The sequence below is a fragment of the Peribacillus sp. Bi96 genome (assembly GCF_918698115.1).
Lineage (GTDB): Bacteria > Bacillota > Bacilli > Bacillales > DSM-1321 > Peribacillus.
Map to the genome: position 1 here is coordinate 1 of NZ_CAKKLV010000007.1, position 229,601 is coordinate 229,601.

Genomic DNA, 229,601 nt, shown 5'->3' on the forward strand with positions numbered 1-229,601 from the left:
TTGAATTCTTGACAGGCCTTCCTGTAACGGGTGTTAAAGGAAATCAAATCGAATTGAAAGATGGACAAACGATCACAGCCAATACGCTTGTTTGGACAGGCGGAGTTGCAGCCCTTCCTATCGTTGGTGAATCCGGGCTTGAAGTCGATCGCGGCAAAGCAGCCGTTAATGAGTACCTGCAATCGAAATCTCATAATGACGTATTCGTCGTCGGTGATAGTGCCCTTGCTTTCCCTCCAGAAGGCGGCCGTCCATACGCACCAACTGCCCAAAACGCATGGCAAATGGGTGAGCTTGTTGGATACAACCTATATGCAGCCTTTGAAGGCAAGAAACTTGAAGAATTTTCACCTGTAAACTCAGGTACACTTGCAAGCCTTGGCCGTAAGGATGCAGTGGCAACCGTTGGGGCTAATGACATTTCCCTTAAAGGTCTGCCTGCTACATTGATGAAAGAAGCAAGTAATGTTCGCTATTTATCACACATCAAAGCCCTATTCAGCTTAGCTTATTAATTTGAGATAAAGCAATCATTGAATTAGAAAGGACCATTCATCTTAATGATGAATGGTCCCCTTTTTGGTAGTAGGATTACCCTTTTTAAAATCAAATCTTAACTTGGTTGATGCTATATCTAAGGAAAAATCCTTCTGGCAATTTTGCATCTGTCAAAATCCGCGTTTCCTTTAAGCGTTTATCATTATAAGAAGAAACTTGCATCAATTCTTCATCCATATAAGCTGGATGAGTCATTATTTCCACGCTTGCCCCGTCCATTAACCTCCCCTTTAAGTTTTGAAAGTAATCTTCAACCACCATTTCTCCATAAAAGTCATCCAGGAATACATCTGTTATGGTTTGGACCCCAACAAGATGTTCTCCAGCATTACGTACTGGCAATCGGTATTTCTCTGACAGCTTTTGAATAACAGGGAGAAACGCTGTTATCCCGTGTACATGATGATGGCTGTCTAAATGCGTCGGAAACAGACCAAACTCCAAGAATCTTTCGATCTGTGCTGACCACTCCCTCTCCAATTCGCTCAAGGAAATATCGTTAGTGTCTCCATATACCACCCCTTGCTTCTTGAAGAATCCAGATTCGTCAACTAAACTCGGCACGTCGCTCAACAAAGGTTTCCCCCATGTCAGCACTAAGTGTATCCCTACTTTCAACGAAGGCGTTTTCTTTGCGATTTCAATCGCATGCTCCGTTGCTTTTGCATTCATCATGATCGTTGCCGAATTGACAATTCCATATTTATGACAATCCAAAATTCCGTAATTCACCGCTTTAGTTAACCCAAAATCATCTGCGTTTATAAGAACTTCAATCATGAGAAGTTATCCTGCAACTCTTTTTTTTCAAAAAACTGGGGCAAATATTCTTTATGTGCCTCGAGCATTTCGTCTAAGATTAGTTTTGCAACCCGATCGCTTGGAACGAGTGGATTAATCGTCATGGCAAGCAACGCAGTATCATAATCACCTGAGATTGCAGCTTCGATGGCTACTCGTTCAAAGGATTTAATTTGCTGAATTAATCCGCGGACAGCGACAGGAAGCTCTCCTACATTGATTGGCTTAGGACCATCCTTAGTTATCACGCAACTGGTTTCAATCGCCGAGCCGTAAGGGATGCCTTCAATCGCACCATGGTTGACGGTATTTACCGCTTGAATATCTCGCTTATCCGTATGCATCGAGCAAATCAACCGGACAGCCGCATCACTGTAGTATGCGCCTCCGCGCTCTTCTAGTTGCGGCGGCTTGATAGCCAGATCCTGATCTTTGTAAAGCTCGAATAATTCTTCTTCAAGTCTTTGAACGACCTCAGCACGTGTTTCCCCGTTTTCAGCATCCTTCAATTCTTGAGCCAATACATCTCCCGTTTTATAATAGTAATTGTGGTATGGGCATGGAAACAGATTCAACGCTCTAAGGAATTCCGGTTCCCAGCCCATTGCATGGATATTCTTCATCGTGACAGCTTTCGCTGGATCTGTAATCAGATTGATGATTTGATCTTTGACGCTCTCCCCATCAACGAATACATCCAATCCGTAAACCATATGGTTCAAACCAGCAAAGTCGATCCTGACTCTTGATGGCTCGACGCCCATCAAATCCGCAACACCTCGTTCCATACCAATCGGCACATTGCAAAGGCCGATGATCTTGGAAATATTGCTGTGACGCAGAACTGCTTCCGTTACCATTCCAGCCGGATTCGTGAAGTTAATCAACCATGCATTTGGACATAATTCCTCCATCTCACGAGCTATATCGAGAATGACGGGAATCGTCCTAAAAGCCTTGAAAAGACCGCCTGGCCCGTTCGTCTCCTGTCCAATGACACCGTGTTTCAAGGGGATTTTTTCATCAAGAGCCCTTGCAGCGAGCTGGCCAACACGCAGCTGGGTTGTTACATAATCCGCACCTTTAAGCGCTTTCTTTCTGTCTAGCGTCAGATGGACATCTATATCCACACCAGCCTTTTCGATCATCCTTTTTGCCAAATCCCCAACAATTTCAAGCTTTTCCTTTCCCGCTTCGATATCCACGAGCCAAATCTCACTCACAGGCAGTTCCCCATGATATTTAATGAAACCTTCGATCAGTTCTGGCGTGTAGCTCGATCCTCCGCCAATCGTGACAATCTTCAACCCCTTGCTCATTCAGCAGTTCCCTCCTTAACAGCATTTGCATGCAAGAATTCTTCGCGTAGATCGATCATTTCAATTGCAAGATCCTTTAAAGTCATCGCTGTCATTAAATGATCTTGTGCATGCACCAGGATAATGGGAAGTTCAAAATGGTCCCCGCCTGCCTCAGCATGGATTAATTGAGTTTGGTATTTATGGGCTTGCAGCAATTCCGTTTCAGCCTCTGCAATTTTCAAACGGGCAGAATCGAAATCCTTTTTCTTCGCTTCCTGCATCGCTTCCATTGCAAAGCTTCTTGCATTCCCACTATATAAAATCAATTGAAAGGATAGCTGGTATAATTCTTCTTTTTCCATTATTATCACTTCTTTCTTAAACGCTTAACGTTTCTGAATCTTTCGTAAGCTCTGTTTTATTTTTTGTATCTATCTTCACTTGAGCATATACGAACGGTAAATAAATCGCTGTTGAAATGAATAGGTTGATCGCAGCCAATACCGCTCCAGATACATGCCCGCCGGTAGCCAGGAATCCTCCCACAATCGGAGGGGTTACCCATGGAATTTTAGCAACGATCGGGAAAACCATTCCACTACTTACCGCTATATATGAGATCACCGTTGTAATAACCGGACCGAGAACAAAGGGGATGAACCACATTGGATTCAGAACGATAGGCAATCCGAAAAGGATCGGTTCGTTAATTTGGAACACCCCTGGTGCCCCTCCAAGTGCAATCATCTGTTTATATCGTTTCCGTCCGGCAATGATCATAGCGATGATCAGGCCTAATGTTGCACCAGATCCGCCTAAATAAACAAATGCATCGAGGAATGAACCTGCCAATACCCCATATTGGTCCATGTCTTTGACACCTTGTGCATATAAATCAATATTTTTCACGCCCGAACTTTCAAAAAGCGGTGTCGTTATCCCGCCAAGGATATTCGGTCCGTGCAAACCGATCATCCATAATAAATGAACAAGAAATACTAGTAAAATAGCGAATGGCAATGAATCTACAGCACTTTGTAAAGGAGATACAATCACTTTACTCAGCCAGTCATTTAATACCTGCCCATCCGTAGCTTTACGAAATAGCAGTCCAAACACGCCAGCGGCAAAAATTGTTGCCATACCGGGCACTAACTTTGCAAATGAACGGGCTACCGCTGGAGGTACTCCATCAGGTAACTTAATGACTAAATATTTGACTCTTGAAAGTCTCACGAATATTTCCGTTGCTATTAAGGCAACGACTATTCCTGTAAATAGGGCCGTAGCATTAAAATAGTTCACACTTACGAATCCCCATGCCCCCCCTGTAACCGCTTTATCATCGATCGTTAACGTGACATTACCGATTTGGGGCAATAATAAGAAGAAACAGGCCGCGGAAACCAGCATGGCCTCAAAACCATCATCACCGTAAGATCTTGCTAGTTTATAAGAAATGCCGAACACAGCGAATACCGTCATGAACGCAAAGGTACCAAACCAAATATCCCCTCCAAGCGTATTCCACGCAGGACCGAAAATGGCCTCCATCATTCTTCCGTACGGCTTGATGACTTGCCCAAGATTATTAAACAGGACGGCAAATGAACCGATCATTGTAATCGCTATCATTCCAATCAATGCGTCACGAATGGCGAGCAGATGCCTGTTATTTCCTACCTTTACAGCTCCGGGCATAATATACTTATCAATAAAAGTCATCATATCCTTATTCTCCTTTTATTAAAGTAGTGGCTTGTTTTAGCACTTCTTCACCATTACATAATCCATAGAACATTGGATCGATGGTTGCGACCGGAATCCCCTTCTCTTTTCCCGCTTCCTGTAACTTGGAAAGCAGATATCGCACCTGTGGACCTAATAAAATGACATCAGCCTTATCCATTTCATTGTTCACTTCTGTCGATCCAACCGCCCATATTTTACAATTCACACCTTGGACCTTTGCACTTTCCTCCATTTTGGTAACTAATAAACTAGTAGACATACCCGCTGAACAACATAATAAGATATTCATTGAAATTACCCCCCTTTTTTAATAATTGATTATTCAGTATTTTAAAGCGAAATGAAGCCCATTATTAAAATAAGCGCTGTTCCTGTGTACTATCACTCCCTTAAAATGGGTATTATTACCTCCATACTTATATTGTAGTTACAAATTAATAAAATATCAACACAAATTTTAAATTGTTACTACAAATTTTCGATTTAAAGTTGATTATTGCACTTATCCGAGATAATGTATATGTATATATTGGAATGAGTATAGGAGGAATCACTGTGGAGACCATAAATAAAGAAGCGGCATTGCATTCCATAGTCAAGGAATCGATTATCGATCTCATAAAAAATGGCGAGTATCAACCGAATACAAAACTACCGACTGAAGCAGAATTTTGTAAAATATATGGTGTAAGCAGGACAACAGTTCGCACCGCCTTACAGCAATTGACCGTCGAAGGCTACATCTATCGTGTCCAGGGGAAAGGGACTTTTGTTTCGGAAAATAAAGTGCAGCAATTTCTTACAAGCACGGTTGAAAAATTCTCTGAGCAAATAACGATGCAAGGAAAAAATCCTTCCACTAAGGTCATTAGCTTAAAGGTCATTGAAGCTAATGCAACCCTTGCCAAACTCTTCAAGCAAAATATTGGAGATCCAGTCAACAAACTGGAGCGTGTACGTTACGTAAACGATATCCCTCTTCAATACGAAATTGCCTATCTTCCTTGGTATAAGACTCCCGGTCTGAATATTGAGGCATGTGAAAAGTCGCTCTTTGACGTACTTGAAACACAATTCAATTTAAAAGTAAAAAAAACAGTCGAACACTTGGAGTTTTCACTAGCCGACGATTCCATTTCTGACAAGTTAGAAGTACCTAACGGTTCACCTTGTTTTTCATTGGAAACTTACACTCATGAGAGTGATGGCTCGGTCATTGAATTCTCTAAAACTCTCTTCAGAGGCGATCGCGCACACTTTATCATCGAACGGAACTATTAAAATATAGATAAAAGAAAACGGATGCCAGTTTCATTAAAGCATCCGTTTTTTGTTTTGCGGCAACAGCTTCTGATTTTCCAACTTTCTCAATCACCCAGTCAACCCGACACACTAAGATATGACTATCATGCGTATTTCTGGGAGAACTATCATCCCCAACACAAATCCATTGAGGTCTGCTGCCGCATGAAACGAATTGGTCTACACTTATCCGTTTTCTTTCGGAAGCCATCCTTTTTAAAACTAAAAGACTATAGGTAAAAGGAGATCTATCTAATTGTTAAAACAAAGTTGATTGGAACGGGTGTGCGAGACTCCCGCTTAGGAAAAGCGCGTCCAAGGGAGACCCCGCAGGCGCAAATGAGCCGAGGTCCTGGAGGGGAAATCAACGGTCATATTTTACAAACCATAACTGTAGGTAAAATGTATTATTATCGAATTTGTTTACAGTCTTGTAGAGGCAATCGAGCAATTGCCTCTTTTTTTACGTGTTGATTATCCATGAGCTCACTATTTTAAATAACATTAAATTGAATTATTCCAATTCAATTCATTTTATGAGTAAAATTGACAAATATTTAATAATAATCTAACCTAGAAGACTAGAGATATTCTATACATTAGATGGATATTAACGTTGCACCATTTATTTGCTTGTAGTCTAAAGTAACTAGAAATCTCTTAATAAATAAATAAATAAATAAATAGGCAGGTGAATTTTATGTGCGGTTTTGTTGGATGTATTCAAAAATATCCGAAAGCCATAAATTCAAAGATGAAAGACACGATCAAAAAAATGAACACCATCATTACCCATAGGGGTCCGGATGATGAAGGCTATTTTTTTGACGATTTTGTAAATTTTGGATTTAGGAGATTAAGTATAATTGATATAGATAATGGTAACCAACCTCTTTCATATGAAAACGAAAGATATTGGATCATATTTAATGGCGAAATCTATAATCATATTGAACTCAGAAAAGAGCTTATTGATAAGGGATATGAGTTCACGACTCATTCTGATACGGAAGTAATACTGGCACTCTATAGTAGCCAAAAAGAGCAAACCGTTCAAAAGCTGCGCGGCATGTTCGCTTTTGTCATTTGGGATAAAATTGAGAAAAAACTGTTTGGAGCAAGGGACCACTTTGGAATCAAGCCTTTTTTCTACTGTGAACAAGATGATGTTACTTATTTTGCTTCAGAGAAAAAGAGTATCTTGACGACAATGAATGAAGAGCTAGATGTGAATTCACTACAGCATTTTCTCAGTTTTCAATATGTTCCGGAACCCTCCACCCTGACCAAAAACATTCAAAAGCTATTACCTGGGCATTATTTCACTAAAGAACCAGGAAAGAAAATGGATATAATTAAGTTTTGGAAGCCTACCTTTCATCCTTCCAATATTGAAGATTCAAAAATCATAAAGGAAATACAGGAAACTTTAATAGACTCTGTGAACGTACATATGAGAAGTGATGTTCCGGTTGGTTCTTTTCTATCAGGAGGAATTGATTCATCATTTATCTGCTCCATCGCGAAGCAAATTAACCCTAAGATCAAAACTTTTTCTGTAGGGTTTGAAAGAGATGGATATAGTGAAATAAACGTTGCACAGGAAACCGCTGCCGCTTTAAATGTTGAAAATATAAGTTATATTATAAGCCCTGAAGAATTCTTGGCAGAACTCCCAAAGATTATATGGCATATGGATGACCCTTTAGCAGACCCCGCTGCCGTTCCACTATACTTTGTCGCACGGGAAGCTAAAAAGCACGTCAAAGTCGCCTTGTCCGGTGAAGGTGCAGATGAGTTATTCGGCGGATATAATATATATCGGGAGCCCCATTCCCTGCGCATGTTTTCCTATATACCAGCACCGGTGAACAATGTGCTGAAGGCCCTTTCCTCTGTTCTGCCAGAAGGGGTTAAAGGAAAGAGTTTCATAGAGCGGGGGGTTACATCTTTGGAAGATCGATATATCGGAAATGCAAATATTTTCGATGAGAAAGAGAAAAAAATATTACTAGTGAATTATCTAAACGGGTTGGAAAATGAAAAAGTGACCGGTCCCATCTATTCAAGTTCTTTAGGCTATGATCCGATAACCCAAATGCAAAACATTGATATTCAAACATGGTTAAAAGGTGATATTTTATTGAAAGCAGATAAAATGTCCATGGCGAATTCTTTAGAGGTGAGAGTTCCATTTCTGGACAAATGCGTATTCAATACAGCCTCAAAACTAAGTACGGATCAAAAGGTAAGAAATGGAACGACCAAATATATTCTTCGTAAAGCAGCCCGAGGGATAGTACCGGAACATGTATGGAGCAGAAAGAAGCTTGGCTTTCCCGTTCCTATACGCCATTGGTTAAAGGATGAATTATACGATTGGGCAGTAAAGTTAATCCAGGAGAGCCCCACTGATTATCTTTTTAACAAACCACAAATTATGAAATTGCTTGAAAACCATATAAATAATAAAATGGACAACAGCCGTAAGCTCTGGACCATTTTAACTTTTATGATTTGGCATCAAATTTATATAGAACAACAATATGAGCCTCAACCTCAAAAGATTTTACAATATGCTGTAAATTAGGCATCATTAAACGAGTGGCTTGTTTCCTCATTTGCACCCCGCAATCAATGAATATTGCGGGGTGCTTTTAATACTTAATTACTTGATTAGTATTCGTTTAATTCGGTAATTGATATATGACGAATTTCTCAAAAGGATTCGATTCAGTCAAGCCGGGTAACAACACTTCTTCTTTCAGCTCGAAGACTGTTTGATTTTCGAGAAAAAAAATATAATCCTGTGACCCATAATATAAAATCAGTTCGATCTGGCGCGGTTCTTTTTCAGTGGATACCAATATGTTATTGATGACCTTCATGAAGATCTGTACAGAAAACGGATTAAAGAAATAAAACCGATTGTCCTTCACATCAATATCATATTCCTCTGCCAAACAACAGTGAAATTCTATTTTGCCATTGTCAGTTTTCCTTTTCTTCCCATAGCTTTTCAGATTCTCTATCGCTTCTTTATAGAAATTTTCATTCATCTCCACTCCAACTGCAGATGATTGATATAGGTGATGGATAAAAAAATTCAATCGTCCTTTACCACATCCAAAATCGACTATGCGATCATTTCTTTTCAGTGGATATTTTTCGAATAAATACTCCAATGCATTATAGGGTGTAGGCTCGTATCGGTGATAATGCAAAGAATCATTGAATTTTTTTTGTTCACCTTCCGTTTTGATGTTCAGCATGTCATCATAATTCGTTACTTCCATTGTTATATGCACCTGCTTCATGGTTATTTCAATAAGACATTCCTAACGAAAAACCCCGAATAAGGTTGATCTTATCCAGGGTAAAGTTTTGTTTTATAAATGTCCAGACAATTAATTGGATTTTGCTTTAGTTAAATAATCATTAAAATCAGAGATGCTTGGATTGGCGATGTAATGACCGCCTTCCACTTGGATCGTCTGACCTGTAATGAATTTGGACTCATCAGAGGCAAGGAATAGAACGGTATATCCGATATCATCCGCTTCACCATGATATGGTAATGCATTAAATTTGGCAAAAATGTCGAGTACTGCCGGAGGCATATTTTTTTTCGCTGCAGGAGTTAAAATAAGGCCTGGTGCCACACCATTACAACGAATATGTTCTTTCCCATACTGTGCAGCGATATAGCGGGTCAAATTCACTACACCCGCTTTGGATGCACCAGATGCAGACCGTACGGAGTCACCTGTAAATCCAGCCATGGAGGCCGTATTGATAATCGAGCCTCCTCCCGCTTTAATCATGTGGGGAATCGCAAACCTGCTTCCCAAGAGCACACTTTTTAAATTCACATCCATAAGTCTGTCCCATTCTTCCAAATCTACATTCAAAACATCCAGATCTTTATTTAAGTTAGTCAAACCTACATTATTAACGAGTACCGTAACCGTTCCATATTGTTCAATTGTAAAGTCGACTGCTGCCTGGATTGAATCTGCTTCTCCAGCATCCAAGAATACTCCAGCTGCTTCCCCACCTTGTTTTTTAATGTTTTCGGCCACTTCTTTTGCTCCTGATTCGTTAAAATCAGCAATCACTACTTTTGCGCCTTCTTTAGCCATTAGGGTGGAAATGGATAAGCCTATACCTGAAGCTCCACCTGTCACTAATGCTACTTTACCTTGTACTCTTCCCATAATAACCCACCTGTTCTACAAAATATGAATAATACTGCTTTATGAATCATGACTAACAGTATGTATAAAGATATTACATTTTTTTATACCCATAGTTCATTTATCCAAAAAGTACATGAATAGTAATTACCAATATCCAAAACAAAAAAACAAGCTGAAGCATCAAAAAGAGCTTCAGCTTGTTTTTCATTTTTCTTCTTCATCATCCCATATGATCCAATCGTGGACCTCAAGAATTTCCAAAAATTTCATCAACCTTGGTAAGGCTGGTTCTGCTTCCTCACCAAAATGTTCACTCATCGCTTCGGAAATTTGATTGACATTGCATTTGTACTCCATTTGTTTAATGGCAAATGCCCCAAACTTATCAAGCTTAATTTTACGAAAGGACGGCTGCTTGAAGAAACGGATCGTAATTCGTTCGACAAAATTGGTCCGTTGAATGATTAAAAAAGTTGCTTCCGAAGATTGTTGTTCCAAAGTGACGCGTCTTTCCAAAAGGGGAACCATAGTTAACAGGTTCCTCTTTTTTGATTGGCGTTTACGAAGCATCTTCTTTTTTCCCTTTGCTGGATACGTACCAAAGCAATCCAGCTAGAGCAAGGAACAGTAAGAATGGTAGCAAATTGCTGGCTAATTTAGCCGCAGCCGGAACTTGGACACCTGCTGCAATCAATATGGCAATAAGTACACCAATCAATGATTCACCTGCTATTAAACCAGATGCGAATAATACACCTCTATCAACACGAGCTTTAAGCGCTTCTTTCGTTTTCGCGAAGAATTCAACGAAGAAACGTATAAATCCACCAATCATGATTGGGGCACTAGTGTGAACAGGCAAGTAAATGCCGACTGCAACTACAAGTGAATTCAAACCGAAAAACTCTAATGTAATGGCAATGGCCGCACCGATAAAGATAAGGGTCCAAGGTAAATCTCCTCCAAGAACTCCTTCAGCAAGAATTTTCATTAGAGCCGCTTTAGGTGCTGGAAGTTCTGCAGATCCCATTGTATAAGCATTGTCCATTAGTATTAGGATAAAACCGATGACAGAAGCGGACGCGACGACACCAATCATCATGGCAACTTGCTGTTTCCATGGTGTTCCGCCCACGATATATCCTGTTTTTAGATCTTGAGATACATCACCTGAAACAGCAAGAGCTGTACAAATGATTGCGGCAACGGTTAAAGCCGCTACCATTCCAGTCGTTCCGGTAAAACCAGTAGCTTTATAGACAATCGCTACAATCAAAAGTGTGGCTATGGTCATTCCAGAAACAGGGGAAGAAGAACTTCCAACGATTCCAACAACCCTTGAAGCCACAGTCACGAATAAAAATCCAAAAATCGCAATCGCAATCGCACCGATGATTCCTACATCTGTTATAGGTGTGAAAGCGATGATTAAAATAACAATGATCGTTCCCAACCAAACGTATTTAGCCGGTATGTCTTTTTCAGTACGGATTGAACCTGACTTAAGTTGTCCTTTATTAGCTTTTACGCCTTTAAGAGTATCAATAACTGAACTGAAAAGGATAGGCAACGTTTTAATCAAGGTGATCAATCCGCCAGTTGCAACTGCACCGGCTCCAATATAACGTATATAATTATCCCAAATTCCCCATGCATCCAATTCACCAATCGGTACATCAGAAGGGAAAATGGCTGTTCCATTACTGCTGCCAAAGAAGCTGATCGCCGGTATAAGAACGACCCAGGCTAATAACCCTCCACCTAGCATTTGACCTGAAACACGCGGACCAATAATATACCCTACTCCCAAAAGGGAAGGAAAGGCATCAAGACCAACCACTGCGTTTTTAAAATTTGTGATTCCTGTTTCAACTTCTGTTTTGAAAAGCTTAAATCCATCACCAAGCGCTTTAACCACACCACCGATTACCAAACCGGCCCCGATTAGTTTGGCGCTTGTACCGCCTTTTTCTCCGGACTTTAGTACCTCGGCACATGCCGTACCTTCAGGGTAAGGCAATGTTTCATGTTCCCTAACAATTAATAGCTGTCGAAGGGGCACCATCATGAAGACACCTAAAAATCCCCCGGTTAAAACAATGAAAATGATCAATGCTTGACTCACTTCAATGTCCCACATGAATAATGCTGGGATGGTAAATACAGCACCGGCACCAATAGCCTCCCCTGCCGTGGTCATCGTTTGCACAATATTGTTTTCTAATATAGAATCCCTGCGAAAAATCCCTCTTAAAATAGCCATTGAAATTACCGCGGCGGGTATTGAAGCAGAGACAGTTAATCCAATAAGCAGGCCTAAGTATGCATTTGCTGCCCCGAAGACAATTGCAAGAATGATGCCTAGAATTATTGCAGTTACTGTTAATTCCGGTAAAGATTTAGATGCAGAGACGTACGGGACGAATTTACTCTCTTTCGAATTGTTCGACAATTTAGCCACTTCCTATGTTAAACTTTAAAATCACAGAAATCATTATATCACTGTAATTTCAAAACACGAAATGAGAAGACTCTGTATATTAAAAGTTTGATTATACAAAAAAATCAGATTAGCAGTTTCCGTTAAGAATGATACGTACCTGTATCTATCAACCTCCACCTAATCCACTGCATTATTATTATTAAAGGTAAGTGATCTAGAGGAAACAAAAGATTCCCACAAAATTATCAATATCCAGCACATGATTCGGACCTATAAAAATCCATTACAACTTGGATACAATTATTATACTAGGATTTATCTTATCCAGTTTTATATTCCACCGAGTTTCTTCAATAATATTAGAGCATCTCAAAACTCACACATAGCCCATTTTGGTATATAGTTAAGTTCCATTTTCATCCATTTCAAAATTACCCCTTTTTTCTCCCAGCGATCTGGAATAGGTAAGTTTTTAGGTTTAGCCACAAGTTGTTCTCTAGTACCCTTATAAATCATTACCCTTACGTTTACCACTTAGGTCATTGTGCCATGGAAAATTCTTTTAATCCATTACCATTACCCGAATTATATGGGACTTCCTCTGCCCAAAACAGTTTGGTTGTATGGCAATCAGGTTAGGAAAGGAGGACATTCCTTATTATTTAGAAGCACATTTGACTGCAGCGGCTTTTTTATTCGCTACTCCTGTCTTCGATACAGCACCCGCTCCTTTTGTCCCTATTGCAGATGTGGCGACTGTTCCAAAGGCATAGAATATCCGGAAAAGGAAGAAACTAGAGAAAAGAAAACTAAAGAAGCGGCTGAATGAGCAGCACAACAACAAGTAAAACAGAAATCACAGGAATATAAAAAACAAACTCACTCCAATGATTTGAATGGTGATGGTTTTGTTTGTCAATATGAAGAACGAATATTGACAATGGCTAGATTCAGGCAATGATGATTGTGAAAGGGAATAAGATTACTTGATTTCAATAAATAAACTGAGAAGGTTAACAAAAGTATGTACATTACGATAAAGGTATACTTACATTCGAGGGAAACTAAATTTTTACAAACCGGAAGTTTCCCTGTCATACATTCAGACTTTAAGAAAGACCCAGATTGGACAGCTGCGGTTGCAGCTTACAAATGGATCCAGCAGATAAAAAGTAACTATGCAGCTAGTGAGGATTTTCGGATCGATCAAGTCGTATATAACGCTGATAACGATATTACGGAGTTAGTTAAAAATGTTAGACCCCCATTTTGATTCATTTTTATAAAACAATAATTAGCCCTCCATTTTTTAGAGTGGCTTTAAAATTTAGGGTAGCTTTACAATTTCATATTCACTCTTGTTCTTAGTCACTAAATCTCTTTTCTCAATAAGGGTAGTATGAATAAAATTCTTGATATGGGGCATATCCTGGATATACATATGCATCGAATCCATCGTATCCTTCGTATCCATAATACCCCCCATATCCACCATAAAAAGGTACAGAAAGCAATGCTCCCGCAGCAAGAGCCCCTAAAAAAGGAAACCCAAAACCAAATTGTCTCCTTAAATCATTTGAATGAAGATATTCATTTGTTAATAAATCATACATTTTTAGTGAGTCCTCCTCAAATCTTTATTTGATTTAGATTATGTCAAGATAAGGAGGATGTTCAGGTTCATTACCTAGGAGTATGTACATTCTGAGAACTTTTTTGCTTGTTGATACGAACGATTTTTTTCGCCATGATAATAACCCCTCTTCAATAAAGAGAAGAGCTTTTTTAATACACTACGATCACACCAATATCTCATCAAACTGAATATGCTCAAACATAAATTGCCCTTCTCGATCAGACAAGGCTTTTTATTTTTCTCCAAGGGCAGCGAAACAATATTGCATTCATCCAATTTGCATCATTATTAAGCATTAATTACGTGGTAAGTAAGATGAGATTTTTTAATTTTTATTCGAACAATTTTTTTGGATTGCATACATTATCTAAGAAAAATGCCCAAGAGTTTTGTTAAACAGGAGGGATTACATGAGAGCAAATTTTAAAAAATATGGTCAAACTATTCATTTAATTGGAGGACATTTAGTTTATATTTCTAATATGTTACATCCTAATTATATTGATGGGATAGTTTCCGATTACGACCAATACTGTATTGATTTAAAAAATGCCATTAGTGTAGGGCAGACTAGCGTACAATCTTTAGTGACGATTACTCCACCGGAATTTTTGGATAAGGAACATAACTTGTTAATAAAATCATACAAAGATATTATAAATTGCTTAGAGGATTTATTATATATGATTGATAAGAATATTCTCAAAGTTTTGAGAGTAGAGGATATTGATAAGGTAATTTGCAAATTAAAAGGCATCGAACAAGCGCTGAATTTTACCACAATTAGCTTAATTAATAAAATCAAATTACAGCCAAGAAGGTGAGAAGTTATGAGAGTACCTGAAGAAGAGCATTTTTTAACTTCCTTACCTCCGCATATTGGGGATAAGATTGATTTATTTGGTTCGATGATTACTAACATAGGAAACCTCCTTACTATTCTAGGGATTGCAGCAGAAGCTCAAGAAGTAGAACAAGTTGAAGTAGAAGAGGTTTCAGCAAACTCGGATACTTCAGCATCAGGGTCGGAATCAAATTCAGGGTTTATATTATCTTTATTTGGTGCTATCTTAGGTGCACTTGGAGACTTAATTTCATCAAGTGGTACCGCCATTGCAATTGAAGAAACCATTATTTTAGATAAAAAAGCGGAACAAGAAACACAAGAACTAAATGATAAAATAAAGAAAATGGAAAATCAAATCGCCTTGTTACAGAAAGATCGGAATTCATTAATCACAGTTACAGAAGCCTTAAAGAGAGAAGTGATTTTCTTACAAAACGTTATCTATCCTAACCTTTATCAAAAATAATATAAGTTCACAACAAGTAGTTTAAATAATCAAACCTAGGCGGCAGGAGGCAAAATTAAATGGACAACAACTAAAATAATTGTTCTCAACTTGAAGAAGCAAAGAACATTTTAATCGGCAGAATACTCACATTGGGAGGCTTCTTCTCGGTTCATTTATCGCTGATGTTGTAGCCTATCAATCTAATGTTAACCCTTCAAAAGACTAAACATTCCAAAAACTCCGGAATATCGCAATTATTTATTTCATCATAAATTCTTATATAATGATGCTCCTTTTCAAAAGGAGTTTTTGCAATTACAGACTATGGTTCCTACAGTGGATACTACACCTAAATTCTCGCATTCCCCCCTTCTATACTTTAGTTAAATTCATCAAATACACACTTATACTAATTAATTGCGTTTATCAAAAAGGAATTATTATTTTCACCTCTTTAAAACAAGCGATTCCAATTTTTGATTCGAATTGCCCCTACCCATAAACCTGTGCATTTTCCGATAGGTATGTCCGGAAATCACAATCCACGTCCTCTTTAGCCATGCCCAACACTCGTGAATGTGTTTTTTTTATCGATCACTTTCATCATGGGATTACCGTAGTAAAACAACGTAATTTTTTGACCCTATACGATTTCAACTCTTTTAGGATACTACTGCGCAGGCATCCCTTCCCTTGATGAGATTAAGTGAATATCATGGTTATAATTAACAGCATATCTCCTAATCCCCCTTTATCTTATGTTCACCAGTAATAGGCAGTACGGCAAACAAATTTGCCGCAGAAACGGTTGAGGTGATTCCCACCTTTTCAATCATATTGCTTTTTACGTTTCCCATGTTTCACTTCCCCTTTTTAAAGAGGCTTTGATAAACATTAATGTAGTGAACAAATAAAAAAGAGACCACTTTATTTGGTCTCCTTAGTGCACCCTTCCGTATTTCTGTCCTCTGCGAAAAGGAATCCGTTGCATACATTCCCATTTTAATGTTGGTCATAGGCAAATCCGCAGGAGCAACGATTTTTCCCAAATAACAGGTGATACGATGCGGGGAATTCTTGATTGACTCGTTGAACTTCATGTGCAAATTCCTTACTATCCTTTGGTACTGGCGAAAGTGCATCCGCTTTTTCTTGAGAATCTATATTAGCTCCAGGTGGTACGAACCTTTTAGGTGGAATTCGAACGCCATTTGTAACCACGGCATTATAAGAAATAAATGCCCCTCTCCCTACAATTGCGGTATAAACAATGGCATTAAAACCAACAAATACTTTGTCTGCGATATAACAAGGACCATGAACAAGTGCTCCATGAGCAATGGTCACTTCATCTCCAATGAATATAGAATACCTTTTTGCTCCAGCTGAAATCTTTTTATTTAATAAACCATGTAAAATTACCCCGTCCTGGATATTTGTATTAGAACCTATATAAAAAGGGGTTCCTTCATCCGCACGTATACTTACATTAGGGGCTACATAAACATTGTTTCTAATGGTAACATCACCTATGACACTGGAAAACTGACTTACAAATGCTGTTTTATCAATTTTAGGAAAGCGTTGAACAGGATTAAATGAAGTTATAGGGTTGGGACTTATGAATGGTTCAAAACAATGAGAATGGTTATTAGAAACGGAGTTTGAGCCTTTTTTCTCTCCCAAGTAATCACCTCCTTCACAATCTATTGGCGCGTATAATCATATTATGCAAGAAGGTTGGGTGAGGAATGGGCTATCAAAAATTCAGTCCCAGTGTTCTTTGTTCATCCACTATCCTGCCCAGTATTTTCTATTAGAAAAGCGATCATTGTTATATTCGATTTATATAACGTTTAAAGAGTTTAAAAAAAGTCCACTAACTCTCTTCGTTAATTTTCTTTAGGGTTCGATTCTTAGATTTCCTGTTATGATGAGGCTTTGAAAAATCGTAAAAACCGTTCACTTGTTAATCATCCATAATATAGAAAAAAACTATAAAAGATATGGATTATTTTTGTGATCCATAAACAACTAACTCATCCGTTAGTTGTTTAGGTTAAGTAAAATCTTTTAAAAAAACAGTTAAACCACAATTATTATTCTTGGTCCTTTCCCAAACCAAAACTACCAGCAACTAGCTCAATAAGAAGGAAACATTCACTTACTTATTAACCAGCTAAATTGGCAAACAAAAATAGCGTTAACCCTTTTGGTTAACGCTCTAAAATCGGTGTACATGAACCCATTCGACTATTCCAGGCGTAAATTTCAATATCAATCCTCATTCTCTTCTTCTTCAAATAAATCGTGTTCACCAATATAAATAGGGCCGTTTGCATGATCAATTCTAATTGGCCATTCATACGGAACGGATAAACGGCTGGATATATCTCTCCAAAATTTACTCGAATCGGTTTCAAAATCTTGAAATTCTTTTAATAGTTCTTTATAAGACGCACCGTCAAATTGTATATTCATTTCCTGCAACCTCATGAAAGCCATATGTCTAATTTCTAACTCTGCTGCCTTTTCCATTTCTTCTTCTGTTGCCTCTCCGATAATGGTTCCTGGCGGGGGCAAGATAGCGTAGATATTTTCTACTTCTTCTCCCATTCCCTGTGAGGGAATCAATTTATTCCTGATCCGATTAATCATAAAGTCAACTCCTAATGGTTTTAATCTATTATATATAAGTCTACCGAGCTCCGTAAACTAAAAACCCTTCATGTTCCACTAAAGCAACTGAGAGCTTAAGTTGAAACCTTCACAAGTCGATATCTATCCTTGGAATTTAATACAACATAAAGGTTCTAGAATCATACCATTCTGGATGAATAATCCGACCTGTAATCCAATCTGCTTCATTACAAAAATGGCTAAATCAGCAACACATCAAATGACAATTGATGTCGATAATGAAACTTTCGTTAAACTAGTCATGTTACATAGAATATACAGGACTCCTCTGCAGAAAACTTTTCAAAATCTCTAGGAAAAAAGAGCATGGACCGATAAATGTGGTCATTTTGTGGTCAATTAACTGAAAAAGCAATGGAGAGCCCTATCAAATATAGGGTTCTCCATTGCTTTTAATTACATGACCCGCTTGAACATTTTCTCCATTTCATAAATGGAATAAGAGATGATGATCGGTCTTCCGTGAGGACATGTGAAGGGATCTGTTGTTCGTCTTAGTTCATCCAATAGTGCTTGTATTTCATCACTGCGCAGATGACGGTTTGCCTTTATGGAGGCTTTACAGCTCATCATGATGGCTGCTTCTTCGCGCAGTTTTTTGATATCGACCTTTTTCATCAATAATAATTGTTCTATCATTTCTTCAAGGATTTCCTGTTCAATCCCTTTAGGGAACCATTGTGGGTGTGATCGTACAATATAGGCATTATAGCCAAACTCCTCTAAATAGACGCCAACTTTTTCCAGCTCATGCTGATATTCATTTATCCGAATACATTGGTCTGTCGAAAATTCAAGCGTGATTGGAACCAGCATATCTTGTAGTTCGTTCTCGACTTGTCCGACTTTTTCTTTAAAATACTCGTATTTGATCCGTTCCTGTGCCGCATGTTGGTCGATTATATACAAGCCCTTTTCGTTTTGGGCGAAAATATACGTACCATGCATTTGCCCAATTGGGTACATCGGAGGGATTCGACTTTCCGATTCATTTCCCTCGATTTCTTCCTCTTGTTCGACCGTATAGGTTGTATACTTTTCTGCCGATTCGAAGTATGGTTTTCTTTCATCCTCTGGTAAAACCGGGATATAAGCATCTGTATTTTGATGCTGCTCTTCATTGCTGTAGATTAATTCCTTTGGTTCGAAATTAAAATCTTCGACATGATCCTCAGCATGCTTTTGTTCCTGCTTTTCCCGAATCAAGGTATCCTTCAATAGTGAAGCTTCCTTCTTGGCTTCTTCAAGGACTCGCTTCCCTCTTTCCACAACATGGTCCAAATCAAGCGTAGTTTGCTCACTTTTCACCTGTTCCGGCTTTGGTGCAGGTGTATATCCACTTGGAATGAGAGATAACTTATTAAACGCAGATTTGATTGTTTCTGATACGAGGCTGTACAATTCATGTTCCTTGCTGAGCCTAACCTCCATTTTGGATGGATGGACGTTGACATCGACAAGAATTGGATCCATTTCAATATTCAACAAAGCAATTGGAAACCGGCCAATCGGAAGAAGGGTATGGTACCCATCCAAAATCGCTTTCACTAGTGCATAGTTTTTAATGAAACGGCCGTTTATCATCGTTGATATATAATTCCTTGAAGCCCGGGTGACCTCAGGCATAACGATATAACCTGATAAAGTGAAGTCCAAAGAGCTTGCCTGAATGGGAATCATCTTTTTGGCGATATTCGTCCCATAGATTGCAGCTAGCACCTGCCTGACATCACCGTTACCATTCGTATGCAGGATACGCTTCTCATTGTGTGATAATCGTATAGAAACATCCGGGTGTGAAAGTGCGAGCCTGTTAGCGACATCTGTAATATTTCCAAGCTCGGTATGAACGGTTTTCATATATTTCAACCTTGCAGGTGTATTGTAAAATAAGTCGGTAACAAGGATATCCGTTCCTTTACGGCTGGATGAAGCCTCAAGTTCCTTCACCATCCCGCCTTCAAGAAGAATGCGCGTCCCTACGCCTTCACCTGTGCTGCTTTTCAATTCAAAACGGGAAACTGAGGCAATACTTGGCATAGCTTCCCCGCGGAAACCAAGTGTTCGAATTCGGAATAGATCGTTTTCATCTTTTATTTTACTTGTAGCATGTCGTTTAAATGCTTGCTCTATATCATCAGCCAAAATCCCATCGCCATTGTCCACGATTCGAATGGAACCAAGTCCAGCCTCCACCAATTCAATCTCAATGATGGTACTGTTTGCATCTATGGCGTTTTCCACAAGTTCCTTTACGACTGAGGCTGGGCGTTCAACAACTTCGCCAGCTGCGATTTTATTCGATAAAGCCTCGTCCAGCTGTATGATTTTTCCCATTTTTATCGCCTCGCTTTATTTACTCATTTAAGTTTCTTTTGCAATTTATAAAGGGTGTTCATCGCCTCGAGTGGCGTCATTTCAAGGATATCCAGCGATTTTATGTCATCCAGCACCTTTTTTTCCTTAGGAGAAGAATTCACTCTTCCTTTAGGTGCCTCTTCGCCAAAGAAGGACAGCTGTGCCTCATTGTCAGGTATTTCTGGAGCAGCTGCAGCAATCGGTGCTTTTATAGCATCAACTGGCTCTGCAGGTAGCGCCTTTGCTTGTCCATTTTCATTCTCTAAATGTGCTAAGATAGCTGCTGCCCGGTCAATCAACTGCGTTGGTAGATCAGCAAGTTTGGCCACATGAATTCCATAACTTTTATCTGCTGGTCCTTCTTTAATTTTATGAAGGAAAACGACGTTACCATTTTGCTCAATTGCACTGACATGAATATTTTTCAATTTGGGCAGTTCCGATGCTAATACCGTCAATTCGTGATAATGAGTGGAAAAAAGGGTCTTCGCACCAATTTCCTCATGGATATATTCAATTATGGCTTGGGCAAGTGCCATCCCATCGTATGTTGATGTTCCCCGCCCGATCTCATCAAATAAAATTAAACTGTTTTCCGTCGCATTCATGATGGCATTCCTTGCTTCAAGCATCTCAACCATGAAAGTACTTTGGCCAGAAATCAAATCATCGGCCGCGCCAATCCTAGTGAATACCTTATCAAAAATAGGCAATTCAGCTATACTTGCAGAAACGAAGCATCCAATTTGCGCTAGAATCGAGGTTAGCGCAATCTGACGCATATACGTACTTTTACCCGACATATTGGGCCCTGTGATCAAGAGTAACTCCCTGTCTCCGTCCATGAAGCAGTCATTGGGGACATACTCCTGTGATTGAAGGACTTTTTCGACTACTGGATGCCGCCCTTCCTTCAAGACGATTCTTCGATTATCAGTAAAGACAGGCTTCACATAATGGCGTTCTTCGCTAATCGTAGCAAAGCACTGCAGGACATCTAGTTCACTGACGCCCTTTGCTAAATCCTGTAAGCGTGGGATATAACTTTTAACCTCTTCACGCAGATTGAGGAACAGGTCATATTCCAAACCGATGCTTTTTTCTTCGGCTTGTAAAATCAAAGCTTCCTTTTCTTTCAATTCTGGTGTGATATAACGCTCGGCATTCGTTAACGTTTGCTTCCGTTCATAGCGCCCTTCTTCAAGCAGATGCAGATTGGCACGTGTGACTTCAATATAATAGCCAAACACACGATTATAACCGATTTTCAATGATCTGATCCCTGTCCGTTCCCGTTCTTCGCGTTCCAGCTGAGCAATCCAAGTTTTTCCGTTTCTGCTGGCATACCTGTATGTATCCAGCTCATCATGGAAACCGTCCTGAATGATATTTCCTTCCTTGACGGACAATGGTGGGTTTTCAACTAGCGCGGTTTCAAGCAAATCCGTGACTTCTTCACAAGGATCCAATTTATCGGCAAGAATTGAAATCTCCTGATTGGAAGCCATTGACTTCACGATTTCACGGATGATGGGAACCTGTTGCAACGAACGTTTCAACTGAATCAAGTCCCTGGCATTAACATTCCCAAAGGCGACCCTTCCGGCAAGCCGCTCCAAATCGTATACTTCCTTAAGGCGTTCGCGTAAGTCTTGCCGTTCGAAGTATTGATTTTTCAGGGTTTCAACAAGATTTTGCCTTCGCTCGATCTGTTTTTTACTTATGAGCGGTCTATCAATCCATTGCTTCAACATTCTTCCGCCCATGGCTGTTTTCGTTTCATCAAGCAGCCATAATAATGAGCCTTTTTTACCTTTGGAACGGATGGTTTCAGTCAACTCCAAATTGCGTTTGCTATAATAATCAATTTTCATATATTGTGACGTTTCATATGCAAGTACTGGCTGTAAATGATCCAGACTGCGCTTTTGTGTGCGGTATAGATAATTCAATAAACGTGTGGTGGTTGTCTTCTGCTTTTCGGCCTTTAAAAGATGCAATAAAGGAACGAACGACTCACTTTGTTCCAAATTATCTTCTAGGGATAGAGCTGCGGCGCCCCGTTCTTGCAGCCTTTTTTTCCATTCTTCATTGAAATCCTCAGAAATGACCACTTCACTCGCACCAAGGATAGCAAATTCATTGAGAACTTCTTCGAAACTCTCAATCAACGTGACCTTATTTTCCCCTGTAGATAAATCATTGTACCCAAAACCAAACTGACCATCATGAAAAGAAGTGATGGTGGCGATGTAATTATTTTCCTTTTCTCGAAGACCTTTACTATCCATTTTCGTACCCGGCGTAATCAGCTGGACAACTTCCCTGCGCACTACGCCTTTGGCTTGTTTGGGATCTTCCGTCTGTTCACAAATAGCTACTTTAAATCCTTTTTCTATTAATATATCAATATAATTAGCAGCCGAATGATACGGAATGCCGCACATCGGAATTCGATCTTCGCTTCCACCTTCTCGGCTCGTTAATGTAATTTCGAGCTCCTGTGATGCATTCAGTGCATCATCAAAAAACATTTCATAAAAATCGCCTAAACGAAAAAATAAAAAGGCATCCTGATACTCTGCCTTAATTTTTAAATATTGCTGTATCATCGGAGTATATCCAGCCATTCCTTCAAAACCTTTCCAAACTAAAATCTATTATTCATTTATGTCCTACATTATAACATACGGGAATGCTACATTGCCTGCATTCGGATATTCATCGTAAATCAATTTTTTCCTATGAAGGGACTGTATATTGCTAGAAATCCGTACAATCATACAAAACATTATTTACCCATTCCCTAAAAACTGCAAAGGACCTATCCCGTTTCAAAATAAATAAAACCGGATGAAGGGAATGTCATCCGGTAGTTACTTTCCATATTCTATTCTATTCGTCTTCGAATTCATCAAGGAAATCCGGATCTAAATCTTCAAATTCCTCATCATCGAAATCAGAGCCCCAGTCATCCTCACAGCGGCCATCTGGATTAACAGCGACACAAATTTTCGTTTCGCCGACGACTTCCACAAAGAATTCTCTTTCCACATGGACGATGATTTTTTGCCCACATGGGGAGATGCAAGCTTCTAAACAATTCGGCTGTTGGACAGATTTTGCAACGATTTCATGGTCATCAAGACAATCGGGATCACGGTATTTCAACGAAATCACGTCGGTATATTGCACTTTTTCAGTAACAACTTCCGTTTTTGAATTATGGTTATAAGAATACCAAACGTTGATTTCGTAGCTGCCGTGGATTTCTACCTTTTTGCCGACTTTCTTTGCATCGTATTTATGGTTGATGATCCAACAACCTAGAATGCTAGAAGGATGATGAGCCGGGCAAATGGTGTGAGAGGACTTTGTAAATTTACGTCCTTTTGCCACCACCGCTTTAGTAATTATCTCTCTATATTGTGACATGCTAGCGAACCCTCCTCATACAGTTTCCATTCATCCTATGCGTGGTAAAAGTCTAGTGTGCGTAGAATTTTTTTTATTTGAAAACTGCTGTAATGTTTTAAACCTAGGTTATTTTATGCGCATGTTTTGGGATATGTGTCACGAATGGGCGCCGTATAAGGATTTCCGAATATAAAAAAGCCCTTCTGAAATCAGAAGGGCTTTTTTATATTCATGAACAGCTTCCGCCGCCAGCTTGTACCTGTGAACCTGTCTCGCCGCGAAGGACATCGCCTTGGGTTGATTCAATAATCAGGTCAGTCACCTTATTCGATACTTGTGATGAGACCATTTGTAAAAGATCATTTACGTCAACTTGGGATTGTTTGAATTCTTGGACGATCGGTAGTTCGTCCAATTGTTTTTCCAATGCATCAATTTTCTCCTGAACTTGGCTGTATGCTTTCTCTTTGCCGTAATGCTGGAAGTTGACCGCCTGTTTTTGCAAACTTTTGATACTTGCAATCATTTCCCGGATTTTTTGGTTTTCATTGATGTGAGCTTCAGCCCTTTTAAAGAAATCGACTTCTTCCGTGCTGGCAATCATCTCAGCGAGCTCGGCTGCTTTTGTCAGAATGTCATCTTTAGTATATTTCGTCATATTACTCCACCTCAATCGCCGTTGCTTCTTCAACCATATCCCCATTTAATGACCATGTTTTCGTTCCAGTGATTTTCACTTTTACGATTTGGCCAATGGCAGATTTTGGTCCTTTGAAGTTGACGAGCTTATTTTTGGTTGTATAGCCTGCTAATACTTCCGCATTCTTCTTGCTTTCACCTTCTACAAGCACTTCAACAATCTGTCCATCATACTCTTTCATTTTCAACGCACACGTATCATTTACAAGTGCATTCAAGCGCTGAAGACGTTCCTTTTTCACTTCCATCGGTACATTATCCTGCATTTTCGCAGCAGGAGTTCCCTCACGTGGTGAATAAATGTAAGTATATGCTGCATCAAAACCAACTTCGCGGTATAAAGACATCGTTTCTTCAAAGTGCTCTTCCGTTTCATTCGGATAGCCGACAATGATGTCAGTCGTTAGTGATGCACTTGGGATAGCTTCCTTAATCTTTTTTACTAACTCTAAATATTGTTCACGTGTATATTTACGAGCCATGATTTTAAGAGTGTCCGTACTTCCCGATTGAACAGGAAGATGGATATGGTCAACAAGATTGCCGCCTTTAGCCAGAACTTCAATCAAGTGATCATCAAAGTCACGGGGGTGACTTGTCGTAAATCGAATACGAGGAATATCGATTTTGCGGATTTCATCCATCAAATCACCGAAACGATATTCAATATCCGTAAAATCTTTACCATAAGCATTAACATTCTGTCCAAGAAGGGTTATTTCTTTGTAGCCCTGGGCAGCCAAATGACGCACTTCTTGTATAATATCTTCAGGTCTGCGACTTCTTTCTTTTCCCCTTGTATATGGTACGATGCAGTATGTACAAAACTTATCGCAGCCATACATGATATTAACCCATGCTTTCGTTTTGCCTTTACGCACTTTCGGAAGGTTCTCGATTACATCACCTTCTTTTGACCAAACCTCAATGACCATTTCCTTTGAAAGATAAGCTTCATTAAGAATTTGGGGCAAACGGTGGATATTATGCGTTCCGAAAATCATGTCAACAAAATGGTGCTTCTCAAGAATTCGCTTTACAACTGACTCTTCTTGGGACATGCAGCCGCAAACCCCAAGCAATAAATCCGGCTTTTCCAATTTCAATGATTTTAAATGACCCAATTCACCAAACACTTTATTCTCAGCGTTTTCCCGAATCGCACATGTGTTAAGTAAAATGACGTTCGCATCATCAACCGTGTTTGTAGGCTGATAACCAAGTGCCGTAAAAATACCCGCCATTACCTCTGTGTCATGTTCATTCATTTGACAGCCATATGTACGAATGTAAAACTTTTTGCCTTCTCCCATACCACGGAAACCTTCAGGAATCGCAAAATCATCATGATATTCTACTTCTTCTTTTCCTCGCTTTTTCGCATCTTTTAAGGAAGGCGGAATATAAACGGCTTGAAAGTACTTACTGTAGTCCTTATCGGATTTTTTGTCCGCTGGATTCTCAGCCTGTACTTGTTGTGATTCTAATCGTTGTTTCTCGTTCATAGTTAATCTCCTTTCAAAATAGTTAGTTTATTTCTTTCACCAACTATTCCAAGACCTATCTAGTTTCTAATGTTTTTATACGTCATTCCTTTTAAAAATCACCAGTAAATATTAGCTTTTAAGTGTGATATATCCACATTAACATAGTATAAAGCTTTTAACAGCAAGAAACAATCATTCTGTCGTGCCTTCTTCAATTGTAAGAAATTATTCACAGATACGGTAATTGAGAACATTAAAGAAGGGGCCTGATTCGCATATTCTAACGAACTTAGCCCCTTCTTATTAAATGATAGGATGATAGGATGATACTATTCCTTCACAGCTATTTCAAATGCAGACCATGCAATTTACTCGTAAGTTTGGTCGATTTACTCGTGAATTTGGGCGTTTTACTCGTGAGTTTGACCGCTTTACGTGAATTTCGGCACTTTACTCGTGAGTTTGACCGCTTTACTCGTGAATTCGAGCGCTTTACTCGTGAGTTTGGACGCTTTACTCGTGAATTTGCGCTTTACTCGTGAGTTTGCGCTTTACGTGAATTTCGGCACTTTACTCGTGAGTTTGACCGCTTTACTCGTGAGTTTGGACGCTTTACTCGTGAGTTTGACCGCTTTACTCGTGAATTTCGGCACTTTACTCGTGAGTTTGACCGCTTTACTCGTGAACCTTATCACTCTTTAAGGTATCAGGAGTACCTTACCACACTGACCTTTGATCATTAGATCAAATCCTTTCTCAAAATCGCTTAGCGAAAAACGGTGCGTAATCATTGGTTTTACATCAACCTTCCCACTTCCAAGCAGACTTGAAACTTGTTGCCAGGTTGAAAACATTTTCCTTCCGGTTATCCCTTGTACAGTAAGTCCCTTGAAAACGATATCCTCCGTTATATTCAGTGTGACGGGCTGAGCCGGCAGACTCAGGATTGATATCCTTCCACCATTTGTCGCCATCTTAAACCCTTGTTCGATAGCAGCAGGATTTCCGCTCATTTCACAAACTACATCCACCCCATCCGTATCTGTGAGGCCTTTCGTGATTTCCAGTGGATTTTGTTTAAGTGAATGGATTAGGTGTGTAGCCCCCATCTTTTTTGCAAGCTGAAGTCGATAATCATTAATATCAAGAGCGATTACTTTATCAGCACCTGCAGCCTTTGCAACAGCCACTGCCATAAGTCCAATTGGTCCACAGCCAATGATTGCCACCGTTTTACCAAGCACATCGCCTGCAAGGACAGAATGGACGGCATTACCCATCGGTTCTTGGATGGTAGCTATATCGGGCGGCATGTCAATTGGATTTATCCATAGATTCTTGGCGGGCAGAGCTACATACTCAGCAAAGCACCCCTGTATATCGAGACCAACAATACTCGTATTTTTACAAATATGAAACTGTCCCGTTAAACACTGACGGCATGCACCGCAAACGATATGTGTTTCGGCAGATACATAATCCCCAACTGAAACATTATTCACTATTGCTCCTATCTCCACTACTTCCCCTGCGAACTCGTGCCCAAATACGTATGGTGGATTCACTCTTCCCTGTGACCATTTATCCCAAGTGAAAATATGAATATCAGTTCCGCAAATCGAGGTCATGTTGACTCGAATCAATACCTCGTCCTCTCGAATATCCGGAATATCGACAACCTGCATTTGTGCTCCATAACCTCGGTGATGTTTGACAACTGCTTTCATTTTCCCTCTCAACATGTACACTCCCCCTGAAATAGGGCTGCTCATTCATCTACCTTAATATGTAAAGATATGAAAAACTAATCTAAAAAATACCATAATCGCTTTTGTACCGGCCTCTTCACATTAATAATGATGATTTTTAGTGCATTCGTACATTTTTATTAAATGGGTCATGTTTCTATAGCATCTCGTCCGCTCTCGAATAAGATATCTTGTACAATAAAATAATTGAAGGAGTGACTTATATGTCATGTAACAATAATCACCATCATCATAATAACAACAACGATAACGACAGAATTGCAGACGATTTTTGTCGTGCTGTGAGAGGCTGTCAAAGACGTGACCGTGACCGTGACCATGATCGGGATCGGGATCGGGATCGGGATCGGGATCGCGACCGCGATCGGGACCGCGATCGGGACCGCCATCACCATTGTTGTTGCAGAAGGAATCGTTGCAATTTCTTCTCATTCGGCTGTAACCGTGGATGCAATAACGGTTGGTGGTAAGCTAATCCAAAGAGTTTAGTAATTCTCTCCACTTGAGATTTCCAATTAATCTCAAAAAAGGTTCACCCCATTTTAAGGGGTGAACCTTTTAACTTTTACATAAATTCAGCAACAAGCTTATCAAAATGTGCTTGATCAAGTGTCAGATCTGATTTATTTAACCCTGCTTCAGCATACCCTGGTATTAATTCCTGGTACGAAGGGCGTGAAGAGTCTTGATAAATAATCCCTGTCACAAGGCTGTCATGTTTCATCAAAGTCTGCATGGCCTGTTCTTTATTTGAAGAATCATAGCCTTCAATCGTGTTCAATTTAGTTAAGTTTTGTTTAAACCAATCATACGTATTGATCTTATTATAAGTTACGCAAGGAGAGAAAACATTGATGAATGAGAACCCTTTATGATTAATCCCTGCTTCAATGATTGCTGTAAGGTCTTTCAAGTCAGTGGAAAAGCTTTGGGCGACAAAGGTAGCGCCAGCTGATAATGCTAATTCCATAGGTGAAACAGCCTGTTCAATCGATCCTTCTGGAGTGGATTTTGTTTTAAATCCAGCAGCTGACCGTGGAGAAGTCTGGCCTTTTGTCAACCCATAAATTTGATTATCCATGACGATATACGTAATGTCGATATTACGACGGATCGCATGAATCGTATGTCCCATCCCGATTGCAAAACCATCACCGTCTCCGCCTGAAGCTATTACGGTCAATTCACGGTTGGCCATTTTCACTCCTTGAGCAATTGGCAGTGAGCGGCCATGGATTCCATGAAAACCATATGACTTGATGTAACCGGATATACGGCCTGAGCAGCCGATACCGGAAACAACAGCCAAGTTCTCCGGCTCCAATCCTACATTGGCTGCTGCACGCTGCATGGCAGCCTGAACGGAGAAATCTCCGCAGCCAGGACACCAGTTAGGTTTTACATCATTACGAAACTCTTTAAACGTTGCCATATTCGAACATCTCCTTGCATTGTGTGTGAATTTCATGCGGGAGGAATGGGTTGCCATCATATTTTAGGATGCTTTTAATTTTATTAACATGTCCGACATTCATCTTGATAATATTAGCCAATTGTCCAGTCGCATTATTTTCGATAACTACTACTTTCTTAGCCGCTTGCACTAATGAAAGGACTTCATCAGCAGGGAAAGGATGAATCAAACGGATTTGCGCATGATTCACTTTCATTCCATCCGTTTCTAACCGGCCAATCGCTTCATCAATCGTCCCGCGTGTCGAGTTAAAACCAAGTATTAATAAATCCGCTTCTTCATGCGGGGTATTTTTGTATACTGGTGTTTGGAATGTGTTAGTTAAATTATTCAACTTCCGCATCCGTTTATCCATTTGGGCTTTACGATTTAATGCAGTCTCAGAAGGTCTGCCCGTTTCATCATGTTCAACACCTGTAACATGGTGAATTCCATTTTTCATACCAGGTACAACTCGAGGTGAGACCCCGTCTTCCGTTACTTCATAACGCTTGAAGTATGAATTGTTTTCAGCCTCTTCAATTTCAAAGTCCACCAATTTACCGCGTCTTACCTCCACTTTGCTGTAATCAAGCGGCTGAACCGTTTGTTTACCTAAAGAAAGCTGTAAGTCGGATAAAATGATAACTGGACATTGATATTCTTCCGCAAGGTTGAATGCTTCAGCCGTATCATAAAAAGCTTCCTCAACAGTACTTGGAGCCATGACGATTTTAGGAATTTCACCGTGTGTACCATAAATCATTGCCATTAAGTCCGATTGCTCTTGCTTAGTTGGAAGTCCCGTAGATGGACCACCACGTTGTGTATCGACTATGACAATTGGTGTCTCGGTAATGCCCGCTAAACCAATCGCTTCCATTTTCAAGGAAAGTCCAGGTCCAGCTGAAGCCGTGATGGCACGGACACCACCATAGTTCGCACCGATCGCCATTGTAGCAGCGGCGATTTCATCTTCAGTCTGAATGACCGTCCCGCCCAATTGAGGAAGTTTTTTAATTAGGTATTCCATAATTTCCGATGCTGGGGTAATTGGGTAAGCTGCCATAAAACGACAGCCGCCTGCAACTGCGCCTAAAGCGATGGCATCATTTCCGATCATGAACAATCGTTTTTGACCGTCTGCCTTCTCCAGCTCCATTGCACCTAGTTTTTCACCAAGCATCACTTCCATTGCCTTGTATCCTGCAGTAATGGCATCCATATTCTTCTTAACGATTTCTTCTCCTTTACGGCCGAAGATTTCATCAACTACATCGTTGAATACGGAGATTTCCATTCCTAGAACAGCACATGTCGCACCGATAGCGACCATGTTTTTCATTAATGACGTTCCTAATTCTGCTGCTATTTCTGTAAATGGAACAATATATAATTCTGCCTTTGTATCTTCTGGAGAGACAGGTTTGAATTTTGCATCTGCGATTATGATGCCACCCTCATGTAATTCTTTATAATTGACGTCAATTGTTTCTTGGTCAAAAGCAACTAAGATGTCTAAATCATCAGAGATAGCACGTGTTTCCGTAGTACTTACACGAATTTTGTTATTCGTGTGTCCACCCTTGATTCGGGATGAGAAATGACGGTAGCCATACAAGTAGTAACCTAAGCGATTGAGGGCAATACAGAATATTTCTCCTGTACTTTCAATACCTTCACCTTGTTGTCCGCCAACTTTCCATGAAAGTTGATTGATCATGTCTTACACTCCTTTAGAACGTTCGTATATAAATGCATTTAACCGCACCTCTCTTCAGAACATTCGACTATGTATAATTAATCGTCCTTAGTTAGAAAAGGTGTACTAAACGCTTTCAATTCTATCGGTTAAACCATCAAATTGCAACCTTTTTGCTTCTATTTTTTATATTTTCAGAATATTTATTCATATCTATATAGTGAGAATTGAAACACTCTTAAGATCTTTCCTTTTTAACAGGGAAATTACGAGTGAAATTCCCAAAAAGAAGTCCGTTTACAAACTCACTCGAATAAAGTCTGTTCAGCTCATTGATAAAGTTGTGATAATCCTTATATGATGTTAAATTCTCTACCATATGTTCGATTCCATCGAAGTCAGACCCTAATCCAATTTGCCTCTCACCACCCAAACTACAGATATGATCTATATGTTTCAAGATATCCTTTATCGAAGATGAATCACGCTTAGAAAGAAATTGAGGGACAAAGGTTACTCCGATCACCCCATTTTTCTGCAAAAGGACCTTTATCTGGCTGTCCTTTAAATTTCGCGGATGCGGACAAAGATGATGGGCATTCGAATGGGAAGCAATGGGAAATTCCGCCCTTTTTAAGGTGTCCCAAAATCCAGCTTCAGATAAATGCGATAAATCACACCAAATTGACTTCTCATTTAATAGGTTCACCACCTCGATTCCAAATTCTGTCAACCCACCCCCTCTTGATTCTAATGCCCCATCAGCTACCAAGTTGGCGTAATTCCATGTTAGTCCTACAGAGGACACTCCAAGATGAAGAAGGGTTTTCAGTTTCAACAAATCATTGCCGATGCAATCGCACCCCTCCAAAGTTAACAACGCACCTATTTCTCTTTCTTTTAGGGAATCGATGTCTGCCTTGGTCTTTATAAATTTCATTTCCGGCTCTGACAAAATCTTTTCATGAAAAATATCAACCATTGCCAAAGCCGCCTGAAATCTCATATCAGGGTGGACCTTTTCAGGAATATATATTGCAAAACACTGTACTTTTCCCCCTTCCTCCAATAGTCCCCGCTTTGTTATATGTAATTTATCACTATCCAAAAAAGAAATATCCGGATCGATGAACATCTTCATTAACACATCACAATGTGCGTCAAAAATATTCAATGTAATCCCCCTTCCTGTTCCTTACCTTTTTAAAAATCATATATTTCATTATAAAGAGACCCGTGTTTTTCGTCATTTAGTTTTTTCACAAAAAAGAGCCTGCTCGCCGTCAGACAAACAGGACACCCACTCATGAAATTATCTTGGTTCAATAATTAACTTTATAGCCGTTCTCTCTTCGCCATCAATAAGTATATCTGTAAAGGCAGGAATACAAATCAAGTCAACTCCACTAGGTGCGACAAACCCTCTTGCGATTGCTACTGCCTTGACGGCTTGATTTAACGCACCTGCACCGATTGCTTGAATCTCGGCTGCTCCTCTTTCTCTGAGCACTCCCGCTAGTGCGCCTGCTACAGAATTAGGATTAGATTTTGCTGAAACCTTTAATATTTCCATTCCTAGTCCTCCTTGTCTTCCCTGCCGATTATAATCTTTGGCTCAATAGTTATAACACTTTCCACTGCTACTATATTCAACAAGTAAAACTTGTATGACAAAGAAAACCAGGATTGTCCACCAAAGGTTTTATTAATGAAAAAATGGATGGACAGCTTTTGACTGTCCATCCATTCAAATCAATGATAAAAGGGATGATCTTCGTTAATGAGTATTCTTTCTATTTTTTTAGCCTTGCCAGTCTTATCGTCAATTTCCAGTATAATCCCACTTAATAGGGTCCGTCCCTCTTTAGGCACTTCAAAACGTACAGGCAGACTTGTAAGGAACCGATGGATGACCGCCCCTCTTTCCATGCCAAGGATCCCATCATACGGTCCTGTCATGCCTACATCTGATATATAAGCGGTGCCCGCAGGTAAGATACGGTTATCAGCTGTCTGGACGTGTGTGTGTGTACCCACAACGGCTGTAACCTTTCCATCCAGGAACCACCCCATTGCTTGTTTTTCACTTGTAGCCTCACCATGAAAATCGACAAAGATGATTGGTGTTCTTTTTTGTGCCTTTGCCACGAGTTCTTCCGCCTTTTTGAATGGACAATCCAAGTCCGGCATGAATGTTCTGGCTTGCAAATTGATGACCGCAATTTCCTGCTGATTCAATTTTAAAAACTTCATTCCTTCTCCAGGTGCACCGTCTGGAAAGTTTGCTGGGCGGATGAGATATTTCGCATCATCAATAAAATTGAAAATATCTCGATTATCCCATGTATGGTTTCCCATGGTCACCGCCTGCGCTCCCCACTCTAAAAAACTCCTGTAAATCTTTTCTGTAATTCCCCTGCCGCTGGCAGCATTTTCTCCATTGATGACCGTGATATGCGGCCGATACTTTTCTTTTAACTTTGGAAGGTATTCTTGAATCATATCACGACCTGGAGACCCTACGACATCTCCAATAAATAGCAATTTCATTGTAAAACCCTTTCTATATTCACATTTCTAATGATAAGAATATTCAAGTATGTATTGTAACATAATATGAGGTAATCATAGGAATCACGCTTAACGATAAATAGTAGAAAAATAAAAACGAAGTGGTTTGCACCACTTCGTTTTTATTTAACAATTTATTTGGCGTATTCGACTGCCCTTGTTTCACGGATGACCGTGACTTTTATATGACCTGGATAATCGAGCTCTTCTTCAATCCTTTTCCGGATATCACGTGCGAGTCGATGGGCCGAAAGATCATCTATTTGCTCTGGTTTCACTAGAATCCGCACTTCTCGTCCGGCTTGAATCGCAAATGACTTTTCCACTCCATCATAGGATTCGGAAATCTCTTCGAGTTTTTCAAGTCTTCTAATGTAATTTTCAAGCGTTTCACTTCTAGCACCTGGTCTTGCAGCAGATAATGCATCAGCGGCTGCTACAAGCACTGAAATTATGGAAGTTGGTTCCGTATCGCCATGATGTGAAGCGATGCTGTTAATGACAGTTGGATGCTCTTTATACTTGGTGGCTAATTCGACGCCAATTTCAACGTGACTGCCTTCCACTTCATGATCAATTGCTTTCCCAATATCATGCAATAAACCTGCACGGCGGGCAAGAACTTCATCCTCACCAACCTCTGCGGCCAGTAAACCTGAAAGCTGGGCCACTTCAATTGAATGCTTAAGCACGTTTTGCCCATAACTGGTACGGAACTTCAAACGGCCAAGTATTTTGATTAGGTCTGGATGGAGACCGTGAACTCCAACATCAAAAGTTGTTTGTTCACCAATTTCACGAATATGTTCATCTACCTCACGTCTTGCTTTGTCAACCATTTCTTCGATTCGAGCCGGATGGATCCGTCCGTCCTGAACAAGTTTTTCAAGAGCCAAGCGTGCCGTTTCCCGTCTAATTGGATCAAATCCAGATAAAATGACAGCTTCAGGAGTATCATCAATAATAAGGTCAATACCTGTTAGCGTTTCTAATGTCCGGATATTTCGTCCTTCACGTCCGATTATCCGTCCTTTCATTTCATCATTTGGAAGATTTACTACAGAAACGGTGGTTTCTGCAACATGATCAGCCGCACAACGCTGAATGGCAAGAGAAAGAATTTCTTTTGCTTTTTTATCAGCTTCTTCTTTGGCACGGGTATCACTTTCTTTAATCATAAGCGCTACATCGTGAGCCAGTTCGTTTTCCATTCGGTCTATAATGATTGCTTTTGCTTCTTCACGAGTTAAACCGGAAACACGTTCAAGCTCTGTTTGCTGCTTACGAACCGTCTCGTCCACTTTGCTTTCCATCACTTCAATATGCTGTTGTCTTTGGTTTAGAGAATCTTCTTTTTTCTCCATAAGGCTTTCACGTTTGTCTAACGTTTCATCCTTACGGTCCAAATTCTCTTCTCTTTGCAATAACCGATTTTCTTGTTTTTGTAATTCGTTCCTTCTTTCACGGGATTCCCGATCAGAATCAGAACGAACTTTATGAATTTCATCTTTTGCTTCCAACAAGGCTTCTTTCTTAAGAGCATCCGCTTCACGTTTTGCATCCTCAAGGATTTGTTCTGCAGAGCCCTTTGCCCCTGTTATTTTACTCTCAAACTTTGATTTGTGAATAAAATAACCAACAACTGCACCGACGATTAGGCCAAGCAAAGTGAAGATGATTGTCATGGGTTCCATCGTTTCACCTCCCCTTGCTATGAACTTTTTACATAAAATGTTGAACTGTCGGCAAGTACATTGCACATAAATTCAATATACAGCACTTAATTTTCAAAATTTTAGTTTGAAAAATTGTAAAATATACATATTAATTGTATAGTTGAGAATTTTTATTGTCAAGCGTTTGTCCCTTATGTATCAATGATTATTCAAGTTTTCTTAATACCAACCGACATTACGTGCAACATTCATTATGGAAGTAGACTGTAAATCTGTATTCCCCAGCCACTTAATTCGCTGAAAATTGCGCACTTTTTCAATTTCACTCTAATTCATAATATATAGAAAGAGGCCTAAGCGAACAAGCTTAGGCCTTTTCCTTCTGTTAATCAAGCAATTCAAAATGTTCTTCTTCTTTTTCTTCTGGTGGTAATTCATGCTCTCCATCAAGATTATAGTGATCTCTGATTTTCTGAGAAATCTCCTGGGCGATATCCTGGTTTTCTTTCAAGAACATCTTCGCATTTTCCCGTCCTTGTCCGACACGCTCTTCATTGTAAGAGTACCACGAGCCGCTTTTAAGGACGATATCCAAATCTGCACCCATATCGATGATTTCACCTTCCTGGGAAATCCCTTGACCATACATGATGTCAACTTCTGCTTGACGGAATGGGGGAGCAACCTTGTTTTTTACAACTTTGATTTTCGTTTTATTACCGACGATTTCATTACCTTGTTTTAATTGTTCCGCACGACGCACTTCCAGACGAACAGTTGAATAGAACTTCAATGCCCGGCCTCCTGGAGTGGTTTCTGGATTTCCAAACATAACACCGATTTTTTCACGGACTTGGTTAATGAAAATGGCAATGGTATTTGATTTATTAATGGCACCAGACAGTTTTCTAAGTGCCTGAGACATCATCCGGGCTTGAAGACCCATATGGGAATCTCCCATTTCTCCTTCGATTTCAGCTTTAGGAACAAGGGCTGCCACCGAGTCAATGACAATGATATCTACCGCTCCGCTACGCACTAATGCTTCAGCGATTTCCAGGGCTTGTTCACCCGTATCAGGCTGTGAAAGCAATAACTCATCGATATTCACACCAAGTTTTTCTGAATATGCTGGATCTAAAGCATGCTCTGCATCAATGAACGCAGCCGTGCCACCAGTCTTTTGTACTTCTGCAATGGCATGTAATGCAACAGTCGTTTTACCGGAGCTTTCAGGTCCATATATCTCAATGACCCGGCCTCTTGGATATCCGCCCACTCCCAATGCTACGTCCAATGCTAAAGAACCGCTTGAAATGGTTGAAATCCTTCGATCACTCTGTTCTCCAAGTTTCATAATAGAACCTTTACCAAATTGTTTTTCTATTTGTTTTAACGCCATATCTAAAGCCGCTTGACGATCACTCACTCAATTTCCTCCTCTATATTCAAATAATCGGCTGTCCGATTAAAGGTGTTCTTACGTTAGCAATTATTTGAGATCAATGTTTATATCTTGTCTCAAAACCTATCTTTACTATATACTCTTTTTACTATTTTGCCAAGCAAAAAGTCGAACATTCATTCGTTTTTTTCTTTCGGGATATTCTTTGTAAAAAAGCGTTTTATCATAAGGAATCCCTCATTTTCTTTCAATTACTAACTTAAAAAAGCATCTTCATGGAATTAACTTTTTTCTTTTTTTTCTTTTTTTTACAGAAACAAACTTCTCAAACAAATAAAAACAGGGCTTTAAAAAGCCCTGCTTTGACGTTTATAAATCCCTTAATAGGTAATGACAGCCGTACTTCACACTTCGAATCCGGTTCTGCGCCCTGCTTCCGGAAAGATTTAGCTCTTTGAAATGAGTGTTCCCATCCCGATATGAAATACCAATAAATACTGTACCGACAGGTTTGCCTTCTTGTTCATCAGGCCCTGCGACACCTGTAAGGCTGATGCCTACATCCGCATCGAGCTTTTTCCGGACATTAGAGGCCATTTCCATTGCACACTCACCGCTGACCACACCATGCTCAGAGATGGTACCCTCGCTGACGTCTAGAGCATTCGACTTAGCATCATTCGTATAACTGACAATACCACCTTTGAAGACTTTACCGGCGCCCGGGATGGTTGTCAGCTGCTCTTGGAACATCCCTCCGGTCAAGCTTTCCGCTGCCGCAATCGAAAGTTTGCGGACCGTTAATTCTTTTACAAGCTCCTTTATGAGCGAAGTATTATCACTTCCATAATAGAACTTTCCAACCCGGCTAAGAATTTCTTTTTCCGCTTCTAAAATAAGCTCTTCGCATTTGTCTTTAGATGAGTCTTTAGCGGTAATCCTTAACGTCACTTCCCCTTCGGAAGCAAGGGGAGCAATTGTCGGATTGGTTTGATTGACAAGAAGATCTTCAATCACCGTTTCCAGTTCAGCTTCACCTATCCCGTAGAACCGAAGAACCTTCGAATCGATCCGTTCATGCTTGTCCAGTTTATTCATGATCGCTTCATACCCGTAACTTAAAAACATCGGTTCCATTTCACTTGGGGGACCTGGGAGAAGCATGTATGTAATCCCAGATTTGGATAAGACCATTCCCGGGGCCATCCCATGATCGTTTGCCAACACTTCACAGCCTTCCAGAACAAGCGCTTGCTTTTTGTTGTTTTCCGTCATCGGCCGTTCCCGTTTTTGAAAGTAAGCTTCAATGGATTGCAAAGCTTCGTCATTAAAAACGAGCTTTTTCCCTATATGGCGAGCAATCGTTTCCTTCGTTAAATCATCTTTGGTAGGACCGAGTCCACCGGTAAAGACAATCAAGTTCGCCCTTGATTCAGCGATTTCTATAGCTTGTTGTAAACGACGGTCGTTATCCCCTACCACAGTATGGTAAAAAACATTGATACCCATTTCCGCGAATTGTTGTGATAGGAATCTTCCATTAGTGTTATTTATTTGTCCTAAAAGAAGCTCAGAGCCCACTGCAATGATTTCTGCATCCATCTTTTCAAAACCACCATTCGTTTTACTTTGAATTAACAAATACATCTCTGTTTTTTATAAAATAATCCAAACCTGACCAGATTGTAAAGATTAATGCAATCCATAATGTGATATTAGCAAACGGAAGTGAAATGAGGGCGAATGGAAGGTTATGCAGCAATAATGCCGAAATAGCAACAATTTGCGCCCATGTTTTAATTTTACCAAGCTGGTTAGCTGCAACCACTTCCCCTGTCCCTGCTAGCACTAAACGCAATCCGGTTACGGCAAATTCACGACTTATGATCACGATCGCAATCCACGACTGACCGTACATTAAATCTAGGTCAACCAAAACAATTAGGGCAGCTGAAACCAGAAGTTTATCAGCCAATGGGTCTAAAAATTTCCCTAAATCCGTAATTAAATTATATTTTCTGGCAAAATGGCCATCGATCCAATCCGTGGTAGAAGCGATAATGAAGAGGATCGCTCCAGCTAAGTGCGCAACTGGCAAGCTGTATTCTCCCCAAGTAAGTGTGCCCCATGAAAAAGGTGCGAGCATGATGATTAAAAAAACTGGAATTAAACAGATTCTTGCTACTGTAATCTTATTAGGCAGATTCAAAACTTTTACCTCCAAAATTTACGCCGGCCGTTTGGCAAAGCGTTATAGATCTAAAATAATTATGGCGCTTGGCCAACTCATGCTTATATGTATAATTTAACTCAAAATCCAATCTTATATGCCGGGTAAACCAATCCCGCATTAATATAGAGAAAAAATAGTCATCTATAAGATGACTATTCGGCTTTCGTAAATTGTATCGTTACCAATTGCGTATTCACTTCAGTCGGTGAAATGGAATACTCCAGCTTCTCATCGTTCACAAAAATATCCGTTTCATACGCTCTGCCTACATTGATGACAGCTTCTTTTTCATTGGTGAAATCAATTTCCTCGCTATCGTCCTTGCTGATAGTCCCTTGGAATAGTAATTTACCTTCACCATTTTTAATGCCAACCCATGGTGAGCCTTTTGAAGTCACTTTTAACTTAAATGTATCCGTATTTTTCAATTCATACGTACTATTTTTACCGTTTGTACTGCTAACGGTAAGTTTTTGCTTGGTCTTTTCATCTACAGCGTCATCTGCATCATCTTTCTTGTCAGATGTATCTTCGTTTTTTACCTCTTGCTTTTTATCCGCTTTCTCTTGTTCCTTTTTGTTTAATTCATCACTTTTGTTGTATCCGACCACTTCGTTCTGTTTTTCACTCTTTTTATCAGCAGTATCTGGCTTGCTCATATAATTGGATACTAACACCCAAATTAATATAGCAACACCAATAACTAAAACTGAAACTAGGATTTTAGGCAACATTTCTACAACCTTGGAGTCCCCAGCCGGAATCGTTTTCCGGGATTGGACCCTTGAAAGTTGTTCAGGCAATTCCTCACTATAGACTGAAGGCACTTCACTCTTATATTGTTCAAAAATCTCTTCGGAATCCAGCCCGACCGCTTCACAATATTGCTTTATGAAAGCCCGTACATAGAACTTTCCAGGCATCATACTGTAATTTCCCTCTTCAATGCCAATGAGGTAGCGCTTTTGAATCTTCGTTAATTCCTGTAAGTCTTCGAGGCTAAGGCCTTTTGCTTCCCTAGCTTCCTTTAATCGATTACCTAACTCAGTCAAATAAAAACACCTGCCATTTTAAAAGTCAAAGGAACCAAAATCAGATCCAGAAAACTGGTCTTTTTGGTCGACAACTTCATATGTTATTTCTTCATCTGGATTGTTTCGCAATTCAATAATATAATCAAAGTCTTCGAGAGTATACTCGGTATTTTGGACAAAAACATCCGGATGCTCGATGACTTTGACCGCATCAAGCCTCATGATTTCGCGAATCAACTGCCAATGTCGCTCATTTGCACGGCGAGTCGAAACAATTCCATCTAAAATGAATAAATTATCATTGTTATATTCATCCTCAATAAGCTGACTGCGGATAGTCTGCTTTAAAAGGGTTGATGACACAAACAACCATCTTTTATTAGCACATACACTCGAGGCTACGATAGATTCCGTTTTCCCTACACGTGGCATGCCTCGGATGCCGATTAATTTATGACCTTCCTGTTTAAATAGCTCGGCCAGGAAATCGACAAGCAAGCCAAGTTCATCACGGACAAACCTAAAGGTGTTTTTCTCATCAGCATCGCGCTGAATATAACGTCCATGCCTGACAGCAAGACGATCACGCAATTTAGGTTCCCTAAGCTTAATGACCTTTATCGTATCCATCGTACGGAGGATTGATTCGAATCTTTCTATATTACGGCTATCTTTCGCCAACAAAAGTAAGCCACGCCTGCCTTGATCAACCCCGTTAATAGTGATGATATTGATCGACAGCATACCCAGCAGGGATGAAATATCCCCTAATAAACCTGGGCGGTTGACTTGAATTTCATATTCAAAATACCATTCTTTATTCTCCACGATAACACTCCTTAAGCCTAAAAGCATTTACCCAACATCCGGGCAAAACTTAACCATCGTTATTTTCAAGGCCTGTACCCATTAATTATTATTGTCTAGATTCTATAATATAGCATTTCCTGTTAAGTTAAAAGGAAAAACCCTATAAAAGTCTTCATTTTTATCGAAGAGGATAAATAGTTGTCAACTTCAAGCCAAAGGCCCTGTTAATTAATAACAGGGCCTTTGGCTTGATAGTTTACTTTGATCCATTGTTCTCGACTAACTTGACCATAACGCTTGCCATTGCATGTTTTTCATCATCGCTTGCGACCGACCAAAGATCAGCAAGAACTTTCTCTTGATCATTCTGGGGCTCAACCTGCTTAGCAAGGTAATCGCCGATTTCAAAAGCCAAGTTGGTAACAGCCCCTCCTGATAAACCTTGTTGTTCACCTTGATTTAATCTGTCGCCTAAGAAATTTTTCCATTGATCCCAATTGTCTAGTACAGACATGAATGGTCACCCTTTCCTTCAAAATAGTACATAGATATTTTGTGAAGGAACCGAGGAAATTATACATGTCATACAAAAATCATGTGTACCATCCACCATTTACGCCTAAGATTTGTCCGGTGATATATGATGACTTGTCAGAAAGCAGAAAGAAAACGGCCTCGGCGACTTCTTTCGAATTGCCCATCCTGCCCATCGGGATATCGCCTTTGATGATTTCCAAATCTTCAGCACTGAAGGTTTCGAGCATCGACGTTGAAATCGCACCGGGGGCAACGGCATTCACTCGGATCCCATTCAGCGATACTTCTTTGCTCAGTGCCTTGATAAATGCATTTTGGCTGCCCTTGACCATTGAATATAGGACCTCACAAGATGCACCCGTCTGTCCCCAAATCGATGTGACTGCAACAATTGCAGTCTGTTCCTGGTACATCAACTTGGGAAGCAGTTCCTTTGTTAATTGGAAAGGGCTCGTTACATGTAACTGGACCATTTCATTCACGATTTTCTCATCCATATCGGAGATGAGCCCATAATAGCTATTACCGCTATTAAGGACGATGGCATGAAGGGCAAAAATATTATCCGCCAATTTCTTGTATCCGTCCGGTGTAGCTAAATCAGCTTGAACCGGAATAAGTTCAACTTGATGAGGTTTCAGTTCCTCAATTAATTCCAGGATTGCTTCTTCGTTGTTGTTATAATGTAAGTAAAGTGAATAATTCTCTTCGGCGAGCTTTATAGCGATTTCCCTGCCGATTCCTCCACTGGCACCAGTAATAAGGGCAAAACGTTTCCCCACATTCCCGCCCCCTTTTTTATTTTATTTAGGAAGTACCTGACAGACGGTCATCCGTTCATCGGATATTAAGTCCTTGGCGATGTTCCTGATATCTTCAATCGTTAGTTTTTCTAATACCGATACCACATCAAACAAGTTCATATCGTTGAATGCATATCGGGTGAATTGATTCGCGATATATTCCGGGGAATTCAGAGAACGAAGGAAAGAACCGATTCTTTTCTTGATCGTCCTTTGCAGGCTTTCTTCATTCAACCCGGTTCCTGCTTTGGATTTTTGCAATATCCCGAATAAAGCCTCTGTCAATTCTTCAGGTTTTGAACTGTCCCCGCCAATTAACGCAAAGCCAAAACCCTGCTCCTGTGTATAATCATAGGAGAAGCTTTGATCGATCAGCCCTTTCTCGTACAGTTCCTCATGCAAAGGTGAACTCTTGCCAAACAGCATTTCCAAATAAATATTGGTCGCCAATTCCCTTTTCAAAAGCTGTGAACCTGATTGATGAACATTGGTGGCCTTGATCCCCAGCATCACTTTCGGTGTCTGGACATTCATCTTCAAGATTTCCCTATCCTTTGCAACGGTTTCCGGCTCTTCAGCGAATTTACGTTCCACCTCGGCCTGTTCTTTGTACCCTTTATTGTTTTGATTATCCCTGATCAACTTCATTGTACTCTCGACATCTACCGGTCCTACAACGAATAACAGCATGTTACTAGGATGATAAAACGTATTATAGCATTCGTAAAGCATATCTTTCGTAATATCGGCAATGGATTCCACAGTACCGGCAATATCAATTTTCACCGGATGTTGATGATACATGTTGGCTATCGTACCGAAGTATAACCGCCAGTCTGAATTATCATCATACATATTAATTTCCTGGCCAATGATTCCTTTTTCCTTCTCTACCGTTTTTTCCGAAAAGTAAGGATCCTGGACAAAGTCGATTAAGGTCGTTAGATTTCTATTGAAATCGGACGTGCTTGAAAATAAGTAGGCTGTACGGGTAAAAGAAGTAAAAGCATTTGCAGATGCTCCCTGCTTTGAGAATTGCTGAAAAACATCACCATCTTCCTTTTCAAAAAGCTTATGTTCAAGAAAATGGGCAATTCCATCAGGCACTTTAGAGAATTCCTTTTGATTCAATGGTTTAAAATGGTTATCGATTGAACCATATTTTGTCGTAAACGTCGCAAATGATTTATTGAACCCTTTTTTCGGAAGAATATATACTTCTAGGCCATTCTCCATTTTTTCATGGAAAAGTTCTTCTTTTAATTGAGTGAATGCTATTTTCTCCATTACCCTTGCACCTCCGCTTCTGTTAGGAAATAAATCGTATCAAGCTGAATCTTTTGACCAATGGCAACGATTTCTTCCTTTGTCGTCCGCTCTGTTTTTGCAAACCAGTCGTCTAGTGTAATATCCAAGCCGGAAATCACATTATGATATAAAATTTCCACTAGTCCTCTCGACACGTCAATGGTTTCCAGGAGCTGGTTCTTTACGACCGCTTTCGTTTGGTCCAGTTCTTCTTCGGAAAAGTTCCCTTGCTTCATTTCATTCATTTGTGCGTGAATGATCTCCAGTGCCTGCTTGTAGTTTGCATTTTCAATGCCCGCCATGACCATTAACAGACCTTTATGACTTTCGAGCCTCGAAGCTGCGTAATAAGCAAGACTGGCTTTCTCCCTAACATTAATGAAAAGTTTTGAATGTGAAAAACCACCAAAGATCCCATTAAAGAGCTGAAGTGCATAATATTCCTGGTCACCATATGCAACATTGGTTCGATAACCAATATTCAATTTCCCTTGTTTCACATCTGAATTTTCAATGATTTCTTTTTCCTTATCCACGTCTTTATCCGTATTCCTTGGCGGGCTCACCGGCACCCGTTCTTTTAGTGACACATACTTGTCAGCTAGAGCTTCCACTTCTTTTTCATCGATGTCGCCGATCACATATAAATCGATTTCATCTTCATTCAGCATTTTTTTATAATAGGTGAAAAGTGACTCGGGCGTTATCGTTTCCAAGTCTTGCAGATTACCGCTCGCCTCAAGAGCATATGGTTCGTTTTTGCACATTTCCTCGACAAGCCTTGTAGCTGAATATCTCATTTTATCATCGGAAATGGATTGTATCCGCTGCCTTAATGAACGGATTTCATTGGAAACCGTCTTAGCGTCAAAAGCTTCTCCATTCTTCTTCGGGTGAAAGATTACCTCGGATAATAATCCAAAAGCCTTTTCGAGAAGGGGGGTTGAATCACTAAGGAACTTTTCATTGACGATATCGATTGTAAAACTTATGATTTGATATTCACCTTTTTTAGCTACATCGACATAAAACCCTGCCCCATACAAATCATCTAGATAAGATCGAAGCTCGGGTGTTGTAGGGTATTTACTTGTATTGCTTTGTAATACATATGGCAGCAATGCACGATATGTAACGTCCTCTTTTGTCAACGGTGCTTTCATCTTCAGAACGAGAGTATTCGTTTTATATTTATCCGTACGGACCACATGAAGCTTGTAGCCGCTTTTTTCCGTAATAGTATCGGAAGCAATTGACATGAATAATCCTCCTCATTATATAAATAACCTTTATTTGCTTATTGTTTGTAGATCGGAACCCTTTTAAACATCTACTTAAAATATACATGTGAAAGGAAAAATCATGCAAGTTACAGCTACTTTTTTTGGGTTTTCACAAGGACTTCTCAATTGTGGCCCCAATCTTAAGCTTTCACATAAGGAAAAACCGGTCAGCACAATTTGCTGACCGGTCAAATTACTTATCTTTTCCCTTTGATGTAAGGCTGTCCAGATGCTTTTGGAGCATCTGCACGTCCAATGAAACCAGTTAGTGCAATGATCGTCAGAACATAAGGAGCGATCAAGAGGTAAACAGATGGAATATCCTTGAAGAAAGGAAGGCTCGAGCCAACGATGCTTAAACTTTGAGCCAAACCAAAGAATAGTGCTGCACCCATTGCCCCAATTGGGTGCCATTTACCAAAAATCATAGCGGCAATGGCCATGAACCCTTGACCATTGATCGTCGCATGATTGAATTCATTCGAAAAGATGGTCGCATAAATCGCTCCGCCGATACCGCCAAAAGCACCTGATAATAAAACGGCGGCATATCTGATTTTCGTAACATTGACACCCATCGTGTCAGCAGCCATCGGATGCTCCCCCACTGCACGGATCCTTAATCCAAATGGTGTTTTATAAAGTACATACCAAACGACAAACGATATTAGGATCGCTATATAGACGATATAATACCCATTTGCGAAAAAGATAGGTCCTATAAATGGAATATCACTTAGTAGCGGAACATCAATCCTTGGGAATGTTTCTGTAATCCTATCAGTTTGACCTTTGTCATAAATCAGCTTCACCAAAAACATGGTTAGACCAACTGCCAACAAGTTGATGGCGACCCCACTAACCGTTTGGTCTGCCCTGAACGTAATGCATGCGACAGCGTGTAGAATGGAAAACAGCAATCCGGCAATCATTGCCGCTAAGACGGCCAGCCACGGAGTCCATGCGCCAAAGACATCAGCAAACATTAAGTTAAAAACGATCCCTGTAAAGGCACCAATGACCATCAATCCTTCTAAACCGATGTTTATGACACCTGCCCGTTCAGAAAACACCCCTCCGAGTGAAGTAAAAATAAGTGGAGCAGCTAGAGCAATCATGGATGGAATAATTATTTGCAGTACTTGGTAAAAATCCACTTATTTCACCCCTTTCTTAAATCGAGCGGCAATCCAACGAATAAAATAACTGGATGCGACGAAGAAAATTATCAATGCTATGACAATATCTACAATTTCACTTGGTATGCCGGTTTCTAGCGGCATATTTAAGGCACCTGCTTTCAGTCCCCCAAATAATAAGGCGGCCAGAACGACACCAATAGCCGTATTCGCCCCTAGTAAGGCTACTGCAATCCCGTCAAAGCCCATACCTGTGAACCCGCCTTTGACCGCAGCATAACCGAAAGTTCCAAGGCCTTCCATCGCACCCGCAAGCCCTGCAAAAGCACCAGAAATAACCATGGAAAGGATGATGTTCTTATTTACACTCATCCCTGCATATTCGGACGCGTGCTGATTGAAACCTACCGCTTTCAGTTCAAAGCCCGTTTTTGTTCTTTCAAGAATGAACCACATGATGATTACGCATATAATTGCTACGACTATTCCCCAATGCATCCGGGAAAAATCCGTAATGCTTTCAAAAAAAGGAGAACGCAGTGATGCTGTATCTGCAATTCTTTCTGTTTTATCCAGCTTGTCAGTCATTACATTCCGAATTAAATAATTCGTTACATATAAAGCTGTATAATTCAACATGATAGAAACGATTACTTCATGTACACGAAACTTCGCTTTTAAATATCCAGGGATAAATGCCCACAAGGCGCCCGCAGCTGCACCAGCTAAGATCGCCAACGGCAAATGGATGATCCTTGGAAGCTCAAAAGCGATTCCGACCCAAACCGCCGCCAGCCAGCCAACTATTAATTGCCCTTCTACCCCGATATTGAATAGGCCCGTACGAAAAGCAAAAGCCACTGCTAAACCAGCAAGGATATAAGGGATGATTGTCCTGACGGATTCCCCTACATAATAAGAATCCCCAATAATTCCATTTACCATGGAGCCATAGCCGGCAACTGGGTCATAGCCGCTTACCAACATGATTATGGCCCCAACGACTAAGCCGAGGATAACTGCTATTAACGGACTCGTTAATTTAGATAAATACTTAGACATGTTGTTTTCCACCTGCTTCCGTCCGTTTACTGCCGGCCATAAGAAGGCCAAGCTCCTGTTCAGTCGTTTCTTTCGGATCGACGATTGCGACGATTTCCCCTTCGTATATAACGGCAATTTTATCGCTCACATTCATGATTTCTTCCAATTCAAATGATATGAGGAGTACCGCTTTTCCTGCATCCCGCTGTTCAATCAGGCGTTTATGGATAAACTCAATCGCACCCACATCAAGCCCGCGTGTAGGCTGTGCGGCAATCAATAAATCCGGGTTCCTATCAACTTCACGGCCGATGATTGCCTTTTGCTGATTTCCGCCAGAAAGCGCCCTTGCCGGGGTATATTCACTCGGAGTACGAACATCGTAACTTTTGATCAATGAACGGGCTTTTTCAAATATTTTCTTTGAGTTCAAGATACCAGCTTTCGAGAAAGGCTGTTGATAGTAGGTTTGCAAGACAATATTTTCCCCAATGCTGTAATCAAGAACCAAACCATGCTTATGTCTGTCTTCTGGAATATGACCAACGCCCGCTTCCGTGATTTTACGCGGCTTCAGATTACTGATTTCTTTTCCATTTAACTTTATGGAACCTGCTGTTGTCTTCCTTAGACCAGCTAATGCTTCAATTAATTCGGATTGACCATTTCCATCCACTCCAGCGATTCCGACAATTTCTCCTGCACGGACAGTTAAATCCAAGTTCCGAACAGCTGAAACGCCACGGGGATCCTTGACTTCCAGTTCCCGAACCTCGAGAACGACATCAGAAGGAGCAGCTGCCGTTTTTTCCGTCTTAAATAAAACTTCCCTACCGACCATTAAGCTGGCCAATTCGTTAGGGTTCGTTTCGCTGACATTCACAGTTCCGATTCCTTGCCCTTTGCGTATTACCGTTACCCTGTCACAAACCTCCATGATTTCTTTAAGTTTGTGTGTAATTAAAATGATAGATTTCCCCTCTTTGATAAGAGCTTTCATTATAAAAATCAGTTCCTTGATTTCTTGAGGAGTCAGAACAGCGGTTGGTTCATCAAAAATCAATATCTCCGCACCACGGTAGAGTGTCTTTAGGATTTCAACACGTTGCTGCATCCCAATTGAAATATCGGCTATCTTTGCATAGGGGTCGACACGAAGCTGATATTGTTCTGATAGTTTCCTAACTTCCTCACTCGCTTCTTTTAAATCGATCTTACCAGCCTTTGATGGTTCTTTTCCTAATATGATATTTTCTGTTACAGTAAAAGGGTCAACGAGCATAAAATGCTGATGGACCATTCCAATCCCTAAATCATTGGCAATGTTTGGACTGGTAATCTTGACTGGCTCACCATTCACACGAATTTCTCCCTGCTCTGGCTGGTATAAGCCGAATAAAACATTCATCAAAGTGGATTTTCCCGCGCCGTTCTCACCTAATAATGCGTGAATTTCCCCTTTTTTAACCTGAAGGGTAACGTTATCATTTGCGATGATGCCTGGGAATTCCTTACGGATATTGAGCATCTCAATTACATATTCCACGTATTATCAACTCCTAAAATGAGTGTAAATATTCTTAATTATTAAATTGATGATCTTACCTTATTGATTTTTTTGAAAAAAACCAAATGAAAAACTACGAATCTATCATAGTTTTTCATTCGATATTTTACAGTACCTAGAGCGTTTTTTAGGAAAAGAAAGAATAGAGGGCAATTCTGCCTCCCTATTCTCTCTTCTATTACAGCTTATAAATCAAGTTTTTTGAATTCTTCATCCGTACCTGGAACTACGAAATCACCAGATTTAATTTTTTCAGTCCACTCTTCGACCGCTTTTAAAGATTCTTCTGTTACGTTATCTTTTGTATCAGAAATGCCTACACCATTTTCTTCGATACCATACTCAATTACTTTTCCACCTGGGAAGTTTCCTTCTTTCGCTTTCACAGAAAGGTCTTTAACTGCTACGTCAACACGTTTTAGCATGGAAGTCAGTGTAATGTTGTCGTCAGTTCCTGGGACTGCTCCTAATTTAGCTTGGTCGCTATCTACACCGATAACATAGATTTCTCTCTTAGGATCTTTTTGTTTTTGCTCGACAGCTTCTGTAAATACACCTTTTCCAGTTCCGCCAGCAGCATGATAAATGATATCGATACCTGAAGCATACATGGAACCTGCAGTGGATTTACCGATGTCTGCTTTATTGAAATCTCCGGCATATTTAACTTCCACTTTCGCATCCGGATTTACAGATAAAACCCCAGCCTTAAAGCCAATTTCGAATTTCTTGATTAATTCAGATTCAACTCCGCCGATAAAACCGACCTTGTTTGTTTTCGTTTGCAATCCGGCAATTACACCTACAAGGAATGATCCTTGTTGCTCTTTAAAATTAATGCTGGCAACATTCTTTTTATCTACAACTGTATCCACGATGGCAAAGTTAGAATCAGGACGTTGGTCAGCCACTTCACCAACGGCTTCAGCTAAAAGAAAACCAATACCGTAAATAAGTTTGTAATCTTCACGTACAAGTGTATTCAGGTTTTTAGCATAGTCAGCATCAGATTTAGATTGCAGGTAGTTAAAGCCATCTTTACCTTTTTCCAAACCATTGTCCTTACCGAATTCCTGAATACCTTTCCAAGCCGATTGGTTGAACGACTCGTCATCCACTCCGCCAGTATCCGTTACCATGGCAACTGTGAAGTTATCTTTGTTGCCTTTACCATTTGAGGATTCTTTATCGTCATTCTCTGAATTACCACATGCTCCCAATAGCGTACCGGCTGCAAGAACAAGTGAAAGAGCTAGACCTAATTTGCGCTTTTTCAAATTTTTTCCCCCTAAAATGCATAGTTTTTTGAGCAGGAATGTTCTGAAAAGTCATTTATGTTTGCGTTTTCACTTCTCGTTAATTTTTTTTACATACGTATGAATTTGGAACAAACGCTTGCATTCACCCGTATGCAAGAGTTAAGGATTACACTCGTTTGCGGAGAACATGGAAACTGAACATATTGGCTTTAAAGTAGTTAACAGAATACAGGATAGGCTGGTCCCAATCATCCAGATGCATCTGCTTTAGAACGAGTAGTGCGGCTTCCGGTGAACATTTAAGGATAGGAGAAACTTTTTCATGATATCCAATAGGTTCAATCTCTGCTACGGCATGCGTAATTTTCCGATGTGCATCTCTTTCCAAAATATCAAAAAGAGACTCATCATTACGGTCAAAATTTTCTGATAGTATTGATTCAGGAATTTTGTCGACACAGTAGACAACCGGCTCGCCATTCGCTGTCCTTACACGTTCGATAATGACGATGCGTTCTTCTGGTGAACAGGTAAACCTGCGTAAATCCTCATCTGTTGGTTCTTGAGCCGTCGAGCTTAAGAAAATCGTACCCGGCTTCATCCCTGCCTCTTCAATCATGTTCGTGACACTTTTTAATTGCTCGATACCTGATGAGAACCGAGGTTTTGGATTGACAAAAGTCCCAACTCCATGGCGGCGAATGATGATGTTTTCTTCCTCTAAAATTCGCAGCGCTTCTCGAAGTGTTGCCCTACTCACTCCCAGTTTTTTTGCAAGATCGAATTCAGAAGGGAATTTTTCATTTTCCTGATAGACCCCTGCTTCAATATCCTGCTTCAGGTAATCAATGACCTGCAAATATAAATGTCGACTATCTGATTTTATTGACATACAGTTTCCCCCAGCTAGTTTCTTAAGACATCAGACCTCTGATGTTGAATCATTCCTACTAATCGAAAATAATATAACATTTTTTTTGATATAAATAAATAGTGTTTTACTATTTACTTAAAAAGAATTTAGGAGAAATTACCCTCATCTATGTCTTTCAATCTAGACAAGGCTTGATTAATTGTACGATTATTCTCCTAAATCAGATAAAAATCAAAAAAAATGCAAACGGATTGCGGCCAGCTTTCTGTTCAATATACCGATTTCCTGTATAATAGGATTATCTTCTTTGAAGGGATGTACACATGATGTTAAACATTACAGAATACAGTATTGAAAAATTGAATGATCCATTTGGTATTTTAACCGGGGAGCGTTACGAGTTGTTCTTGGATATTGAAGTGCCGGAAGAGGATGAGCTCTTTTCAGAAAATGGTTTATATATCCGGGTACTATTTGTAGTTGAAGAACAAATAGGCAAACTGATTAAATATGATATATTTGAAAAAGGGAATGAAGGTGCGCTCGAATTCGATTTAGAGGAAGATGAAAAAGCGATGATTACCGACTTTTGCCTTAAACATTTTGACGAAGCGATGAATAATTAAAAACCGGGCCATGGCCCGGTTTTTTTTTACCTATGATAAATGCGCTTCGTCTTGTTCATCTTTAGCCACCAATACATTTCGTGGCTTACTGCCTTCATATGGACCGACAATTCCCCTTGCTTCCATTTCATCAATAAGTCTTGCCGCCCGCGTATAACCGATTCGGAAACGACGCTGCAGCATGGAAACTGATGCCGTCTGCATTTCTAAAATCAAGGATACCGCATCACCGTATAAACTATCTTCGACTTCACCATTTGAAGTTTCTGCAATTTCATCCGGTATCATCTCTTCGTTATATTGTGCTTTTTGCTGTGAAATTACATATGTGACAACTTCCTCAACTTCATTGTCTGATAAAAAGGCCCCTTGGACCCGGACCGGTTTTGAAGCTCCAGCAGGCAAGAAAAGCATGTCACCCCGACCCAACAGTTTTTCGGCTCCGCCCATATCCAGAATCGTTCTCGAATCGGTCATTGATGAGACACTAAAAGCAATTCGAGATGGGATGTTCGCTTTAATGACCCCTGTTATGACATCGACAGAAGGCCGCTGAGTGGCTATTATCAAATGGATGCCTGCAGCCCGCGCCATTTGTGCAAGACGTGTGATGGCATCCTCTACATCATTTGAGGCGACCATCATCAAATCAGCCAGCTCATCGACAATGACTACGATATAAGGTAAAAGTGGTTGTTTGGCATCTTCTTCAATATTATACCGGTTGATATAATCGTTGTATCCTTCAATATTACGCGTACCTGTATGAGAAAATAGTTCGTATCGGCGTTCCATTTCACTGACCACTTTTTGCAAAGCCTGTGCAGCTTTCTTTGGATTCGTCACGACAGGTGCGAGTAAATGCGGAATTCCATTATAGACATTTAGCTCCACCATCTTTGGGTCGATCATCATCATTTTCACTTCATGCGGTTTTGCCCGCATCAAGATACTCGTGATAATGCCATTGATACAAACGGATTTCCCACTTCCTGTTGCTCCAGCCACTAGTAAATGGGGCATTTTATTGAGCTCCGCCTTAACCGCTTCACCAGAAATATTTCGCCCTAAACCTATTTGTAGTTTTGCGTCAGGCTTGTCAACTTCTTTCGCTTCTAAAACTTCCCTTAATGACACCATCGCCACTTCGGAGTTAGGTACCTCTATGCCAATAGCTGATTTACCAGGAATCGGAGCTTCGATACGAATATCCTTCGCGGCAAGCGCTAAGGCTAAGTCATCGGATAGGCTGACAATTTTACTTACCTTCACCCCTACATCCGGATGCACTTCATATTTCGTTACGGCAGGGCCTAAATGAACTTGCGTGACCCTCGCTTTCACTCCAAAGCTATGGAAGGTGCGTTCAAGTTTTGCCGCATTTTCATGAATTAATTGATACTCACCGCTTTGGTCCGTTTTTTGGGGCTGCAATAATAAAGAGAGCGGCGGTAATAGATATTCTTTATTTTCCACTTCCGTAAAATTCATAGGCGGTACGGCATCATCCTGGTCCTCTGTACTTACAGCTGCAGGTTCTGCTGCAACCGGAATTATTTCCGCTTCATCGCTATAGGCTTTATCAGCAAAACTAGAAATGATCCGTTCCGTTGCCATTTGCTGTGTTTCCTCTTCTTGATGAAGGGTCTGATCCGTTTCTTCAACCGGATCTTTTTCTCGTTTTTTCTTTTTCACGGGACTTTTTTTCTTTTCTTTTTTGTCTTCATTCCACGTTTTCACATCATCTCTGAACGCTGACCATTGAGTTTTGAAAAAACCTCCAAGACCCATGAAAAACTTTCCTAGGGTTTCACCTAATGTTTTCCCTGTCAATAGCACGGCCCCTACAATGATAAAAAGGACTGAAACGATTTTCGAACCAGCTTCGTCGAATAAAAAGTAAGAAGCAGCAAATAATATCGCTCCAATCATTCCGCCTCCAAGATCCTTCGTGCTGGCCTTGCCTGTCACTTCCATCCAGAATAATTCCCACGTATTCGAAATGACGCTCGGCTTCGTGAACGGACCTCCATCTGCAAGCATATTAAACAGTGTTACATGACTTAGCAAGAGCATGCTCGCAACAAGGAAGTATGTACCGATCAACTGCCGTTTTAACAGGTATGGGACCTCTCTCTTAATCATCAAATAGAAACCGGCAGCAATCGCACCCAACAAAAAGAGGATATACCATTCCCCCATAAAGAAGCGGATTAAAAGGACCGACCCGTTTCCCACTGCTCCAAGCTTGGCAATGGCAATGATAGCCAACCCTATCAAGGTCAAGCCAATCAATTCATATTTAAGCGTTATTTTTAATTTCTCTGTACTTTTCTTTTTTCTGTATTTCTTCTTTGCCATAATATCACCTGATTCTTCATGAAACTATTCTAACATTCCTATTCAACATTACATCGTGATTTCCCTTCACAAAACAAACGTTCGCTCCTTGATTATACCAAATAAAAATGACCTTGTCCTTGATATATATACCATTTCTATAATAGAAGGACAATTTGCCCACATAATGAATAAAGCAGCCAAGCGGCTGCTGATTTTCACTCCAGTATATCATAATTTTCCTTAGTTAGTCGTTACTACCTGCTATTCATCTGTTCGAACATATTGATGACAGCCCCTGGCTGAATGTGAACATTCATATAATCTTCAGGATCCGTGCTCACTATTCGATCTATGCGAAACGTACGTCCCCCATCATGTTCTACCATGACATGTACACCATTATAGATCATTTCTATCAAGTTCGCCGTCTTCTCGTGGTGATGAGGGAAAATAATTTCATCAGGAACGATCGTATAGAGCGTCATTGAAGAAGCCCCTCCTCTTCGCTTGCTATTTTTGGCCTTCTTTCTTCCATGAAGCTATTTAGTTTTCTCATGGCTTGGCCCACTCCTCCAACATCATCGATCATACCGATTTCAACTGCCTCCGACCCGATTACATTCGTGCCAATATCACGGGTTAGATTTCCTTTAGCAAACATTAAATCCTTAAAACTTTCTTCCGTGACATTGGAGTGTCGTGTAACAAATTTAATGACTCTTTCCTGCATTTTATCGAGGTATTCAAAGGTTTGAGGCACCCCAATAACCAGACCTGTCAAACGAATGGGATGAATCGTCATCGTCGCCGTTTCAGCTATAAAGGAATGGTCACACGAAACCGCAATAGGCACACCTATCGAATGTCCGCCCCCTAGTACAATCGACACTGTAGGCTTTGATAGGGAAGCCAGCATCTCTGCAATGGCTAGTCCTGCTTCAACATCTCCTCCCACTGTATTTAAAATGACCAGTAGCCCCTCAATATTGGGATTTTGCTCAATTGCCACAATTTGTGGAATAACATGTTCATATTTGGTCGTTTTATTTTGAGGTGGCAGCTGCATATGTCCTTCAATTTGTCCAATGATCGTCAAACAATGGATTTTTGAGTCCTGAGATAGTTGCGGGACATTTGTAGACCCCAGCTGCTGGATCTTTTCGATTAAAGTAGAATTCTTACCTTCCTGCCTGCCTTCATTTTCATTTGGTAATGGTGCATTATCCACTATGCCAACCCCTTTCACTTAAATCCTATAGCTTTATTATGTCACGAGTCTTGGACTTCATTCTTAAAGATATAAGTGGTTTGACACAGAGAGAAAAAAACCCCTGATAATGCTTATCAGGGGTTTTTACTTAATATTCCATGATGATTGGTAAAATCATCGGACGGCGTTTCGTTTTTTCATAGAAGAATTGGTTTAAGGCATCACGCATTTCCTGCTTCAGCGTAGACCAATCGAAAGGTTGGCGTGATCCATTTTTCTTTACGATTTCACTTACTATTTCAGTTGCTTCGGCGATCATTTTTTCTGATTCACGAACATAAACGAATCCACGGGAAATGATTTCAGGTCCTGCAGCAATACTTTTATCCTGACGGTTCAGAGTGACGACGACAATCAAAATGCCATCCTGAGACAACAAGCGACGATCACGGAGAACGATATTGCCCACATCGCCAACACCACTGCCATCTATCAAGATATTTCCTGCAGAAACTTTGCCGGATAGGCTCATTTTATCGCCTTTTAGTTCGATGACATCACCTTTTTCGGCAATTACGATATTTTCCTTCTTTATACCCGCTGCGACCCCAACTTTTTGATGGGCATATAAATGGCGGTATTCTCCATGTACCGGGATAAAGAATTTAGGGTTCATCAGATTGATCATCATTTTCAATTCTTCTTGGCTGCCATGCCCCGTTACGTGCACTTTATATTTGTTGGCAGATACTACTTCAGCACCTACCCTGTAAAGCAAATCGACCGTTTTTGATAAAATTAGTTCGCCGCCCTGCAGGGGTGATGCACTGATCAAAACGGTATCACCTTTTTTTATCGTTACCTGTTTATGCGTCTGTTTCGCCATTTTTTGAAGCGCCGCAATGGGCTCCCCTTGGTGACCTGTCGATAATACGACGATTTCACGGTCGTCATACTGGCTAATTTCATTAATTGGGATTATTAGCTCATCCTCGACCTTTAAATACCCAAGGTTCAGGGCTGTTTCATAAACACGTTGAAGACTTTTTCCTACAACTGCCACTTTCCTGCGACTTGCTGCTGCCGCATTGAAGACATGTTGGATCCGGTTGATGTTTGATGCGAAGCACGCAACGATGATCCTTCCCGAGGCAGCATGGAATGCTTCTGTAATATCCCTGGCAACAACGGCTTCTGATGTCGTATAACCTGGCCTCTCAGCACCCGTGCTATCCGATAGCAAACATAGGACACCTTCTTCACCGATACTAGCCATTTTACCGATTTCCGGCTTATATAAATCGGTTGCCGCTTGGTCGAATTTGAAATCCCCTGTGTATACGATCGCACCATCACGGGTATGGATCACGACTCCGACAGAATCGGGAATACTATGGTTAGTCCGGAAAAAAGACACGGCTGCTTGTGGGAAACTTAAAAGAGAATCTGAATCGATCTCCGTAAATGTTGCCCGTCCATTAAAGCCATCTTCCTTTAATTTCGTTTTGATTAAAGCAAGTGTAAGCTTCGTTCCATAAACAGGAACTGGTAAGTATTTCAAAACATAAGCGAGCGCTCCCATATGGTCTTCATGACCATGGGAAATGAATATCCCCTGTACACGTTCTTTATTATCCATTAAATAAGAAATATCAGGGATAACCGCATCGATTCCAAGCATTTCTTCTCCTGGCAGCATCAAACCTGCATCAAGAAGATAAATGTCTTCGTTCACCTCAACGACGTACATATTTTTACCAAGTTCCCCTTGTCCTCCAAGAGAAATGACTTTTATGCCATTATTTTTATCTTTACCCAATCGAATATCCTCCTTAAAAAATCCCGTTCATAATTTCCCAATGATTTCATTATAACCGATATTCAAAAAACATGACAACACTTACCAATTTCAGAGGGGTTTTTTCACTTAATTTCTTTTTAAATTCATTTCACTTATGTATGAGACATTCATCCCTTTTATTTCACGTGTTTTTATCCGATTTTCGCTGTTAAGACTTATGAAAATCTCATTGTTTTAACCCAAACCCCAAACTGGATATGAACCCACTTTCAAATACATCTTTATGTAAAAACAAGCCAATCTTCAACGATCAGCTTGTTCCGTGACTTTTTATTTTTTTAATACCTTAGTTAATGCAAGGCGCTCCTGCTCCGTCAATGGCACGATTGGAAGTCTCACCGATCCAACGTCAATTCCAAATAACTGAAGCGCTGTTTTCACAGGTGCAGGGCTTGGCGCTGCAAACAAACCCTTTATAAGCGGTAAAAGTTCCTGATGCAGCCGGGCTGCCTCTTTCAAGTTCCCACTGATGAAGGCTTCCACTATTTTCTGTAACTCATTACCAGCAATATGGGAAGCAACTGAAACTACCCCCACACCGCCTATCGCTAAAACAGGGAGTGTTAAAGCGTCGTCCCCACTGTATAATGCAAATTCATCATCCGTTCCGGCAATGATTTGAGTCATCGCGTTTAAATCACCGCTCGCTTCCTTCACGGCTACGATATTAGGAATTTTTGAAAGACGGATGATCGTTTCCGGTTCAATATTGACCGAAGCACGCCCAGGGATATTATAAATCATTACAGGCAGAGTCGTGCTAGCTGCAATCGCTTTGAAATGTTGGTATAACCCCTCTTGATTCGTTTTACTATAATACGGGGCCACCAGCATGATCGCATCTGCACCGTTTTGTTCTGCTTTTTTTGTCAATTCAATGGAAGCATACGTATTATAGCTTCCTGTACCCATGATGATGGGCACTCGTTTATGAACAACCTTCGAAACATGACGCAATAAGGCAATTTTCTCCTCCGAAGATAAAGTTGGAGATTCCCCTGTCGTACCCGAAATCACAAGTGAATCCGTTCCATTCGATAATAAATAATTGACCAATGTTGTCGTTTTTTGAAAATCAACATTTCCCTTGCTATCGAAAGGGGTGACCATTGCGGTTGATACTCTACCAAATATCATCTTTTAACACCTCTTTAATTAATAAAACCTTATGATTATTGGACTTCATTTTCATGCAATTGAAACGCATAGTGAAGTGAATTAACAGCTTCAATTAAATCTTCCTCTTTTACGAGGACCCAAATAGTCGTATGGCTGTCCGCTGACTGGAGAATGGCAATTTCCTTCTCTGAAAGCGCTGTGACAATCTTCGCTGCAACGCCTGGCACTCCGTTGATGCCTGCACCTACAACGGAAACTTTGGCACAATTTCGTTCAATGACCGGTTCATGACCAAGCTCGGCCAAAATGGAAAGGGCCAGTTCTGTCATCTCTTCCGAAACGGTATAAACTACGCCACTCGGATAAATATTTATAAAGTCCACTGAAATGGAGGCATTGGCCATTGCTTTGAAAACTTCTGCCTGTAAATTGTATTGATCTTTTTTTGCGCGCACCTTGATTTGTGTGATTTTTGGAACATGGGCAATCCCGGTTACGAGCCTTTCACGAATGTCACTGCCCTGGCTGCCTTTGTTCACACCTGTAACTAGTGTTCCCAAACCTTCGCTATATGTTGACCTAATCCGAATCGGAACTTTGGCCTGCATGGCAATTTCAACAGCTCGTGGATGAATGACTTTCGCCCCTTGATATGCCATGTTGCAAACTTCCGTATATGAAACGATGGATAATGGACGTGCTTGCTCCGCAATACGTGGATCTGCAGTCATGATACCTTCCACATCCGTAAAAATGTCGACCCTTTCAGCTTGCAATGCCGCCCCTAATGCTGCCGCTGAAGTATCGCTACCTCCCCGGCCGATGGTCGTGATGTCCCCATTTTTAGCCGCTCCCTGGAATCCTGACACAACGACTACATCCTTCAATTCCAGTTCTTTCATGAGACGGTCACATTTCATTTCTACAATTTTCGCACTTGAATAGTCGGTATTAGTCAAGAATCCCGCTTGTGCTCCAGTATATGCAACGGCTCCTATACCGTTTTCTAACAGCATGTTCGTAAATACAACAGAAGAAATTGTTTCTCCTACTGACATAAGTAAATCCTGTTCTCGCTTTGAAAGGCTGGTTTTTGCCCCATTTATTAGTGAAAGCAAGGTATCCGTTGCATAGGGATCTCCTTTTCTTCCCATAGCTGAAACGACTACCACCACTTTATAGCCTTCGTTGATCGCCTTTTCAATATGGCCTTTCGCAAATGTACGGCTTTTCTCATCACGAACGGATGTCCCACCGAATTTTTGGACGATAATTTTCATAATATGCACCCCAAATATAAGCCAGCTTCCCGATTCGGGAAGCTGACAAAAACTCTCTATCCTGTTAGAATTTAATTTTCTATTGTAATTATTACTTAACGGTCACCAAACCTAATTTTAAAAGGCTTTCCGCAATTTGAACAGAATTCCAAGCTGCTCCTTTTAATAGATTATCGGAAACCACCCATAAATGGAAGCCTTTATCCTCATCCAAATCTTTGCGAATCCGACCGACAAATACATCATTCTTGCCGACGGACGATGCAGGTGTTGGGTAAAGTTGTTGTTCCGGTTCATCTTCTAACACTATTCCAGGTGCCGTTCTCATCAAATCTTTAATTTGAGAAGCCGCTACGCCTTCTTTTTCAACTTCAATATAAACGGATTCTGAATGACCTGTAACAACAGGAAGCCTTACGCATGTAGCTGCTACCGGTAGGTCATCCATATGCATGATTTTCTTTGTTTCATTAATCATTTTCATCTCTTCAAATGTGAACCCATTATCTTGGAATTTATCGATTTGGGGAATGACGTTAAATGCGATTTGATAATGCTTTTCGTCCCCTTTTACCGGTAAAATTTTTGGAGTTATTTCTTTTTCATCAAGCAAGTCGCGAGCTTGTTCTTTTAATTCATTTATCGCTGCGACTCCTGCGCCTGAAACAGCCTGATAAGTAGAAACAACAATTTTGGATAAGCCGTAAGTCTGGCGGATAGGTTCTAATGCCACTACCATTTGGATAGTTGAACAATTCGGGTTGGCAATGATCCCATTATGCTGTTTCAAATCTTCTTCATTTACTTCAGGCACAACCAGCGGCACATTTTCATCCATGCGGAATGCGCTCGTATTATCCACGACTATCGCGCCGCGTTTCACTGCTTCTGGAGCCAATTCCTTAGACACGTTTCCTCCAGCACTGAATAAAGCGATATCGATGCCTTCAAAGCTTTCAGGTTTTGCTTCCTGCACTTCGATTTCTTCGCCCTTAAATGTAAGTTTGCTTCCTGCGGAACGAGCCGATGATAAAAAGATGATTTTCTTTATCGGTAAGTCCCGTTGTTCGAGTGTTGAAATCATTTGTTGTCCTACTGCTCCAGTTGCTCCCACAACTGCAATATGCAATCCCTGTGTCTCAGTCATTTGTCCATACTCCTTTTCTATCTCTTAAATTAGTTATTTGTTGGATTTACTTCTACTTGTTCAGAATATCATTTATTTTATCATATTAACATTCCAAAGGGTCGCACTATAACAAAATATTCTGGTAGTGGAGTGGTTTTTTATAACTTCAACCTACAAATTCATGCATAATATGTCAGTAATCAGAAAGCGGGAGCGTGTCAGAACACTTGATCAGTTTAAATCATCCTTGAACCTTTCTACGATTACCGGTTGAATTTGTTCACTCTCCAGAGCCGCAATGATCGTATCCCTTATCATGCTCATTCTGGCAACCATGGAACTCGGTTTCCCTACTGGATTATCCTGGCCATACGGTACAAAATAAATATCTTTTGCTGCCATCAGCCTCATTAGATTGACACCATTTAACCCAAGTGCATCGTTGGTTGATATTGCGACCACAACCGGACGGTGATTTCTCATCGTCGCTTTTGCAGCCATAAGTACAGGCGAATCGGTAAGAGCATTTGCCATTTTACTCATGGAGTTGCCCGTTAAAGGGGCAATCACCATACAATCAAGCGGCAATTTAGGTCCTAATGGTTCTGCTTTGACGATTGTATCAACGACGTGATTCCCCGTCAATTTTTCTATCCTTTCAACCCAATCCTCGCCCTTTCCAAAACGGGTTTCCGTGTTCTGTACGGTCGATGTTACGATTGGAATGACTTCCGCCCCTTCATTTACAAGTTTTTCTATTTCAGGAAACACTTCATCATATGTGCAATGTGACCCTGTTAATCCGAAACCGATACGTTTCCCTTGAAGACTCATAGTTTTTTCCCCTTCCTTTTCGTGAACTCACCTTGAATCAATAGTCCCAGTGCGTTCGCTAATATCTGACCAGCTGTTTTCGGGGCAACTATACCCGGTAAGCTCGGTGCCAACAGCGCTTTAATTCCCCTTTTTTCAGCGTAACGAAAATCCGTTCCCCCCGGTTTTGAAGCAAGGTCGATAATTAATGTATGAACGGGCATATTCGCAATGACTTTTGCGGTAATTATCGGAAAAGGAATCGTATTGATACATATATCAACATTTTTCATTTCTACAGCAAGATCATTTAAATGAAAAGGGGCTAGAGCCATTTCACTGATCCTCGCAATATCTTCACTTTTTCTTGCCCCCACCTTAACCTTTGCTCCAAGAGCCTGGAATGACCGGGCTACACTCATACCAACCCTTCCAAGTCCTAGAACGGCCACATTTGATCCATGGATAGTGAAATCCGTATGTTGAATGGCCATCATGATCGCGCCCTCCACAGTAGGTATAGAATTATAAATAGCCACATCATCACGTTCGAACAATAGAACGAGTTTGCGATCCGCTTTCTTAAATATTCCATTGAGGTAATCATTGCTGATTCCTGCATAAAAAACGCAATGTGCCGGGGTGTTTTTTATCATTTCTTCAGTCAAGACAACATCTTCGCTGGAAAAGATCGTTTCCACTTTTCCATCTGAATCTGTGCCCCGGACAGGTAGAATAACTGAATCAATTTCCTTGAAATTTATATCTTCCATTTTCTCCTTAACCGCTCCGGTAAAAGCATGGTCGAGCTGTTCAAAACCTACTAATAATAGCTTCGCATCGAGCTCCGTCAGTTTACGGACAACTTCAAGCTGACGCGCATCTCCACCAATTACAGCGATTTGCATGCCTGTGAGCATTAAAACCGTCACCTTCTTTATATAAAAGATCCTAAACATTACTAGCCTCATGATACATTTCCTCAAGAAGCACTTTGCTGCATTCTCTAGTTACCCTGCATCTTATGTTTTCACTTAAAAAACGGTGATAAGAAAAGAAAAAACGCCTTAGCTATTGCCAGCTGAGGCGTTTTTTTAACATATGTTTGCTTTCTGCTGTCTTTATCCGTCCATATGCTCTCCATTCTCATGTGAAAGCCCTTCCTGAAAATCAATGATGACCATGTCCGTTCCGATTTTTTTTATATGTTCCCACGGCACCCGTATTTCACTGCCATTCCTTAAGAGGCCGAACCATTTGACCGAAGGGATGATCAACGTGGTAATTTGTCCGGTTTCATCTATTTCCAAATCCGTCTGACCGAGGATTCCTAATCTTTCCGCCCTGTTCACATCGACTATTTCCTTCCCGCTCAGTTCACTCAATCTCAATTATAGCTCCCCCTTTTTCACCTTCTATTCAATCTATATCCGAAAAAGATAAACTTAGAAGGCATTTATCCAAATATTGTCCATAACTTTGAAGCCTTCTATTCCAAGGATTTTTATATAAAAAAAAGCCTGACCTCCCATTAATAAAAGGAAGGTACAGACTTATTCATTTTATTTGTCCCAGTTTTCCAGCGGACTCACTAATGACAAGGAATGTTCCGTGAAGATTTGGTTTGCCAGTTCATTCACGGTATTCTCCGTCACCTCGTCAATTTTGATGATGATATCATCAAGGGAACGGTGCTCACCCAGCATTAGCTCATTTTTTCCGTTTCGGCTCATGCGGCTATTCGTGCTTTCAAGACTGAGCATCAAGCTTCCTTTAAGTTGCTCTTTACTATTGCGCAACTCCTTTTCCGTTATACCATCCCTTTTTAATGTATCCAGCGTTTCCTGAATGGTATCATACAGGCTATCAAGTTGATTTGTGCCTGTCCCCCCATAGACTGTCACCAAACCGCTATCTTGGTAGCTGGAATGATAGGAGTAAACGGAATAGGCAAGGCCGCGTTGTTCCCTGACGTCCTGGAATAGGCGGCTACTCATGCTTCCTCCAAGAATATTATTCAAGGTAATCAAGCTGTATGTTTTGTCATTGCCGATTTCCAACCCTTTGTAACCAAGGCATAAGTGGGCTTGCTCTGTTTCTTTTTTACGAGTGATCCTATTTTCATGGAAAGATGGCTTGAGCAATTCTAGACGTTCTTTCCCGCCTTCATACGAACCAAAGTAGTTTTCGACTTCTTGAATCAACTTTTCATCCACATTCCCAGCAATGGATACCACTACTTTATCAGGTGTATACATATCATGGACGTATTTCTTTAAAGTATCACTATTGAATGTTTCAAGTGTGTTTTCCGTACCCAATATAGGATAGGCAAGAGGATGATTTTCATAGACCGCCTTACTTAAGAGGTCATGGACAATATCATCCGGTGTGTCTTCGTACATTTTGATTTCTTCGTAGACTACATTTTTTTCTTTTTTCAGTTCCTCTTCATCAAATGTTGAATGGAAGAACATATCAGAAAGGATTTCAAGCGCATAGCTAGCATGGTTATCCATTACTTTTGCATAATAGCATGTATACTCTTTTGAAGTGAATGCATTCACTTGTCCGCCAATACTATCGAACGACTCGGCAATTTCACGCGCATTTCTCGTAGTGGTCCCTTTGAACAACATATGCTCCAGGAAATGTGAAACTCCATTCAACTCAGGTGTTTCATTTCGGGAACCTGTTTTGATCCATACTCCAATTGCTGCTGAACGTACTGTTGGAATATTTTCCAATACAATTCTTACTCCATTTTGACACGTGTATTTCTTAATCAACTAACATTCCTCCCAATCATTCTATGCTGCTATCGTAACCAAAACATCATGGATTCAATCGCTCTTCGTCTACTGCCTCTGAAACGGTAACAACATCCAAGTCTTTCTTTTTTATTTCAACAATTAATGTTTCCAATGATTTTGCGGTGGATTCCGTAGGATGCATTAAAATGAATGCTCCTGGGTGAACCTTGGAGAGCACGCGCTGTTGAAGGACCTCAGGGCTTGGTTTTTGCCAGTCGATCGTATCCACACTCCACATAACGGTTTCCAAACCGAAAGAATCCGCAATTTTCACCGTTTCGTCCCGGTAGCTGCCACTTGGGGGTGCAAACCATTTCATTTTCACACCTGTCACCGCTTCAATGACTTCGTTCGTTTTTCGAATTTCCTCACGTGTAGCCTGTGCGGATATGTTTTGCATATTTGGATGCGAATAAGAGTGATTTCCAATTTCATGCCCGCCAGCCATAATCATCTTGGCCAAATCCGGATTCTTTTTCGTCCAATTACCCTCAAGAAAAAAAGTAGCCTTGACATTATTCTTTTTTAAAACAGCCAACATATCTTGTAAGTATTCATTTCCCCAAGCCACATTGATTAAAAATGAAACCACCGGCTTTTCGGGATGGGCCCGGTAAATCGGAGCCGGATCAAGATCCTCTATATGTATCTTTGCAGGAACCTGCTGAAATACCAGCTTATCCTTATCGAATACGCCCTCCTTCTTCATGACTTTATACGAATCGTCAATTTTTACCTTAAGGCCATTATACGCAGGAACGGTTTTCCAAACCGAATCTATTCGTGCATCCTGTGGTGCAATCTCATATTTTTTTGATGAGTCTTTTATTTGTAAAAGAAGGTCATCTTCTTGCTTCATTGAAGCAACTGAATGATCTGTTAATTGGGTCAAATAAATTTGTGTATATGGATTTTGCACTAATAACCATGATATACCTGCAATGGCACTTATCGCAACTATCTGCTTCCATTTATTATTCATTTTTTACGCCCCCTTCATACCAAAATGTATGAAGAAAACGGACAAGGTAGAACATGACATGCTTTTAATACTGTTTCCCCTTTATATCGCCCCATTACTTTCAAATAAAAAAAGCATGCAGATTCACAAGGAATCGCATGCCGTATTTTCATTTCTATTACGATTGAGAAGGATTAGCTGCCTCTTTTTGCTCTTTTAGGACCGCTTTGCGTGAAAGGTTTACCCTTCCTTGCTTATCAATCTCAGTAACTTTTACTAATAACTCATCGCCAAGTGAAACGACATCTTCCACTTTTCCGACTCTTTCTTCAGCCAGTTCAGAAATATGTACCAAACCGTCTTTACCATTGAAGATTTCAACGAAGGCACCGAACTTTTCAATACGTTTAACTTTACCTAAGTATAGTTCGCCCACGACGACTTCACGTACGATATCTTCGATGATTTTCTTCGCTTTTTGAATCATTGGTTCATCTGTAGATGATATGAATACCGTACCATCTTGTTCGATGTCGATTTTCACGCCAGTTTCTTCAATGATTTTATTGATATGTTTTCCGCTCGGTCCAATGACATCACGGATTTTATCCGGATTTATAGACATTGTAACGATTTTTGGAGCATATTTGGATAACTGCTCACGCGGTTGATTGATTGTTGATATCATTGATTCCAAAATATGCATCCGGCCATGTTTGGCTTGAAGTAAAGCTTCTTCAAGGATTTCTCTTGAAAGACCCGCAATCTTTATATCCATTTGCAGGGCAGTAACACCTTTTGAGGTACCAGCGACTTTAAAGTCCATGTCCCCTAGATGATCTTCCATACCTTGAATATCAGTTAAGATTGTATAGTGCTCACCTGTTTTAACAAGACCCATTGCAATTCCTGCAACTGGAGCTTTCAATGGTACACCAGCATCCATCATTGCCAGAGTGCTTGCACAGATGCTTGCTTGTGATGTTGACCCGTTTGATTCAAGTACTTCAGAAACAAGTCTAATTGTATAAGGGAAATCTTTATCATTTGGAATGACCGGTTCCAATGCTCTTTCACCAAGTGCACCATGACCAATTTCACGACGGCCTGCCCCACGGATAGGACCAGTTTCACCAACACTGAAATGTGGGAAGTTATAGTGGTGCATGAAGCGTTTTGACTCCTCGGTTCCAAGCCCGTCCAAAATCTGTACATCACCTAGTGCACCTAATGTACAAATGGATAGCGCTTGGGTTTGTCCGCGTGTGAACAATCCAGATCCATGAGTACGAGGCAGAATGGTAACTTCTGATGATAATGGTCTGATTTCGTCAGGATTACGTCCATCTGGACGCACTTTTTCTTCCGTAATTAAACGGCGGACTTCGGATTTAACCAATATATTCAGAATTTCTTTGATTTGTTTTAATTTAGCTTCATCAGTTTCTTCTTCATAATGAGCCAACACACGATCTTTTACTTCTTTAATCGCGTCTTCACGAGCATGTTTTTCCTGAACTTGTACTGCTTTGTTCAAGTCTGCTTCACAAAGGCCTTTCACTTCTGCTTCTAGTTCTGCATCCACTTGATATAATGCGATCTGCATTTTAGCCTTGCCGATTTCAGCAACGATTTTTTCTTGGAATGCAATGACCTTCTTGATTTCGTCATGTCCGAACATGATTGCTTCAAGCATAGTTTCTTCTGGTACTTCATTTGCTCCTGCTTCAACCATGTTGATCGCATCTTTAGTACCTGCAACCGTCAAATTGATGTCACTTTTTGCAAGTTGGTCAACAGTAGGGTTAATTATGAATTCATTATTGATTCTTCCTACTACAACTCCAGCAATTGGACCTTCGAACGGAATATCGGAAACTGAAAGTGCAAGAGATGAACCAAGCATCGCTGCCATTTCTGTGGAGCAATCTTGATCGACACTCATGACCATGCTGATGATCTGAACATCGTTCCTGAAGCCATCAGCGAATAACGGGCGGATTGGACGATCTATTAACCGGCTTGCAAGAATTGCTCTTTCACTCGGCCGGCCTTCACGCTTGATGAAGCCGCCTGGAATTTTACCGACTGCATAAAGTCTTTCTTCGTAGTTGACTGTTAAAGGGAAAAAGTCGACATTTCTAGGTTCCTTCGAAGTTGTTGCTGTACTTAACACAGCAGTTTCTCCATAACGGACTAAAACTGCTCCGTTCGCTTGTTTGGCCAATTGCCCTATTTCTACCGTTACATTACGGCCGGCCCAGTCAAATGAATACGTATGTTTTTCCTGTCCCATTTATTAAACCCCTCTCTGAATCTTCACTTAGAGGCTTAGTTTACCTAAACCTGTATTGGATTAAATCATTTATGTGAAAGTAACTGAACTCGAGTTAAAACCAAACTATTCCTATTATGCACGAAAAAAACAAGCATTAACAGTAAAATGAATAAAAATTTCATTCATTTGATTATGTATATCCTGATCATTTATAAACGGAAAAGGACCCGGCTCCTGCCGAGTCCCAAGGACGAAGGCTCAGCCTTAAAATAGAACACGTCCTAATCATTTGATTAACATCAAAAAAGCGGGAAATTTCCCGCCTTCCTGAAAAAATTATCTACGTAGACCTAATTTGTTAATTAGTGTACGGTAACGAGTAACGTCTTTGTTACGTAGGTAAGTTAAAAGATTACGACGTTTACCTACCATTTTAAGAAGACCGCGACGTGAATGGTGGTCTTTTTTATGTGTGCGTAAGTGTCCGTTCAAGTTGTTGATTTCTTCTGTTAATACTGCGATTTGAACCTCTGGAGACCCAGTGTCAGTATCGTGAGTTCTGAACTCAGTGATAAGTTCGTTTTTGCGTACTTGTGTAATAGCCATGTTATTATTCCTCCTAAAATTCTGTAAAATCACCGATTACCGAGCCAGCGTCGGAGTCTCGACTAGCCAAGCAATGGTTATTTCCATACATATAATAGAATACATGTATTTCATTAAAATTGCAAGTCTTGTCTCTAACTAACCTTTTTTAGCTTCAAGCTTTGAAAAATATTCTATCGTATCTTGTTTATCCTTTTCTATCTGAGCGACCAATGCTTCAAGTCCGGAAAATTTCTGCTCACTTCGCAGTCTTATATGCCATTCAACAGAAACCTGGTTGCCATAAATATCTCCCGAGAACTCCAGGACATGAACCTCCACAGTAGGATATTTAGGCTTTTCTTCGTGGAACGTAGGTTTGTAACCGACATTGCAAACTCCATTATACCATTTACCGCTGATTTTAATCCTGACAGCATATACGCCGGCAGCAGGGAAGATATAATCGTTGCTCACTTCAATATTAGCAGTGGGGAATCCTAACTTCCTGCCCCGTTTTTCACCGTGAATGACATGACCTTTCGTTAAATAGCGTCGGCCAGCCAAATGATGAAAGTCGGAAAAGTCACCATTTCCGAGAGTCTCCCTGATTCTTGTCGAGCTAACCTTTTCATCCTCAAGGGTTTGTTTTGCAACGACCGTCTGCGAAAACCTTCCTTGTGCATAAACAGGCAAATCTTCCATCGACCCTTGACCATAGCGACCGTATGAATAATCAAAGCCTGCAACTACGTGTCGGACATTCAGCCCGGCAATGTATTCGTCAACGAAGCGTTCCGGCAATACCGAAGCAAATTCCTCGCTGAAATGGACGATGAATAAATAATCTATCTCCATCGATTCTATGATATCCACCTTATCTTCAAGTGGTGTAATATAACGGATATTCTCCGTTTTCCTCCCTAATACTGCAGAAGGATGCGGATCAAATGTCATGACTGCTGACTTAAGATTCATTTCCTTGGCTTTTTTCTTGGCAGTTTGAATAACGATTTGATGTCCTTTATGAATACCATCAAAAAATCCAAGCGCCATTACAAGCTCAGGAAAATCATCCGAATTAAATTGATGAGGATGCTCTATTGCGATCACTTTCACCTTTCAATCTCCTCTTTCCGACGGCAAAACGGTCTATAATTCTTGTGCCAATACTTTTACAGGTTTAATTAGCCCCTCTTTTGTCGGATGTATTTGATAAATGGCAATGGCCTTATCAGATGGGTCAACCATCACAAAAGGCTTCCCTTTTTCAACAACAACATCCTCTGTTTGTTCCAATACCGCACCGTTAAGTACTTTCTTTGCTACTTTATCACTAATCTTAAATTTGGGCAAATGAAATAATCCCCGCTCCAAAGGCAACAGAAAATCATCCGTTCTTCCGGTTTCCATGAATGCTTCCACCTCATCGAATGTCAAACAGTCCTCTAGCTTAAAACCAGCCGATTCAATCCGGATTAAATCTGACATATGTGCAGGATAGCCCAGTTTTTCCCCCATCATGACTGCAAGCGTTCGAATATACGTTCCTTTACTGCACTTGACACGAAAACGAAAAGAAATGGTTTCTCCCACGAATTCAGAACGATCATCCAGAAGGGTAATTTCGTAGATGGTGACCTCTCTAGTCGGCCTCTCCACTTCGATTCCTGCACGAGCATATTCATATAACTTCTTGCCGTTTACCTTAACGGCTGAAAACATCGGCGGCGTCTGATCAATTTTCCCTGTCAATGATTCCAACACTTCTAGTATCCGTTCACGCTGAATCACTTCGGCAACCTTTTTCTCTTCTACTTTTTCACCGCTTGCGTCTTCGGTTACCGTTGAAAAACCGAGGGTCACTTCCCCTTCATACGATTTACCAGCTTCTGTCAAATATTCAGCTATTTTCGTTGCCCTTCCGATACAAATCGGTAATACCCCTGTGACATCAGGATCTAAAGTACCTGTATGCCCAACCTTTTTTGTTTTTAAAATCTTTCTTAACTTAAAAACACAATCATGGGATGTCAATCCCTTTGGTTTCATTAATGGTAGAATACCATTCACTTTTATCACCTCATCATTTAAAAGAAAAAACACCTCAAACGGGAAACACAAAGAAAATAATCCAATTTTAATAGGTGTTTATTGCTTTTTTACATATTCCATATTCAAAAAAAAGAGACCGACTTCAAGAAGTGCAAAGCACTTATTGAGTCGGCCTCCTTTTGCTTGCTTATTCTTCGTCTTTTTCAGCCGGTTTTTCCTCTGAATTGATTTGGGAAATCAACGACTCAATACGATTACCATAATCGACCGATTCATCAAATTCAAAAAACAATTCAGGGGTTTTGCGCAGGCGAATTCTTTGCCCAATTTCAGATCGCATGAATCCTTTGGCCTTTGCTAGGCCTTGCAAGGTTTTCTCCCGTTGTTCCTGGTCACCCAAAACGGAAATAAAAACTGTTGCCTGTTGAAGGTCGCCTGTAACCTCGACATCCGTTACTGTTACGAATCCAATTCTTGGATCTTTAATTTTCCGGCCAATAATTTCACTCAGCTCTTTTTTCATTTGTTCGCCAACACGATTTGAACGAAGGCTCATAATATCACCTCGATAGCCTAAAGCCAGTCTATATCTGTTATTGTTCTCTCTAGTTCAGGAAAAGAATCTAGAAATTTCAGGGCATTTTGAAGTTCCCTCTCAGTAGCCTTCCTTGAGGAAGTTACGGTTACGATAGTAATCTTTGTTCGTTGCCATAAATCCTGAAAATCAGTTTCGGCTACCGAAATATTGAACTTTTGTTTAAGGCGTGTCATGACACGCTGCAACACGGCCCGTTTTTCTTTCAAAGAATGGGTATCATGGATAATGCATTCACATTGGACAGAGCCAACGATCATTTACGTTCAATCTCTTCCATTACATATGCTTCGATTACATCGCCTTCTTTAAGGTCGTTGTAATTTTTAATGGTAATACCGCACTCATAGTTGGTTGCCACTTCTTTAACGTCATCCTTAAACCGTTTCAATGCATCGATTTCACCTTCGTAAATGACGACACCTTCACGAATTAAGCGAATTCCGCTATCACGTGTAAGTTTTCCTTCAGTAACATATGAACCGGCAATCGTGCCGACTTTAGATACTTTGAAAGTCGTACGAACTTCAGCCTGACCGATAATTTTTTCTTCGAATTCAGGGTCCAGCATCCCTTTCATAGCCGACTCGATCTCTTCAATCGCTTTGTAGATGATGCGGTGAAGACGGACATCAACATTTTCTGATTCAGCTGCACGCTTCGCATTCACATCAGGACGGACATTAAATCCGATGACGATAGCATTGGAAGCCGTAGCAAGGATGATGTCAGACTCTGTAATAGCCCCGACGCCAGTGTGAATGATTTTCACTTTAGCGCCTTCCACTTCTATTTTATTCAGGGAAGCGGCAACTGCTTCCGCAGAACCTTGAACATCAGCTTTTAGAATGATGTTCAATTCTTTTATTTCCCCTTCTTTCATTTGCTCGAACAATGTATCAAGCGTTACACGGGATTTTTCATTACGTTGTGAAGCAAGTTGTCTCTGTGCACGAACTTCACCAACTTGACGTGCCGTTTTCTCATCTTCAAAGACGATGAAACGATCGCCAGCCTGTGGTACTTCATTCAATCCAGTGATTTCAACCGGTGTTGACGGACCAGCATCCTTAACACGACGACCAAGATCATTAACCAATGCACGAACACGCCCGAAAGTATTACCGATAACAATCGGATCTCCAACTTTCAACGTTCCGTTTTGAACAAGCAATGTCGCAACGGAACCGCGTCCTTTATCCAAACGAGCTTCGATAACCGTTCCATTTGCTTTACGAGACGGATTCGCTTTATACTCCTCCACTTCACTAACAAGCAGAATCATTTCAAGCAAGCTATCGATACCCTCACCTTGTTTAGCTGAGATTGGTACGAAAATTGTATCCCCGCCCCATGCTTCAGAAACTAAACCATGCTCTGTCAATTCTTGCATGACGCGGTCTGGATTAGCTGCTTCTTTATCCATCTTATTAACAGCGACGATAATTGGAACTTCTGCTGCTTTAGCATGGTTAATCGCTTCAACCGTTTGAGGCATTACACCATCATCCGCTGCTACGACCAGGATTGTGATATCCGTAACCTGAGCTCCACGAGCACGCATCGTTGTAAACGCAGCATGTCCTGGTGTATCAAGGAAAGTGATTTTTTTGTCGTTAACTTTAACTTGGTAGGCACCGATATGCTGAGTGATTCCGCCAGCTTCGCCTTCTGTTACTTTCGTATGGCGAATAGAATCAAGCAACGTTGTTTTACCATGGTCAACGTGGCCCATGATTGTTACTACGGCCGGACGCTCAATCAAATCTTCTGAAGCATCTTCAGTGACTAGTGACTCAAGGTCAGTAAGGTCAACACGAATCTCTTCTTCAGCCAATACACCATATTCCGTACAAATCAATTCAATAGCATCTTTATCCAAAGTTTGGTTAATTGTAGCCATCACACCAAGCATAAAGAGCTTTTTAATAATTTCAGACGGTTCACGGTGAAGTTTTTTACCAAGCTCCATAACAGTCAAAGACTCATAAAACGTAATTTTCTCTGGTAGTTCTCTTTCTTTACGTTTTGTAACAGGAGCCGCTGGCGCTTGTTGTCTTTGTTTATTATTTTTATTCTTATTATTGCGACCGCGGTTAAACTGCCCAGTCGGTTTTTTTGTACCTACAGGTTTAACTGGTGGTTTTTTCTTAAGCTTTTCTTTATTGACCGTACTCTTCTCATCTGCTTCTGCTTCGTATTTTGCAACCGTAGCGTTAGCTTTTGGTTCAGCAGCTTGACTTTTATCTTCGTTTTTAGGTTTAATTGAATCGTTTAATTTATTTACAGTTGAATCGTCTAATGCTGTCATATGATTTGTTACCTCTATATTCATTTCTTTAAGTTTATTTATTACATCCTTGCTTGAAACGTTCTTTTGTTTTGCATATTCATATACACGCAATTTTGTCATACATTCACCCCCGTAAAATTTAATCGAGCAGCGTTCGGAGTTTTTGTGCAAAACCTTCATCCAGAACTGCGACGGCGACTCTAGCATCCTTGCCTATCGCATGGCCGAGCATTGACCTGCTTTCGACTCTTTTTAAAGGAACCTGATAAAATGCGCACTTATCAGATATTTTTTTTTCAGTGTTTTTTGAAGCGTCCGCGGATAAAATAACAACTTTGGCATTACCGCTTCTAATCTCTTTAACCACTAATTCTTCACCCGAAATTAGCTTGCGTGCTCGATTGGCCAAACCTAATAGAGACATCCATTGTTGTTGTTGGGTCATGGTGTTAGTTTTTCTCCTTATTCACTAATTCAAGCAATTGTTCATAAAGGGAAGAATCGATTTGGGTACTAAGGTGATTAGCCAGCACGTTTTTCTTTTTGGCCAGCTCGATAATATCCCGATCAAGAGTTAAATAAGCTCCCCTTCCCGATTTCTTTCCGGTCGGATCAAGGCTGACTTCCCCTTCTTTAGATCGAACGATGCGAATGAGTTCTTTCTTCGGCTTCATTTCGCCTGTGGCTACACATTTACGCATCGGGATTTTTTTTCGGCTATTCATCTTTTTTCACCTCTGGATTACTCGTTATCCTCTTCGAATTCATTTTCCTCTTCATTAACATAACTATCTCTGCTTAAAAGGAATTCCTGTTCTTCCACTGGATAAATACCAGCTTCGCGGGCTTCCGTTTCACTCTTGATATCAATTTTCCAGCCAGTAAGTTTGGCAGCTAAGCGGGCATTTTGCCCCCGCTTACCAATTGCTAGTGATAGTTGATAATCAGGGACGATAACAGTCGTCGCTTTTTCTTCTTCTTTTACGATAACTTCAAGGACTTTTGAAGGGCTTAAAGCATTCGCAACGAAAATGACCGGATTCTCAGACCATTTAACGATATCGATTTTTTCCCCTTTTAATTCATTGACGATGGCCTGAACACGTTGTCCTTTTTGACCTACACAGGAACCGACAGGATCGACTTCTTCGTTATCGGAGTGAACGGAGATTTTTGAACGGTCACCTGCTTCGCGGGCAACTGACTTGATTTCAACCGTTCCATCAAAAATTTCAGGCACTTCGATTTCGAATAAACGTTTTAAAAGTCCAGGATGTGATCGGGATACAAAAATTTGCGGGCCCTTCGACGTCTTTTCAACTTTCGTGATGAAAACTTTAATGCGATCATGAGGTTTATACTGTTCATTCGGCATTTGCTCATTCACGGGCAGCAAAGCTTCAATTTTACCTAAGCTTACATATATGAAGCGAGAATCCTGGCGTTGAACGATTCCAGTCATGATATCCTCTTCGCGATCAATGAATTCGGCATAAATGATGCCTCGTTCTGCTTCACGCACCCTTTGGGTAACGACTTGTTTTGCAGTTTGAGCAGCAATACGGCCGAAATCCTTAGGCGTAACTTCCATTTCGACAACGTCATCTAACTGATAGTTGGGATCAATTGCTCTTGCTTCTTCAACAGAAATTTCCAAACGTGAATCGAATACCTCGTCAACAACGTCTTTTCTCGCAAATACACGCATAGTTCCTTTACCAAGATTCAAGTCGATACGTACATTTTGTGCTTGGTTAAAGTTACGGCGGTATGCCGAAATAAGTGCAGCTTCAATCGCGTCGATCAAAACTTCCCTGGAAATTCCTTTTTCGTTTTCTAAAATATAGAGAGCATCCAATAACTCATTGCCCATGGTGATCCCCCTTACGGATATTTAATTAATGATTTGCTTGACTTAAGAGAAGGTAATCGCCAATCTTGCTTTGGCTACCTTTTCGAATGGTATGACGATCGTTTTCTTTCTTGTCTTGATTCTGACTTCGATTGTCACTTCTTTACCATCGAAACTGATTAGGATTCCTTCGAATTCTTTTTCATCTAAAATGGGCTCGTATGTTTTTATGTAAACATTTTTACCGATAGCATTAAGGAAATCCTTCTCTTTTTTCAGAGGCCTTTCAGCTCCGGGTGATGAAACTTCGAGAAAATAATTTTGTGGAATCGGATCAACCTCATCAAGCTTTTCACTGAGTTTTTCACTCACATTTCCGCAATCTTCAATATCTACGCCTGTTTCTTTATCAATGTAAACTCGAAGGAACCAGCTTTTACCTTCCTTCACATACTCCACTTCGACTAATTCAAGCTGCAATTCCTCAAGAATTGGTAATGCTAATTCCTCTACAACTTCCGTTACCTTTTTACTCATTTGTTTCCTCCATACGTGCGTTGTATGCGCTTGGTTTCGGATTCAAAATTAAATGGTCAATACAACACGAAAGAGTGGGTTTCCCCACTCTTGCCATTGGTTCCTCTTAGTATTTCCAATAAAAATATACCATAATCAAGATATTTATGCAAATACCATGTCTGTTTCTTCCTTTTTGACATCCGTATCCACTTTAAAATAATGATAACTGATTTTGTTCAGGCAATGACTCCAGACACCCTTGTTTATCAAGGTATTCAAGAATGGTCTTCGAAACTTTCCCTCGTTGTTGGAGGTCTTCTTTCGAAAGGAATTCGCCATTCTTGCGTGCGTTGACGATATTGATGGCGGCATTCGTTCCAAGACCAGGTATCGAATTGAAAGGCGGAATCAAAGTGTTTCCTTCAATAAGGAATTGGTCAGCACTGGATTTGTACAAATCCACTTTAGCAAATGCAAATCCTCGTTCACACATTTCCAAAGCCAGTTCAAGAACTGTCAAAGTATTCTTTTCCTTAGTGGATGCATCCAATCCTTTTACCATGATTTCTTCCATTTTTGATTTGATCGCTTGCGAACCCCGTGTCATGGCGTCGATTTCGAAATCATCGGCACGTACTGTGAAATAGGCTGCATAATACAATAAAGGCAGATGCACTTTAAAATAGGCAATCCGGACAGCCATTAATACGTAAGCTGCAGCATGGGCTTTAGGAAACATGTATTTAATCTTCTTACATGAATCGATATACCATTCCGGTACCTCATTTTTCCGCATTTCCTCTTCAAATTCCTCAGAAAGCCCTTTCCCTTTACGTACAGATTCCATAATTTTAAACGCCAGGGAAGGATCGAGTCCTTGATAAATCAAATAGACCATAATATCATCCCGGCAGCCGATAACCTCACTTAATGTACAAATGCGATTGTGAATCAATTCCTGTGCATTGCTCAACCATACATCCGTACCATGTGATAATCCCGAGATCTGGACAAGCTCGGAAAATGTTGTAGGTTTCGTATCTTCAAGCATTTGCCTAACGAAACGCGTTCCAAACTCGGGAATGCCGAGTGTACCCGTTTTACACATGATCTGCTCTTCAGTCACTCCTAATGATTCAGTACTGCTGAATATTTTCATTACTACTGGATCATCTGTAGGAACTGTCTTTGGATCGATGCCACTCAAATCTTGAAGCATCCGGATTACAGTCGGATCATCGTGACCAAGTATATCTAATTTCAAAATATTATCATGAATGGAATGGAAATCAAAATGAGTCGTTTTCCACTCGGAGTTCCTGTCATCAGCAGGGAACTGAATAGGTGTGAAATCATAAATATCCATATAATCCGGAACAACGATGATTCCGCCTGGATGCTGTCCTGTTGTCCTTTTCACCCCAGTACAACCGGCAACAAGGCGATCAGTCTCAGCCCCGCGCATGTGGATGTTATTATCAGCGGAGTATCCTTTTACATACCCATATGCCGTTTTTTCAGCGACTGTACCAATCGTTCCCGCACGGTATACATATTCTTCCCCGAATAAGACCTTCGTGTAGTTATGTGCTTTCGGCTGGTATTCACCGGAGAAGTTCAAGTCGATATCGGGAACCTTATCCCCTTTAAAGCCAAGGAAGGTTTCAAACGGGATATCATGGCCGTCCTTTGTATAAGCAATTCCACAATCGGGACAGTCTTTATCAGGCAGGTCAAACCCGGAACCTACCGAACCGTCATTGAAGAATTCCGATTTCTTGCACTTCGGACATACATAATGCGGCGGAAGAGGGTTTACCTCTGTAATTTCAGTCATCGTGGCAACAAAGGATGATCCAACAGATCCCCTTGAGCCAACAAGATACCCATCATTCAAAGATTTTTTAACTAGTTTGTGAGAGATTAAATAAATAACAGCAAAACCATGACCAATGATGCTTTTCAATTCTTTCTCAAGACGAGCTTCCACGATTTCCGGCAGGTTCTCTCCATAAATCTTCCTCGCCATGCCATAACTCATCTCACGCATCTCTTCTTCTGCACCTTCAATTTTAGGTGTATATAACTCATCTTTAATTGGCTTGATTTCTTCAATCATATCCGCTACTTTATTCGTGTTGGTTACCACGACCTCCTTGGCTTTCTCAGAACCAAGGAAGGAGAATTCCCGTAGCATTTCATCAGTAGTCCGGAAATGTACATCAGGAAGCTTATGACGATTAAGCGGGTTTGCTCCACCTTGTGAGTTCACAAGGATTTTACGGTAAATTTTATCATTAGGGTCCAAATAATGTACATTCCCAGTGGCAACGACAGGCTTATCCAATTTTTCACCAAGCTTGACGATATTTGAGATGATCGTTTCTAACGATTTATCATCCCGGACATATTCAAGCTCAATCAAATGCTGATACACTTCCTTCGGATGGATTTCAAGATAGTCGTAAAATTCGGCGATATCGACGACTTCCTCAAAGCCCTTCTGCATCATCCCTTCAAAAACTTCCCCTTTATCGCATCCCGATCCGACCAGAATTCCTTCACGATACTTTTTAAGTTGTGAACGGGGTAACCGGGGCACACGATAAAAATAATCCATATGCGATATTGAAACTAATTTAAAAAGGTTTTTTAAACCAGCCTGTGTTTGCGCGATCAACGTACAATGGGACGGACGGGAGCGTTGGTACGCATTGCCTTTACCCATATTGTCATTAAGCTGATCATGATGGGTAATGTCTTTTTCCATTGCATCCTTCAGCATCTTCAGCATTAAGTAACCAGTAGCTTCAGCATCATAAATGGCCCTATGATGCTGGGTCAAATCGATATCGAACTTTTTACATAATGTATTTAACCGGTGATTTTTAAATTCCGGATAAAGAAAGCGGGCAAGTTCCAATGTATCCAGAACAGGGTTGGATGCTTTGGAATATCCCAGGTTTTTATAACCTATATTCAAAAAGCCCATATCGAAGGTTGCGTTGTGGGCAACCAGGATTGCATCTCCTGCCCAAGCCTTGAACTTTTCCAGCACTTCAGAGACTTCAGGAGCATTCTCTACAAGATCATCTGTTATTCCCGTCAATTCTATCGTCGTATTGGATAATGGATGATGTGGATTCGCGAAGGACTCGAATCGATCAATGATGTCCCCATCACGAATTTTCACTGCTGCAAATTCAATGATCGTATCATAAACGGCTGACAGTCCTGTCGTCTCTACGTCAAACACAACATACGTGGCATCTGCCAAAGCAATATGCGCCTCATTATAAACGATGGGCACACCATCATTCACTAGGTTCACTTCGACACCATAAAGGATTTTGATGCCATTCTTCTTCCCTGCACTGTAAGCCTCAGGGAATGATTGGGCACCTGCATGATCCGTAATGGCAACAGCCTTATGCCCCCACTTGGCAGCCTGGGCAACAAGTGCTGAAGTAGGTGTCACTGCATCCATCTGGCTCATTGGGGTATGCATATGCAGTTCTACGCGCTTTTCTCCTTCAGGAGCCTTATCCTGCCTTCCTTGTTTAGAAATTTCATTTATATCATTAGCGATCATTACCAGATCACGTACGAATGTATCATTTTGGATACTGCCTTGGGCACGTACCCACATCCCTTTTTTCACACGGGCAAGTATGGCAGCATCTTCTTTATCACGCGAAAACATTTTGACCAATATCGAGCTCGTATAATCGGTGACTTTAAACGTCAATAGGCTGCGGCCGCTGCGTAACTCACGCACTTCTGCATCAAATACGAAGCCTTCGATCGCAATCCTGCGCTCTTCATCGATAATCTGTTCGATCCGGCGGAAATCCGCATCTTCTTTAATCGTATAGCCAATTTTAACCGGTCCTTCGTAAACATCGTCGCCGCCTTTTTCCGATTCTTTCTTCTGCATTTCCACCAGGGCAGCAAGTCCCTTTTCTGCGTCTTCCTTTTGTTTCTCTTCTAAAAACTTCTGGTAATCAGGATTAGAAACCGTTTCCTTCACTTCCGCTTCCAGTGTCAACGGAGGAAAACCGAATGTTTGGTAGATATTAGAAATGATCCCGGAGTATTTTCGTTTCAGCTGGACGGCCTCGGTATCATTTCGGGCGCTAACGATCAGCTTATATCCATTCACTGTTGGCTCTTGTTCATTCAAGAGTGATAACAGGGCCGGAGACATGCCTTCAAGCTCGCCAATGCAGTTTTTCCAATACTCTTTTACCAATTGTTCCGTCACTTGCGGATTGGCCACATTCAAGTTGAATGTGACCTTCGCAATATGGGAAAACGTACTTGCTAAATGAGTAGCAAGTCTTGTATGAACACTGCAAGGAATTAATGCAGGTATATTAAAGGCAAAATGCCATGTTTTGGACTCCCTCTCGATTGAGAGCTTATCAATTTCGGCACCTATGAAATAATTCACAAAGGCATCCTCAGTCAAGTCCATTTGCTGGAGCAAGAGTTGAAATCTCTCTCTACCGCTATTTGGATTTTGATCCATTCCCTCTCTCCCCTATCTACTATCTCTTAAGATATTATTCACTAGCATTTTCGTTTGATATCAGTGGTTATTATATCATATCACGATTGTTTCTCTAGTATCCAAATCCATGAAAAGGAAAGGCATCATCCAATTGAATGATGCCTAATTCCCCTATTATTAAATTATCCCAGTATTTCTTGAAGCTTTTGAGATAGTTCAGCTCTTTCAATTTCAAGAACCTCACCTGTTTTACGGATCTTCACTTCGACGATTCCCTCAGATGCCTTTTTACCTACCGTTACCCTGACAGGAAGACCGATCAGGTCAGAGTCGGCAAATTTTACGCCTGCACGTTCTTGACGATCATCCATCAGAACATCCATGCCTTGGGCCTTTAGCTCATTATACAAATCTTCACCAAGGGCAGCCTGGGCTTCATCCTTCATATTGATTGGAATCAAATGAACTTCGTATGGTGCTAAGTTTGCAGGCCACACCAACCCTTTATCGTCGTTGAATTGTTCAGCTACAGCAGCAAGTGTGCGGGAAACACCAATTCCATAGCAGCCCATGATCATAGGCTGTGACCGTCCATTCTCATCAAGGAATGTCGCATTCATCGCTTCGGAATATTTAGTTCCAAGTTTGAACACGTGGCCTACCTCAATCCCTTTGGCAAATTTAATTTTTCCGTTTCCATCAGGTGATGGGTCGCCCTCCCGAATGAAACGAAGATCAATATAATTGGCCACTTTAAAATCGCGTTCTGGATTTACGTTCACATAATGATGATCTTCATCATTTGCACCACAGATTCCATTAACCATCGCTTCGACGGCAACATCAGCAATCACTTCTACCTCAGAAGTGACATTGATTGGTCCAAGGGATCCAATCAAACATCCTAAAATTTCTTTCGTCTCGTTTGGATCAGCCAATTCAACGATTGAAGCGTTATAGAAATTCTTCAACTTGATATCATTGACTTCATGATCGCCTCGTACCAATACAAGCACATTCTTCTCATCCACTTTAAACAATAACGATTTGATCAGTTTTTCTGCATCAGTATTTAAGAATGAAGCAACTTCTTCAATCGATTTTTGACCAGGTGTATGAATTTTCTCAAGTGCAATTTGTGCTTCTTGACTTTTTTCATATTTAACACTTACCGGAGCCATTTCAATATTAGCTGCATAATCGGAAGTATCCGAATAGGCGATCGTATCTTCCCCTATTTCAGATAGGACCATGAATTCATGTGTATCCTTTCCGCCCATAGCCCCTGAATCGGCAATGACGGCACGGAAGTCCAAGCCACAACGGCTAAAAATGTTTGAATACGCCGCATATATTCTTTTATAAACAGCATCAAGGCTTTCTTGATTAGCATGGAAAGAATAAGCATCTTTCATGATGAATTCACGCCCACGCAACAATCCAAAACGTGGTCTTTGTTCATCACGGAATTTGGTTTGGATTTGATATACCGTTAAAGGAAGACGCTTGTAGGATTTCACCTCATCACGAACTAAGCTCGTTATCACTTCTTCATGTGTGGCACCAAGTGCAAATTCACGGTTGTTGCGATCCTTAAGGCGCATCAACTCTGGGCCATAGGTATACCAGCGCCCTGATTCCTGCCAGAATTCGGCTTGTTGTAAAGCCGGCATCAATAGTTCAACTGCTCCAGCATTCTCCATCTCTTCCCTAACGATCGCTTCTACCTTTTGAAGCACCTTTTTTCCAAGTGGCATAAAACTATAAACCCCGCTGGAATTTTGTCTCATAAATCCTGCACGCAATAAAAGCTGATGACTTTTGATTTCAGCATCTGCAGGCACTTCTCTTAATGTAGGGATTAACGTCATACTTTGTTTCATATCTGCACCTCTTCAATAATTCCTTTAAATTAAACTGTGACTACGGTAAAAATCGTACCGCAGAATGGATATGATCATATCAATACATAAAAGTCTTTCTTCGTAATTCAGAAAAGCTGTTATTATACTCATTATCGATTATACTTACGATTTCCCTAGAAAACAAACTATTTCCCTGAAACAGTTAAAAAACTAAGGAAATACTAGTCATTCTTAAAATAAGAAACAGCCAACAGATAAATCTGCTGGCCTGTTTTTTCTTACCCAAGAAAGTCTCACAAGAAGAATCGCTGGATATCATTCCATGTAACGACGATCATCAATAGCATCAGTAAAGCAAAACCGATGAAGTGAACCATTCCTTCTTTTTGGCGGTCGATTGGTTTTCCTCTTAAGAATTCGACAACAAAGAATAACAGTCTTCCTCCATCCAATGCCGGTAGCGGCAGCAAGTTCATGATTCCCAGGTTAATGCTGAGAAGCCCTGCCCATTTCATCAATGTGAATATACCTTGTTTCGCTACTTCTTCAGTGGATTTATATATTCCTACAGGACCAGATAGACTATCTATCGTAAATCCGCCCGTTACGAGATCTCCAAGGATGATGAAGATTTGTTTTGTCCAGAAATATGTTTCTGTAAAACCGTATTGAATAGCTTTAATCGGTGCTTTTTCAACAGGAGGGTACACACCGATAATTCCAATCTTCTTACCTTCCCTTTCCACTTCTTGTGGAACGACCGGCACTTCTAATGTTTTCCCATCCCTATCAACGACAAACTCGATCTCTTGCCCAGGGTGCTTTTGGATACTTTCCTGAACATCTCCCCAAGATGAGACTTCCGTCCCTTCAATGGATTGAATGACATCCCCCGATTTTAACCCGGCGTTTACTGCCGAACCATCTGCAGTCAGTTCACCAAGTTTCGCTTCATCCACCACGACTCCTTGAAACAAGGCGATTAAAACAAAAATGACAAAAGCCAAAACAAAGTTCATTGCAGGTCCTGCTACAATCGTAAGGAAGCGATGCCCAAGCGATTTAGAGGCAAATTGCCGGTCAAATGGAGCAATCTGATTCTCCACACCATTTTCAACGATTACCGCTTCTTTATGAATGGCAAACGTCTTTAATGTATCTTCCTCACCCTCTTCATAACCGGTTAGGATAAGTTTATGATCAAGATTGATCACTTCAACTTCAACAAGACGAATATCAGGATATTTATCTTTATTGTTCAAAATGATTTTTGTAACATTCTCATCATGATCAAACATTAATCCCACACGATACCCGGGCTTCAGTTCGATATTTTCTGCGTCTTCACCAGCCATACGCACGTACCCGCCCAGAGGAAGCAATCGAATCGTATAAACGGTTTCCTTCTTTTTATACGTGAATACTTTTGGTCCGAAACCGATTGCGAACTCCCGGCATAAAATCCCAGCACGCTTTGCAAACACTAAGTGTCCAAGCTCATGGAAAAATACAAGAGCGCCAAAAATGATGATGAACGCTATAATCGTTTCTAAAGTCTGCATGTTCCGGTCACCTATCTTTCACTAAAGTTTCTATATACTGCCTTGTCATAATATCCACTTCAGAAATCGTTTCTAAATCTGGGAGAGCTATGACGGAATGCTGATTCAGCGCTTTTTCAATCAACGTCTCAATATCAAGGAAAGATACCTTTCCAGATAAGAATGCAGCAACTGCCGCTTCGTTAGCGGCATTCAGCACCGTTGTCATCGTTCCGCCAATTTTACCCGCTTCATAGGCAAATTGCAAACAAGGGTATCTGGAGAAATCCATTTCGTTAAAATGCAGCTTTCCTGCTTCAGCTAAGTTCAGACGTTTGCGACCTGTAAGTGGCATCCGGTCTGGATAAGTAAGTGCATATTGGATCGGAACTCGCATATCCGGTGTCCCCAGTTGGGCAATGACGCTGGAGTCTTGAAATTCAACCATGGAATGGATGATACTCTCCTTATGTAGCAATACATCAATTTTATCGTATGGAAGATCGAATAACCAGTGGGCCTCAATCACTTCCAACCCCTTATTCATCATTGAAGCTGAATCAATCGTAATTTTAGCTCCCATTGACCAGTTCGGATGATTCAGTGCCTCGTCCACCGTTACACCCTTTAATTCTTCCCTGTTTCGATCCCGGAAGCTTCCGCCTGAAGCGGTAATGATGAGACGTTCTATATTTTTTTCCTTTTCACCCTGCAGTGCTTGAAAAATAGCAGAATGCTCACTATCAACCGGGAGTAATCTAACTCCCGCCTTTTTAGCTTCACTTATGACCAAATGACCTGCTGTTACCAACGTCTCCTTGTTGGCGATGGCAATATCCTTTTTAGCCTTGATTGCAGAAAGAGTCGGATAAAGTCCCACGCTTCCAATGACAGCATTGACCAATATCGTCGCTTGATCATACACAGCCACTGCAGTCAATCCCTCATCGCCATACATGAATTCGATATCTTTTCGGCTGAAGAATTCACTTTTCAAAACATGATAATCTTCTTCCGTCTGGACTGAAACCAGTTTCGGTTCAAACTCTTTTATAAAAGTCCTTACCAATTCTATGTTCTTTCCAGCTGAAAGCGCCACTATCTTGAATTGATCAGGATGGGACCTTACCACATCCGCTGTTTGTTGACCAATCGAACCTGTTGCGCCCAATAGGCTGATATTTTTCAAATTGCTCATCTCCTAATTCATATAACGCTTGCCTATATTTATATTATAAAACATGCAATAAATGCAAAATCGGTAAAATGAATATCACGCTATCAAGCCTGTCCAAAATCCCACCGTGCCCCGGAAGAAGCTTCCCTGAATCCTTTACCCCATAATGACGTTTGTATGCCGATTGGACGAGATCACCCAATTGGCCAAAAACCCCAATGATCAATGAAATCATTAATAATTGTAATAACGTGTAGTCAAGGCTGGAGAAGGCATAAAATAAAGCACCCACGATCATCGCGGAGAATAACCCGCCGATAAATCCTTCCACCGTCTTGTTTGGACTTATTTCTGGCCATAGCTTTCTTTTACCAAGTGATTTACCTATGAAGTAGGCCCCTGAATCGGTTGCCCAGATCGTAAATAGGGTAAGCAAGATATAAATCAAACCCAATCCTGCAGAGTCACGTGTTTCGAATAGATAGTAAAAACCAATTCCCAAGTATAGGATTGAAATCACTAAAAAGCCTGCGTCATCAAAAGTAAAACGATTTTTTGAAACAACTGTATAAAGCAGCAGCAGCAAAACCCCGATTAAGAAGACTTGTACTTTATCGTAATTTATTTCCGCTAAAAAAGCAGTATATTCATGAGGCAATAAAAGTACCCACAATAAAATGTGTGAAAGAATCGCTTCAAAAGAGAGTACACGCAAATTTTTCATTTTCATCAGTTCATACAAACCAATGGATCCTAACAGATAAACCGTCAGTAAAAAGGGAATGCCCCCTAAAATAACTAGTGGAATGAAGATAGCGGCAACTACGACCGCCGTAATAATTCGTTGTTTCATTATTCCATTTTCCTCGCCTTCTGCATTAAACGCCACCGAATCTTCGTGAACGCTTTTGATACTCCTCAACTGCCTGCAATAAATGCTCTTCACTAAAGTCCGGCCATAGCACCTCAGTAAACCACAGTTCAGTATAAGCCGACTGCCAAAGCATGAAATTACTTAAACGGATTTCGCCACTTGTACGAATCAGTAAATCCGGATCTGACAAATGTTTGGTCATTAAGTAACTGGATATCATTTCCTCAGATACATTTTCCTTTATTATACCATTCTTAGCATCTTGAATGATGTTATTCACTGCAGATACAATCTCTCCACGGCTCCCATAGTTCAGGGCGAAATTCAGAATCATCCCATCATTATCCTTCGTGTCTTCCATCGCTCGTTTCACGGCATTTTGAGTATGTGAAGGAATGAGTGACAAGTCGCCAATCGTTTCCACCCTTACATTTTCAGAAATGAGTTCAGGCAAAAATGTCCCAAGAAATTCCTGGGGAAGCTTCATTAAAAAGTCGACTTCACTTTTTGGACGTTTCCAGTTTTCAGTGGAAAACGCATAGACAGTCAAAGTTTTGACCCCTAAATTATTGGCAACCTTCGTAATTTTACGAACGGTTTTCATTCCTTCATGATGACCCGCCACACGTGGCATTGCACGCTTTTTGGCCCAACGGCCGTTTCCATCCATAATGATGGCGATATGTTGAGGAACATCAAACTTCTTAATATGCTGAATCCTATTTGTTACATCGGAAGAAGCATCTTTTTTAACGAAACGCTTCCATAGTGAATACATATGTTAGTCCCCCATCAGGTTGTACTTATCTCTCTACAAAGGCAAAATTTTCGTGCACTATGTATATCAAGCTTTCTGCCGCTTAAAAAGAATCTATATTATAATATCAAAAAAAAACTGGTTCTCATATTATTATTATGAAAATTATTTCTTCATTAGAAGCGAGAAAGGCAGAAATCATTACTTCTTTTATTCTAAAACCGGTTAAGATTCCCATATAAAAAGCAAAAAAAGGACCACCTCCAACGTTTGCATGCAACATACTAACTCAAGGAGTAATCATTATCGGAGAAACCTTATTATAACAGTTTTCTCTTTTAAGCACACCTATATGTTAGAACCACGACATGACCCAGTATGGATTCGGCCCTCTTAATTTAATCATTGCTTTAAGTAGAAATTATACTTCCAAAATTTCTTTTTCTTTATCTTTGGTAATCTCATCGACTTTCGTGATATTGCCATCTGTCATCTTTTGAATGTCATCGACATAGCCACGTAAATCATCTTCAGTGATTTCACCATTTTTTTCAAGCTTTTTCAAATCATCATTAGCATCGCGACGCACGTTACGGACAGCTATTTTTGCATCTTCCGCTTCTTTCTTGACAACTTTCACAAGCTCTTTTCTACGTTCCTCAGTTAACGCTGGAATGGCTATCCTGATGATTGAACCATCATTAGAAGGATTTAAGCCTAAGTCTGATTTCAAGATCGCTTTTTCAATCTCACCTAATACGGTTTTATCATAAGGTTGAATGACTAAAAGTCTAGCTTCAGGGACAGAAATACCAGCCACCTGATTTACAGGTGTTGGTGAACCATAATAATCGATCGAGATTCTATCAAGCAATGAGGCATTTGCCCTTCCGGCACGGATGCTAGCTAATTCACGTGTGTAAGCTCCAATGGCTTTTTCCATTTTCGTTTTCGCATTCGAAATAACTTGTTTCGGCATCTTTTATTTCCCCCTTACAATTGTTCCAAGCGTTTCGCCTAGAACGGCTCGTTTAATATTACCTTTTTCCATAATCGAGAAGACAATCAATGGAATATCATTGTCCATGCACAGTGAGGACGCAGTCGAATCCATCACTTCCAATCCTTCTTTAATCACATCAAGATAGGAAAGTTCATCATACTTCACTGCATTTTTGTCTTTTACCGGATCTGCATTGTAAACGCCATCCACATTATTCTTCGCCATCAAGATGACATCAGCTTCAATTTCAGCAGCACGCAGGGCGGCAGTGGTATCCGTTGAGAAGTATGGATTACCTGTACCAGCTGCAAAAATCACCACTCTCTTTTTCTCTAGATGCCTGATTGCACGGCGTCTAATGTATGGTTCTGCGACTTGTCTCATCTCAATGGAAGTTTGCACGCGCGTTTCAATTCCAAGCTGATCAAGGCTGTCTTGTAATGCCAATGAGTTCATGACTGTAGCCAGCATACCCATATAATCGGCATTAGCACGATCCATGCCCATTTCACTGCCTATTTTCCCGCGCCAAATGTTTCCGCCGCCGACAACAACAGCCACTTCCACATCAAGCTCAGCCACTTCCTTGACTTGTTCAGCAATAGATTTAATTACTGCAGGGTTAATTCCAAATCCTTCTTCACCGGCTAATGCTTCGCCACTTAGTTTTAAAACGACACGTTTATATTTAGCGTTACTCATGAGAACCTCCAACTATGTAATCTTTTCATTCGTTCATCATGCTTTCTTGCAATACTACCAAAAATTCATGACATTTCAAAAAATAGGGAACACCAGAGTGTTCCCTATTATTAATTATCTGACAATTAGTCTTTTTTAACTTGGTTCATTACTTCTTCAGCAAAGTTTTCTTGACGTTTTTCAAGACCTTCCCCTACTTCATAACGAACGAATGATAGGATTTTTCCGCCTTTTGATTCAACGAATTGTCCCACTTTTTGATCCGGGTTTTTAACGAAAGCTTGTTCGTTAACACAGATTTCTTCGTAGAATTTATTGATACGTCCTTCAACCATTTTCGCAACGATTTTTTCAGGTTTACCTTCATTAAGCGCTTGCTGAGTAAGAACTTCGCGTTCGCGGTCTAATTCGCTAGCATCAACTTGGTCGCGAGAGATATATTTAGGGTTAATCGCAGCGATATGCATTGAAACGCCTTTAGCTGCCTCTTCGTCAGTTGTACCTTCAAGTACTGATAGTACGCTGATACGTCCACCCATGTGAAGGTATGCACCGAATGCGTCGTTATCTGTTTTTGTAACAACTTCAAAACGGCGAAGAGTTAATTTTTCCCCGATTTTAGCAACTGCAGCATTGATATGATCTGCAACTTTTGCTCCATTTTCCATTGTTTGTTCAAGAGCAACTTCAACGCTTTCAGGTTTGTTAGCAATAAGGAATGCTGCTAATTCTTTAACAAGAGTTTGGAAGCCTTCGTTTTTAGCAACGAAATCAGTTTCTGAATTCACTTCAAGAATAACCGCTTGGTTTCCTTCTACAACGATAGAACTTAAACCTTCAGCAGCAATACGGTCACCTTTATTAGCTGCTTTTGCAATTCCTTTTTCACGTAGGAAATCAATTGCTTTTTCCATATCGCCTTCTGTTTGTACAAGTGCCTTTTTACAGTCCATCATACCGGCACCAGTTTTTTCACGCAATTCTTTAACTAATTGTGCAGTGATTGCCATAATATATATCCTCCTCAAATTAAATGCAGTTTATTCAATCTTTACCCATTTTTGCCAGAAAATACTTGTTATCACCAAAGAAAATAACGATTCTTGGCAGAATTCCAGAAGAATCACCCACTTAGTCAGTCAAATTGACTGAACTGAATGATTTTCCTTTCCTGAAAACCAACCATGCCTTTTTCATTCACACGGTGATTTATGTATGCTTATTTAGTGCAAAAAAAAGGGATAAAAGGCATTATCCTCTTATCACCTTTTTTCTCACTGAATAAGCAACCTTTTTTACTTATTAAGCAGTTGTTGTTTCAGTAGCTGTTTCTTCGCCTTGTTTAGCTTCTAAGATAGCATCTGCCATTTTACCTGTTAATAATTTAACAGCACGGATTGCATCGTCATTCGCAGGAATAACTACATCGATTTCATCCGGATCACAGTTTGTATCAACGATACCAACAAGTGGAATGTGTAATTTGTGAGCTTCCGCAACAGCAATACGCTCTTTGCGAGGGTCGATAACGAAGATCGCATCTGGAAGAGTCTTCATATCTTTAATACCGCCTAAGAATTTCTCTAAGCGATCCCATTCTTTTTTAAGTTGGATAACTTCTTTTTTAGGAAGTACTTCGAAAGTTCCGTTTGCTTCCATTTTTTCGATATCTTTAAGACGAGTAATACGTTTTTGGATTGTTTCAAAGTTTGTTAAAGTTCCACCTAACCAACGTTGGTTTACATAGTACATACCAGAACGGATAGCTTCTTCTTTAACAGACTCTTGAGCTTGTTTTTTAGTACCAACGAAAAGAACAGTTCCACCGTTAGCAGCTAGTTCTTTCACGAAGTTATAAGCTTCTTCAACCTTTTTAACTGTTTTTTGAAGGTCGATGATGTAGATGCCGTTACGCTCAGTGAAGATATATTTCTTCATTTTCGGGTTCCAGCGACGTGTTTGGTGTCCGAAATGCACACCAGCTTCAAGCAATTGTTTCATAGAAATGACTGACATTTTAGTTCCTCCTAAATGGTTTTGTTTTTCCTCCGCACCGATCATTTTCATACAGAAACTGTCGAAACAGCACCATCTGCAAGAATCACGGGGCGTGTGTATTAACACCATTTCATAATATATCATAACGACTCTGCACAATCAAGAAATATTTATCTATTCATACGAAACTTTAGTAATAGTTCAATTTCCGTTTGGCCGCGATTTAACTTTTTGGCGATTTCTTTTATTGAATGTCCTTGATCAGCTAACATTTTCACTTGTTCATCTAGTGATCGTTCATTTAACGAAGCCTGTAACATGTCCGCAAATTCTTTACCGGTCGAATTACCCTCGAATGAGGGGGAAATGGCTGCTGCGGAAAGCTCCAATTTGTCCTCATCTATTACTGGTAAAGTATTGTACTCTTGTTCTTCAGGCATTTTTTTATAAGCGTTGATAGCCTGCTTTTTAAAGGTGACACGCCTTCCCTCATGATGCCCTTGCATCATGTTTTGTTCTTGCTTGACTTCTTTCTCTCCCATGGTTTCATATAATGGCCCATGTTCTTGTTCATTTGTATCAACCCCGGATTTCATCGCTACCGAATTGGTGAATGCCTGAACCAATGTCTCGTTATCTTCTTTCATCTCCATCAAATAACCAGACAAAAGTTGTTCCATTTCTCCTATGATTGCTTTTTGGTCTTTTTCCAGCTTACTTAAACGGTTTTGACGAAGATATAAAATGACGATGGCAAAAATGGTGAATATATTCAAAACAAACAACACAAACATAAAAAATACTAACATGTTGCCTCCTATAAACCGGAATAGTCAATCCTATTTCCTTTATACGGATGGGGATCTTTTTTCACTGCTGTTTTTTTCTGTTTATTTTTTTTCGAGTCTGCCCCTTGATTGCATTACCTTCCTTTTCATAAAAATGAGCAGGAAGCTTTTGCTCTTCACCTACTACGGTCTTTTGTTTTCTTTCTAAATCCTTTTTGACTTGATGGGCAGCATGATTCTGTTGGACCAAACTCTTTTGTTGATTTTGCTCTTGAATTTCCCCTGCATCCGAGGTTCTGGGGAGAGCAACTTGCATCTCAATCGCTTTTAAACTCATGGCCACCCACCTTTCTAAAAAAATATGCCTTGAATACCTTGCAAACCTGGACCTATTCTATTAGACTAAGTGCGGTTTAAAAAATTCTGTGATTTTGAAATGTTCAAGAAGGGGCATGACCAAATGATTAAAGGCGACAAGGTCGTGATTCTTCGACGTCGAAAATCGCACTCGTGACCTGTATGTATCCGTTGCAGCCATGTTCCCCCTAAGCATGTTTAATTCTTTTGATCTTGCATCGCATTTCTTAATTTATATATTGCTTTTGAGTGAATCTGGGAAATCCGAGATGTAGATAGGCTCATTACTTGTCCAATTTCGGTTAATGTTAGTTCCTCTTTATAAAAAAGTTGTAAAACCAACTGTTCTTTTTCATTAAGCGTTTCTATGACTTCGGCTAATTCCACATATAGTTCTTCCCTTAACACATGTTCCTCAGGTAAATCCGTTTTTTCATCTTTAATATGAAATTTTGTGCTTTCTTTATCGTCTTGTTCTTGAGGGTTTTCATCCATGGATAATACGTTCGCAAAGAAGTTTTCATTTATTGCAGCATATACATCATCTTCCGGTATATTCAATTCAGCTGCAATTTCATTTGGAGAAAGGTTCCTCATGTATTTCTGCTCTAGCTTTTCAATAGCAGACTCTATTTTCTTGGCTTTATCTCTTGCACTCCGTGGAAGCCAATCCTCTTTTCTTAATCCATCTAAAATAGCACCACGAATTCTAAATGAAGCATATGTGTCAAACTTCAGGTCTCGATTCGTATCAAAACGCTCAAGCGCATCGAATAACCCCATCATCCCTAAACTCCTGATATCATCACGGCTCACATTTTTAGGAAGACTTACTGAAATGCGTTGAACATGATACGATACAAGCGGGATGTATTTCTTGACCAAAATGTCCCCGGCCTGCGGATTTCTGCAATCAACCCAATTTTTCCAACATAATTGTTCTTCTTCGATGGTCAGATGAGACATTGGACATCCTCCTAACATTGTATACATTTAATGAACAATCGGCCCATTAAGGCCCAAGATGCAACAATAATTTGATTCTTGTGATCCTGTCATAATTTTAACTGCGCTTTTTTTAATGCTATTTCCGTTTCTATATGCTTTTTGTCCCTTTATTTACGGTCCGTATATTCAGTAAACAATCGTTCAATTTGAATTCGATCGTTCTCCCGCTATTCCCCCCAACATCTTCAGCAACGACTTGAATGCGCAAGTCAAGTAACTCTTTTTTGACTGCATCCACATTCCGGGGACCTATTCTCATTAAGTCCCCCCCTGAGGCAAATTGAAACATTTGCGCCCCGCCAGCCAACTTCGCTTTTAAGAATGGCATTCTTGCGCCTTCTTTTACTAAGAGATGCACTAATTCCTTAACAGCCGTATCCGCAAATTTAGCAACATTGATCTGACCCGATTTAGCGAGTGAAGAGTCAGGCAACATGACGTGAGCCAAACCGGCAATCCCTTTTTTTTCGTCATAAATCACAAGACCAACACAAGACCCTAGCCCGGAAGTACGGATCGAATGGGGAGGTTTTATAATATTCATATCCGCTATTCCGACCTTCACAACCTTGACATGTAACAAATCAGTCATTTAGTGTCACTCCCAAAGCGGCAAAAATGATATCGAAAAATTCAGGATCAGGCAATAAAAAGAAATGACCATCAAAGGATTCCGCATGTAGCTGATCTTTTTCGAGGACCGTATCAATGACAATGGCTGCGTCACTTACTTGGGATAATTCCAATAATCCATAGCTGATAGCCGCGCCTGCCATATCGATGCTCAATGACGGAACAGATGGATATAAATTCAATCCAGTGAAATCAGCTAGTGAAGATAGATAGGATCCCGATAATATATTCCCTAATTCCTGAAGACTAGAGAATGCCAATTCAGTATAGGGTGTAGAATCTATCGAAAAGGTTTCTTCACCAGTCATCTGTCGAATCAAGTATTGGGCTACTGGAAGCGTAAGGATTAAAAACATACTCCCAGATGCGTCACCTTCTATTCTAAGAAAAACGCTGGCAACGACGTGATCGGCCCCGCCGGCCATTTCCATCATTTCATCGAAGGATACGATTCGAACATTAGGAACATTCATATCTATTTTCCTATTAAGGATGGCTGAAAGCGCAGTTGCTGCATTTCCGGCTCCTATATTGCCAATTTCCTTCAAAATATCGAGTTGAAGAGGATTGATTTTTTCAATGAACGACATATGATTATCCTTCTTTTAACATATTTTCAGTCACTTCTAGACTTAATGCCTTTTCCAAATTAATTAAGACGAGCAGACGCTTTTCAATTTTTGCTACGCCGCTAATGTATTCTGAAGCCAAATGACCCACAACTTCAGGCTGCGGCTCAATACTATCCACTGGAATATCCAAAACATCATTAGCTGAATCCACTATTAACCCTACTTCCATATCATCCAGAATGACTATGATAATCCTTGTAGAATCATCGTATTCCACCTCTTCGAATCCAAAACGGACCCGTAAATCAATAATTGGGGTAATGACTCCCCTTAAATTGATGACTCCCTTAACAAACTGAACAGCCTTTGGGACTCTGGTTATATGCAGAAGCTTTTCAATTCCGCTCACTTTATCTACTGGAATGGCATATTCTTTATCTTTAATTTGAAATACGATTACTTTCATATCCTCCGACATCTATTCCCCTCCTCTTTGCAAAAAAATCATGATGATAGGTAAGCTAAATGTTAACCTGAAAGTGACACGGCTCTTCTTATTTTCCTATCAATCAATGAATCAATGTGTTGCAGTCTATGATTAAGGCTACTTGACCATCACCAAGAATCGTTGCCCCCGATATTGCAAATGCACTTGCTAAATAATTACCCAGTGATTTCAAAACGATTTCTAGCTGCCCGATAAATGAATCAACGACTAATCCTGCTAATTTATCTCCTTTTCTTACAATGACAACGGAGAGGAATTCTTCTTCTTCCTGACTGACAGGCACTTCAAAAATATCTTTCAAGAACAGAAGTGGCAGTACTTTCCCCCTGAAGTCAATAACTTGCTGGTTATGGGCATTCATGATATCTTCTCTTTTTATGATCGCAGTCTCTATAATAGAAGAAAGCGGTATAGCATATTTTTCGTTTTGAATCGCAACCAGCATGACTGAAATAATGGATAATGTAAGTGGAAGCTGAATAAGGAATATGGATCCTTCGTTCTCCTTGGAATCAATCGTGACTGAACCGCCCAGAGACTCGATTGTATTTTTGACTACATCCAGACCTACACCGCGCCCTGACACATCTGAAATGGTCTCTGCTGTTGAGAAACCAGAGGCGAATATCAATTCATAGATTTGCTTATCTGTTAGAGTGGAAGCCATTTCCCTAGTTAAAATCCCATTGGAAAGCGCCTTGTTCAAGACTCGCTCTTTATTGATGCCTGCCCCATCATCATCGATTTCAATGAAAACATGATTCCCGCTGTGATACGCTTTTAATTGGATTTTACCTTCTTCATTCTTCCCTTTCCCCAGACGTTCTTCAGGTGTTTCAATTCCATGATCCAGAGCGTTTCTTAATAAATGGACGAGAGGATCACCAATTTCATCAATGACTGTACGATCAAGTTCCGTTTCAGATCCGATGATTTCCAAATCAACTTTCTTGTTTAAATCCCTTGCTAATTGACGAACCATTTTTGGAAAACGATTGAATACCGTTTCCACAGGCACCATACGCATATTCAACACGATTGTTTGTAAATCACTCGTTATACGGGACATTCTTTCCACTGTTTCATGAAGTTCTTGATTATCCAAATCACTGGAAATTTGATTAAGTCTGCCTCTATCGATTACAAGTTCCTCGAATAAGTTCATTAATATATCCAGCCGTTCAATGTTTACCCGGATGGTCTTGCTTGACGCTGGCTTGACGGATGCCTGTTTTTTCTTCTCCTTATTATCAATTGGAATCTCGGCATCATTTCTCTCTTGTTCCTGTTTATTCACTGCAGTAATTTTATCCTCTTCAGTATTGTCCGCATGTCGCAAGCCTTCAAAATCAAGGGCATTCAGAACAACTCGATCCACTTCAGAAACCTTCATGATTTTTTTCTGTAGCTCTTCAGCCGATTCTCTTGTTACCATCGTGACTGTGAATTGTTGATCGAACTGCTCTTCTTCCAAAAGTTCAACGGGTGGATGCGACTTGATTACTTCACCTGATTTTTCAAGCACTTCAAATACCATAAACACGCGGGCAGCTTTTAAAAGACAGTCTTCACGCAAACCTATCGAAATTTCAAAGCTGTTGAACCCTTGCTCTTTGGACTGCTGAAGCACTGTCCATTCAAATTCATCGTACTCCCCCGCAGTCATTTCTTCCTTTCCAAGAACGGCAGAAGCTGCTGCAACCTCTGCAATGGAGGATGATAAAACTTGGAACTCCCCTTTTTCAATCAATTCAAGTTGATTGACAACCTTCACTACATCCCTTTTTCCATCTCCACCTTCAGCAATGGACATGACCATCGCCTCTAAATCATCAACCGCTAAAAATATCACATCAAACAATTCAGGCGTAAGTATGATTTGACTGTTTCGGATTGCATCTAAAACATTCTCCATTTTATGGGTTAAATTGGCTAAATCCTCATACCCCATAGTTGCCGACATCCCTTTTAAGGTGTGAGCGGAACGAAAGATTTCATTTACAATCGAGAGGTCTTCCGGGTTCTTTTCAAGTACAAGCAACTGTTCGCTGCATGTTTGAAGATGTTCTTTACTTTCTTCTATAAATACCTCTAGATACTGATTCATATCCATACAATCTCCACCTCCACGTGTTAACAATAGCTTATTATCGCTTTAGCTATCTTTTCCACATCCTCTATGTTGTCTATTAAATTGGTACTGATTGCTGCTTTCGGCATACCAAAAACGATTGATGTCTCCTGTGATTCGGCTATCGCTTTTAAAGGACCCTTTTGTTTCAACCGCTTAAGCCCTAACGTCCCATCCATACCCATCCCGGTCATGATAACGGCTATTTTCGCAAGATCCTTCATTTCACTTACTGATTCAAATAGAACATCCACCGACGGGCGATGTCCATTACGCAATTCGGTTTGATCCAAAAGGACTGCCCAACTCATTCCGACTTTCCTCACTTTCAAGTGAAAACCTCCAGGAGCGATGTAGGCGATTCCTTTTTGGATCAACTCCCCCTCTTCAGCTTCTTTCACTTGAATCTTACATAATGAATCCAGGCGTGTAGCCAAGGATTTTGTAAAACCGGGGGGCATGTGCTGGACAACAAGAATGGGCGCCTCAATATCTTCTGGCAGTTCTGTCAATACAGTCTGCAAAGCTTTTGGGCCACCTGTAGATGTACCAATGACTATAATTTTCTTATATCCATTGGACCATATTTTTTTATTTTTTTCGCTTTTTACCATTTCAATTGATTCTATTTTACTACACTTCAAAAAAAACGATGGGCTTCTTTCAATATTTAGAGCATTTTTTTGTAGTTTGTGAACATTTGCCCTGCTGGCTGCCATAACTTTCTCGTAAAGTTCTTTCTTAATTTTATGTAAATCCAGGGATATGGCACCTGATGGTTTAGCCACAAAGTCAAAGGCTCCACTATTCATGGCAGCAAATGTATTTTCCGTACCTATTTTCGTTGTACTTGATAGCATCACTACAGCGGTTGGACATTCATTCATGATCCGGTTTAATGCCTCCAAGCCGTCCAGAACCGGCATTTCCACATCCAAAGTCACGACATCTGGCTTTAAAGCCTTTATTTTATCTAAAGCTTCTATTCCATTTCTTGCAGTTCCGATGACTTCAACCTTGCTCTCCTCTGCTAAAAACTCTGAAATTAACTTTCTCATAAACGCAGAATCATCCACTATCAGCACTTTTACTTTATCCATATAAGGAGACCTACTTTCCAAGAAAATATCTCTTCATATTTCGGAGGAAATCGCTTTTTTGCAAAGTCACTTCTCCCTCAAATGAATGGTTTACATATCTCGATGCAATGTCCACAATTGCTTTGGATACATTGGCTTTTGAATCGAAAAGGATAAAGGGAATTTGTTTTGTAACAGCTCTTGAAACAGTTCTATCATCAGGTAAATACCCTAGTGCAACGGTTTCTAGACCCAAAAATTTCACTAGTGCATTTTGGAGCCGCTCTATCGTTTCTTTCCCGTCCTTACTCGTGAAAACCCTATTGCAAACAAGGAAAAGTGGAATACCTTTATTGACTGAATGAATATATTTCATTGCGGAGTATGCATCCATGATAGAAGTCGGTTCAGGCGTCGTAATAACGAATAATTCATCCACACATAATATGAATTTGATCGAATCCTGAGTTATACCAGCACCCATATCAAATAAAATATAATCGTAGTTCGCCAACAATGAAATGAATTCTTCATTAAAGCGGGTATAGCTTTCTTCATCTAGTGAAAAGAGATTCGTCAGCCCTGTTCCACCAGTAATGATGGAAATGTTCCCGGGACCTTCGGTGATAATATCCTTCAAACAACAATCATTTTCAAAGAAATCAATAATACTGAGGGGGGAATGTTGCCCAATCAATATATCAATATTCCCCATGCCGATATCCATGTCGAATACCAGGACCCTTTTCCCCCTTTTGGAAAGGGCTATGGAAAAGTTCAGGGAAAAGTTTGATTTTCCCACTCCACCTTTGCCACTTAAAACGGCAATTGTCCTAGCCATTGATTGATTATGACGGGATTCCAATCGTCTTCGTAAGTTCTCAGCTTGATCATTCAAATTTTTCAGCCCCAAAAGCCATTTTCAATACCTGTGATGAAGTAGCTATTTCAATATCGTCTGGCACATTCTGTCCATTTGTTATATAAGCGGCTCCTAATTTATGAGCGTGTATAAAATTAAATATTGCTCCGAAAGTGGAAGTCTCGTCCGCTTTTGTAAAAATGACCTGTTTAATCGGTATGGCCGAAAACTGCCGATAAATATCTTCCATATCCTTTTGCTTAGAGGTTAATGACAACACTAAATAGGTTTCCATCTCATCTGTAAAATGGATGATTTCATGAAGGTCTTTTACATATTGCGGGTTACGAAAATTTCTCCCGGCCGTATCTATAAAGACGTAATCATAGTGGGAGAAGCGTTCAGCCGCCTTTTTGAAATCTTCCAAATTATAAGCGACTTCAATCGGAACGTTTAAAATCTTTGCATATGTCTTAAGCTGATCTATTGCAGCAATCCTGTACGTATCCGTCGTAATGAACGCCACTTTTTTATCATGCTTCAACATGGTTTCCGCAGCTACTTTTGCAAGAGTGGTAGTCTTTCCCACTCCTGTTGGACCAACAATATTAATATATTTTTTTTGCAGCCCTTGTTTTCCATTTTCAACCTTATCCAGAATCCCGAACATGGCTTCTTCCAACCAAACCTGAACTTCTTCATCAGTGGCTTTTTGTTTGAAAATAAACCATTTTTCAAGTAGTTCTTCCATGATTTGTGACCGCAGTGATATATCCACTTCCTGCTCCGTTAGGTAATCGTGGATTTTCTGAAGTTTTTCTGGATATTCCCTACCAGATGAATTGATTTGTATATTTTTGATCATTTCTTTCAAACCTTCAATTTCTTGTAATAAATCAGAACTTGCCCTTTTGTTTTCATTAAAATCAGGTGCACTTTCCAATTCCGGTTTCAAAGGCACCCTCTTCGTTTTTTGTTTACTTACCGTTTGGTTAGGTTGGGAAACTGGATCAATGGCTGCAATGACTTCAATATTCCTCTTTTTGAATAATCCTAGGAAGCCACTAGTATATACAGGCTTTGAACTTAGGATGACCGCATCACTGCCTAGTTCCACCCTTATTCGCTTCATCGCCTCGCTCATTGATGGTGCCAAATATTTCTTTACCTTCAATCGATATTCACCACCCCTACACTTTGTACTTCTACATTGGATTCAAGCTCATTGTATGAAAGAATCGGTACATTAGGAAAATAACGTTCCGTTAATTGCCTGGCATACATCCTTACTGCTGGAGAGCAGAGTAAGATCGGTTGGTGATCCATTAATGTCAGCTCTTCCAATTTCGCAGCAATTGCCTCCAATATAGATTGCGATACAGTTGGATCAAGTGATAAAAAGTTACCATGTTCAGTTTGCTGAACACCATCCGCTATTGTTTTTTCCACTTTACCCGATAATGTTATGACTTTAATTCTATTTTCATCTGTAATAAAAGAATTCGTTATTTGTCTGGCTAGATTTTGACGTACATATTCAGTAAGTAAATCTGTGTCAGTCGATAACTTCCCATAATCCGCAAGTGTTTCGAAAATGATCGGCAAATTCCTTATAGAGACTTTTTCCTTCAATAACTTTGCCAATACCTTTTGTACATCGCCAATCGACAAGGGATTCGGGGTGACTTCCTCTACAAGTATCGGGGAAGATTCATGGAGATGATCGATCAATTGTTTCGTTTCCTGCCTGCCTAATAATTCCTGTGCATTGGCCTTTATGACTTCCGTCAAGTGAGTGGATACTACACTTGGGGGGTCTACAACCGTATATCCCATCATCTCCGCATGTTCCTTCATATCTTCCGTGATCCATTTGGCTGGTAAACCGAAGGATGGTTCTATCGTATCGATTCCCTCTATTGAATCATCCTCTATCCCCGGGCTCATGGCCAAGAAATGATTAAGAAGCAATTCCCCTTTAGCCATGACACTTCCTTTAATTTTCAGCCGATACTCATTAGGGTTCAACTGAATGTTATCACGTATTCTGACGACAGGAATGACAAGCCCCAATTCAATAGCAAGCTGTCTGCGGATCATGACGACTCGATCAAGCAAGTCCCCCCCTTGATTGGCGTCTGCAAGTGGAATCAGTCCATATCCAAACTCAAATTCAATCGGATCAACACTTAAAAGGTTAACGACGCTTTCTGGACTTTTCATTTCATCGGTTTCCAGCACCTCTTCCATTTCTTGTATTTCACTCTCATCCTGCTTTGGTATCCTTGAAATTGTATACCCGCCAATGACTAATAAAGCAGCAATCGGCAATGTGAATAAGTCGGAAATGGGAGTGAATAACCCTAGCAGAAAAATGGTCGCTGCTGTTAAGTAGAGCATTTTAGGAAATTGAAATAACTGTTCAACAATATCTGCTCCGAGGTTGCCATTCGAGGCTGCCCGGGTTACGACTATTCCTGTTGCTGTGGAAATCAATAAGGCAGGCACCTGACTGACGATACCATCACCAACTGATAACATCGAAAAATGTACGGCGGACTCTGCAAAAGTCATGTCCAATTGCATGATGCCAATGATCATACCAAAAATTAAGTTAATGATGACAATGATGATGCCAGCAATGGCGTCCCCTTTAACAAACTTACTTGCCCCATCCATGGAGCCATAAAAGTCTGCTTCGTTGCTTATTTTTTCCCTTCTGACACGTGCTTCGTTTTCGGAAATCATCCCAGCATTTAAATCTGCATCAATGGCCATCTGTTTCCCTGGCATCGCATCTAGCGTAAACCTGGCAGCCACCTCGGAGACCCGTTCCGATCCTTTCGTGATGACAATGAAATTGATGATGACCAAAATGATGAACACAACCAATCCTACAAGTACGTTACCTCCGACTACAAACGATCCAAAGGTTTCTACAACTCCTCCAGCATCACCATATGTCAAAATGGAACGAGTCGTCGAAACATTCAACCCTAGCCTGAACAATGTCAGTAAAAGGAGTAAGGAAGGAAAGATAGAAAATTCGAGAGGTTCTTTCATATTCATCGTAGTCAATAGAACCAGCAGCGCAAGAGAGATATTTAAGAGGAGTAAAATACTTAACAACCATGTTGGCAATGGAATGACCAACATGGCAACGATCAGGATGACGCTCGATATAACAACTAAATCTCTTGCTCGCATGTTTTTCTCTCCTAACTAACGGGTTACCTGTTACTTCTTTACAGCTTACCTTTGGTTTTATATACAAAGGCGAGTATTTCAGCGACCGCCTTAAAGAACTCCTCAGGTATCGCCTGGCTTAATTCCGCTTGATCATATAAAGACCTTGCCAAAGGCCGATTTTCCACCATGATCACATCGTTTTCTTTTGCAATAAATTTAATTTTCTGAGCAACAAAATCAACGCCTTTTGCTACTACAACCGGAGCCTCTGCCTTATCTTCATCATATTTTAAAGCAATTGCAAAATGCGTCGGATTAGTGATGACGACATCCGCATTGGGAATTTCCTGCATCATTCTTTGAGCCGCCATCTGCCTTTGCTTTTGCTTGATCTTGGATTTGATAAGTGGGTCCCCTTCGGAATTTTTATATTCATCCTTAATATCCTGTTTGGACATTCGGATGTTTTTTTCAAAGTCATATTTTTGATACAAATAGTCTAATAGCGCGATGAACAATAAAGCCACGGCAGCATAAAACCCAACTTTAATCGTAATATCCGCCAATGTTGACATCGCTTCTTCCACAGATGTCTGTGATAAAATCATAATCTCGTCCATACGTTGCCAAAGTACATAAAAGGCAACAAAACCAACAAAAGATATTTTAAGTATGGATTTCAATAGTTCAACAATGGCTCTCATGGAAAAAATACGTTTGAATCCTTTTATGGGATCCAATTTTTCAAGTTTGAACTGAATGGATTCTGCTGAAAACATAAACCCAATTTGCATGACATTCGCCAAGATCCCAGCCACTATTGCTGCTGCAAAAACGGGCCCAAGGACCAGACCCATCTCCTTCAAAACCTCAATCATGATAATTTGTACATTTTCCTCGCTGAATCCAGCCAGAGTAAAATGTTGCAGATATTCTTTCATGAGTCCGAGCAAATGCTTGTACATATAGGGCCCCATGATAAATAGCACTGCAAATACAGCAATTAAATTCACAGACGTATTTACATCCTGACTCTTTGCCACCTGTCCTTTTTTCTTCGAATCCTGACGTTTTTTTGGAGTCGCCTTTTCGGTCTTCTCACCAGCGAAAAACTGTAAATCCAGTTGAAATCTCTCCATATCAAACGCCTCCAATCAGCTGCATTAGATGACGCATCGTCAAAAGCAAGAAATTGAAAAGTTGGGTGACAACCGTCATCATCATCCCCATAACCAGTACTATGATCGCTAAGCCAGCTATGATTTTCACTGGAATTCCGACAACGAACACATTTAATTGAGGAACTGTCCTTGCCAGGATTCCCAGTGTGACATCCACTAAAAAAATGCTCCCCACCACTGGCATGGACATTTGAAAAGCAATCATGAAGGCTTTGCTGAACGCTTTGGCCAAGTATTCTATCAATGTATGATCTCCGAATGGTACGAATAATTGGTCAATCGGGATGAACTGATAACTGTAAAAGATTCCATCCAAAAGCAAATGATGGCCGTTTGTGCTTAATAGGAATAATAGAGCGATTGTATAAAGGTATTGTCCCAACAACGGGCTTTGAGCCCCAGTTTGGGGATCGATGACATTAGCAATTGAAAAACCCAACTGAAAATCAATCAATCCACCTGCGATTTGAACGGCCGATAAAATCATATAGGCAGCGAATCCTATGAAAAGTCCAACAAGCGCTTCCTTAATGATTAATAAATAAAATGTGACATCCAAGTCCAGAACAGGGGCTTCAATGGTATAGTACATGATCCAGGCAAGAAAGATTCCAAGCCCTACACGATGTTGAATCGGTATTGAACGATACGAAAAAATCGGCATAGCCACAAAAAACGTAGTGACCCTGACCACAATTAATAAAAAGGCGGGAAAGTGCGGAAATATTTCCTCCATGCCCTACCCTACAAATCGATTCAGGTTACCGAATATTTCATTGGCGTATGATAACAGATGGCTCAGCATCCATGGAGCCAGTAAAATGAGCCCCAATAAGACTGCCACGATTTTTGGAACGAATGCCAAGGTTTGTTCCTGAATCTGGGTAGTCGCCTGAAAGATACTTACTAATAGGCCTACAATAAGAGCGATCACCATCAATGGGCCAGCGATAATCAATACCATATAAATTCCTTTTTCTGCTACATCAATAACAAACTCTGCACTCATTTTTTCTCACCTGCTTAAAAACTCTGTAATAAAGACTTCACTACTAAATACCATCCGTCAACTAGAATGAACAGGAGGATTTTAAATGGGAGGGAAATCATGACTGGCGGTAACATCATCATCCCCATCGACATCAGGACACTTGCAACTACCATATCAATCACCAGAAATGGTATGAAAATCATAAAACCTATTTGAAAGGCTGTTTTGATTTCACTGATTGCAAAAGCTGGTACAAATGCAGTCAAGGGAATGTCCTGTACCGTTTCCGGCTTATCCACCTTGGCATATTCCAAAAATAATGCCAGATCCTTTTGCCTTGTATGCGCACTCATGAATTCCTTAAAAGGTATGGAGGCCTGCACATATGCCTCTTCTAAATCTATTTCTTCATTAAATAACGGAGTTAATGCTTTCTCATTCACTTCCTGAAAAGTCGGTGCCATTATAAAAAAGGTCATGAAAAGAGCTAGTCCGACCAGTACCTGATTCGGAGGCATCTGCTGTGTAGCTAGCGATGTTCTTACAAAACTCAGGACAATGATGATTCTTGTAAAACACGTCATCAGGATCAATATGCTTGGAGCCAGCGATAATACGGTCATTAGAAGAACAAGCTTGACGGAAGTAGAGGCATTAGTGGGATCACTGTTATTGAAAAACTCCATGAACTCATTCATTCATTGTCTCTTCCTTTCCTATCAAGCTCATTTAATAGCTTCTTCCTGCTATCAGACATTTGATCAAGTTGACTTTCGAGCTCTGAAGAAAAACTAGCGGTTTCGGATTCTCTATTCTTCAACCACTTATTTTTCAATTTAGCTGCAAACTCCCCAGGCTGAATCATTTGATCCAACTTATCGTTATAATCTTTCAAAAGCTGTTCATATTCCAAAGGATCATCTATTTCTTTCAAGAGTTGAATATTTTCACCAACCCCGATTACCAATATTCGCCCTCCGATTTTAACAAGTTGAACAGAACGATTTGCACCAAGGCTCGTACCGCCTAAATTCTCTACAGAATTTGCCTTTTGGTACGATTTACTCTTTTTATTGATGAACTTCAATATGATATACAGAAGTGCCACTACAAAAATAGTAGCAAATATCATCCTGAGAAATTCCCAAACGGTAATCCCGACTTTATCCGGATTAGAAGCCTGATTGTTAGATTGAGAGTCTATCGATTTTTCATTATCTACTTTCTGATCATCTGGCTGCTCATAAACTTCCTTCACTGTTTTATCTAGATCTTCCGCATGGGCCGGAATGGCCCCAGAGAAGAGTACTGCTATCATCAGTGGGACCTGAAGCCATTTTTTTATAAAAAACAATATGAAGACACCCTCTTAACTTAATGCTTTATTTATGGCTTCCAATACCCGGTCAGCCTGGAATGGCTTCACGATAAAGTCCTTGGCGCCCGCCTGGATTGCATCAATGACCATGGCTTGTTGCCCCATCGCTGAACACATAATGACCTTAGCTTGAGGATTCACCTTTTTTATTTCTTTTAAAGCTGTAATTCCATCCATTTCAGGCATGGTAATATCCATCGTTACAAGATCCGGATGTGTTTCTTTATATTTTTCCACGGCTTGCGCGCCATCTGCTGCTTCACCGACAATTTCAAAACCATTTTTAGAAAGGATATCCTTTATCATCATTCTCATAAATGCTGCATCGTCCACAATTAAAATTCTATTCGCCATTCTTTTCGTCCCCCAAATTTATCTAATTTTATTTAATCTGTCGCTTTGGCTCATGATATCCGTAACACGGACTCCAAAGTTTTCATCAATCACTACTACTTCGCCTTTTGCTATCAAGCGACTGTTTACCAGGATATCCACTGGCTCGCCGGCCAACTTATCCAATTCGATTATCGAACCGGACGACAGCTCCAAAATATCCTTGACAGAACGCTTCGTTCTTCCGAGCTCCACTGTTACTTGCAATGGAATATCCATCAGCATGCTGAGATTTTTCGTTTCAGTCTCTTGAAGCTGAAAGGGCTGGAAACTAGTGAAACTGGCAGGCTGAACATTTACCGGCTGACCTGTTGGTACAGATGAACCTCCAAAATGTTGCGGCACATCCGGTATTTGGTTCGTAGGTTGAGTTTGATAACCACCTTGTCCATTGAACTCATTTGCCGTTTGGTTCGTTCCAGCGTACTGAAATTGGTCAGGCTCCTGGGATGGATTGTTTATAACTGGATCACTTAATACTTTTTCCGTTTTCATTTCGGTTGGTTCGCTTGTTCCATTTAAAAGTTCAGAAACTAGTCCTTTAGCGAATTCTAAAGGCAGCATTTGCATGATGCTGGAATCAATTAACGTACCGACACGCAGACGGAAAGAGATTTTTGCAAATAAATCCTCATCTGGTATCGCATTTTCTCCTTCACCATTTAAAAAGTTAAGTAAATCTATGCTTGGCGGAGAAATATCAACTTTTTTACTAAAAATAGTCGACATGGATGTCGCTGCCGAACCCATCATTTGGTTCATGGCTTCCTGGACCGCACTCAATTGAATTTCCCCCAGCATGTCTGAAGGATTTAGTCCATCACCGCCAAGCATCAAATCGGCTATGATAGCAGCATCGCTTTGCTTGATGACCAACATATTAATACCTGAAAATCCTTCTGTATATTGAACTTGAATCGCTACATACGGATAAGGGAATTCTTTCGAAATCTGGCCCTTTTCAATGACGGTGACCGTCGGGGTAGTTATATCCACTTTCTGATTCAATAACGTGGATAAGGCAGTTGCCGAACTTCCGAAAGAGATATTACCAATTTCACCGAGAGCATCGAGTTCCATCATTGATAAATAATCGTTCATCGAAAGAGTGTTCACCTCATCTTCTATATCACTTGTACCTTTCAAAAGGGCATCAATTTCGTCTTGTGAAAGCATTTCATCACTTACCATCTTCGTCTCCCCCTTTCAAAATATCAAGAATCTGGATGGCGTGTTTTTTACCTACTTTACCTGGCTGCGCACTATATTTTGGGATTCCTCCAATTTTTATCGTCAAAGGTTCATCGATTGCCTTATTTAAATCGATGACATCACCAACATCAAGCAGCAAAAAATCATGGATCGTGATATCTGTAGAACCAAGTTCAGAAATAATGGGAAGGTCTGCGTTTCGGATACGCTTTTCCAAAATCATGATTTCCTCTGGGATTTTTTCCTTTTGGGAAGTTTCCATCCAATAATGAGCAGATAACTTCGGTATGATAGGTTCTAAAACGACGTGAGGAATGCAAATATTAATCATCCCGCTCGTTTCACCGATTTGGGTATTCAAGGAAATGACAACAACAGTATCGTTGGGTGAAACCAGTTGAAGGAATTGTGGATTCACTTCGAACTCTGTCATCACAGGTTCGATTTCAACAATCGTTCCCCATGCCTCCTGTAAATTTTCAAAAGCCTTCTCGAATAAATTGGACATGATTTTCGTTTCTATTTCCGTTAAACTATCTACCTTATTAACGCTAATGCCCCGCCCTCCCAAAACTCGATCCATCATGGAATAGGCGATATTCGGGTTAACCTCAAGGATGATACGTCCATCTAAAGGCGGCACTTCAAACACATTCAGGATAGTCATTTTCGGAATTGAACGAATAAACTCTTCATATGGGATTTGGTCTGCCGAAGCAACAGAAATTTGAACATATGTCCTAAGCTGAGCCGAAAAGTAAGTGGTCAGCAACCTTGCAAAGTTTTCGTGTATCCTAGTCAAACTCCGGATTTGATCCTTTGAAAAGCGAAGTGCCCTTTTAAAGTCATACACTTTCACTCTTTTTTCTACTTCTTCTTTCTTTAAATCATCTGCATCCATTTCACCTGTGGAAATGGCCGATAACAAAGCATCGATTTCATTTTGCGATAATATTTCCCCGGACATTAACACTCACCTCCAAAGCTTCCCCTTCTTATTTAATGTAGCAAGGATGTTCTTATTGAAGAATCGAGGAGGTTATATAAACCTTTTCAACTTTTCCTTCTTCCATTAATTCATTCATTCTAGTCTTTAATGCATCTTGTAGTTTTTCCTTGCCCTTTTTACCCGTTAACTCTTCTGCTTTCATTTCGGATAGTTCCGTAATAATGATATTTTTCATCTGAAAGCTTCTTTTTTCCAACTCTTCTTTAGCTTTCTTATTTTCTGTTTGGACCATAAATGAGATTTTAATATAATCATTGCCGGCCAGATTCGTTGTAATTTCAGGAATTTCAACGGATGATTTGACAATTTCGTCAATGCTCGGTTTACCTTCGGCAGATGTGGGGTCAGATAACTTTGTCACAACCACGACCGCTATGACACCAACAAGTGTTATCGCCACAAGCATAATCATCATAATTGTCATTAATTTCTTTTTCATGTTCTTTCCTCCACATCATTGCGAAATCCGAGAATATTCACGGTACGATAAAATTGTATAATAGCTTCAACCATTTCCTCTTCCTTCTCAAGCACCACGATTTTCTTGCCATTTGTAAAAGTAATGGTCGTATCAGGCAATGATTCGACTGTATCTATGTACAATGCATTGATATGAAAGCATTTTCCATTGAGTCTTGTGACTTTGATAATGATATTTGGGAGCCAGAGCAAAAAGCAACTGGCTCCTCCCCCCCTTAACTTATCGTTTTAAGTTAACCAGTTCTTGTAAGATTTCATCCGATGTCGTGATAATCCGGGAATTCGACTGAAAACCACGTTGCGCAACGATCATTTCGGTAAATTCTTCAGATAAATCCACATTGGACATTTCCAATGAGCCTGATGCAATCATTCCGCGACCCTCACCTGCGATATTGATGTTTGCAGTCCCTGAATTGATTGATTCCTGAAAAGTATTACCACCTGTTTTCGTCAAGCCGGATGAATTGGAAAACTTGGCAACGGCCAGTTGGCCTAATGTTGTGATGAGCCCGTTGGAATACACGCCATTTATTTCTCCCGATGAACCAATATTAAAACTCTCGAGTTTCCCTTCCTTATTGCCATTCGGATTGACCAGAGCAGTCGTAGACCCTTTTACTTGAGTGAGTTTTGAGAAATCAAAATCCAATTTAACTTTTTGAATGCTTTCATCAACTGCTGTATTCGTGTCGTCCTCTTTGCCGCTTGTAATGCTAAGGGTTTGGTTTGCCTTATTTTTATCCGCAGCCACTATCTGACCATTTGCATCGAAACTCACTGAAGTGAACGGTTTTGGTTTAGTTGCAGAAGCATCCCCCAAAGCAGCAGGTTCTTCATCAAAAAGCTCCCATTTATTATCACCTGTTTTTTGGAAGTAGATAGTTGCCGTCTGTTCTTTCCCCTTATCGTCAACGACTTTTATTTGCTGGCTAAATACTGAACCATCAATGGCATCAGCAGCAAGGTTTTCACTTACTGATATTTTAGTCGTTGTTACAGCAGGTAAAATCGCATTGACATTAACAGCAACGTCACCGATCGTTTTTGATCGTTTTCCGTTTTCATCAACCTTGTAGGCTTGTACTTTCAGACCATTCGAGTTGACAAGCGTACCATTATCATCCAGATAGAAGTTTCCTGCTCGTGTATAGGAAAGTGCATCGCCTTGCTTGACGATGAAATAACCATCCCCGGATATTCCTAAGTCAAGATCGCGACCGGTAGTTTGCAAGCTTGATTGCGAATGGATGGTATCGATTGTAGCAATCGTCGAACCCAATCCAATTTGTTTAGAGTTAGTTCCACCTTTATTGGCTGTTGCTGCACTTGCACCAGATACGGTTTGGTTCATCGCATCGCTGAATGTCACCCGGCTTTTTTTGAAACCGTAAGTATTGACATTGGCGACATTATTACCGATAACATCCAATTTTGTTTGTAAGTTTTTTAATCCGCTTATTCCTGAATACATCGAACGAAGCATGTAAAAGCTCCCCTTTCATATATCGACTGCTCCTGTCCTTTCACAGTCATGGCTTCCCATACTGGGTCCAGCCTATTAATCCAATTAATGTTGGTGAAAATTCAAGACGATGCTTCATCCCTGTCCATGACTGATGACGTTGTTTTTCGTGCTTTCAATCAACCGCATTTTTAGCATGTTTACTATTGATCAAATGCGATTGAAACCCTTGTTGAATCAACTGTCTTTGCCGCAAGGGCAAGCTTGTTCAAGACATCATCTGAGCGGAATTCGCTCGAAAACCAAGTTTCATATTCCGCCCTCTTAAGCTCCAGCGATTTTAGTCAATTGATCTGATGATAGCTTGGTGTTGCTTTCATCATCCACTTCAATTTGCAGTTTGCCATTATTCATGGAAACAGAGATAACGACTGCAGATGACTCCCCATTTTTTTCATCCTTCCAAGAAACACGCTTGCCTATTAGCTCACTAGCCTCCGTTAAGCTATTGGATGCGGTACTTCGCTGCTCCATGGCCGAAATGTTCGCTGGCTCAAGTTTTGTGCCATCTTCTAAGATAAAATAAACACTATCACCCTTATATTGAATGGATTTCACGACGCCTGTCCCTTCTTCTATCGCAAGATCATCATCACCTTCATTTAATTTATGCCAAGTGACTTCCTTACCGACAAAAGTGTTATAGTTCATTAAACTATTTTGTTGATTGTTCCCGATTATTTTTTCAAGTTGGACTCCCATATTCATCATCTGTTCCAGAGAAGAAAAAGTGGCCATTTGAGCGATGAATTCTGTATTGTCCATAGGGCTTGACGGATCTTGGTTTTGAAGCTGGGTAAGCAATAATTTCAAGAAATCATCTTTTCCCAATGAATCCCCAGTATTTCTATTACCATTTTGATAGTTTGATAATAAGAGTGATGTATCGATGGTCGTCACTTTTTCACCTACACTTCCAGATTTAACAAAGCTTCAGCAAGGGAGCCTATAAATTCACTTTCTGTCTCATCATGGCTTTCTTCCTTACTCTCATGTTGATTAGGTTGTTCTTCCTCATCTTTGTGGTTGAATTTCTCAGAGGTAAAAGCATTGTACGCCTGTGAAATTTCAATTTTTTCGATTTGGATATTTTGACCGCTAAAGGCATGTTTTAAGCCGTGAATCTGTTTTTCCATCATATCTTTTGCCTGTGCTGTAGTAGCCATAATCTTAGCTGACAACATACCATCCTTTTGAATCAACTCGATTCTAAGTGACCCTAGATGTTCTGGATTCAATCTGATCAACAGTTTATTTACACCGTTCATTCCGCTGAAATTCGCCTTACTTAGAATATTTTCAAATTGTTTAATAAACTCTTCTTGGCTCACATTTTTCTCCCCAATGGATGGTGCTGTCAAGACGAATTGTTCCAGCTTTGTCATGTGAAAAGGCATACCAGAACCTTGAAAGTTACCACTATCAACTGTTTTCAAAGTGACAACGTTTGGGATTCTTCCAGCTTTACTTACCTTGGCACTTCCAGATAATTGTGAGAAGACGCTTTTCAATGTTTCGATTGGTTTATTCTGCCCTTTTTCCAAATTGCTGGAATTGTCAGGATCTGAATTTGTTTTTTGCTGATTGGACAGCCATTTTTCCAGTTTTCCCGTTATCCCTTCAAGCAGATTTTTCATTTGTTTCTGGATGGCCGCTTCATCTTGTTTCAAATCCTGATTCTCCGAGAGAAGATCTTGAATTTTCACCAGTTTCAAAAGGTTTACCACACCAGCTGTTGGAAGTTGCTTCCACTCTTCCTCTCTTAACACAGACACTTTTTTTAGGATGGTATACAGTTCCATGACATTGGCTGATAACAAACTTTGTGAACTTAGGCTCAAGTCATCTTGTTCTTTTTCCAAATCCGTTTCCTCTATGCTCTCAAAGAATTCCGTTAGCGCCCCTTCATCATTGCCGGTTACTTTTTTTAGTACCTGTAAAAGGTTGCTAACTTCTTCTTGGTTGTTTACTGAAGTATCATCAACAACACTCTCTTCGTCTGGATCACTTAACGTATCAAGTTTCAAAAATCCAAGCAAATCCCTTAAAGCAGACAATCTCGCTTCAGTGACGTCAGGGGATTCTGCATTCGATTGAATGGATGGTTCTGCCCCTAAAGATTGAAGGAATGAACCAAACCCGGGATTCGTTTGCTGGTTAGGCTTTATTGATGCCTTTTGACTTACTGATGCCAAGGGGAGTAAAGAATTAATAGCTGAATTCATATTATTCACATCCTTCATCTTTCCTCTTGAGAACTTTGTTCCGTCAGTTTCTTCGTTAACCTTGCAGCATCTGCCGTTGTCATTTGCTCCAATACCTTCGCTAAAGTGCCTGCCTTCATACTTGAGAGAATCTCCATTGCGTCATCATCATTCATTTCTGTAAGGATAGGTGCAGATTTCTTAGGAGCCATGGTTTCATATGTACGGATTATTTCTTTAAACGCCTGTTTATTACCATTCTGACTATTCTTAAGTTGATTCATGTCTGTTTGAAGCTGCTGTTTTTCTAATTCTGCCTTTTCTATGACCTTGTCACGTGTATCAATGATGCTCTCGAGCTTGTCTATCTCTTTTTCCTTGTTTTCAATCTCCATTTCCAATTTTTCCAGCTTCAATGAAAGTTTCTCATCACTCTTGGCTGGGTTTCCTTTTTCTTCGCCCTTTTCATTCGATTCAATGAAGGGGATTTTTGCAGATATCTCTTTCACCTTCTCCCCTATATTGACCCCTGCAACCGTGAAAACGATTAGCACTACCACTACAGCAAAAATTAAAGGAATGAAGATAACAAGAAACCATTGAAACTTACTTATCTTGCTTTCCTCCAATTCTTCCAATCCATTAGATTCACTTTTTTTACGCATTCCATCACCTAACGCCTTTGCTTAAGAATTGCCGGATTGATATTTCATCCATTTGTTTATTCTCAGCTTCCTTTATGACTTCAAGGAATTTAAGAAAATCATTTTCTTTCATTTTCTCGTACTTTTTAACCTCAATATTTCTTTCCATTACTATATCCCGTTGAACATTCATCTTGTATCGTGCTTCAATGACATCCTGCTGACAATGGCTTAAGAGTTTTTCCAGGTTGTCCATAAATAGCTGATGATGTCGAATTTCCTGGACGGATAATCCATTTCGCAGTTTTTCCTGCTGAAATTCAAGCAACTCTTCTTTTTTCTTTAAGAGCTTATATAATTTCTCTGCCACTTCTTCAAACCTTTTTAAAGCAGCATTATATTTAGCCAGTGCATCGCTTTTTTCTTTTTCTTTGATGGTCAGGATCTTCTCGAATTTATATTGATAAATCATAACTATTAACTAATCACCTTTCTCCATCAATTCGACAAGGGCATTAATACTATCATTTTTGGGAGATTTCTCATGCGTTCCTTGCTTTAAAAATGAAATGATTTCCGGATAACGCGTAATGGAGGTATCAATTTGCTTTGAAGATCCCCTTTTATAAGCTCCTATATTAATTAAATCTTCCGACTCCATATAGGTTGATAAACTCGCTCTCAATTTTTCCGCAGATTTTTTATGCTTGTTCTCAACTATGTTATTCATGACACGGCTTATACTCTTTAATACATTGAGAGCTGGAAACTGTCCTTTATTTGCTAGATTTCGGTCCAGTATGAAGTGACCATCCAATATTCCCCTTACTGCATCAGCGATGGGCTCATTCATATCATCTCCGTCGACAAGAACCGTATAAAAAGCTGTAATGGTACCAAGTTGATTTGTTCCCGTTCTTTCCAGTAACCTTGGCAGGATGGCGAATACGGATGGCGTATATCCTTTGGTCGTCGGGGGTTCACCGATAGCAAGCCCAATTTCCCTCTGGGCCATCGCAACCCTTGTGACCGAGTCCATCATCAGCATTACATTCAATCCCTTATCACGAAAATATTCGGCGATGGCCGTTGCCGTTAAAGCACCTTTTATCCGCATAAGTGCTGGCTGATCAGACGTCGCTACAACAACGATTGATCGTGCTAGCCCTTCTGGTCCAAGGTCCCTCTCAATGAATTCCCGAACTTCACGGCCACGTTCTCCAACAAGGCCGATAACGTTTAAGTCAGCCGTCGTATTCCTTGCCACCATACCAAGCAACGTACTTTTCCCCACACCGCTCCCTGCAAAGATGCCTACACGCTGACCTTTTCCAACTGTCAATAAACTATCAATCACCCGTACTCCTACATCTATCGGTTCATTAATGGGAGGTCGTTTCATCGGATTTGGCGGGTCTTGATCCACCGGAACGGTAGCGAGGCCTTTCGGAAGCAGGGAATCATCAAGAGGATGACCCATTGGATCGACTACCTTGCCAATCAACCCACTGCCTACCTTTATCTCAAGGCTTCGTCCGCTTCCTTCAACGATACACCCCTGTGCAATATCACTGACTGCGGTAAATGGCATTAAAATAACAATTTCATCCCGAAAACCGACAACTTCTGCCAATATTCGATTTTTCTTTTTTTGTATACCAGTATAGATATAACAAATGTCGCCTACAGAGCTTTCAGGGCCTTGAGATTCTATCATTAAACCTACCACACGTTTTACCCGTCCATAATTTTTGAATGGATCGACTTCATCAATTAATGGCAAGAGGTCACTAGCTTTCATCTTTATCCCCTTCCAGCAGTTCAGTAAGTTTCACTTTTATTTCATGTAGCTGACTATCGACACTGGCATCTATCTTTCCTGTTTCGGATTCGATAATACAGCTGTCTTCTTCAAGTTCATCGTCTGGAAAGATATACAACTCTGTATCCTTTGGAAAGATGGAAATTAACTCTTCCCTATGGGAAAGAATAGATTGATATTGAACCGGGTGAATGTGCACTTGCACTTCCCTGTGATCCCTTACCTCTTTGATGGCTTTTTTGACGATGGATAAAAAAGATCCTTCATCTTTATCAAGCTGTTGCCCGATAATTTTTTCTGCCACTTTAACAGCAAGATTCAAAATAACGATTTCAGATGATTCGATATGCTGCCGATAATCTTTTTTTGCGGACTCTACCACTTCTTTTGCAAAAGCGATATCTCCTGCAATTTTGTTATAGCCCTTCTGGATGCCATCCTCCACTCCTTGCTGATACCCTTCTTTTTGAGCTTGTTCGATATATAAAACCTTTTCTTGATTTTTCCAATTTTCTCGATCTTGCTGGATTTCTGCAGCAATTGCTTGGGCTTTTTGTTTAGCATCAAGTAATAAAACTTCAGCTTCCTGTTTAGCATCGTTCAGAATATCATCAGATTGAAAATGGTGAAGGGGTTTCCCCTCATCCGCATTTTGAATAAAGTCAAACTGCCGAACTTTAATCGCTATCTTTTTACTTTTCTCGTGTTGTGCCTGCTGGGATTTTATAATCCTAGACAATGATATCATCCCCTCCACCGCGGGCAATCACAATATCTCCAGTTTCTTCCAGACGACGGATAACAGCGACGATTCTGGATTGTGCTTCTTCTACGTCACGTAAACGTACAGGCCCCATATATTCCATTTCTTCCTGGAACGTTTCAACCATACGTTTCGACATGTTTTGGAAAACGATTTCCTTCACCTCATCACTTGCCACTTTAAGGGAAAGTTTGAGATCCTCGTTTTCAGATTCCCTGACTACACGCTGAATCGCTCTGCCATCAAGTGTCACAATATCCTCAAACACAAACATCCGTTTCTTGATTTCCTCAGCAAGATCAGGGTCCTGGATTTCGAGTGCATCCAAAATCGTTCGTTCCGTCGACCGGTCTACTCCATTCAATACATCTACAACCGCTTCTACTCCACCAGTCTGTGTATAATCTTGTGTCACAGTCGCAGAAAGTTTCCTTTCTAGTATTTGCTCCACTTCATTGATGATTTCCGGCGACGTACTATCCATTAAAGCAATCCTTCTTGCAATATCCGCCTGCACCTCTTGCGGAAGTTCAGACAATATTTGTCCAGCCTGTGCAGGATCCAGATAGGACAAGATTAATGCAATCGTCTGCGGATGTTCGTTCTGGATGAAATTCAAGATCTGTCCTGGATCTGCCTTTCGTGCAAAGTCGAATGGGCGAACCTGTAAGGACGATGTTAAACGATTAATGATGGCCGTCGCCTGGTCGGACCCTAATGCCTTTTCAAGGACTTGCTTAGCGTATCCTATCCCCCCCTGCGAGATATAATCCTGAGCTAAAGCAATATTATGGAATTCTTCTAGGATTTCTTCTTTATCATGCGAATCCACTTTTCTAACTCCTGAAATTTCAAGGGTCAATCTCTCAATTTCCTCTTCAGAGAGGTGCTTATATACGGATGCAGAAACATCCGGGCCTAAGGAAATAAGGAGGATGGCAGCTTTCTGTTTGCCAGTCAATCCGGCCTTTTTTTTTCTGTCTGTCACTTGCACAGCCTCCTAGTCTTCTGCTATCCAGCTTCTTAATAATTTTGCAAATTCATCTGGTTTTTCTTTTGCCAATTTTTCTAGTTGTTTTCTTTTTAAAGATGCTTCTGTTTCCTTCTCTTTGTTTAAATCCGGTACATCGAATATGACTTCTTCTTCTTCTTCAATCACGTACTCCTCTTCCATATCAGATTGCTTTTTGGAACGTAAGAATAAGAATAAGAGAATGATAATGATTAGTAAAAGCACTCCACCGACAATGTATACCCAAATTGGTAACGAAGAACGAGCATCATCTTTTGGCAGCGTCATTTTTCCGTTAAACGGTTGAACCGAAATAGCTATTTTATTAGTAAGCTCTTCGTCCGTAAGTTCTTCCCCTGCGGCTTTTTTCTCGATTGTCGTGCGTATTATCGTACCAAGGATTTGTGTAATATCATCCACACTCTGTTGAGATAAAGAATTTGGATCATCTGCTGTAGGCGGTTCAACCATGACCTGTATATCCAAATCTTTAACTTTATATGGACTTTCCACTATTTCCTTCTTGATTCGGTTCACTTCGCTATTTATCGTTTCATCCACTTTTTCATAATCACCGGATCCGGTTGTGCCTTCAACGTAATTAGATCCCAATGAATCAGAAGAGTCCTCGCTTTGCGGAATGCCTCCTGCACCAGCTGCATCCCCACTATACGTTTCATTGATCCTTTGCGCAGAAATCTCAATTCCAGCCATATTTTCTTTATCAACGGGCTCAACTAAATTCTCTTCCCGGTTCTCTTGAGTGAAATCGATGTCTGTCGTGACAGAAACAACCACTTTATCTCTGCCCATAATCGTTCCAAGCATATTTTGTACTTGTCTTTGAATATCGCGTTCTATTTCTTTTTTAATTTCATTTTGAGTAGCAAATGCGGACGCGAAAGAAGAATTTTCATTTTCTAGATCAAAATACTCAAAGTCTTGGTTCATAATGACGATATTATCTGTAGGCAAGTTCGGAACACTTTTTGAGACAAGATGATAAAGTGAATTGATTTGGCTTTCTTCAAATTTATAACCAGGTTTCGTTGTCAATACAATGGATGCTGACGCTTCCTCAGCTGCATCACTAACAAACACTCCTTTATCAGGAAGAGTGATCATCACACTGGCATCTTCAACTCCATCAATCTTTTTTATTAAACTGGCAAGCTCCGTTTGCATGGAGTCCAATTTAATGACATTGAATTCATTTTCAGTCATTCCGATACCAGCACTTTGACTAAAAAAAGAATAATCAATATTACCCGATTCAGGGATGCCTTCAGCTGCCAGTTCCACTTTAAGTGTATCCACACTCTCTTCAGGAACCTTTATCGTCGTACCGTTTTCAGAAATTTCATTCTTAATACCTTGACTGTCTAAATTTTCCTTAACACTCCCCGTCTCCGATGGAGTTAAATTGGAATATAAGGGCACCAGCGCCGTACGCGTGGTTAAAATGGAAACAGCCGTAATGATGATGATCATCACTGCTGCTGAAGCAATCATCATGATTTTTTGTTTTTTACTACGGCTCGTCCAGAATGCAGTTATTTTATTTTTCATATTCATTAGTACATCATTCATTTAAATCCCCCGGTCAGTCTATGAATTTATGAGTGGGAGATTCATTTTCCCCCTGGTCATTTCTATTTTTTGAGGTTTTAAAAATGAATGCTATATACTCATTCTCATCATTTCTTGGTAGGCTTCTACCACCTTATTCCGAACCTCTAATGTAGCCTGCATGGTAACACTGGCTTTTTGTGAAGCTATCATCACCGAATGCAGCTCAACATCATCCCCATTCACAAGCTTGGTTGTCAGATCATCAGATGCCACCTGTGTTTTATTAACTTTATTCAATGACTCTTTTAATACGGACGCAAAATTTTGCTGTGCTTCGTATGGTGTAATTGTGTTACTCTGATTTTTTTTCAGTACATTAACTCCATTGCTCACTGCCGAAAGAGAAATCCCCTCCATATCAACAATCTCCTTTCACATTTTTATTTGCCGATTTCCAATGCTTTCATCATCATTCCCTTTGATGCATTTAAAACTGTCACATTGGCTTCGTATGATCGAGTGACACTCATTAAATCGACCATTTCCCTAAGTGGGTCGACATTTGGCATTTCAACATATCCATCTTCATTGGCATCTGGGTGTTGGGGATTATAATCCAGTTCAAAAGGTGTTTTGTCTTTTATTATTCCCGACACCTTCACTCCATTCCCTACACCGCTCGTTTTTCCGGATGCTGTGTTTAAGAAGCTTGAAAAACCCTGTTCCTTACTTTGCAGCACGACTGCTTTTCTAGAGTATGGCTTCCATGATTTCGTTTTGGCATCATATTCAGCCCTCGTCGTGTCAGCGTTGGCCATATTTGCAGAGATAACATCCATCCTTAACCTTTGACTCGTCAGGCTAGATCCGGTCATATTCATACTTTGGAAAATCCCCATCACTTACCTCCTCTAATTACATTCTCCAATGATTGAAACTTACCTGAAAGCCTGTCAGAAACTGCATTAAAATAAATTTGATTGGCAGCAAGATCCGTCATTTCCTTATCAACATCCACACTGTTTCCGTTATTGTTATATTGAACATTTTTCTTTGTCACGATGTGAGAGGAATGACTTCCCTCTGATTTGAAGTTAAAATGTCTTTCATCGGTACGATATGACTCTACGGAAGATTTCAGCTCCGCTTTAAAAGATTGTGTTTTGTCGACTTCTTTTGCCTTATAGTTAGGCGTATCTGAATTTGCTATGTTCTGTGAAATGACTCTTTGTTTTGTAGTCGAATAATTAAGTCCATTTTCTAGTGATTGAAAAGTATTTGAAAATAACTCCATATCGATCACCTCTTTCTATAATTAACAGATGGTTCCTCCACAAATAAATTTACCCAAACCATTTATTCTTTAATTTTAATGAAACATAATGACTATGTCTATAAACCACACATAGACTTTAGACCTATTATAGTCGAAAAATGTCATTAATTGATTAATTTTGACGATTTTTTTAGTATTATTCAATGATTAAAATTACGTTATATTACATTTTAATAGGGTATTCTACATTTTACCCATATTTTACTTCCATTAGCTTATTTATCATATCGAAAAACATATCCATGTACCTGATACTTTAGAACTAAATTCCGAATTTAATTTTAAGTATTTTTTTCCATTTACTCAGTTTTAGCCTTTTCATATAAAGGATATTTAAAAAAATAAGCGATGAAAACTGATTTTCTTTTTTTGAAAAAAAGAGAAATTTTCGAGGTAATGAATCCATTCGACAATTTCAGCAAATTTTTCCTAACAACAAGATTTACAGAAATCTGATCCATTATCAATGGAAACATTGAAAAATTCACACAAAAAACATAAAGTTCCAGAAGTTATCATTTTTCATCATTACAATAGTTATAATAGTATAATTACTCTCATTTTTTCACTTTATTTTCCTTCCGATATAGAAACCACGCTTATTTTCATGTTCCATATCAGATCAAAATGAATTGTCCATTTTTTCTAACTTACATATTTTTATAAATCTCTTAACTTGTTAGTCATAGTTGGCTTAAAAAACAAAAAAGGCAGCCCTTTTTCAAGGTCTGCCTCAGACTTTAGAAATTCGAATGTTGATTGGAACTTAGGGAACTTTCTTTCCGCGCGCGGTCTTTGCGTATGCGGGGTCTCCCTGGGACGGGTATTCCAGCAGGAGTCTCGTACCTTCCGTTCCATCAACTTTATTTTAACCGTTAGATAGAACTCCTTTTGCCTACAGTTTTTTTTGTTTTACAAATGAAAGTATTAAAACTCGAGGTGATAAGAATGCTTTCTTTTCACACGTGTGAATGACAGTGCGCCAAACTACCAAAAATGGCCTAAGTAATGACCTCGGAACGGTCACTATTCTATATAACTGCTTCAAATCCAATAAAAAAAACAAAAAGGTTTCGGATTAAGATCAATCCGAAACCTTTTTGTTTTTTAATTATTTTTAAGCTTCTCTAATTCAAGTAGGAATTTATCATTCAATACTTTGATATAAGTACCTTTCATTCCAAGAGAGCGTGACTCAATGACTCCTGCACTTTCTAGTTTCCTAAGTGCATTAACGATTACGGAACGAGTGATGCCTACACGGTCCGCTATTTTTGATGCAACTAGTAGACCTTCATTACCTTTAAGCTCTTCAAAGATATGCTCAATGGCTTCCAATTCGCTGTATGATAACGAGGAAATTGCCATTTGAACGACAGCTTTACTACGCGCTTCTTCTTCAATCTCTTCTGATTTTTCACGTAGGATCTCCATACCGACTACAGTAGCACCATACTCAGCTAAAATTAAATCGTCATCGTGAAATTTTTCCTGTAATCGAGCAAGGACCAATGTTCCTAAACGTTCTCCTCCACCCATAATCGGTACGATCGTAGTCAATCCCGATGCGAAAAGTTCTTTGTTTTCAACTGGGAAAGCCGTGTATTCACTTTCGATATCAAGATTGGAAGAAGTTTCAGGAATATTAAATAAGTTTTTTGTGTACACTTCAGGGAATTGTTTATCCTCCAACATTTTGTACATGCGTTCATTTTCGATTTGCTGACTTACAGCTATGCCCAATAATTTCCCGCGGCGGCTGACTACAAATACATTCGCTTCGATAACATCACTTAAGCTTTCAGCCATTTCTTTGAAATTGACTGCTTTACCTGCTGCTTTTTGGAGCATTGCATTGATTTTTCTTGTTTTTGCTAATAAGTTCATTTGATTTGTTCCTCCTAAAAATACCATGGTTCACATAACTATGAAGTTGTATTTCCGTAATTTTATGTTCATTGCATTGTCAAATTAATACCATTTTTCTGAATCTTAAAGGATAAACTGGCTTAAATCTTTGTTCCGGGCGATAGAACCTAGCTTGCCTTCGACATATTGGGGTGTAATTGTAATCTTCTCCATCGTAATTTCCGGAGCTTCAAACGACAGGTCTTCAAGCAGCCGTTCTAAAATGGTATGAAGTCTTCTTGCACCAATATTGTCTGTGTTTTGATTTACTTCGAAGGCCACTTCAGCTATCTTACGAACAGCATCGTCAGAAAATTCAATTTCTATACCTTCGGTTTCCAATAAAGCTACATATTGTTTTAACAAAGCATTATCAGGCTCATGAAGAATCCGCACAAAGTCATCAACAGTCAGTTTGTTCAATTCTACACGGATAGGGAATCTACCTTGTAACTCAGGGATAAGATCGGATGGCTTAGCCATATGGAAGGCCCCTGCCGCAATGAAGAGGACATGATCCGTTTTGACTGACCCATATTTAGTCACGACAGTTGAACCTTCGACGATCGGGAGGATATCCCTTTGAACGCCTTCTCTTGAAACATCCGCTGATGAACTTCCAGATTGCTTGCTGGCAATTTTGTCGATTTCATCGATGAAGATAATCCCATTTTGCTCTGCTCCATAAACAGCATCTGAAGTGACTTCATCCATATCAATCAATTTCGAAGCTTCTTCATTTGTTAAAACAATTCTCGCTTCACTAACTTTCAATTTGCGCTTCTTGCTTTTCTTCGGCATCAAGCTTCCTAAAGCGTCCTGCATATTCATCCCCATTTGTTCCATTCCCGAACCTTGGAGCATATCAAACATCGAAGCAGCCTGTTCTTCCACTTCGACCGTTATCATTTCACTTTCTAATTCGCCATTAGCCAGCTTTTCAGCGACAATTTTTCTTTTTTCCTGCAAACTTAAATCTTCGGAATTATCTTCCGAATCCTGTTCATCTTGATTGTTACTGCCTCCAAAAAAGACTTCAAGAGGATTTTTGAAATTACTCTGTTTTTTTGTTGATGGGACTAATAGCTCTATTAAACGGCGATTTGCATTTTCTTCTGCCCGTTCTTTTACGCTTGCCATCTTTTCTTCCTTCACGAGGCGGACGGATGTCTCTACCAAATCACGAACCATGGACTCTACATCCCGGCCGACATATCCAACTTCCGTAAATTTCGTTGCTTCAACTTTTATAAAAGGAGCACCTACCAATTTAGCCATTCTCCGAGCTATTTCTGTTTTCCCAACGCCTGTCGGTCCAATCATTAATATGTTTTTCGGAACGACTTCATCACGAAGTTGATCCGAGAGAAGGGAACGTCGGTAGCGATTCCGAAGAGCCACCGCCACTGCCCGCTTTGCCTCACGCTGCCCTACGATATATTGATCCAGTTTTTCAACGATTTGCCTCGGTGTTAAATTAGCTTTATTTGACATTTGCGCTCCTCCTTACAACTCTTCCACGATTATATTCGTATTCGTAAATACACAAATTTCCGCTGCAATTTGTAAAGATGATTGGGCGATTTCCTTTGCAGATAAATGCTCACTGGAAAATCGCATTAACGCCCTGCCCGCAGCCAGTGCATAATTTCCGCCTGATCCTATGGCTAGAATCCCGTCATCCGGTTCAATTACTTCCCCGGTACCAGAAACGAGCAGCAAATGGTTCTTATCCATGACGACTAACATGGCTTCCAGCTTTCTAAGTACATTGTCACTTCTCCATTGCTTTGCCATTTCGACGGCAGCGCGCTGAAGATTGCCATTATACTCTTCAAGTTTAGCTTCAAACATCTCAAATAATGTGAATGCGTCTGCAACTGAACCTGCAAAACCTGCAAGGACATTACCATTAAAGATCTTTCTTACTTTCCTTGCTGTATGCTTCATCACTACTGAATTTCCTAAAGTAACCTGCCCATCACCGGACATGGCACATTCACCTTTATGATGCACTGCAAATATCGTTGTCATAAAGTGTCCCCTTTCAACATTTAAGCCCGCGGATGTGTTGCATTGTAGACTTTTTTTAATTGGTCTTTTGTAACATGCGTATACACTTGCGTTGATGAAATTTTAGAATGACCAAGCAATTCCTGAACCGTACGAATGTCCGCCCCATTATTCAATAGGTGTGTGGCAAAGGAATGCCGTAGCATATGGGGATGAAGACTTCCATCTGCGGCTGACTTTTTAATCAATTCATTCAATATATAGCGAACTCCCCTAGGTGTCAGAGGGTCTCCACGAAAGTTAACAAATAAATAAACATGCGCCTTGGCGTCAGACGAAGTCATTTCCATCCTGGCTGTACGTATGTATAAATCTATCGCTTCTTGAGCATATCCACCAACCGGAACGTAGCGATCTTTTTTCCCTTTTCCATGGACCAGTACTGTACCTAAGGAAAGATCGATATCCTGCAGTTTAATCTCACAACATTCACTTACGCGAATGCCTGTAGCATACAGTAATTCCAGTAATGCATTGTCCCTTATTCCTATCGGTGAATCTTTCTTTATCGAAGAAAATAGCTGTTGCATTTCCTTCTCATAAAGAAAACGTGGCAGTCTTTGATCCTTTTTAGGTAAAGAAACAAGAGAAAAAGGATTATCCTTCACATCACCTTCACGTAGTAAAAATTTATAAAAGCTCCGCAAGCAAGAAGTCTTTCTTGCTACCGTGCGCTTAGAAAGTTTTTTCTCATATAAATTCGTTAAAAACAACCGGACATCAAAATATTCAACTGACGTGATGTCGGTAATTCCCTGCTCATTTAGGAACAGGAAAAATTCAAGAATATCACGTCTGTAATTTTCAATGGTGTAATGTGAACTGTTTTTTTCAATTTGTAAATATTCAATGAAGGATGATAATGCCTTTTTTTGATTAATCATGGAAACACCTCGCAAAGGCTTATAAATAGTATCATACTTTAAAACTACAGGCAAATATTTTACAAATTTTTCACAAAGTTCTGAATTGTGTCCAAAGCGCGTTTAGCATGCGTTTCGTTCCGTTCTTTTTTGGATTTGATCCTCACTTCTAGGTCTGGAAGCAGTCCAAAGTTGGCATTCATCGGCTGAAAGCTCTTTCCGTTTGTCGACGTTATGTACCTTGCCATGCTGCCCATTGTCGTCTCCGCAGGGAAAACGGTAGGCTCCAGTCCTTGGACGATCCTTGCAGCATTGATCCCCGCCACAAGTCCAGATGCCGCTGATTCAACATACCCTTCAACACCAGTCATCTGACCTGCAAAGAATAAATCATCACGATTTTTGAATTGGTACGTTGGCTTCAGAACGTTAGGAGAGTTTATGAAAGTATTGCGATGCATAACTCCATAACGAACGATTTCCGCATTTTCCAATCCCGGTATGAGCTGCAATACTTCTTTTTGCGGTCCCCATTTTAAATGTGTCTGAAAACCAACAATGTTGTAAAGGGTTCCCGCTGCATCATCTTGACGCAATTGAACAACAGCGAAAGGACGTTTTCCCGTTTTCGGATCTTCTAAGCCAACAGGCTTCAATGGACCAAATAACATCGTTTTCTTTCCACGAGATGCCATCACTTCAATTGGCATACATCCTTCAAAAAAGATTTCTTTTTCAAATTCCTTAAGTGGGACTGTTTCAGCTGCAATCAATGCTTCATAAAAGCGGTCAAACTCCTCCTCCGTCATCGGACAGTTCAAATAAGCCGCTTCCCCTTTATCATAACGGGATTTTAAATATACCTTATCCATGTTGATGCTGTCTTTTTCAAGAATTGGAGCGGCAGCATCATAGAAATATAAGTATTCTTCATCCATGATTTGCTTTAAGCTGTCAGAGAGAGACTGACTTGTAAGCGGACCTGTTGCAATGATCGTAGGACCATCGGGAATTTCCGTCACTTCTTCATTAATCACTGTTACATTGGGATGATTTTTAACCCTTTCCGTTACGAGACCGGCGAATTCATGTCGATCGACAGCTAACGCACCTCCGGCTGGCACAGCACAAGCATCTGCTGAGGACATGATGACGGAATCCAGAATTCGCATTTCTTCTTTTAATACACCAACAGCATTTGTTAATGTATTAGCCCGAAGTGAATTGGAACAAACAAGTTCAGCGAATTTATCGGTATGATGGGCTGGCGTTTGTTTTACCGGACGCATTTCATATAGATCGACTTTAATTCCTCTTTTAGCTAACTGCCATGCCGCTTCACTTCCAGCTAGCCCAGCACCGATTACACTTACTTTTGTTTCTTTCATTTTTTGAACCTCCATGTATAGATATGATAAGACAGGATCTTTTATCATTAAAATTGCATTCACAAAAGTTTCATTTTTAACGATATCTATGTATTTATACCCAAAATGCCCATTCCTGCTAACGATAATTATAAAACATATGCCACAAATCCGGCCTCTTCCTGCACCACGTCTTTCCTATAAAGGATAACGGACACAAAGAGGAATTATAACTTTAATAGAATACACTTGTCCACTGAATTTTACATCACTTGACTTAAATAAAAAAGTTTCAAGCATTATCCTTTTTTTTCTTAGAAGTAAATCCACATGTTATCATGATATCATACTTCCCTGAACATAAAGAAACTCGGCATCTGCCGAGTTTCTTTATCTTTAGAGTTTTACAATTGCATATTAGGAAAGTAACGATTTTCCGATCTTTTCTATGCTTGAGGCGTTTCTTTAAAATCACATTCCATACACTGGACTTGCACACCTTTTTTGAGTTTTTTCTCAACAAGTGTACCTTCACATTTTGGACAGCTCCGTGGCAGGGGTTTGTCCCAAGAAATAAAGTCACATCCAGGGTAGGTATCACACCCGTAAAATAGGCGGCGTTTTTTACTTTTCCTTTCAATGATGTTTCCTTCTTTACATTTCGGACATTTCACACCGATTTCTTTAACGATTGGTTTTGTGTTACGGCAATCCGGGAAATTACTGCATGCCATAAATTTTCCATATCGCCCCATCTTAAAGACCATCTCATGTCCGCATTCTGTGCAATCTTCCCCTGCAGGCTCATCTTTGATTTCAATTTTCTCCATCTCGACTTCGGCTTTAGCCAAATGAACCGCAAATTCTTTATAAAATTCATCGATGACCTTAATCCATTCGATGCTGCCTTCTTCGACGCTATCAAATTCCTGTTCCATCTTAGCAGTGAACTCTGCATCAATAATATCCGGGAAAAATTCACGTATCAATTCAAGAACAATCTCACCAAGCTCTGTAGGGATAAATCGTTTATTATCCAAGGTTACATAGCCTCGTTTTTGAATCGTATCCAAAGTAGGAGCATATGTAGAAGGCCGACCTATGCCCAGTTCCTCCATGGTTTTGACTAGACGTGCTTCCGTATAGCGGGGCGGAGGCTGTGTGAAATGCTGTTTCGGCTCGACATCTTTAGAAAATAATTGATCACCTTTTTTTACATCCGGAAGAGCATTTTCCTTTTCTTCCACTGAGTCATCGGATCCTTCAACATACACCTTCATGAAACCAGGAAATTTAACTTTAGAACCATTGGCCCTGAAAATGACATCCCCGTTATGAAGGTCGATACTCATTGTATCCATGACCGCCGAAGACATTTGACTGGAAACGAACCGTTCCCAGATCAATTTATATAAACGGAATTGATCTCTCGACAAGAACTCCTTGACTACACCAGGTTCACGTAAGGTGCTAGTTGGTCTAACCGCTTCATGGGCGTCCTGAGCATTAGTCTGTTTTTTCTCTTTGCGCTGTTCAACCTGAACATAATCTTTACCATAGCTATTTTGAATGAAGGTATGGGCTTCCTGTTTCGCAATGTCGGAAATCCGGGTCGAATCCGTTCTCATATAGGTGATTAACCCGACTGTCCCCTCTTTCCCAAGCTCGATTCCTTCATATAGCTGCTGGGCAAGCATCATGGTTTTCTTTGCACGGAAATTCAATTTTCGAGCAGCTTCTTGCTGCAAGGAAGAAGTGGTAAAAGGTGCAGCTGGATTACGCTTTCTTTCTTTTTTAGCCACAGCTCCTATAGTGAATTCCCCGCCATTTAAAGAAGCGAGTACTTTTTTGACGTCATCTTCCGTATTTAATTCTTTCCGCTCGCCACCCAGGCTGAAAAAGGAACCTTCAAACTGTTCTTTTCCTTTTACAAAATCCGCCTTGATTGTCCAATACTCTTCCGGGTTAAAATCTTTGATTTCTTTCTCGCGGTCAATGATCATCTTGACAGCAACCGATTGGACCCGTCCGGCGCTTAAGCCTTTTTTTACTTTTTTCCACAAAAGAGGGCTGATATTGTAGCCGACCAAACGATCCAAGATCCTTCTTGCCTGTTGTGCATCAACCAATTTCATATTTATTGGTCTCGGTGATTTAAAAGATTCTTTGATCGCCTCTTTCGTGATCTCATTGAATACCACACGGCAATCTGAATTAATGTCGACGTCGAGACTGTGGGCCAAATGCCAGGCAATGGCTTCACCTTCTCTGTCGGGGTCAGCTGCGAGATAGATTTTTTTCGCTTTTTTTGCAGCGGTTTTCAATTCTTTTAAAACCGGGCCTTTGCCGCGGATCGTTATATATTTAGGTTCATATTCATGTTCAGTATCGACACCCATTTGACTTTTAGGCAAATCGCGTACATGTCCCATGGAAGCCTTTACTTTATATTTTTTTCCCAAGTAACGTTCTATCGTTTTCGCCTTTGCGGGCGATTCCACAATCACTAAGTATTCTGACATCCAATAAATCCTCCTCAAAGAGGTAATATAAATCTTCACTATTATTAATCATTCAAAAATCATTTGTCAACACCTCTTTACTTTTCAAGACATGCTGATAATTTATTTATAAGTATTTTGACAAGAGGTGCCATTTGCAAAATTTATAACAGTTTTACATTTTTTTCAACCTTTTTGTCTCATATTTCAACCATTCATCTGAAAAATATACCTTTATTTACTATTTTTCCGTTTGATTTTCCGTCTATCTTCTATATTATACCGCTCAAAATTCTTCCTCAATCTGCTTATAACTCAAAACAAGTTTGGCTCCTTCAGAAATCAATTGATTGGTCCCTTGTGATTCTGGGCTTGTTACATTCCCAGGAAGCGCAAATACCTCCCTGCCATGATCCAAAGCAGCTTGTGCCGTAATAAGGGAACCGCTTTTCTCTTTTGCCTCGACCACGAATACTCCCCGTGATAATCCACTGATGATTCGATTCCTAATCGGAAACATCCAAGGTTCCGCTCTCATTTCCGGAAGGGTCTCAGATATAAGTAATCCTTTTTTGATGATTTCTTCAGCTAAGGGAATATTGGCCTTTGGATATATTTGCATAAGCCCGCCCCCTAAAACCCCAATCGTATCTCCGCCTTCACCCAAAGTGATCTTATGAGCCTCTGCATCGACTCCAGCCGCTACTCCACTGATGATGACGAATTTTTTCTGTACGAGAGGTGATAAAATCGTTTTTAAGGCCTCCAGTCCATACGAGGTTGGCTTACGGGTTCCGACAACACCTAGCGTATTCATCTTCGTTAGGAGCTTCTTATCGCCTTTTAAATAAAGAACCCACGGAGGATCGAATATCTGTCTCAGCAAAAAAGGGTAATCCTCATCAAGGATGGTCAAACAATGAATCTGGCTATCTTCATATCGTTTAAGCTTATCGATCGTATTGAGTGAATGTAAATCTTTGAGAAAGAGGTTGAGCTTATTTGTAGGGATGGAGAGCATTTTTGCCCATTCATGGCGTTTTGTTGTGAAAAGGGAAGAAAGGGATGGGTCATTGGATATGATTGTTTGGATAGCTTTCCACCCAGCTCCGCGGCAATGATGAAGGTGGATTAATTTTTCTTTTTTATTCAATGGAAACGCCCCTAGTCGGATTTTTTTTAAGAAGGTGGATTATGCTGGTTTGTGAGATAGAAATGTGATACTGAGGAGATTGGAGTGAAATAAAGGCCGACCTAAAAATAGGTCGGCCGAACTATGAATCAATGAGTTTTACAAGGTTCGTAAATTTCTTTTTCTTTCAGGACGGAGATCAATGTTTCACCCATTACGGATGGGGTCTCGGCAACTTTAATTCCACACTCGTTCATAACGCGGATTTTCTCGTCAGCCGTACCTTTTCCTCCTGAGATGATTGCACCAGCATGTCCCATACGTTTACCAGCTGGAGCTGTACGGCCGCCAATGAAACCAACAACTGGCTTCGTCATATTTTCTTTCACCCAGATTGCTGCTTCTTCTTCTGCAGTGCCGCCTATTTCCCCGATCATGATCACAGCATGTGTTTCCGGATCTTCATTGAACGCTTTCAGTACATCAATGAAGTCCGTTCCGTTAACGGGATCCCCACCGATTCCGACTGCGGTAGATTGCCCGATGCCCGCTTGCGATAATTGATGAACGGCTTCGTACGTTAAGGTTCCAGAACGAGAAACTACACCTACATGGCCTTTTTTATGGATATATCCTGGCATGATACCAATTTTACATTCTTCCGGGCTAATGACACCAGGGCAGTTCGGTCCGATCAAGCGAGTTTTTTTACCTTCCATGTATCGCTTCACCTTGACCATATCAAGGACAGGAATATGTTCCGTGATACAAATTACAAGATCAAGTTCTGCGTCAACTGCTTCCAAAATCGCATCTGCAGCAAATGGAGCCGGTACGTAGATAACCGATGCATTCGCCCCGGTTTCAGTGACGGCTTCGGAAACTGTATTGTATACAGGTACCCCTTCCACTTCTGTTCCACCTTTACCCGGAGTAACTCCGCCAACGATCTTCGTGCCATATTCCAACATTTGTTTTGTATGAAATAATGCTGTTGAGCCAGTGATTCCCTGAACGATCACTTTCGTATCTTTATTAATATAAACGCTCATTATGTTCCCCCCTGCCTATTATCCTACAAGTGATACTATTTTTTGTGCGCCATCTGCCATTGATTCAGCAGCCGTAATATTTAAACCTGACTCTTTTAGAATCTTTTTACCAAGGTCCACATTCGTTCCTTCAAGACGAACAACAAGAGGGACATCCAGGCCAAGCTCTTTAGCAGCAGCTACGACGCCTGTCGCGATGATGTCACATTTCATGATTCCTCCGAAGATGTTAACGAAAATGCCTTTAACATTTTGATCGGATAAAATGATTTTGAAAGCTTCTTTTACTTTTTCTTCTGTTGCGCCGCCCCCAACGTCAAGGAAGTTAGCCGGGTCTCCCATATAATGCTTAATGATGTCCATCGTTGCCATAGCAAGTCCTGCACCATTAACCATGCATCCGATATTTCCGTCTAGCGATATGTAACTAAGGCCATGTTTCGATGCTTCAATCTCTTTGGCATCCTCTTCATCTAAATCACGGTACTCCGCGATGTCTTTATGGCGGTAAATGGCATTATCATCGAAATTCAATTTAGCATCAAGTGCCATTACATTGCCATCGCCCGTTACCACTAATGGGTTGATTTCAGCAATTGAGCAATCTTTCTCAACGAAAGCCGTATATAAGTTAACCATAAGCTTGGAAGCTTTATTGATAAGTGAAGCAGGAATATTGATATTGAAAGCAATCCTTCTTGCTTGGAAGCCAGTCAGGCCGACAACCGGATCGATTACTTCTTTGAAAATTTTCTCTGGTGTCTTTTCAGCCACTTCTTCAATTTCCGTTCCGCCTTCTTCAGAAGCCATCAATACGACACTGTTTGTAGCACGGTCCAGGACCAGCCCGATATAATATTCTTTCGTAATGTCGCAGCCTTCTTCAATAAGTAAACGCTTAACTTCCTTGCCTGCAGGTCCTGTTTGATGGGTAACCAGCGTTTTACCGAGAATCTCTTCTGCATATGTACGCGCTTCATCAAGATTTTTCGCTACCTTAACTCCGCCGGCTTTCCCGCGGCCGCCCGCATGAATTTGAGCTTTGACGACAACAACTTCCGTACCTAACTCCTTCGCTGCTTCCACTGCTTCATCAACAGTAAAGGCAACCCGGCCATTTGGAACGGATACCCCGTATTGTCGCAATATCTCTTTCCCCTGATACTCATGGATATTCATTTCCCATCCTCCTTATCTACTAAAAAACAACTTTGAGATTTAATACGTGTTTTCTCTACCATATTACAACAAAATTCTCCTTCGTGCATAATTTTCTTTATCATAATTTTAAAAATATTATTATAATATACTTCCATACCCTGATGTAAAATGGAAAAAACCTTCCTTACCGTTGGGTTTTTTTCTTATTAAAATCATTTATTTTGGCTCTGAAATTCTATTACAAAAAAAGTAATTTAGTCTAGCAAACCACTTCTATGAAAGCCTTTTCATCGCATTAACTCTGAGATTCTTTATGAAAAATTACAGTTATCCTTGTCTTGATTCAAAGGAAAGGCAAAAGGACAAAGCCATGGCCTTGTCCTTTTGCAAATAATTTAGTATTTTTTTAATATAATGAAAAACCGTTGGAGATTTCCCTATTATTCTACATAAACCAACATGAATTCATTTAGTGAAATCACTTGGATAAATTAGGATCCTACCATTTCATATCCTTGTCAACCTTATAAATGAATGCAAAAACCTCCGCTACAGCTCCATACAATTCTTCCGGAATCGTTTGATTAATATCCAATTGACCTAGCAGTGCAGCAAGCGATTCGTCCTTTTGGACCGGTATATCCAGTTTCATGGCCTTTTCCAGAATATTTTCAGACGTTTTTCCTTTCCCCTTGGCCAAGATTACGGGAGCATTGGATGTCTTTTGATCATACTTTAAGGCAATCGCTTCTTTTCGTTTGTCATTTTTCATATTCGAATATCCACTCCACTATATGAACCCGTTTCTGAAAATGGAATGGATTTCAACACTTTGTTCCCATCTTTTTCATTCTTCGGATTAACAAATGAAACCCCGGACAATCTGTAATCCATTTTTTCCAGATTCTCTCCCAACAGGTCAAGATAATGATCAGCCATCTCTTTAATCGCTGCACCATGCTCATTAATGACCGTCACTTTTATGATTCGATTTTGAACTTGCATATCGATGACCGTCTCTTTTATTCGTTCCAATTCTAAATAGAACAGGACCCGACAGTAATCCGGGTCTATTTTACCTTCTTTTGTTTTTCTTCCGCTCCATTGTAAAGTAAGATCCGTTTGGGAAGTCCCCAGATTGAGAGGTAGTGTTAGGAGCAAATTCTGAACCGGCCCATTTTCCTGTGAAAGGATCTGTTGAGCTGTAATCCGATTTAGAATGTGTTCTGCTATCTCCTTTACCGATGCAGGAGTTTGCTCATTCAGCAGTTTAAGAAGCAGAGGTTTAAGTGTTTCCAAATCTTTCGAGATATCCGTCGAATCAACTCCAGACTGATTAAGGATTGCATGTTCCAGCTGCAGGCCAAGTATCTTGGTCCACTCTTTAAGTTGATGTGCAGCTGATGCCCCATTTGTGAAATCGATCGTTTGAAACTCAGTTTCCAATACATATGCAAGGACCAGTTTCTCATTATTCTTAACGGACAAGGCCTCTGGATGCCGTTTAAGCGATTGAATGAGCAGTTCAGCCACCTTACCCTTCGCCTCAGCAACCTGCTCTGTATCCGTATTCAAATACCCTAGAATCTCATTCACTTCCTTATTGCTTTCCAGTCCTTTGCTTCTGGCACTTGCTTCGGTAAACGTACTCTCTATTAAACGAACGGCAAGAGGTGATATTTTTTCAGCAGATATGTTTTTTAGCTGATTCGGTTTGATATCGGTTGGCATTTTTGCCCCTTCATGTTCAAGACCATTCAATAAGCGATTTACATTCATTTCGACCTTTTCAACTTTTCCCCATGCTCCATTTTTTCCTTCTGAAAGTAAATGCAAACCTTGGTGTAATTTATCGATCACTGAATCCTCAGGAAATCCGGACCTTGCCTCCGCTCCATCAATTAAATTCTCAAAAAAGACAGCTTCAGTCGTTCCCTTCGGTATGAAACCCGTCTGTTGAAGCAGAGAAAATGCCCCTGATTTCATTTCGGGTGTTGAATCGGAGTCCAGCCAAGCGGTCACAAGTTTTTGCAAACCGTTTTGTTGAAGTTGGTTCTGTTTAGCAACATGTAATGAGTCCAATACGCTTATAAGCTTGTCGGCCGTATTCGTTTTCGTACTCCCATCCTGCAACTGTTGATGGAGGTCACTGAGCAATTTATGGAATGGTTCGCCTTTGGTCTGTTCAAATAATGCTTCAAATACATTTTTTACAAAAGGCAATTGCTGAACGAACATTGTTTTTATGATAGGCAGCCCAGATTCTGCCGTATCAACAGCTTTTAGCCATTGCAAAGCCGACTGAAAAGTTTCCTTTGTAATCGGGAGACGATTCTTAAGGAGGTATTCGGCAAGCTTAGCTGCTGCCGGTTCGGGCGTCATGCCGAGATGAGCGATCAATTGTGCAGCCATTCCCTTCACACTGGTATAGTTCACATTCGGAGACTCGAACGTTTTTAACACGACCTTCCCCTCATTTGGGTGCTGGACTTGAAACCAATACCTTTCACCTGCCCGAAGCGGGATATCGAGAGTGGCAATCATTTTTTGTTGGCCAATCTGAACTTCTGCCGCCTGGTTAGGAAAAACCTTATTCACCTTCCCAAAAAGGATTTGTCCGCTTTTCAAACTCACAGTTCCATGCATTTCAATGGGTGAAAGTACGGGGTGACCGCTCGTTATGGTTAGCATCACTCATCCTCCCTTATTCTTTCGTTCGTGCAGCGATTTCCTTAACTGGTGCAAAACTTCTTCTATGCCAAGGTGTAAGACCATGCTTGTCAAGTGCTTCTATATGTTGGCTTGTCCCGTATCCCATGTGCTTTTCGAACCCGTATTCCGGATATTTCACCCCATAATCCTTCATCATCCTGTCACGAGTCACTTTCGCTATAATGGAGGCCGCAGAAATGGAAATGCTTCTTGCGTCCCCCTTTATGAGCGAAAGCTGCGGCATGGGCACATCAAGTTCCATCGCATCAATCAGCAAATGATCCGGAAGTTCTGACAGATCGTTCACAGCCGCTATCATTGCCTTTTTCGTAGCCTGATATATATTAATGTCATCGATTACTTCGCTATGTACAATACCCACCCCGATGGATATGGCTTCCTTACAGATCCTCTCATAAAACTGTTCCCTTTTTAACTCTGGAATCTTTTTAGAATCATTCAGTCCTGGCAAATAGAAAGTTTCCGGCAAGATGACTGCACTCGTCACAACTGGTCCTGCCAGCGGTCCTCTCCCTACTTCATCGATACCAGCAAGAATGGAATACCCCTGTTTTCGCAGTTGCCGTTCAAACTCCGTCATCTCCATGAAAGTATTCTTTACTTGTTGCTCTTTATCATAGGCTCTTTGCCATTTTCTTACTAAATCGGCTACGCCCTTCCGCCCGTCCTCCCGGCATTCTAGTAAAAATAAATCATCAGGCTCTTTTATTGTCATTAACTTTGAAGAGATTTCTTTTATGCTCATTGCAGTTTTCATCATTTATCACCCATCATATTAATTATCGGCAGTCTTGCTTCTTTTCTACAGTTCAAACAAAAATACGGAGCGGAAAAGAGACATCAAAAAGGAAAAACATTTTTGATATCCAACTCCAGCTCCGTATCAATCCACTCACTGATTGTCTTCAAATAATCAGGTCAGTGTGCTCTTACATAAAGTTATTCGGGTAAATGATCCTCTTCATAGTCCTTAGGTATCTCAAACGTTAGCGGACCCATCTTTTCTGAACGGATTTCACGTACGACCAACTCTGCGGTTTTATCGTAATCAATGAACCCTCCAGATGCTAAACAGCCCCTGAACTTACCGACCCTATCGAAAAGTTCGAGCGTTTCTTGAGGAATTGTATCCAGGTTATAACGCGATTTCAATCTATCCGGATATTCTTTTTCCAAGAAGCGAAGTCCATATAAGGATACTTCGTGCAAATTTAAAATCGTATCCTTGATCGCTCCCGTCAATGCAAGCTTCAAGCCTACTTCCTGATCTTCGAATTTAGGCCAGAGAATTCCCGGCGTGTCAAGCAGCTCCAATTCCTTACCAACTTTTATCCATTGCTGCGCTTTCGTGACACCAGGGGTATTGCCTGTTTTAGCAATGTTCTTTTTAGCAAGCCGATTGATCAATGTTGATTTCCCTACGTTGGGAATACCGACTATCATGGCACGGATCGCTCGCGGCTTGATTCCTCTTGATTCCATCCGGTCATACTTCTCTTTTAAAAGTTTTTTTGAAGCCGCTGTGATCTGATTTAAACCGTTCCCTGCCTGAGAGTTAATCGCAATTGCCGTTTTCCCCTGTGATTTATAATACTCAAGCCACATATTCGTTTTTACCGGATCAGACATATCTGCTTTATTCAAAAGGATGACCCTCGGTTTATGCTGTATGATTTCATCGATCATCGGATTTCGTGAAGATGCCGGAAGCCTGGCATCCACAAGTTCAAAGATGATGTCGATCAGTTTTAATTTCTCTGTTACTTCCCGTCTCGCTTTGGCCATATGGCCAGGGAACCACTGTATTGTCAATGGAATCCACCTTCCTACTATTCCGCCAATCGAAAGTCTTCAATTGGCCAATAAACTAATTTAGTTTTTCCTAACACTTTATCGTAAGGAACGACACCAACGCCAATATGGCGGCTGTCCTTACTAAAACGGCGATTATCCCCTAAGACAAATAGGTGGCCTTCGGGTACCGTTTCTTGTTCAATGACATCACTTAATGTAAAAGGCTCCGTCAATGCACCGCCATCAATCAATTGCTTTTTATATTTATCCAAGTATGGCTCAGCATATGCTTTCCCATTCACGTAAAGAGTATCATCTTTATATTCCACTTTCTCACCTGGCAATCCGATGACCCGCTTTATGTAATCCTTGCCTTCAGGAGCTTCAAAAACGATAATGTCGAATCTTTTCGGTTCACCAATGGAATAGGAGATTTTATTAACGATCATGCGGTCCGTATCCTTTAATGTCGGCATCATGGAATTACCGTCCACAACAATAGGAGCCAGGAGGAAATAACGAATCAATGTCGCAGCTATAACCGCGATTATGACCGCCTTTGTCCATTCCCACAATTCATTTTTCTTTTTCGCCATCCTTACCCACCCTTTTAGAAGCATATCAACAATTATTTTAACATGTTGCGGGCGCTATAGCGAGCAGGATTCTATATGGTTTTCACCCTATGGGTGCATTCATGGTTTATTCAAGTGCAAAAAGGGAGCCTGATAAACAAGCTCCCTTTTTTGCATGATACTGTTTGGTTATTCACCTTATGTGGATCATGGTAAATCCGCATGTAGATATTCGAAGAATTAACGACGAATTTCTTTAATACGAGCTTTTTTACCACGAAGTTCGCGTAGGTAATAAAGTTTCGCACGACGTACTTTACCGTGACGGATAACTTCTAGTTTCGCAATTTTTGGTGTGTGAACAGGGAAAGCACGTTCTACTCCAACGCCGTAAGAGATCTTACGTACTGTGAAAGTTTCACTAACTCCGCCGCCACGACGTTTGATTACAACGCCTTCAAACAACTGGATACGTTCGCGAGTTCCTTCAATAACCTTTACGTGTACACGTACTGTGTCACCAGGTCTGAATGATGGAAGATCTGAGCGAAGTTGTTCTTTTGTGATTTCGTTAATAAGATTTTGCATCGATTTCAACTCCTCCTGGACGCTCTTGCAAATACTAATTGTTTGCAGCGGAACATCGTTATAAGACTGAGCATTTTGCCCAAGTCACAAGGTATATCCTATCATACTATAAACGCCGATGCAATAGACATCAGTCTTCTTTTTTAATCTCGGACAATAATTTTTTTTCAATATCCGATAGTTCATAACTCTCAAGCAAATCAGGACGTCGCATCAACGTTCTGCGCAGGGATTCCTTCATCCGCCATTCATCGATTTTTTTATGATTCCCGGATATCAGCGGATCGGGAACTTTCATTCCCCGGAAATCTGCAGGTCTAGTATAATGGGGATGTTCTAACAAACCAGAAGAATAGGAATCAAGAATCGGGGAGTCAACATTTCCTAGAACGCCAGGAAGCAAGCGGACAACACTGTCAATAATGACCATTGCTCCCAATTCCCCGCCTGTAAGCACAAAGTCACCAATCGAAATTTCATCCGTTACGACATGCTGCCGGATGCGTTCATCATACCCTTCATAATGTCCGCAAATGAAAACAAGATGCTCTTCCTTTGCAAACTCTTCTGCTTTTTTCTGCGTATAACGCTCTCCCTGAGGACAAAGAAGGACTACCCTTGGGGTTTGCTCTGCTTGCCCTTTAAGAGCTTCTACAGCATCAAAAATCGGTTGAGCTTTCAACACCATTCCGGCACCGCCGCCATATGGATAATCGTCCACCGTCGAATGCTTATTATCTGCATAATCTCGAAAATTGGTCACCTTATAGCTGACAGCCTGCTTTTCTGCAGCCTTTTTTAAGATTGACGAGCCAAAAACCCCATCGAACATTTCTGGAAAAAGCGAAAGTACATCGATTTTCATCAATCTAAAAGTCCCTCCATAGGTGTTATGATGACCTTTTTAGCGGAAATATCGACTTCTTTTACAATTTGATCAATATACGGAATCAAAATATCCTTACTGCCAGCTTTCTTAATGACCCAAACATCATTTGCACCCGGTGTCAGAACCTCAATGATTTCCCCAACTTCCATACCTTCATCCGTAAATACCGAACAGCCGATGATTTCATGGAAGTAGAACTCACCTTCATCCAATTTACCAAGCTGTGCTCCTTTGATTTTCAGGACCCCATTTCTAAAAGCTTCGACCTGCCCGACATTATAATAGTTCTCGAACGTCAATAGATTAAAGTTTTTATGGGTACGATGCGACCTGATGATAAGCGGCAAAGGCATTTTCTCCGTATCCCTAAACAAATAAAGGGTATTTCCCACTTTGTACCGTTTTTCCGGAAAGTCTGTTGAAGAAATAACACGGACTTCTCCTAAAAGACCATGGGTGTTGACAATTTTACCTACATTAAACCATTTTTCCATTCTTTCACCTCTAACGAATTTCCGAGACGATTCCATCTTTAATGACAATTGTTTTCGTTGCCATAATTTCGTCCCAATCTGCCCCGATTTCCACATCAATGATACTTTGAACTTCCCGTTCCTTCAATTCACTTCCGGTGGGAAGGATCTCCAACTGCTCCATTTGAAATTCAAGCAGTTTAATCTTTTCTTGCCTCTGGTTTATTTCTTTTTCGAAATGAGCACGGAGACTGGCAGGCTGGAGATTTCTTGTTTTTTCAAGTTTTTTCAGTTCAAAACGGAGCTGTTCACTCTCTTTTTGAAGCTGAAGGCGTTTTGACTTGTACTTCTCGAGGAGCTGATTCTTGCTGGATTCCGTTAATACTTGGTTAACGATTACATTTTGGAGAATTTTCATTCCAGCACCTCCTATTATCTATGATTTCTTATTTCCTTCAAAAAATATGTATGATAGGGTAATCTTTTTGAAAAATGAGGGTCATTCTCTTAAGTATAACGTAAATCGGTAAAAGATGCGTCTTAAAAAGGCGTAAAGTTTAAACTCCAGGTCATATTCGATTAGGATCAGAGGAAGAATTTCACTTTCTTGAAGTGCAAAAAAAAGGAGGGGTATTAGCCCTCCTTATTCGGAAATCTCCAAATAGATTTTCTTCTGCTGTGAAGATCCTGCTGCATATACCACAGTCCGAATCGCCTTAGCAACACGCCCTTGCTTACCGATGACCTTGCCCATGTCCTCTTTATGAACGGAGAGGATATAAACAACTCGGTCGGACTCTTCCTTAGAGGTCACGATGACCTCTTCCGGATAATCCACAAGTGCTGAAACAATCGTTTCAATTAGTGCTTTCATCAACTACCGTCGATTACTTGCTGTTTTTTGCAACATGGAATTTTTCCATGATGCCTTGTGTTGAGAATAAGTTACGAACTGTATCAGATGGTTTAGCTCCATCTTGTAACCATTTAAGAGCAAGCTCTTCGTTGATTTCAACTTTAGCTGGTTGAGTCACCGGGTTATAAGTTCCTACCACTTCAATGTAACGTCCGTCACGTGGTGAACGAGAATCTGCAACTACAATACGATAGAAAGGAGATTTTTTAGCTCCCATACGTTTTAAGCGAATTTTTACTGCCATTTTAAATAAGCACCTCCGAATAGTTTCACACAAGATAGTATAATATCAAATGTCTTGTATGTTTGTAAAGGTTTTTTTCTTAACAGGGGGAAAAAGTGTTGAAATACATGGTTTCACCCTGCATTTCCGCCTCATTTCGACCTGAAATAAACCTTACATGAACGGGAATTTGAATCCCTTTTTCTTCCCTTTTTGCATGTTTGTAACCTGTTTCATCATCTTTTTCATTTCTTCGAATTGCTTAAGTAAACGGTTCACTTCTTGAATCGATCTGCCGCTTCCTTTGGCGATCCGTTTTTTGCGGGATGCATTCATGGTTTCTGGATGTTCCTTTTCCTGCGTTGTCATCGAACGGATGATAGCTTCAACATGACCGATCTGTTTCTCATCGATTTGAAGGTTATCCATCCCTTTCATTTTGTTCGCACCGGGAATCATTTTCAGAATATCATCAAGCGGCCCCATATTTCGCACCTGTCCAAGTTGCTCAAGGAAATCATCAAAGGTAAAAGTCGCTGTCCGCATCTTTTTCTCTAATTCTTTCGCTTTTTCTTCATCGACATTAGCCTGTGCTTTTTCGATAAGGGTCAATACATCACCCATACCAAGAATCCTTGACGCCATCCGTTCTGGATGGAAGGCTTCAAGTGCATCCAATTTTTCTCCCATACCGACGAATTTAATCGGCGTGTTGGTGACTGAGCGTATCGAAAGTGCCGCACCACCACGTGTATCCCCATCAAGTTTCGTTAATACGACCCCAGTCAGGCCAAGCTGCTCATTAAAGCTTTGGGCTACATTGACCGCATCTTGACCTGTCATCGCATCGACAACCAGGAAGATTTCATCCGGTTTTGTCAATTCTTTGATATCCTTGAGTTCGCCCATCAAGTTTTCATCAACATGAAGGCGTCCTGCGGTATCAATCAACACATAATCATGATGTTCTTCCTTTGCCTTTTCAATCGCCTGTTTGGCAATTTCAACAGGACTGACCTGGTCACCCAAGGAAAAAACAGGCATGCTTAATTGTTTGCCAAGTGTTTCAAGCTGCTTAATCGCCGCCGGACGGTAAATATCAGCCGCAACGAGCAATGGCTTGCGGTTGTATTTTTTTCTAAGAAGATTGGCGAGCTTTCCGGTGGTCGTCGTTTTACCTGCCCCTTGAAGTCCTACCATCATAATGACAGTCGGTGGTTTCGAGGCAACGGCAATCTTGCTCTGTTCGCCGCCCATCAGCTCCGTCAATTCTTCCTTAACTACTTTAATTACCTGTTGACCGGGGGTTAAGCTTTTCAGCACTTCCTGACCTACCGAACGTTCACTAACACGCTTTACAAATTCCTTCACGACTTTAAAGTTAACGTCCGCTTCAAGCAGGGCCAATCGAACTTCACGCATCATTTCTTTAACGTCAGCTTCGTTGACCTTCCCTTTTCCACGGATCTTTTGCATCGTGCTCTGCAGTCGGTCGGCCAATCCTTCAAATGCCATATTGCCGCCTCCTAATCCAACTTCTCAAGCGTCGTGATTGCGTCAAGCAGCTTCTCTTTCGAAAAGGAATCCTTTTCTATGAGTCCCTTCATATTCGCAATCCATTGGTTACGCTCTTGAAATTTTTGAAATAACAATAGCTTTGCTTCGTATTCCTCAAGCATCGCTTCTGTTCTTTTTATATTATCATAGACTGCCTGCCTACTCACTTCGTATTCATCGGCAATCTCCCCAAGAGAGTAATCATCCAGATAGTAGAGGGACATGTAGCTCTGCTGCTTCTCTGTTAACAACGATTGGTAAAAGTCATACAAATAGTTAATCCGCGTTGTCTTTTCAAGCATATTAGCAAGCCTCCCTGCTGTTAAGTGAAAACCCTTTACAAGTTTATATTGTATAGCCTAGTTTATTTGATGTCAAGTTAAACTCCTTACCACATCTTTATAAAACATATTTTTTTCTATTTCCCGCTTCAAGGAGGCGTTTCAACCGCTCATCCTCCTATGTTGCGGTATCTTAACGGATGGCGATTCAACATCATTCTTCTGTCCCAATTCGGTACCCCGCATGTCTTGTGTGCCGCTATTTACACAGATATATCGTTTCTTGATGGTTTTGGTGTACGACTCCTTTTTTAAGGATTCCAGCCAATTGTGTCTTAATCCCATGCAGTCAAATTGCCGGGTTGTGGAATCCTATATAAAAGCAGGAAGGCAGGTAAAGAGCCATTGGCTTTTGTTTTGTTTTTTGTCTGCCATGGTATGTAAATGTAAATCATTGAATGCCTGAGCTTCTTCTTCCCGCTCCATGACACATTCCTTTGATCTGATGATTAATTAGGTCTTTTGCGCCCTTATTCTTCGGAAAAGGGCGAAGTGAATCATAAACAAAAAAACCAGAAGAGAAAAACCTCTTCCGGCTTATAAAATGATCAATTAGAGCTGTTCTTTATCAATGATATCAGCAAAGAGGCCGTATACATATTTCTCAGCATCGAATTCCTGAAGATCGTCCATTTTTTCACCAAGTCCTACAAATTTCACGGGAATGGCCAGCTCATTGCGAATTGCCAAAACAATTCCACCTTTTGCCGTGCCATCAAGTTTTGTTAAAACAATACCAGACACATTGGTCGCTTCCTTGAATGTCTTGGCTTGAATAAGGGCATTTTGTCCGGTTGTTGCATCAAGAGCAAGCAACACTTCATGTGGTGCACCAGGTATTTCACGTTCAATTACACGTTTCACCTTTTCCAGTTCCTTCATTAAATTCACTTTATTTTGTAAACGGCCCGCTGTATCACAAATCAAGATATCCGCTTTACGTGCCTTAGCTGCCTGAATGGCATCAAACATGACCGCGGCAGGATCAGAACCTTCTCCTTGCTTGATTACACTAACACCAACACGTTCTCCCCATACCTCGAGCTGTTCAATTGCTCCTGCACGGAATGTATCACCTGCTGCTAATACAACCGACTTACCTTCAGCCTTAAATTTATGAGCAAGTTTACCAATTGTCGTTGTTTTACCTACCCCATTCACTCCGACAAACAGAATGACAGTTAAACCATCTTCTTGTATGTTAAGGCTTGATGTCTCTTTAGCATCACCTTGATAGATTTCGACAAGTTTTTCGGAAATGACGGATTGCACTTCTCTCGTATCAGAGATATTGCGAAGTTTGACTTCCATTTTTAATTGGTCGATCAATTCCATCACGGTATCAAAGCCAACGTCAGCCTGAATCAGTATTTCTTCAAGTTCTTCAAAGAAGTCCTCATCCACTTTCCGGTAACGGGCAACAAGTTCATTAACCCTTCCAGTAAATGAATTCCTCGTCTTTGTCAAACCTTGCTTAAATTTTTCCCCTATGGTTACTTCCACTTCTACATCTTTTACCTTTTCTTCCTGGGTCGTAAATTTCTCTTTTAGCTTTTTGAAAAAACTCATTGTCCCACTTCCTCTAATTCATGAATTTAAACTTCCATAAAGTCTTCTGATTCTTCCATTCGGACGGAAACAAGTTTGGAGACGCCTGACTCCTGCATTGTAATGCCATATAGGACATCAGCCTCTTCCATCGTACCTTTACGGTGAGTAATCACGATAAACTGCGTTTCCTTGCTGAACTTCTTTAAAAATTGGCTGAACCGGACGACATTCGCCTCATCAAGTGCAGCCTCTACTTCATCAAGGATGCAAAAAGGCACAGGCCGCACTTTTAAAATGGAGAATAAAAGGGCAATCGCGGTCAATGCCCGTTCTCCCCCGGATAAGAGACTTAAATTCTGCAGTTTTTTCCCAGGAGGCTGCGCAATGATATCCACCCCTGTATTAAGTAAATCATCAGGATTCGTCAGTTTCAGCTCCGCTCTGCCTCCACCAAATAAAGCTTTGAAGACCTGTTCGAATTCTTCACGGATCGAATAGAAGGTATCCGCAAAGCGCCGCTTCATTTCATCATCCATTTCATCGATCACTTGGAATAATGTATCTTTCGCCTGTTGAAGGTCTTCCTTTTGACTTAGAAGGAAGTCATAACGTTCAGATACACGTGCGTATTCATCAATTGCACCTATATTTACCGTCCCTAATTCCTCGATGGCAAGCTTGATGAGCTTCACCCTTTTTTGTGCTTCTTCTACAGGCATCATCATTGGATACTGCTCCTTAGCTCCTTCAAATGATAGCGTGTATTCTTCTCGCAAGTGGTCGAGACGGTTTTCCAGTTCGACATCCAATCGAGTTACTTTCACTTCTTCATCCTTAATCACTTCAACAATGCCTTTATATAGCCGATTTTCTTCTTTTAAAGCCAGTTCTAGTGTTTCAACTTGTGTTTGAAGCTCGTTTTTTTCCTGTTTCTTTATGGCAATTCCTTCAATTGCTTCATTCTTATCGAGCAACTTCTGCTGAGCCATATCTTCAAGCGTCTCTTCCCCGCTTGAACTGTCTGTCATTTCATTAGTCAGTAGCCCCAAATCATCTTTATTCTCACGGAGCCTGCTTTTTTCCTTTGAAAGATCCGTTTCTATACGTTCCATCTTTTCTTTTTGGTTTTGTAGCTGCCCACGTTTTGAGGCCAGCGTTACCCTCAGTTCATTCGCTTCTTCAGCAAGGCTCTCTTTTGAGGATTGTTGGGATTGCTTTTGTTCCGTCATGTCGGAAATCAACTGGTCAAGCCCCTCAATTTCCGTTTTACATGATTCCAAAAGTTCTTCCAACTCTTTAAGTCTTGCCGTCTTTTGCTGTTGTTCTTCTAAATATGAATTTTTATCCAAATCATAAAGATGCAGCCTATCATTCACATTTCTTTCCTGGAGTTCCACTTCGCGAAGTTCACCCTTCAGGGTTTGTTCTTGCAATCGAAGGCTCTCCCCTGTTTTTCTCGTTTGTTCAAGCGTTTGCTCTTGAACACCGACATCCACTTTAAGCTGTTTGACCTGTTTTTCCAGCTGGTTCGTTTTCGCTTCCATGTCTTTAAGTTTTTGATTGAGTTCTTCCAATTCCGTTTTCCTCGAAAGCAGGGAGGTCGTTTTTTGCTTTAACGCTCCTCCAGTCATTGAACCACCCGGATTGACGATATCCCCTTCAAGTGTTACGAAACGAAAGCGGTGCTGCATCATTTTCGCCAGGTCATTTGCACCCTTTAAATCTGTGGTAATTATGACGGTTCCGAGCAGGTTTTCCGCAATCGCTGCATGTTTATCATCATATTGGATCAAGGATGAGCCGGTCCCGACAAAAGCGGAATGGCTTTTGAGCATCGATAATTGGCTCGCTGAAATCTCTCTTGCCTTAATGACTGATAAAGGCAAGAACGTCGCACGCCCATACCTATTTTTCTTCAAGAAGGAAATGGCTTCTCGAGCATGCTCTTCGCGTTCCACAACCACATGCTGCATCGCTCCGCCCAGAGCTGTTTCGATGGCCGTTTCATATTCCTTTGGAACCTTTATCAATTCTGCAACTGCCCCCTCAATGCCTCGAAGGGTTTCTTTCGCTTTTAAAACTTCTTTAACACCTTGAAAAAAGCCTGCATAATCCTCTTCCATTTCTTCAAGAAGTTCTTTACGTGATTTTGCCTGTTGAAGGAATTGATAGGCCTTATATAGGGTGGTTTCTTGTTTTTGATACGTATCTTTTGCCGCATTCAGTTTGTTCTGCTGATTTCTGAAAAAAGAAACATGCTCTTCCAGCTGCTTGGTCACATTGTCCATCTGAGCAGAGTATTCCATTTTTTTTGCGGTGATATCCATTCTTTCCGTTAGGAACTTTTCATTTTCCATATCGAGTTTAGCATTTCTATGCTCCTGCTGTGTAAGCTGCTGAAGCAGGTATTGTTTTTCGTTCTTTGCCGTTGCCTGCTTGTTCAACCACTCGATATAATCACTCTTTTTCACTTCTATCATGGCTTCGATATCGCTATTGAATAGGCCTAGGCTTTTTTGTTTTTCATGTAATACTTCCTGCAGCCCTTTTACTTCCGAGTGCAGCGCATTCAGGATTTCAGTTTCTTTTTCCTTTTGTAGAGACAAACGCTCGACCGCCGCCTCACCTTCCACAATCGCTTTTTCAAGCTGTGACTTGTTTTGGGCAGCATTTTTTTTCCGTTCTTTCAGTACTTCTTTACGACCTTCAAGCTTTTCAAGTTCTTCACTGGCATTCAGGAGAATTTCCTGCAGTCCATTGATTGAAGTCTCAAGTGTGACAAGATTATCCCGAAGCTTTTTGAGATGCGCTTCCTTCTCATGAAGCTTTCCTGCCATTTGCTGTTCCATTTCTTTATGTTTTTCAAGTTTCTGGGACAGATTTTCCCATTTTTCATAAAGTTCTTCGATCTCAAAAACGGTCAAAGCAACTTCTATTTGTTCAAGCTCTTCTTTCTTTTCCAAAAATTCCTTGGCGAGGGAAGACTGAATTTTTAACGGTTCCACCTGTCCCTCCAATTCATGGAGGATATCATGGACACGGTTTAAGTTATCCTGTGTTTCCGTCAGCTTTGATTCCGCTTTTCGTTTTCTTGTTTTATATTTTAAGACACCGGCTGCTTCTTCAAAGATCACACGTCTTTCTTCTGCCTTACTGCTTAGGATTTCTTCCACTTTCCCTTGGCTGATGATGGAAAACGCTTCACGTCCAAGACCAGAGTCCATGAACAGGTCTATGATGTCTTTCAGACGGCAACCTTGATTATTAATGAAAAATTCACTTTCTCCCGAGCGATATACCCGTCTAGTCACACTAACTTCATGAAAATCTATCGGCAGGGAATTCGTTTCGTTGTCAAGGGTCAATGATACTTCTGCAAAATTCAACGCTTTCCTCGTGTCACTTCCCGAAAAGATGATATCTTCCATTTTTGATCCTCGCAGCGATTTCGCAGACTGCTCACCAAGTACCCATCGGACTGCATCGGTCACATTACTTTTACCGCTTCCGTTTGGTCCAACCACTGCCGTGACACCAGGTACAAAATCAATCGAAATTTTTTCTGCGAAAGATTTAAATCCTACAACGTCCAAGCGTTTGAGGAACATGACCTTTCCTCCTCTACTGTTCAACTATCTTGTTGATTTTTTTCTTTTAAAACGATTAATGCATGCTCGGCAGCATGCTGCTCCGCTTCTTTTTTCGATTTTCCTATACCAGAGCCCAGTTCTTCCCCATTCAATGAGACAGTCGAAACAAACTCTCGATTATGGGCTGGCCCTTTTTCCTGCAAGATTTTATATTGGAGAACACCGATAGCATCACGCTGAATCAGCTCTTGAAGCTGGCTCTTATAATCCATCACATGAGAAAAAGCACCCTCGTCTATCTTAGGAAATACAATATTCTTCAAAAACTGCACAACTGGCTCTAATCCTTGGTCAAGGTACAAAGCCCCAATATAGGCTTCAAATACATCGGCAAGCATGGCAGGCCGTTCTCTTCCGCCTGTCATTTCTTCCCCTTTTCCAAGTAATACGTATTCTCCGTAAGAAAGGCTATTGGCAAAAGCAACTAGTGAAGGCTCGCACACAATGGCGGCCCTTAGTTTAGTAAGTTCACCTTCGCTCATCATCGGATATTTTTGATACAAGTATTTAGAGATGGTCAGTTCAAGTACAGCGTCTCCCAAGAATTCAAGCCTTTCGTTATCTTCATAAGGCTTACGGCGATGCTCATTCACATAAGATGAATGTGTAAAAGCTTGTTTCAATAAATTTTCATCCTGAAAATGAAAACCCAGACTTTCTTGCAATTGTTTAAATTTATTTTCCTTGATTGATGGTTTACGATTATTTCCGTTCCTACGCATCACAAAAAACCCTCCACAACGGTTCAAAAAGCATATTTTTCCAAAATATAAAAAGAAACCTGGCAGGAATTCCTGTCAAGCTTTCCTATGTACCATCATACATTATTATCCGTTTAAAGAAAACTAACCGGCAAAAGACTGACAGCCAACGGAGCTTACCAGGGCGCATACTCATACCCTTATTTCTGCCGCTGCTTCAAACTTCTTCAAGTATAAGAGAAAGCCCCGTTTTAAAAACGGAGCTTTTAGTCAAATGACAAATTCATTACATAGTGCTTTGTATGTAATTCACAGCATCACCTACTGTGGCGATTTTTTCAGCGTCATCGTCCGAAATTTCCATATCAAACTCGTCTTCGAATTCCATGACTAGTTCGACTACATCTAGGGAATCGGCACCAAGATCTTCTTTGAAAGAAGCTTCAAGTTTCACTTCTGACTCTTCTACATTCAAACGATCTACAACGATTTTTGTAACTCTTTCTAATACATCTGCCAATTTGTTCACCTCCCCTCAAAACATTATAAATTAATTTTGAAAAAAATCAAAGAAAACTTACATAACCATGCCGCCATCTACATGAAGAGTTTGTCCAGTCATATATTTGCTAGCCTCTGAAGCTAGGAAAGAAGCCACTGCAGCGATATCCTCTGGGTCTCCGAATCGTGCCAGTGGAATTTGGTCCAGCATCGCTTTTTGGACATCTTCAGGTAATTCTCCAGTCATATCTGTCGAGATAAACCCAGGAGCAATCGCATTGACTGTTATCCCTCTTGAAGCAAGTTCCTTAGCGGTGGTTTTAGTCAGGCCGATCACACCAGCTTTGGCAGCTACATAATTAGCCTGCCCTGCATTTCCGCTGACGCCGACAATCGATGCCATATTGATGATCCTGCCGCTGCGTTGCTTCATCATTTGTCTTGTGACCGCTTTTGTGCAAAGGAACACGCCTTTAAGATTCGTATTGATCACCGAATCCCATTCGTCTTCTTTCATCCGCATCAATAGGTTATCACGTGTGATACCAGCATTATTAACCAGGATATCCACTCTGCCAAACTGTTCGACGACCTCTTTGATCATGCTTGTCACCGATTCACTATTTGCAACATCGCATTGGACGGCAAATGCTTTACGGCCCAAAGCCCTGATTTCATCCACCACTTCATTTGCTTTCGCCTCACTGCCGGAATAGTTGATGGCAACGTCTGCTCCCTGACGGGCAAATTCTAGAGCAACTTCCCTGCCAATACCTCGTGACGCTCCCGTTACAAGTGCTTTTTTGCCTTCGAGGATCATGCTTGTTCCCCCTTCAATGTTTCAATTGTTTTAGTTAGAGTATCTATATCCGATACCGAGTGAATTTGAACGGAACGATCAATTTTCTTGATCAGCCCACCCAATACTTTCCCGGGACCTACCTCGATGAACGTATCCACGCCCAATTCGAGCAGATTTTTCACACTATCCTCCCAAAGTACTGGGGAATACAACTGTTCGATTAATTTTTCTTTAATTTCAGCTGGAGCAGTTATCGGCTTGGCCGTTACATTTGATATGACAGGAATTTCTGCCTGTTTGAAGCTCACTTCATCAAGGATACCCTGTAACTTTTCTGCAGCTGGCTTCATCAATTCCGAATGGAACGGTCCACTCACTTCAAGAGGAAGTGCTCGTTTTGCCCCATTCTCCTTGGCTTTTTCACTTGCAAGTTTAACCCCTTCTGATGTGCCTGAAATGACGATTTGTCCTGGACAATTTATATTGGCTAGTTGAACGGATTCACCTGTTGCCGTTACCTCAGCTGTCACTTCAGAAAGAGCGTCACGATCCATTCCTAGTATCGCTGCCATTGAGCCTTGACCATTCGGCACGGCAGCTTCCATGAACTCACCACGCTTGCGCACAGTATACACGGCATCTTCAAAAGAAATTGCACCAGATGCCACTAAAGCCGTATATTCACCTAAACTATGCCCTGCAGTATAATCGGGTTTGATTCCGGCTTCTTCCAAAGCTCTGACCAATGCATAACTGGTTGTCAATAACGCTGGTTGTGCATTATAGGTTACCGTTAATTCTTGTTGTGTGCCATTAAAGATAAGTTCGGAAAGTGGAAAATCAAGTTTTTCATCCGCAGTGCGAAAAATTTGCTGAGCACGCTCGCTTTGCTGAAACAAGCTATGGCCCATTCCTATTGACTGTGATCCTTGTCCTGGAAAGACAAAAGCAATTTTACCCATTTGTTACTCCCCTGCCTCTATGATTTATTATTGTTTTCTATCGTCTTTGCAATCACCGGTATGACATCATGGCCCACCATATCGCGAGTCTGGCGTATTGCATTATAGATTGCGTTATCATCTGAAGAACCATGCGCCTTAATGACAGGAGCTTTCAAACCGAATAGGCCTGCACCACCATACTCCGAATAATCCATGCGATTTTTAAGGCCCATTAATTCCGGTTTCACCATTGCTGCCGCCAACTTACTCTTCAAGTTGCTCATCAAGGCCGTTTTCACCATTTTAAAAACACCCATCGCTGTACCTTCAAGTGTCTTCAACACCATATTTCCCGTGAAACCATCCGTAACGACAACGTCTGCCGGCCCATTTAGGAGGTCCCTGGCCTCTACGTTACCTATAAAGGATATCTCCGATGATTGCTGCAGCAATGTAAAAGTATGCTTCGTCAGTTCATTACCTTTTTTCTCTTCTGTACCGATATTCAGAAGTCCTACACGGGGCTTTTCAATCCCACGCACTTTTTGGGCATAAACAGAACCCATTATGGCGAATTGAAGCAGATGCTCCGGTTTCGCATCGGAGTTCGCACCTACATCAAGTAGGACAAAACCTTTGCCATCGATTGTCGGAAGGGTTGGTGCCAATGCCGGACGTTCAATGCCGTCTATCCTTCCAACTACGAACAAGCCAGCAGCCATTAACGCACCCGTATTGCCGGAAGAAATGCATGCATCTGCTTCCCCGTCAGCCACTTGTTGTGCAGCCAATACCATTGAGGCACTTTTCTTGCGGCGAACCGCACGAACAGGCTCATCGGTACTTAATATTTTTTCATCTGTATGTACAACCTTTATTCGGTCATGTTTTGTTAAGTATTGGTTAATCTCGTTTTCATTGCCTACCAAGGTGATTACCACATCGGAAAAAGTCTCGACAGCTTTCATCGCTCCTAAAACCTGTGCCTTGGGAGCATTGTCGCCACCCATTGCATCTATTGTTATCTTCATGTTCTTTCATCCTTTACTAGAAAGTTAAGAGCGATACATATCGAACTCGCCTTTAAAAACCAGTTCATTGCCCACGTAGCTTCTGACTTCCACCACGGAACGATCGTTGGTGTGGTCCACGCTTTTAACTTTCGCTTTAGCTACCACTCTTTCATTTTCCTTCACAGAACGAGTAAATAAAATGGACGCTTTTGCAGTTAATGCCAGTTCATCATTCATGACCGCTACAGCCAATGAATTTGCTTGGGCAAAAAGATGATGTCCCCTTGCAATTCCATTCCGCTTAAAGACATGCTCTTTTTTTATATCCAAAATCGAAATTGCATTATCATCTAAATTAAGGTCAATTACTTCCCCGATGATTTCATCCAAAGGCAAAGCCCTGATTTCGTCACTGAATTTTTTTTCGGCCACGTTTTTAATACGCTCACGCAGCTCCGGTATCGATAATTCAAGACGGTCGAGCCTAATCGTCTGGACGCTCACCGAATATTTTTCAGCCAGCTCCTCATCCGTTACAAAAGGATTCTGTTTAATCGTTTCGATTAATAATTGCTGGCGTTCCTTCTTATTTATTCGCATTTGAAGGTCACCATCCGTAGTATTATGACTAGGTACTAATAGTAGTATATATATTTTAAAAACAGATTGCAAGATATTGTGCAATTTCTCGCAATCTGCTAATAGATTTTTTGGTTCAGTCCAGCTTTTCTCCCGTAAATACGCCCGTTTCCTCTAAATAGCTCCGTAACGGTGAATACTCCGGGGAATGCCAAAAGCTTTGTGAAGCAATCAATTTTGAAGCATCCATCCTTGCCACCTCCAACGTCCTGTAATCATGGACCATGTCGGCTACTTTAAACTCAGGAAGGCCGCTTTGTTTTTTGCCGAAGAAGTCACCAGGGCCTCGGAGTTCCAGATCTTTCTCCGAAAGGGCAAAGCCATCATTCGTCTCAGTCATGATTTTCATCCGTTCCTTGCCGACTTCCGTTTTTGGATCTGCCAAGAGAATGCAAAATGACTGGTCACTTCCCCGTCCAACTCTTCCCCGTAACTGATGCAACTGGGAAAGTCCAAATCGCTCCGCATCATAGATGACCATTACCGTTGCATTAGGAACATTCACTCCAACTTCCACAACCGTAGTAGAGACAAGGATTTGCGCTTCATTGGCACTAAACTGCTGCATGACTTCGTCTTTTTCATCCGCTGGCAGGCGCCCATGCATGAGCCCCACTTTGTACCTGTTCGCAAAGTACTGCGTAAGCATAGCATGTACATCTAGAACATTTTGTAAAGAATCCAGTTTCTCGGACTCCTCAATCAGGGGACAGATGACGTAGGCCTGTCTCCCTTTTTTTAATTCCTTTTCGACAAAAGTTAATATCCTGTCAAGCATTTGGTGTTTCGCCCAATAGGTTTCTATCGCTTTACGCCCGGCAGGCATTTCGTCTATCGTGGAGACGTCCATTTCACCAAATACCGTTATTGCGAGCGTGCGCGGAATCGGTGTGGCCGTCATGAATAAAACATCCGGATTTGCACCTTTTTCACGAAGGATCCGACGCTGCTCCACTCCAAAACGATGTTGTTCATCCGTTATGACAAGACCGAGGTTCCGAAAATTCACTTCTTCCTGTATCAATGCATGCGTTCCTATCAAAAGGTCGAGCTCCCCGGATTCAAGCATTTGCAACAGTTCCTTGCGCTTTTTGCCTTTTACCGAACTGGTCAACAAGGCGACCTTTACTCCAATCGGTTCCAACATGCCCTTCAATGATTGCGTATGCTGCTCGGCCAAGATTTCCGTTGGCACCATAAGTGCGCCTTGAAAACCAGCTGTAATCGCCGCTTTCAGGCATATGGCGGCAACAACCGTTTTTCCTGATCCAACATCCCCTTGAAGGAGTCGATTCATCCGGTAAGGAGATTTCATATCAGTCAATATTTCCTCGACGACCCTATTTTGAGCGTTCGTCAAAGGGAAAGGTAGAGTTTCAACGAATGCTTCCACAAGCCCCTCATCAAATTTTTGACCTATTCCTTTTGACTGCTCTCGCTGTACTTTACGAAGCGCCTGCATTTTGAGTTGAAACAATAAAAATTCTTCATACACAAAACGGCGTCGAGCCTTCTTAATATCATTAGCCGATAGAGGGAAATGCATGGTACGAAGAGCATCATTACGTGGCATCAGTTTGTATGTCGCCAATAACTGCGGGGGCATATTTTCTTCTATCATGGTCCCATACTGAGAAAAAGCATTGGAGATAAAGCGGCGCAGCCCTTTAACCGTAATGCTGCCCTTCACTGAATACACAGGTTCGAACTCTTTCTCCCGGCTATGATTCCCAACGTGGCACTCCGAGCCTGTGATGGTTTGACGATGACGATCCCATTTTCCAGTTACTGTTACGTTTTCGCCTATCGCAAGCTTGGACTTTAGATATGGCTGGTTAAAAAAAATGACATTTATTAAATATCTCCCAGTCAATAATTTAATCGTAAGCCTGGATTTTTTCTTCCCAAAGTACCCTAACGTGGGCACCGTATGAATCTTTCCTTCTACGGTAACCCTCTCTTCATGCTCGACCGTTTCTAAATCTCTCAATCTGTAATCTTCATAGCGATAAGGAAGGTGTTCCAGGAGATCCTTGACGGTATGGATCTCCATTTCCTTCAAAGCTGAAGCCGTTTCATCCCCAATGCCTTTTACTGTTGTTATGGGGTCATGTAGACTGGATTTCACTTTTTATTCAGCGGTATGCCAAAGATTTTCGCTTCCAACTCCCGTCCAGTTGGTGTAGCCGCTAATCCTCCTTGTGCAGTTTCCCTAAGAGCAGATGGCATCGTTTGTCCGATTTTGTACATCGCATCAATCACTTCATCACATGGTATACGGCTTGTGATCCCCGCTAACGCCATATCAGCGGCAACCATAGCATTGGCTGCCCCCATGGCATTCCGCTTCACACAAGGGACTTCCACAAGCCCAGCAACAGGGTCACATACAAGACCAAGCATGTTCTTTAAAGTGATTGCCATAGCTTCTGCACTTTGCGCAGGTGTTCCTCCTGCCATTTCCACGATGGCTGCCGCTGCCATGCCTGAAGCCGAACCAACTTCCGCCTGACAGCCTCCCGCAGCACCTGAGATCGAGGCATTATTCGCTACGACAAAACCAAATGCTCCTGCTGTAAAGAGGAACTCAATCTTCTCTTCCCGGCTCGGTTTTAATTTATTTTGCAATGCAAAAAGGGTTCCAGGCACCACACCCGCTGATCCGGCAGTGGGTGTCGCACAAATGGTTCCCATCGCTGCGTTCACTTCGTTTGTTGCCACGGCTTTGCTGACCGCATCCAACAGCATTTCACCGGATAAGGAATTTCCGGATTTTATATAATTCTGAAGAAGGACTGCGTCCCCGCCCGTCAGGCCGGAAACGGACCTTACACCTTGAAGTCCCTTTTCAACAGCCTGCTCCATCACATCCAGGTTGACTCCCATCTGGTAAATGATTTGTTCGCGACTTTTTCCGGTAACTTCCATTTCCTGTTCTATCATCAGTGCTGATATTTTTTTCTGCTTTGAGTCAGCTAACTCTACTAATTCCGCTACATTACGAAACATGATATCTTCTCCTTCCTAAGTGGAAACGATTGCCCTTATCAATCAACAATCCTCGCTACTTGAGTAATGTTAGGGAGAGCTGTAATTTCATCAATGACTTGATCCTCCAAGTTTTGATCCACTTCAATGGTCATCAAGGCCATCTTCCCTTTCTCTTTACGGGAAACTTCCATCTGGCCAATATTGATTTGATGCTTGGCTAAAATGTTAGAAACATTGGCAATGGCACCAAATCGGTCATCATGAACGACGAGTATGGCTGGGTTGTGGCCGGACAGCCTCAATTTAAACCCATTCAGTTCGACAATTTCAATCTTTCCCCCGCCAATCGAAATTCCGACAAGTTCAAGTTCACCATCATCATCACCCACCGTTATTTTTGCTGTATTGGGATGTTCCGGGACAGCTTCCTCTTCCCGGAATGTAATTTTGATTTTCTTTTTGCGGGCTATTTCCAGTGATTCTTTAATTCTCTCGTCAAATGTATCAAAATCAAGCAAACCTCCGACAATGGCCACATCCGTTCCATGGCCTTTATAGGTTTTGGCAAACGAACCGTAAAAGGAAATGTGGGCCCATTTGGGTTCCCGGTTGAATAAATTCCTGGCAACCCTCCCTATTCTTGCAGCTCCTGCAGTATGGGAACTAGAGGGGCCGATCATAACAGGGCCAATTATATCGAATACACTTCTAAATTTCATGAGTTGCTCCTCCTTCTTTAGAACTGAACCCAAGGGAAACACTGGGAGATGGTTTAATAATAACGCCAAATATAACGTAATTCCAATCATGCTGTTTTTAATCTTTTATTTCAAAAAAAATAAAACTGCATAGCCTAATGACATATGCAGTTTATTGCCTTTTATTTTTTCAGAATCCTTCAAATCAAAGAGACGGATCAGTCTCCCTTATCTTCATGATGCTTCTCTTATTCAATTGAAAAAATGTAAGAATATAATGGTTGTTTTCCATTATGGACTTCCACTTCAACATCTTCGAAATTCTCATTACAAAACGCAACTAGACCTTCGACTTCTTCTGTAGGTGCATCTTCTCCATATAAGATGGTCAGGATTTCGGAATCTTCGTCAATCATCTCAGAAAGAAGATTTTTTGCCGCCTGCGTCATGTCTTTATCCTTCACTTTGATGGTTCCTTCAGCAATTCCCATGAAATCTCCGGTCTCAATTGAAAGGCCGTCAATGTTGGTATCCCGGACAGCATAAGTAATCTGGCCCGTTTTCACATGTGAAAGGGCTTCAATCATCACTTTTTTATTCTCGGCAGCATCCAGGGATGGGTTGAAAGCCAATAATGCAGCCATCCCCTGTGGTACTGTTTTCGATGGAATGACAATCACGTGATCACCAAGGACATCTGCAGCTTGATTGGCTGCCATAATGATATTTTTATTGTTAGGCAAGATGATGACATGTTCTGCATATGCCTCTTCGACTGCTTTTACAATGTCTTCGGTGCTAGGGTTCATCGTTTGTCCGCCTTCGATGACAGACTTAGCGCCGATGCTTTTGAATAGCTCACTGATGCCTGTACCCATTGCTACAGACACTACACCGAATTTATCTTTCGCTGCCGGTTTCGTTTGGAGCTGCGTATTCGTTTCACCTACAATCGCAGTATGCTGTTCGCGCATATTATCGATTTTGAGTTTGATCAAGCTACCGTATTGCTGTCCATAATTCAGACACGTTCCAGGCTGTTCTGAGTGAATATGTACTTTGACAACTTCATCATCTGAGATGACCAGCAACGAATCTCCGTATTCACTTAAATCATTACGGAATTTTTCTTCGTCAAACGGTTTATTGGCAAGTTTTTCACTTTCCAATCGGACCATGAATTCAGTGCAGTAGCCAAATACGATATCTTCCGTGTTCATATGTCCTTGTACATTCATGTGATGCTCGGCACTGACCAAGTCATCCATGCTTGGGCCATTCGCAGATCGTACTGGAAGGGCTTCACCTTTCAGCTCAGCAAGGAAGCCTTCATATACGAATACCAACCCTTGTCCGCCGCTATCAACTACTCCTACTTCTTTTAAAACGGGAAGAAGATCCGGTGTGCGTTTTAATGAAGCATTAGCCTCCGTGACGATTTCTTCCATTACCTGAATGAGGTCTTGGTGCTTGGCCGCTGATGAAACCGCTTGCTTGGCAGCATCTTTTGCAACCGTTAAAATCGTTCCTTCAACTGGTTTCATTACAGCTTTATAAGCTGTCTGAACTCCTGCTTCAAATGCTTCGGCGAATTCTTCACTATTGATTTCCGATTTATGTTCAATCGCTTTAGCAAAACCGCGGAAAAGTTGTGAAAGGATTACACCCGAATTACCGCGAGCGCCCATTAGCAGTCCTCTAGAAAGGGAGGTACCCACTTTTCCGATGTGTTCCTGGACGTTATTTTGCACTTCCTTCGCTCCGGAAGTCATCGATAAGTTCATATTCGTTCCAGTATCTCCATCTGGAACAGGGAAAACATTCAATGCATCAACCATTTGGGCATTAGCCGCTAAATGATTGGCACCTTGAATGATCATTTCTGCAAAGCGCTTTCCGTTTAAACTTGTAATTGACACAAAACTTTCCTCCTATACTTAAGGGTTCGTCACACGAACTCCCTGCACAAAAATGTTAACGGATTCAACCGATAATCCTACAGTTTTGTCCAGAGTGTATTTCACCTTTGATTGCACGTTATGTGCAACTTCCGAGATTTTTGTTCCATAACTTACGATAATATACATATCGATATGAACTTCTTCCTCTTCTTGACGGACTATTACACCCTTAGTAAAGTTTTCTTTTCTTAAAATTTCGGCTATGCCGTCTTTAAATTGTTTTTTGGAAGCCATTCCTATAATTCCGTAGCAATCCACAGCTGCGCCGCCTGCTACAGTAGCGATAACATCATTAGATATATCAATTTGTCCATATTTCGTTTGTAATTCGATAGACATTTTCTTTTCCCTCCCAAAAAATCAATCAACTAAAGACATTTTACTATAATGTCTATGGTTTTAAAAGTAAATGTCGTACGGTACTTAATATAATTCAATTTTAAAGTATGTATGTCAAGGTTTTTTTCTTGAAAGTAATTAACTGAAGTATTGCATTCTCCCGGTAGGTATGATAAATTATTAAAGTATTTTACAAAGACTTAAGACGACTGCGAAAACTTAAGCTTGTTGTAGTTAGGAGGGAATTTAACATGGCACGTAAATGTGTAATCACTGGAAGAAGAACTCGTTCTGGTAACAGCCGCTCTCACGCAATGAACGCTAGCAAGCGTACATGGGGCGCTAACCTTCAAAAAGTACGTATTTTAGTTGACGGTAAACCTAAACGTGTATACGTTTCTGCAAGAGCTCTTAAATCGGGCAAAGTAGAACGCGTATAATGTTACGGCATCCTCTAAGGATGCCTTTTTACTTGAAATGGCTGGCATTTTTAATGGGGATGGTTAATAATTTCATTGATCAGGTCTCTAGTTGCATCAAGAAAAGAAGTCATCACCCATTAATGGATGGCCACCCCTTTCATTATCCCCCAGAAATCCCGAAAAATAACACCTCCCTGAATTTGAGAGGTGTCATGGTGATAAGTATCAGCCTTTTTTAAACGCTCCGAGCATAGCCCTTACCAAACTGCCCAGAACTTTTGGCAATTTAATCGTATAAAATTTCATCATGCTCCTCCTCTTTGCATCCCACAAATTAAGATGAAGTGGAATTTTTCTATTACAACATAAGCTTTTAAGCGGATATAGGATGATCGTAATTATATCCGAATCTGCTCTAAGCATGAATTTTAATCACTGCTTCTTATCACCATTAATATGCCTTCCTCAAATGAAACATTCCCAGATTCGGAAATTAGTTCATTGCTGATACAGAGTGTCGAACCTATTTCAAGGCTTGCATCACTCAATGGGTATTTGAAGCCCGATAGTGTAATACCAGTGACTTTTGCCGTAACAGGGAGCAATGACAAGTACTTCTTATCTTTCAAAGCAGTGACCTGATATGAGCCTGCTGTCTTTACTGTGAATATATTTTGCTGATCGACTATGTATATATCAATATCGGCATGATTTGGGAGGACACTTTCTTTTTGGAGCAGCTGGATATTACCGAGAAAATGATCCATTCTCCCCCCTGTAGCGCCCAGAATATGAATTTCTCTTGGTTTTTGATTTATTGCCCATTTAAATGCGATTTCTAAATCCGTTTCATCCTTTTCGGAAGAATATAGATTGATGTGTTCGAGCCTTTGTTCAATTTTCCTGTATTCATCTTCCGAGACTGAATCAAAATCCCCAAACCCACACTTAGGTTCGATACCTTTTTCCAGCAAGGACCATACTCCCCTATCAACCCCAACCCAAAAATCAGTCATCTCTTTATATCTCGTCAAATCCGGCAACAAACATTCTGGACCTCCAGCCATTATACTAATAATCATGATCATCTTCCTTTTCTACGTATATTCATATCCGAGCTGCTTTTATAACATTGTTAAAAAAAGCCGATCACTATCATATGAATATGATAATGTCGACTTTATCTCACTTTCCCCGAATCTTTTGAATCGCTGCGTGGCGATCTTCTTGATTATATATTGCTGAACCGGCCACTAGAACTGTTGCCCCTTGTTCAATACAAAGTTTAGCCGTTTCTTCATTTACTCCACCATCAATCTCTATTTCCAGATTCTGATTATACATGTCTGCCATCGCCTTCACTTCAGCAATTTTTGGCAGTACGGATTTGATGAACTTTTGCCCGCCAAAACCTGGGTTAACTGTCATCAACAACACCATGTCAATATCTTCGATTATAGGTTGGAGCAAGGAAGCTGGAGTGGCTGGGTTAAGCACAACGCCTGCCTTTACACCAAAAGATTTAATTAATTGTATCGTCCGATGCAAATGAGTGCATGCCTCTACATGTACAGTTATATAATCGGCTCCCGCTTTAGCAAACGCCTCGATATAAAGATCCGGTTTTTCAATCATTAAGTGAACATCAAGCGGAAGCTTTGTCACCGGTCTGATAGCATCGACAATGAGCGAGCCTATCGTAATGTTCGGCACGAAATGACCATCCATGACATCTACATGGATGAAATCCGCTCCGCCCCTTTCCACATCCAGAATCTCTTCTCCCAATTTTGCAAAGTTAGCTGATAAAATGGATGGCGCAATTTTAACCATTTCAATACCTCGGCTTTCTATCTCTAATTTCTTCTAGGAATTGCATATAATGCTCATATCGATAACGCGGAATTTCACCGGCATCAACCGCATCCTTTACGGCACACTTCGGTTCTTTATCATGCAAGCAAGCCCGGAATTTACAGTCTTCCCCATGCTTATGCATTTCCGGGAAGCAATAGGATAAACGTTCAGCTTCCATTTCCATGAATTCAAGTGAACTGAATCCCGGTGTATCCGCGACAAGTCCAGAACCAATGTGAATCAATTCAACGTGACGCGTTGTATGCTTTCCGCGTCCTAGATGTGATGAAATATCATCTGTCTTTAAAGCCAATTCAGGATTGATCGCATTCAGTAAAGATGATTTCCCAACTCCGGACTGACCGGCAAAAACACTCGTTTTTCCTTCTAAAAACGGAACTAGTTCTTCAATCCCTCCAGCGGTAACGGACGATGTCTCCAGTACCGTATATCCTAGTTTCTGATAGTCTTTGATATACTGAGACAATTTCTTTCGGTTTTCAGAAGTAACCAAGTCCAGTTTCGTCACGACAATAATGGGTTCGATTTCGTTATCTTCGATAAGCACGAGAAATCGATCAAGCAATGCTGTACTGAAATCAGGTTCAACTGCTGAAAAGACAAGGATGGCTTGGTCTACATTTGATATCTGCGGACGAATCAATTCATTCTTTCGCGGTTTTATTTCGGTTACGGTCCCGTCCGTTTTATTTTCCGCTTGGAAAACCACATAATCACCAACAAGTGGCGTAATCTTGTTTTTCCTGAATACTCCCCGTCCGCGGCATTGAAAGACCTCTTCTCCATCAAGGACATAATAAAATCCACTTAATGCTTTGATAATTTTTCCTTCGGGCATAACCACACTCCTAATTATTAAATTTAGTCGGGATAAGAGACGGCTTGATCAATGATGACCTGATTGTCCCGCATGACTTTATATCCGGCTTTCTTATCTGGGGAAACCGTTAATTCAATCGTTCGCTTGGCATCTTCCACAATAAAGAATGATTCTTTAGGCTCGGTCATGCTATTGTTGATATCCTCTATGAAAATTTGTACTTTTTGCGCTTTGCCTTGCTCAATCGGATCATACTCGATCTTGATTTCCTCCGTTACATTCTTAGGAGGGATCTCTTCTTTCCCTTTTGAAAGGACGACTTTCACCGTACTGCCTCTTTCCACCTTTGTAGCAGGTTCAGGTGACTGCGAGATGACAAGCCCCTCAGCGACGGAATCATCATAGACTTCTTCTTCCACATCGATCTTTATTCCACTTTCGTTGGAATAATCATTAAGCCCAGCTTCATTGAACCCTGTCAGGTCCTTTAAACTCAATAAATCTTCCCCTTTGCTCACCGTTAACTCAAGCTCCGTCTCGGATGGGACGATTTCAGCGGCACCCGAAGGCGTTTGATTTATGATTGTACCGGCTGCACTGTCATCATATTTTTCGGTCACGCTAATATTTTTGAAGCCCATTTTATCAAGGAGGGATTTAACATCAGAGTAATGTCTTCCTTCATAGCTGGATAATGATATCGTTTCTTTACCAATACTTTGATAAATATGGATTTCTGCACCTACCTTGACCGTCCTTCCTTCCTTAGGGTTGGTTTTGATCACCAGGCCCGATTCAACCTCTTCATCTTCAATCTCGATCGTATCTCCGATGACCAAATCCAATTCAAGCAATTCAGTAATGGCATCTTCCAACTCTTTCCCTTTAAGGTCAGGGATCGTCACTTCCTTCGAACCGAATAGGGAAGGTCCTACAGTGACAGATAAAACGGCAAGCAGCGCGAGAACCAAAAAGATGGTCACCAAAATGGCTGGCATTTTCTTTCGTTTTTTATCTTTTTGTTTAGACTTCGTTTTTTGTTTTTTCTGTTTCTTTTGTTTCTTCAGTTTCTTGTTCGTTTTAATGTCTTCTTCTGATTCACTTTCGCCATCGTCCGCATAGACTAGAGTGTTTTTTTCCGGCCCTCTTATGATTGTCTCATCAACACTTGAAAGCTGATCATCCGTAATGACCGGAATGGCTTTAGTTGCATCATGATCTTCAGGTATCGCAAACGGCAGCTCGTTTGAACGCTCAGGATTCAGCGACGTACGAATATCATCTTCCATTGAGTCTACGCTTTCATAGCGGTAATATGAATCTTTGGCTGTCGCTTTCAAGATAATATTTTCCACGCTCTGAGGTATTTCAGAGTTCCAGCGTTTTGGTGATGGAGTTTCCGATTGTAAATGTTTAAGTGCTATCGAAACGGCAGATTCACCCGAAAAAGGCAATCTCCCCGTCAGTAATTCAAACATGACGATGCCAAGTGAATAAATGTCCGATTTCTTATTGGCCATCCCGCCCCTAGCCTGTTCTGGAGACAAGTAATGAACGGAGCCTAAGACTGCATTCGTCTGAGTTATGTTTGTTGCACTTAAGGCCAATGCAATTCCAAAGTCCGTAATCTTGACGGTTCCTTCTTTATCAATCAAAATGTTCTGTGGCTTGATATCACGATGTATAATCCCATTGTGATGGGCATGCGAAATCGCTGCCGTGATTTGCTTCATGATATCCAACGCTTTTTCAACTGGTATGGGATAATACTTTTGTATGTATTGCTTAAGTGTAAAACCATCCACGTATTCCATTACAATATAGTAGATGGAATCTTCTTCACCAACATCATAAATACTTACGATATTGGGATGGGCCAAACTGGTTGCCGATTGCGCTTCCCGATTGAAGCGCTTGATGAACTCTTCGTCATTATTGAAATCCATGCGAAGGATTTTCAATGCAACATCCCTATCTAAAATCATATCCCTTGCAAGGTAAACATTCGCCATACCGCCGCCGCCGACCATTTTGATCAGTTTATAGCGGCCGTTGATTCTTCTACCAATCAACATTCAATTCACCTGCTTTCGCTTTCATCAGTAAATTGAACAAGCACAAGGGTGATATTATCTTCCCCACCGTAGTGATTGGCCTTATCTATTAATGAATTCGCCTTTTCTTCAAGAGGCTGTCCATTGGTAACGGTTTCTTCAAGTTCCTGTTCACTCACTTTATTCGTTAAACCGTCCGAACAAAGCAAAAGTAAATCACTTTCTTCGAAGATGACCGTCGTGATGTCCATCTCCACTTGCGTTTCAGTCCCCAAGGCTCGTAATAAAACATTTTTTCGTGGATGATTTTCTGCATCTTCCTTCGTTATCTGCCCAGAACGAACCAATTCGTTAACAAGTGAATGATCTTCCGTGACCTGCTTAAAACCACTCTCATTATACAAATAACAACGGCTATCCCCGATGTTGGCAATCGTCGCAAACTTGTCAGTACAGATGGCTGCAACAATGGTGGTTCCCATGCCCTTACATTCTGTATTCGCTTCGGCATGTTCAAAAAGCAACTGATTGACCAAGAAGATTTGCTGTTTCAGCCAGTCCTCGGCATCATTTGCCGTTTCGATCCCACTGGATACCTCCCAGCCCTTTTTCAGAAGGTCAACCGTCATTGCACTTGCTACATCCCCGGCACGGTGGCCGCCCATGCCATCTGCAACGATGGCAAGGCGAACGCCTTCCGAGTTCTTAAAGATTCCGCCATTATCTTCATTATGCTGGCGGACTTTTCCACGGTCTGTTTTAAATATTGCCCTCATAGGGTCACCTCGTCTCTTCTTTGCGCTCCTTGGCCCGAAGCTGGCCGCAGGCTGCGTCAATATCACTGCCTTGTTCCCTTCGGATTGTTACATTAATGCCGCGCTTTTTCAATGTTTTTTCAAACTCAAAAATTTGGTCCCGAGGTGTACGAACATAGTTGCGCTCCGGTACATAGTTAACCGGAATTAAGTTGACATGACATTTTATCCCGCTTATTAAATCAGCTAATTCTTCGGCGTGTTCCACTGTATCATTTTCGCCACCGAATAGACCATATTCAAAACTTACACGGCGCCCTGTTTTTTCTGTATAGTATTTGATAGCCTCAATCAAGTCTGGTAGTTTGTAGGCTTTGTTGATCGGCATCAATTTACTTCTCAATTCCGTGTTCGGTGCATGCAGGGAAACAGCAAAGTTGATTTGCATGCTTTCTTCTGCAAATTTATAGATCTTAGGAATGATTCCACTTGTAGAAACGGTAATATGACGTGCTCCGATGTTCAAGCCTTTTTCATGGTTAATATTCTTCAAGAATGACATCATATTATCATAGTTATCGAATGGTTCACCGATACCCATGATAACCACAGAGCTAACACGTTCTTCCACTTCGTCAAGTGCCTGCTGTACTTTAACGACCTGAGCAACAATTTCCCCTGATTCTAGGTTTCGCTTTAAACCGCCAAGTGTAGATGCACAGAAGGTACAGCCAATTCTACAACCAACCTGTGTTGTCACACAAATGGAGTTTCCGTATTCATGGCGCATCAACACCGTTTCAATCGAATATCCATCTTGGAGTTCAAATAAAAACTTCATCGTTCCGTCATTGGACGTTTGTTGAATCAAAGTTTTCAATGTTGTGAATGTGAATTGGGATTCCAGCTTATCACGTAAAGATTTCGAAAGGTTGGACATATCTTCAAAACTAGAGACACGCTTTTTATAAAGCCAGTCATAAACTTGATCGGCCCTGAATGCCTTCTCGCCATTTTGAATGAGCCATTCCTTAATCTGATGTAGCTCTAATGAATAAATCGATGGTTTTTCTGGTGTTGTGTCTTTTCTTACTCTGGATGATTTAGTAATTTCTGCCATTACAGCACCTTCTTTCTGAAACTCGCAATAAAGAATCCGTCACTGCTAAAATATTGCGGAAAAACTTGCAACGTATGGCCCTCGATAAATGGCTGAACGCTTTTTGGCATTCTTGAGGACAAGGATGCATCGCTTTCAAAATCCGGATGGTTTTCCAAAAATGCTGCAGCAACTTTGTCATTTTCTTCTCTATCCACCGTACATGTACTATATACTAACCGTCCGCCTTGCTTTACAAGTGGGGCAGCAGCTTCCAATAATTGTTTTTGTATACTTGAGAGTTTCATTATATCATCTTTTGTTTTTGTGTACTTTACATCCGGCTTCCGGCGCATCACTCCCAATCCTGAGCATGGTGCATCGATCAAGACCCGGTCAAACCCTTCTTTATTAAAATGTTCCTGCACTTTTCTGCTATCAAGTGCCATTGTCTTAATATTGTTTCTCAGTTTTAGACGCTCTGCCTGCTCTTTGATGAGCTTTACCTTATGCTCATGAAGGTCAAGCGCATATACCTGTCCAGTGGTTAAGCCTTCTGCGATATGAGTCGTTTTCCCCCCAGGTGCAGCACAGCAATCGAGTACAGCATCATTTTCATTTGCACCCAACGCATGGGCAACAAGCATTGAACTTTCGTCCTGAATTGATAAATACCCCAATTTATAGCTTTCAGAATGTGCTAGATTACCTTTATAGCTGACGATGGCTTCGGGAACGACTTCACTCGCTTCAACGTCATATCCTTCTTCCGTTAATATGCTGATCAATTCACTGCGTGAAATCTTCTTTAAATTCACTCGTCCCGTCTGCAATGGTGCAGTAAGGTTGATTTCACACATTTCCCTGGTTTTTTCAAACCCAAATTGCTCTACCCAGCGGTTGACCAGCCAAGCTGGATGGCTTACTTCGATGGATAGCCGTTCAATATCGCCTTTGATATCATCAAGAGAAGGAACACCATTTCTTTGAATATTACGGAGCACGCCATTGACCATTGATGATGTACCCTTATGCCCACGCTTTTTAGAGATTTCGACAGCCTCGAAAATAATCGCATGATCTGGAACTTTATCTAAATAAACCATTTGATAAACGGAAAGCCTAAGTAAATTGATGACCCAGCTTTGCGTTTTTTTGGGTTGTTTAATATACGGATTCAAATAGTAATCCAAAGTCATCTTCCGCTGTATGGTCCCGTAGCTTATTTCTGTAAGCAAACCACTGTCCACAGCGGATAACTGGTGCTTTTTAATCAGGTTGTTTAATAGTAGGTTACTGTAGGATTGGTTTTTCTCTACAGATTCCAAAATATCGAGAGCGATTTCACGTACTCCCTTTTTAGTTTGCTTCATTTTGTTCTCCTAACTTCATGCCTGCTTTAATGAACGATCCGGCTCCACGCAAGTAATCTTTCGCCGGCATTTTTTTCTTCCCTGAAGGCTGCAGTTCAGTAACTAGTATCGCCGTCTCATTGCCAGTCGAAACAATGAAACCATCATTTCGTACATCAATAATCGTGCCCGGAACTGCCTGATTGCCATGTTCCAGTCTTTTCGCCTGCCAAATTTTTAAAATGGCCCCATTTAAGGTCGTATAGGCAACAGGCCAAGGATTCAAGCCACGTACATGGTTATAGATGTTTTCCCCTGTTTTCGACCAGTCGATTTTTTCCTCCGACCGTTTAATGTTAGGTGCGAAAGTCGCTTTATTCTCATCTTGCTTAATCGCGTGTAACTCTTCCTTTAAAAGTTTCGGCAGTGTCACAGCAAGTAAATCCGACCCTATCATGCTTAATTTATCATGTAATGTGCCGACGTTATCTTCTTCCTCTATGGTAACTTCCGCCTGAGTCAATATATCCCCGGCATCCAATTTCTCCGCCATATACATAATGGTAATTCCTGTCTTTTCTTTCCCCTGTAAAATCGAATAATGGATGGGCGCCCCTCCACGCAGTTCAGGGAGCAGGGAAGCATGTACGTTAATGCATCCGTATTTAGGGGCTTCCAGCAATTCATTCGGAAGGATTTGTCCGAAAGCTGCTGTCACCACTAAGTCAGGATTCAATGCAATGATCTTTTCAAGTTCTTCTTTTTCACGGATTTTTTCGGGCTGATAAACGGGAATCCCCTGCTTCTCGGCTTCGACCTTAACTGGCGGCGGCGTTAGTACCTTTTTTCGGCCAACTGGACGATCGGGCTGTGTGACGACAGCAATTACGTCATATCCTTCATCAATGATTCTTTTCAACACTGGAACTGAAAAGTCCGGTGTTCCCATAAATATAATTTTTGTCATTCTTCTTCAAACCTTTCTAACTCTTCTTCCGAAATATAGCGGGAAACCTTACTAGTGAATAAAACACCTTGCAAATGATCGATTTCGTGCAGAAGGGCCTTTGCGAGGAAATCCTCCGCTTCTATCTCGAAAAAAGTTCCTTTTCGGTCTTGTGCCCGAACCTTGACGCGGTATGGGCGCGATACCTCACCGTATAAACTCGGGAAGCTCAAGCAGCCTTCAACACCAGTCTGTTCGCCCTTCATTTCCAGCACTTCTGGATTAATCAGTTCGATTGCACCTGATCCTTCCTCTATTTCGACGACAGCAACTTGCTTTTTCACGCCAACCTGAGGTGCCGCAATACCAACACCATCCGCTTCTACCATCGTTTCGTACATGTTATTTAACAGCTTTGCCAATTTTTTATCAAAACTTGTTATTTTATCGCATTTTTGTTGTAAAATTTTATCAGGAAACAAGACAATCGGTAAAATAGCCAAAATTAAAGGTACCCTCCTAGATATGAAAAACAACACTTCATTATATAAAAACGCAAGCTTAAGAAAAGCTCGCGGCAATCATCCAACTCTTAAACAATTACATCATGATCTGTGGATTTAAATCTATAGAAATCTGCAGATGATTTTGAGCCGTTTCTTTTTGATAATGCTCTAAAAGTGTCCGTAAATGCTGAGTAAGCTCCGGCTCTCGTTTGTATTTTATCAGACATTGATAACGATATCTATTGTTGATTCGACTAATGGGCGAAGCAACCGGACCGAGAACGATAGAATCCCGATTCAATCGAGAACCTAAATAATTGGTAATTTTTTCAGTAACACTCACTGTTTTCATTAAATCTTCATGTGAAACGGTTATAAGGACAACATAATAATAGGGTGGGTAATGACTTTGCCTGCGGAGATGCATCTCCCGTTCATAGAAAGCATCATAATCCTGCAGGGCAGAAAGCTCGATGCTGTAGTGCTCAGGTGTATAGGTCTGGATGACTACTTCTCCCGGTAGTTGATGGCGTCCTGCCCTTCCGCTGACCTGTGTCAGGAGCTGGAAGGTCTTTTCCGAAGAACGAAAATCAGGTAAATGAAGCATCGTATCAGCTGAAAGGACTCCAACAAGAGTGATATTAGGAAAATCAAGGCCCTTTGCAATCATTTGGGTGCCTAGTAATATATCTGCCTTCCCTTCACCAAAGGCATTCAGCAACCGCTCATGCGAACCCTTTTTACTTGTTGTGTCGACATCCATCCTTATTACTCGTGCATCAGGGAGGATTTTCGCAAGCTCTTCCTCAACCTTTTGAGTGCCTGTACCAAAGAACCGTATATGTTCACTTTCACATTCTGGGCAAACGGAAGGCATCCCCTCTTCAAATCCACAATAATGGCATTTCATTATATCATTAAAGCGATGATAGGTGAGTGAAATGTCACAATTAGGGCAGTTGATGACCAATCCGCAGCTTCGGCACATTACAAAGGATGAATGCCCCCGTTTATTTAGCATCAGGACAGTTTGCTGACCCTTTTCAAGCCGGTCTTTCAGTTTGGTAAAGAGCAGCTCCGAAAACATGGAACGGTTTCCCGTTCTTAGTTCTTCCCTCATATCTACAATGTCCACAGCAGGCAATGCATTTTTATTCATCCTCTGACTAAGTGTCAGTAATTCATAGACGTTTTTCTTGGCTCGTGCAAAGGACTCTAGTGTAGGAGTGGCGCTACCAAGAATAACCGGACATTGATATGATTTTGCTCTTTCAATGGCAACATCCCTGGCATGATACCGAGGCGTTTCTTCTTGCTTATAACTGGATTCGTGCTCTTCATCAATGATGACCAGTCCTAGGTTTTCAAAAGGAGCAAACACGGCTGAACGGGCGCCCACCACCACTTTTACCTCTTTTCGGTGAATTTTCCGCCATTCATCATATTTTTCACCTACCGACAAACCACTATGCATGACTGCGACCTGCTCACCAAAGCGTTCCTTGAACCTCTTCACCGTTTGTGGAGTCAAGGAGATTTCAGGCACCAGCATGATGGCTTCCTTCCCTTTTTCAATGACAGAGGCAATGGCTTGCAAATACACTTCCGTCTTCCCGCTCCCGGTTACACCATATAAAAGGAAAACATCATGTTCATCATGATGTATTTTCTCTTGGATTGGTTTCAAGGCTGCTGCTTGCTCATCTGTTAATGTAAAGGGATTGGATTTTTCGAATACACGATTCTCATAAGGGTCACGGTATATTTCCTGATCCATTTCCGCCAATGCCCCTTTTGACACTAAGGATTTGACGGTACTGCTTGATGTGTTGGTCGATTCAAGTAATTCTTTTAAAGGAACGGGTTCTTGATGTTCAATAAAATATTGAAGTAGTTCTTGTTGTTTTTTTGCATGACCGGAAAGTGCTGACGCCATTTCTTTCAGTTCCGAAGTGGAAAGCAAAGATTTAATAACCCGTACCGTCTTCTTATTAAGACGGTTTTTCACATTATAGACTAGCTCTAGATTGCCATTTTGTATTTCTTTTTGAAAAAGGGAGGCATTCTCACCTTCAATAACTTCCTTCCAGGATAGTGAATCATTCTTTCCGAAAAGACTTTGCATGAATGGCGGGAGCTCGTTCCTTTTATCTTCAATGACATTGATCACTTTTTCATACTTCGCTTTCATCGCTGCCGGAAGCATGGCTTGTAGAGCTGATATTTTAAAACACATGGCCTCTTTGGTCAACCAGTCACCCAGCTGAAGCAATTCATCATTGAGGATGGGTTCCAAATCCATCGGTTCTTTTATAGAACGCAATTTTGCAAAATCGCTTGTAGCTTTTAAACCGGTGACGAATCCCTGCACCATTCTTGGACCAAATGGCACGATGACCCGCATTCCGGGTTTGATGACTTGTTTCCACTTTTCAGGTATGCGATAGTCAAATTCTCGATCCGTTTGTTTAGCAGGTACATCCACAATGACGGATGCAATATCCATAAGACATCATTCCTTTTGCATGCGAGATACTTCTGCCAAAATGCTTTTAGCTATATCCGCTTTACTCATTTTGGGAAGTTCGACTGCACTTCCATTCTTATCGTAAATGGTCACGATGTTCGTATCCGTTCCAAAGCCTGCCCCCGCTACGGTAACATTATTGGCAACGATCATATCTGCATTTTTTTTCACTAATTTCCCTCTTGCGTATTCTTCAACGTTGTTCGTTTCAGCCGCAAATCCCACTAAAAACTGATGGGTTTTATTCTCACCGAGTTCCATAAGAATATCCTTCGTCCGTTCAAATTCAATCACATTTTCCCCTGGCTGTTTTTTCATCTTTTGAACATGATAAAACTTCGGTTTATAGTCAGCCACTGCAGCCGTCATGATTACGACATCACTAGTCTCGAAATGATTGAAAACCGCATCATACATATCTGCGGCCGATTCCACAGGTATGACTTTAGCCTTGGAAGGCGGCGTCAAGTCCACAGGACCAGTAATCAATGTCACATCAGCACCCTGTTCTACTGCCTGCTCAGCCAGGGCATAGCCCATTTTCCCGCTGGAATGATTCGTCACGTAGCGCACCGGATCGATTGCTTCACGAGTCGGTCCTGCCGTTATCAAATATTTCTTCCCTTTAAGGGGCATGTGCTGTGAATTCAATTCACCGAAATAATGTTTGAGATGTTCTACGATCGTTTCCGGTTCCTCCAATCGCCCCTTCCCTACATATCCGCATGCCAAATATCCTTCACCAGGTTCAATGAATTGATATCCGAATGTACGAAGCGTCTCCATATTTTTCTGAACCGCTGGGTGGGCGTACATGTGCACGTTCATTGCCGGCGCTACCCAAACAGGTGCCTCCGTCGCCAGAAGTGTAGTTGTGATCATATCATCCGCGATTCCATTGGCCATCTTACCAATAACATTCGCAGTAGCTGGAGCCACAAGGTTGATATCCGCCCAGTCTGCCAAGTCGATGTGGGCAATGACCGAAGAATCCTTTTCATCAAATGTATCTGTGTACACATCATTTCTCGAAAGTGCTTGAAAGGTTAGCGGAGTCACGAACTGACGTGCCGATTCACTCATGATCACTTTTACATGCGCACCTTCCTGTGTTAATTTACTGGTCAGGGCAGCAGCCTTATATACAGCAATTCCGCCGGTGACACAAAGAAGTACTTTTTTATCGATAAGCATGCAAATTTCCCCTAACTATACATTCTATTTTTCTTAATTATGAAGGATAACAGAAGAAATTTCATTTGATATGCGCAATTACATATGGTTTCTTTATATATTCCATATCTTTGCTTCATGAATTGCCTTCCGTCAGCTTTACTTTGGAAAATCAAAACAAACAGGCCTGACACCTTGGCCGCAGGAAGGAAGCAACTTTCCAAATGTAACGCATCCTGTTTGCTTTAGGGTGTCAGACCCGATAGGTCAAGCTTATGTGTTCTCTTAGTTTTCTTCTTCGTAAGAATTATCGTAAGTCAATTTACCAGAATGAATTTCTTCTAGTGCACGGCCTACTGATTTATGAGAAACCGGTTTAGTCATCAGGCAGTTATCTTTAATTTGCATTTCCCTGGCACGTTTAGCTGCTACTGATACAAGTGAGTATTTAGAATCGATTTTTAATAATAGAGAATCAATTGATGGATATAACATAGTTTATTCCGCCTCCAACATTTTTTTATATAAAACAGCAACTCTTTCCCGACGGCAATGCTCGGCAATTACAATTGCATTAATTCTAGCACATGCGGCATCCACATGATCATTTTCAACAACATAATCATATAGATCCATAAGTTCTATCTCTTCCTTGGCCACTTTCATCCGGCCTTTTATAGCTTCCTCCGTCTCGGTGCCGCGTGTAACGATACGGCTCTCGAGTTCTGTCAGGCTTGGGGGAGCAAGGAAAATGAAAAGTCCTTCAGGGAATTTCTCCCGAACCTGTTTAGCTCCTTGAACTTCAATCTCCAGAAAAACATCTTTTCCGGAATCAATCGTCTCACGGACATAATCCACAGGTGTTCCATAATAATTACCGACGAACTCAGCATATTCAAGCAGTTTGCCTTCTTGGATCAGTGCTTCGAATTCCTCACGTTTTTTGAAGAAATAGTCCACTCCATCCACTTCACCATGGCGAGGCAGCCTTGTCGTCATCGAAATTGAATATTCAAATGCCGTTCCAGGCTGAGAAAAAATTGCCTTCCTTACTGTCCCTTTACCTACACCGGATGGACCGGACAAAACGATTAATAAACCTTTTTCTCTCATATTGTTTCAGTTACCCCTCTTCTACGCTGTCGTCTCTATCTTGAAGCCGTGCGGCAACCGTCTCCGGTTGAACGGCGGATAAGATGACATGGTCGCTGTCTGTAATTATAACGGCCCTGGTTCTTCTACCATATGTAGCATCTATTAAGGATCCGCGATCTCGGGCGTCTTGGATAATCCTTTTAATCGGAGCCGATTCAGGGCTCACGATGGATACGATCCGGTTTGCGGAAACGATATTCCCAAAACCAATATTAATGAGCTTAATTGACATTTTTGTCCCCCATTCATATCTATTGTCACCTTGTTACGTACATCATAAACCGACTACTCGATATTTTGAACCTGTTCTTTTAATTTTTCAAGCAGACTTTTCATTTCCACCACTTCTTTGGTAATGGCCGAATCATTAGCCTTTGATCCAATCGTATTAACTTCCCGATTCATTTCCTGGACTAGGAAGTCAAGTTTTCTACCAATTGGTTCACTATGGGTTAGCGTCCTTGAAAATTGCTGTATATGGCTTTCAAGTCTCGTCAGTTCTTCATTTATATCACATTTATCAGCAAAAATGGCCGCTTCAGTCACAATACGGCTTTCTTCAATCAATCCGTCTGCCAACTCAGCTAGTTTGACTTCCAACCGGGCTTTATATTTCTCGACGACAGAAGGTGCATAATTTTTGAGCCCAGCTACAATCTCACCAAACTTTTTAAGCTGATGGTTCATGTCCAGGACCAGTTCCTGACCTTCCTGAGTCCGCATTTTTTTCAGATTTTCCAAGGCCCCAGTGACAGCCTTCAATAACAGGGCTTCCAAATCGGCAGGAACCACCGGTACTTCTTCCGTGATGAAAATTGATTCAAGCTGCAGCATATCCTGTAATGTAATGGAACTTTCGAGATTGTATTTTCCCTTGACTTCATCCATCAAATTCACATACTGATTAGCTAGATCCCAATCGATCTTCACCTTTTTGGAAACCAGGCTCTCACCTTCCACTGTAATGAAGATTTCCACCCGTCCCCTTCTTATGTATTGATTCGCCTTTTTCTTCAGCTTTTCTTCCAAAACCAGAAGCTGGCGCGGCATTCGAATTGTATATTCACAAAAACGATGGTTCACCGTCTTAATTTCGGCTAGAACCTTGACCTGGTCGTTTTCAGCTTCGTCTCTTCCATAGCCCGTCATACTGGTAACCATGGTTCCACTTCCTATCAAACAAAATGTAGTAATTTGGCGTTTACATTCATTATATATCAGCTAACAGCTTAAACGCTTTAGCTTTCAAATAAAAGACTACAAAAATAAAAAGGCAATAGAGCAAAACTCTACCACCTTAAAGATTATAACATATTTCATTGCACTTTTCTTGCTAAAAAGGTACCAGCTAGTAAAAAAGTTGGGATGGACGCCATTCCTACTACTAATAGCCAATCCCTTCCTGATATCGGTACGGTATGAAAGATCGTTTGCATAGGTTGCACATACATGACTGCAAGCATCAATAAGAGAGAAGACAGTACCGCACCCACTAGATAGAGGTTACCGAATGGATTTCTCGAGAATATCGAACGTTCACTTCGGCAGTCGAAAACGTGTATTAGTTGAGCAAGAACAAGGGTAGCGAACGCGATTGTTTGTGCATAAGGAAGGTTATCCGGATTTGCACGGTATACCACATAAAATGCTATTAGTGTTGAAATTCCAATCAGAAAACCGCGTGAGATGATCTTCCACCCAAGGCCTCTGCCGAAAACACCTTCATTAGCATTTCTGGGATTTCTTTTCATCACATCCTCTTCTGCCGAATCCAATCCCAACGCCATCGCAGGAAGTCCGTCCGTAACAAGGTTCACGAATAAGATTTGGATTGGGATCAAAGGTAAGGGCAAGGCACATAGCATCGCAAAAAACATGACCAAAATCTCCCCAACATTGGAAGCAAGCAAGTATCGGATGAACTTCCTGATGTTTTCATAAATGTTCCTGCCTTCTTTAATGGCCGATTTAATGGTTGCAAAATTATCATCAACCAATATCAAGGAAGATGCCTCCTTAGCGACATCAGTCCCGGTGATACCCATGGAGATACCGATATCCGCTGATTTTATTGCAGGTGCATCATTGACACCGTCCCCTGTCATGGCAACGACATGTCCTTTATTTTGCAAGGCTTTTACGATTTTCAACTTATGTTCAGGGGAAACGCGGGCAAATACCGAAACACTTTCCACTAATTCCTCAAGTTCACCGACTTCCATGTCGGCCAATTGCCGTCCTTCAAGTACACGGTCTTTTCCTTTTAAAATACCAAGCTCTTTGGCTATTGCCTTTGCGGTTATTACATGATCGCCAGTAATCATGACTGTCTTGATTCCTGCATCCCGGCATTCCTTAACTGCCTGCTTAACTTCCGGTCGTGGAGGATCAATCATGCCCTGCAGTCCCATAAAGGTCAAATTGCGTTCTGCTTCTGTTTCATGAAGCAAAATCTGTCCTTTTGAAAGGGGTTTATAACCAACGGCAATCATTCGAAGTGCCTGTGAGGCAAGCTCATTCATGTCCTGTTGCACCCTTTCCTTACTATCGCGATTCAATATTTCCGACTTTCCTTCCCAAAGAATCGTATCGGACTGAGCGATCAATACGTCAGGGGCCCCTTTTACAATGACGAAATGGTTATCTTTATCATCCTTCACTATGACACTCATCATTTTGCGGCTCGAGTCGAATGGAAACTCCTTGACTATTGTAAACCTCTTTGATAGGTGTTCCCTCGTCAAACCTGCTTTCATTGCCGCGACCAACATCGCTCCTTCTGTTGGATCACCGTCTAATACATATTGTTTTCTATTCTCATTTAACTCAGCTTTGTTACAGAGCATTCCGAAGGTAATGATTTGAAGCAAGGCATTATGGTTTTTTGGAGCGACTGAAACTCCCCGTAAAGAAAACTCCCCTACAGGATTATACCCAGTCCCGCTGACATCCCAAGTTTTCCCCCCGCTCCAAACTTTCGTTACCGTCATTTTGTTTTGCGTCAGTGTACCAGTTTTATCTGAGCAAATAACCGTTGCACAACCAAGCGTTTCGACTGCAGGAAGCTTACGGACAATCGCTTTTTGTTTAATCATACGCTGAACGCCCAAAGACAAGGCTACAGTCACAATGGCTGGCAAACCTTCAGGAATCGCCGCAACAGCCAAAGATACCCCGGCTAAAAACATCGTATACAGATCATGCCCTTGAATGACGCCAGTCAGCACGACGATAACCGTTAATATCAAAGCCGTGACGATCAAAATTTTACCCAGCTGTTCCAACCGCCGTTGAAGTGGCGTTTCTTTTGTTTCTGCCGTTTGAAGCAGGTCGGCAATCTTGCCCATCGCCGTGTTCATTCCGGAAGCGATAACTATTCCGACCCCATTCCCTCTTGTAACCATCGTTCCCATAAAAGCCATATTTTCTTGATCACCGATACCATCGACCTCATTCATCACTGGATCGGAACATTTAACAGCCGGGAGTGACTCGCCGGTAAGTGCCGACTCTTCGATTTCAAGGCTTGAATGGTCGACAATCCGCAAATCGGCGCCAATTCGGTCACCGCTGGAAAACTTCAGGATATCCCCCACAACGACTTCTCTCGAAGGGATTTTCAGCCAGTGACCATCCCGAAGTACGTTGACTTGCGGTGCCGCCATTTCCTTTAGGGCATCCAGTGACTTTTCAGCCTTCCGTTCTTGAAAAAAACCGAGTAATCCATTCAAAAAAACAATCGCCATGATGGCAATCGCATCGATATATTCACCCAAAATCCCAGAGACCAAGGTCGCTGCAAGTAAAACTATAACCATGAAATCTTTGAATTGTGCGAAAAATAAAAGAATGGCTGACTGTTTTTCCCCTTCCTTCAATTCGTTATAACCATGCTTTCGCAGCCTGTCCTTTACTTCATCATCGTCCAAACCGTGTGTAACGTTTGTTTGAAGCGCTTTCTCCATTTCTTGATTATTCATTTCCTTGAACTCCATCAAGTATCACACATCCCTTTGAATAGAATGAAATAGGCCCCTGTATACATCTCAAAACAGGCGCTTCTTGGCTTGACTCATCCAACACCTGCCCGCTTACCGATACATAAAACAACCTGCTCTTCTTCCATGATTATTCAGACTCGTCCAAAATAATGCTATAATTAAACAGAATTGCGGAAAGAAGAAAGATCCAAAATTGAAATAGTGGACAAAAGTCATGAATGCATGATGAAATCGGCAAATTTTGCTCGTTATAACAGGAACTTTTTTAAAAAAACATCCATTCAATATATCTGAACTTGCCCACTCCAGCTTTTCACCTAGTTCCACTAAATTTGTGATTGCAGCATATATGGCTAGCCTCTTATATATTGATAAAAAAAGTAATGAGTATCTTAGAAAATCTTATGTAAAGGAAGTAAAAATAGAATGTCATTTGATGGATTATTTACGAAAGCGATGACGGAAGAAATCGCTGCTTTATTAAAAGGTGGACGAATCAATAAGGTACATCAGCCTTACAAAAATGAAGTAATATTGGTTGTTCGTGCTGGGGGTAAGAACCATAAACTCTTATTATCAGCCCATCCAAGTTATTCAAGGGTACAATTGACGGAAGAAAGTTATGAAAACCCAAAAGAGGCACCCATGTTCTGTATGCTTCTTAGGAAGCATCTCGAAGGCTACACAATAGAAGATATTTATCAGCATGAACTTGATCGGATGATCATTTTTGAGGTGAAGGGCCGCAACGAACTTGGTGATGTTTCTCAAAAGCAGTTAATCATTGAAATCATGGGCCGTCACAGCAACATTGTTTTAGTTGATAAGGAACGGAATATGATTTTGGACAGCATTAAGCATGTCTCTTATGCCGTGAACAGTTATCGTGCCATATTGCCAGGACAGGAATATAAGGTTCCTCCTGCGCAAGAAAAGGATAATCCCTTCCAGGCTACTGAGGACGATATCAGGAAGAATATTGACTTCAATGCAGGAAAACTTGATCGACAGCTCGTTGCCCACTTCTCGGGAATTTCACCTTTAGTTGCAAAGGAAGCCGTTTACCGGGCTGGATTGGCCAACAGCACAACCCTTCCTTCAGCTTTTTCAAGTCTGATCAAGGAAATCTCGGAACAAAAATATGCTGCAACCATCAAACAAGATGGCAATAAAGAAGTTTTTTATATGCTTTCACTCGAGCACCTGACAGGAAAACAGCGTACGTTTTCTTCATTAAGCGAGATGCTCGACAGATTTTACTTCGGAAAGGCAGAACGAGATCGAGTTAAGCAAAAAAGCCAGGATGTCGAACGTTTCATTTCTAATGAAATCGAAAAGAACTCAAAAAAAATCGGGAAGCTCGAACGGACGTTGAAAGATACGGAACGTGGGGAACAGTATCAGTTGTTCGGTGAGCTGCTTACAGCTAACCTATATCAAATGAAAAAAGGCATGAAGGCAATTGAAGTCGTCAATTATTATGATGAAGAACAAAGTACGGTCATCATCCCGCTTGACCCATTAAAAAATCCATCCGATAATGCACAAAAGTACTTCTCAAGATACCAAAAGTCCAAAAACGCTGTCGGAGTCGTCCAAGAACAAATCGAAAAAACAAAGTTGGAATTGAAATACTTCGAAGCTTTGCATCAGCAGCTCCAATCGGCATCACCTAGAGATATAGAGGAAATTCGCGAAGAACTTCAAGAAGAAGGATACATTCGGCAAAAAAAGAAAAAAGGCATGAAAAAACCTGCCAATGCAAAACCGCAGCTTGAAACCTATTATGCTACAGATGGTGATCTCATTTTTGTCGGGAAAAATAATAAACAAAATGATTACCTTACGAATAAGTTCGCACGCCGGGATGAAATTTGGCTTCATACCAAAGATATCCCTGGATCGCATGTGGTGATTCGAAATGAAACACCAAGTGAAGAAACGATAAAAGAGGCCGCCGTATTATCAGCTTTCTTCAGTAAAGCTAGACTATCAAGTTCAGTACCCGTTGACTTCACACAAGTTCGCCATGTGAAGAAACCGAATGGTTCAAAGCCTGGTTTCGTCATCTATGAACAGCAGCAAACCATATATATTACCCCAGACCCCGATATCGTCATTCGTTTAAAGGAAGCGGTAAAGGATTGATTCGTATATAAAAAAATAGAGGTGACGCAATCCCATATGATTGCGTCACCTCTATTTTTATGCTGAAATCCAAGCGGTATCTGCCGGATTCTCCCGCCACTTTTTAAGCTTTTCCAATTCATCTGCTGTGATATACCCTTTTTCATTAGCGACTTTGATCAAAGTCGAGTAGTCACTCAAGGAATGGTTTGTGATGCCTTCAGCTTCGAATTTCTCTTTTCCCTTTTCTAATTCGTACGTAAAGATCGAAACGACTCCAAGAACATCACAGCCAGCTTCTTTAAGCGCGTTAACAGCTGTAATTACGCTGCCACCGGTTGAAATCAAATCTTCTACAACCACCACTTTTTGTCCTGGAACAGCGCGGCCTTCGATTTGATTGCCCTTTCCGTGCTCCTTAGCTTTGGAGCGAACATAGCACATCGGTGCATTTAACTTTTCGCTCACCCAGGCTGCATGCGGAATGCCGGCAGTTGCTGTGCCTGCAATGAGTTCAGCCTCAGGGAAATGCTGTTCAATCAATCCTTTTAATCCTTCCGCAATTTCATTGCGAACCTCCGGATAAGAAAGGGTTAAGCGGTTGTCGCAATAAATGGGCGATTGAATACCCGATGCCCAAGTGAAGGGATCATTCGGCTGAAGGTACACTGCTTTTATTTCTAATAGATGTTCGGCTATCTTTTGATTTAACATGATATTCCCTCCCAAGCTGCTTTCATATCCAAATAGGACTTTAATGGATCTTTAGCCCCCGTTATCGCTCTCCCGACGACGATGGCATCCGCTCCAAAATCCCTTGCCTGTTTTGGCGTGGCAATTCTTTTTTGATCATGCGTAAGTCCACCTGCACTTCTTATTCCAGGCGTGACTGTTAAAAATTCTTGGCCGATGCGTTCATGTATGTTCTTTACCTCATGAGTGGAACAAACAACGCCATCCAATCCTGCCAATTGAGTAAGACTTGCATAATGGAGAACCGAATCCTCCAAAGATCCTGCAATGTTTTGCTCACTGTTCATTTGTTCCTGTGACGTGCTTGTCAGTTGGGTAACCCCTATGCATAACGGACGTTTTTTCCCTGCAGGCGTTCCCTTATCCAGGCCCTCTATAGCCGCCTCCATCATCCTTTGACCACCAGCTGCATGTACATTGACCATGTCCGCACCTAAAGTTGCTAAACCTGCCATGGCCATTTTGACCGTGTTCGGGATATCATGAAGCTTCAAGTCCAGAAACACATCATGGCCTCGTTCTTTTACGAAGGAAATAATGGATGGTCCATTTTGATAAAATAATTCCATGCCTACTTTTACAGCTAGTTTTTCCGAAGGAAACTGACTCAGGAACTGTTCTGTTTGAAGTAGGTCGGGAAAATCAAGGGCGATAATTAGTGACTGCTTCATTCTGCTTCCAGCTCCTTCCCGTACATTCTGAAATATGGTCAAATCCAAGCTCATCCAACAATTTCGGTAATTCCTCGATGATTGTCGGACATACAAAAGGATCGACGAAGTTGGCAGTTCCCACCGCAACAGCACTTGCACCTGCATAGAAAAATTCAATGACGTCTTCTGCTGTCGCGATTCCACCCATTCCGATTATGGGAATGGATACTTGCTGGCTTACTTCATAAATCATCCGGAGTGCGACCGGTTTTATTGCAGGACCCGATAGCCCACCCGTTCTGTTTGAAAGGATCGGCTTGCCGGTTTTTAAATCCAACCGCATGCCGACTAATGTGTTTATCATTGTCAATCCATCGGCCCCGCCTTCTTCAACTGCTTTGGCCATTTCGACAATATTACTGACATTCGGTGAAAGCTTCACATATACAGGTACCGAAGATACTTCCTTAACGGCTTTGGTTACCTCTTTGGCAACTTCCGGCACAGTACCGAAAGCAATGCCGCCTTCTTTTACATTAGGACAAGAGATATTCAATTCAAGTGCTTTTACGTTCGGCACCTTACTTATGTCACTGGCAACCTTTACATAATCCGTTATTTGAGAACCGGCAACGTTAGCGATGATAGGAACATCATACCCACCTAGCCAAGCCAGTTCTTCACTGATTACCTTTTCTAACCCTGGATTCTGCAGGCCGATGGCATTCAGCATACCCGAAGAGGTTTCAGCAACACGCGGAGTCGGATTACCGAACCTCGGCTCAGGAGTTGTCGCTTTAATCATGATCGCCCCAAGAATATCCAAGTTGAAAAATTGACTGTATTCGCGGCCGAATCCAAAGCAGCCAGATGCTGGCATGACCGGATTTTTTAAGTGTAATCCTGGTAACTCAACTGAAAGTCTGCTCATAATATCACCTCTCCTGCCCGGAATACGGGTCCATCGCTGCATACCTTTTTGTAACTGAAACCAGTTGGATCATCTCCTGTATGACACACACAGGCAAAGCATGCACCGATGCCGCAACCCATCCTTTCTTCAAGGGAAAGGTAAAGCCTTTTCTCACCATAGCCTGCTTCCAACGCTTTTAACATCGGCGTCGGCCCACATGAAAAGATCGTTGCAAACTCCTGCTCCAGCTTGTCGATCACAGTCGTAACAAATCCTTTTGTCCCATATGACCCATCCACTGTGGCAATATGGGTATCACCTAATTCACTAAACTCTTTTTCATAAAAGATGGCTGATTTCGTCTGGAAGCCCAATACATGGATTACTCTTACGCCATTGGCAACCAACATCTGTGATAATTGATATAGGGGCGGGACACCAATCCCACCACCAACCAATAACGCCGTTTCTCCCTCTTTTGCTTCATGAACGGGAAATCCGTTACCAAGAGGGCCAAGGATATCGACCGCTTCAGCCTGCTTCCGCTGTGATAATAGCGTCGTTCCTTTCCCTTCAGCCCGGTATATCATCGTGAACTGTTTTTCACTGCTGTTATAAGAAGAAATTGAAATCGGGCGTCTTAACAATGGCTCTGCGCCTTCTGTTGTCTTGACCTGGACAAACTGGCCTGGTTGTTTCATCTCTGAAACCAGTTCACCTTGCAGCGTAAGCTCAAAGATGGATGGAGCCAGTTCTTTATGAGTTAACACCTTCATTCTTTCCTTCTTGATCATATATAGCTCACCTCACGACTTTTTTCCGTTTTCCCCATGGCTTCTGCCGAGAAGGTCATGGATTCTATCACCCTTAAAATGGCTTCTGCCGTATCGAGGGATGTTAGGCATGTCACGCCATTTTCAACCGATTCACGTCGGATTCTAAAACCATCACGCGCCGGCTGCTTTCCTTTGGTCAAAGTATTTATGACAAATTGCGCTTCCCCGTTTCGGATAACATCCAATAGGTTTCTGCCTTCTTCGCCAATTTTGCCGACAATCGCAGTCGGGATGCCGGATTGCTCCATTAGGGCAGCAGTTCCGCTGGTAGCTATCAGCTTGAAACCGGCATTATGGAAGCGTCTTGCTAAACCGAGTGCTTCTTGCTTATCTTTATCCGATATCGTCAATAAGACCGAGCCATGTCCCTTAATTTTGAAGCCGGAAGCGACGAGCCCTTTATATAAAGCCTTTTCAAGCGTGCTATCTTTCCCCATTACTTCACCAGTCGATTTCATTTCAGGTCCGAGTGAGATGTCCACACCTCTTAATTTCGCAAAAGAGAAGACTGGCACTTTCACATAAACCCCGGTTTGTTCTGCGACTAATCCGGATTGATAACCTTGGCTTTCAAGCGAATGGCCCAGGATGGCCTTCGTCGCTAAGTTAGCCATCGGCACATTCGTAATTTTACTTAAGAATGGAACCGTTCGGCTTGAACGTGGATTCACTTCAATAACATACACTTCTTCATTGCTTATGACATATTGAATATTCAGGAGACCAACTATATTCAAGCCTTTTGCCAATCTGGTCGTGTAGTCAATGATTACTTCTTTTTGTTTTTCCGTTAAATTTTGGGGCGGATAGACTGCAATTGAATCACCTGAATGGACGCCAGCCCGTTCAATATGCTCCATGATTCCTGGGATGACGACCGTTTCGCCATCGGAAATCCCGTCGACTTCAACTTCTTTCCCCGTCAAGTAACGGTCAATCAGAACCGGATGATCTGGATTTATTTTTACGGCATTTTTCATGTAATGCAGCAGTTCTTCTTGTTTATAGACGATTTCCATCGCTCTTCCTCCAAGAACATACGATGGCCTTACTAATACCGGGTAACCAATATCATCTGCAATGACGATTGCTTCATCAACCGATGTAGCGGTTTTACCCTTCGGCTGAGGAATGTCTAAATCCTTCAGGGCCTTTTCGAATTTATTGCGATTTTCTGCCCTATCCAGATCTTCTAGTGAAGTACCAAGGATTTTGACACCTCTTTCAACAAGTCCATCTGCAAGGTTTATCGCTGTCTGTCCGCCAAACTGGACGATGACCCCTTCCGGTTTTTCCAAATCGATGACATGCATGACATCTTCAAGTGTCAATGGTTCGAAATAAAGTTTGTCGGAGATACTGAAATCCGTCGAAACGGTTTCGGGATTGTTGTTGATGATGATCGCTTCATATCCGGCTTCTTTGATTGCCCAGACCGAATGTACGGTGGCATAATCAAACTCTACCCCTTGCCCTATCCGAATTGGGCCAGACCCCAGTACAATGACACTTTTCTTGTCAGTGACGATGGATTCATTTTCATCTTCGTATGTTCCATAAAAATATGGTGTTTCCGATTCGAATTCCGCCGCACATGTATCCACCATTTTATAAACAGGGATGATTCCTTGCTTTTTCCGATACTCATAAACGTCGATTTCGGGAACTTCCCATATTTCTGCAACTGTTTTGTCAGAAAAACCTAGTTCTTTAGCCTTTTGCAGAACTTCACAATTAAAGGAATGTTGTTTAAGCTCCTTTTCAAAGTCGATTATCTTTTTCAACTTATGCAAGAAGAATAAATCGATCTGGCTCCATTCGTGAATGGTTTCGATCGTTTTCCCCCTTCTTAATGCTTCACCGATATAGAACAACCGTTCATCTCCAGCTTTTCGGATCCGTTTCTCTATTTTTTCATCCTCAAACTCGTCATTCAATTCAAGATGGTATATACCCGCCTCAAGGGACCGCACAGCTTTTAAAATGGATTCTTCGAATGTACGGCCGATTGCCATGACCTCTCCGGTCGCTTTCATTTGTGTACCGAGCCTACGGTTCGCACTTTCGAATTTATCGAAAGGCCAGCGCGGGATTTTTGTAACGACATAGTCCAGTGCCGGTTCAAAGCTTGCATAGGTTTTGCCTGTAACGGGGTTCATCATTTCATCAAGCGTCAAACCAACCGCTATCTTGGCTGCAAGCTTTGCAATCGGATATCCAGTTGCCTTTGAAGCAAGTGCCGACGAACGGCTGACCCTTGGGTTCACTTCAATGACGTAATATTGATAGCTGTTTGGATCTAGTGCAAGCTGAACATTACATCCACCTTCAATTTTTAAGGCACGGATAATCTTCAAAGACGTATTTCTAAGCATTTGATACTCTCTGTCACTTAATGTTTGGCTTGGTGCCGCAACGATAGAATCTCCTGTATGGACGCCGACAGGGTCGAAGTTTTCCATATTACAAACCACAATTGCATTATCATTGGAATCACGCATCACTTCATATTCCACTTCTTTGAATCCGGCGATGCTCCTCTCAAGCAAACATTGGTGAACTGGACTGCTTTTCAGGCCACCTTCTACTATTTCAATCAGTTGCTCTTCGTTATCACAAATCCCACCGCCTGTTCCGCCAAGTGTGAAGGCAGGACGTACGATGACCGGATAGCCGATTCGTTCCACGAATGTATAAGCCTCTTCCAAGTTATGAATAATGTCACTGTCAGGAACTGGTTCACCAAGATCATTCATTAGGGTACGGAAAAGGTCACGGTCTTCCGCTTGTTGGATGGCGGAAAGTTTCGTCCCAAGAATCTGCACGTTGCATTCTTCGAGAATTCCTGACTCGGCCAATTCAACGGCCATGTTTAAGCCAGTCTGTCCGCCCAAGGTAGGTAACAGGGCATCTGGACGCTCTTTACGAATGATTTTGCTCACAAATTCCAAAGTGATCGGTTCGATATATACCGCATCAGCCATTTCACTGTCTGTCATGATTGTGGCAGGGTTAGAGTTAATCAGGATTACTCGATAGCCTTCTTCTTTTAAGGCGATACATGCTTGAGTTCCTGCGTAATCGAACTCGGCAGCCTGTCCGATTACGATCGGACCGGACCCAATTACTAGGATGCTTTTTATATCAGTGCGTTTTGGCATGTTTTTTCCCCCTTGGTAGTTGCAGTTTCGATCATTTGTAAAAATTCGTTGAATAAGTAGTTGGCGTCTTCCGGACCAGGTGATGCTTCCGGGTGATATTGTACGGTGAAAGCTGGGTATTCTTTATGGCTCAATCCCTCAATCGTACCGTCATTCAATGCTGTATGTGTCACAATAAGGTCAGTCTTTTCAATGGAAAGCTCTTCGACCGTATATCCATGATTTTGAGAAGTGATGGATACCTTCCCAGTACGAAGGTCTTTAACCGGATGATTTGAACCTCGATGGCCGAATTTTAATTTTTCCGTATCTCCACCGTTTGCAAGCGCGAATAATTGATGGCCTAAGCAGATGCCGAATAATGGCACTTTTGTTTGGACTGTACGGATCATTTCAAGCGTCTCAGGAACACTTTTCGGATCTCCAGGCCCGTTGGAAAGCATCACACCATCTGGATGGTATTGCATTACTTCCTCAGCCGTGACGTTATAAGGTACGACCACGACATCACAACCGCGCTTCGTCAACTCACGCAAAATCCCATGCTTCATGCCATAGTCAACAAGAACTACCCGCGGGCCTCTGCCCGGACTTGAATAAGGTGCTTTTGTTGAAACCTGTTTCACTTGATTAGTAGGAATCACCGTTGCTTTCAACTGGGAAACAACTTCTTCGGCATTTTTATTGATATTGCAGAGCGCTCCTTTAAGTGCACCTGATTTCCTGATGATTCTTGTAAGCTTCCTTGTATCGATTCCGCTTATTCCAGGTATGTCCTTCATTTTCAAATATTCATCAAGTGATGACTGGTTGCGCCAGTTGGAAGGAAGATCTGCTGTTTCCTTTACGACAAACCCAGATATCGCTGGATTGATGGATTCGAAGTCATCCCGGTTTATCCCGTAGTTTCCGATCAACGGATACGTTAGTGTAACGATTTGTCCGCAATAAGATGGATCGGATAGAATCTCCTGATATCCAGTCATCCCTGTGTTAAAAACGACTTCGCCGATTTTCTCTACATCCCCTCCGAATGCTTCCCCGAGGAAAACCGTTCCGTCTTCTAAAATAAGTTGTCTTTTCATCCTTGAACACGTCCTTTATCCCAAGCTGTTTTTCCTTCAGAAATCGTCATGACTGGCCAGCCATAGCATTTCTTTTCATTGAAAGGTGTATTTTTCCCTTTTGAAGCAAACTCTTCATTATCAATTTCTTTTTCCGTTTCCAAATCGATCAGCACGATATCTGCAATAGCGCCTTCCTTTAACTCTCCATATGGAAGGGAGAAACTTTCAGATGGTTTGATCGTCATGAAATCGACCAATTGCTTTAATGTTATGATGCCCTTTTTGACCAATTCGGTGTAAAGCAACGGGAAGGCCGTCTCCAATCCTACTATTCCAAAAGGAGCTAGCTGCATTCCCTGCGCTTTTTCCTCGTCCGTATGTGGTGCATGGTCCGTGGCTATAAAATCGATGGTCCCATCAAGCAGGCCTTCTATCAACGCGTCCCGATCTTCCCGTCCTCTTAATGGAGGGTTCATTTTATAATTCGAATCAAGACCCGGTATATCATCTTCACACAATAATAAGTGATGCGGTGTAACTTCGGCTGTGACCCGGATACCGGCACGTTTAGCATCCCTTACCGTCCTTACCGATTCCTTCGTGGATATGTGGCAAACATGATAATGGCAGTCCGCCGCTTCCGCTAAAAGGATATCCCGGGCAATATGTACAGCTTCGCATACTGACGGAATACCATTGATTCCCTGCTCTTTTGAGAATCTTCCTTCATGGACAGAGCCTTTATTGATTAAGCTATTATCTTCACAATGAGCAACTATCGCCATATCTTGCGCGGCTGCCCTTTTCATTGCTTCCAGCATCATCCCAGCTTCTTGAATCCCTACGCCATCGTCCGTAAAGGCGAAAGCACCCGTTTGTTTTAATGATGCAAAGTCGGTCAACTCTTTGCCTGCTTCCCTGATCGTGATGGATGCATAAGGTAGTACCCGGACATGAGCCGTTTCTTCAATTTTCCGGTTAAGCGCTTCAAGATTTTCCACTGTATCAGGAACAGGCCTTGTATTAGGCATTGCGGCTACCGTAGTGAAACCGCCTCTCGCAGCTGCAAGCGTTCCACTTGCGATGGTTTCCTTATGCTCTCCGCCCGGCTCGCGCAAATGAACATGCAGGTCAACGAACCCTGATGTAACAAGTAACCCTTTTGCATCGACAACCTTACAATTTTCCGTTGGCAAGTTTTCGCCGATTTTCGTGATGATCTTTCCTTCTATTTCAATGTCCGCTTTTTTGAATGAGTTTTGATTATCTAGCAATACTCCATTTTTGATGACAGTTTTCATGGATAATTCCCCCTTCGGATTGTTCAAGCACATTTTTTAATACGGCCATTCTAATGAACACACCATTTTCCATTTGTTTAAAAATTCTTGAGCGGTTGCATTCGACTAAATCACTGTCAATTTCAACACCGCGGTTTATTGGAGCAGGATGCATGATGATTGCGTCCGGTTTCATAGTTTTTTCGCGCTGTTTGGTTAGCCCAAAACTTTCCAGATAATCTCGATTTGCCTGATCATATTTTTCATTATGTCTTTCATGCTGTATTCTGAGCAGCATGACCACATCAGATGTGGCTATCGCTTGATCGATGTTTTCATAACTTCCGAAGCTGTTCGTACTATCAAACCATTCAGGCGGACCTGAAAATACGACATTCGCTCCTAAACGAGTTAATGCTTCTGCATTCGATTTTGCAACCCGGCTATGCCTCACATCCCCGATTATCGAAATCTTCAGATCCTTGAAACCTTTAAACTCTTGTTTTATCGTCAATAAGTCCAGTAATGACTGAGTTGGATGATTCCCACAGCCATCCCCTGCATTGATTATTGGAATCGTGATCTTCTCTTTCAACTCGTCAAAATAATTATCCTGCTCATGACGGATGATCAAGGCATTGACACCTATTGCTTCAAGCGTTTTAACTGTGTCATATAAGGTTTCACCTTTTAACACGGATGATGTACCGGTATCAAAAGGAATGACCTCCAGTCCTAGTTTTCTTTCAGCCATTTCAAAGCTTGATTTTGTTCGTGTACTTGGTTCAAAGAACAGATTGGCAACAGTGGTAAGTTGTTTAGGATTCCAGCTTGATCCGTTTGCAAATCCCTCTGCCTCAAGTAGAATTCTTTCAATTTCAGTTATGGTCAATTCGTTCATGGTCAATAATTTTTTCATCGATCCTGCTCCTTTCACAACTGTGATGCGGGGCATAAAAAACACCCCGCCATTAAGGACAGGGTGTAGGTTATAAAGACTTGTGAGGACCGGGACCGGTTTTTACCTTTTTCCCGTTCTCCTCCATCTTTACAGCAACACCCTTTTAAGCCTCTCTGGACTTCTTTTAAAAGGTGATCTATTGTTTGATGCAGTTTTACTTATTTTTCAAAAATGTCTCCGGATATTTTTTCCCGGTCCGGTAAAATCAAGTTAAGCAGGATTCCTACTATGGCTGAAAGTGCCATTCCGGAAAGCGATACTGTATCCGATAGTTGGACGAAAGCTCCCCCAATCCCTAACACCAGGATCACTGAAGCTATCATCAGGTTCCTTTTTTTGTCAAAATCAACCTTATTATCAATCAGCATCCTTAATCCACTTGATGCGATAATACCGAAGAGTAAGATTGAAATGCCGCCCATCACCGCAGTAGGTATCGAGCTTATGACCGCTGAGATTTTACCGTTAAAGCCAAAGATGATTGCCGTTAACGCTGCCCCTCCGATGATATACACACTATATGCCTTTGTCATCGTCAAGACCCCAATATTTTCACCATATGATGTCAGCGGTGGCCCACCGATCAAGGAACCAATCATGATTCCCGCTCCATCTCCGAAAATCGAGCGATGCAAACCGGGCTTTTCCAAAAAGTTTCTGCCAACGACTTTACTCAGTATCATCTGGTGTCCGATATGTTCTGATAAAGTGACGATGGCGACCGGTACCATGATGGCAATGACTTCCCATGAGAAGGTCGGTGTATAGGTTACATAAGGAAACATGAATTCAGGCATTTCCCACCATTGTGCTGACTTGATCGGTCCATAATCTATTATTCCAGCAACGGCCGAACAGCCGTACCCCACTATGATACCCATTAAAATGGGAATCAAGTTAATGAATCCTTTAAAGAACACGTTGCAGATGATGGTTACCGCTAAAGTGATTAGCGCAATAATTATATATGTGACGCTATATTTATCTTGTGGATCATACATCGCCATGTCCACGGCCGTTCCGGCAAGGCTTAATCCGATTACGATAATGACCGGACCCACCACAACCGGAGGGAGTATATTCATTAACCAGCGCAATCCGACTTTTTGGATAATCAAAGCCACAATCCCATATATGAACCCTGCTGCGAAACAGCCAATCATGGCCGCCTCGGGTCCTCCTAAAGCCTTTGCCGCAATGATTGGCGTAATGAAGGCGAATGATGAACCGAGATAAGCCGGTATCTGACCTTTTGTGATCAACAAGTAGGATAGTGTACCCAAGCCGCTTGATACAAGTGCGACTGCTGGGCTTAACCCTACCAAGAATGGCACCAGTACTGTTGCACCGAACATGGCGAACAAGTGTTGGATGCTTAGCGTAATCCACTGACCAACCTTTGGCACGTCCTCGACATCAAGTACGATATCCCTTTTTGTTTCTTGCATTTCGGTATCCCCCTCATGAAAATTGCTTCAAAACCGCAAAAACCCTCTTTGCAGTATATACAAAGAGGGTTTCTCGGAAAGCGCATGCCTATACATAGGCATACATCTCCGGATTGACTCCCCTTTGCCAGCCTCTCTGGACTGTCTTTAAAAGGGTTTTATGAAATTTTCATGTTTATCATTTTTCTAATATAGTGACTTGATCTATTTCATCTACTTCTGTTAATGTAACGGTAATTTTTTCAGATTGTGATGTCGGAACGTTTTTCCCGACAAAATCGGCACGTATCGGCAATTCCCTATGTCCTCTGTCAACTAACACTGCGAGCTGAATTTGTGACGGTCTTCCCAAATCCACCAGAGCATCCATTGCAGCTCTAACAGTCCTTCCGGTGAAAAGAACATCATCAACCAAAATCACTTTCTTGTCGCTGATATTGACCGGGATGTCTGACCCTTTTACGACGGGTTCACCATCATTGCTCTTTTTCGAGAGGTCATCGCGGTAAAGTGTAATATCCAGTTCACCTAGCTCGATTTCCTTACCTTCTATTTGATTGATCCGTTTAGCAAGTCGATCAGCGAGGAATATCCCACGTGTACGAATCCCGATTAAGACGCAGTTTTCAATGCCCTTATTTTTTTCAATGATTTCATGGGCAATTCTCGTCAAGGCTCTGCTAATGGCCTGTTCATCAAGTACTATCGCTTTCTCATTCAACATATCGGCCACCTCGATCCCTTTTTACTGATAGGTCTCCTTCAACAAAAAATCCTCATGCCAAGAAGGCATGAGGATTTTATCGCCATGGGTAGAATTATCCCACTAGCGTATCCGTTTCCTTCTCAGTCTCTCTGTACTGTGTTAAAGGTTCTTGTTAAGTTATTATTATAATATATCATATAAACGGATTTGTCAATCCTTACTTCTGCGTAATTGATTAATTAGCTTTTCAAACTCTTCCGGAATTGGAGCTTCGAATTCCACATACTCATTTGTACGCGGATGAACGAAACCAAGAAGACCGGCGTGCAATGCTTGTCCATCTAAATTAAGAGTCTTCTTCGGACCATATTTCGGATCTCCTGCAAGCGGGAAACCAATATATTTCATGTGAACACGGATTTGATGTGTCCTTCCTGTTTCAAGCTGGCATTCCACTAAAGTAAACGCATTGAAACGTTCGATGACCCGGAAATGTGTCACAGCATTTTTAGAATTGGTATCTGTTACAGTCATGCTTTGACGATCCTTTTTATCCCGTCCGATCGGAGCATCAATCGTTCCGAAATCATGCGGGATGACACCATGTACTACTGCTTGATACTTACGGGTAACCGTTTTGTCAACAAGCTGCTGTACAAGTTTTTCATGTGCCATATCATTTTTGGCAACCATCAATAGACCTGATGTATCTTTATCGATTCGATGAACGATACCAGGGCGCATTACTCCATTGATCCCAGAAAGATCTTTGCAGTGAGCCATCAATCCATTTACAAGCGTTCCAGATACATGTCCTGGTGCTGGGTGGACGACCATGCCGCTCGGTTTATTAACCACGAGAACATCTGCATCCTCATAATAGATATCCAAATTCATTTCCTCTGCCACTGCATCCAATTCCTCAAGATCTGGAATCGTAACTTCGATCGTATCGCCAGGAACGGATTTGTAATTAGTCTTAATAGCTAAACCATTTACTAAAACATGGTCGTCTTTAATCCATTGCTGGACTTGAGTACGCGACCACTCCTCATTCAAAGTGGAAAGAGCCTTATCAATCCTGACTCCTTTTAGTGTTTCATCGATGCTGTATAACCTTTTATCCATTATCTTTCTCCTTACCGTTTTTTTCTTCTAAAAACATATGAATCACGAGCAGTCCGACACCAATTGAAAGCGCAGCATCAGCAACATTAAATACCGGGAAACTGTAGCTGAAAATATAGGTGTGAACGAAATCCACTACTTCTTGGCGAGCAATACGATCGATGAAATTACCAATCGCACCTCCTAGCATGAGAGCAAGGGCCACTCCCAGCAAACGGCTTTCCTTCGCCATTTTCTGAATATAATAGACAAGTCCAATAATGACAGCGATGGTGATGATGTAGAAAAACCACATTTGACCTTGTAGAATTCCCCATGCTGCCCCACGATTACGATGCGAGGTGATATATAGAAGGTTTTCAATAATTTCAATGCTTTCTCCGTACTCCATTTTTTTCACAATCATCCATTTTGTCAGCTGATCGAGAGCTATGACCAAAAGGGCAATCAAATAATAAAACACATTTTTTCCCCCAAACTAATCAAATCTTCACTTTTGAATTGTAGCATAAACTAGAAATAATGACTAATACGAAAAACAAAAGGCTGTTAGCTGTACCTGGAGAATACAGGGCAGATTTGAAAAGAAAACAATACCTTTTGGATGATGATCTATTTTCAATATGAATTTTAGCCTTTTCTGTTTCCATTCCCACAAAAAAACCGGTCCCTTTACATAGGGACCGGTTTTTATTGAGCTTGTCTACAGTCTGACCGATCCCATCATTTAGGGACCGGCATTCGTTTTGAAATTACTGATTCACATAATGCTCTTTCACGACTGTTGCACAACGTGGGCAGAGTGTTGGGTGCTCTTCCACTTGACCTACCTCTTTCGAAACATTCCAGCAACGTTCACACGTTTCACCTTCTGCTTTTGTAACAAGAATCGCGATATCCTCAAGTTTAACTGCTTCTGATGGGGCACTTGCCACATCGCCAGCGATTTCAAATTCGGATACGATGAATAATTGTTCAAAGCTCTCCTTGATACCATCAAGCAGATTCTTTGTTTCTTCATTAACATATACCATCACTTTAGCGTTCAGGGATTTTCCGATGACCTTCTGGTTACGAGCTTCTTCTAATGCTTTTAGTACATTATCACGGAGATTCATGAACGCCGTCCATTTTTCTTCAATGACTTCAGCATTATCGATGGAAATTTCTTCAGGCATCAATGTCAACTGTACACTTTCTTCCGTTACACCAGGAATGAACGCCCATACTTCATCAGCGGTATGCGAGAGAATTGGTGAAACCAATTTCGTTAAGCTTACCAATGCTTCGTAAAGGACCGTTTGAATGGCCATACGCTCTTTACCGTTTGGTGCTTCACAATATAAAATGTCTTTCGCATAATCCAGGTAGAACGAACTTAAATCCTGTGTACAGAAATTATTGACCATATTATAAATTGTAGCAAACTCATAATTTTCATAACCCAGTTTCGACTGAGTGATCAATTTATTCAATTTAACTAACATGTAGCGATCGACTTCAGGTAATTCGTGGACTGCCACTTTATCGGTATCTGGATTGAATCCATCCAAGTTTCCTAACAGGAAGCGGAATGTATTCCGGATTTTACGGTACACTTCCGAAACTTGTTTTAAAATAGGATCGGAAACCCTAACATCCGATTGGTAATCCACAGAAGCAACCCAAAGGCGTAAAATATCTGCACCCAATTGGTTCATGACCTTAGATGGAAGGACAACGTTCCCAATAGATTTACTCATTTTACGGCCTTCGCCATCTAAAGCGAACCCGTGGCTCAGAACTCCCTTGTACGGTGCCTTTCCTGTTACGGCAACACTTGTAGAAAGTGATGAGTTAAACCAGCCGCGGTATTGATCGGAACCTTCCAAATAAAGGTCAGCCGGCCGCTGTAAGTCGTCTCTTTCTTCAAGTACCGCTTGATGTGAAGAACCTGAGTCGAACCATACGTCCATGATATCCGTTTCTTTCGTAAAGATACCATTCGGACTGCCTGCATGTGTATAACCCTCCGGCAGAAGATCTTTCGCTTCCCGTTCAAACCAGATGTTCGAACCGTGTTCACGGAATAGGTTTGAAATATGGTTGATCGTTTCATCCGTAATGATCGGCTCGCCGTTTTCTGCATAAAGGACTGGAATTGGTACGCCCCATGCACGTTGACGGGAAATACACCAATCCCCACGATCACGGACCATATTGAATAGGCGAGTTTCGCCCCATGCAGGTACCCATTTGGTTTCTTCAATTGCTTCCAGAAGTTCACTGCGGAAGTCTTTGATTGAAGCGAACCATTGCGCCGTTGCACGGAAGATTGTCGGTTTCTTCGTCCGCCAGTCATGTGGATATGAATGTGTAATGAACGTCAAGTTCAATAACGCGCCTGCTTCTGTTAATTTTTCAGTAATTGGTTTATTCGCTTGATCATAAAATAATCCGGCAAATTCCCCCGCCTCTTCCGTCATGACACCTTTTTCATCTACAGGACAAAGTACATCCAAGCCGTATTTTTGTCCAATGATAAAGTCATCTTCACCATGTCCAGGAGCAGTATGAACACAACCAGTACCAGCTTCAGTTGTTACATGCTCACCCAACATCACTAATGAATCGCGGTCATATAGAGGGTGTTTGGCAACGGCGCGATCCAACTCGCTCCCTTTTACCGTTTTCAAGATTGACGGGTTATCCCAACCTAGGGTTTCTGTAACTGATTCAAGAAGCGCCTCAGCAATTAAGAATTTTTCATTTTCAACAGCCACTACCACGTAATTTAATTGCGGATGCAATGAGATACCAAGGTTTGCAGGAATCGTCCAAGGAGTTGTCGTCCAGATGATGATTTTTACGCCCTCTTCGATTACACCTTTGCCCTCTGTGATCTCAAAAGCAACGTAGATCGATGCAGAACGTTTGTCTTGATATTCGATTTCAGCTTCGGCAAGGGCTGATTCACTTGATGGAGACCAGTAAACAGGTTTTTTGCCTTTATAAATATAGCCTTTTTTCGCCATATCACCGAAGACCTTGATTTGCTGTGCTTCATATTCAGGTTTTAACGTGATATAAGGATTATCCCAATCTCCACGGACCCCTATTCTTTTAAACTGCTCACGTTGATTGTCAATCTGAACGTAAGCATACTCTTCACAAAGCTTTCTGAATTCAGCTACGGTCATTTCTTTCCGTTTCACGCCTTTTTTTGTCAATGCCGTTTCGATTGGAAGCCCATGTGTATCCCAACCAGGAACATACGGTGCTTGAAAACCGCTCATTGATTTGAAACGGACAATGAAATCCTTTAATACTTTGTTCATTGCATGGCCCATATGGATATCACCGTTAGCATATGGAGGTCCATCATGCAAAATGAATAAAGGGCGCCCTTCCGTTTGTTCTTGCACTTTTTTATAGATGTTCATTTCTTTCCATTTCTCTTGGATTTCCGGCTCACGTTTCGGCAAGTTTCCACGCATTGGAAATTCAGTTTTAGGCATCAATAAGGTATCTTTGTATTCCATCATAAAATCCTCCATCCGTCTTTACAAAATTTCATTAGAACCTAGACATAGATATCCGGCCAAAATAAAAAGCCTTCTCATCCCTAAAAAAGGGACGAGAAAGCTTTGCTTCCCGCGGTACCACCCTGGCTAGAAGGATTCACAAAGTGATCCAACCTCTCGAGCATTCGTAACGTGAATGAAACGCTTCGTTTACTTACTGCAAAAGCAGGTTCAACTCAGAACTCAAGGGTGATCTTCAATAACTTCGCTTATTCCGGGCTTTCACCATCCCCGGTTCGCTAGAAATAAGTGTGTGAAGTATTTACTTTCCCTGTCATCGTCTAATGTCATCATGAATAGTATTGTTAAAAAATTATATGCGAAAAAAGTGTTCCAAGTCAAGGAATCGGTTAAATTTCCTCTTCCACTCTCTCATTTAATTCTATTTCAGTCGCATCTACTTCATAATCAAGAAGATGGTCCCAATCATCATTGTCCAGTAAATCCAGTTGTGCACCGACAAGCATTTTAAAACGGGTCCGGAATACTTTGGACTGTTTTTTCAAGTCTTCAATATCCATCGCTATTTTCCTTGCTTTCACAAGTGACTCATTGACAATTCGGTCGGCATTTTTCTCTGCTTCCTTAATGATCAGTTTCGCTTCTTTTTGGGCATTGCGCCTTAATTCTTCAGCTGCTTCTTGTGCGACAATAATCGACTTATTAAGTGTACCTTCAATTGTCGTAAAATGTCCTAAACGATCATAAGTCTCGTTCAGTTTATCTTCAATTTCTTTTTTCTCCCTCAAAATCAGTTCATAATCTTTAATGACCTGGTCGAGAAACTCATTTACTTCATCTTCATCATACCCTCGAAATACTTTGTTAAATTCCTTATTATGTATATCTATCGGGGTTAAGGGCATTACGGCACCTCCAGAACGGTTTCTACTCTAGTATATTAAAACTCTATATTCGACAAAAAATGTATGAATCCTGCTTTATATTGAATTATTTTTGCCTGCCTAACGAGATTCTCCACTTATCCTTCTTGGTTTTTCCATCAATTGACGCTATTTTACATCTGCCAAAACCTCTGATGGAAAGTGTATCACCCTCACGGCATTCTTCCGAAACGTTTTCCGTTTGCTTGAAATTCACCTTTACTTTCCCTGAAGTTATCAAGGCTTGGGTTTTTTGACGGGACATATTCAAAACGGACGAAAGCACACTGTCTAGCCTAAGAGAACTAACGGTGGTGACTTGCTCTTCCCATTTTTCATTCACTTGGATGATATTCTCGATAGGAAGCCGTTTGATGGCAACGGAAGCGTTACCTATTCTTTCTAAATTTCCTGTGAGATATAAATCCATCTCCTCGGCCGCAATAAATTGAATATGATCCTCAGTCACTATGATATCACCAAATTTTTCTCGTTTTACCCCTAGTGACATCAAGGTTCCAAGTATTTGCCTATGTTCAAGCGTAACAAATTTCTTTGGATAGGAGATATCATATAAGGAGATATTGAAATCCGATTGTTCAGGAGAGTAATAATCAGGGTAAATGAGCACACGTTTTCGCTCAACGAAATCGCTCCCGCCATTAAATTGCAGCTTCGCATCCGGATCATTCCCTATTAAGGAAGTAAGGATTTCCTGCTGGCGCGGATCAAGAAAATCAGATAGTTTCGGAGCGTAAGAATTTTTCACCTGATCAATCCAATTCATTGCCTGGTCAATAAAATCTTTTTCCTCCGGCCTGAAATGCTGATAAATACTCATGATTGAATAAAAGCTCCTTAGTTATCAAATTAATGGTCGACCATAAGGAATTGATTAAATGATTCTTCGTTGCTACTACACAGCGGAGTCTCATCCGACTGTGTAGTGAGATGCATGTTCAGGTTCATTGTTGATTATCCTATTAAAGTCTGTAAGTAAAAAATTCCATAACCGCTGGCAAAGTTAAGCACCAGCAGAGCTACAAGCGGTGAAAGATCGATCATGCCAAGTGGTGGTATGAACTTTCTGAACGGTTCTAAATATGGTTCGCAAATCTTTTCCAGGAATTTCCCAATCGCTGTTTCCCTTGCATTGGGAAACCATGACATCAATATGTAAACGATTAATGCCATTGAATAAATTTCAATTAAATAATATAAGCCTTGAAGCACTACACCCATTAATCATTACCACCTCGCTTCTTCGTACTCCTCTTCCGCGGCGAAGCCGGTGATATTACCGGAAACATCGACATTGTCCGGGGTACATAAGAATATATCTGTTCCAATTTTTTGGATATCCCCACTGATTGCATAAACAGTCCCACTTAGAAAATCGATGATTCGCTTTCCTTGATCGTGCTGGATCCGTTGAAGGTTCACGACAACAGCACGTCTGTTTTTTAAATGGTCAGCTACCTCTTGGGCTTCTGCATAAGCACGAGGCTCCAATAATACTACTTTAGAAGATTTTTGTACGCTTTGCAAACTTACGATATTCTGATTGGTATTATTCCCTGCAGAAGCGGGCTGCTGCTGTTTAGCTGACTTCACGACTTTTCGTTCAGCCTCCTCTTCTTCCATCTCTTCATCCGTGTACTCATACTCATCATCCAGCGCGAAATAAGATTTAAATTTTGATACGAACGACATCTAAAGCGTACCTCCTTAAAATTATTCGCCTACAAGTGCAGTACCAATCCTAACCATTGTAGCGCCTTCCTCAATGGCAATCATGAAATCGTTGGACATCCCCATGGACAATTCAGTACAGGGAGCATACTTCAACCCAGCATTTTGTATTTCCACCTGTATGCCCTTCAGTTTCCGGAAGCATTCCCGCAAAACTTGTTCATCATCCGTCAAAGGCGCCATCGTCATCAGTCCTGCAACATTCACCTTATCAAAATCAGATAACCCTTTTATGAAATCCAGTGTGGCTTCAGGATTCAAGCCATGTTTTGATTCCTCACCTGAAACATTTACCTGCACTAAACAGTTTATCGGCTCGCTTGCCCGTTTTTGAATTTCTTCTGCCAAAGAAATGCGATCCAATGAATGGATATACGCGATTTTGTCGATGACATTCCTTACTTTGCGTGTTTGCATGGAACCAATATAGTGCCAGTTGGGCTTGTCCTTCAGCACTTCATATTTTTTTAAAAGCCCCTCGTCACGATTTTCACCTAAATCGCTGATTCCGGCTTCCAATGCTTCCATTGCTCTCTCGACCGAAACATATTTCGTCACGGCAATTAACTTTATATCTTTACGGTCCCTGCCACTATTTTCACATGCTATATTTATTTTTTCTTCGATGTTTTTTAAATTGTCCGCTACTTTCACTGTTACCCTAAATCCTCCTTCCAACCGATAAAGCTCATCAATCTACCTGTCTTTCCGTTATCGCGACGATGTGAAAAAAACAAATCGTGATTGCAGCTTGTACAGTATGATGTAACGTCGATCTGACTTTTTGGAATTCCTGATTTTTGAAGAATCAATGCATTTAGTTGCTTAAGATCTAACTGATATTGTCCTTCACTGATTAAATTATATGGCTTTTCGTCATTATCTTCCAGCATATTCTGCACTAAATCTATGACTTTATCATCAACCACATAGCACTTCGAACAAATCGACGGTCCTATTACAGCAAATATCTCCGTTTCCTTAATACCCTCACTCCGCCATGCTTCAACCATTTTTCGTGCAATTCCATTAACGCTACCCTTCCAACCAGCATGTGCCACCCCAATCATACCATGTGCCGGAGCAAGAAAGTATAAGGGCACGCAATCCGCATAGCAAAGGGTCAATAAAGTTTTTTGATCCTTCGTATAAAATCCGTCAGTAGCTTTAAAGGCCGAAATATAATCCACTGCACCTTTCCCACCATCGAGACTGGTCACTTGCTGGATTTGCGTTTCATGCGTCTGCTCGGCTCCTATCCATTCAGTCAGCGGAAAAAACAGCTTTTCCGCTAAAGTCCTGCGGTTTTCCTGGACATCTTCAAGCTTATCCCCTACATGAAAACCGGTATTCAATGTTTGATAGTCACCTGAACTGACTCCTCCATTTTTCGTGGTGAAGCCCGCTACGAGCTGGAGATTTTGTTTTCTCCAGCTGTCTATGAGCATATATTGGTCTTCAATTATAACAAATGGCTCTATCATGATTTAAACCTCTTTATTTTTAGTCTAGTGTATCATATATTTGCGCGATGTACCCTTTAAAACCGTTCATCTTTCAGTTCTGCTTGAAATACCGTCTGATGTTCAACAAGAATGACATCTGCACCGATTTTTTTTATTTTGCGCCATGGAATTACAATATCCTGGTCCTTGCCGAAGAAACCCATTAACCTGGTGCCATTTGAAACCACTATGGCCTCAATTTTCCCTGTGGCCGTATTAATTTCAAGATCTGACATATTACCCAATTTCTTTCCGTCTGCTATATTGACAATATCCTTAATTTGAAATTCGGAAATCCTCGTCACATCACTCAGCTCCTCAAAATTTCATCATAGATGAAGGTCCTATTCTTATGTATATGACATGATTCACTCAAGGATGAAGAATACGATAAATAAACGTCACTTCAAATCAGGAATTACCTTTAAAAAGGGGGGGAACATAATAAAAAAGCCGCTATGGATAAGTTGCTGAAGAGCGGGTAATCTACATTTTTGCACTACCCGCTTCAGCTAACTTATTCTCATGCTCAGCTTCTACTGTTGGATATTTTTATTCATTTGCTTTATAGCCGCTTTTTCCAACCGGGACACCTGCGCTTGTGAAATGCCAATTTCCTCGGCTACCTCCATTTGCGTTTTCCCTTGGAAAAACCGTTTGCGAAGGATCATTTTTTCCCGGTCATTCAACCGTCTCATGCCTTCATTTATCGCTATTTCATCAATCCAAGTACTATCTTTATTCTTTTCATCACTCAGTTGGTCGAGTACATAAATCGGATCCCCGCCATCATTATAAATCGGTTCAAAAAGTGAAACTGGATCTTGTATAGCATCTAAAGCAAAAACTATTTCTTCATGAGGTACTTCCAACACCTTGGCGATTTCTTCAGCTGTCGGCTCACGAAGAGTCTGACTAATGAGCTTTTCTTTAACCTGCAAAGCTTTGTATGCGATGTCTCTTAAAGAACGGGAAACCCGAATCGGATTATTGTCACGAAGATATCTCCTGATTTCACCAATAATCATCGGTACAGCATACGTTGAAAACTTAACATTTTGACCTAAGTCAAAGTTATCTATCGACTTCATTAACCCTATACAGCCTACCTGAAATAGATCATCTACATACTCTCCCCGATTGTTGAAGCGTTGAATGACGCTTAGAACGAGTCGAAGATTCCCGTTTACCAGTTTCTCTCTTGCTGAAATATCGCCATCTTGCAGTTCTTTAAAGAGTTTTCTCATTTCTTCATTCTTTAAAACCGGTAATTTTGATGTATCCACACCGCAGATTTCAACCTTATTTCGAGACAAATTTATTCCCTCCTCACAGGAGCGCTGTACAAAAAACAGTATTTCCGCGGGAGGGAAAAATATGCACATGGCTAGAACAGAAAATCACCATTATTTTTCAATATCGTTATCAAAGTATTGATTTAATTGGCATTTAAGCACTTTATTTTTTTACACCATTTTATTAAATTCTTTTCGAAGCCTCTTAATAATCCTTTTTTCCAAACGTGAAATGTAAGATTGGGAAATCCCCAGCATATCGGCAACGTCCTTTTGCGTTTTTTCTTCTCCTCCTGCAAGTCCAAATCGAAGTTCCATAATCTGTTTTTCGCGATCGGATAGCTGTGTAAGTGCTTTCGTCAGCAGCTTTCGGTCCACGTTTGCCTCGAGGTCTTTCGTGATAATATCATCGTCAGTACCTAGGACATCCGACAATAGAAGCTCATTTCCATCCCAATCAATATTCAGAGGTTCATCAAAAGAAACTTCAGAACGGATTTTGTTATTTCTGCGTAAATACATTAAAATTTCATTCTCGATACATCTCGAGGCGTATGTAGCCAATTTTATTTTCTTCTCGGGATTGAATGTATTCACGGCCTTGATCAAACCTATGGTACCGATACTTATTAAATCTTCAATATTGATTCCCGTATTTTCAAATTTCCTGGCAATATAGACAACCAGCCTCAAATTCCGTTCAATTAAGATCGATCGTGCAGCTTCATCGCCCTTAGGCAATTTATTGATCAGTATTGCCTCTTCTTCCTTTGAAAGGGGCGGCGGAAGTGCCTCACTCCCTCCAATATAAAATATTTCGTCCGTTTTCAATCCGAGCTTGAACAATAGTTTGTACCAAAAATAAGTGAGCCGAAGAATGAATTTCTTCAAAATAATTCTCCCTTCTAATAAACGGATTATGGGTCAAGTTTTAGAGTGAATCAATAGTTCAGGAGGCATTTTGCACCGGAATCCCGGTTAACATTTTCGGGTGAACGATAGATTGATAGCTATTGTCGGGAGAGAGTTGCAAGAAGGTAAACGAAACGAGACCCTGCTTGACATGATATTCATTTTCCCCTTGAATGATTTTGATGTAATCCGGTTTGATTGCGGTTAACAATTGATGATCATGGCCCACGACTTTATAAGGAATGACCCGCATTCGTCCTGTCCATGAATACTCGGGTTGTTCTTCCTGCTTAATCAGGTTATCAGGGTTTTTAAAGAGCTCTAGCATATCGTGGGGAATCCCTGCTTCCCCACCTGAAAGCGAGATTATCATAACTGGTGAACGTGATATGGGATCATATAATTGATTGCCGCTATCCACAAGTCCATGAAACGTTCCTTCAAAGTCAGAAATTTTAACCGAGACCGTAACCATTTGTTCATGTGTAAGCTTTGTCATCTCCATCCCTTCGAGTGTTCGCTTGGAGAATTGCCAGGCGAGCGGGAACCCTATCATGACAAATATCCAGCTGACAGGATCGCCAAATCGATTGATTCCTGCATATTTAACAGGGTCCTTTGAAACGATTTGAAATTCAAATAGATAGTGAAGGCCCAGAAGGATTCCTCCCGATAAAAACGTTACAAAGTATAAAGTGGCCACCGATTTCATGAAGAGTTTTAGCCTAGTAAACCCGAATGTTGCCAAAACCATTACCAGGGATACTAAAATCTTCATGTACACTCGGTCGGCAAGAACATAAAAAGGAGTGAATGCCAATACGATAATGAAGGAACCAATCAACCCGCCGATACATACTCGCCAAAGCGCTACCCTTCGTTTGAGAATGATTGCGGTCCAATATAAAAGGAGGCAGTCAAATAACCAATTCAACAACCAGATAACATCTAAGTATAAGGTCAAACACCCTCCCCTCCTTATAGGAACTAACCTTCCACTAGCAAAAAGTATAGCGTACCTGCCCTAAGAAAGTGTGTCACTTTTTGTATTGAAAACTTAAGAGTTTTTCAGTCATTTTTACCCTTTTTGTAGAAAAACAGCTATTGATATTTTCAATACTTTCTTAGAGACTATCCTGCTCCCTTTTGCTTCTGTCGATTTATGTTATAAAAGTTTCAGAATTTCTTGACGCTCCTTTCTTTTTTCCTCATCGGAATGACAGCAAACAAGTGATGGAGACCTCGACCCCCTTACGCCCTCCAAACCATCTAATTATGAAAAAAGTTCAATAATGAGGCATTCTAACATATGGAATAAAAGGATTTTTCACTGAACCTTCAATCAACACTAAAAAGGTGTTCCAGATATCGATTATCAGGCCATTCGGTGATCAGCGAACGATCGGAAAAGCACCAATAAGATAAAGGCCATTGGACGCAAATATATAGCATCTCCTTCAAAAGGAATTCCTTTTTACACACAAAAAAAACCGTCCCCGAATGGGAACGGTATATGACGTCGATATTAACGGCGTCTATTGCGGTTACGGAGGAATGTTGGAATATCCAAGGCCTCTTCACCTTGATTAGTATTACGTGCGGGCTGTTCATTTACTTCTTCTCTCTTCACTTCACGCTTCACGTTTGACTGTGGCGTTTGTTGTGTCTGAGGTCTTGATTGCTGCTGCTGCCCAAGTGTTGGACGACCAGCAGGCCTTATTGTAGCTTCAACCTCGTTAAAGCCCGTTGCAATTACTGTAACGACGATTTCATCTTTTAGGTTTTCATTGATAACCGAACCGAAAATCATATTTACGTCCTGATCGGAGGCAGTAGCCACGATATCGGCTGCTTCCTGGACTTCAAAAAGACTTAGGTTCGTTCCGCCAGTAATATTCATCAGTACGCCTTGTGCACCATCAATCGATGTTTCGAGCAGGGGACTGGAGATGGCTTTCTTCGCCGCTTCTGCTGCACGGTTTTCACCGGAGGAAATCCCGATTCCCATTAGAGCGGAACCTTTGTTGGACATGATGGTCTTAACATCGGCAAAGTCCAAGTTAATAAGACCTGGAACAGCTATTAGATCTGAAATCCCTTGTACACCTTGACGAAGTACATTATCTGCTTCACGGAATGCTTCAAGCATTGGCGTGCTTTTATCGACGATTTCAAGGAGACGGTCATTTGGAATGACGATTAGTGTGTCAACCGATTCCTTCATGGATGAAATGCCGCCTTGTGCTTGTGTTGCACGTTTTCGGCCTTCGAAAGTAAATGGACGTGTAACTACACCCACTGTAAGCGCTCCTAAATCTTTAGCGATGCCAGCGATGACAGGAGCAGCCCCCGTTCCCGTTCCGCCGCCCATTCCAGCAGTTACGAAAACCATATCGGCACCTTTAAGCGCTTCTTCAATCTGCTCTTTGCTTTCTTCTGCTGCTTTTTTTCCTACTTCCGGGTTGGCACCCGCACCCAATCCGCGTGTAAGCTTCCCACCGATTTGCATTTTAATTTCAGCTTTTGATAGATTAAGAGCCTGTGCGTCAGTATTGACAGAAATAAACTCAACACCTTGTACGCCATGCTCGATCATTCTGTTTACCGCATTGTTTCCGCCGCCGCCAACACCTATTACTTTTATCGTTGCTAATTGTTCTAAATTAGAATCAAACTCCAACATGACAATCCTCCTATTTTGACGAAATTCCCGATTCTTTATGATTGTTATTCAAAAAAGTAACCCAGGATTTTTTTGAATTTAGATTCACCTTTTTCACCTTGTTTTTTAGCCAGGTTCTCTTTGCTTTTTTGAGAAACCTTTTGGCTGCGCTGGTCGTTATCTTCTTGTGCTTGTCCAGCTGCTACAGGAGTTTTATTGGCGGTGTTTTTTAGCATTCTCTCTTTCTTGCATGCGTGTTTAATCAGACCAACCGCTGTCGTATATTGGGGTTCCCTAACACCGATGTAATTCGGCTCGGCCGTCCTTACACGGTTTTGGAACACATACTGAGCAAGCTCCAGGACTCCCGGCATCTTGACGACACCCCCGGTCAACACGAAACCACCCGGTATATCCTGGAAGCCAAGTCTCCTCAAATCATCTTGAATCAACTCGAATATTTCGGTCACTCGCGCTTCAATGATATCCGAAAGCATTAACTGGTTGCAGGGCTGCTGCTGGTCGCTGCCGATGATTGGTATTTGGAATACTTCATCTTCAGAAGCGTCATCATAAAAGGCATGTCCATGCTTTACTTTTATTTTCTCAGCCTCTTCCATCGTTGTCCTTAGAACGATGGAAAGATCCTTCGTCAGTGTTTCCCCGCCTATAGGTATCACCGACGTGTATTGTAAATAGCCTTGTTCGAAAATTGCCAGAGTCGTTGAACCTCCGCCAATATCGACCAGAGCAACACCAAGTTCTTTTTCATCCTTGGATAAAACAAGGGAACCTGCGGCTAAGGGTTGAAGAGCGATATCGGTTATTTCTAACCCTGCCCTTTCCACACACCGCAGCGTATTATGTAAAATTGTCCGAAGACCTGTGATTAAAATCCCTCTCATTTCCAACCGAACACCTATCATGCCCCTTGGATCACTGATTTCATCAAGTTCATCAACCTTGTAATGGATTGGAACCACGTCGATAATTTCCCTGTCGGATGGTATCGTTATTAACTCCGCTGCTTCTCTAACACGAAAAACATCATGTTCGGTAATTTCTTTATTGTCACTGGATACCGCTACTACCCCATGACATGGCTGAAGCGTCACGTGATTTCCGCTTATACCGACGATTACCTTTTTTATCTCCATCCCTATCATCCGTTCTGCTTGCTCTACAGCCTTTTGAATGGATTGGACGGTTTCATCAATACCGACGATCGAACCTTTTTTAAGCCCCTCTGATTTAATATTTCCTACGCCAATTATATTTAATGTGTCATTGACCATTTCCCCAATGATAACTTTTACACTGGATGTACCGATGTCAAGACTTACGTAAATTTCGTTGCTGTTCATTCCATGGCACCTCCTTCAGTTTTATACATGTTTTAGTAGAATAACATTTTTATATCGAAGACCTATTCATTATAGAATGACAAAACTGATTACAACAACTCGCAAATTTCATAATAAGCGGTTCATTTCATATTTCCCAAACAATACTCGCAGATTTCTCACTTTATCGTGCCTTATTGTTCGCTTCTCAATGAAACTGCTATCATTTCTAAACTAGATACTGCCATAAACTATTCGTCATTTATCACGTAATTCCCTTTAAAATTATAGATTTTTTTTCTGCTTTTTCCGGGAAATGGACCATTTTTCAATTAGGATCCTTCTAATCAGGGCAATATTTTGAAAGAGTCTTACGCCGAACACAAAGATTGCGGCTAAATACAAGTCTACACCAAGATGTACACCTAGAAAAGCCAAACCTGCGGCCAAAACAATATTAAAGAAGAATCCGGTAACAAATACTACTTCATCATAAAGATTTTGCAGATGAGCCCGTATGCCTCCAAATAAGGTATCAAAAGCTGCAAGCACCGCAATGGAGAGATAATTTGAATATTCATGTGGAATATCGAAATCCACCAAAAAACCGAGGGTGATTCCAATCAGGAGTCCAAAAACTGGCAGCCACATTACGATTCCCCCCCATCCATAATGGGTTTCATATGCTCCACATTAATCTCATTTTGGTATGCCGGCAATGTCAACTCACCAGAAGGCGTCTTAATTTGCACTTCAAAATTATCTATAAAGAAATCATCCATTAGTTCAGAACCTTCTATACGCTGCTTCAGCTTCTTTGGATTAACGGTCAGTGCCTGCATTTCGACAGGGTAATCAACTAGGGGATATCCATCTATTTTCGGCTGACCATTAATATCACGAATCACCGAAGATGATATGTACCTTTGTCCTGAAATGGAAATTTCGTCAGCACCAAACCTATACATCTCATTAATGAGCCTTCTTAGCAATACAGGTGAAATGTACTCAATCCGCTCACCAAGAAGGATTTCTTCTTTGATCGGTTGTATGGACACGATTACCCCACTGCCTTTTATTTCGGTCAAACCTGCGTCAGTCTTTAATTCCGTCAGGGTGTCACGCAATACTTCTTCTTTACTCTCATTTTTCTTTGTTTCATAGGATGCAATCTTTCCCTCAAGCTTACTAATATCCTCTATTAAATCCACCTGGGTCTGCTGTTCTTTCAATAAATCATTTTTCAGCTCCCACATATCCCTTGTATCGGAAACGACAGGTTGATTCACCAAATTGAATTGAATAGCGAGCATGAAGCCAGCAATCAAAGTAACCAAACTAAAAGCAAGCTTTTTTTTCATTTCCAGTTTCTCACCAATCTTTCATCAAATCCGGCGATCTAATCAACCTCCAATAATTGGATCAAAAATGATATTCTTTTGCTTTTCCACTGTAAAGATAATATTTTCATTAACCAGCTGTTCCTTAATGCCACCAGGCAAGTCCAGGGAAGCACCAAGTACCTCAGGGTCCCCAATTGCAGAAATGATAAATGGAGCAGGATGCTGATGGCCATCGATTGTTATCACAGGTCCATTACAGATTATATAGGAATCATGATTTAACCGTTGACCATTAATCGCAATAGCCTCTGCACCTGATATGTATAGTTCATTGACAACCTTGAAGACATGCTGCTCATGAACCAGGTAGTTATTTACATTGGCTTCTGAGCCCATGTCTGTACCATCTTCAAGGGTCACCTGAAGGCCCGTTCCTTTTACTTTCACTTTTCCGAGATACATCCGGTATTTCTCCGTATCCTTTGCCAAATTGAAAAATAGCTGCTTTTCCTGCGCTAAGTCTTTTTCAATTTTGGATACATTTCCTTGCTTTTGAAGGAGTTCCCTCTGAAGTTCCCGGTTTCGTTCCTCTTGCTCGATCAGTTGCTGCCTGAGTTCATATTCTTGATCCCAGGCTTTGTCCTTCCTTACTCCTTTACCATCTTTAGTCAGATTGTAGGAGAAGGCAATCATAAATCCGAGAACCACGCAAACCAGGGGTAAAACCACCCGTTTGCCCTTAATTTTCATCATTCGTGTCTTCCTTTTGGTCAGCGTCTTTATATGCTTTGAAATAAGAACCCACTTCAAGATCGATGACTCCCTTTACCTTTGGATCCAACTGACTGACAATCGATGGATAGTGAATCATTTTCTCGTATAAAGTCCGGCTTGTCGCACTTACTTCAAACCCATCGTTCATAAACATGACAATATGGTAGACATCGGTTTTGGTTGGATCATAATGAATTTCCGAAATGGCATTCTGAATCTCAACAGGAAGCTTGTCCAGCTCTTCTAAAAGCAACTTTAATTCTTTACCCTCTTTGAAACCAATTAAAACTGGGGCAAATACTGGAATTTCGCCAGTTGCTAACTCATCCAAAACGGTCCCGTTTTCCAAAATGGGAGCAAACTTCCCATTATTGGACAGATATGCCATTCTGTTATGCTCCGAAACCGTAATTTTAATGGAATTAGGAAATACAGGAGTTACCTTAACGCTTTTTATTTCCTGATTTTTTTTAATATTAGCGGCTGCTGCCCCAGTATCAACCTTCCAAATGCTCCGATCCTTCTTCACTTTACTCAATTTAATGATTTGCTTGGAAGTGAAATAGCGATTCCCTTCTACCTGCACGGATTTCACATAGCTTAACGGGGATAAGAAATAAAGCACACAAGCAACCAGAATGAAGAAAAGGGAAAGCAAAAGAACAAGTCGTCTGTTTGCTTTGCTTTTTCTTAATTGTTTTAATTTCGGGATGCGGTCCTCAATGGAAACGATTTTCCCCTTTTCCATCCCTTTCACCTCTTCCTGAAAAAATGGATGGTTTTATGTCACAATACGAAAACTAGACAAGCTCAAAATTCGGTATTTCTAAACTTAAAAGGTAACACATTATACCACAAAATTTGGATATAAAGAATAAATCCTCTATTATTTCCGGCCGATGATTTCCACTTCTGTTTCCATTTCAATGCCAAACTTATCATACACTGTATCCTTCACATGCTGGATCAAGGCTTGAACATCCGCTGCACTTCCATTACCTGTGTTAACGATAAAGTTACCGTGCATCGGGGAAATCTGCGCTCCGCCAATCGAGTGGCCCTTCAGGCCGGCATTCTCCACCAATTTACCTGCATGATGGGGAAGCGGATTCCTAAATATGCTCCCGGCACATGGAAGATTATACGGTTGGGTATCTTTACGATAGTTTTTGTTATTCTGCATTCTTTCAACGATTTCGGTTTTATCGCCCTCAGTCAATTGAAAAATGGCTTCCAATACGATTCCGGGTCTTTTCTTTTGAAGTAAAGAAGTACGATAAGAAAACTCCATTTCTTCCTTAGAAAGCCAAGCCAAAGTTCCATCATCAAAAAGAACATGTGCCTCCTTAAGGATTTCACTCATATCGGAACCGTGTGCACCAGCGTTCATATAGACAGCGCCACCGACCGAACCGGGGATCCCACTGGCAAATTCCAATCCCGCATACCCTTTTTTACTGATTTGAACGGACAAGCTGACAAGTGACACACCTGCGCCAGCTTTAATCTCCGCGCCATTTATCTCAAGGTGGTCAAGTCCTTTCCCCAGTTTAAGCACGGCACCTTCAATTCCGCCATCACTGACAAGGAGGTTTGAGCCCCTGCCAATCGCCCTCCATGGTATGGCTGTTTCTTTGATGACCTGCATCGTCTTCTCTATATTTTCAATGGAAGATGGCACGATGAATAAATCAGCCGGCCCTCCAATTTTCATAGTTGTATGATTCGCAAGTGGTTCCTGTTCAAGAACTTTGCCGATTTTCATTTCAGTTAATTGCTTTATCACTTTATCCATGATAAACCTCCTCGTTGTTCCAAAAACTCCAAATAATGATTTTCATTTCCTCTTCCATGAGGTCACTTATTTTACAAGAATGATAACACCTTTTAAGCAGAAAAATGAACAGCAGCAAGCGCCAGTACGGCCTAACCCTCTTATACTATAGTCTAAACAAAGACGTATTGCCAATATTTATTGTGGATTCCCCAACATTCATTACTGGTAATATTTAAGCGTCATTTCATTTTTTTCTAAATTTCCGAAAGATGCCCTTCAATATCGTTTTCCTGCAAAGGTTTTCAATTTAAAAATAAAAAAAGGGAAGCCCCATGTTTAACAGGACTTCCCTTTTGCCATACCTTTTATTTTCTTGATGTCAGAACCTTGAATAGCGGCTAATATTCAATAGCACCCCGATTGCCATCAACATGAGTGTCAGCGATGAACCGCCATAACTTAAGAGGGGCAAGGTGATACCCGTAACTGGCATCAATCCCGTTACTACCCCTATATTGATCATCACTTGAATGGCCACCATTGCAATGATTCCGACCGCTACAAGGCTCCCATACAAATCAGGGGCTCCAAGAGCGATTCGAATGCCACGCCAAAGCATTAGCGCGAATAACAAGATGACCAGAGAGCCTCCGATGAACCCCAGTTCCTCGGAAAGTATGGCAAAAATGAAATCGGTCTGCGGTTCCGGTAAATAGAAAAACTTCTGACGGCTTTGCCCAAGCCCCAGCCCGAACAATCCCCCGGGGCCGATTGCATAAAACGATTGAATCATTTGAAAGCCGCTACCCAAAGGGTCTTCCCATGGATCCAGAAATGATGTGATCCTCTTTATCCGGTAGGGCGCTGACAAAATCAGACCGATAAAACCAGCTATCCCGATTAACCCCAAGCCTAAAAAATGGCTGACTTTTGCCCCGGAAATAAAAATCATAACGATGCATGTTCCTACCATTACCGTTCCCGTTCCAAGGTCGGGCTGTAACATGATTAATCCAAAAGCCAAAAATACTAACCCCAAGGACGGAAGCATTCCTTTTTTAAAGGAGGTGATCAGCTTTTGCCGTTCGGATAAAAACTTAGCTAAAAAAGCGATCATTGCCAGCTTCATAAACTCAGAAGGTTGGACAGAAAAGGCACCTACACCAATCCAGCTCCTCGATCCATTCCTCGCCATCCCTATACCTGGTACAAGCACTGCCAAGAGCATAATGAAACAAATGATGATCAAAATCTTGGCCCAAGTCCGCCACGTCCAATAATCCACATTCATGATGAAAAACATGGCTATGACCCCAACGCAGGCAAACAGCAACTGTCTTTTTGCAAAATAAAATGAATCATCAAATTTATATGTTGCCCAAATGGCACTCGCGCTGTAAACCATGATTAACCCAACGGTCAAAAGACTTAAGGTGACGATAATGAGAATGAGATCGGGATTCGATTTTTTTAATGGCACGGACATCCACCTCTAGGAAGTTTTTCGAGCCTGTACGAATATAAAACTCAATGGCTGATTGCTTGTCAGCACTTTAGTCAAAAAAAAAGCGATAACGGCTCATTATCGCTTTTTTCCAAGGTGTCAACGTAGAAGCAGGTTCACTTCTTTCTGCGAAAGCTGTTACTTAAGTTTATGCACGGCCTCCATAAACATGTCTCCTCTTTGCTCGAAAGTTTTATATTGATCCCAGCTTGCACAAGCTGGGGAGAGGAGAATACAGTCGCCTTCATTTGATAATTCAAATGCAGCCGGTACGGCCTTTTCTACATTATCGACACGTTTTATATTCGTTATTCCTATTTCTTTGGCTACCCGCTCTATTTTTTCAGCTGTTTCGCCAAAAGTTATCACCGCTTTGACATTTTTCATAGCCGGTTTTAACTCATCGAATTCATTTCCGCGATCCAAACCGCCAGCCAATAAGATGACTGGTTCCGTAAAGGATGTTAGCGCTTTGGAAGCTGCAAGAATGTTCGTCGCTTTTGAATCATTATAAAATTTGCGATTTTCGATCGTTGTTACGAACTGCAGACGGTGCTCCACACCATAAAATGTTTTCAGTACAGTCTGAATGGCTTCGTTTGCGACACCCTTCAGTTTGGCCGCTGAAATAGCTGCTAGCACATTTTCCAAATTATGTTTTCCAGGAAGGGCGATCTCGGAAACTTCAATGATTTTTTCTCCACGGAAGTAAACGGCTCCTTCTTCAACATAGGCTCCATTTTCATGTTTCACTTCCGTTGAAAATGGAACAAGTTCAGCCTTGGTCTTTTTCGCCATGGATATAACAGCATCTTGATCTGCATTATAAATCATGAAATCTGAAGCTAGTTGGTTTTTTGCAATCGCAGCTTTTGCTTCTGCATATTCCTGTTTGGAGCTGTGATAATCCAAGTGCGCATCATATAAATTTGTCAAGATAGAGATTTCTGGACGAAATTCTTCTATTCCCATTAGCTGAAACGATGATAATTCGATGACGATCGAATCATCGGATTTTGCTTTCTCGGCGACACCAGAAGCTACAGTCCCGATATTCCCAGCGATAAGCGGTGATTTCTCACCGGTCTTCAACATTTCGAAAACCAATGTAGTCGTAGTCGTTTTCCCATTTGTACCCGTGATGCCTATGAAAGGCGCCTCACTAATCTGATAAGCTAATTCAACTTCCGTAATAACCGGGATTCCTTTTTCCAATGCACCTTTTACTATAGGGTTCCGATAGGGGATTCCTGGGTTTTTCACGATCAATTCGAAGCCCTCATCAAGAAGTTCAATCGGATGACTACCGCAGATGACTTTGATTCCCTGTTCTAGAAGTCCTTGAGCCTCTGGATTTTCCGATAATGGCTTCATGTCATTAACCGTCACGAATGCACCTAATTTATGTAGAAGCGAAGCTGCCATCACTCCGCTTTTTGCCAATCCCAAAACCAATATTTTTTTCTCTGAATACTTGACTGTCTCTTTCAATTATATCCACACCTCTAAATAGATTCCGAGTACCGCACACAGCAGGCCTACTGTCCAGAAGGTCACGACGACGCGCCATTCAGACCAACCAGAAAGCTCGTAATGGTGGTGCAGCGGACTCATTTTAAAAATACGTTTACCAGTCGTTTTAAAAGATCCTACCTGTAAGATTACCGAGAGCGTCTCTATAACGAATACTCCGCCAATGATTACCAGGAGAATTTCAAGCTTCGTTAATAAAGCGATGGTAGCGATCGCCCCTCCAAGTGCCAAGGACCCTGTATCTCCCATGAATACCTTTGCGGGATGTGCATTGAATACTAAAAATCCGAGTACTGCACCGACAACAGCCACCGAAAATATAGCGACATCATATTGTGACTGACTCCAGGCCAAAATGGCAAAGGCACCAAATGCAATGGCTGACGTGCCTGAGACAAGTCCATCAAGCCCATCCGTTAAGTTGACGGCATTCGAAAAACCTACCAGCCAGAAAATAACGATAAAGAGATAGAACCAGCCAAAATCAACAGAAAAGTCAGTACCTGGAATCGTCAATTCCGGATTAAAACGGTCTGTCTGCTTAAAGACGAAGTAAAAGATGACCGAAATCACTATTTGACCAATCAGTTTTTGCTTAGATGTCAGTCCTAGGTTACGCTTCATGACCACTTTGATGAAATCGTCCAAGAAACCTAGTAAACCAAAGCCCAAAGTTACGAATAATAATAAATACGTTTCTGTTGAAGGTACCGAAAATTTAAAAGTCATAACCAATGTAGCGATGGTAACCGATAATAAAATGACCAAACCGCCCATGGTGGGTGTTCCCGTTTTCTTAAGATGCGATTGTGGGCCTTCTTCTCTGATACTTTGCCCGAATTTCAACCTTCTTAAAAACGGGATGAAAACCGGCGAAAGAAGTACGGTTACTAAAAACGCCACCAAAATCGTATAAAAAATTACTTGTTCCAACATTCCTTACTCCCTCATTCCTAACACAATTCAAATATAAAATTCTGCTTGTTGTCTTTTCTTGTTTGCAGCCGGGGCTAATTCAACGTTGATTCAAACTGAACCTAAACGTCTTTGAATCGCCTTTTCCGCTTCTTCACGGTCATCGAAGTGAAGCACTTCGTCACCGACCAATTGATATGTTTCATGCCCTTTTCCGGCTATTAAAATAACGTCGCCCTCTTCCGCCTTGGAAACAGCATAAGCGATAGCCTGCCTGCGGTCTTCAATAACCGTATATTCTTTACCCACTACACCAGCTTCCATATCCCTAAGGATTTGTGCTGCATCTTCACTTCGTGGATTATCCGAGGTGAAAATAGGGTCAGTAGCCAAGCTGCATGCAATTTCAGCCATGATAGGGCGCTTTGTCTTGTCTCGGTCCCCGCCGCAGCCCACTATCACAAAAATTTTCTTTTCTGCAAACTCACCCACAGTTTTCAGTACATTTTCTAAACTGTCCGGAGTATGGGCATAGTCAACTATGACTGGGAAGCCCTGATTTGCTGTAATGAGCTCAAAACGGCCCGCAACACCTTTTATTTCCTCGATGGACCTAATTGTCTCATCCAGATCGTTCCCAGCGCATAAAGCGCTTGTGATGGCTGAGAGTACATTATAAACACTGAATTTCCCAATGAGCTTCAGCTGAATGTAACGCTCTTCTTTACCTGCTGTCAAGGTGAAAGATGTGCCATTTGCATTGATTTTTATATCCCTGGCCCTAATATCGGCTTCTTTGTCTATGCCGTATGTGACGACAGTAGCAGCGGTCGCTTTAATGAAATCACCCGTTGCCTCATCATCAGCATTAAGTACAGCATATTTAGGACGATTTTCTATGTAAGCATTTCCGAGCTGTGAGAAAAACAAGGATTTTGCCTGTCGGTATCTGTCCATGGTTTTATGAAAATCCAAATGGTCCTGTGTGAGGTTCGTAAAAACAGCAATATCAAAATCACAGCCATGAACGCGCCCAAGTTCAAGTGCGTGCGAAGAAACTTCCATTATGGCCGTTGAGACAGACGCTTCGGTCATTTCATGAAAAGCCTTTTGCAGCGTAACGCTATCAGGCGTCGTATTCTTGGTTTCATATACCGTATCGGCAATTTTTGTATACATCGTGCCTATCAATCCTGTTTTTTCATGTCGATCCTCGAAAATCTTTTCAAGTAAATGACTGGTGGTCGTCTTTCCGTTCGTACCTGTAATTCCAATAAGACGCATCTTTTGGGTAGGATGACTATAATATGCATCGGCAAGTACCGCCATCGCCCTGTTTGAATCCCTGACAACGATCACGGGTACTTCCAAATCAAGCGGCCTTTCGGCAATGATTGCCGCAGCTCCATGTTCAACAGCAGATTGGGCAAAATCATGACCATCGACTGTATAACCTTTTATACAAACAAATAGACTTCCGTCTTTGACTTTACGGTTGTCATTTTCAATGGAGGTGATTTCAGGATTCTCTCCTTCATAGGTGAATAAGGAGTGTAAATAAGATAGTAATTTGTGAAGCTTCATTTTTCCATCCCTCTCAACTTAATTTGAGGATTCATTATATGTGATTAGCCTTGGCTTGTCGAGAAACCATTTTTAATTATACGGGGTTATCTCGACTCCGTAAACAAAGCGGCTGATGTTTCTTCAGCCGCTTTAACTATTCATCTATTATATTATACTTATTCTGTATTTTCGCCAAGATAAATTCTTATTGTAGAGCCTTCTTTTACTTTAACACCTGGATCTGGTGCTTGATTTATGACTTTATCCCCATTACCGGCAATATCCAGCTTAAGATCAATGAGCTGTGTTTGCAACTCTTTCTTGCTCAGGCCCACAACATCAGGTACCTCGACCATTACTGGATCTGTCCAGACCGCCTCTTTCTCAATCTGGTTTTTTCTAGGCTTGACACCCATGGCCCTAAGTGAATCCTCCATGATATTCCCAACGATCGGAGCGGCAACGACCCCACCGAATTGTACCGTACCCTTCGGATTATCCACCGCGATATAGACGACGATTTGTGGATCATCAGCTGGAGCGACACCAATAAATGAGAGAATATAATTATTTTCAAGATATCGGCCATTTTCAGCTTTTTGCGCTGTACCTGTCTTCCCGCCTACTCGGTACGACTCCACGAACGCTCCTTTACCGCTGCCTTGCGCTACAACAGATTCAAGTGCTTCACGGACTTTCTTTGAGGTCGCTTCCGAAATCACCTTTTTCTTGGCCTGTGGGGTCTTTCTCATTAATACTTCACCAGTTTTTGGATCAACCAGTTCCTTGGCGATATAAGGCGTATACAAAGTTCCACCATTCACTGCGGCCGATACCGCTGTCACCTGTTGAATGGGAGTTACTGCAACACCTTGTCCAAACGCAGTGGTTGCCTGTTCAACCGGGCCAACTCGATCCATATTGAACATGATTCCTTTTCCTTCTCCTGTTAAATCAATTCCCGTTTTTTGTCCAAACCCAAAATCATTGATATATTTAAACAGCTTGTCTTTACCAAGCCGGTTCCCTAATTCTACAAATCCAGGGTTACATGAGTTCTCGACAACTTCAAGAAACGTTTGGTCCCCATGTCCTCCGCTTTTCCAGCAATGAAGCGTTGCCCCCGCCACTTCTACATGCCCGGAGTCATAATAATGTTCCCTTTGTAAATCTACCTTCCCTTCCTCCAGCGCTGCAGCAAGGGTGATGATCTTAAAAGTCGAACCCGGTTCATATATACTCCAAACTGGTAAATTGCGATTATACACTTCGGAGGGGACATTTTGAAAATTGGCCGGGTCAAAGGTCGGCCTGCTGGACATCGCTAATATTTCGCCGGTATTCGGGTTCATAGCTATGGCAATTAGGCCATCCGGATTATACGTTGCCTCCGCATTATCGAGCTCCCTCTCCACGATTGTCTGGATTTTGCTATCGATTGTCAGCTTCAAGTTATCTCCATCAACTGGAGGCTTATAGTCATCGGCCATATTCTCAAGTCTTTTCCCTTTGGCATCCGAATAAAATTTAACAAATCCTTTCTCCCCACTTAGCTCCTTATCATAAGACAATTCTATTCCCATCAATCCTTGGTTATCAGAGCCCGTAAAACCAAGAACATGTGAAAGATATTCTCCAAATGGATAGTGACGCTTTGAGTCTTCAGCGATATATACACCTTTTATACCTAATGCCTTAATTTCCTTCGCCTTTTCATGAGATATCTTTCTGCCTTCCGGGATTCTGACACTCATCGCCTGTTTCGTTAACCATTGATAAGCCTTTTCCTTAGTCATATCCAATATTGAAGCAAGCTGTTCCGCCGTCTCCCCAGGATTTTCAATCTGTCTCGGGATGACATAGACGGTTGGTGCTGATATATTCGTTGCCAGCTCCACACCATTCCGATCCAAAATCTCTCCTCGCTTCGCTTCAAAAGGAATATTCCTGCTCCAGGAGTCTTTAGCCAGACCCGTCAACTTATCCCCAAGGTAAAATTGTACAATTCCCAAACGGATATCAATGATAAAAAAAACAACGATACCTACTGCCAATGCGATCGCCAGCCGTTTTCGGACAGTAACATTCGAAACACGCAAAAACAGGCACCTCCATTTCATACATGCTTCAATATATGCTTGTCTACTCCAAGCTAGACTAAGAACAATTCAAAAAAATAAAGAGGGTGATCCGTTTGGATCACCCCCTCCTCATTTTCACTCGGTTTTCTCTTTAGTCGGTATATCTTCAGAAGCCCCTTCAGGCTGGGATAATTCAATTTTGAAGGAGTCACCTTCCTTCATCTTTTTCCCTGCCTCAAGATTTTGTTTACTCACATACCCAGTTCCTGTAGTTTGCAGATCCAGCTTCGCAACCTTAGCTAATTTCATAACATCGCGTAAGGACCAACCTTCCATATCAGGAACTTTCATTTCACCTTCCGTTCTCAAGATTATTTTTTCACCCTGCAGGAGTGTACTCCCGGATTTCGGCGATTGATCGAGTACTTTCCGCCCACTTCCGATCGTGCTTACATCATAGCCAAGTTCCTTCAGCTCCCTGAGGGCTGAACTCTCCGTTTGATTCGTATAGTCAATGATTTTATTTGCTTTTTGTTTTTTCACATCAGAAGGCTTTATGTTTAAATATTGCAAGCTATTTTGCATAACAGGATTGAATATCTCTGACAATGGGTCTGCCCCAACATAAGATACACCTAGCTTTGGCTTCTTGACCGCCACATACATGACCAATTGCGGATCATCTTTTGGAGCCATACCTAAAAAGGAGAATACATAGTTATTTTTCCCTACTAAATATTTACCTGTCGGACCAGCTATTTGTGCTGTACCGGTTTTCCCTGCTACATCATATCCATCAATGGCATATTTCTTCCCTGTTCCATTTTTTGAAGAAATTACCGTTTCCAAATAGTCACGGACTTGTTTTGCACTTTCTGCCGAAATCGGTTCCCCGGTCACTTTTGGCTTTGTCGTTTTCAAAACCTTTCCAGTATCCTGATCCGAAATGCTTTTAATCACGTACGGCTGCATCATTTTTCCGTCATTAGCTATCGCGGAAGCTGCTTGGATCTGTTGTATCGGGGTAACGGTCGAACCTTGTCCAAAGGAAGTTGTCACTTTTTCAAGCTTATACTTATATTGAATTTTACCGGTTATCTCGTTTGGCAAATCTATCCCCGTTTTTTTATCGAAACCGAACTTGGTCAAATACTCACGGAAGGTATCAGCTCCGATCTTATCCATAGCAAGAGTAGCAAAAGCTACGTTGGAAGAACGTTGAACCCCTTCAAGAAAAGTCATGTTTTTTCCTCTTTTAATGCCACTATGATCATGAATTTCCCCTGAACCCGCTTTATAAGTTCCTGATACAAAACTATCATTTGGATTAAAGACCCCTTCCTCGACAGCCGCGGCAAGGGTGAATGTTTTCATGGTTGAACCTGGTTCGAAGGTTTCTTCAATTGCAAGGTTACGCCATGTATCCGTTAGCCCCTCTTTTGTTGTTGGATGGAAGGTAGGCCTTTGCCCCATCGCCACGATCTCCCCCGTTTTGGGATTGGACACAATTGCTATGATTTGTTCGGGATCATATTTTTCTTGCACTTTGCTCATCGAATCTTCCAAGAAAGTTTGGATCTTCTTGTCGATGGTCAATGTGACATCACTGCCATTATCCGGTGCAACCACCTTTTCTTTCGTATCCGGTAAGAGAAGACCCCATGAGTCACTGTCATATGTCAACTCCCCGTTCGTTTCCTTCAATTCTTTATTAAGGTACCTTTCAATTCCGAACTTACCAGCCATTTCTCCTGTTTTCTCATCTTTTTCTACATAGCCAATCAGATGGGATGCGAAGATACCATTTGGATAAAAGCGTTTATTGGTTCTTCCAAATGTAATTCCCGGCAGTTCCAATTTTTCTATTTTCTGTTTGACGACCTGGGTCAAATCCTTGCCGGCACTTCCGAACTCCACCTGGTATGCTTTTTCTTTCGTAAGGCGCTCATAGATTTCCTGTTCATCCATGTCGATATATTTAGCGAGCTTGGCCGCGGTCATTTCCGGATCTTTGACGTGCTCCGGTTCCTTTTCACTGAGCACAGCCCTTAAAATATAGGAAGAGGTATCCTCGGCGATGACTTCACCATTTGTATCGAGTATGCTGCCCCTTTTTGCCTCTATGACCTGTTTTTTTTCATATTTCTTCTCCATTTTCGATGCCAGTACTTCCCCACCAGCCGTACCTGTCACCTGAATATACAAAAAGCGGCAGATTAAAACAAAAAAGAGCAGGCCGAATAAGAAGAATAATCCGGCTGCCCCATGCTTCATATTTTTTTGTTTCTGCATTATCACTGCACACCCTTCACATTATTCTTATTTAACTTGAACCCTAGCGCTGCAGCTTTTTCCCAAATTCTCTCGTATGTACTAAGTTCAGCAACCTGCACCTTCAAATCATCATTCACCTTACTCTGTTCATCAATGGACTTTTCAACTTGCTGGATCTCTTTATTCGTTTCATAAATGGTCGCTTGATCGGAAACTATTTTCACACCCATAAAGGCAACCATAATAGCAAGGGCACATAGTAAGAAAACTTCACCAATGGATATCTTCGCTTTACGGATGACCACTGTTTGATGTGTCTGTTGCTGCTGTTGGTCTTCATATTGCTGTTCTTGTATTTTTTTGGCTATGGAACTCATTCATGTTCCCCCTTACTGTTTTTTTCTATAATTTTTGCTTTTCGGCGATTCTTAGCTTAGCGGATCGAGAACGATTATTCCCTTCCAATTCATCCTCTGAAGGTAAGATTGGTTTTCTCGTTATTATTTTCATGGATGGTTTGAATTCTTCCGGGATAACCGGTAGTCCAGGCGGAAGGTCTGGCAAGCTACTAGCTTTTTTGAATACCGTTTTACATATTCTATCTTCAAGCGAATGGAATGTAATGACAGATATTCTTCCTTCCAAATCCAGGAGTGAAATCGCCTGCTCCAAGGAATCTTCAAAGACGCCAAGTTCATCATTTACAGCAATTCTTATTGCTTGGAATACTCGTTTCGCAGGGTGTCCGCCTTTACGTCTTGCCGGGGCCGGTATCCCATCTTTAATAAGCTCAACTAGCTCAAATGTCGTTTCAATCGGTTTAATTTCACGTGCCGCTTCAATTTTCCTGGCAATTTGCTTGGAAAACTTTTCTTCTCCATATTGAAAGAAAATTCGCATCAATTCATGGAATGACCAAGTATTCACGACATCATAGGCAGAAATGGCAGCACTTTGGTTCATCCTCATATCCAAAGGGGCATCATGGTTATAACTGAATCCCCGCTCCGGTGTATCCAATTGTGGCGATGACACACCTAAATCATAAAGAATCCCATCCACTTTCTCGATTCCCCGGGCATTCAGCTCTTCTTTTAAGTATTTAAAATTATTAGGAACAAGAACAATACGTTCGCCATAGCTTTCCAATTTTTCCTTAGCATTCCGGATCGCCGTTTCGTCCTGATCAAAAGCATAAAGCCTGCCCTTGTCAGAGAGCTGTGAAAGCAAGTATTCGCTGTGACCGGCTCCTCCTAAAGTACAATCCACGTAAATTCCATCAGGTTTGATGTTCAATCCATCAACCGTTTCTTTTAATAACACTGTTGTATGTTGAAACATGCTAGACATCCTTCCAATCGGTTATTGAGTGACTCTATTTCTGAGGGCAGCCTTAAATATCAAAGCCAATCATATTTTCTGCTATCTCAGCGAAAGAATCCTCCGAAGCTGAAAAATAGTTTTCCCAAAGGGATTTGCTCCAAATCTCAATACGATTGGTAACACCAAGAATTACACATTCTTTTTCCAATTGGCCATATGAAGTAAGCGGCGTGGGAATATTAATTCGCCCTTGTTTATCTATTTCGCATTCTGTTGCTGCTGAAAAGAAAAACCGGGTAAAGGCTCGGGCATCTTTTTTTGTTAAAGGCAGGGCTTTAAGCTTTTCTTCAAGCTGCTTCCACTCTTCCATAGGGTAACCAAATAAACATTGATCGAGTCCACGGGTCAGGACAAATTGCTCCCCGAGATTATCCCTGAATTTCACTGGGACTATCAAACGACCCTTTATATCGATGTTATGATGGTACTCTCCCATGAACATACCCAATACCCCCACATTCTAATCTCAATGTACCACATTCCCCCACCTTTCTCCACTTGTTTTTACTTTCTCTTTCCAAGCAAAAATTCCCTTCTTTTCTAAATAAGTTTATTTAGTCAATTTATTTAAGAAAACCTGAAATTCGCTCGAACGAACTCATACGAAGGCGCAGACCCACTTTTACTGTCGAAGCACTACCTGCCCCGTGTTCTTGGAACAGAAAAAAGACAGGCTGGACGCCTGTCTCTTTTTCCATTTTTCATTTATCTCTCGTCAGGATAGGAATGTGGAAACTGTTAATCAAATGATCAGTTCCCCACTTTCCCCCAAAAACTCATGGTTCGTCATTCTACATGAAAATCAATTTATGCTGATTATTGAACCGGTATTCCAGTTTCATGATATCGCGAACGAAATCCGGTCCATATTGATTCAGGTAATAAAAAACATTCCAGATCCTCTCCTGGGGTGACTCCAGAGGATACAACGAATTTGCTATCCGTTCATATTTTTTCAATATAACCGAATGACGTTCCTTTGTCCGGTCACCGATCTTCCCATACATGAAATCCAATTGCTTTTGGATGAATTCAATGTTTTTATGTAACATCGGCTCAAGTCCTCTATCTAAAGAAACGGCGTGTTCGAAAAGCTTTTCATGGTTCTCTTCAAGCTGCGATTTCAGCGTACCGAATAGATGATCGATCGTCTCATCTTTCACGGAATCAAGGAAACTTTGTACAGCATTAGCGGTACCCTCAGTCAGAACAGTTTCCAAACCGAGTTCCATTTCTTCAAGATCCGTTTGGACACTTCGTTCTACAAGCGTGATGTTTAATCGAGGAATGATTGGCGGCATCTTCATTGCGAACAACTCAAATGCCTGTTTTAATTCTGCCCAATAGGCAATTTCCCCTGGCCCAGAAATGAAAGCCAATACAGGGAAAAGCATTTCCTGCATAAGTGGGCGTGTAATGACATTGTTGCTAAGTCGTTCTGGATTATTTTTGGCTATCTTCAGGAGTTCTTCCTTGGAAAATGATACCTCACCATTTTTCCCGCTGAAACCGCCTTCTACACGTTCGAGTAAACATCGATCCTTTTTTTCTGGATCATAATAAAATAAATTCGCGGCTTGTTTATCCATTTCTATCATTTTTGCGTACCCTTTGGCATGCATGTATGTTTGTTGTTCCTCGACCACTTCAGCAATCCGTTCACTTTTATTGATCATCAACTCAAAGTAGCCCTTCTCGATTTGCCTTAATTCCGAATCTCCGGCATCGACAAGTAAAAGGCCATATTCCTGAAACCACTCATGAATCAGCCGTGCAAAAAAGTCAACAAAGGTTTTCGATTGACTAATCGTTTCTTTCATATCAATCAGGAGTTTATTCGTAAAGGCAGTTTCTCCATAGGTTTCAATAATTTCTTCAAACCACTTCCCTGCCTTTTCCGTTTCAAGCTCCACATCTGAAACCATTGTTTTATACGGCTGATAGGAAGGATAGGTTTTTTTGTCCGGTTTACCGTTTTTCATAACATAAACATGATTGACTTCAGCCAAATCATGATCTTCTCCAGCTATCCAAAAAACTGGAATGACTGGCCGCCCCAGTTCTTTCTCTTGTTCTTCCGCAAGCTTAATGATCGATATCACTTTATGAATGGTATACAGCGGACCTGATAATAACCCAGCCTGCTGGCCTCCAATCACAACAACGGAATCATCCCTGCGCAATCTTTCAATATTTCCATCAACAGCTGCACTGCTTGGAAGATGAGACATGTATTGTTGTATGTAATCCGATAATTCACCACGTAAAAAAGAGCGATTCATCAATTCATTATATCTATTACGATAAATGTCCGGCTTAGACAAGTCATAGTGAAAATAATCCTCCGCTTCAAGACGGTTTTGTAAATAGTCCGATGCAAAACGGTTTAAAGATGGTAACGCGAGATCTTTCATCTCCATTTCTGTTCTCCCTTTCTCTGCAACTACAATTCTTTTTAGAGTATAACATTCCGGTTTAAGAAAACAAAAGAAGTTGCCCAGCAGCAGAAAATTGTTGCGATGTTCTATGTTATGTAGTCAATATCTTCGTAATACTTGATATTAATCCGATGGAGAATAGCAGAAGGTAAGCGACAAAAAAGAAGGCGAAGTTCACTCTCCAAAAACCCTTTAATACCTTATGGAAAATGATTTCTCCTTTCACCTTGTAATGGACAAGGACCACAACGAAGGCGTTGATGAGCATGATCAGCATGATCACCCAAAGAATATGCTTATCCCAAATTGTAATAATTAAATAATGGACGGATAATACGAAAAACAGCGTACTCATGTCCATCGCAAATTGAACGGAGCGCCTGTGGTTTCCGGTAAATTTTTTGGCACTTACAAAAAAAAGTATATACCCTACAAAAGGCAAGGTAATAAATATCGCGGCAAGACTTGAAACAACGTTCGGCACACTCTCATCCCCCCTGAGACTCTTTTCCTTTGACCATCATATATAGGGAAGACGTCAGGCAATCACTTTTCCCTTTACGCTTTGCCTCCGAGAGGATATGACCCAAAATAGCATCAATTTCCGTTTCACGGCCGTTTTCTAGATCTTTAAGCATAGACGATCGGTTTCCCGCTGTCGCCATACAAACGGATTTTACATGTTCAAATGACTCCGTTTTATTCCGCAATTCCAAAATACCGGAGATTTCTTCAAAAAGAGCTTGAAACAACCGATAATAAAAGGCGTTAGTGATTAAACCGCCATTTTCCACATTAAGTATCGCTGTTAATGGATTTATTACTGCATTAACGACAAGCTTACCAATCAGCATCGAGTGATAGTCCTCACTCTTAGTAAAAGGAAATTGAGCAATATCTTCATTCAATAACGTGAGTTGATCAAGATCCCCTTTAAAGGAAGCGATCCTTGTAATGCCAGGTCCCGTATGCTCCACGGTATTCCTGTCATGCCTCAATGCCCCATGCTCCACTACCCCCACATAGATGGCTGGAGATTGCAGCTGTTTCAAATAAGAAATATGCCCGTATCCGTTCTGCAAGAATAGCAATGGGACCTGAATACTCTTGATTGCAGGCAATAATTCTGGCAGATGATATTGTTTAACTGTCGTTATAAGTAGATCCTGATCCGTAATCCCCTCATCCAAGCCCTTCGAAATGATGCCGGAAAACACTCGGCTTTCACCATTCTCAATAAGACGGATACCAGCACTATTGATGATGGAGGCCTGTTTTGCAGTGCGAGTATAAAGCGTCACTCTATGTTTTCCACTCAAACGGGACGCAAACAGCAACCCGATGGCCCCTCCTCCAATGATTCCAATTCTCATAATACCCTTCCTTACTTTTCGAAATATATTTACTATTCTAACACATTATCTTTTTTATCCTGCATCATTTTTCACAGCCTCACTTTCATAAAACCGGCTAAATTAGCATAAATGAAACAGCCCAACAATAAAATTCAATGGAAAGTATTATAAATACGCCATTGAAGATATATTTCCTTCTTTAAGGTAAAATTTAATGGTATATTAGATACGAAAAGCTTAGCCATTTTTAGACTTTATAGGATCAAAAGATACCTCCAATCTCAACCGACGAGTAATCGAAGGAATAGGACGGAGGATAAAAGGCTGTAAGCATTTAGTCAGCAAGGGTGAATCGATCGATGTCATGCTAGATTTTGCCTTAAGCTGGGTTCCACATGGTAGCGATCAGTGGGATGGACTTTAGATGGGGACTATCACAAGAGGTTTATCAGAATTAAGGGGGAGCTTTTTTATGGAATACAAGGTGGAAAGATTACTTGTGAATTTTAAAACGCTTGAGGAATTCAAAAAATTCAAAGAATACGGGATCCAGGAACTTTCAATGCTAGATGATCTAGAGGGTAACATCATTGAAAATGACAGCCAATCACCTTTTTACGGAATCTTTTATGGCGACAAACTTGTAGCCCGGATGAGCCTGTATAAAAGAAGCGCTAAATTTGACCAGTATTTTGACAATTCGAGGGACTTCCTTGTTCTTTGGAAACTTGAAGTCCTGCCTAACTATCAGAAAAAAGGCTACGGAAAAGCATTAGTCGAATTCGCCAAAAGCCAAAAGATGCCTATCAAAACCAACCCAAGAGTTCATTCACAAGACTTTTGGAAAAAGATGGGGTTCTCTGCTGTATCCTACGATATGGAAAGGGACCTTGGAGAAAACCCGCTGATTTGGAGCCCATTTGACAAACAAGAAGATATAGAAATAGATACACAAGACTAAGAAATTAAAGAAAATGCGGGCGGATTTTTCCACCCGTATTTTTTATTTATTGACCCTCTCTAAATTACCATTCTTATCCATTTGGAAACTCACTTTCGGATTCGTCTTTTCGTCTTCTTGTACACTAAGCTTTCTCGCCCGCTCCATAATTTGCATTAACGCACGATAATCCTCCTCAACCGCTTTCAGGTTTTCTTTTAACAAGGCATTTTCTTCCTGCAATCGGACATTTTGCTGTTCTAGAAATAGGTACTGCTCAGAAATCCGTTCTTTTTCCTTATTATCAACCTGGAAGAACTCATCCATTTTAGTTAAATATAATATGACTTCCTGAAGGGTAATAGATTCTTTTTCTTCTTCCTGCGGCGCTTTTGGTTCAATAGTGTTATTTTCGACCACTGCAACGGATTCCCTTTCCATTTCAGCATCATTGACTACCTGTTCTTTCCTTTGTTTTTTTGCCAGCTCGATCCCTGATTTATATTGCTTTCTTACAAAAGAATTCCAACGAAATCCACAAGCAGCAGATGTTCTCGATAACTGCTTCCCTACTTCTTCAAAAGCCTTTAATTGTGTACTGCCCTCTCGTATATGCCTTAGCACCACTTCAGCCAACAACAAATCCTCATCCTGAGTCCATGCATCTTGTCTCGCAATCGACATCTCTCTACCTCCCAGCAAGTTTTAATTCATAATATGCACATGCTAGGAAAGATAGAAGAATATAGAGCGTGTAATATTTATTTTTTCTTAGTTAAAAAACGATTGACTGCGGCATGATGGGCATCACTCGCCCACAGTTTAGCACATTCCCTGATTTCCGCATCCATTCTTCCTTTAAGCCCGCTAGCCTGCCATTTATTGACCAACAATTTTTTGTAAGCGATCAATACCCCTGTCTCATGGCGAAGGAAATCTTCTGCGAACCTTTCCCATCCATCACTGCCCTCTCCGACTATCTCATCTACGAAACCAATTTCCACGGCTTCCTCTGCTTTATGTATTTTCGCATCCATTAATAGCTTTAGCGCTTTTTGCTCTGGTATTTTTTCAAGTAAAAGTGAAGCACCGCCCCAACCTGTCGTGATTCCTAGAGTTCCTTGTACAAAACCTAGCTTAACTCCGCTTTTCGCTAACCTGAAATCACAAGCTGTAGCTATTTCGCATCCCCCGCCGATTGCGCTTCCATTGATAAGCGCTAGTGTTGGTTTTGGAAAAACTGCTAGTGTATAAAGAATTTCGCCCATTTTCGATAACATACCAAAGGCCTCTTCTTCTGTATACAGATCATGAAATTCACTCAAATCCCCACCAGAGCAGAATGCCTCGGCCCCCACTCCTGTAAGGACTAGCAACTTCACTTCGTCATCGATTGCCGCTTCCGACAAAATCGTCTCAAGTTCGTCCATCAATTGATAATTCACAGCATTCCTTTTCTCCGGTCTATTAAATTGGACCTTCATGAAACCGCGTATATCCGTTTCAACCTTAATCATCTGATTCACGTAAGCACCTTCCCCGAAATTCTCATTAAACTTGAACAATTCCAAATATTGCGCCAAATTAACTTGTAAAAAAAGCACAGAGAAAAAATCTCTGCGCTTTGATTAGCGTGTTGCATCAAGAAAGCAAAGCTTTCAAGTAGGTCAAGAAATTATTTTGCGACAACTTCTTTTCCTTTATATGTTCCACATTCTTTACACACGTGATGTGAAAGAGTCATTCCACCACAGCTCGGGCATTCTACCATACCAGGTACTTGAAGCTTGAAGTGTGTACGACGTTTTCTTTTTACAGTTTTCGACGTTCTTCTAAAAGGTACAGCCATTATTCCCACCTCCTTAAAAAATATAAAAAAGCTGGAAAAATCGGATTAACGATTTTTCGTTCCAATCAAGATTCTTTATTGTTGTCAAAAAAGTCGGCAAGCTTTGCAAATCTCGGATCAACCTTATGCTCATTTTCTTCGACAGAAATAACAGCCCAGTCTTTCCCAGATCGAGGAGCAGCTTCGTTCGAATCGACATCCTCACAAAAAACCTGCATCGGAATTTCTAGCAATAAATTTTCTTTAATTACCGGTATAAGGTCTACAACGTCACCTTCCACAACAGTGACATCATCTCCGTAGAAATCAGTGCCATCTGCCTTTAAAAGAAAGGTTTCCTTTGTATCAATATCAATCGGATATTTAACGTCTACCAGTGTACGGGAGCAAGGTAATGTTAATTCACCAGTAAGATGCAAGTGAAAAGTAATCTCGGTCGAGTTGATATCAGCTCTTCCTGCTACTCTAATCGGAGAAACGTCGCGTATTTGCGGGTCTCTTTCTCTAATGTCCAAGACATCCACCAGCTCATCAAACCGTAAATCTTTGTCCCGAATTTTTTGAAGTTGACTAATCGTCCATTTCAAATGAAATCACCTCAAGGCAACAAAAATAATTATAGCTTTCAATTATAAGTTTGTCAATATTTTTTCTTTACACTATAATGTAGTCATCCTAACAGATTATTCAAGATTATGATTCATTTCAAACAAAAAATCACGACGAATCATTATAGTAATTTTACTTGAAATACTATTTTAGCACTAAGTTGGAAAAATACAAAGTTTTTCTCTGAGGTGATCGAATGAAGGCTTGCGGTTTAGTAGTCGAATATAACCCTTTTCATAATGGACATGTTTTACATGCAAGAGAAAGTAGAGAAAAAACGGGGGCGGATGTCGTGGTGGCGGTTATGAGCGGGCCCTTTTTACAGCGCGGCGAACCTGCTATCGTCAGCAAGTGGGCACGTACTGAAATGGCATTAAATGGCGGCATCGACCTTGTTATCGAGCTTCCTTATGCTTTTGCAACGCAGAAGGCGGAGATATTTGCAAATGGATCCATTTCTCTTTTGGAATCCCTTGGGTGTGACTCATTTTGCTTTGGAAGTGAGGATGGCAGAATTGAACCATTCATCACAGCCCATAAAACCCTTTCGGATAATTCGGCCGCATTCGATGCAGCCATTAAATCGGCGATGGACGCTGGGAATAGTTATCCGGCAAGTGCAGCCCAGGCCTATCAATCGATCATCAAAAGTGATCTGGCCCTGGATTTGACGAAGCCTAATAATATTCTTGGAAAGGAATATGTAAGTGCAGCCCTTTCAAATGGCTATTCCATTCGCCCTTACACGATTCAAAGGGTTTCTGCCGGATACCATGAAACAAAGTTATCCAATGATCGTATTGCCAGTGCAACGGGTATACGAAAAGCCATCCATGAACAAAACCAGGAATTAGATCCTGTTTCCAGTTATGTTCCTCAACCGACAATGAATGGACTAAAGCAATACTTAGCGCACTACCATTCCTTACATGACTGGGAAATGTATTGGCCTATGTTAAAATACCGAATTCTCTCGTCTTCTTTAAACGAATTGGCAGGGATATACGAAATCGAGGAGGGCATTGAGTATCGAATAAAGGAGATGGCCAAACAATCTTCGAACTTCACTGGATTCATGAACGCACTTAAAACAAAGCGCTACACATGGACCCGACTCCAGAGGATGTGTGTCCATATATTGTCCCATACATTAAAGGAACAAATGAAACATAATGAGCATCCAGCCTATATCAGGCTTCTTGGCATGACTCGCAGGGGGCAGGAATATCTTCGTACCGTCAAAAAAGGCTTACCGATCCCGCTCATCTCTAAGCTTTCTTCCTATCAGGAGCAGGACATTGAAAACGACTTACGAGCGGCACAGGTGTATGCATTGGGCTTATCCGAACCATATCAAGCAGCCTTGATGAAACGGGAATATGCAGCCCCCATCATTATTGAGTGAATCGCTTTCAGCCTGGCATATTGCTTATAAAAAAGAAATTTCATCAAAAAAAAAGCGCAAACAGATGACTGTCCGCGCTTTTTTTCATTTTTCTTTTCCTTTTAGTTTCGATAGATAGGCTAATGCATCCTCAAAGTTATCAACTGGAACGATCTTCATGTCCGTTTCAATGTCTTTTGCAGCTATGAGTGCGTCTTCATAATTGGAACCATCTGCTCCGTTTTCATTTGGGGCAAAGAAGATTTCGGCTCCAGATTTATCGGCTGCCACTATTTTCTGTTGAATCCCGCCAATTGGACCTACTGTCCCATCATCCGACATCGTTCCTGTACCCGCTATATCGTATCCTTTTGTAAGATCCCCTTTTGTCAACTGATTATATATTTCCAAAGAAAACATTAAACCAGCAGAAGGACCGCCTATTTGTTCTGAATCTATGGCAATCGCCGGTTTTGTAGTCACTTTTCGATTATCATCTAGTGAAATGCCTATCCCAACCCTATTTGGGTCTTCTTTAAAAGGCTGTAATGAAAGAACGGCTGTTTTCTCCGTCTCCTCCCGCTTATAGACTATTTTGACTTCATCTCCAGCTTTTTTTCCGTTAATGTAGTCCATGAATTCTTGTGCAGACTTGAATTTAACATCATCGACCTGAATGATTTGGTCGCCCGCTTTCAGCTCTTCGGCTGCCGGCATTCCTTTAAGCACGTCCAAAACATATACACCCAAGTATTCATATTCGACTTCTTTCCCTGCTTTTTCATAGGCTATCTGAATGGCATTATTTTTAGAACCATCCATTAAGTGCAGCTGCCTGACGTTATATTCTTCATCTGTTTCATCTTCGCTTCGAATGGAGGTTTCCGGATATAGCTCTTGATATTTGCTCCACTTCGCCAGCATATAGGAATAAATATTCGCCCGGCCCATCCTTACAGTGGTTAACATAAAGCTACCTTCAGCTTCATCACCTCCGGACACCTCTATGATTGGCTCTAATTCCTTAGCCATTCCTGGTTTTGATACATAAAAAGGTAGGGAATAAAGGGCTGATGCTATGAGAAGTATAGCGACCACCAGGAAAGTGCGTACATACATTTTACGGCTCATCTTCAAAGGACTCCTTCCAAGTAACAATGCTTTGCTTAATTTGATCTATCTTTCCCCTTGCTGCTTCTTCTCCAATACTAATTATTTCCTGTACATTTGTAAATGATTTCGAGCTGTATTTCTCAACCCTGGGACGTATCATGACGTCTGAAGCAAACTCCCGGCTTTTAACCAGCTCCATTTGCAGGATATCGAGGCTTTGCATGATAACATCATAGATGGAGTTTATCTCCATATCTTGTTTCACATGGGCGACATCCACACCAATAATGATGTCTGCTCCCATATCCTTCGCGACAGATACAGGAACCCTGTCAACGACTCCGCCATCAACCAGCATTCGATTTCCAATTTTTTCGGGAATGAAAATTCCGGGAATGGAAATGCTTGCCCTTACAGCTGGGGCGATGGGTCCTTCCTGAAAAATGACCTTTTCCCCCGTTTTTATATCAGTGGCGACAACTGCTACAGGAATATCTAGTTCTTCAAATGTCTTACCATATGTAAATACCCTGATTAATTCCTTAGTACGTTTACCTGAAATGAAGCCCATTTTAGGAATCGTAAAGTCTAAATAATACTTTCGTTTAAATGCACGGGACAACTTATATAGCCTTTCAATATCCGAACCCGCTCCATAAAAGGCAGCAACCATCGCCCCCATGCTGGTCCCAGCAATCATATCTATCGGAATTCCTTCTTGCTGCAATACCTTTATCACCCCAATATGTGCAAACCCCCTAGCTCCTCCTGACCCAAGTGCAAGCCCGACCTTTGGTTTCGACAAAGATATCCCCCCTCGCATACATGATAAAAATATTGAAATAACACTCATTCAAAGTTATGGTCTTAAACGGATTTATAGAAGCATATTATTTATATTGACAGTGATACAAGCATTGCGGAAAAAGTCTATGTACCTGTGTGCTTGTTTAAAAAAAATCGCATTGTACGATCATCCTCATTTATACATGTCATTACAATTCATATTCCATTACGCACCTTACTTTTTTAAGAAAAGGAAGTTCTTATCATATCTTTATTATATACGAAACGAACTGCCCTTATTTAGTAACCTTCAAGAGGAGGCTGAATTTTGCTTATATCAAAATCTAAAACAGTATTGTTAGCCACCTCCGTCACGATGATGGCAATTGGCTTGATCATCTTCCCCCAAGAATCTTTTGAAGCTTCCAAAGGTGGACTGAATATGTGGTGGAAAATTGTTTTTCCTTCACTTCTGCCATTCTTGATTTTCTCGGAGTTATTGATCAGTTTTGGGGTTGTCAGGTTCATCGGCGTCATGCTCGAACCATTTATGCGTCCATTATTTCGGGTACCTGGGG

The 229,601-nt window shown here is 41.1% G+C and carries 219 protein-coding genes and 1 pseudogene; 16 read left to right on the forward strand and 204 right to left on the reverse strand.

The features are described 5' to 3' along the window. A partial coding sequence (locus LQ203_RS10695) for an FAD-dependent oxidoreductase (protein ID WP_230157894.1) occupies positions 1-515 on the forward strand: 515 nt, incomplete at its 5' end. A gap of 91 nt (positions 516-606) precedes the next feature. Here LQ203_RS10695 and chbG read toward each other — a convergent pair. From chbG to LQ203_RS10720, 5 genes are read right to left on the reverse strand one after another with little or no spacing between them, the layout of a single operon-like run. Next, positions 607-1,338 carry a chitin disaccharide deacetylase gene (gene chbG, locus LQ203_RS10700; protein ID WP_230157896.1) on the reverse strand — a complete coding sequence of 244 codons (732 nt, stop codon included), beginning with the start codon at positions 1,336-1,338 and terminating at the stop codon, positions 607-609. After that, positions 1,335-2,678, reverse strand: coding sequence for a 6-phospho-beta-glucosidase (locus LQ203_RS10705; RefSeq protein ID WP_230157898.1), 1,344 nt, complete (start codon positions 2,676-2,678; stop codon positions 1,335-1,337). Before LQ203_RS10705 ends, chbG begins: the two co-directional genes overlap by 4 nt. Further along, positions 2,675-3,022: a PTS lactose/cellobiose transporter subunit IIA gene (locus LQ203_RS10710; protein WP_230157900.1), complete on the reverse strand. Its 348-nt coding sequence runs from the start codon at positions 3,020-3,022 to the stop codon at positions 2,675-2,677. The genes LQ203_RS10705 and LQ203_RS10710 overlap by 4 nt, the downstream gene beginning before the upstream one ends. A 16-nt stretch (positions 3,023-3,038) precedes the next feature. Then, complete coding sequence (locus LQ203_RS10715; RefSeq protein ID WP_230157902.1) at positions 3,039-4,388, reverse strand: PTS transporter subunit EIIC; 1,350 nt, start codon at positions 4,386-4,388, stop codon at positions 3,039-3,041. A 4-nt stretch (positions 4,389-4,392) separates the two neighbouring features. Then, complete coding sequence (locus tag LQ203_RS10720) at positions 4,393-4,701, reverse strand: PTS sugar transporter subunit IIB (protein ID WP_230157904.1); 309 nt, start codon at positions 4,699-4,701, stop codon at positions 4,393-4,395. A 266-nt stretch (positions 4,702-4,967) separates the two neighbouring features. Between LQ203_RS10720 and LQ203_RS10725 the strand changes: the two genes are divergently transcribed. Both LQ203_RS10725 and asnB read left to right on the forward strand, forming a co-directional pair. Further along, entirely contained in the window at positions 4,968-5,693 is a 726-nt protein-coding gene (locus LQ203_RS10725; protein WP_230157906.1) for a GntR family transcriptional regulator, read from the forward strand. 721 nt (positions 5,694-6,414) lie between these two features. Next, positions 6,415-8,304, forward strand: a complete 1,890-nt coding sequence (gene asnB, locus LQ203_RS10730) for an asparagine synthase (glutamine-hydrolyzing) (protein ID WP_230157908.1) — start codon at positions 6,415-6,417, stop codon at positions 8,302-8,304. A gap of 97 nt (positions 8,305-8,401) precedes the next feature. Here the strand turns inward: asnB and LQ203_RS10735 are convergent, their stop codons facing one another. The 4 genes from LQ203_RS10735 to LQ203_RS10750 form a co-directional block, all read right to left on the reverse strand. Then, positions 8,402-9,010: a methyltransferase gene (locus tag LQ203_RS10735; protein WP_230157909.1), complete on the reverse strand. Its 609-nt coding sequence runs from the start codon at positions 9,008-9,010 to the stop codon at positions 8,402-8,404. Between the two features lie 111 nt (positions 9,011-9,121). Then, positions 9,122-9,931, reverse strand: coding sequence for an SDR family oxidoreductase (locus LQ203_RS10740; RefSeq protein ID WP_230157912.1), 810 nt, complete (start codon positions 9,929-9,931; stop codon positions 9,122-9,124). 186 nt (positions 9,932-10,117) lie between these two features. Then, positions 10,118-10,483, reverse strand: a complete 366-nt coding sequence (locus LQ203_RS10745; protein WP_230157914.1) for a PqqD family protein — start codon at positions 10,481-10,483, stop codon at positions 10,118-10,120. Beyond that, positions 10,473-12,365, reverse strand: coding sequence for an oligopeptide transporter, OPT family (locus LQ203_RS10750; protein ID WP_230157917.1), 1,893 nt, complete (start codon positions 12,363-12,365; stop codon positions 10,473-10,475). Before LQ203_RS10750 ends, LQ203_RS10745 begins: the two co-directional genes overlap by 11 nt. Before the next feature lie 614 nt (positions 12,366-12,979). Here LQ203_RS10750 and LQ203_RS27515 point away from each other — a divergent pair. Both LQ203_RS27515 and LQ203_RS10760 read left to right on the forward strand, forming a co-directional pair. Then, positions 12,980-13,129: a hypothetical protein gene (locus LQ203_RS27515; RefSeq protein WP_290370573.1), complete on the forward strand. Its 150-nt coding sequence runs from the start codon at positions 12,980-12,982 to the stop codon at positions 13,127-13,129. A gap of 251 nt (positions 13,130-13,380) precedes the next feature. Next, positions 13,381-13,629 (forward strand): hypothetical protein, encoded by a 249-nt coding sequence (locus LQ203_RS10760; RefSeq protein ID WP_230157919.1) that lies wholly within the window; start codon positions 13,381-13,383, stop codon positions 13,627-13,629. A gap of 112 nt (positions 13,630-13,741) precedes the next feature. On the opposite strand, the gene LQ203_RS10765 is transcribed toward LQ203_RS10760, so the two are convergent. Beyond that, positions 13,742-13,969 (reverse strand): hypothetical protein, encoded by a 228-nt coding sequence (locus tag LQ203_RS10765; protein WP_230157920.1) that lies wholly within the window; start codon positions 13,967-13,969, stop codon positions 13,742-13,744. 433 nt (positions 13,970-14,402) lie between these two features. Between LQ203_RS10765 and LQ203_RS10770 the strand changes: the two genes are divergently transcribed. Next, complete coding sequence (locus LQ203_RS10770) at positions 14,403-14,816, forward strand: hypothetical protein (RefSeq protein WP_230157922.1); 414 nt, start codon at positions 14,403-14,405, stop codon at positions 14,814-14,816. 6 nt (positions 14,817-14,822) lie between these two features. After that, complete coding sequence (locus LQ203_RS10775; protein WP_230157924.1) at positions 14,823-15,305, forward strand: hypothetical protein; 483 nt, start codon at positions 14,823-14,825, stop codon at positions 15,303-15,305. Positions 15,306-16,289: 984 nt separating this feature from the next. Here LQ203_RS10775 and LQ203_RS10780 read toward each other — a convergent pair. The 7 genes from LQ203_RS10780 to miaB all read right to left on the reverse strand — a co-directional run bounded on the left by LQ203_RS10780 (position 16,290) and on the right by miaB (position 25,966). Then, positions 16,290-16,973, reverse strand: a complete 684-nt coding sequence (locus tag LQ203_RS10780) for a carbonate dehydratase (protein WP_230157926.1) — start codon at positions 16,971-16,973, stop codon at positions 16,290-16,292. A gap of 591 nt (positions 16,974-17,564) precedes the next feature. Beyond that, positions 17,565-17,945, reverse strand: coding sequence for a hypothetical protein (locus LQ203_RS10785; protein WP_230157928.1), 381 nt, complete (start codon positions 17,943-17,945; stop codon positions 17,565-17,567). A gap of 438 nt (positions 17,946-18,383) precedes the next feature. Then, positions 18,384-20,324, reverse strand: coding sequence for a DNA mismatch repair endonuclease MutL (mutL, locus tag LQ203_RS10790; RefSeq protein WP_230157930.1), 1,941 nt, complete (start codon positions 20,322-20,324; stop codon positions 18,384-18,386). A 23-nt stretch (positions 20,325-20,347) separates the two neighbouring features. Next, positions 20,348-22,975, reverse strand: a complete 2,628-nt coding sequence (gene mutS, locus LQ203_RS10795; protein ID WP_230157932.1) for a DNA mismatch repair protein MutS — start codon at positions 22,973-22,975, stop codon at positions 20,348-20,350. A 265-nt stretch (positions 22,976-23,240) separates the two neighbouring features. Next, on the reverse strand, positions 23,241-23,780 hold the full coding sequence (locus tag LQ203_RS10800; protein WP_230157935.1) for an outer spore coat protein CotE: 540 nt from the start codon (positions 23,778-23,780) through the stop codon (positions 23,241-23,243). Positions 23,781-23,991: 211 nt separating this feature from the next. Beyond that, entirely contained in the window at positions 23,992-24,420 is a 429-nt protein-coding gene (locus tag LQ203_RS10805; protein ID WP_230157937.1) for a RicAFT regulatory complex protein RicA family protein, read from the reverse strand. 1 nt (position 24,421) lies between these two features. Continuing rightward, positions 24,422-25,966: a tRNA (N6-isopentenyl adenosine(37)-C2)-methylthiotransferase MiaB gene (gene miaB / locus LQ203_RS10810; protein WP_230157938.1), complete on the reverse strand. Its 1,545-nt coding sequence runs from the start codon at positions 25,964-25,966 to the stop codon at positions 24,422-24,424. A gap of 305 nt (positions 25,967-26,271) precedes the next feature. Between miaB and LQ203_RS10815 the strand changes: the two genes are divergently transcribed. Then, complete coding sequence (locus tag LQ203_RS10815; RefSeq protein WP_230157939.1) at positions 26,272-26,490, forward strand: hypothetical protein; 219 nt, start codon at positions 26,272-26,274, stop codon at positions 26,488-26,490. Beyond that, positions 26,468-26,650, forward strand: coding sequence for a hypothetical protein (locus LQ203_RS10820; RefSeq protein ID WP_230157941.1), 183 nt, complete (start codon positions 26,468-26,470; stop codon positions 26,648-26,650). The genes LQ203_RS10815 and LQ203_RS10820 overlap by 23 nt, the downstream gene beginning before the upstream one ends. Here LQ203_RS10820 and tdh read toward each other — a convergent pair. Next, the gene (gene tdh / locus LQ203_RS10825) at positions 26,647-27,687 is read right to left on the reverse strand and encodes an L-threonine 3-dehydrogenase (protein ID WP_230158255.1); all 1,041 of its coding nucleotides are present in this window, start codon (positions 27,685-27,687) and stop codon (positions 26,647-26,649) included. The genes LQ203_RS10820 and tdh overlap by 4 nt on opposite strands. Positions 27,688-28,017: 330 nt before the next feature. Here tdh and LQ203_RS10830 point away from each other — a divergent pair, with 330 nt between their 5' ends. Then, complete coding sequence (locus LQ203_RS10830) at positions 28,018-28,206, forward strand: hypothetical protein (protein ID WP_230157943.1); 189 nt, start codon at positions 28,018-28,020, stop codon at positions 28,204-28,206. Positions 28,207-28,282: 76 nt separating this feature from the next. Here the strand turns inward: LQ203_RS10830 and LQ203_RS10835 are convergent, their stop codons facing one another. The 20 genes from LQ203_RS10835 to LQ203_RS10930 form a co-directional block, all read right to left on the reverse strand. Then, complete coding sequence (locus LQ203_RS10835) at positions 28,283-29,149, reverse strand: 2-oxoacid:ferredoxin oxidoreductase subunit beta (protein ID WP_230157945.1); 867 nt, start codon at positions 29,147-29,149, stop codon at positions 28,283-28,285. Further along, positions 29,136-30,893, reverse strand: a complete 1,758-nt coding sequence (locus LQ203_RS10840) for a 2-oxoacid:acceptor oxidoreductase subunit alpha (RefSeq protein ID WP_230157947.1) — start codon at positions 30,891-30,893, stop codon at positions 29,136-29,138. The genes LQ203_RS10835 and LQ203_RS10840 overlap by 14 nt, the downstream gene beginning before the upstream one ends. A gap of 217 nt (positions 30,894-31,110) precedes the next feature. Further along, on the reverse strand, positions 31,111-32,013 hold the full coding sequence (locus tag LQ203_RS10845; RefSeq protein ID WP_230158257.1) for a dipeptidase: 903 nt from the start codon (positions 32,011-32,013) through the stop codon (positions 31,111-31,113). 171 nt (positions 32,014-32,184) lie between these two features. After that, positions 32,185-32,445: a stage V sporulation protein SpoVS gene (gene spoVS, locus LQ203_RS10850; protein WP_029281188.1), complete on the reverse strand. Its 261-nt coding sequence runs from the start codon at positions 32,443-32,445 to the stop codon at positions 32,185-32,187. A 179-nt stretch (positions 32,446-32,624) separates the two neighbouring features. Continuing rightward, positions 32,625-33,422 carry a TIGR00282 family metallophosphoesterase gene (locus tag LQ203_RS10855; protein WP_230157949.1) on the reverse strand — a complete coding sequence of 266 codons (798 nt, stop codon included), beginning with the start codon at positions 33,420-33,422 and terminating at the stop codon, positions 32,625-32,627. Between the two features lie 155 nt (positions 33,423-33,577). After that, on the reverse strand, positions 33,578-35,137 hold the full coding sequence (rny, locus tag LQ203_RS10860; RefSeq protein ID WP_230157950.1) for a ribonuclease Y: 1,560 nt from the start codon (positions 35,135-35,137) through the stop codon (positions 33,578-33,580). A gap of 367 nt (positions 35,138-35,504) precedes the next feature. Beyond that, entirely contained in the window at positions 35,505-36,548 is a 1,044-nt protein-coding gene (recA, locus tag LQ203_RS10865; RefSeq protein ID WP_290370574.1) for a recombinase RecA, read from the reverse strand. Positions 36,549-36,893: 345 nt separating this feature from the next. Continuing rightward, on the reverse strand, positions 36,894-38,126 hold the full coding sequence (locus LQ203_RS10870) for a competence/damage-inducible protein A (RefSeq protein WP_230158267.1): 1,233 nt from the start codon (positions 38,124-38,126) through the stop codon (positions 36,894-36,896). Between the two features lie 22 nt (positions 38,127-38,148). Then, positions 38,149-38,733, reverse strand: a complete 585-nt coding sequence (gene pgsA, locus LQ203_RS10875) for a CDP-diacylglycerol--glycerol-3-phosphate 3-phosphatidyltransferase (RefSeq protein ID WP_230157952.1) — start codon at positions 38,731-38,733, stop codon at positions 38,149-38,151. Between the two features lie 176 nt (positions 38,734-38,909). Beyond that, on the reverse strand, positions 38,910-39,809 hold the full coding sequence (locus LQ203_RS10880; protein WP_230157953.1) for a RodZ domain-containing protein: 900 nt from the start codon (positions 39,807-39,809) through the stop codon (positions 38,910-38,912). Positions 39,810-39,827: 18 nt separating this feature from the next. Next, positions 39,828-40,619 carry a DUF3388 domain-containing protein gene (locus LQ203_RS10885; protein WP_230157954.1) on the reverse strand — a complete coding sequence of 264 codons (792 nt, stop codon included), beginning with the start codon at positions 40,617-40,619 and terminating at the stop codon, positions 39,828-39,830. Positions 40,620-40,857: 238 nt separating this feature from the next. Next, positions 40,858-41,115 carry a DUF3243 domain-containing protein gene (locus tag LQ203_RS10890; protein ID WP_230157955.1) on the reverse strand — a complete coding sequence of 86 codons (258 nt, stop codon included), beginning with the start codon at positions 41,113-41,115 and terminating at the stop codon, positions 40,858-40,860. A 79-nt stretch (positions 41,116-41,194) separates the two neighbouring features. Next, entirely contained in the window at positions 41,195-41,920 is a 726-nt protein-coding gene (locus tag LQ203_RS10895) for an SDR family oxidoreductase (protein WP_230157957.1), read from the reverse strand. A gap of 21 nt (positions 41,921-41,941) precedes the next feature. After that, on the reverse strand, positions 41,942-43,228 hold the full coding sequence (locus LQ203_RS10900) for a pitrilysin family protein (RefSeq protein WP_230157958.1): 1,287 nt from the start codon (positions 43,226-43,228) through the stop codon (positions 41,942-41,944). Next, positions 43,228-44,508, reverse strand: a complete 1,281-nt coding sequence (locus tag LQ203_RS10905) for a pitrilysin family protein (RefSeq protein WP_230157959.1) — start codon at positions 44,506-44,508, stop codon at positions 43,228-43,230. Before LQ203_RS10905 ends, LQ203_RS10900 begins: the two co-directional genes overlap by 1 nt. 221 nt (positions 44,509-44,729) lie before the next feature. Continuing rightward, positions 44,730-45,689, reverse strand: a complete 960-nt coding sequence (locus LQ203_RS10910; RefSeq protein WP_230157960.1) for an ABC transporter permease — start codon at positions 45,687-45,689, stop codon at positions 44,730-44,732. Then, positions 45,690-46,733 (reverse strand): ABC transporter permease, encoded by a 1,044-nt coding sequence (locus LQ203_RS10915; protein WP_230157961.1) that lies wholly within the window; start codon positions 46,731-46,733, stop codon positions 45,690-45,692. Further along, positions 46,726-48,261 carry an ABC transporter ATP-binding protein gene (locus LQ203_RS10920; protein ID WP_230157962.1) on the reverse strand — a complete coding sequence of 512 codons (1,536 nt, stop codon included), beginning with the start codon at positions 48,259-48,261 and terminating at the stop codon, positions 46,726-46,728. The genes LQ203_RS10915 and LQ203_RS10920 overlap by 8 nt, the downstream gene beginning before the upstream one ends. 206 nt (positions 48,262-48,467) lie before the next feature. Next, positions 48,468-49,559, reverse strand: coding sequence for a BMP family protein (locus LQ203_RS10925; RefSeq protein WP_230157964.1), 1,092 nt, complete (start codon positions 49,557-49,559; stop codon positions 48,468-48,470). 148 nt (positions 49,560-49,707) lie between these two features. Continuing rightward, on the reverse strand, positions 49,708-50,433 hold the full coding sequence (locus tag LQ203_RS10930; RefSeq protein WP_230157972.1) for a GntR family transcriptional regulator: 726 nt from the start codon (positions 50,431-50,433) through the stop codon (positions 49,708-49,710). Positions 50,434-50,741: 308 nt separating this feature from the next. Here LQ203_RS10930 and LQ203_RS10935 point away from each other — a divergent pair, with 308 nt between their 5' ends. Next, entirely contained in the window at positions 50,742-51,041 is a 300-nt protein-coding gene (locus LQ203_RS10935) for a DUF6509 family protein (protein ID WP_230157974.1), read from the forward strand. A gap of 30 nt (positions 51,042-51,071) precedes the next feature. Here the strand turns inward: LQ203_RS10935 and LQ203_RS10940 are convergent, their stop codons facing one another. The 101 genes from LQ203_RS10940 to LQ203_RS11440 all read right to left on the reverse strand — a co-directional run bounded on the left by LQ203_RS10940 (position 51,072) and on the right by LQ203_RS11440 (position 155,762). Continuing rightward, positions 51,072-53,402, reverse strand: a complete 2,331-nt coding sequence (locus LQ203_RS10940) for a DNA translocase FtsK (protein WP_230157977.1) — start codon at positions 53,400-53,402, stop codon at positions 51,072-51,074. A gap of 236 nt (positions 53,403-53,638) precedes the next feature. Beyond that, entirely contained in the window at positions 53,639-53,869 is a 231-nt protein-coding gene (locus LQ203_RS10945; RefSeq protein WP_230157979.1) for a YlzJ-like family protein, read from the reverse strand. After that, complete coding sequence (locus LQ203_RS10950; RefSeq protein ID WP_230157981.1) at positions 53,866-54,612, reverse strand: ClpP family protease; 747 nt, start codon at positions 54,610-54,612, stop codon at positions 53,866-53,868. The genes LQ203_RS10945 and LQ203_RS10950 overlap by 4 nt, the downstream gene beginning before the upstream one ends. A 130-nt stretch (positions 54,613-54,742) precedes the next feature. Beyond that, on the reverse strand, positions 54,743-56,413 hold the full coding sequence (locus LQ203_RS10955; protein WP_230157983.1) for a ribonuclease J: 1,671 nt from the start codon (positions 56,411-56,413) through the stop codon (positions 54,743-54,745). A gap of 312 nt (positions 56,414-56,725) precedes the next feature. Continuing rightward, positions 56,726-57,592, reverse strand: a complete 867-nt coding sequence (gene dapA, locus LQ203_RS10960) for a 4-hydroxy-tetrahydrodipicolinate synthase (RefSeq protein WP_230157985.1) — start codon at positions 57,590-57,592, stop codon at positions 56,726-56,728. A 35-nt stretch (positions 57,593-57,627) separates the two neighbouring features. Beyond that, positions 57,628-58,854: an aspartate kinase gene (dapG, locus tag LQ203_RS10965; protein ID WP_230157987.1), complete on the reverse strand. Its 1,227-nt coding sequence runs from the start codon at positions 58,852-58,854 to the stop codon at positions 57,628-57,630. Positions 58,855-58,945: 91 nt separating this feature from the next. After that, positions 58,946-60,001, reverse strand: coding sequence for an aspartate-semialdehyde dehydrogenase (gene asd, locus LQ203_RS10970; RefSeq protein ID WP_230157989.1), 1,056 nt, complete (start codon positions 59,999-60,001; stop codon positions 58,946-58,948). Between the two features lie 213 nt (positions 60,002-60,214). Next, positions 60,215-60,817, reverse strand: a complete 603-nt coding sequence (locus LQ203_RS10975) for a dipicolinate synthase subunit B (RefSeq protein WP_230157994.1) — start codon at positions 60,815-60,817, stop codon at positions 60,215-60,217. Continuing rightward, on the reverse strand, positions 60,814-61,716 hold the full coding sequence (dpaA, locus tag LQ203_RS10980; protein WP_230158270.1) for a dipicolinic acid synthetase subunit A: 903 nt from the start codon (positions 61,714-61,716) through the stop codon (positions 60,814-60,816). Before dpaA ends, LQ203_RS10975 begins: the two co-directional genes overlap by 4 nt. Before the next feature lie 201 nt (positions 61,717-61,917). Further along, positions 61,918-62,187 (reverse strand): YlmC/YmxH family sporulation protein, encoded by a 270-nt coding sequence (locus tag LQ203_RS10985; RefSeq protein WP_230157997.1) that lies wholly within the window; start codon positions 62,185-62,187, stop codon positions 61,918-61,920. A 171-nt stretch (positions 62,188-62,358) separates the two neighbouring features. Then, positions 62,359-63,585 carry a pitrilysin family protein gene (locus LQ203_RS10990; protein ID WP_230157998.1) on the reverse strand — a complete coding sequence of 409 codons (1,227 nt, stop codon included), beginning with the start codon at positions 63,583-63,585 and terminating at the stop codon, positions 62,359-62,361. Positions 63,586-63,631: 46 nt separating this feature from the next. Next, on the reverse strand, positions 63,632-64,591 hold the full coding sequence (locus LQ203_RS10995; RefSeq protein ID WP_230158005.1) for a polysaccharide deacetylase family protein: 960 nt from the start codon (positions 64,589-64,591) through the stop codon (positions 63,632-63,634). A 157-nt stretch (positions 64,592-64,748) separates the two neighbouring features. Further along, positions 64,749-66,866 carry a polyribonucleotide nucleotidyltransferase gene (gene pnp, locus LQ203_RS11000; RefSeq protein ID WP_230158006.1) on the reverse strand — a complete coding sequence of 706 codons (2,118 nt, stop codon included), beginning with the start codon at positions 66,864-66,866 and terminating at the stop codon, positions 64,749-64,751. Between the two features lie 318 nt (positions 66,867-67,184). Continuing rightward, positions 67,185-67,454 carry a 30S ribosomal protein S15 gene (rpsO, locus tag LQ203_RS11005; protein WP_057913371.1) on the reverse strand — a complete coding sequence of 90 codons (270 nt, stop codon included), beginning with the start codon at positions 67,452-67,454 and terminating at the stop codon, positions 67,185-67,187. Positions 67,455-67,592: 138 nt separating this feature from the next. Then, the gene (gene ribF / locus LQ203_RS11010) at positions 67,593-68,552 is read right to left on the reverse strand and encodes a bifunctional riboflavin kinase/FAD synthetase (RefSeq protein WP_230158007.1); all 960 of its coding nucleotides are present in this window, start codon (positions 68,550-68,552) and stop codon (positions 67,593-67,595) included. 33 nt (positions 68,553-68,585) lie between these two features. Beyond that, positions 68,586-69,506, reverse strand: a complete 921-nt coding sequence (gene truB / locus LQ203_RS11015) for a tRNA pseudouridine(55) synthase TruB (RefSeq protein ID WP_230158009.1) — start codon at positions 69,504-69,506, stop codon at positions 68,586-68,588. A 169-nt stretch (positions 69,507-69,675) separates the two neighbouring features. Further along, positions 69,676-70,044, reverse strand: coding sequence for a 30S ribosome-binding factor RbfA (gene rbfA / locus LQ203_RS11020; RefSeq protein ID WP_230158011.1), 369 nt, complete (start codon positions 70,042-70,044; stop codon positions 69,676-69,678). Positions 70,045-70,061: 17 nt separating this feature from the next. Further along, on the reverse strand, positions 70,062-70,343 hold the full coding sequence (locus LQ203_RS11025; RefSeq protein ID WP_057913375.1) for a DUF503 domain-containing protein: 282 nt from the start codon (positions 70,341-70,343) through the stop codon (positions 70,062-70,064). After that, positions 70,340-72,496, reverse strand: a complete 2,157-nt coding sequence (infB, locus tag LQ203_RS11030; protein ID WP_230158013.1) for a translation initiation factor IF-2 — start codon at positions 72,494-72,496, stop codon at positions 70,340-70,342. The genes LQ203_RS11025 and infB overlap by 4 nt, the downstream gene beginning before the upstream one ends. 19 nt (positions 72,497-72,515) lie before the next feature. Beyond that, positions 72,516-72,821: a YlxQ family RNA-binding protein gene (locus LQ203_RS11035; protein ID WP_061144653.1), complete on the reverse strand. Its 306-nt coding sequence runs from the start codon at positions 72,819-72,821 to the stop codon at positions 72,516-72,518. 4 nt (positions 72,822-72,825) lie between these two features. Then, complete coding sequence (locus LQ203_RS11040; protein ID WP_057913378.1) at positions 72,826-73,101, reverse strand: YlxR family protein; 276 nt, start codon at positions 73,099-73,101, stop codon at positions 72,826-72,828. A gap of 17 nt (positions 73,102-73,118) precedes the next feature. Next, positions 73,119-74,249, reverse strand: coding sequence for a transcription termination factor NusA (gene nusA / locus LQ203_RS11045; RefSeq protein ID WP_230158015.1), 1,131 nt, complete (start codon positions 74,247-74,249; stop codon positions 73,119-73,121). A gap of 42 nt (positions 74,250-74,291) precedes the next feature. Beyond that, entirely contained in the window at positions 74,292-74,765 is a 474-nt protein-coding gene (gene rimP / locus LQ203_RS11050) for a ribosome maturation factor RimP (protein WP_230158018.1), read from the reverse strand. 193 nt (positions 74,766-74,958) lie between these two features. Beyond that, on the reverse strand, positions 74,959-79,278 hold the full coding sequence (locus tag LQ203_RS11055; protein WP_230158020.1) for a PolC-type DNA polymerase III: 4,320 nt from the start codon (positions 79,276-79,278) through the stop codon (positions 74,959-74,961). A 164-nt stretch (positions 79,279-79,442) separates the two neighbouring features. Beyond that, positions 79,443-81,143: a proline--tRNA ligase gene (locus LQ203_RS11060; RefSeq protein ID WP_230158022.1), complete on the reverse strand. Its 1,701-nt coding sequence runs from the start codon at positions 81,141-81,143 to the stop codon at positions 79,443-79,445. Positions 81,144-81,418: 275 nt separating this feature from the next. Further along, positions 81,419-82,687, reverse strand: coding sequence for an RIP metalloprotease RseP (gene rseP / locus LQ203_RS11065; RefSeq protein WP_230158024.1), 1,269 nt, complete (start codon positions 82,685-82,687; stop codon positions 81,419-81,421). Positions 82,688-82,694: 7 nt separating this feature from the next. After that, positions 82,695-83,855, reverse strand: a complete 1,161-nt coding sequence (gene dxr / locus LQ203_RS11070; protein ID WP_230158037.1) for a 1-deoxy-D-xylulose-5-phosphate reductoisomerase — start codon at positions 83,853-83,855, stop codon at positions 82,695-82,697. A 43-nt stretch (positions 83,856-83,898) separates the two neighbouring features. Further along, positions 83,899-84,696, reverse strand: coding sequence for a phosphatidate cytidylyltransferase (locus LQ203_RS11075; protein WP_230158038.1), 798 nt, complete (start codon positions 84,694-84,696; stop codon positions 83,899-83,901). A 25-nt stretch (positions 84,697-84,721) separates the two neighbouring features. Beyond that, complete coding sequence (locus LQ203_RS11080; protein WP_230158039.1) at positions 84,722-85,495, reverse strand: isoprenyl transferase; 774 nt, start codon at positions 85,493-85,495, stop codon at positions 84,722-84,724. Between the two features lie 400 nt (positions 85,496-85,895). Beyond that, entirely contained in the window at positions 85,896-86,453 is a 558-nt protein-coding gene (gene frr, locus LQ203_RS11085; protein WP_230158040.1) for a ribosome recycling factor, read from the reverse strand. Positions 86,454-86,456: 3 nt separating this feature from the next. Then, positions 86,457-87,179 carry a UMP kinase gene (pyrH, locus tag LQ203_RS11090; RefSeq protein WP_057913387.1) on the reverse strand — a complete coding sequence of 241 codons (723 nt, stop codon included), beginning with the start codon at positions 87,177-87,179 and terminating at the stop codon, positions 86,457-86,459. Positions 87,180-87,304: 125 nt separating this feature from the next. Further along, positions 87,305-88,189: a translation elongation factor Ts gene (gene tsf, locus LQ203_RS11095; protein ID WP_230158041.1), complete on the reverse strand. Its 885-nt coding sequence runs from the start codon at positions 88,187-88,189 to the stop codon at positions 87,305-87,307. 292 nt (positions 88,190-88,481) lie between these two features. Then, complete coding sequence (gene rpsB, locus LQ203_RS11100; protein ID WP_056526825.1) at positions 88,482-89,195, reverse strand: 30S ribosomal protein S2; 714 nt, start codon at positions 89,193-89,195, stop codon at positions 88,482-88,484. A gap of 152 nt (positions 89,196-89,347) precedes the next feature. Beyond that, the gene (locus tag LQ203_RS11105; RefSeq protein ID WP_230158042.1) at positions 89,348-89,986 is read right to left on the reverse strand and encodes a hypothetical protein; all 639 of its coding nucleotides are present in this window, start codon (positions 89,984-89,986) and stop codon (positions 89,348-89,350) included. A 61-nt stretch (positions 89,987-90,047) separates the two neighbouring features. Continuing rightward, a complete protein-coding gene (locus LQ203_RS11110; protein ID WP_230158043.1) occupies positions 90,048-90,302 on the reverse strand; it encodes a hypothetical protein in 255 nt (84 codons plus the stop codon). A 218-nt stretch (positions 90,303-90,520) separates the two neighbouring features. Continuing rightward, entirely contained in the window at positions 90,521-91,288 is a 768-nt protein-coding gene (locus LQ203_RS11115) for a FliA/WhiG family RNA polymerase sigma factor (protein ID WP_230158045.1), read from the reverse strand. A gap of 130 nt (positions 91,289-91,418) precedes the next feature. Beyond that, entirely contained in the window at positions 91,419-91,922 is a 504-nt protein-coding gene (locus LQ203_RS11120; protein ID WP_230158047.1) for a chemotaxis protein CheD, read from the reverse strand. Then, positions 91,915-92,553: a chemotaxis protein CheC gene (locus tag LQ203_RS11125; protein ID WP_230158049.1), complete on the reverse strand. Its 639-nt coding sequence runs from the start codon at positions 92,551-92,553 to the stop codon at positions 91,915-91,917. Before LQ203_RS11125 ends, LQ203_RS11120 begins: the two co-directional genes overlap by 8 nt. A gap of 4 nt (positions 92,554-92,557) precedes the next feature. Beyond that, positions 92,558-93,013, reverse strand: coding sequence for a chemotaxis protein CheW (locus tag LQ203_RS11130; protein WP_230158051.1), 456 nt, complete (start codon positions 93,011-93,013; stop codon positions 92,558-92,560). Between the two features lie 91 nt (positions 93,014-93,104). Next, positions 93,105-95,156 (reverse strand): chemotaxis protein CheA, encoded by a 2,052-nt coding sequence (locus LQ203_RS11135; protein WP_230158053.1) that lies wholly within the window; start codon positions 95,154-95,156, stop codon positions 93,105-93,107. A gap of 20 nt (positions 95,157-95,176) precedes the next feature. Continuing rightward, positions 95,177-96,274 carry a chemotaxis response regulator protein-glutamate methylesterase gene (locus LQ203_RS11140; protein ID WP_230158054.1) on the reverse strand — a complete coding sequence of 366 codons (1,098 nt, stop codon included), beginning with the start codon at positions 96,272-96,274 and terminating at the stop codon, positions 95,177-95,179. Between the two features lie 10 nt (positions 96,275-96,284). Next, a complete protein-coding gene (locus LQ203_RS11145) occupies positions 96,285-97,151 on the reverse strand; it encodes a MinD/ParA family protein (RefSeq protein WP_230158055.1) in 867 nt (288 codons plus the stop codon). Continuing rightward, positions 97,144-98,289, reverse strand: coding sequence for a flagellar biosynthesis protein FlhF (flhF, locus tag LQ203_RS11150; protein WP_230158056.1), 1,146 nt, complete (start codon positions 98,287-98,289; stop codon positions 97,144-97,146). The genes LQ203_RS11145 and flhF overlap by 8 nt, the downstream gene beginning before the upstream one ends. Beyond that, positions 98,286-100,322 carry a flagellar biosynthesis protein FlhA gene (gene flhA / locus LQ203_RS11155; RefSeq protein WP_230158057.1) on the reverse strand — a complete coding sequence of 679 codons (2,037 nt, stop codon included), beginning with the start codon at positions 100,320-100,322 and terminating at the stop codon, positions 98,286-98,288. The genes flhF and flhA overlap by 4 nt, the downstream gene beginning before the upstream one ends. Positions 100,323-100,360: 38 nt before the next feature. Then, positions 100,361-101,443, reverse strand: a complete 1,083-nt coding sequence (gene flhB, locus LQ203_RS11160; protein WP_230158058.1) for a flagellar biosynthesis protein FlhB — start codon at positions 101,441-101,443, stop codon at positions 100,361-100,363. A 1-nt stretch (position 101,444) separates the two neighbouring features. After that, positions 101,445-102,221, reverse strand: coding sequence for a flagellar biosynthetic protein FliR (fliR, locus tag LQ203_RS11165; RefSeq protein ID WP_230158059.1), 777 nt, complete (start codon positions 102,219-102,221; stop codon positions 101,445-101,447). A 3-nt stretch (positions 102,222-102,224) separates the two neighbouring features. Further along, positions 102,225-102,494 (reverse strand): flagellar biosynthesis protein FliQ, encoded by a 270-nt coding sequence (gene fliQ, locus LQ203_RS11170; protein WP_230158060.1) that lies wholly within the window; start codon positions 102,492-102,494, stop codon positions 102,225-102,227. 14 nt (positions 102,495-102,508) lie between these two features. Next, complete coding sequence (gene fliP, locus LQ203_RS11175; protein WP_230158069.1) at positions 102,509-103,174, reverse strand: flagellar type III secretion system pore protein FliP; 666 nt, start codon at positions 103,172-103,174, stop codon at positions 102,509-102,511. Beyond that, entirely contained in the window at positions 103,171-103,830 is a 660-nt protein-coding gene (locus LQ203_RS11180) for a flagellar biosynthetic protein FliO (protein ID WP_230158077.1), read from the reverse strand. The genes fliP and LQ203_RS11180 overlap by 4 nt, the downstream gene beginning before the upstream one ends. A gap of 15 nt (positions 103,831-103,845) precedes the next feature. After that, positions 103,846-104,208 (reverse strand): response regulator, encoded by a 363-nt coding sequence (locus LQ203_RS11185; protein ID WP_063231856.1) that lies wholly within the window; start codon positions 104,206-104,208, stop codon positions 103,846-103,848. Positions 104,209-104,226: 18 nt separating this feature from the next. Beyond that, a complete protein-coding gene (gene fliY / locus LQ203_RS11190) occupies positions 104,227-105,438 on the reverse strand; it encodes a flagellar motor switch phosphatase FliY (RefSeq protein ID WP_230158079.1) in 1,212 nt (403 codons plus the stop codon). After that, on the reverse strand, positions 105,428-106,426 hold the full coding sequence (fliM, locus tag LQ203_RS11195) for a flagellar motor switch protein FliM (protein WP_230158081.1): 999 nt from the start codon (positions 106,424-106,426) through the stop codon (positions 105,428-105,430). The genes fliY and fliM overlap by 11 nt, the downstream gene beginning before the upstream one ends. A 52-nt stretch (positions 106,427-106,478) precedes the next feature. Beyond that, positions 106,479-106,907: a flagellar basal body-associated protein FliL gene (gene fliL, locus LQ203_RS11200; RefSeq protein ID WP_230158083.1), complete on the reverse strand. Its 429-nt coding sequence runs from the start codon at positions 106,905-106,907 to the stop codon at positions 106,479-106,481. Next, positions 106,904-107,119, reverse strand: coding sequence for a flagellar FlbD family protein (locus LQ203_RS11205; RefSeq protein ID WP_230158272.1), 216 nt, complete (start codon positions 107,117-107,119; stop codon positions 106,904-106,906). Before LQ203_RS11205 ends, fliL begins: the two co-directional genes overlap by 4 nt. Before the next feature lie 49 nt (positions 107,120-107,168). Beyond that, complete coding sequence (locus LQ203_RS11210) at positions 107,169-108,434, reverse strand: flagellar hook protein FlgE (RefSeq protein ID WP_230158085.1); 1,266 nt, start codon at positions 108,432-108,434, stop codon at positions 107,169-107,171. Between the two features lie 303 nt (positions 108,435-108,737). Then, the gene (gene flgD, locus LQ203_RS11215; RefSeq protein ID WP_230158087.1) at positions 108,738-109,373 is read right to left on the reverse strand and encodes a flagellar hook assembly protein FlgD; all 636 of its coding nucleotides are present in this window, start codon (positions 109,371-109,373) and stop codon (positions 108,738-108,740) included. Positions 109,374-109,381: 8 nt separating this feature from the next. Continuing rightward, on the reverse strand, positions 109,382-110,698 hold the full coding sequence (locus LQ203_RS11220; RefSeq protein WP_230158089.1) for a flagellar hook-length control protein FliK: 1,317 nt from the start codon (positions 110,696-110,698) through the stop codon (positions 109,382-109,384). 14 nt (positions 110,699-110,712) lie between these two features. Beyond that, a complete protein-coding gene (locus LQ203_RS11225) occupies positions 110,713-111,342 on the reverse strand; it encodes a hypothetical protein (protein ID WP_230158091.1) in 630 nt (209 codons plus the stop codon). Positions 111,343-111,346: 4 nt separating this feature from the next. Beyond that, positions 111,347-111,793, reverse strand: a complete 447-nt coding sequence (gene fliJ, locus LQ203_RS11230; RefSeq protein WP_230158093.1) for a flagellar export protein FliJ — start codon at positions 111,791-111,793, stop codon at positions 111,347-111,349. A 9-nt stretch (positions 111,794-111,802) separates the two neighbouring features. Then, positions 111,803-113,122, reverse strand: a complete 1,320-nt coding sequence (fliI, locus tag LQ203_RS11235; protein WP_230158094.1) for a flagellar protein export ATPase FliI — start codon at positions 113,120-113,122, stop codon at positions 111,803-111,805. Continuing rightward, the gene (gene fliH, locus LQ203_RS11240) at positions 113,112-113,882 is read right to left on the reverse strand and encodes a flagellar assembly protein FliH (protein WP_230158096.1); all 771 of its coding nucleotides are present in this window, start codon (positions 113,880-113,882) and stop codon (positions 113,112-113,114) included. The genes fliI and fliH overlap by 11 nt, the downstream gene beginning before the upstream one ends. Continuing rightward, positions 113,875-114,894, reverse strand: a complete 1,020-nt coding sequence (gene fliG, locus LQ203_RS11245) for a flagellar motor switch protein FliG (RefSeq protein ID WP_230158098.1) — start codon at positions 114,892-114,894, stop codon at positions 113,875-113,877. Before fliG ends, fliH begins: the two co-directional genes overlap by 8 nt. Positions 114,895-114,906: 12 nt before the next feature. Then, a complete protein-coding gene (gene fliF, locus LQ203_RS11250) occupies positions 114,907-116,508 on the reverse strand; it encodes a flagellar basal-body MS-ring/collar protein FliF (protein ID WP_230158100.1) in 1,602 nt (533 codons plus the stop codon). 90 nt (positions 116,509-116,598) lie between these two features. Continuing rightward, positions 116,599-116,907: a flagellar hook-basal body complex protein FliE gene (gene fliE, locus LQ203_RS11255; protein WP_230158102.1), complete on the reverse strand. Its 309-nt coding sequence runs from the start codon at positions 116,905-116,907 to the stop codon at positions 116,599-116,601. 23 nt (positions 116,908-116,930) lie between these two features. Then, entirely contained in the window at positions 116,931-117,389 is a 459-nt protein-coding gene (gene flgC / locus LQ203_RS11260; protein ID WP_230158103.1) for a flagellar basal body rod protein FlgC, read from the reverse strand. Continuing rightward, the gene (gene flgB, locus LQ203_RS11265) at positions 117,389-117,784 is read right to left on the reverse strand and encodes a flagellar basal body rod protein FlgB (RefSeq protein ID WP_230158105.1); all 396 of its coding nucleotides are present in this window, start codon (positions 117,782-117,784) and stop codon (positions 117,389-117,391) included. The genes flgC and flgB overlap by 1 nt, the downstream gene beginning before the upstream one ends. 1,149 nt (positions 117,785-118,933) lie before the next feature. After that, positions 118,934-119,713: a GTP-sensing pleiotropic transcriptional regulator CodY gene (gene codY / locus LQ203_RS11270; RefSeq protein ID WP_230158107.1), complete on the reverse strand. Its 780-nt coding sequence runs from the start codon at positions 119,711-119,713 to the stop codon at positions 118,934-118,936. A 105-nt stretch (positions 119,714-119,818) separates the two neighbouring features. Further along, the gene (hslU, locus tag LQ203_RS11275; protein ID WP_230158108.1) at positions 119,819-121,228 is read right to left on the reverse strand and encodes an HslU--HslV peptidase ATPase subunit; all 1,410 of its coding nucleotides are present in this window, start codon (positions 121,226-121,228) and stop codon (positions 119,819-119,821) included. Between the two features lie 12 nt (positions 121,229-121,240). Beyond that, positions 121,241-121,768, reverse strand: a complete 528-nt coding sequence (gene hslV, locus LQ203_RS11280) for an HslVU peptidase proteolytic subunit (RefSeq protein ID WP_230158109.1) — start codon at positions 121,766-121,768, stop codon at positions 121,241-121,243. Between the two features lie 20 nt (positions 121,769-121,788). Next, a complete protein-coding gene (xerC, locus tag LQ203_RS11285; protein ID WP_230158110.1) occupies positions 121,789-122,691 on the reverse strand; it encodes a tyrosine recombinase XerC in 903 nt (300 codons plus the stop codon). Between the two features lie 59 nt (positions 122,692-122,750). Continuing rightward, a complete protein-coding gene (gene trmFO, locus LQ203_RS11290; RefSeq protein ID WP_230158111.1) occupies positions 122,751-124,058 on the reverse strand; it encodes an FADH(2)-oxidizing methylenetetrahydrofolate--tRNA-(uracil(54)-C(5))-methyltransferase TrmFO in 1,308 nt (435 codons plus the stop codon). A 425-nt stretch (positions 124,059-124,483) separates the two neighbouring features. Continuing rightward, complete coding sequence (gene topA / locus LQ203_RS11295; RefSeq protein WP_230158112.1) at positions 124,484-126,559, reverse strand: type I DNA topoisomerase; 2,076 nt, start codon at positions 126,557-126,559, stop codon at positions 124,484-124,486. 265 nt (positions 126,560-126,824) lie between these two features. Continuing rightward, positions 126,825-127,691 (reverse strand): DNA-processing protein DprA, encoded by an 867-nt coding sequence (gene dprA / locus LQ203_RS11300; protein WP_230158113.1) that lies wholly within the window; start codon positions 127,689-127,691, stop codon positions 126,825-126,827. A gap of 128 nt (positions 127,692-127,819) precedes the next feature. Beyond that, a complete protein-coding gene (gene sucD, locus LQ203_RS11305; protein ID WP_230158115.1) occupies positions 127,820-128,722 on the reverse strand; it encodes a succinate--CoA ligase subunit alpha in 903 nt (300 codons plus the stop codon). A gap of 18 nt (positions 128,723-128,740) precedes the next feature. Beyond that, a complete protein-coding gene (sucC, locus tag LQ203_RS11310) occupies positions 128,741-129,901 on the reverse strand; it encodes an ADP-forming succinate--CoA ligase subunit beta (RefSeq protein WP_061462395.1) in 1,161 nt (386 codons plus the stop codon). Between the two features lie 481 nt (positions 129,902-130,382). Then, entirely contained in the window at positions 130,383-130,655 is a 273-nt protein-coding gene (locus LQ203_RS11315) for an EscU/YscU/HrcU family type III secretion system export apparatus switch protein (protein WP_230158117.1), read from the reverse strand. Continuing rightward, positions 130,652-132,574 carry a hypothetical protein gene (locus LQ203_RS11320; protein ID WP_230158119.1) on the reverse strand — a complete coding sequence of 641 codons (1,923 nt, stop codon included), beginning with the start codon at positions 132,572-132,574 and terminating at the stop codon, positions 130,652-130,654. The genes LQ203_RS11315 and LQ203_RS11320 overlap by 4 nt, the downstream gene beginning before the upstream one ends. Positions 132,575-132,587: 13 nt before the next feature. Beyond that, complete coding sequence (locus LQ203_RS11325) at positions 132,588-133,373, reverse strand: ribonuclease HII (RefSeq protein ID WP_290370575.1); 786 nt, start codon at positions 133,371-133,373, stop codon at positions 132,588-132,590. A 182-nt stretch (positions 133,374-133,555) separates the two neighbouring features. Next, positions 133,556-134,428 (reverse strand): ribosome biogenesis GTPase YlqF, encoded by an 873-nt coding sequence (gene ylqF, locus LQ203_RS11330; protein ID WP_230158123.1) that lies wholly within the window; start codon positions 134,426-134,428, stop codon positions 133,556-133,558. Positions 134,429-134,445: 17 nt separating this feature from the next. Further along, on the reverse strand, positions 134,446-135,006 hold the full coding sequence (gene lepB, locus LQ203_RS11335) for a signal peptidase I (protein ID WP_230158125.1): 561 nt from the start codon (positions 135,004-135,006) through the stop codon (positions 134,446-134,448). Between the two features lie 219 nt (positions 135,007-135,225). Then, positions 135,226-135,573 (reverse strand): 50S ribosomal protein L19, encoded by a 348-nt coding sequence (gene rplS / locus LQ203_RS11340; RefSeq protein ID WP_034313702.1) that lies wholly within the window; start codon positions 135,571-135,573, stop codon positions 135,226-135,228. A gap of 130 nt (positions 135,574-135,703) precedes the next feature. After that, the gene (gene trmD, locus LQ203_RS11345) at positions 135,704-136,438 is read right to left on the reverse strand and encodes a tRNA (guanosine(37)-N1)-methyltransferase TrmD (protein WP_230158274.1); all 735 of its coding nucleotides are present in this window, start codon (positions 136,436-136,438) and stop codon (positions 135,704-135,706) included. Then, a complete protein-coding gene (gene rimM, locus LQ203_RS11350; protein WP_230158127.1) occupies positions 136,438-136,956 on the reverse strand; it encodes a ribosome maturation factor RimM in 519 nt (172 codons plus the stop codon). Before rimM ends, trmD begins: the two co-directional genes overlap by 1 nt. A 10-nt stretch (positions 136,957-136,966) precedes the next feature. Then, positions 136,967-137,353, reverse strand: a complete 387-nt coding sequence (locus tag LQ203_RS11355; RefSeq protein ID WP_230158129.1) for a YlqD family protein — start codon at positions 137,351-137,353, stop codon at positions 136,967-136,969. A gap of 225 nt (positions 137,354-137,578) precedes the next feature. After that, on the reverse strand, positions 137,579-137,809 hold the full coding sequence (locus LQ203_RS11360; RefSeq protein WP_230158131.1) for a KH domain-containing protein: 231 nt from the start codon (positions 137,807-137,809) through the stop codon (positions 137,579-137,581). Positions 137,810-137,822: 13 nt separating this feature from the next. Continuing rightward, a complete protein-coding gene (gene rpsP, locus LQ203_RS11365; RefSeq protein WP_034313715.1) occupies positions 137,823-138,095 on the reverse strand; it encodes a 30S ribosomal protein S16 in 273 nt (90 codons plus the stop codon). Between the two features lie 153 nt (positions 138,096-138,248). Continuing rightward, on the reverse strand, positions 138,249-139,589 hold the full coding sequence (gene ffh / locus LQ203_RS11370; protein WP_230158133.1) for a signal recognition particle protein: 1,341 nt from the start codon (positions 139,587-139,589) through the stop codon (positions 138,249-138,251). 11 nt (positions 139,590-139,600) lie between these two features. Further along, entirely contained in the window at positions 139,601-139,933 is a 333-nt protein-coding gene (locus tag LQ203_RS11375; RefSeq protein WP_061462382.1) for a putative DNA-binding protein, read from the reverse strand. Between the two features lie 591 nt (positions 139,934-140,524). Then, positions 140,525-141,541: a signal recognition particle-docking protein FtsY gene (ftsY, locus tag LQ203_RS11380; protein WP_230158136.1), complete on the reverse strand. Its 1,017-nt coding sequence runs from the start codon at positions 141,539-141,541 to the stop codon at positions 140,525-140,527. Between the two features lie 26 nt (positions 141,542-141,567). Continuing rightward, complete coding sequence (smc, locus tag LQ203_RS11385; RefSeq protein ID WP_230158138.1) at positions 141,568-145,131, reverse strand: chromosome segregation protein SMC; 3,564 nt, start codon at positions 145,129-145,131, stop codon at positions 141,568-141,570. 20 nt (positions 145,132-145,151) lie between these two features. After that, a complete protein-coding gene (gene rnc, locus LQ203_RS11390; RefSeq protein WP_230158284.1) occupies positions 145,152-145,895 on the reverse strand; it encodes a ribonuclease III in 744 nt (247 codons plus the stop codon). A gap of 265 nt (positions 145,896-146,160) precedes the next feature. Continuing rightward, positions 146,161-146,394 carry an acyl carrier protein gene (locus LQ203_RS11395; protein ID WP_034313729.1) on the reverse strand — a complete coding sequence of 78 codons (234 nt, stop codon included), beginning with the start codon at positions 146,392-146,394 and terminating at the stop codon, positions 146,161-146,163. A 57-nt stretch (positions 146,395-146,451) separates the two neighbouring features. Further along, positions 146,452-147,195: a 3-oxoacyl-[acyl-carrier-protein] reductase gene (fabG, locus tag LQ203_RS11400; RefSeq protein WP_230158141.1), complete on the reverse strand. Its 744-nt coding sequence runs from the start codon at positions 147,193-147,195 to the stop codon at positions 146,452-146,454. Beyond that, complete coding sequence (fabD, locus tag LQ203_RS11405; protein ID WP_230158143.1) at positions 147,192-148,139, reverse strand: ACP S-malonyltransferase; 948 nt, start codon at positions 148,137-148,139, stop codon at positions 147,192-147,194. The genes fabG and fabD overlap by 4 nt, the downstream gene beginning before the upstream one ends. A gap of 17 nt (positions 148,140-148,156) precedes the next feature. Then, positions 148,157-149,152: a phosphate acyltransferase PlsX gene (gene plsX / locus LQ203_RS11410; RefSeq protein ID WP_230158144.1), complete on the reverse strand. Its 996-nt coding sequence runs from the start codon at positions 149,150-149,152 to the stop codon at positions 148,157-148,159. A gap of 24 nt (positions 149,153-149,176) precedes the next feature. After that, on the reverse strand, positions 149,177-149,734 hold the full coding sequence (gene fapR, locus LQ203_RS11415; protein ID WP_230158145.1) for a transcription factor FapR: 558 nt from the start codon (positions 149,732-149,734) through the stop codon (positions 149,177-149,179). A 115-nt stretch (positions 149,735-149,849) separates the two neighbouring features. Further along, positions 149,850-151,901 carry an ATP-dependent DNA helicase RecG gene (gene recG / locus LQ203_RS11420; RefSeq protein WP_230158146.1) on the reverse strand — a complete coding sequence of 684 codons (2,052 nt, stop codon included), beginning with the start codon at positions 151,899-151,901 and terminating at the stop codon, positions 149,850-149,852. Beyond that, positions 151,898-152,782: an L-serine ammonia-lyase, iron-sulfur-dependent, subunit alpha gene (gene sdaAA, locus LQ203_RS11425; protein ID WP_230158147.1), complete on the reverse strand. Its 885-nt coding sequence runs from the start codon at positions 152,780-152,782 to the stop codon at positions 151,898-151,900. Before sdaAA ends, recG begins: the two co-directional genes overlap by 4 nt. Before the next feature lie 38 nt (positions 152,783-152,820). Further along, positions 152,821-153,483, reverse strand: coding sequence for an L-serine ammonia-lyase, iron-sulfur-dependent subunit beta (gene sdaAB, locus LQ203_RS11430; protein ID WP_230158148.1), 663 nt, complete (start codon positions 153,481-153,483; stop codon positions 152,821-152,823). A 227-nt stretch (positions 153,484-153,710) separates the two neighbouring features. Further along, a complete protein-coding gene (locus LQ203_RS11435) occupies positions 153,711-155,381 on the reverse strand; it encodes a DAK2 domain-containing protein (protein WP_230158149.1) in 1,671 nt (556 codons plus the stop codon). 18 nt (positions 155,382-155,399) lie between these two features. Beyond that, positions 155,400-155,762: an Asp23/Gls24 family envelope stress response protein gene (locus LQ203_RS11440; RefSeq protein WP_230158151.1), complete on the reverse strand. Its 363-nt coding sequence runs from the start codon at positions 155,760-155,762 to the stop codon at positions 155,400-155,402. 251 nt (positions 155,763-156,013) lie between these two features. Here LQ203_RS11440 and rpmB point away from each other — a divergent pair, with 251 nt between their 5' ends. Next, positions 156,014-156,202 carry a 50S ribosomal protein L28 gene (gene rpmB, locus LQ203_RS11445; RefSeq protein ID WP_034313767.1) on the forward strand — a complete coding sequence of 63 codons (189 nt, stop codon included), beginning with the start codon at positions 156,014-156,016 and terminating at the stop codon, positions 156,200-156,202. Between the two features lie 207 nt (positions 156,203-156,409). On the opposite strand, the gene spoVM is transcribed toward rpmB, so the two are convergent. The 17 genes from spoVM to LQ203_RS11530 all read right to left on the reverse strand — a co-directional run bounded on the left by spoVM (position 156,410) and on the right by LQ203_RS11530 (position 174,444). Continuing rightward, positions 156,410-156,490 (reverse strand): stage V sporulation protein SpoVM, encoded by an 81-nt coding sequence (spoVM, locus tag LQ203_RS11450; RefSeq protein WP_034313769.1) that lies wholly within the window; start codon positions 156,488-156,490, stop codon positions 156,410-156,412. Positions 156,491-156,612: 122 nt separating this feature from the next. Next, the gene (locus tag LQ203_RS11455; RefSeq protein ID WP_230158153.1) at positions 156,613-157,266 is read right to left on the reverse strand and encodes a thiamine diphosphokinase; all 654 of its coding nucleotides are present in this window, start codon (positions 157,264-157,266) and stop codon (positions 156,613-156,615) included. A 103-nt stretch (positions 157,267-157,369) separates the two neighbouring features. Further along, the gene (rpe, locus tag LQ203_RS11460; RefSeq protein ID WP_230158155.1) at positions 157,370-158,017 is read right to left on the reverse strand and encodes a ribulose-phosphate 3-epimerase; all 648 of its coding nucleotides are present in this window, start codon (positions 158,015-158,017) and stop codon (positions 157,370-157,372) included. A gap of 1 nt (position 158,018) precedes the next feature. Then, on the reverse strand, positions 158,019-158,900 hold the full coding sequence (gene rsgA / locus LQ203_RS11465; RefSeq protein ID WP_230158157.1) for a ribosome small subunit-dependent GTPase A: 882 nt from the start codon (positions 158,898-158,900) through the stop codon (positions 158,019-158,021). Positions 158,901-158,923: 23 nt separating this feature from the next. Next, positions 158,924-160,957 carry a Stk1 family PASTA domain-containing Ser/Thr kinase gene (gene pknB / locus LQ203_RS11470; RefSeq protein WP_230158159.1) on the reverse strand — a complete coding sequence of 678 codons (2,034 nt, stop codon included), beginning with the start codon at positions 160,955-160,957 and terminating at the stop codon, positions 158,924-158,926. 5 nt (positions 160,958-160,962) lie between these two features. Further along, positions 160,963-161,712 (reverse strand): Stp1/IreP family PP2C-type Ser/Thr phosphatase, encoded by a 750-nt coding sequence (locus tag LQ203_RS11475; protein WP_230158161.1) that lies wholly within the window; start codon positions 161,710-161,712, stop codon positions 160,963-160,965. Positions 161,713-161,716: 4 nt separating this feature from the next. Then, positions 161,717-162,811 carry a 23S rRNA (adenine(2503)-C(2))-methyltransferase RlmN gene (rlmN, locus tag LQ203_RS11480; RefSeq protein ID WP_230158163.1) on the reverse strand — a complete coding sequence of 365 codons (1,095 nt, stop codon included), beginning with the start codon at positions 162,809-162,811 and terminating at the stop codon, positions 161,717-161,719. Beyond that, the gene (gene rsmB, locus LQ203_RS11485) at positions 162,811-164,163 is read right to left on the reverse strand and encodes a 16S rRNA (cytosine(967)-C(5))-methyltransferase RsmB (protein WP_230158166.1); all 1,353 of its coding nucleotides are present in this window, start codon (positions 164,161-164,163) and stop codon (positions 162,811-162,813) included. The genes rlmN and rsmB overlap by 1 nt, the downstream gene beginning before the upstream one ends. After that, positions 164,150-165,109 (reverse strand): methionyl-tRNA formyltransferase, encoded by a 960-nt coding sequence (gene fmt / locus LQ203_RS11490; RefSeq protein WP_230158168.1) that lies wholly within the window; start codon positions 165,107-165,109, stop codon positions 164,150-164,152. Before fmt ends, rsmB begins: the two co-directional genes overlap by 14 nt. Then, positions 165,106-165,591 (reverse strand): peptide deformylase, encoded by a 486-nt coding sequence (def, locus tag LQ203_RS11495; protein WP_230158169.1) that lies wholly within the window; start codon positions 165,589-165,591, stop codon positions 165,106-165,108. The genes fmt and def overlap by 4 nt, the downstream gene beginning before the upstream one ends. A gap of 97 nt (positions 165,592-165,688) precedes the next feature. Further along, positions 165,689-168,100, reverse strand: a complete 2,412-nt coding sequence (gene priA, locus LQ203_RS11500; protein WP_230158171.1) for a primosomal protein N' — start codon at positions 168,098-168,100, stop codon at positions 165,689-165,691. A 6-nt stretch (positions 168,101-168,106) separates the two neighbouring features. Continuing rightward, the gene (gene coaBC / locus LQ203_RS11505; protein WP_230158173.1) at positions 168,107-169,315 is read right to left on the reverse strand and encodes a bifunctional phosphopantothenoylcysteine decarboxylase/phosphopantothenate--cysteine ligase CoaBC; all 1,209 of its coding nucleotides are present in this window, start codon (positions 169,313-169,315) and stop codon (positions 168,107-168,109) included. A 264-nt stretch (positions 169,316-169,579) separates the two neighbouring features. Beyond that, entirely contained in the window at positions 169,580-169,789 is a 210-nt protein-coding gene (gene rpoZ, locus LQ203_RS11510; protein WP_230158175.1) for a DNA-directed RNA polymerase subunit omega, read from the reverse strand. 3 nt (positions 169,790-169,792) lie between these two features. Further along, positions 169,793-170,407 (reverse strand): guanylate kinase, encoded by a 615-nt coding sequence (gmk, locus tag LQ203_RS11515; RefSeq protein ID WP_230158177.1) that lies wholly within the window; start codon positions 170,405-170,407, stop codon positions 169,793-169,795. Positions 170,408-170,417: 10 nt separating this feature from the next. Further along, positions 170,418-170,681, reverse strand: a complete 264-nt coding sequence (gene remA / locus LQ203_RS11520) for an extracellular matrix/biofilm regulator RemA (protein ID WP_034313813.1) — start codon at positions 170,679-170,681, stop codon at positions 170,418-170,420. 53 nt (positions 170,682-170,734) lie between these two features. Beyond that, on the reverse strand, positions 170,735-171,610 hold the full coding sequence (locus LQ203_RS11525) for a YicC/YloC family endoribonuclease (protein ID WP_230158178.1): 876 nt from the start codon (positions 171,608-171,610) through the stop codon (positions 170,735-170,737). A gap of 155 nt (positions 171,611-171,765) precedes the next feature. Then, complete coding sequence (locus LQ203_RS11530; protein ID WP_230158286.1) at positions 171,766-174,444, reverse strand: calcium-translocating P-type ATPase, SERCA-type; 2,679 nt, start codon at positions 174,442-174,444, stop codon at positions 171,766-171,768. 432 nt (positions 174,445-174,876) lie between these two features. On the opposite strand from LQ203_RS11530, the gene LQ203_RS11535 reads away from it, so the two are divergent. Further along, entirely contained in the window at positions 174,877-176,598 is a 1,722-nt protein-coding gene (locus tag LQ203_RS11535) for an NFACT RNA binding domain-containing protein (RefSeq protein ID WP_230158180.1), read from the forward strand. A gap of 57 nt (positions 176,599-176,655) precedes the next feature. Here the strand turns inward: LQ203_RS11535 and pyrE are convergent, their stop codons facing one another. The 42 genes from pyrE to LQ203_RS11745 form a co-directional block, all read right to left on the reverse strand. Further along, positions 176,656-177,291: an orotate phosphoribosyltransferase gene (gene pyrE / locus LQ203_RS11540; RefSeq protein WP_230158182.1), complete on the reverse strand. Its 636-nt coding sequence runs from the start codon at positions 177,289-177,291 to the stop codon at positions 176,656-176,658. After that, complete coding sequence (pyrF, locus tag LQ203_RS11545; protein ID WP_230158184.1) at positions 177,285-178,001, reverse strand: orotidine-5'-phosphate decarboxylase; 717 nt, start codon at positions 177,999-178,001, stop codon at positions 177,285-177,287. Before pyrF ends, pyrE begins: the two co-directional genes overlap by 7 nt. Then, entirely contained in the window at positions 177,973-178,914 is a 942-nt protein-coding gene (locus tag LQ203_RS11550; RefSeq protein ID WP_230158186.1) for a dihydroorotate dehydrogenase, read from the reverse strand. The genes pyrF and LQ203_RS11550 overlap by 29 nt, the downstream gene beginning before the upstream one ends. Continuing rightward, complete coding sequence (locus LQ203_RS11555) at positions 178,911-179,687, reverse strand: dihydroorotate dehydrogenase electron transfer subunit (protein ID WP_290370576.1); 777 nt, start codon at positions 179,685-179,687, stop codon at positions 178,911-178,913. Before LQ203_RS11555 ends, LQ203_RS11550 begins: the two co-directional genes overlap by 4 nt. After that, the gene (gene carB / locus LQ203_RS11560) at positions 179,687-182,893 is read right to left on the reverse strand and encodes a carbamoyl-phosphate synthase large subunit (protein WP_230158195.1); all 3,207 of its coding nucleotides are present in this window, start codon (positions 182,891-182,893) and stop codon (positions 179,687-179,689) included. Before carB ends, LQ203_RS11555 begins: the two co-directional genes overlap by 1 nt. Next, positions 182,872-183,978 carry a carbamoyl phosphate synthase small subunit gene (locus LQ203_RS11565; protein ID WP_230158196.1) on the reverse strand — a complete coding sequence of 369 codons (1,107 nt, stop codon included), beginning with the start codon at positions 183,976-183,978 and terminating at the stop codon, positions 182,872-182,874. The genes carB and LQ203_RS11565 overlap by 22 nt, the downstream gene beginning before the upstream one ends. Beyond that, positions 183,975-185,261 carry a dihydroorotase gene (locus tag LQ203_RS11570; protein ID WP_230158197.1) on the reverse strand — a complete coding sequence of 429 codons (1,287 nt, stop codon included), beginning with the start codon at positions 185,259-185,261 and terminating at the stop codon, positions 183,975-183,977. Before LQ203_RS11570 ends, LQ203_RS11565 begins: the two co-directional genes overlap by 4 nt. Beyond that, positions 185,224-186,159, reverse strand: a complete 936-nt coding sequence (locus tag LQ203_RS11575) for an aspartate carbamoyltransferase catalytic subunit (RefSeq protein ID WP_230158198.1) — start codon at positions 186,157-186,159, stop codon at positions 185,224-185,226. Before LQ203_RS11575 ends, LQ203_RS11570 begins: the two co-directional genes overlap by 38 nt. 200 nt (positions 186,160-186,359) lie before the next feature. Further along, a complete protein-coding gene (locus LQ203_RS11580; RefSeq protein ID WP_230158199.1) occupies positions 186,360-187,649 on the reverse strand; it encodes a solute carrier family 23 protein in 1,290 nt (429 codons plus the stop codon). 178 nt (positions 187,650-187,827) lie between these two features. Then, positions 187,828-188,373: a bifunctional pyr operon transcriptional regulator/uracil phosphoribosyltransferase PyrR gene (pyrR, locus tag LQ203_RS11585; protein WP_230158200.1), complete on the reverse strand. Its 546-nt coding sequence runs from the start codon at positions 188,371-188,373 to the stop codon at positions 187,828-187,830. Between the two features lie 192 nt (positions 188,374-188,565). Continuing rightward, on the reverse strand, positions 188,566-189,483 hold the full coding sequence (locus tag LQ203_RS11590; protein ID WP_230158202.1) for an RluA family pseudouridine synthase: 918 nt from the start codon (positions 189,481-189,483) through the stop codon (positions 188,566-188,568). After that, on the reverse strand, positions 189,476-189,946 hold the full coding sequence (gene lspA / locus LQ203_RS11595; protein WP_230158204.1) for a signal peptidase II: 471 nt from the start codon (positions 189,944-189,946) through the stop codon (positions 189,476-189,478). Before lspA ends, LQ203_RS11590 begins: the two co-directional genes overlap by 8 nt. A 289-nt stretch (positions 189,947-190,235) precedes the next feature. Continuing rightward, positions 190,236-193,004, reverse strand: a complete 2,769-nt coding sequence (ileS, locus tag LQ203_RS11600) for an isoleucine--tRNA ligase (protein WP_230158206.1) — start codon at positions 193,002-193,004, stop codon at positions 190,236-190,238. Between the two features lie 392 nt (positions 193,005-193,396). Next, positions 193,397-193,912 carry a DivIVA domain-containing protein gene (locus LQ203_RS11605; protein WP_057913479.1) on the reverse strand — a complete coding sequence of 172 codons (516 nt, stop codon included), beginning with the start codon at positions 193,910-193,912 and terminating at the stop codon, positions 193,397-193,399. 85 nt (positions 193,913-193,997) lie between these two features. Further along, positions 193,998-194,771, reverse strand: a complete 774-nt coding sequence (locus LQ203_RS11610; RefSeq protein ID WP_230158208.1) for an RNA-binding protein — start codon at positions 194,769-194,771, stop codon at positions 193,998-194,000. A gap of 134 nt (positions 194,772-194,905) precedes the next feature. Continuing rightward, positions 194,906-195,172: a YggT family protein gene (locus LQ203_RS11615; RefSeq protein ID WP_230158210.1), complete on the reverse strand. Its 267-nt coding sequence runs from the start codon at positions 195,170-195,172 to the stop codon at positions 194,906-194,908. Positions 195,173-195,178: 6 nt separating this feature from the next. Beyond that, positions 195,179-195,643, reverse strand: coding sequence for a cell division protein SepF (locus LQ203_RS11620; protein ID WP_230158214.1), 465 nt, complete (start codon positions 195,641-195,643; stop codon positions 195,179-195,181). Between the two features lie 21 nt (positions 195,644-195,664). Then, the gene (locus LQ203_RS11625; RefSeq protein ID WP_230158216.1) at positions 195,665-196,336 is read right to left on the reverse strand and encodes a YggS family pyridoxal phosphate-dependent enzyme; all 672 of its coding nucleotides are present in this window, start codon (positions 196,334-196,336) and stop codon (positions 195,665-195,667) included. Between the two features lie 2 nt (positions 196,337-196,338). Beyond that, positions 196,339-197,166 carry a peptidoglycan editing factor PgeF gene (gene pgeF / locus LQ203_RS11630; protein WP_356714328.1) on the reverse strand — a complete coding sequence of 276 codons (828 nt, stop codon included), beginning with the start codon at positions 197,164-197,166 and terminating at the stop codon, positions 196,339-196,341. A gap of 56 nt (positions 197,167-197,222) precedes the next feature. Further along, positions 197,223-197,492: a YlmC/YmxH family sporulation protein gene (locus tag LQ203_RS11635; protein WP_230158217.1), complete on the reverse strand. Its 270-nt coding sequence runs from the start codon at positions 197,490-197,492 to the stop codon at positions 197,223-197,225. Between the two features lie 231 nt (positions 197,493-197,723). Next, on the reverse strand, positions 197,724-198,503 hold the full coding sequence (gene sigG, locus LQ203_RS11640) for an RNA polymerase sporulation sigma factor SigG (protein ID WP_034313871.1): 780 nt from the start codon (positions 198,501-198,503) through the stop codon (positions 197,724-197,726). Between the two features lie 150 nt (positions 198,504-198,653). Then, on the reverse strand, positions 198,654-199,373 hold the full coding sequence (sigE, locus tag LQ203_RS11645) for an RNA polymerase sporulation sigma factor SigE (RefSeq protein WP_230158218.1): 720 nt from the start codon (positions 199,371-199,373) through the stop codon (positions 198,654-198,656). A gap of 58 nt (positions 199,374-199,431) precedes the next feature. Further along, on the reverse strand, positions 199,432-200,358 hold the full coding sequence (spoIIGA, locus tag LQ203_RS11650) for a sigma-E processing peptidase SpoIIGA (RefSeq protein WP_230158219.1): 927 nt from the start codon (positions 200,356-200,358) through the stop codon (positions 199,432-199,434). Between the two features lie 561 nt (positions 200,359-200,919). After that, positions 200,920-202,077, reverse strand: coding sequence for a cell division protein FtsZ (gene ftsZ / locus LQ203_RS11655; protein ID WP_230158221.1), 1,158 nt, complete (start codon positions 202,075-202,077; stop codon positions 200,920-200,922). Between the two features lie 44 nt (positions 202,078-202,121). After that, complete coding sequence (gene ftsA, locus LQ203_RS11660; RefSeq protein WP_230158223.1) at positions 202,122-203,420, reverse strand: cell division protein FtsA; 1,299 nt, start codon at positions 203,418-203,420, stop codon at positions 202,122-202,124. A 264-nt stretch (positions 203,421-203,684) separates the two neighbouring features. Then, entirely contained in the window at positions 203,685-204,050 is a 366-nt protein-coding gene (locus LQ203_RS11665; RefSeq protein WP_098371078.1) for a small basic family protein, read from the reverse strand. After that, positions 204,050-204,760, reverse strand: coding sequence for a DUF881 domain-containing protein (locus tag LQ203_RS11670; protein WP_230158225.1), 711 nt, complete (start codon positions 204,758-204,760; stop codon positions 204,050-204,052). The genes LQ203_RS11665 and LQ203_RS11670 overlap by 1 nt, the downstream gene beginning before the upstream one ends. Before the next feature lie 42 nt (positions 204,761-204,802). Then, positions 204,803-205,495 (reverse strand): DUF881 domain-containing protein, encoded by a 693-nt coding sequence (locus LQ203_RS11675; RefSeq protein WP_230158227.1) that lies wholly within the window; start codon positions 205,493-205,495, stop codon positions 204,803-204,805. After that, on the reverse strand, positions 205,482-206,264 hold the full coding sequence (locus LQ203_RS11680; RefSeq protein WP_230158229.1) for an FtsQ-type POTRA domain-containing protein: 783 nt from the start codon (positions 206,262-206,264) through the stop codon (positions 205,482-205,484). Before LQ203_RS11680 ends, LQ203_RS11675 begins: the two co-directional genes overlap by 14 nt. A gap of 138 nt (positions 206,265-206,402) precedes the next feature. After that, complete coding sequence (gene murB / locus LQ203_RS11685; RefSeq protein WP_230158231.1) at positions 206,403-207,311, reverse strand: UDP-N-acetylmuramate dehydrogenase; 909 nt, start codon at positions 207,309-207,311, stop codon at positions 206,403-206,405. Between the two features lie 361 nt (positions 207,312-207,672). Beyond that, complete coding sequence (gene spoVE, locus LQ203_RS11690) at positions 207,673-208,773, reverse strand: stage V sporulation protein E (RefSeq protein WP_230158234.1); 1,101 nt, start codon at positions 208,771-208,773, stop codon at positions 207,673-207,675. A gap of 162 nt (positions 208,774-208,935) precedes the next feature. Next, positions 208,936-210,288: a UDP-N-acetylmuramoyl-L-alanine--D-glutamate ligase gene (gene murD / locus LQ203_RS11695; protein ID WP_230158236.1), complete on the reverse strand. Its 1,353-nt coding sequence runs from the start codon at positions 210,286-210,288 to the stop codon at positions 208,936-208,938. Continuing rightward, positions 210,289-211,266 carry a phospho-N-acetylmuramoyl-pentapeptide-transferase gene (gene mraY, locus LQ203_RS11700; protein ID WP_230158237.1) on the reverse strand — a complete coding sequence of 326 codons (978 nt, stop codon included), beginning with the start codon at positions 211,264-211,266 and terminating at the stop codon, positions 210,289-210,291. A 90-nt stretch (positions 211,267-211,356) separates the two neighbouring features. Next, positions 211,357-212,829: a UDP-N-acetylmuramoyl-L-alanyl-D-glutamate--2,6-diaminopimelate ligase gene (locus LQ203_RS11705; RefSeq protein WP_230158238.1), complete on the reverse strand. Its 1,473-nt coding sequence runs from the start codon at positions 212,827-212,829 to the stop codon at positions 211,357-211,359. A 158-nt stretch (positions 212,830-212,987) separates the two neighbouring features. Further along, positions 212,988-214,910: a stage V sporulation protein D gene (locus LQ203_RS11710; protein WP_230158239.1), complete on the reverse strand. Its 1,923-nt coding sequence runs from the start codon at positions 214,908-214,910 to the stop codon at positions 212,988-212,990. A gap of 117 nt (positions 214,911-215,027) precedes the next feature. Continuing rightward, entirely contained in the window at positions 215,028-217,184 is a 2,157-nt protein-coding gene (locus LQ203_RS11715; protein ID WP_230158240.1) for a penicillin-binding protein, read from the reverse strand. Positions 217,185-217,186: 2 nt separating this feature from the next. After that, entirely contained in the window at positions 217,187-217,543 is a 357-nt protein-coding gene (ftsL, locus tag LQ203_RS11720) for a cell division protein FtsL (RefSeq protein ID WP_230158241.1), read from the reverse strand. Between the two features lie 25 nt (positions 217,544-217,568). Then, a complete protein-coding gene (gene rsmH, locus LQ203_RS11725; RefSeq protein ID WP_230158242.1) occupies positions 217,569-218,507 on the reverse strand; it encodes a 16S rRNA (cytosine(1402)-N(4))-methyltransferase RsmH in 939 nt (312 codons plus the stop codon). A 52-nt stretch (positions 218,508-218,559) separates the two neighbouring features. Then, positions 218,560-218,991 carry a division/cell wall cluster transcriptional repressor MraZ gene (mraZ, locus tag LQ203_RS11730; RefSeq protein ID WP_230158244.1) on the reverse strand — a complete coding sequence of 144 codons (432 nt, stop codon included), beginning with the start codon at positions 218,989-218,991 and terminating at the stop codon, positions 218,560-218,562. Positions 218,992-219,340: 349 nt separating this feature from the next. Beyond that, positions 219,341-220,969, reverse strand: coding sequence for a bacillithiol biosynthesis cysteine-adding enzyme BshC (gene bshC, locus LQ203_RS11735; RefSeq protein WP_230158245.1), 1,629 nt, complete (start codon positions 220,967-220,969; stop codon positions 219,341-219,343). A gap of 109 nt (positions 220,970-221,078) precedes the next feature. Next, entirely contained in the window at positions 221,079-221,471 is a 393-nt protein-coding gene (locus LQ203_RS11740; protein ID WP_230158246.1) for a DUF3397 domain-containing protein, read from the reverse strand. Between the two features lie 4 nt (positions 221,472-221,475). Further along, positions 221,476-222,360 carry a 2-dehydropantoate 2-reductase gene (locus LQ203_RS11745; RefSeq protein ID WP_230158247.1) on the reverse strand — a complete coding sequence of 295 codons (885 nt, stop codon included), beginning with the start codon at positions 222,358-222,360 and terminating at the stop codon, positions 221,476-221,478. A gap of 454 nt (positions 222,361-222,814) precedes the next feature. On the opposite strand from LQ203_RS11745, the gene LQ203_RS11750 reads away from it, so the two are divergent. Then, positions 222,815-223,303, forward strand: coding sequence for an N-acetyltransferase (locus LQ203_RS11750; RefSeq protein ID WP_230158248.1), 489 nt, complete (start codon positions 222,815-222,817; stop codon positions 223,301-223,303). Between the two features lie 42 nt (positions 223,304-223,345). Here the strand turns inward: LQ203_RS11750 and LQ203_RS11755 are convergent, their stop codons facing one another. From LQ203_RS11755 to LQ203_RS11770, 4 genes are all read right to left on the reverse strand, one after another. After that, the gene (locus LQ203_RS11755; RefSeq protein ID WP_230158249.1) at positions 223,346-223,966 is read right to left on the reverse strand and encodes an RsfA family transcriptional regulator; all 621 of its coding nucleotides are present in this window, start codon (positions 223,964-223,966) and stop codon (positions 223,346-223,348) included. A gap of 77 nt (positions 223,967-224,043) precedes the next feature. Beyond that, a complete protein-coding gene (locus LQ203_RS11760) occupies positions 224,044-224,799 on the reverse strand; it encodes an enoyl-CoA hydratase/isomerase family protein (RefSeq protein ID WP_230158297.1) in 756 nt (251 codons plus the stop codon). Positions 224,800-224,957: 158 nt separating this feature from the next. After that, positions 224,958-225,131 (reverse strand): 50S ribosomal protein L32, encoded by a 174-nt coding sequence (rpmF, locus tag LQ203_RS11765; RefSeq protein ID WP_034313929.1) that lies wholly within the window; start codon positions 225,129-225,131, stop codon positions 224,958-224,960. A gap of 65 nt (positions 225,132-225,196) precedes the next feature. Then, entirely contained in the window at positions 225,197-225,718 is a 522-nt protein-coding gene (locus tag LQ203_RS11770) for a DUF177 domain-containing protein (protein WP_230158250.1), read from the reverse strand. A gap of 218 nt (positions 225,719-225,936) precedes the next feature. Between LQ203_RS11770 and LQ203_RS11775 the strand changes: the two genes are divergently transcribed. After that, positions 225,937-227,145 (forward strand): nucleotidyltransferase, encoded by a 1,209-nt coding sequence (locus LQ203_RS11775; RefSeq protein WP_230158251.1) that lies wholly within the window; start codon positions 225,937-225,939, stop codon positions 227,143-227,145. A gap of 84 nt (positions 227,146-227,229) precedes the next feature. Here LQ203_RS11775 and LQ203_RS11780 read toward each other — a convergent pair whose 3' ends face one another. Beyond that, a complete protein-coding gene (locus LQ203_RS11780; RefSeq protein ID WP_230158252.1) occupies positions 227,230-228,255 on the reverse strand; it encodes a SepM family pheromone-processing serine protease in 1,026 nt (341 codons plus the stop codon). After that, a complete protein-coding gene (locus LQ203_RS11785) occupies positions 228,245-229,042 on the reverse strand; it encodes a patatin-like phospholipase family protein (RefSeq protein WP_230158253.1) in 798 nt (265 codons plus the stop codon). Before LQ203_RS11785 ends, LQ203_RS11780 begins: the two co-directional genes overlap by 11 nt. 309 nt (positions 229,043-229,351) lie before the next feature. On the opposite strand from LQ203_RS11785, the pseudogene LQ203_RS11790 reads away from it, so the two are divergent. Continuing rightward, positions 229,352-229,601: pseudogene (locus LQ203_RS11790) on the forward strand (sporulation integral membrane protein YlbJ); the annotation flags it as partial.

Coding starts and splice junctions, on each gene's coding strand:
- fabD (WP_230158143.1), bottom strand. CDS start 148,139: ATGGGTAAAATTGCTTTTGTCTTTCCAGGACAAGGATCACAGTCAATA.
- fliQ (WP_230158060.1), bottom strand. CDS start 102,494: ATGAGTGCAGAGTTTGTTATTGATGTAGCAGAAAAAGGAATTTATATG.
- ileS (WP_230158206.1), bottom strand. CDS start 193,004: ATGGAATACAAAGATACCTTATTGATGCCTAAAACTGAATTTCCAATG.
- LQ203_RS10945 (WP_230157979.1), bottom strand. CDS start 53,869: ATGACGCTCTATACGATCGTTCCTGATGAAATTATTTTCCCTCATCAC.
- remA (WP_034313813.1), bottom strand. CDS start 170,681: ATGTCAATTAAGCTCATTAATATTGGTTTTGGGAATATCGTTTCCGCA.
- LQ203_RS11360 (WP_230158131.1), bottom strand. CDS start 137,809: ATGAAAGCACTAATTGAAACGATTGTTTCAGCACTTGTGGATTATCCG.
- pyrH (WP_057913387.1), bottom strand. CDS start 87,179: ATGAGTAACGCTAAATATAAACGTGTCGTTTTAAAACTAAGTGGCGAA.
- LQ203_RS11590 (WP_230158202.1), bottom strand. CDS start 189,483: ATGGATAAAAGGTTATACAGCATCGATGAAACACTAAAAGGAGTCAGG.
- fabG (WP_230158141.1), bottom strand. CDS start 147,195: ATGATCCTCGAAGGCAAAAAAGCACTTGTAACGGGAGCGTCACGAGGT.
- ftsA (WP_230158223.1), bottom strand. CDS start 203,420: ATGAACAGCAACGAAATTTACGTAAGTCTTGACATCGGTACATCCAGT.
- rsmB (WP_230158166.1), bottom strand. CDS start 164,163: ATGAAGCAAACTAAAAAGGGAGTACGTGAAATCGCTCTCGATATTTTG.
- LQ203_RS11535 (WP_230158180.1), top strand. CDS start 174,877: ATGTCATTTGATGGATTATTTACGAAAGCGATGACGGAAGAAATCGCT.
- LQ203_RS10890 (WP_230157955.1), bottom strand. CDS start 41,115: ATGTCTGTACTAGACAATTGGGATCAATGGAAAAATTTCTTAGGCGAC.
- sucC (WP_061462395.1), bottom strand. CDS start 129,901: ATGAATATCCATGAGTATCAGGGGAAAGAGATATTGCGACAATACGGG.
- rpsP (WP_034313715.1), bottom strand. CDS start 138,095: ATGGCAGTAAAAATTCGCTTAAAACGTATGGGAGCTAAAAAATCTCCT.
- dapG (WP_230157987.1), bottom strand. CDS start 58,854: ATGAAAATTATCGTCCAAAAATTCGGTGGGACATCCGTTCGTGATGAG.
- LQ203_RS11680 (WP_230158229.1), bottom strand. CDS start 206,264: ATGGAAAAGGGGAAAATCGTTTCCATTGAGGACCGCATCCCGAAATTA.
- LQ203_RS11575 (WP_230158198.1), bottom strand. CDS start 186,159: ATGAAAAAATTATTGACCATGAACGAATTGACCATAACTGAAATTGAA.
- rpsO (WP_057913371.1), bottom strand. CDS start 67,454: ATGGCTATTACACAAGTACGCAAAAACGAACTTATCACTGAGTTCAGA.
- LQ203_RS11570 (WP_230158197.1), bottom strand. CDS start 185,261: ATGAAAACTGTCATCAAAAATGGAGTATTGCTAGATAATCAAAACTCA.
- sdaAB (WP_230158148.1), bottom strand. CDS start 153,483: ATGAAATTTAGAAGTGTATTCGATATAATTGGCCCTGTTATGATCGGC.
- LQ203_RS10870 (WP_230158267.1), bottom strand. CDS start 38,126: ATGGATGCAGAAATCATTGCAGTGGGCTCTGAGCTTCTTTTAGGACAA.
- rseP (WP_230158024.1), bottom strand. CDS start 82,687: ATGCAGACTTTAGAAACGATTATAGCGTTCATCATCATTTTTGGCGCT.
- LQ203_RS11320 (WP_230158119.1), bottom strand. CDS start 132,574: ATGCTAACCATAACGAGCGGTCACCCCGTACTTTCACCCATTGAAATG.
- LQ203_RS10900 (WP_230157958.1), bottom strand. CDS start 43,228: ATGGAGAAAATAGCATTCACTCAATTAAAAGAAGAACTTTTCCATGAA.
- lepB (WP_230158125.1), bottom strand. CDS start 135,006: ATGGCGAAAAAGAAAAATGAATTGTGGGAATGGACAAAGGCGGTCATA.
- mutL (WP_230157930.1), bottom strand. CDS start 20,324: ATGGGAAAAATCATACAGCTGGACGAGGCTTTATCGAATAAAATCGCA.
- spoVS (WP_029281188.1), bottom strand. CDS start 32,445: ATGGAAATATTAAAGGTTTCAGCAAAATCTAATCCTAATTCTGTAGCA.
- rpe (WP_230158155.1), bottom strand. CDS start 158,017: ATGGTTAAAATTGCGCCATCCATTTTATCAGCTAACTTTGCAAAATTG.
- LQ203_RS11225 (WP_230158091.1), bottom strand. CDS start 111,342: ATGCGTAAAAAAAGTGAATCTAATGGATTGGAAGAATTGGAGGAAAGC.
- murB (WP_230158231.1), bottom strand. CDS start 207,311: ATGGATAAAGTGATAAAGCAATTAACTGAAATGAAAATCGGCAAAGTT.
- LQ203_RS10840 (WP_230157947.1), bottom strand. CDS start 30,893: ATGATCAATCAACTTTCATGGAAAGTTGGCGGACAACAAGGTGAAGGT.
- LQ203_RS11080 (WP_230158039.1), bottom strand. CDS start 85,495: ATGTATTCACTATGGAAGCGTTTCGTTAAAAAAGATGCTTCTTCCGAT.
- LQ203_RS11760 (WP_230158297.1), bottom strand. CDS start 224,799: ATGATTAAGGTTGAAACGGATATACGCGGTTTCATGAAGGTCCAATTT.
- rbfA (WP_230158011.1), bottom strand. CDS start 70,044: ATGAGCCTTCGTTCAAATCGTGTTGGCGAACAAATGAAAAAAGAGCTG.
- LQ203_RS10905 (WP_230157959.1), bottom strand. CDS start 44,508: ATGTCAATTGCTTCCGATACTATTACGGAAAAAAGCGGCTACAAGCTT.
- trmFO (WP_230158111.1), bottom strand. CDS start 124,058: ATGAAAGAAACAAAAGTAAGTGTAATCGGTGCTGGGCTAGCTGGAAGT.
- rpsB (WP_056526825.1), bottom strand. CDS start 89,195: ATGTCAGTCATTTCTATGAAACAATTGCTTGAAGCTGGTGTGCATTTC.
- LQ203_RS27515 (WP_290370573.1), top strand. CDS start 12,980: ATGGCAATCAGGTTAGGAAAGGAGGACATTCCTTATTATTTAGAAGCA.
- LQ203_RS10765 (WP_230157920.1), bottom strand. CDS start 13,969: ATGTATGATTTATTAACAAATGAATATCTTCATTCAAATGATTTAAGG.
- LQ203_RS11580 (WP_230158199.1), bottom strand. CDS start 187,649: ATGCAAGAAACAAAAAGGGATATCGTACTTGATGTCGAGGACGTGCCA.
- LQ203_RS10940 (WP_230157977.1), bottom strand. CDS start 53,402: ATGGCAAAGAAGAAATACAGAAAAAAGAAAAGTACAGAGAAATTAAAA.
- LQ203_RS11775 (WP_230158251.1), top strand. CDS start 225,937: ATGAAGGCTTGCGGTTTAGTAGTCGAATATAACCCTTTTCATAATGGA.
- nusA (WP_230158015.1), bottom strand. CDS start 74,249: ATGGGCAATGAGTTATTGGATGCTCTCTATATTTTAGAAAACGAAAAA.
- rimP (WP_230158018.1), bottom strand. CDS start 74,765: ATGAGTAAAAAGGTAACGGAAGTTGTAGAGGAATTAGCATTACCAATT.
- flgC (WP_230158103.1), bottom strand. CDS start 117,389: ATGGGGATTTTCCAAAGTATGAATATGACCGGATCTAGCCTGACGAGT.
- pyrR (WP_230158200.1), bottom strand. CDS start 188,373: ATGTTGAATGAGAAAGCGATAGTACTTGATGAACAGGCCATTAGCAGA.
- pyrF (WP_230158184.1), bottom strand. CDS start 178,001: ATGAAGCAGTCACTAATTATCGCCCTTGATTTTCCCGACCTACTTCAA.
- LQ203_RS10855 (WP_230157949.1), bottom strand. CDS start 33,422: ATGAAATTGCTATTTATTGGAGATGTCGTAGGGTCTCCAGGTCGTGAT.
- LQ203_RS10770 (WP_230157922.1), top strand. CDS start 14,403: ATGAGAGCAAATTTTAAAAAATATGGTCAAACTATTCATTTAATTGGA.
- fmt (WP_230158168.1), bottom strand. CDS start 165,109: ATGACAAAAATTATATTTATGGGAACACCGGACTTTTCAGTTCCAGTG.
- LQ203_RS11105 (WP_230158042.1), bottom strand. CDS start 89,986: ATGTTAGTATTTTTTATGTTTGTGTTGTTTGTTTTGAATATATTCACC.
- trmD (WP_230158274.1), bottom strand. CDS start 136,438: ATGAAAATCGATGTACTTTCGCTTTTTCCAGAAATGTTCGATGGGGTT.
- LQ203_RS10720 (WP_230157904.1), bottom strand. CDS start 4,701: ATGAATATCTTATTATGTTGTTCAGCGGGTATGTCTACTAGTTTATTA.
- LQ203_RS11750 (WP_230158248.1), top strand. CDS start 222,815: ATGGAATACAAGGTGGAAAGATTACTTGTGAATTTTAAAACGCTTGAG.
- LQ203_RS11055 (WP_230158020.1), bottom strand. CDS start 79,278: ATGGATCAAAATCCAAATAGCGGTAGAGAGAGATTTCAACTCTTGCTC.
- LQ203_RS10975 (WP_230157994.1), bottom strand. CDS start 60,817: ATGAGTCTTCAAGGGAAACGTATCGGTTTCGGATTAACAGGGTCACAT.
- smc (WP_230158138.1), bottom strand. CDS start 145,131: ATGTTCCTCAAACGCTTGGACGTTGTAGGATTTAAATCTTTCGCAGAA.
- LQ203_RS11120 (WP_230158047.1), bottom strand. CDS start 91,922: ATGACTGATTTGTTACATGTCAAGGTTGTGAAGGTCGGAATAGCGGAT.
- LQ203_RS10815 (WP_230157939.1), top strand. CDS start 26,272: ATGATACTATTCCTTCACAGCTATTTCAAATGCAGACCATGCAATTTA.
- mraZ (WP_230158244.1), bottom strand. CDS start 218,991: ATGTTCATGGGAGAGTACCATCATAACATCGATATAAAGGGTCGTTTG.
- LQ203_RS11745 (WP_230158247.1), bottom strand. CDS start 222,360: ATGAGAATTGGAATCATTGGAGGAGGGGCCATCGGGTTGCTGTTTGCG.
- rlmN (WP_230158163.1), bottom strand. CDS start 162,811: ATGGCAGAAATTACTAAATCATCCAGAGTAAGAAAAGACACAACACCA.
- LQ203_RS11185 (WP_063231856.1), bottom strand. CDS start 104,208: ATGGCGAATAGAATTTTAATTGTGGACGATGCAGCATTTATGAGAATG.
- LQ203_RS10775 (WP_230157924.1), top strand. CDS start 14,823: ATGAGAGTACCTGAAGAAGAGCATTTTTTAACTTCCTTACCTCCGCAT.
- LQ203_RS11475 (WP_230158161.1), bottom strand. CDS start 161,712: ATGAGGGCAATATTTAAAACAGACCGTGGAAAAGTCCGCCAGCATAAT.
- LQ203_RS11025 (WP_057913375.1), bottom strand. CDS start 70,343: ATGATCGTTGGCTCTGTCCAATGTGAATGCATTATCCATGATACCCAT.
- LQ203_RS11715 (WP_230158240.1), bottom strand. CDS start 217,184: ATGCAGAAACAAAAAAATATGAAGCATGGGGCAGCCGGATTATTCTTC.
- LQ203_RS10935 (WP_230157974.1), top strand. CDS start 50,742: ATGTTAAACATTACAGAATACAGTATTGAAAAATTGAATGATCCATTT.
- LQ203_RS11325 (WP_290370575.1), bottom strand. CDS start 133,373: ATGAAAACTGCAATGAGCATAAAAGAAATCTCTTCAAAGTTAATGACA.
- LQ203_RS10745 (WP_230157914.1), bottom strand. CDS start 10,483: ATGCTTCGTAAACGCCAATCAAAAAAGAGGAACCTGTTAACTATGGTT.
- priA (WP_230158171.1), bottom strand. CDS start 168,100: ATGGATATTGCATCCGTCATTGTGGATGTACCTGCTAAACAAACGGAT.
- LQ203_RS10760 (WP_230157919.1), top strand. CDS start 13,381: ATGTACATTACGATAAAGGTATACTTACATTCGAGGGAAACTAAATTT.
- rpmB (WP_034313767.1), top strand. CDS start 156,014: ATGGCACGTAAATGTGTAATCACTGGAAGAAGAACTCGTTCTGGTAAC.
- flhA (WP_230158057.1), bottom strand. CDS start 100,322: ATGCGAGCAAGAGATTTAGTTGTTATATCGAGCGTCATCCTGATCGTT.
- bshC (WP_230158245.1), bottom strand. CDS start 220,969: ATGGAGATGAAAGATCTCGCGTTACCATCTTTAAACCGTTTTGCATCG.
- LQ203_RS11375 (WP_061462382.1), bottom strand. CDS start 139,933: ATGCTTGAAAAGACAACGCGGATTAACTATTTGTATGACTTTTACCAA.
- LQ203_RS10845 (WP_230158257.1), bottom strand. CDS start 32,013: ATGAAGATGTTCATCGATCCGGATATTTCTTTTTTGGATAGTGATAAA.
- codY (WP_230158107.1), bottom strand. CDS start 119,713: ATGAACTTATTAGCAAAAACAAGAAAAATCAATGCAATGCTCCAAAAA.
- LQ203_RS11075 (WP_230158038.1), bottom strand. CDS start 84,696: ATGAAACAACGAATTATTACGGCGGTCGTAGTTGCCGCTATCTTCATT.
- rimM (WP_230158127.1), bottom strand. CDS start 136,956: ATGGAAAAATGGTTTAATGTAGGTAAAATTGTCAACACCCATGGTCTT.
- LQ203_RS11780 (WP_230158252.1), bottom strand. CDS start 228,255: ATGAGCCGTAAAATGTATGTACGCACTTTCCTGGTGGTCGCTATACTT.
- LQ203_RS10930 (WP_230157972.1), bottom strand. CDS start 50,433: ATGTCAATAAAATCAGATAGTCGACATTTATATTTGCAGGTCATTGAT.
- LQ203_RS10710 (WP_230157900.1), bottom strand. CDS start 3,022: ATGGAAAAAGAAGAATTATACCAGCTATCCTTTCAATTGATTTTATAT.
- asnB (WP_230157908.1), top strand. CDS start 6,415: ATGTGCGGTTTTGTTGGATGTATTCAAAAATATCCGAAAGCCATAAAT.
- LQ203_RS11060 (WP_230158022.1), bottom strand. CDS start 81,143: ATGAAACAAAGTATGACGTTAATCCCTACATTAAGAGAAGTGCCTGCA.
- LQ203_RS11610 (WP_230158208.1), bottom strand. CDS start 194,771: ATGAGTATTTATCAGCATTTCAGGCCGGAGGAAAAAGATTTTATTGAC.
- fliP (WP_230158069.1), bottom strand. CDS start 103,174: ATGAATGAGTTCATGGAGTTTTTCAATAACAGTGATCCCACTAATGCC.
- LQ203_RS11455 (WP_230158153.1), bottom strand. CDS start 157,266: ATGATTATTAGTATAATGGCTGGAGGTCCAGAATGTTTGTTGCCGGAT.
- fliL (WP_230158083.1), bottom strand. CDS start 106,907: ATGAAAAAGAAATTAATGACAATTATGATGATTATGCTTGTGGCGATA.
- ftsZ (WP_230158221.1), bottom strand. CDS start 202,077: ATGTTGGAGTTTGATTCTAATTTAGAACAATTAGCAACGATAAAAGTA.
- ftsY (WP_230158136.1), bottom strand. CDS start 141,541: ATGAGTTTTTTCAAAAAGCTAAAAGAGAAATTTACGACCCAGGAAGAA.
- LQ203_RS10995 (WP_230158005.1), bottom strand. CDS start 64,591: ATGAATAATAAATGGAAGCAGATAGTTGCGATAAGTGCCATTGCAGGT.
- LQ203_RS10915 (WP_230157961.1), bottom strand. CDS start 46,733: ATGTCTAAGTATTTATCTAAATTAACGAGTCCGTTAATAGCAGTTATC.
- LQ203_RS10740 (WP_230157912.1), bottom strand. CDS start 9,931: ATGGGAAGAGTACAAGGTAAAGTAGCATTAGTGACAGGTGGAGCTTCA.
- flgB (WP_230158105.1), bottom strand. CDS start 117,784: ATGGAGTTATTTTCAAATACTTTTCAATCACTAGAAAATGGACTTAAT.
- spoVM (WP_034313769.1), bottom strand. CDS start 156,490: ATGAAATTTTATACGATTAAATTGCCAAAAGTTCTGGGCAGTTTGGTA.
- dpaA (WP_230158270.1), bottom strand. CDS start 61,716: ATGCTCACAGGCATGCAAATCGCTGTAATTGGTGGAGATGCGCGTCAG.
- LQ203_RS11615 (WP_230158210.1), bottom strand. CDS start 195,172: ATGGGTGTAGTGCTTCAAGGCTTATATTATTTAATTGAAATTTATTCA.
- fliI (WP_230158094.1), bottom strand. CDS start 113,122: ATGAAAGCTAGTGACCTCTTGCCATTAATTGATGAAGTCGATCCATTC.
- LQ203_RS11530 (WP_230158286.1), bottom strand. CDS start 174,444: ATGGAGTTCAAGGAAATGAATAATCAAGAAATGGAGAAAGCGCTTCAA.
- mraY (WP_230158237.1), bottom strand. CDS start 211,266: ATGTTGGAACAAGTAATTTTTTATACGATTTTGGTGGCGTTTTTAGTA.
- sucD (WP_230158115.1), bottom strand. CDS start 128,722: ATGAGCGTTTATATTAATAAAGATACGAAAGTGATCGTTCAGGGAATC.
- LQ203_RS11140 (WP_230158054.1), bottom strand. CDS start 96,274: ATGGATAAAGTAAAAGTGCTGATAGTGGATGATTCTGCGTTTATGAGA.
- plsX (WP_230158144.1), bottom strand. CDS start 149,152: ATGAAGATAACAATAGATGCAATGGGTGGCGACAATGCTCCCAAGGCA.
- hslV (WP_230158109.1), bottom strand. CDS start 121,768: ATGACAACGATATTTGCAGTGCATCATAAAGGTGAATGTGCCATGTCC.
- LQ203_RS11125 (WP_230158049.1), bottom strand. CDS start 92,553: ATGTCGTTCATTGAAAAAATCAATCCTCTTCAACTCGATATTTTGAAG.
- LQ203_RS10835 (WP_230157945.1), bottom strand. CDS start 29,149: ATGGCAACGTTTAAAGAGTTTCGTAATGATGTAAAACCTAACTGGTGT.
- rny (WP_230157950.1), bottom strand. CDS start 35,137: ATGGAACCCATGACAATCATCTTCACTTTGCTTGGCCTAATCGTCGGT.
- dapA (WP_230157985.1), bottom strand. CDS start 57,592: ATGATATTTGGTAGAGTATCAACCGCAATGGTCACCCCTTTCGATAGC.
- fliF (WP_230158100.1), bottom strand. CDS start 116,508: ATGAATGATGTACTAATGAATATGAAAAATAAAATAACTGCATTCTGG.
- LQ203_RS11565 (WP_230158196.1), bottom strand. CDS start 183,978: ATGAAAAGACAACTTATTTTAGAAGACGGAACGGTTTTCCTCGGGGAA.
- ffh (WP_230158133.1), bottom strand. CDS start 139,589: ATGGCATTTGAAGGATTGGCCGACCGACTGCAGAGCACGATGCAAAAG.
- miaB (WP_230157938.1), bottom strand. CDS start 25,966: ATGAACGAGAAACAACGATTAGAATCACAACAAGTACAGGCTGAGAAT.
- fliE (WP_230158102.1), bottom strand. CDS start 116,907: ATGGAGGGGATTTCTCTTTCGGCAGTGAGCAATGGAGTTAATGTACTG.
- LQ203_RS10735 (WP_230157909.1), bottom strand. CDS start 9,010: ATGGAAGTAACGAATTATGATGACATGCTGAACATCAAAACGGAAGGT.
- pgeF (WP_356714328.1), bottom strand. CDS start 197,166: ATGATAGAGCCATTTGTTATAATTGAAGACCAATATATGCTCATAGAC.
- LQ203_RS11210 (WP_230158085.1), bottom strand. CDS start 108,434: ATGCTTCGTTCGATGTATTCAGGAATAAGCGGATTAAAAAACTTACAA.
- rnc (WP_230158284.1), bottom strand. CDS start 145,895: ATGCGTAGGAACGGAAATAATCGTAAACCATCAATCAAGGAAAATAAA.
- asd (WP_230157989.1), bottom strand. CDS start 60,001: ATGACTGAGACACAGGGATTGCATATTGCAGTTGTGGGAGCAACTGGA.
- carB (WP_230158195.1), bottom strand. CDS start 182,893: ATGCCAAAACGCACTGATATAAAAAGCATCCTAGTAATTGGGTCCGGT.
- coaBC (WP_230158173.1), bottom strand. CDS start 169,315: ATGCTTATCGATAAAAAAGTACTTCTTTGTGTCACCGGCGGAATTGCT.
- tsf (WP_230158041.1), bottom strand. CDS start 88,189: ATGGCAATCACTGCACAATTAGTTAAAGAATTGCGTGAAAAAACTGGT.
- gmk (WP_230158177.1), bottom strand. CDS start 170,407: ATGAGAGAAAAAGGTTTATTAATCGTTTTGTCCGGTCCATCCGGTGTA.
- LQ203_RS11440 (WP_230158151.1), bottom strand. CDS start 155,762: ATGTCTATCGAATTACAAACGAAATATGGACAAATTGATATATCTAAT.
- LQ203_RS10800 (WP_230157935.1), bottom strand. CDS start 23,780: ATGTCACAATATAGAGAGATAATTACTAAAGCGGTGGTGGCAAAAGGA.
- rsgA (WP_230158157.1), bottom strand. CDS start 158,900: ATGCCCGAAGGAAAAATTATCAAAGCATTAAGTGGATTTTATTATGTC.
- LQ203_RS11670 (WP_230158225.1), bottom strand. CDS start 204,760: ATGAAAAAAAAGCTTGCTTTTAGTTTGGTTACTTTGATTGCTGGCTTC.
- fliJ (WP_230158093.1), bottom strand. CDS start 111,793: ATGATTTATCAATATAAATTCGAGAAGATCCTGACCATCAAAGAAAAA.
- LQ203_RS11675 (WP_230158227.1), bottom strand. CDS start 205,495: ATGATGAAAATTAAGGGCAAACGGGTGGTTTTACCCCTGGTTTGCGTG.
- pyrE (WP_230158182.1), bottom strand. CDS start 177,291: ATGTTAAATCAAAAGATAGCCGAACATCTATTAGAAATAAAAGCAGTG.
- fliR (WP_230158059.1), bottom strand. CDS start 102,221: ATGGAGGAAATATTTCCGCACTTTCCCGCCTTTTTATTAATTGTGGTC.
- chbG (WP_230157896.1), bottom strand. CDS start 1,338: ATGATTGAAGTTCTTATAAACGCAGATGATTTTGGGTTAACTAAAGCG.
- LQ203_RS11665 (WP_098371078.1), bottom strand. CDS start 204,050: ATGTGGCTGCCAGTTTTTGGACTCCTGATTGGAATCACCCTCGGTTTT.
- LQ203_RS11605 (WP_057913479.1), bottom strand. CDS start 193,912: ATGCCCTTAACCCCGATAGATATACATAATAAGGAATTTAACAAAGTA.
- infB (WP_230158013.1), bottom strand. CDS start 72,496: ATGACAAAATTGCGTGTATATGAATATGCAAAACAAAAGAACGTTTCA.
- LQ203_RS10805 (WP_230157937.1), bottom strand. CDS start 24,420: ATGACGAAATATACTAAAGATGACATTCTGACAAAAGCAGCCGAGCTC.
- LQ203_RS11355 (WP_230158129.1), bottom strand. CDS start 137,353: ATGAAAATTCTCCAAAATGTAATCGTTAACCAAGTATTAACGGAATCC.
- hslU (WP_230158108.1), bottom strand. CDS start 121,228: ATGTCAAATAAAGCTAATTTAACACCGAGGCAAATCGTTGAAAAACTG.
- LQ203_RS11525 (WP_230158178.1), bottom strand. CDS start 171,610: ATGGTTACCAGTATGACGGGCTATGGAAGAGACGAAGCTGAAAACGAC.
- LQ203_RS11705 (WP_230158238.1), bottom strand. CDS start 212,829: ATGAAGCTTCACAAATTACTATCTTATTTACACTCCTTATTCACCTAT.
- LQ203_RS11040 (WP_057913378.1), bottom strand. CDS start 73,101: ATGAATAGCCGAAAAAAAATCCCGATGCGTAAATGTGTAGCCACAGGC.
- frr (WP_230158040.1), bottom strand. CDS start 86,453: ATGCCGAAACAAGTTATTTCGAATGCGAAAACGAAAATGGAAAAAGCC.
- fliY (WP_230158079.1), bottom strand. CDS start 105,438: ATGGTAAGTGATGAAATGCTTTCACAAGACGAAATTGATGCCCTTTTG.
- rplS (WP_034313702.1), bottom strand. CDS start 135,573: ATGCAAAATCTTATTAACGAAATCACAAAAGAACAACTTCGCTCAGAT.
- LQ203_RS10785 (WP_230157928.1), bottom strand. CDS start 17,945: ATGATTAATCGGATCAGGAATAAATTGATTCCCTCACAGGGAATGGGA.
- LQ203_RS11315 (WP_230158117.1), bottom strand. CDS start 130,655: ATGAAAAATGACAAACGAAAAGAAGCGATTGCCTTAAAGTATGATCAA.
- rpmF (WP_034313929.1), bottom strand. CDS start 225,131: ATGGCTGTACCTTTTAGAAGAACGTCGAAAACTGTAAAAAGAAAACGT.
- LQ203_RS11130 (WP_230158051.1), bottom strand. CDS start 93,013: ATGTCGGAGGATATGAAAGTAATCGTATTTCAAATTAAAGATAAAGAA.
- pknB (WP_230158159.1), bottom strand. CDS start 160,957: ATGTTGATTGGTAGAAGAATCAACGGCCGCTATAAACTGATCAAAATG.
- topA (WP_230158112.1), bottom strand. CDS start 126,559: ATGTCAGAATACTTAGTGATTGTGGAATCGCCCGCAAAGGCGAAAACG.
- LQ203_RS11115 (WP_230158045.1), bottom strand. CDS start 91,288: ATGTCTCATCTGACCATCGAAGAAGAACAATTATGTTGGAAAAATTGG.
- LQ203_RS10715 (WP_230157902.1), bottom strand. CDS start 4,388: ATGATGACTTTTATTGATAAGTATATTATGCCCGGAGCTGTAAAGGTA.
- flhB (WP_230158058.1), bottom strand. CDS start 101,443: ATGGAGAGATTTCAACTGGATTTACAGTTTTTCGCTGGTGAGAAGACC.
- LQ203_RS11110 (WP_230158043.1), bottom strand. CDS start 90,302: ATGAGTTTAAAAGCGATTGAGATGCAAGTTGCTCTCCCCAGAACCTCG.
- fapR (WP_230158145.1), bottom strand. CDS start 149,734: ATGCGAATAAATAAGAAGGAACGCCAGCAATTATTAATCGAAACGATT.
- LQ203_RS10705 (WP_230157898.1), bottom strand. CDS start 2,678: ATGAGCAAGGGGTTGAAGATTGTCACGATTGGCGGAGGATCGAGCTAC.
- LQ203_RS11620 (WP_230158214.1), bottom strand. CDS start 195,643: ATGTCGTTCGTATCAAAATTTAAATCTTATTTCGCGCTGGATGATGAG.
- LQ203_RS11035 (WP_061144653.1), bottom strand. CDS start 72,821: ATGACCCAACAACAACAATGGATGTCTCTATTAGGTTTGGCCAATCGA.
- rpoZ (WP_230158175.1), bottom strand. CDS start 169,789: ATGTTATATCCATCAATTGATTCTCTATTATTAAAAATCGATTCTAAA.
- rsmH (WP_230158242.1), bottom strand. CDS start 218,507: ATGTTTCAACATACAACAGTGTTATTAAAAGAAACGGTTGATGGATTG.
- LQ203_RS11755 (WP_230158249.1), bottom strand. CDS start 223,966: ATGTCGATTGCGAGACAAGATGCATGGACTCAGGATGAGGATTTGTTG.
- ftsL (WP_230158241.1), bottom strand. CDS start 217,543: ATGAGTTCCATAGCCAAAAAAATACAAGAACAGCAATATGAAGACCAA.
- fliM (WP_230158081.1), bottom strand. CDS start 106,426: ATGTCCGGGGAAATATTATCGCAAAATGAAATCGATGCTTTGTTATCG.
- LQ203_RS11550 (WP_230158186.1), bottom strand. CDS start 178,914: ATGAGCAGACTTTCAGTTGAGTTACCAGGATTACACTTAAAAAATCCG.
- pnp (WP_230158006.1), bottom strand. CDS start 66,866: ATGGGACAGGAAAAACATACGTATTCATTTGACTGGGCCGGCCGTAAT.
- xerC (WP_230158110.1), bottom strand. CDS start 122,691: ATGATTAATCAAAAAAAGGCATTATCATCCTTCATTGAATATTTACAA.
- LQ203_RS11220 (WP_230158089.1), bottom strand. CDS start 110,698: ATGAATTCAGCTATTAATTCTTTACTCCCCTTGGCATCAGTAAGTCAA.
- mutS (WP_230157932.1), bottom strand. CDS start 22,975: ATGGCTGGATATACTCCGATGATACAGCAATATTTAAAAATTAAGGCA.
- sdaAA (WP_230158147.1), bottom strand. CDS start 152,782: ATGTTTCGTAATGTAGCGGAATTAGTAGAGTTAGCTGACTCAAAGCAG.
- LQ203_RS11135 (WP_230158053.1), bottom strand. CDS start 95,156: ATGGATATGAATCAGTATCTAGAGGTATTTATAGAAGAAAGTAAAGAA.